Below are 230,686 nucleotides of genomic sequence, written 5' to 3' on the forward strand. Positions count from 1 at the left end.
ATCGAGCAGCTGCAAGATCTGTAGCTGCTCCTGCAAATGTAGCTGTTCATTGATCATTTCCAGAGGGAGTACACCCCAGCCCAAACCTTGCTGGATCATGTTACAGGCTGAATGATGATTGTCAGTGCGCCAGTAATTCCGGGAAAAGAGCAGTTCTGGCTTAATGCTACGATCACGACTGGCAACAACAATCTGTCGGTTTTGTAAAATCTGTTCATAGCTGACCTGGTGAAATTGACTTAATGGATGCTGTTTGGCCGCCACAGCAACCAGTACCTCACGCTTTAATTCTATAAACTGTTCACGGGTTTCTAATTGCTCCCGCTCAAACATCAGCGCTAACTGCGCTGAACCTTCAAATAGCATGTGATGAGCATCTTCCTGAGGTGCGCTAAAGACATTAACTTGCAGCGCTGGAAATTCCCGTTCCAGCAAAACGATATAATCAGTCCAGCGGGTATGGAGGAGCTCAGACACCACCACAATATTCAGTTCAGATTCAAGACCTGAACTAAGTGCTAGGGCATGTTGCTTCCATTGGTTGATTTCAACCAAAAGCTGCTCAGTTTTTTCATACAGTACTTTCGCCTGTGCAGTTGGTTTTGGCTCACGGCCAATGCGTTCAAATAGCATCAGATTAAGATCAATTTCTAGATTGGCAATGGCCATACTCACTGCAGAAGGAACTTTACCAAGTTTACGCGCAGCAGCAGAGAAGGAGCCAGTTTCCATAACCAGTTTAAACATCTGTAGCTGTTCTTGATTAATATTCATGAATTCTATCTTTCATTTTTATTGATAGATTCTAACTCGAATAATCAAATTTAAAGAAATAAAATTCTTTTATCTCCTGACTTGATGAACTGAAATGTTAATTTCGAAAAGAAGACTGATTCATGCCACCTTATATGAAGGCATTTTATTGGTGGTGATTGCCATATTACTGAGTACGCTCATGCATATGCCGCTTGAGGTCACAGGTGCTCTCGGAATTGCGATGGCTGTGACTTCAATGTTCTGGAATATGCTGTTTAATCATTATTTTGAAAAGTTTGAAGCCAAACATCGTCTGAAAAGAACCATCAAAGTACGGATTGCTCATGCGATTGGATTTGAGGGTGGTTTGATGCTGGCGACGATTCCGATGGTGGCTTATGCATTACAGATCGGTCTGGCACAGGCTTTTCTTCTGGATTTGGCGATGACATTATGTATTCTGGTATATACCTTTATCTTCCAGTGGTGCTATGACCAGCTTGAGGCCAAAATGGGTCTGGAACCAGACTACCGAAAAGCTTAACTTGAGTCTTTATTAGAGTAATCCTCAAATGCTTCGCTAATAATATTGCAATAAAAAAACCGCTCATAGAGAGCGGTTTTTTTATATGAGGCTTGGATTATTTTTCAATAATTGCTGTTACGCCTTGACCACCAGCTGCACAGATCGAAACAAGCACACGACCTGAACCTTTCTGGTTAATCAGTTTTGCCGCAGTTGCGATAATACGACCGCCAGTTGCTGCAAATGGGTGACCTGCAGCAAGAGAAGAACCTTTTACGTTCAGTTTGGCACGGTCAATTGAACCTAGTGGAGCATCCAGACCTAAACGCTCTTTACAGAATTTTGGATCTTCCCAAGCTTTCAGCGTTGAAAGTACTTGCGATGCAAATGCTTCGTGAATTTCATAGTAGTCAAAATCTTGAAGTTTCAGACCAGCACGTTCCAGCATACGAGGAACTGCATAAGCAGGTGCCATCAACAGGCCTTCTTTCTTGTCTACGAAATCAACGGCAGCAGTTTCCTGGAAAGTCAGGTAAGCCAATACTTCATGACCATTTGCTTTAGCCCATTCTTCAGAAGCCAATAGCACACAAGACGCACCATCAGTCAGTGGAGTAGAGTTACCCGCAGTCATGGTACGTGCATCGCCTTTACCAAAAGCAGGTTTTAGTTTCGCCAGTTTTTCAACTGAAGAATCAGGACGCAAGTTGTTGTCACGTTCAAGACCCAGGAATGGAGTCACCAGGTCATCAAAGAAACCTTCTTCATAGGCTGCTGCCATTTTCTGGTGTGAAGAAGCAGCTAACTCATCTTGCGCTTCACGAGAAATACCCCATTCCAGTGTAGTAATTGCTTGATGGTCACCCATAGACAGGCCAGTACGTGGCTCACCATTTTTTGGTGCATCCATCAGGTCTTTCACATTGATTTTTGTCAGTGCTTTTAAACGATCTTTCGCTGTTTTCGCAATGTTTAGCTCAAGTAATGCTTTACGTAAGCCATCACCAAAAGCGATTGGTGCATCAGAAGTCGTATCTACACCGCCTGCGATTCCCACTTCGATTTGACCTAGAGCAATCTTGTTTGCGACCAGGAATGCTGCTTGAAGGCCAGTACCACATGCTTGCTGAATGTCATAAGCAGGTGTTTCTGGTGCAAGAGCAGTATTTAATACACATTCACGAGTCATGTTGAAGTCGCGGCTGTGTTTCAGTACAGCACCTGCAACCACTTCACCTAAGCGTTGACCTTGAAGATTAAAACGTTCAACCAGACCATTCAGGGCTGCTGTGAACATATCAGTATTGGATGCCGTAAAGTAAGCACCGTTAGAACGTGCAAATGGAATGCGGTTACCACCGATAATAGCAACGCGGCGAACTGTATTTTGGCTCATGTTTGGTTCCTGTTGAACAGAAGTCTGTGTTATAGATGTTGAATCTTGTTGGCTTGAAGTCGTTTTTTTGGTACGTGCAGATGTACTGCGTGTACGTGTGGTTTTAGCCGGACTTCTTTCTGCGGCATTGGCTGTATCAGGATTTTTAGTGCTACGCTTGCTACGCGTTGATGGTTTTGACACAGTTTCTGTCGCAGAGTTCTCGACTGCTGGATTATCTTGAGTTGTTTTGCTCATAAGGCTTTACCAGGCAAATAGATCGTCTTCTTGGCGCTTACATTAGCATAGAAGAAGATAGGCTGTATTGACTACAATGACATTACAGACTGCGCTTAGGTCAAGTCATCTGCCTGTTATCTCAAGTATGATTGGGCGGAATCTGGTAGATCTATTGAAATATAAGTGTCTGGCATCATACTGAAGTTTAAGGATAACTTTAGATCAACCAAAAATTAATTTGTATGAGAGATAATAAACATGACTGATCAGTACCAAACTTTTGCAAAATCTCCTATTGGTAAATTTGTCATTAAAAATTTGGGTCTGCCATCCCCAACTTCTTTAGACCGTTTTGAGTCTGCTACACCTGTAGTTAAAGGCGCGGTATTGTTTGGAGCAGCACCAGCAAGTACATTGACCGGTGCTATTGCTCAGGTTCTGGCAAATATTCATGCCAATAGCTATGCAGGTAACAATGCTGAACTGCAACAGGCTGCTGCATCAGCTGGACTGAATCTGGGTGCGTTTAATCCGGGCGATAAAGAATCAAAATTCAAAGTTGTCATTTTTGATGCTTCAGGAATCGAAAATTCAGAACAGTTAAAATCACTTTATGATTTCTTCAACCCGATTGCGCGTCAAATCCAAAGTTCTGGCCGTGTCGTGATTGTGGGGACTACGCCTGAAACTGCTAAATCAGTCAGTCAGTCAATTGCTCAACGCGCACTGGAAGGTTTTGTAAAATCTGTGGGTAAAGAGTTTAAAAAGGGAATTGCAGCGAACCTGATCTATGTAGATGCTGGTGCTGAAGCAAATCTTGAGTCTGCTTTACGTTTTGTAGTTTCTCCACGTTCTGCCTATGTTTCTGGTCAGGTGATCCGTGTTTCACCTGCTGAAAAAGTGGATGTGGACTGGACTAAACCATTAGCAGGAAAAACCGCTGTAGTGACTGGTGCGAGCCGTGGTATTGGTGAAGCGATTGCTCATGTATTGGCACGTGATGGCGCACATGTCATCTGTCTGGATGTTCCGCAACAGCAAGCAGACCTTGACCGTGTAGCTGGTGAGATCGGTGGTTCAACTTTAGCTATTGATATTACTGCTGCAGATGCAGGCGAAAAAATCAAAGCGGCAGCAGCTGAACAGGGCGGTCTGGATATTATTGTGCACAATGCCGGTATTACCCGCGACAAGACTTTGGCCAATATGAAGCCTGAGCTATGGGATCTGGTGATTAACATCAACCTGTCTGCCATTGAACGTGTAAATGACTATTTAATCTCCAACGATGGTCTAAATGCCAATGGCCGTATTATCTGTGTATCTTCAATTTCAGGCATTGCAGGTAACCTGGGTCAAACCAACTATGCAGCGTCTAAAGCGGGTGTGATTGGTGTGGTGAAATTCACAGCACCAACCTTAAAAAATGGTGTAACGATTAATGCCGTTGCACCGGGCTTTATCGAAACACAAATGACGGCTGCGATTCCATTTGCAATCCGTGAAGCTGGCCGCCGTATGAACTCAATGAGCCAAGGTGGTCTACCTGTAGATGTTGCAGAAACAATTGCCATGTTTGCTTCTACGGCTTCAACAGGTTTAAATGGCAATGTGGTTCGTGTCTGTGGTCAAAGCCTGTTAGGGGCTTAATGGAATCTCTCCCGACCTCTCTTTATAAAAAAGAGGAGAATTCCCCCTTTAATAAAGAGGGATTCAGGGGGATTAAAATTCTAAAGAGAAAATTCCAAGAATTCTCAAAACCTCTCCAGTACTTCACTTTCATACAATGATTGAAGTATGCTCAGGAGAGGTCACCTTTATAAAGATAATATTTCCAAAGGTTCAGTATGAATACGCGCCATTTTAGTCAACTTCCAAAACCTTATTTAGCCTATCCAAAAGTGATTCAAGGCTTGATTTTTAAAAAGCCGAAAGCTGAAAAAGTTCTACCGCAAGTTGAATATGTGGTGGATTCATTCAAGGTCGATCAGAAACATTTAAAAGCCTATAATCAAGTATGTGGCTTTAAAAATAATGGTTATATTCCAGCTATTTATTTGACCGTGCTATCTCAAAGTCTGCAAATGCACATGATGACCTCGGAAGCATTTCCGTTCCCGATTTTAGGACTGGTACATATCCGTAATCAGGTCAAGCAATACCGTAAAGTCGGTGTAAATGAGACTTTAACCTTGTCATGCAAGTTTGGTGAATTACAGCCACATGACAAAGGGGTTCAGTTTGATTTTATTACCACAGTCAAAGTGGGCAATGAAGTCGTCGTTGAGGCATTAACGACTTATCTTTCACGTCAAAAGACTGATGCTAAAGCTGCTGCAAAATCAGCAGAAAGTAAAGCACCAGACTATAAGCTGAATACTGAATGGAAAATTTCAGAAAATACCGGCCGCCGTTATGCCATGACTTCAGGTGATTTTAATCTGATTCATATTCATGCTGTTACAGCGAAGGCTTTTGGTTTTAAACAGGCGATTGCACATGGTATGTGGAGCAAAGCCAAAGCGCTGGCTAATCTGTCATTGCCGGATGCCTATGAAGCCGATGTCTGGTTCAAGCTACCGATGTACTTGCCTTCTAAAGTTGAGTTTCTAACGGCTCAAGCAGCGAATGATACAGATTTCCTGATCCGGAACAGCAAAAACCAGAAGCCGCATGTGACCGGCCATGTAAAAGCGATTTAAATCTAAATCAAAAGCCTAAACTCGATTTAGGCTTTTTCATTTTAAGGGATCAAAATTCTATGGATAGAATGATGCAGCCAATCAAAGATTATCTGTTTGCTGATCAGCATAATTATCAGGGCGATGTTGATACACGTTTTCGCGACCTTGCTCGTCAGTTTAGCCGCCTACAGGATGCACGTACTGAACAGGGTGGTGCAGCACTTGTCGTATATTTTCAGGGACAAAAAGTTGTCGATATTTATACCGGAAAGAAGTCTGCCACTGAAAACTGGCAGCCCGATACCATGTCACTATGCTATTCCACTGGCAAAGGTGTACTAGCGACTCTAGCGCATATTCTGGTTAGTAAGGGTTACCTGGACTATGACAGATCAGTTGCAGAATACTGGCCTGAATTTGCCCAGAAAGGTAAACGGTCGATTACTTTGGCACATATGCTGAGCCATCAAAGTGGTTTATTTGATATCCGTAATATTATTGATGATGCCACTGAAATGGCTGACTGGCCACACATGCTGGAGCGGATCGCGGCAGCTGAACCACGTTTTCAGACCACGACAGATGCCGCTTATCAACCTTTGACTTTTGGCTGGCAGGTGGGTGGAGTACTGGAAAAGGCAACCGGTAAATCATTAGGCCAATTAATGCAGGAATATTTAGTTCAGCCTCTGCAATTAAATGGTGCCTATTTTAGTGTGCCGATAGATGAACTACCTCGGGTTGCGCGACCGATCTTTAAAGCAAAATCTGCATCTCAACACTCTAAAAGCAAAAAAGTAGCTGCACGCAAACCTGGTTTAATGGAGCGCGCCCTGGTCTGGAGTGGTCAGAGCCCCCAAGATTTTCAGGATGGCATGATTCCTAAAGGCATGAAGAATTTTAGCTTCTTTAGTGATGAGGGATTACAGGCGATTATTCCTTCAGCCAATGGGGTCTTTACTGCAGACAGTCTGGCAAAAATCTATGCGATGTTGGCCAATCACGGTGCTTGGCAAGGCCAGCAGTTGATTTCACCTCCAGTATTCCAGCGACTAAGCCAGGTGCAATATATCCGTCGTGATCGGGTGATGCCTGTGCCCATGCACTGGCGGCTGGGTTATCACCGTATTTTGACATTGGGTAAAGCCTCTACAGGTTTTGGTCATATGGGCTTTAACGGTTCTGGTGCCTGGTGCGATCCAGAACGCGGTTTAAGTTTTGCCTATACCCATAATTTCCCAACAGGTTCATTGACTGGAGATTACCGTCTTTGGGGGCTGACGCAGGAAACTTTGCGCTGTGCTGATGCGGTATTGACAGGAAGAAAAGGCTGGCGATAACTGAATATCCTTGATTTGGGAGTTTAGTCAGTCATTTAAAATATGCTATTTTGTGGCAAATTCCAGCGCTGTGAAATGAAACCATGAAAAAAGTAATACTGATTCCCTTAGTGGCAACCGGTGCTTTATTCGGTTGTCAGGATCAAACCCAGTCAGCTAAAAATACTATTGTTGAAGCCAAGGCACAGATTCCAGCATGGGCGGGAGAGTATCAGGGTACAACTCCTTGTATGGGCTGCTTGTCCCGTTGTGATGATTGTCCGGGCATGGCTGTCATGCTAACCCTGCATGAAGATCAGACTTATACTTTAGAACGTGAAAGCCTGAGTGGACATAATGAGGTGGAAACCTTTAGCGGCCCGATTCGTTTTCAGGATGATTCTCATCAGAAGATTGAACTGGTGAATGTAGCGACTCGTAATTTACTGTATGTTGATCTGGAAGAGCATGTGCTGGAAATCCGTGAAGACAAAAGCGGTAAACGCTACCAGATGCAGAGTGATTTTATTTTAGGGCGATTCGCTTAAGCAGATTCAACTCAATTCTTTACCTTCGATCAGAAATTTTTATTTTTAAGATTGTATTCATCTACTCAAATAGATGGAAGATCAATAGATATTTTATTTTCCAAATATACAAAAACTATCCTGATATTCTTGTCAGGCATAAAAATGGAGCAAACAGCTTCAAGATAGTTGATTTAAATCAGATTGATAGGTCTATCTCTCCAGATCGTAACTGATTAATTCATTCACTATTTTATAAAAAAACAGTATGCTTAGACCTGTAAAAAGGAGCATACATGTATCAAGTACTTGCGCGAAAATACCGTCCCCGCAATTTCAACGAATTGGTCGGTCAAAACCATGTTTCACGTGCTTTAACTAGTGCACTGGAGCGTGGCCGTTTGCACCATGCCTATTTGTTTACGGGAACGCGTGGTGTTGGTAAAACCACGATTGCACGTATTTTGGCGAAGTGCTTGAACTGTGAAACTGGTATTACTTCGACTCCTTGTGAGGTGTGTCCGACCTGTACCGCCGTCAATGAAGGCCGTTTTATTGACCTGATTGAGATCGATGCGGCATCACGTACCAAAGTCGAAGATACCCGTGAGCTGTTGGATAATGTCCCTTATGCGCCTACACAAGGCCGATTTAAGGTCTATCTGATCGATGAAGTACATATGCTGTCCACGCATTCTTTCAATGCTCTATTAAAGACACTGGAAGAACCACCGGAGCATGTCAAATTCCTGTTCGCCACCACAGATCCGCAAAAGCTGCCGATTACCGTCATTTCACGCTGTCTGCAATTTACTTTGCGTCCATTGGCCGTTGATGAAATTACCGAACATTTGGGCAATATTCTGACGAAAGAGAGCATTCAGGCTGATCAGGATGCGATCTGGCAGATTGCCGAATCAGCACAGGGTTCGCTTCGTGATGCCTTGTCCTTAACCGATCAGGCAATTGCCTATGGTCAGGGTGCCATTCAGCATCAGGATGTCAAAGACATGCTGGGCTTGATCGACCGAACCATCATTTACGATCTGATTCTGGCAATTCATCAGAACCAGAAAGCACGTGTTAGCGAATTATTATTGCAATTCCGTCAACAGGCGCTGGATGTATCATTGGTTTTAGATCAGCTGATTTCTACCTTGCATGAACTGGCTTTATTACAATATCTGCCGGATTTAAGCCTGAAATACAGTGCCGAGATCAATCAAAAGATCATGCAGTTATCAGCTTTGATTTCAGCACAAGATTTGCAACTGTATTATCAGATTGCCTGTAAAGGACGTGCTGACCTACAGCTCGCGGTTACGCAAGAGCAAGGCTTTGAGATGACAGTGTTGCGTTTGCTAGCCTTCCGTCCGTTACAGCCCAATGAAATTCCAGCCAATACAGCTCAGATACCACAAGCTGTACCTGCTGCATCAGTTCCACAGCAAAACCAGATAACGCAGCAGGAGCGTGTTCCGGTTATTCAAGCTGTAGAAGATTTTTCCTTAGATGAGGGCTATGAAGACGAGCAAGATAATCATCCAGTCACTGCACAGTCTGAACCATCTTCGGATGACTTTCTGGATGAAGACGAGCCAGAAACCAATTCTGAGTCTCAAGTCATACAGGCTGAATCCACTAAGGTAGAACAATCTGAGTCTGATCAAATTTTATTTGATCCAAACCTGGAAGATGGTCTGTTTGGTTTTGACGATGTTCCTGCAGAACCTGTTCCATCCAGTCCTGAAGCCAGCAGTGATGATTTTCTCTTAGAAGAATTCATTCCTGACAATGATACTGCTGCAACAGTAGAACAAAAATCCGAGTTTAGTCTGGATACTTCGATTCCTGAATCAGAACAAGTGATTCATAAAGCAGATGAAAGCCAGCCAGAAATTTCTACTCAGACAGAGGCTGCATCAGCTCAGATCGCAAATACAAATATTTCTACAGACCGTAATCTGATGCCGCAGGATATTCTGCAAATTCCGGTACAGGATATGCAGGGTGAATGGACGGTAGAAAAATGGGAATTCTGGTTCCGTAACAGCCAGTTATCTCCGGCAGTTCAGGAATTGGCTCAGTATGGCATCATGACCGGCCAGATTAATGCAGCATCGGTCTTTCATATTCCAGAGCGTTATCAACCGCTTTTGTCGCAGTTACAACATCATCTGGAAGCAGCTTTGCGGGAACAATGGCCGCAGACCATTTTCCAGGTGAAGTTTGAAGATGTAGAGCAGTTAACGCCATATACCATGCAGCAAGAACGTAAAGTACGCGCTTTTAAACGCGCAGAAGAGCTACTGCATGCTGAACCGGCTGTACGTGACTTGCTGGAACAGTTTGATGGTGAGTTGCACAATATTCAGCTGAAATAAAATATTTTAGGCTGAGACAAAACGCGCTAAAGCATCCCGCATTTCAGCTGGAATCGGGGTGCTTTTTCGTGTGTAGCGATCGACAAACACATGCACAAAACTGCCTTGAGCTGCTGCCGTATCAGAGTTCATTTTGAAGATTGCCAGATCATAGCTGAGAGAACTATTCCCCATTTTTTCTATGGCGACACCTACCTCTATAATTTCCGGATAAGACAGCTCCTGATTGAACTGGCATTGCGAGCTGACCACCAGTCCAATCATTGGAGAATATTTGGGATCGAATGCGGCTTCCTGAATCAAGAGGGCATTCGCGGCCGTATCAAAATAGCTGTAATAAGTGACATTATTGACATGGCCATACAGATCATTGTCTGCCCAACGAGTTTGTATCGGCAGAAAAAATGAATAATGTTCGCGTTGTTTAAGAGCTGCTTTCATATTTTAAAATAACTTGTAGTGGCTAGGTCTGCCGAGTTTAAAAATATCCTAAACTTAATAAATCGCCTGATAAATGTTGTAAGCATCTTCCAAAGTAAGTTCACGTGGATTGTTCTGTAACAGGCGGCTTTGTTTCATGGCATCTTCCGCCATGATCATCAGCATATGTTCAGGAATTCCTAACTGTTTAAGTTTCAGAGTTAAGCCACTTTTCACCAGATGGTTATTAAAATGATCGATAAACAGGTCAGTCAGGCCATCATGACAGCCTTTGCTTTGTGGATCTAACCAGCACATCAGTTCGGCATAGAGGGCTTTGGCATCCGGTGTATTAAATTTCATCACCTCAGTTAATACCAGCGCATTACTATGTCCATGCGAAATATGGAAGTGTCCACCTAGCGGATAAGCCAGTGCATGTACCGCACCCACTGGTGCATTGGCAAAGGCCTGACCTGCCAGCATCGAGCCGACCAGCATGTTTTGACGTGCGTCCAGATCCTGACCATCGTCCAGCACACGTTGTAGATTGGCATTTAACAGTTTCAAAGCATGCTTGGCCAGCATATCGGAATAGGGATTTTTTTTGATTTTAGAAGTATAAGCTTCAATGGCATGGACCATGGCATCAATGCCGGTCGCAGCAGTAATTAAGGGCGGCAGATTTTGGGTAAAGGTTGCATCCAGAATGGCAGTATCTGCAAACAGGATCGGTGCCACAATTCCGGTTTTTGTAGTTTCACCTGTAGTGACAATTGAAATCGGAGTAACTTCAGATCCCGTACCTGCAGTGGTAGGAACCAAAATCAAGGGCAAACGGGGGCCAGTAGCCTGATTTACGCCATACAGATCAGACAAAGATTGGTGCTGTGCCGGATGACTCAAGATTGCAATCAGCTTGGCGACATCCATAGAGCTGCCACCACCAAAGCCAATTACGATATCGACATTTTCCTGTTTGGCAAAATCTGCTGCTTCAAGCACTACATGCTCAGGTGGATCGGCCTGTACATCGGAATAAATTGCATAATCCAGTCCCGCATCTTCAATAATTTCCAGAATAGGCAGGTGTAATTGATGCTGTAGCATGCCTGGATCAGTGACCAGTAAAACACGCAGATAACAGCCCTGTTTGAGAATAGAGGATAATTCCTGAATCGTGCCGAGGCCGGCGATGATGTTGGGAACGGTTTGAAACTGAAATCGATTCATGTCTTTATCCTTTAATTTTTATCGCAAATACAAAATTATTATGGGGCGGTGATATAGGATTCATCAGGTAAATAACTTAACATAAGTATCTTGAAAATGATTAACTCTGAGGTTGTTTATGTCATCCAGAACGCCATATAAGGTGTTATGTGTTTGTTTGGGAAATATTTGTCGTTCTCCCACGGCAGAAGTGGTACTCAGACATTATTGTGATGAACAGAAACTCGATATTGTGGTCGACTCAGCAGGAACCAGTAATTACCATCCGGGGAAAGCACCTGATTTGCGTAGCCAGCAACATGCCTTAAAACGGGGTTATGATCTTTCTGGCCTGCGTGCGCGTCAACTCAAAACCCATGATTTTATTGATTATGATCTGATTCTAGCGATGGATCTGGAAAATCTGGCAGATATTCAGGCGCTTCAGCATCAGGCAGAGGCAGAATTCGGACGCCTGCGTGCCCAGGTTGCTTTAATGAGTGAACATGATCAGCACTATCCAAAACAGGCTTTACCAGACCCATATTATGGTGGGGCAGATGGTTTTGAACGTGTCCTGAACCAATGTGAGTCAAGCAGTCAGGCCTGGGTAGAAATTTTTAAACAACATCAAACAGAAAAGGTTTAAGTCATGCAGATTCAGACTCAGGTTCAACTTAAACCTTTTAACACGCTAAATCTTGAAGCGATTGCCGCTTACTACAGCCGGATCCAATCAACTGAAGACCTGATTACTGCACTGGAGTTTGCTGAGCAGCAACAACTGAATGTGCTGATTCTTTCTGGCGGTAGCAATATGTTATTGCCAGAACAGATTGACGCACTCGTCCTGCATATGAATATCCAGGGCATTGAAATGCTGGAAGGAAATGAGCAGCATCAATTTCTGCGAGTAGGTGGGGGTCAAGTTTGGCATGACTTCGTACTCTGGACGACAGAACAGAAATTCTATGGTCTGCAGAATCTGGCCCTGATTCCCGGACTAGTCGGTGCATCTCCCGTGCAGAATATTGGGGCATATGGTGTCGAAGTCGGCGAATTTATTCATGCGGTAGAGGTCTATGACCGTAAGCTGAAAAAATTTGATTCCATTCCTGCCTCAGACTGTCATTTTTCCTATCGTCATAGTATTTTTAAAGATGATCCAACACGTTATGTGATTACATATGTTACTTTTAAATTATTAAAACAGGCAAATCTGAAACTGAATTATGGTGATCTTAAAGCAGCGGTGGGTGATAATCTCACAGCAGAAAACTTGCAGCAGCAGGTGATCCGGATTCGTCAGAGCAAACTGCCTGACCCTAAAGAATTTCCAAACGTGGGAAGTTTCTTTAAAAATCCTATCGTAAATCAACAGGTTTTTGACCAAATTGCTGTGCATTTTCCTAATTTGCCCCATTATCCGCAGGCCAATGATCAGGTTAAAATGGCGGCAGGCTGGCTGATTGATCAGGCAGGCTGGAAGGGGAAACAGCTTGGGCCAGTAGGCATGTTCCATAAACAGGCACTGGTTCTGGTGAACTATGGTCATGCTTCTCTGACGGATGTCCGTCAAACCTATGGCGCAGTACAGCAGGCTGTCTGGGACAAATTCAAGATTATGCTCGAACCTGAACCGGTATTATTTGATTGTAAAGGCTTAATTCGATCTCATCAGGATAAATAACGTATATGAAAAACACCCATTGGATGGTCCGTTTAGTACAAATCGTCGCAGGACTGTTTGTATTTTTCGGCTGTTTGGTGATGTTGATCTATTCGCCATTTTATTCTCAGCTCGTGGTTAAGGGACTCAATCGATTTGTGTCCTTTGAAATTAACGAAGTTGCAGCACAAAGCCAGAAAATGGCTTCCCTGAGTGAAGATGATACGCTTGAACCAGGTTCTGATCAGTGGATTGCCCGTCAGGCTTATTTGCGTGTGATGGAGCAGGATATCCAGAAAAATCATTCGTCCAATCTGATGCTGATTCAGGCACGCTACAAGATACTGCAACAGATGATTGAAGAACATCAGCGTGAACAGCAGGAAGAAAAAGCAGAACAGAACCAACCCGCACAAGTGCCTTTATTATCCCAGCAAGAACCTGTGGAAGCCGTTGACCCGACTCAGAAGGTCCGCGAACTGCTGGAATGGGATAGTAATGAAAACAAAGAACGCATTGAGCAATATATTGAATTCTTGACGACTCATCCTCTGGAAGATGAAGAAGCGAGTGCCGTTCAGGTCACAGCGAAAGAAGAAATCAAGGAAGATCTGGCTTTACTGCAAGAACAGCAGCAACAGAAACCGGTCAATCAGTCTAAACCTTATGCCATTGTGGTCTTGGGTGGGGGTCTAACCTTGCATGAAAATGGTAAGGATATTGTGGTCAATGACTATACCCGTTTGCGTCTGGAAACCACACTCGCAGTTGAAAAACAGTATCAGTTACCGATCGTATTGAGTGGTGTGGAAGCGCCGTATATGCAGCGCTGGTTACAAAATTACAATGTCGATGCCAAATTGCTTGAAGACCGCAGCATGAATACCTGTGAAAATACCCGTTTCAGCTCGTTATTATTGCAAAAAAAAGGTGGGGCACCGACTGTGATTCTGATTACCGACCGTTATCATATGCCGCGTACCCGTCGTCTGTTTGCACTGAATGGTATTCAAACCATTCCAGTGGAAGCACCGATGCCGAAGTCCTTGACCCGTTGGCGTCCAAGCCGACAAAATTATGATCATAGTCGCCGTGCCAATTATGAAATGCTGGCCACTATCCGCGATATGTGGTTTGGCTCCAGTGACTGTCGGGAGGTGCCTTAATGTCTGATATTCCGTTTTTAAATCCGACCATCCTGAAACAGCTGGATTTACCTGTGCCAAGCAGGGAAACAACGCCACAGCTTTTGCAGCCCTTAAACCTGAATAGGGATGACCAGCCGACTATTGATCTGCTGTCTTATCGCAGACTGTATGGCTTTGATTTGCTGGATTGCAAGCATTGGCAGGGCTATGTACAGATGCCGCTGTTTAAACTGCATGTGCAAGTATTTACACCTAATCTGGAAAATACCCGTTTTGACAAGATTCAGGGAACGGCGTTTCTATTACATGGATATCTGGAACATAGCGGAATTTATCAGCCGATCGTACGTGAGTTGCTGGAACAGGGCTTTAGCGTCCTGACCTATGACCTGCCGGGGCATGGTCTCAGCGATGGTTCATCTGCCAGTATCCAGAATTTTGATCATTACCAGCAGGTTTTGCATGCGGTATATCGTTATGTGAAGCATGCCGAGCAATTACCTAAACCATGGGTCGGTATTGGACAAAGTACCGGTGGTGCGATCTGGATGCACCATTTGCTCGAATTTGCAGAACGACGCGAAAATCCGTTTGTAGATCGCGTGCTGTTATTGTCACCGTTGATTCGTCCGGCTAAAACTGCCTGGTGGCATAATCCGCTCGGACTCGGCATTATCAGCCGGATCAAGCGTGAAGTACCACGTCATTTCCGCCGTAATAACCATAATCCTGAATTTCTACGTTTTATCCGACTCAAAGATCCTTTACAACCCCGCATGATGGGTATGGACTGGATTCTGGCGATGTCACGCTGGATGCTGGAAATGGAAGCACGTCCAGCCTGTCGAATCCCTGTCTGGTTAGCTCAAGGTGCTCAGGATCAGACAGTGGACTGGCGTTACAATATTGAATTTATCCGGCGCAAGTTCCGCCTGCAAACTTTGCTAATGCTGGAAGAAGGTTCACATCAATTGATTAATGAACGCGCGGATATTCGTGCAGCATTAACGGGTTTAATTCCAGCCTTTTTACATGCGCATGGCAGTAAGACCTATTATTAAATTATCTCGCTCTCAATTAAAAAAGGCGTTTTAGTAAACGCCCTTTTCTTGTCTAATTTGACTAAGTTTTGATTCTTATAGGCTCAAAAACTTTCCAGTTTGGCCATATTCCACATACGGAAATAAAAGTTTTCCTCATCTTTATTTTCACAGTGTAATAATTCACCTTCTTTAAGCCAGAAATGAATCTGGGCAAAGTTCTTGATTTCATGATTGCTGATTCGCTGTGCCAGATGATGCGGTTTAATAGCAGAAGGATGTTTTAAACCTGCTGAAGCGATTAGCTCAGACAGGGCATGCATTGTATTTTTATGGAAATAAAATACTCGCTCGGCCTTAGTCGGGACATGCAGGGCTTTTTGACGCTCTTTATCCTGAGTAGTGACTCCCACAGGGCATTGATTGGTATGACAACTTTGAGCCTGAATACATCCGACTGCAAACATGAATCCGCGCGCTGAATTGACCCAGTCAGCTCCAAGTGCCATGGTACTAGCAATATCAAAGGCACTGATAATTTTCCCGCTTGCACCAATTTTAATCTTGTCTCTCAATCCTGCACCGACCAAGGTATTGTGCACAAACAAAAGACCTTCTCTTAAAGGAGTACCCATATAGTCAATCAATTCAATTGGTGCAGCACCGGTACCGCCCTCAGATCCATCTACCACAATAAAATCAGGATAAATTTTGGTATGTAGCATGGCTTTCACCATACTCATAAATTGCCAAGGTTGACCCAGACAAAGCTTGAATCCGACTGGCTTACCTTCAGAAAGCTCACGTAGTTGTTGAATGAAATTCATCATTTCAATCGGGGTTTTAAACGCCGGATGTCCAGAAGGTGAGACACAGTCATGTTCACGGCTAATCCCGCGAATCTGAGCAATTTCTTCTGAAATCTTGGCTTTAGGTAAAATCCCGCCATGTCCAGGCTTTGCACCTTGTGAGAGTTTGATTTCAATCATCTTCACTTGAGGAAGTTTGGCTTTTTCTGCAAATTTCACCGGATCAAACTGACCCTCTAAGGTCCGGCAACCAAAATAGCCGCTACCAATTTCCCAGACAATGTCACCGCCATGTTCCAGATGATAAGGGCTGATACTACCTTCACCGGTATCGTGAAAGAATTTGCCTTTTTGTGCACCAAGATTTAAAGCCCGAACCGCATTAGCACTTAAACTGCCAAAACTCATAGCCGAGATATTCAAAATTGAAGCAGAATAGGGCTGCGTACACTGCTCATTGCCAATCAGAATGCGGAAGGTTTCTGGATCGGCAGGTCTGCAAGGGGTGAGGGAATGGCTAATAAACTTATAGTTTTCTTCATAGACATTCATGATTGAGCCGAAGGGCTTATCTGAATTTTCATTTTTGGCCCGTTGATACACCAGACTGCGCTGCATACGTGAAAATGGCAGGGCATCCCGATCCGCTTCAATAAAATACTGACGAATTTCAGGACGGAATTCTTCAAAGATAAAGCGGAAATGACCCATAATCGGGTAATTTTTTAAGATTGAATGTCTGTTCTGCAAGACGTCATATAAGCCTAGCAGGCTCAGCAGAATACTGACGATCCATAAGGTATTCACCAAAGTTGCCGGCATAAAATAATAGATATAGCGCGGTTCATAACCGATATGAAAAATCGTAAAAATAACGGCGATGGTGATGCAGGCAAACCAGACCGAATGCCGTGAAAAGAAAGTATTAAGTAATTTGTGTCGTACTAATTGCGCAGGGTTAGCCATTATGAAATTAAATCCCTATTTCCACTACGATAGCGTTTAATAATGTGCAGAGCTGCCTGGCTTATACAAGCATAGAATTGTTTTTTAATTTTATAAGCTTGCTGAAAATGGAATGATAGTGGTTATACCTGACTTCAAGATAGATAATAAATTTTCCAAATAATCTTCTATGGAAAAATTGTGCAAAAGGCATGCATTCTTTTTATTTCAAAAACAGGCTTAAGCGCTTTATAGTAATTTTTATCCCAATAGCAGGAGTGTAAATTATGATAAAAAAATCGATTCGTTTTAATAAGGCAGAGCTGGCTTGCTCATGTTGTCAGACTCTTTAATTTTTAATGTGACACATCCGGTCTGTTTTCTGGGGCAAGAGGAAAGCAGACTGGCTCAGTAGCAGACCACCAGAGCAATAATAAAAATAAAATAATAAATTGATCAGGTCCCCAAAATGGGGACTTTTTTATTCTTTGGAAGAAGCTGAATCAGTGTCATTCGCTTGATAAACAGCATTTGCCACTATTTTTGGTTCGATATGCTTGATTTTATTGCCAAAACTGCGCAACCACCAGACCAGTTGCGAGGTAAAAGGCACAGTAGCACTAATCAGAGCCATGCCATTTTCAATTTTTTCAATTTTTTGATCTTTGCTTAGCTGACTTTCTTCAAAATAGTGTGCATCAGATTCAGGCATGCTCAGTTGAAGCAATACATTTTCTGTTGGCTGGTTAAAATCGACCCGGAATCCTAAAGCGCCAGATTCGATGTATTCATCAATATCAAAATTTACCGGATGCAGGGCACGAGAATTCAGCACCACCGCTGATTTAAAACGGTGCAGGGCAAAGGTTTGAATATCCGATTTATCATGACGGGTACAGACCAGATAGATAATTGAACCTTTTTGTACTAATGCCAGCGGATTTAAAATATAGGTTTTCTCTTCGCCATTATGACCACGACCCTGATAAACACATTCCAGCTGTTTGTCCTGTAACAGGCCTTCGTAAATCGCCTGTTGGGCCGTTTTATCGACTACAGGCGGAATAAGTGGCTGAGTGGCGGGCACGATTCTGACCCGGTTAATCCATTGCCGTACATTATTTTGTGATGACAGGCTGCGTCGAGCCAGATCAAACCAGGGATTCATTTCTTCAATCAGACTAGGCGGCAGCAGATGTTTCAGGTGTTCCTCAACCATCATAAAGGTCACCGCCTGTGAACTGGTCATGTGCGGCAAGCTTTGAATAGGCGCATCTGAGCGCCAGCGCCAGCCTTGGGGTGTAGTTTTACTGCTTTCAATCGGGAAACGCTGGGCAATCTGGTTCAGGTCACGCTGAATGGTACGCAGACTGATCTCAATCCCTTCACGATTCAGGATTTCTTGGAGTTCACGGGTTCCCATCCATTTGCCGGTAGAAAGACGCGACAAGATTTGCCATTGGCGGTAAAGGCTATTGGAGGTTTCTTTTTCTTGTGCTGACATAATGTATTTTTACTGGCAATCAGTGGAAACAAATTAAATATGAGCTTACCACAATAAGAAATCTGGATTTTTTTCGCAAGTTATTCTGCGCAACAATTGTCCTACAATCCGTAAACATCTTGGTGAAAAATGATATTGAGTGAATAGGCACTTTACTGGGTTAATACAGACTTCGAAACGGATGTAATGGCATGGATATTGCTCTGATTTTATTATAATAGATTACAATGACGAGGTTTGTATGCTAAAAGAAAGCCAGGATACAAATACTATTACAACAGTAGAAAATCATACTGCAGCAGATTTAAGCAAAAATTTTACAGATACTACAGCACTCAATATTTCAATTAAGTATAGTCCGCATTTTTTATACCAAGAGATTTCCTCGAAATTTTTCAATGAAATGCGTGATCATCAGGTAATAAACAGTCAAGCAGGTCAACGAATTGAAGAATGGCTGACACAGCATACACTGGATGAACTGAATCAGCTAAATGAAGTAGCAAAAGAACATTTTCTTTATGACGGTATTACGTTTACCGTATACGGCGATGAGCAAGGCACTGAGCGGACTATTCCTTTTGATGTAATTCCCCGGGTGATTGCCCGTAAACAGTGGAATATGGTGGCACTCGGTTCAGCACAGCGCGTTCGAGCCTTAAACCTGTTTCTACATGATATTTATCATCAGCAGGATATTCTCAAAGCCAATATTGTCCCTGAACTTCAGGTGCTGACTCATGAAGCGTATCAGCCGCATATGTACCAGCATCATTTGAAAGGCAGTATCTATAGCCAGATTAGCGGGATTGATATTATCCGGGATTCCAAAGGCGAATTTTATGTACTAGAAGATAACCTGAGAACGCCATCTGGTGTGTCCTATATGCTGGAATGCCGCAAGATCAGCCAGAAGTTAATGCCAAAAGTCTTTGAGCAATCCAATATTGCTGGTATTGAACAATATCCAAAACTCTTAAAAGAAATTCTGGCGGAAAATGCCTATACCGATAATCCTTTCATCGTAGTTTTGACTCCAGGTCGTTTCAATAGCGCTTACTATGAACACGCCTGTCTTGCAAGGGAGATGGATGTGCCTTTAGTGACATCACGTGATCTTTTTGTTGAGAACTCGAAGGTTTATGTAAAAACGATACGTGGGCGTCAACAGGTTGATGTTATTTATAGAAGGGTCGACGACGCCTATCTTGATCCACTGTGCTTTAAACCAGACAGTACTTTGGGTGTTCCAGGCTTAATGTCCGCATATTTACAGCATAATGTTGTAATCGCAAATGCACCGGGTACAGGTGTGGCAGATGATAAATCGATTTATCCTTATGTCGATAAAATGATTCATTTTTATTTAGGTGAAAAACCGATTTTAAATAATGTTCCAACCTACCAATGCCGTAATCCCGAAGATCTGGACTATGTATTGGCAAATTTGGATCAGCTGGTCGTCAAGGAAGCACAAGGTTCTGGCGGTTACGGCATGCTGATTGGGCCACAAGCCTCTCAACAGCATATTGATATTTTCAGAGATAAGATTTTAGCTGCGCCGCATTTATATATTGCGCAGCCAACTTTGGATTTGTCGGTCAGTCCGACTTTAAGCAATTTTGGTATTGCTGAACGACATATTGATTTGCGTCCTTTTGTCTTGAGCTCACCTTACCGCACTGAAATTGTGCCAGGTGGTCTGACCCGGGTAGCCATGCAGGCAGGCTCACTGGTGGTCAACTCATCGCAAGGTGGCGGGATCAAAGATACCTGGGTAGTCGACAACTTACATTCATAACATTCCAAAGAAGGATAACGTCATGGTTTTGTTAAATACCAATGCGCAACATATTTTTTGGTTAGGCCGTTATTTATCTCGTACCCAGTTTTTATGTTCGCATTTTCCATTTTTAGATGATGAAGCTGCTGTGGCTTATGCACATGCTTTCTGTTTGCCTGCGTTTGATGCCAGTTCATTAAATGAGCTGGTTCTGGATAGTACCCAGCCGACTTCATTTACCCAGCAGTTTCAGGTGGCAAAAGACAATATTCAGGAATTACGCGGTGTATTGTCTAGCAAAGCCTATTCCGAACTACTGAAACTGATTAAAACTGCCGATCAGAATGCCGGTTATATCTGCGATGTCGTGACAGATTGTGCCGAAATTCTGGAAGCAGAATCATCAGATGTATTTCTATTTTTCAGTCTGGGCCAATGTCTGGAACAGCTTGATCAGCAGTTACGTCTCGGTGAAGATACGACCCGTACCTTATGTAAAATCGATTATATCGTGGATACACTCTGTGAAATTGGCTGGGGCAGTGTAAAGCAATACTGGACACAGTTACGTGCCGCACCTGATCTGAAGCAATTTTACCAGTTTAGTGATCATATTCATCGCTTGTTCGAGGCTGATGTATGAAATTGATGGTGAATCACCAAACGCAATATACGTACACAGCCGAGGTGAGGAACAGTATTCAGTATATCAAAATGATGCCTTCCACCAATGAGCATCAGAAAGTGCATTATTGGGATGTCAGTGTACCGGGTCAGAAAGTGATTCGGCATGATGCCTTTAAAAATCTCTGGATGACAAGTACACAGCGTGAATCCTATCATAGCCTGATGATCATGGCACAAGGCATCGTTGAGCTAAATCTCAAGCATGAGCAGGGCTTAAATGATTCCTTAAATCCATATCTGTTTTTACAGCCGACTGAAGCCACAAAATGTAATGCAGAGATGAAGGATTTTGCAGGGCGGCATGTTCCAGCATTAACTCGTAAACATTTAATCGGCTTGGCCCAAGCCGTACTCGAACACGTTCCTTATATAGCAAATAGTACTACGGTACAGGGTTCTGCGATTGATGCTTTTGAAGCACGTCAGGGTGTCTGTCAGGATCACAGTCATATTTTTATCGCCATGTGTAAACATTTAGGTTTACCATCACGTTATATATCAGGTTATCTTTATGCACAGAATGCCTCACATCTGGCGAGTCATGCTTGGGCTGAGGTATTTGTTGAACAGGCATGGTACTGTTTTGATGTGAGTAATCTGTTATTTACGCCAAGTGCGCATGTCTATGTCGCGGTGGGACGCGACTATTGGGATGTTGCACCAGTACGTGGTGTAAGAGAAGAAGGCGGTGTGGAATCCATGTATTCCATCGTCCAGGTACTAGGATGTTAATTCATTAATAAGGACAAAAAATGACGTATTGTTGTGCCCTTCGTTTAGAGCAAGGTATGCTATTTATCAGTGATACACGCACCAATGCCGGTGTGGATCACATTTCGGTATTTCGAAAATTATATACCTTTGGGGTAGATGGGGAGCGCGTCATCGTACTCCAGGCCTCCGGAAACCTGGCAACAACACAGGCAGTGATCGGACATATCAGAAATCAGCTAGAACTCAGGCAAGAACCGAATATCCTGAGTTTGCCAACTATGTTTGATGTTGCGGAACTGATGGGCAATACGCTTAAAAAAGTAATTGCCAATGTCACAGATGATAGTTTGGAACAAAGTACTTACTATTGTAATTTCCTGGTCGGCGGCCAGATTAAAAATCAGGAAATGCAACTCTATCATATCTACCCGCAAGGCAATTTTATTTGCGCGACACGGGATACGCCATATTTCCAGATTGGTGAAAGTAAATATGGTAAGCCGATTCTGGATCGTGCCTTGACCTATGATATGCCACTCGATGAGGCATTACGTTGTTCGCTAATTTCTTTTGCATCTACCTTACGTTCAAATGTATCTGTCGGTATGCCGTTAGATGTACTCGTCTATAAAAAAGACAGTTTAATGATGCCAAAGGGTAAGCGTATTGCTGAAGACGATGAGTATTTTACGGATATTAGCCGGCAATGGTCTGAAACTTTAAAGAAAGGCCTGGCTGAATTACCCACCCCATCGAATGATTATTTCTTATAATATTTATAGGAATAAAAATAAGTTTTTTTTATAAGAATTAGTAAAAATTGACTGCTTAGTGTACAGTGCTAACTTCTATAAGATATTGCATAGATAAGAATAGAGGTTAGCCGCATGTACCAATTTTGTTACGCCAGTGAAAGTACCTCGTCCAAAGCCGACTTACTTCAAGATTTAACGGATATCCTTAAAGAAGCACGTGATTTTAATCATCCTAATCAAATAACAGGTGTGCTTTATTTTGCTGATGGACATTTTTTCCAGTGCCTGGAGGGTGAATGTCTGGTTTTAAAAGCTTTACTGACAGAGAGACTATCTAAAGATTCACGCCATAAAAATATTAAACTATTTGAAACTAAAGAGATTGAGCAGCGTACTTTTGGCGACTGGTCAATGAAATATATTTCTAAACGTAGTTCTATTCAACAATTCTGTCAAGAGATGGGATTTGAAGTTTTTACGCCTAATGATTTTAACCAGGAACAAGTAGATGCTTTATTACTTGAACTGTCATTAATCGAAAATGAAGAGCAAAAATCAGCTTGAATACTGACCGTATAAAAAGCCCAATTTATATTGGGCTTTTTTATTTTTGGCTAGTTTTTCTTTAAACCAGTTTGCGTACCGGGCGGGCAGACATACGGCAAAGTAATTCATAACCAATGGTGCCATTGGCTTCAGCCACATCATCGATCAGACGGGATTTGCCCCATAGTTCGACTTCAGTACCTAATTCCAGATTGAGACCCGTTGCATCAATGGCAATCATGTCCATTGCGACACGGCCAATCACACGGGTTTGCTGACCATTAATCGCTACATGGTTCTGTTTAGGGAAAGCACGTGGATAACCGTCACCATAACCGATAGAAACAATGGCTAAAGTCATATCTTGATCAGCAGTGAAAGTAGAACCATAACCGACATGTTCACCCGCTTTGATATTATTCAATGCAATCACTTCGGCAGTAAAAGTCATGACTGGTTTTAGATCCAGATCATGTACAGTCTTGTCTGCAAATGGAGTCGCGCCGTAGAGCATGATGCCCGGACGAACAAAGTCAAAATGCAATTCTGGATATTTATAGATCGCAGCTGAGTTACAGCAAGAACCCATTAAAGGTGCGCAGTCATTTTTTACTTCAAGAAACTGCTGGATTTGCTGTTCATTGAGAGGATGTTCCGCATCAGCATTGGCAAAGTGCATCGCCAGCACGCAGGTAAAACCTTCTGCTTTTAATTGATTGATCACATTTTTAATCACATCAATTTTAAAACCAAGACGGTTCATACCGCTGTTGAGTTTCACCCAAACTTTTAAGCCTTTCGCAATATAGGCTTCTTTATTTGCCAGTAACCAGTCCAGTTGTGGCTGATGATGCACAATGACTTCAATATTCTGATTGATCACAACCTGCATTTCATCTGCAGAGAAAATGCCTTCGATTAGGGTAATGGGTTGCTGGTAGCCGAGTTCACGAATTTCCAGGGCTTCTTCCAGACAGGCGACCCCAAAGGCATCACTATCTTTTAAGGCTGCTAAGCAGTCTTTAACTCCATGTCCGTAAGCATTGGCTTTGACCATGCTGACGATTTTAGCGGTTGGGGCAAGTTGTTTGACACGGTTTAAATTATATTGCAGTGCTTCACTGTCAATATAAACTGTAGCTTGGCGCACCCTAGATACTCCTGCGGGATGACAAAAATAATATCGTGTGAAACACACAAAAGAGGGAGAGAAATAACGGGATTGTAAAAACAAAAGCGGTCATTTCAGAATTGCGAATATTGTAGACCTATCTACCATAAATGGACATGCTCATTTATATAATTTCATGCACAGCAAGCATTCTAAATAAAAAAGAGACCATCTCGGCCTCTTTTTTGGAATCAGATTAATCTTGAATGCTTACTCTTCATCATCATACTGGGCATAGAACTCAGGAGAGAGGTTACTGAAACGGGTATATTGACCTTCAAATGCCAGACGAACTGTACCAATTGGACCATTACGCTGTTTACCGATAATAATCTCGGCAGTGCCGGCTTCTTTCGATTCTTTGTTATAAACCTCGTCACGGTAAATAAACATGATCAAATCGGCATCCTGCTCGATCGCACCAGACTCACGAAGGTCAGACATCACCGGGCGTTTGTTTGGACGGTTCTCTAGAGAACGGTTCAACTGTGATAAGGCAATCACAGGGCACTGCATCTCTTTGGCCAAGGCTTTTAAGCTTCGAGAAATTTCCGAGATCTCGCCTACACGGTTATCACCCATACCCGGCACTTTCATCAACTGAAGATAATCGACCATGATACAACCGAGCTTACCGCCATGCATTTTGGCAATACGACGCGCACGCGCACGTACCTCAGTTGGTGGTAGTGCTGAGGAATCATCAATATAAAGATGCTTTTCCTGTAAATGCACAATGGTACTGGTCACTTTTGACCATTCATCACTGTCCATTTTACCAGCACGTAAGTGACCCTGATGTACACGGCCAAATGACGAAATCAAACGCATCGCAATCGAATCCGCTGGCATTTCCATCGAATAGACCAGCGCAGGGAGGTTGTTGTTAAACAGCACACTTTCGACCAGGTTCATGGCAAAGGTGGTTTTACCCATAGAAGGACGGGCTGCGACAATAATTAAATCGCCAGCCTGCATACCGGAAGTTTTGTTGTCTAGTTCCACGAAACCGGTGGTCAGACCGGTAATTGAACCTTCTAATTGGGACAGTTCATTTAGCTTATCGAATACATCAGCTACAACGGTATTAATCGCTTTCGGACCTTGAGCCTTGGCATTGTTATTATGTTGTTCGGCAATCGAGAAAATATTAGTTTCGGCCAGATCCAGAATTTCACTCACCGGACGGCCTTTAGTGTCATAGGCATTCTGTAAAATTTCAGAGCTGACCTTGATCATGCTACGTAAAGTAGAGAACTCTTTAATTTTGCCGGCATAGGTTTCCAGGTTATAAAAACTCGAAGGCGAATCAGCCATCAGCTGCATTAAATATTCTTCACCACCGACCGCATCGAGTAAGTTCTGCTTGATGAGCCAGTCATGAACCAGTACTGCATCATAAGGCGAATTTTCCTTAGAAAGCTGTTCAATGGCACGGAAGATATATTTATGCCGGGTCGCATAAAAATCATTTTCGGTGAGTACATCGCCGACTTGTTCAAAAGATTCAGCCACAGTCATAAGGGCAGCAAGTACAGCCTGTTCAATCGCTAAATTGTGCGGGGGAGTACGGAACTCCTTAAGTTGGGTATCAGCAACAATTTCTGGTTTAGCGGTAGGTGCCTTTTTGCTGGCATTCGCCTGTGACATATAAATCCCTGATTTTAAATACAATGGTTAAATATTGTCGGAGATGAATAAGGTTTATTCACTACGAGATGAAATGATACGCGGTCTGATCCAAAATGCGAAGTGCAATTTTTTGTGAACACGAAGAATAAATTGAATTTTCTACTGTTGAGCAGATTATATTTTTTAGAGATAAAAAAAGAGCATGCCAAAGCATGCCCTTTTTTCGGTGAGAAATTACTCAGCTACGATAGTAACCAGAACTTCTGCAGCAACATCATGGTGCAATTGGATTGCGATGTTGAATTCACCAGTGTTGCGAAGCGCGCCATTTGGAAGACGAACTTCAGCACGGTCAACTGTAAGACCAGCATTTGTCAACGCGTCAGCGATGTCACGAGTACCGATTGAACCGAACAGTTTACCTTCATCACCAGCTTTCGCAGTGATTACGATGTTAACTTCGTTCAATTGGTCAGCACGTGCTTGAGCAGCAGCTAATACTTCAGCTTCTTGTTTCTCAAGTTCAGCACGACGAGCTTCAAAAGCAGCAGTGTTAGCTTCAGTAGCTGCAACTGCTTTACCTTGAGGGATCAAGTAGTTACGGCCGTAACCAGCTTTAACTGAAACTTTATCACCAAGTTTACCAAGGTTTTTAATGCGTTGTAATAAGATAATATCCACAGCTCAACCTCACTTATGATTGTCAGTGTAAGGGATCAAAGACAAGTAGCGAGCTTGTTTGATAGCAAGTGCTAGCTGACGTTGGTAACGAGCTTTAGTACCTGTAATACGGCTAGGAACAATCTTGCCGTTTTCAGTGATGTACTGTTTTAAAGTGTCGATATCTTTGTAGTCGATGTACGTAACGTTCTCAGCTGTAAAGCGGCAGAACTTGCGACGACGGTAAAAACGTGCCATGTTAGGTTCTCCTTATGCTTCAGCAGAGTCTTGAGCTTGTTGTGCTTCTTCACGTTGAGCTTTACGCGCACGTTTTTCTTCAGCACTCTTAGCCAATAGTGACTCTTCAGTGATAGCGTTTTCACGACGGATGATAAGGCTACGAATGATTGCATCGTTATAACGGAACAATTCTTCTAGCTCATCAAGAGTAGTTTGACCACACTCAACATTCATCAGAATGTAGTGAGCTTTGTGGATCTTGTTGATTGGATAAGCCAATTGACGACGGCCCCAGTCTTCAAGACGGTGGATTTGACCTTCAGCTTCTTTGATGTGAGTCAGGTAACGTTCTACCATACCCACAACTTGATCGCTTTGGTCTGGATGTACCAATAGTACGATTTCGTAGTGACGCATTGTCAGCTCCTTACGGTTTAAACAGCCCCAATTTAAGTGAAATTGAAGCAAGGAGTCACAACCTTGGTTGTGTCGCATAATATGCGAAGCGTGAAGTTTAGTGGTTTTGGGGCTGAAATACAAGCAAATCTTGCCAGATGATGAATGTTTAAGCAGGTATGGAAACAAATGAAAAATTTACAAGAGTTAAATTTCTAAAAGAAACACAATTACTTTAAGTAAGCTTGAAAGGAATTATGGATTTAGCAGAAGAATTAAAAAAGATAGAGTAAAACTCTATCTTCTTAAAAGAATATGATTGGATTCTGCGGGGCAGTAGAGGTAAAACTGAAAATAATACTGATCACGGTAATCAGTTTGACCGAGAACATGAAATACTGTTTTGCCCATGCCTGATCATCTTCAGCTTTAAAGCCCTGAATACTGAGATAGATCCAGTAAAGCGTCATCAGATTCAATACCACCAGATAGATCCAGTTTGCATAACCATAAACAAATAAAGCATTCATGGTAATTCCGAACAATATCACGTAGATCAAAGATTCGATCTTGGTACGTCGAATTGAACGGGCGACAGGCAGAATCGGAATGCCTGCATTTTTGTAATCTTCAAAACGGTAAACTGCAATTCCCCATGAATGAGGCATTTGCCAGAGTGCATACCCTAGAAAAATTAAAAGGGCACCTAAGTCAAACTGACCTGCAACTGCGGTATAACCGATCACAGGCGGTGCTGCGCCAGAAATACTGCCTACCAGTGTTTGGTGAATAGTTGTTCGTTTTGTCCATAAGCTGTAAAAACCAACGTATACGACAAAACCAATAACTGCGAATAGGAAAGCGTATGCATTTACCCAGAACCATAAAATGCCAAAACCGATCATACCTAGTACAAAAGCAAAGGCGAGAGCAACAGGTACAGAAATGGTTTTTTTGACAAGTGCGCGATTTTGCGTGCGCTGCATTTTTTGGTCAATGTCCTGATCAATAACGTTATTGACCACGCATCCTGATGCCACTACGAGAGTAGTACCAATAAGAGTAAGAAGCAGGAGAAGGAAATCTACAGAACCTTGAGTGGCTACGAAGTAGCCACCCAAAGTGGTAACAAAGTTACCGAAGAGAATTCCTGGCTTAGTCAGGAATAAATACTTTTTCAGCATGACAACCAGTTTAGATCATCATGTTGTAGTGTAGGTAGTTCATGATCCATACAGAACCCACTAAAAGAATAGCGATGGTTAAGATGGTATACACAAATGCAATTACGTTCCAGCGTTGCTCTGAAGAAGAGTTCATGTGCAAGAAGTAAATTAATTGCACAAGAATCTGAGCGACTGCAGTAATTGCAATAGCAGTAATCAAGATACCGCGGCTAAAACCACCTGCCATGACCATACCGAATGGAATTACAGTAAGGACAACAGACAGGATGAAGCCAACAGTATATTGCTTCATGTTACCGTGTGATTCGCCAGCAGCGTTATGATCATGACTCATTATAGAACTCCCATCAAGTAAACTACGCTGAATACACAGATCCATACGATGTCAAGGAAGTGCCAGAACAAGCTTAGGCACGCAAGACGACGAGTGTTAGGTAGAGTCAAACCATATTTCTTGATTTGAATCATTAACACGATCATCCATACCAAACCTGAAGTCACGTGGATACCGTGTGTACCTACCAGCGTAAAGAACGAAGACAGGAACGCAGAAGTGCTAGGGCCATGACCAGCATGAACTAAATGATTGAACTCATAAAGTTCCATACCGATGAAGGCAGCACCAAATAACCAAGTGATCGCTAACCAGGTAAGAACCTGACCAACGTTTTTCTTGTAGGCAGCTAGAACGGCAAAACCAAAAGTTACGGAAGAGATCAAAAGGGCAAACGTTTCAGTTAAAACGAAACCTAATGAATCACCAAACAGATCACGCGCGCTTGGAGTGCCTAATGGAACGTGGCTACTTAAAACAGCGAATGCAATGAAGAGTGTACCGAAAAGGATAAGGTCACTCATCAAGTAAGTCCAGAAACCAAAGACAGTGATGTCGGTATCATCGTGATGATGATGCTCATCGTGTCCGTGGTTATCGTGATGAAGTACTTCAGCCATGGTCTTAGTCCTTCTTCAAGTGTTTTTCAAGGATCGCATAACGTTCACCTTCAATACGCTCAACTTCAGCAGCAGGAACATAGTAATCCACTTTCTTGGTGAAAGAAGACACGATGAAGCTGATGATAGCTGCTACGAAAGTAACCGCTACTAACCACCAGATGTGCCAGATTAACGCGAAGCCCATAACAGTAATGAACATTGCGATAATGAAACCAGCAGCACGGTTAGTCGGCATATGGATATCTTCGTACTTCGTAGGTTTTGCATAAGCAACACCGTTTTCTTTCTCGATCCAGAAAGTATCAATACCATTGATCTTTGGAAGATGAGCAAAGTTATAGAACGGAGCAGGAGAAGATGTAGACCATTCAAGCGTACGACCATCCCATGGATCGCCAGTCAAATCTAGACGTTGATCGCGTTGTAGGAAACCAACAACGATTTGCATAATGAAACATACAATACCAAGTGCAACAAGAACTGCACCGAACATTGCGATGTTTACATATGGATCCCAGTCTGGGTTATCAAATGTATTCAGACGACGAGTCATACCCATGAAACCAAGGATATAAAGTGGCATGAATGCAAAGTAGAAACCGAAGAACCAGAACCAGAATGCTGCTTTACCCCAAGTCTCATTCAGTCTCCAACCGAACATTTTCGGCCAGTAGAAGATGATACCCGCGAACATCGCGAATACTACACCACCAATAATTACGTTATGGAAGTGAGCGATCAGGAATAAAGAGTTATGTACCAGGAAGTCCGCTGGTGGAACCGCCATCAATACACCTGTTAAACCACCGATACCAAAAGTCACAAGGAAGCCAAGTGTCCATAGCATTGGGGTAGTGTAAACGATACGACCCTTGTACATGGTGAACAACCAAGAGAAGATTTTTACACCAGTAGGAATCGCAATAATCATGGTCATGATACCGAAGAACGCGTTAACGTTGGCACCTGCACCCATGGTAAAGAAGTGGTGAACCCATACAACGAATGACAATACTGTAATTGCAACTGTTGCATATACCATTGATTTGTAACCGAACAACGCTTTACGAGCGAAAGTCGATACAACTTCAGAGTAAATACCAAATGCTGGCAATACCAGAATGTATACTTCTGGATGACCCCAAGTCCAAATCAAGTTCACATAAAGCATTGGGCTACCGCCTAGCTCGTTTGTGAAGAAGTGGAAGCCGAAGTAACGGTCAAGAGACAGCATTGCAATAGTAGCAGTCAATACTGGGAATGCCGCGATAATCAATACTGCTGTACATAAAGATGTCCAGGTAAAGATTGGCATTTCCATCAGTTTCATGCCAGGCGCACGCATTTTGATGATGGTAACGAAGAAGTTAACACCCGTTAATAGCGTACCCAGACCTGAAATCTGCAGTGCCCAGATGTAGTAATCCACACCGACGCCAGGAGAGTATTCAATGCCTGATAGTGGAGGATAAGCCATCCAACCAGTCGCAGCGAATTCACCTAGAGCAAGTGAAACCATCATCAAACCTGCAGCACCAGCAAACAGCCAGAAGCTTAAAGAGTTTAATAATGGGAATGCAACGTCACGTGCACCGATTTGAAGCGGTACAGAGATGTTCATTAAACCAACAACAAGACCCATTGCCACGAAGAAGATCATGATCACACCGTGTGCGGTGAAGATCTGGTCATAGTGTTCTGGGTGCAAGTAACCTTCGCCGCCACCTTTTGCAAGGAACTGCTGAAGACGCATCATGATCGCATCGGCGAAACCACGTACCAGCATGATCACTGATACAAAGATATACATGATACCAATTTTTTTATGGTCTACAGATGTGAACCATTCGTTCCACAGGTAGCCCCATTTTTTGAAGTAGGTAATACCTGCAACAACTGCGATACCACCTAAGATCATCATTGCAACAGTTACCAGTACGATTGGATCGTACGGAATTGCATCTGGACCTAACTTACCTAAGAAGCTCATGAATTATTCTCCTTGAGAAGCAGTCGCATGTTCAACATCTACATGTGCTTCAGAAGCAGCTGCTTCCTGGTGAGCAACAGAAGACGCTGAGTGATCAGCACCGTGATAGTTACTCATGTAGTTATTGATCACAGATTCAAACAAACCTTGCTCAACAGAAGAGTAGTAAGTCACTGGATGTGGCTTAGTTGGGTAAGGCTTCATTGCTTCAGCAGCAGCCTTCTCTTCAGGAGTCGTAGCTTTTGCAATAATCGCTTCGATTTGGTGTTTACCACGGTTACCGTCACGCAAGCTTGCAAATTCAGCTTGGTCTAAAACAGTTTTTTGAACTGCTTCTGGATTTACTGAAGTACCGTTACCTGCTTTAACTGCAGCTACCCATTCAGCAAACTGAGCATCAGTCACAGCATGTGCACGGAAGCGCATTTGTGAGAAGCCATAGCCTGAATAGTTAGAAGAGAAACCGCGGTAGCCTTCAGCTGGGCTAGTTTCGTCTGCCATTAAGTTCAGGTGAGTTTGCATACCCGCCATTGCATAGATCTGACCACTTAACGCAGGGATGAAGAATGAGTTCATCGTGAAGTTAGAAGTCAAACGAAGACTTACCGGAGTTTTCTCTGGGAAGCGAATTTCGTTTACAGTCGCAATGTTTTGTTCTGGGTAGATGAAGATCCATTTGAACTGTTCAGCAATAACCTGAACTGTTAATGGTGCTTTATCTGCCTCAAGTGGGCGGTATGGGTCGTACTTGTGGGAACCCCACCAAGTTAACCAAGCTAAAATACCAATAATAATGACAGGGATACCCCAAACTACAATTTCAATCGCAGTAGAGTGTGCCCATGTAGGTTTATAGTCTGCGTCTTTATTCGATGCGCGATATTTCCAACCGAACCATAATGCCATGATAATTGATGGGATTACCACCAATAGCATTAAGTAAATCGCAGTCATCATCAGGCTACTTTGGCCTTCAGCAACTGGACCCTTAGAGTTCAGAAGTACTAGATCACCACCACACCCTGTTAAAAGTGCAGCCATCGTTGATAAAGACAATACAGCTAAAATCGTTTGTCTCATTTTACAACCTCGGTGAAGAGTCCCATTCCCTAATTTAATATGGGATAGCGATTAAAGTGTCGCATGATAAAAGAGGCCGTTTTTTTACAAAACACCCTTCTAATCATAATACACCGCTACGTTGTAGGGCATTATGCCTGATATTGCCAAACTAAGCTATATATAAAGGTGCTTTAAATGACTGTAATAAAAACCGATTTTGTCGGTCGGGTTTCAAGAGTATTTATAGGAATTTTATTGTAATTTCAAAGTTATGTAGGAAAATGGGATGCCAAAACATCCCATTTTATGGCAGAACTAATTATTGTTTAACGACTTGGGTTTTTGCCAGTTTATCGTGCACGGTTTGACGTTTTTGCCCTAAACCGAACGCCCAGTCAATAATTGTGCTGAGTGGCATGAAGATAATATTCAGGAAAATAAAGAACACACTGCGAATAGTGAAGGCACGCATCAAGCTGGTTTTTTCACCAGTCTCGGCATCTACAATCTTAATTTTAGTCAGTTTTTTACCGATACTTTGACCCGATTTGGCAATCAGAAAAGCCTGGATAGCGAGCATGATCACCAGGTAAATTGCAGTCGCAATCCATGCCTGTTGTGAAAACATGTCAAACATCTGAGTTTGTAGTTGCTGTGCCAGAGCAGGGTCAGCGTCACTACTTAACATCACATTCATGAACTCCTGGTTCAGTTGTGCAAACTGGATTTCCTGTTCAGGAGTAAAAAATGCGGTCAAAATAAACGTGGCAGGCAGCCATAAAAGCAGGTCAACGATTTTGGCTAAAATACGGCTTGGAATACTCGCCAGTTCTTTTTTTGCTGCAACATTTTGAGAACTGCGGGCACGAAGATGGTCTGTACTTGACTCATTTGTGTTCTGTGGAGCCTGATAGGCTGGTGTCGCTGGCGTTTCTGGTGCTACATAGCCTTCAGGCTGATAGATCAGTTTCCCTTGGGTGAGTTCACCTAAAGCTTTCCATTCGGTCATACCTTGATGCCAAGCCAAATCAGTCAGAAGTACCTGTTGGTTGGCAAGCATCTGATTTAATTGCTCGAGCGTATATGGGCCAGCTTGTTGATTATTTCGTGCCAAGTAAATCTGCATATAGACTGAATCTCAAAAATATAAATTTAGACAAAAATTGAACTAGGAGTTTAAGTATTTTCAGGCTGAAAACAAATAAAAGAATATAAGTGTAATATATGGATAAGTTTAGGATTTTCAAGAATGTTCATCACCAAATTCCTCCATAATTGAGACAGTGTAGCAAGGATTGATGATTTTGCTATCAAGATGTGAAAATTCACTTAAATTTAATTATGCAATTTTTTCTCATGCTGTTTGTTGGTATTTGTTTGTCATTACACTAAGAAGCTTATGTTTATATAAATAATTTGATTTCAGCTAAATCAAAACATATGATTAATCATTTAACTATAAATGTGATTAAGACAATATCTAGGTAATATTGAGAACATAAAAAAAGACCCTATGATAGGGTCTTTTTTATAGAGCGAATTAAGCCTTTTGAGCTTTCTCTTCAGACAGGAAGAACCAGGTATCTAATACTGAGTCTGGGTTAAGAGATACAGATTCAATACCTTGTTCCATCAGCCATTGTGCAAGATCTGGGTGGTCAGAAGGACCTTGGCCACAGATACCTACATATTTGCCTGCTTTACGGCAAGCATGGATGGCCATAGAAAGCAGTGCTTTTACTGCTGGATCACGTTCATCAAACAGGTGAGAAACAATACCAGAGTCACGGTCCAGACCAAGCGTTAACTGAGTCAAGTCATTTGAACCGATAGAGAAACCATCGAAGTGTTCAAGGAATTGTTCAGCTAACAAAGCGTTAGTTGGCAATTCACACATCATGATCACTTTAAGACCATTTTCACCACGTTTCAGACCGTTTTGACCTAATAGCTCAATAACACGTTTAGCTTCAGCAACAGTACGTACGAACGGGATCATGATTTGAACGTTAGTCAGACCCATTTCGTCACGAACTTTTTTCAGTGCACGGCATTCAAGTTCGAAGCAGTCACGGAAGTTGTCAGATACATAACGGCTTGCACCACGGAAGCCCAACATTGGGTTTTCTTCTTCAGGTTCGTACAGTTTGCCGCCGATCAGGTTAGCGTATTCGTTTGACTTGAAGTCAGACATACGTACGATCACTGGTTTGTCAGCAAAGGCAGCAGCAAGAGTAGAGATACCTTCAACCAGTTTTTCTACATAAAACTCGATTGGAGATGCATAACCTGCAGTACGAGCAAGTACAGCAGCACGAGTTTCACGTGGTAGGCTGTCGATGTTCAATAATGCTTTAGGATGCACACCGATCATACGGTTGATGATGAACTCTAGACGAGCAAGACCAATACCTTCGTTCGGAATTTGCGCGAAGTCAAATGCACGATCCGGGTTACCTACGTTCATCATGATTTTGAACGGAAGTTTTGGCATAGATTCGATAGAGTTGGTTTGGATTTCGAAATCCAATGCACCTTCGTAGATGAAACCAGTATCACCTTCAGCACAAGATACAGTTACGTCTTGACCGTCAACAAGCACTTCAGTTGCATTGCCACAACCTACGATCGCTGGAACACCAAGCTCACGTGCAATGATCGCAGCGTGACAAGTACGACCACCACGGTTAGTTACAATCGCAGCAGCACGTTTCATCACTGGTTCCCAATCCGGGTCAGTCATGTCAGATACAAGTACGTCACCGTCTTGTACTTTGTCCATTTCTTTAATTGAAGTTACGATGCGGACTTTACCAGAACCGATACGTTGACCGATTGAACGGCCTTCACAGATCACGTTACCTTTTTGTTTTAGCAGGTAGCGTTCCATCGTGCCGACATTTTCACGGCTCTTCACAGTTTCAGGACGCGCCTGAACGATGTAGATTTTACCGTCATCACCGTCTTTAGCCCACTCGATGTCCATTGGAGAACCGTAGTGGTTTTCAATGATCAATGCTTGTTTAGCCAATTCTTGCAGTTCATGATCGTTCAATGCAAATTGTTGACGATCTGCTTTTTCTACATCAACCACAACAACTGATTTACCCGCAGCAGCTTCTTCACCATAGATCATTTTCTGGTGTTTAGAACCTAAGTTGCGGCGCAGTACAGCGTGTTTGCCTGCGTTTAGCAGCGGTTTTGAAATATAGAATTCATCTGGGTTTACTGCACCCTGAACTACCATTTCACCCAAGCCATAAGAAGCTGTAATGAATACTGCATCACGGAAGCCTGATTCAGTATCTAGAGTGAACATTACACCAGCAGCACCAGTTTCTGAGCGAACCATGCGTTGTACGCCAGCAGAAAGGGCAACTACGTCATGCGCAAAGTTTTGGTGTACACGGTAAGAGATCGCGCGGTCGTTGTACAAAGATGCAAACACTTCTTTGATCGCGATCAGAACGTTATCGATACCACGAATGTTCAGGAAGGTTTCTTGCTGACCTGCGAAAGAAGCATCAGGTAAGTCTTCTGCAGTCGCAGATGAACGAACGGCAACCGCAATATCAGGGTTGCCGTTTGAAAGTTCTGCAAAAGCTGCACGAATTTCCTTTTCCAGTTCAGCAGTAAGTGGAGTTTCCACAATCCATTGACGAATCTTTGCACCAGTTTCAGCAAGTGCATTGACGTCATCAACGTTAAGTGCAGCAAGCTCTGCATTGATTTTAGCGTTTAGGCCACTTTGCTCGAGAAATTCACGATAAGCAGCAGCTGTTGTTGCGAAGCCACCTGGTACTGATACACCAGCATTAGATAAGTGGCTGATCATTTCGCCCAGAGATGAGTTTTTCCCACCTACAAGCTCAACATCGTGCTTCCCTAATTTTTCTAGACCAATTACGCGCGCTTCCAAAGTTGTTACTCCACTTTTGCAGTATTAATCACTATCTTGGCATGAGAGTATAGCAAATCTTCTAGGTTTTTGATTTTACTAAGCGACAGTCATGTAAGATCGGTTTACTATAAAGATTATATAGTACTAAGACAAATGTTTGAGGAGAATTTTAATGTCAGAAGGTAAACAAATTCAGCGGAGTGTGTTTTTTATTTCCGATGGTACTGCCATTACTGCTGAAACCCTTGGCCACTCACTGTTAGCACAGTTTCCGCATGTGGATTTTGACATTCATATTATCCCTTATATTAGCTCTGAAGAAGCGGCCATGAATGTGGTCACAGAGATCAATGAACGTGCCCAAAAAGACGGTCAAAAACCTTTGGTTTTCGATACGTTGGTGGATCCCTATGTGCGTGACATCATTAATACTGCAAATGCAGTAAATCTTGATGTTTTTGAAGGGCTTATCAGTAAACTATCAGAAGAGCTTGGTACTGAACCTACGACTTTAGTCGGTCAGACCCATGCGGTGACCGATTCTGAGTCTTATAAGGCACGTATTGATGCCGTACATTTTGCGCTCGACAATGATGATGGTGCGCGTACGCGTCACTATGATAAGGCTGATCTGATCCTGATTGGCGTATCGCGTTCCGGTAAGACTCCAACCTCAATTTATTTGTCTCTGCAATTTGGAATTCGTGTAGCGAACTATCCGCTAACTGAAGAAGATCTGGACGATAACCGCCTGCCAGCAGTGCTAAGACCGCATAAAAACAAGCTTTTTGGCTTGATGATTGATGCAGAACGTCTGGTTGCAATCCGTACAGAACGTAAGGCCAACAGCCGTTATGCCAGCTTCAGCCAATGCCAGATGGAACTACGTGCAATTGAAGGCATCTATATTTCGGAAGGGATCAAGTATCTGAATGTCTCGGAAATGTCGATTGAAGAAATTTCAACTCGTGTCTTACAAATGACAGGACTAAAACGTCGAATTGGCTAAAAAGAATTCAGAGCCAGACTTCAGTTTGGCTCTGATTTATAGATAAAAATTAATAAAAAATACTACTTTCATAGAAATAAAATATGAATATTATAAGTTGTTGAAATATTCAATATTTTAATCAAAAATGTAGTGGTTGGTTTTTAAGCTTATTTGCTCTTCAATGAACTCAGAAATTCAATTTTACAGAGCTAAATTTTTCCCACTACACTCCGAATTTTTAATCTTATGAGCTAAAAACAGATTAACTTGATGATTAAAAAGTATGCACAATTAGCTCAACCTGATGTTCATCTCCATTAATACAATGAATACTATTTTCGGAAATTTTTGCAATAGGCCAGGTAATCAGCTGGCAATTTTCACGTTGCAGAGCAGTATAATAGTGGTCTGATTTAAGATAAACTTTGGATGCAGCTGCAAGATTTGGCATGAGCTGGCGTCTGAGCCATAAATTCTGTACCTGATTTTCCAGATAACGTAATGACAAAATACTTTTAATCCGGTTGTTAAATAGGCGTCGATTTTTAATGATCAATGGGTGATTTAATAGCCGCTGCAAACCACGTTCAGTACCTGGCAATACAAATTGCGGATTAATCTGAAAAACTTTTACTGAGCGAGCTTGCTGGCTAATCTTGTTGAGCTGGCTTACGGTAAATTGATCCGTACCAATAATCGCAATATCTTTTCCAGTACAGTCAAGTTCAGCGAGCTGGGAAGAGGGCACTTTAATGCCAGTAAAATGCTGGAAATTTTCGGGACGATTCTCAAATATACCCGCGTGTGCATCCTGCTTGGTAGACATTGTTTTTCCTTGAAATTATTTAATAATTGGTCTTATTTGCTTTGTTATAGATATTAGCAAAAGCCCTAGAGCGGTAAAGATCAAAATTTAACTTAGACAGTCATTCTTTTTTCTATTGTATTTTTAATGAGAGATAGATGGATTAAAGTGCAGGAGATCCATCTTAGACATAAACTTATCCATTTGGAAACTTGAAATATTCAAACACAGTTTAAAAAAATATACCCATTCCTGAGAATGGGTATATAGATAAGAATAAATTAGGCAAAGCAAGACAGCATTACTGCCCGTTTTTGATTTGCATCAGTAATTCAAAATTATGCAGACGTTTCTCTGTGTCATAGATGTCACAGGTGAAGATAAACTCATCTACATCATATTTTGCTATGAGTGCTTCCAGACCGGCTTTAACAGTTTCTTTAGAACCCACTTGTGCCATGGCAAAGAAATTATCGACAGACATTTTTTCAGGTGGTGACCAGAGTCCTTCCATAGAATCAATTGGCGCTTTCAATTTCAGGCTTTGACCGCGAATCAGGGCAAGGACACGCTGGTAAGCACTTGTTGCCAGATATTCAGCTTCTTCATCTGTATCTGCGACACAAGTCGGTACGCCCATAGAAACATAAGGACGATCAAGATATTCAGACGGTTCGAAATTGTCCCGATACAGCTGAATCGCTTGACCAAGCATACGCGGAGCAAAGTGAGATGCAAAAGAATAGGGTAGACCAAGTTTTGCTGCCAGCTGTGCGCTAAACAGGCTCGAACCTAATAACCACACAGGTACGTGTGTGCTTTGGCCTGGAGTTGCCACAATGCGTTGGCCTGGAATCGGCTCTTTAAAGTATTGCAGAATTTCTAAAACATCCTGCGGGAACTGATCTTCAGTTTCCTGACGGCCACGACGCAAAGCACGCATGGTCATTTGATCGGTACCAGGAGCACGACCCAGTCCCAGTTCAATACGATCTGGGTATAAAGTCGCTAATGTGCCGAACTGTTCTGCTACCACTAAGGGTGCATGGTTTGGCAGCATAATGCCACCAGAGCCAAGTTTGATGCTATTAGTATTTGCCAGTAAATAGCCTAAGAGGACGGCGGTCGCTGAGCTGGCAATACCATCCATATTATGATGCTCGGCCAGCCACATCCGGCTATAACCTAGACGTTCTGCGGTCTGAGCTAATTCCAGCGCATGTTGCAGGGAGAATTGAATGGTCTTATCGTCACGAACTGGAACCAGTTCGAGAATAGAGAACTGGGTATCGGTAAGCGTACGCATAATATTACTCTTGAATAAACATGACTAAGAGCATACGTCTTTGCATTGTATTTGTATATCGAAAAAAATCGATATATATGTAAACCAAAATAACAGACAAAAAATAAGCATCCGAAGATGCTTATTCAAGAAGGAAAAGTAAATAGAGGAAATCTTAGCGACGGTGGTTATAACGGTAGTTGCTAGTACGATAGTTTTTTGAACTATAGCGACGGTCATAACGGTCATCATAACGACGGTCTTCGCTGACTTTTTTACCAAGGGCAGAACCACCTGCAGAACCTAATGCAGCACCAATTAAGCCACCATTAGAACCCGCCATGTTTTTACCTACGGCATAACCAGCACCACCACCTAAAGCACCACCGATAATCGCACCATTACGGTCACGTTTATTTGCAGCTACTGCGGCACCAGCACCACCGCCAATCGCAGAACCGATTGTCGCGCCAGTTGTACCACCCATTTTATTGCCCACTGCGGCACCAACGACACCACCCAAAGCAGAAGCTAAAGCCGTATTCGTTGTATTTCCGGCATTGGCGGCTGTCATACCCATGGCTGAGGTTGCTACAACAGCGATCATTAGAGATTTGTAATTCATGAGTACACCTTTTATATATCTAGCTGTATTTGTTGATGAGATAAATTTAATCTAGCAACCGTCAAATAGCATGGAGGCAGTGTTGGCGAATTGTGATTTTTATCTCCTTAATTTATTCATGATCTAGTTCTGATAATTTGATGTATTACATGAATTTGGATAAGTTGAACGCACAATAAAAAAAGCACCCAAACAGGTGCTTTTAATATTAAATGTAGCGTCGAATTTAAAGAGCCTGAGGCCAGGAAATTAACGGTGACGTTTTTTCCAGTGTTTAGCACGATTCGCTTTGGCACGATCGGCTGCTTTATCTTTAGAAATTTTATTACCTAATGCTGCACCACCCGCAGCACCAAGTGCTGAACCGATGTAGCCGCCATTAGAACCGCCCATGTTTTTACCTACGGTATAACCAGCACCGCCACCTAAAGCACCACCAATTGCAGATGAGGTACGGTTTTTCTTGTTACTTGCAACAGCAGCACCACCTGCACCACCTAACGCGGCACCAATTGTTGCGCCAGTGTTGCCCCCCATGTTTTTGCCCAGTGCAGTACCAGCAACGCTACCTAAAGCACTTGCTGCTGCCACACGTGCAGTACTGTCTGCATGCGCACTCACTGTCATCATTGAGCCTGCAGCCATTGCAGCACTCAGTAAAATTGCATTGAGTTTCATGTTGTAACTCCGTGTCCCTGATAGGACTTTCATATGTTAGTGTGTTTCGACGCAGAAAATGTAACAAATCGTGCCCAAAAGAATGTGAAGATCTACCTCCATATTTAATGTGTTTATTTGCCAATTTGTAAAATGAGAAATAAATAAGGATCAAATTGAGCAGAAAAAATCCAAAACTGAAGATTTTATTTATATTTGTTAACAAATGACGATGACATCGCTGCATCTCAGCACTGACTTACTGAATAATGATGTTCATTGACCCAGAGAATCGTTAAACTAGGCGCAATTTTTTGATTTCGCTGTGCTAAATCACTGTTTGTTTAGTCACAGCCTTATGTTTGAGATTTTTTAGAAAATGAAAGAATCGTTACGTTTACGATTAGACCAACTCTCTGACCGTCATGAAGAACTGACTGCGTTATTGGCAGATGTTGAAGTGATTTCGGACAACAAGCGTTTTCGCCAGTTATCACGTGAGCATAATGATTTAACCGAGATTACCAGCGTTTGGACCAAGTACAAACAGGCTGAAGAAGATATTGAAACTGCGCAAGCCATGCTGTCTGATCCTGACTTTAAGGAAATGGCGCAGGAAGAGATTAAGGAAAATAAAGCCCTGATCGAACAGCTTGAAGCTGATTTGAATATCCTGATGATTCCAAAAGATCCGAATGATGCCAACTCTGCTTATCTGGAAATCCGTGCCGGAACCGGCGGTGATGAAGCGGCTATCTTCTCGGGTGATTTGTTCCGTATGTATAGCAAGTATGCGGAATCTCAAGGCTGGCGTATTGAAATCCTGTCTGAAAATGAAGGTGAGCACGGTGGCTATAAAGAAGTCATCTGCCTGGTGAATGGTGAAGGCGTTTATGGTCGCCTGAAATTTGAAAGTGGTGCGCATCGTGTACAACGTGTGCCTGCAACAGAATCTCAAGGTCGTGTACATACTTCAGCATGTACTGTGGCAATTCTTCCAGAAGTGGATGTGGATACATCAGTCGACATTAATCCGGCTGACCTGCGTATCGACACTTACCGCGCATCAGGTGCCGGTGGTCAGCACATTAACAAAACTGACTCTGCGGTGCGTATTACTCACATTCCAACCGGTACAGTGGTGGAATGTCAGGATGAACGTTCACAGCATAAAAACAAAGCCAAAGCGATGGCCTTACTGGTTTCACGTCTGGAAAATGCCAAACGTGCCGCAGCAGATGCAGCGACTTCTGAAATGCGCCGTGACCTGGTCGGTTCGGGTGACCGTTCGGAACGTATTCGTACTTATAACTATCCACAAGGCCGTATGACCGATCACCGTATTAACCTGACTTTATATAAGCTGGATGCTGTGATGGAGGGTGATCTGACTGAATTATTAGACAGTCTGCATCGTGAATATCAGGCCGATCAGCTGGCCATGCTTGCACAGCAGAATGGTGGCTAATGAACATTCAAGAAGCACTGGCTTTACGTGGTGAACCTGAAAGTTATGAACGGCAGGAAAATGCCTGGCTGTTGGAACACATTACCAAGATTGATTCTTTTGATCTGGTAATGAAAAAAGACCAGCAGTTAACGCCTGAACAGGAACAGGCCTATGTCGAAAGCCTGGCGAGGATTGCTGCAGGTGAGCCATTGGCCTATGTCATAGGTTCACAACCGTTCTGGACTTTGGATCTAAAAGTCACTAAAGATACGCTAGTACCACGCCCGGATACCGAAGTGCTGGTCGAAACAGTCCTGAAATTAGACCTGCCGGAAGATGCGCGAATTGTTGACTTGGGGACTGGTACCGGTGCCATTGCCTTGTCACTGGCGTCTGAGCGCCCTAACTGGTCTGTGACCGCTACTGATATTTATGAACCCACACTGGAAGTTGCCAAATACAATGCGGAACAGCATGATTTGGATCAGGTGCAATTTATTCTTGGTTCATGGCTAAAACCATTTGGCCGCCAGTTCTTTGATGCGATTGTATCTAATCCGCCGTATATTGATGCTGATGATGAGCATATGCCAGATCTGGCAACTGAGCCGGAACGTGCGCTGGTTTCAGACAAAAATGGTCTGGCTGATATTGAGATGATTATTCAGCAAGCCAAAAAACATCTGACCGTAAATGGCTGGGTTGTGCTTGAGCACGGCTATGATCAGGGCGATGCGGTTCGTCATCTATTTACTCAAGCTGGTTATAAACAGGTCCGTACAGTGAAAGATTATGGCGGCAATGACCGTGTGACTTTAGGCCAGTGGCCACATTAATTTTTAAAGCTTGATTTAATAAAAAAGCGACCTAGATAGGTCGCTTTTCTAATTCTTTTATTCAATAAATTATGACTTTTTGATCACATCTCGCCAGCGCAGTAAGCGGGTTTCAAACAGCTTCATAATACTGTCCGTGATTTTGCCTAGGACTGCCAACAGGATAATGGCAATAATCACAATATCCGGACGTGAAGTTTCACGACCATCACTGAGCAAATAGCCAATCCCTTGAGTAGCTGCAATCAATTCAGCCGCAATCATAAACATCCAGGACAAACTCAGGCTATTTCTTAAGCCAGTCAATATTCCCGGTGAGGCAGCAGGCAATACAATCTGCTGAACCTGTTGCCAGTATTTCAGGCGATAGACTTTTGCGACTTCAATCAGCTTACGATCCACACCCTGAATTGCAGCCACAGTATTGGTATAGGTCGGGAAGAAGGCACCAATTGCGATCAAGGTGATTTTAGAAGATTCGTCAATCCCTAACCAAAGCAGGAGTAGAGGAATCCAGGCTAGACTCGGAATAGATTTAATTGCAGAAAACGTTGGTTCCAGAAAATCTTCTGCATGTCTGTTTAACCCCACCAGAATTGCAAAGATCAGTCCCAATCCACTACCAATGCCAAAACCTAAGAAAACTCGCCAGCTACTGGTCCAAATATGCTGCCATAAATCACCCTCAGCCAGTTCAGTAAAGGACTGAAACAGGCTACTCGGCGCAGGCAATAGATAAGGTTCGATCACGCCATTACGGACTAATATTTCTACCAATACAATAAAAATAACAGGTAGAGTGAGGGCTTTGATCAGCGAAATGCTACGTGGTAGCACAGCGGATTTTGGCTGTTCTTCCACGCTCAACTGTTCCGAGATGCTTTTCGGTATAGTCATTACTTAGTTACAACCTTTTTTGCATAGCGGGCATCAAATAATTGAGTCACGACCTGATTGACATTGGTTCCTTTACGAACCAGTTCTTCTTCCGTCAGGATACGACCGGCTTTTTGTAATGCCCCGGTATGTTTGGTGGTTGGAATATTTTGATCTAGATTGGTACGGCTGAGTTGAAGCTTGGCGACTTCAATTGGAAGCTTAGCTTCTCGTGCCAGTAGTTCAGCCAGTTTGTCGGGATTGGCTTTCGCCCATTTACGTGCCTGTTCATAAGCTTTAATCACCGCTTCAATCGCTTCCGGACTGGATTTGGCAAATTGGTCTTTTACGCTCAGTACGCTATAAGAGTTAAAGCTGACATTGCGATACAGCAATTTGGCACCTGACTGCGCCTGTGCAGATGCCATTAAAGGATCAAGGCCTGCCCAGGCATCGACCTGTTTGCGCTCCAACGCAGTCTTACCATCCGGATGCTGTAAATGCACCAGCTCTACATCGCGTTTGCCCAAGCCAATGGTATCTAAGGCTTGTAAGGTAAATAAGAAAGGATCGGTACCTTTAGTAGCAGCAATCTTTTTACCTTTCAGATCTTTCAGTGATTTGATATTCGAATCTTTATTGACGACCAGTGCTGTCCATTCAGGCTGGCTCTGAATATAAACCGTTTTAATCGGGCTGCCATTGGCACGGCTAAGCACTGCCGCTAAACCTGCAGTTGAAGCGAAATCGGTACTGCCACTATTTAGATATTCGAGTGAGCGGTTACTGCCTTGGCTAAATACCCATTTAATCTTGGTTTTTGGCAAAGCTTTTTCTAGCAGTTTCTGTTCTTTAACCACCAGACTGGTCGGTGCATAATAGGCATAGTCCAGTTTTAATTCAGATGGAATCGCTGCGTTAGCCAAGCCGGTAAAGAAAGAAATAGAAAGACCGAGTAAAGTCAGACCTGATGTTCTTAATGTTTTTTTCATGAATATCTCAATCTTGAATTAAATTTTTGACATTCATAGCGGTAAATAGATGAGCACACAAAAAAGAAAAAAAGATAATCAAATCAAAAAATGAAATAATTAACAGTTTTAAATATAGGTATTTGTTTTTATTTAAATTTATTAAATAAAAAATAGAAAGGTTTTGCTTAGATAAAATTTTAAAAATGGTATGGCGTAAATTGATAAGCTGTTTTTCTAATTATTCGTCCTTGCAGCATGAAATTTTATAAATAACGAGTGCCATAAAAAAGCGATGCATCAGCATCGCTTTTTGAGTCACTATTTTATAAATCTGGGTAGCTTACATTGGGTAGTCTTGCAGACAGTCATAAACTTCGACTTGATCTAGACTACCAGTTTCCATTGCCAAGCAAAGGGCCACGACTTTGGCAGTATCAGCAAGATACTGTTCATCTTTCAGCGCAATACCTTGTTGTAATGCAACGATGCGCTCAGTCGGAATTTCAAGCGATTTCGCAGCTTCAGTAGCATCAATCTGATTAAAGAAGTGCACAATAGCATCTTTGAGGGCAGAATCAGACGCATTCAAGATGCCTTGATTCAATTGCTCTGCATTAAGATCGGTCGAAGAAACTAAAGCCTGGGCGAAGTTTTGAACAAGATTCTGTCCAAGAACATCAGTCATCTTTAACATGGAAATACCTTCAACAAGGAAAGAGGGAAAGGGAGTACAGCCAAAAGAGAAGCACTAAAGAATTGATTGAAAAATAAACTATATTAATAGGAAATGCAAAGCATTATGGATGACCGTTCAGTCCTCTATTTTTGGGCTGTAAGCCTTGAAAAATATAACTGTTGAGAAAATATAAATTTAAATTTATATGCTGAATTTTAATCGTTTTTAAGTCTTATTAAATATAAATTATCTAGTAGTATTTTGTCTATAGGCACCTGGACTAACCCCTGTCCATTTTTTAAAGGCGCGATGAAAAGCACTGACTTCCTGAAAGTTAAGCTGATCACTAATGTCCTGCAAACTTTGATCCGTACAGGTTAAAAGTTCAATGGCTGTATCACGACGAATTTCATTTTTGAGCTGTTGATAAGTCGCACCTTCATTTTTAAGACGCCGTTGCATGGTGGCTTCAGACATATTCATTTTCAAAGCAAGCTCATTCAGTTCAAGCCATTCAGCCGGAGGTACTTTTAAAAGCTGTTTGCGGATCTGTGTACTTAGCGCATAAGGATTTTTAAAGCGAACTAGCAGGTTATGCGGAGTCTGCTGAATAAACTGATACCAGGAGGTCTGATCCTGTTTTACCGGGAGCTGCAAATAGGCGGCATCAAACTGGATATAGTTTTCACTGGCCTGATATTCAATCTGTTCACAAAAACGGACTTTATAATCGAAATCATCTAATGGCGCGGCACATTTTAGTTGGATCTGATTGAGTAAAATCCGCTGTCCGCTTAACCAGCATAGCAGGGTATGAGTCAGCATTAGATAGGTTGCATAACTAAACATGCGCTTGGTCTGCTTCTGGTCATAGATCACGATATAGGCGAAGTTTTCCTCGACCATGAGGGTGCTGTGCAGATCATCCAGAATCAGATTAAAAAATTGCAGGATTTGCTGCAGAGCTTTTTCCAGCGTATCGGTCTGTAACAGCATTTTTGACAAGAGCTTGAAACTGCCACGGCGCATCGGATGACTGTCCATGCCAAAAAATTCATCATTCATGCTGTCTGCAAGTGCAGTCCATAGCGCGGCATATTGCGCTACTGACACCCGTGCTTTAGCAGAGTGCAGAATCTCTAAGGGAATGGCAGCCTTAGTTAGAATCGCAGCAATATCATAATGCTGTGCTTTGGCATTCAGCAGTGCTTCATGAACCAGATCAATTGAAATGGTTCCCTTACTATATTCCAAGGCTGGTAATTGCATAGCCAGTCAGATATCCCTTCTTTATTGTCCAAATCCATCAGTGAAGATGCAACATTTGGAAATTGTACAGAATAAAATCTCTGTTTACTCTGCCTATTAAGTCGTAGCTTGTCATAAAAAATAGGAACAGGACATTAACATGAAAATTCAGGGAAAAGTGATTGTGGTAACTGGTGGTGCATCAGGTCTGGGTGCAGCCACAGCGGCTCATCTGGTAGAACAGGGTGCAAAAGTGATTCTGGTCGATATGAACCAGGAACAGGGCAATGCCTTACAACAGCAACTGGGTGAGCAGGCTGAATTTGTACAATTGGATGTAACGGATGAGCAGGCGGTTGAAGCTTTCTTTAATCATGTTGAAAACAAGTATGGTCAACTCAATGGCTTGGTGAACTGTGCTGGGATCGCACCCTCTGCCAAAGTGCTAGGCCGTAATGGAATCCATGAACTGGCGATGTTCCAGAAAGTATTGAATATCAATGTAAGTGGCACATTTAACATGCTTCGTTTTGCGGCGGCTTTAATCGCCAAGTATGAACTGCAAACGGATGAAGAGGAGCGTGGCGTGATTGTGAATACGGCTTCAGTTGCAGCCTTTGACGGTCAGATTGGTCAGACAGCTTATTCTGCGTCTAAAGGTGCGGTCGTTGCAATGACGCTGCCACTAGCACGTGAGCTAGCGCGTGAAGCGATTCGTGTCATGACCATTGCACCGGGCATTATGGAAACCCCAATGCTGAAAGGCATGCCGCAAAATGTACAGGATGCTCTGGGGCAGATGGTTCCATTTCCACCACGTCTGGCTAAACCTCAGGAGTTTGCCCAGTTAGTGGGTCATATTTTTGAAAATAGCTATCTAAACGGTGAAGTGATTCGTCTGGATGGTGCCATCCGTATGGCTCCAAAATAAGTTCGAATCAACAAAGCAAAATACAAAAGTCAGAGTAGATAGGTTTATTCACTCTATATGGAAAATTAAAAGATAAGTAAGGGATATACGCAGTGCTTTTAAATGACGAACAGAAAATGATTCAGGAAATGATGCGAAACTATTCGCAGCAAAAACTGAAACCTACCGCTGGTTTAAGGGATAAAACGGCTCAATTTCCAGCACAAGAATTGAGAGAACTCGGTGAGCTTGGTGCACTCGGTATGACCGTGTCTGAACAATGGGGTGGAGCAGGCCTGGACTATGTGTCGCTGGTACTAGCCCTTGAGGAAATTGCTGCTGGAGATGGAGCCATCTCGACCATTGTCAGTGTACAAAATTCACTGCCTTGCGGGATTACCCAGCGTTATGGTACCGAGGAACAAAAGCAGAAATACCTGACTAAACTAGCGACCGGTGAATGGTTGGGGTGTTTTTGCCTGACAGAACCTCAAGCCGGTTCGGATGCCAGCGCACTGGAATGTAAGGCAGAACGTGATGGCGATGAATGGGTATTAAATGGCACCAAGCAGTTTATTACTACCGGTAAGCATGCCCAGATTGCATTGGTATTTGCAGTGACAGATAAATCTGCGGGCAAGAAAGGAATCTCATGCTTCTTAGTACCTACCGATAGTCCAGGATATATCGTCTCGAATCTGGAAGAAAAAATGGGGCAGCATTGTTCCGATACCGCAACCATCATTTTTGATCAATGCCGGATTCCGGCTGAGAACCTGTTAGGACAAGAAGGTGAAGGCTACAAGATTGCCTTGTCTAATCTGGAATCTGGCCGGATCGGGATTGCAGCACAATCTGTAGGTATGGCACGAGCTGCACTGGATGCTGCTGTTGAATATGCCAATGAACGTAAATCCTTTGGCGTCGAACTGGTACAGCATCAGGCAGTGGCGTTCCGTCTCGCAGATATGGCCACCCAGATTGAGGCAGCAAGACAACTGGTCTTACATGCAGCAACGCTTAAAGATGCAGGATTACCATGCTTAAAAGAAGCGTCCATGGCTAAACTGTTTGCTTCGACGATTGCAGAGCGAGTCTGCTCGGATGCGATTCAGATTCATGGCGGTTATGGTTATGTCTCAGATTTCCCGGTTGAACGTATTTACCGTGATGTCAGAGTGAGCCAGATTTATGAAGGTGCATCTGATATTCAGCGTCTGGTCATTGCCCGGGAAGTGAGCAAAGTTTAAAAGTCATGAAATAGCCGACTGTTCAAATCTTGCAGCTCATTTGAGGGATATGGAAATTGTGATGGTCTATAAAACATGGTCAATTATTGATTAAGCGAAAAGTGACTCAGCAGAGTGACACCTAACATGTCCTAGCAATAGGGCATGTTATATAAAACCGGCATTGCAATGGAATTCGCAGGCGGTAGACAGAACAACAAATACAACGGACACAGACATAAAGTCTGTTTATAAACGGAATAGAGGTTGTCGTGATGAAGACACTAGAACAAGCGTATCGTGAATTTAATTTTGACACTATGGTTCAACAACATCTGGCAGGAGTGCCAGATGCACTCAACGCCTATACAGAATGCTGTGGACGTTTTCTAGGACAAAACCGGATCGCGTTAATCTGGGAAGGTAAAAATGGCAAGACCCAATATTGGACTTTTGAACAATTGGCTGAGGCTTCAGGACAATTGGCTCATTATATGACCTCACTGGGTTTACAAGCAGGTGACTGTATCGCTGGTTTGCTCCCACGAACCCCCGAATTATTAATTACTATTCTTGCTACCTGGCGTATTGGTGCGATTTATCAGCCTTTATTTACCGCTTTTGAAAGCAAGGCAATCGAGCATCGTATTAATACCGCACATACCCGACTGATTATTACCAATCAGGAACAGCGAGCGAAACTGAATGATCTCGATATTCCACATCTTTTAACCGTACATCAAACGCCTGAAAGTACCAATCAGGATGCTGATTTCTGGACAGAACTCAAGAAATGCCCAACTGAATTTGAGCCGGTTCAAGGTCGTTTTAGTGACATTTTCCTGATGATGTTTACTTCAGGTACAACGGGGCTGGCAAAATCAGTGCCTGTTCCGCTTAAAGCTTTACTGGCATTTAAAGGCTATATGCTGCACGCCGTAGATTTACGTGACGAAGATACTTTCTGGAATCTGGCAGATCCAGGTTGGGCTTATGGTCTGTATTATGGAATTGCAGGTCCATTAAGTCTGGGACATAGCATCATTCTGGATGAACGTGCCTTTAGCGTAGACAATGCTGTTGAAGTCATTAAAAAATATCGGGTAAATAACCTGACCGGTTCTCCAACCGCGTTCCGGATGTTCTATGGCTTTAAGGAAAAATTTGATGCTGAGATTAGCTCATGTTTACGTGTGGTCAGTAGTGCAGGTGAGCCATTAACGCCTGAAGTCATTCAATGGTTTAATCATGAAATGGACGTCAATATCTACGACCAGTATGGACAGACGGAACTGGGAATGGTGATTGCCAATCATCATGCGCTGGAGCATCACAAGAAAATCGGTTCTGCTGGCTTTGCCATTCCGGGGCATCGTTTTGCAGTTTTAAATAAAGAGCATCAGGAAGTCGAAAAAGGTGGTATTGGTACTTTGGCCATGGACTGCTCAGCCTCACCTTTGATGTGGTTTGAAGGCTATGGCGGCAATAATCGTAAAGCCTTCGTGGGACAGTACTATTTAACGGGTGATACCGTAAAACTGAATGAATATGGTGGAATAGATTTCATTGGTCGTGCGGATGATGTTATTACGACTTCGGGTTATCGAGTTGGACCTTTTGATGTAGAGAGTACCTTGCTGGAGTGTGAAGAGGTGCTGGAGTCCGCTGTGGTTGGAAAGCCAGATCCGGAACGTACCGAAATTGTGAAAGCCTTTGTAGTGCTTAAAGCACAATATGCTGCTAGTGAAGAACTGATGCTGAAATTGCAAAACTATGTGCGTTCCCGTTTATCTAAACATGCCTATCCGAAAGAGATTGAGTTTTTAAGTGATTTGCCTAAAACCTCTAGCGGTAAAATTCAGCGTAATCTACTTAAACAGCAGGAAATTGCCAAGATTCAGGGTATCAAACAGGTCAGTTAAAATATTTATTTAAACATGTTGAAAAGGTCGCAATTGCGGCCTTTTTTATATGATTGATCTGTTTATTTTTAAATTTATCAGAGAAAATAATTGTCATTACAATGTAATACTATTCATCTTTTAAATAAAATAAATCAAAAATTTAGCCTCTTATTGCGAGGCTAAATTGAAGGTGAAATTCTTATTTACTTATAGATCAACTTTTTTGTGCTCAGCATCTGGTTCCCCAGCTTCGCCAGTCACACCACCTTTTAATGCCTTAAATAGCTGAGTTACTTTATTATCGGTGACATTCCAGTATTCTGCACTTTCAGCTTCAGCAATCAGTACACGCACGCTAGGATCGTCTTTACCCTCAAACCAGTTTTCTGCCCATGGATTCCATAATTTTTCAATCAGAATACGGTCAGTACTGATCTGTGCATTTGCACTGATCGATACATAAATACCATCAGAAGGTTTAGCGAAAGACAGGCCAATCTGAGTGCGACCAGTAGTGGCAGCTTTCACCAGATCATTGGTATCACGCATGATGAAATACAAGTTCTGATCTTCATTCATTTGCTCAGAATTGAGCATGGTCATCGGCTGAGAATGAATTTCCTGACTTTCGGTTACATGGCTGATCATGGTGTAACGCACATCTTTGATTAATTCCCATAATTTTTCACGATTATTATGCTGATTTTGTTCGTTCATCTATATGCTCCATACTATTTTTGAAAGCGAGGATAATTACTATTTATTCCTTAAGCAGCTTAATCATATTTAGGAATGGATACAGAGGGTCTCACTGAACTGATACATTTTCCTACTGAATTGCAGGCAGCAGCTACAGAAGTGCTAAACAATCGAAATTCAGTTACAGGGTGATAAAAGAATAGAAGAACGAGGTTCCAGGAAGATGTAATACGTGAATAAATTAAGTGGCATATAGATCAAGTTAAGTGCATTCATAATATGACTATTACATATTTATTAGGACACTATCAGCTTGATACGGAGCATTTAACTGATATGCTATTTAGCGCTAGTATTGCCAAGCCATTTATTGATTTGCTGTTTATGCGCAGAGAAGTTAATTTGCTCGAGATTTATCCGCATATTGAAATTTCGGTAAATGCACTTTTTGTGGCACATGCTTCTTAAAAATCTTCGAAACAAGGAACGACGTTGTCTATATCGACTATGGATGCCATATCCCCAGAGTTTGAACTCACCGATGCTGAATTGCACTTATATAGTCGCCAGATTCTTCTGGATGGCTGGGATATTGAAGCACAGGAAAAGTTGAAATTTTCTAATGTCTGTATCGTGGGGTGCGGCGGGATTGGTTGTGCCTTGGCAGAACTTTTGGCACGGGCAGGTGTTGGCAAAATTACCCTGATCGATCCTGATACGATTGAGATGAGTAATCTGCAACGACAACTGGCATTTACGCCAAATGATTTAGGCTTTTATAAGGCAGAAATACTCGCGAAAAGACTGGCTCAGATTAATCCGAATGTTCAGGTTGAATATATCAATCAAGCTTTAACGACTGAAAATGCAGAAAGTATTATTGAACATCAGGATCTAGTGCTGGATGGATGTGATCAGTTCGAGACACGTTATCTGGTCAATCAGAGCTGTGTAAAACTGAATGTGCCTTTAATCAGTGCTTCTGCGATTGGCTTGCAAGGGCAACTGTTCATGATGGAAGGGGATTCAGCCTGTTATGCCTGCCTGTTCCCATCTGAACATCAGGCTGATACCAGTTTGCGCTGTGCAGATTCAGGCGTATTGGCGACTACGCCGAATGTGATGGCGAGTTTGCAAGCTCATCATGCTTTGCTTTATTTAGGCCTGGGTAAAATGCCACTTAGGCAGAAACTTTTACTTTGGGATGGTCTGAGTTTCAAACAGCGCATTTTAAGTTTCGAAAAAGATACAGATTGCCCGGTCTGTCAGGCAAGATAGGCCTGCAAAATTTAATTTTTTTGCTACACTGCATGTAATTAATTTTTCCTAAGACATTATGAAAAAAAATATCTGGTTAGATGGAATACGTTCGGTTGCCCGTATGGGTGAAACCGCGGTAGTTGCGGCGAAGGCCGGCATTAAATATGCTACTGAAAAGCCAAGTAATGCCAAACTCATGCGTGAAACATTTGAGTCTTTAGGCTCAACCTATATCAAGCTCGGTCAGTTTATTGCCAGTACGCCGTCGCTGTTTCCGCGTGAATATGTGGAAGAGTTTCAGGGCTGTCTGGATCAAACACCGACCTTGCCATTCAGCTATATCCAAGAAGTGCTAGCATCAGAGTTTTCTGGCCGAAACTTGGATGAAATCTTTGCCTCAATTGAAGAAACACCACTGGCTTCTGCTTCCATTGCACAGGTACATGCGGCCAAGCTGGTTTCTGGTGAAGATGTAGTTATTAAAGTACAAAAGCCGGGTGTGGAAACAATTCTATATACCGATTTAAATGTATTGCATTGGGCGACCAAACTGCTGGAAAAAGCAGTACCGAAAGTAAAATTTGCGTCATTGGCAGATATTGTCGAAGAAATCAAAACCCGGATGGTGCGTGAAGTTGATTTTATTGAAGAAGCACAAAATCTGGATGATTTCGTCAATTATCTGAATATCACCAATAACAAAGCAGCAACTGCTCCTAAGGTTTATCATCAATATTCAACACGTCGTGTGCTGACTATGCAACGTTTATATGGCGTGCCACTGACTGATTTTGAAGTGGTGAAAAAGGTCGCTAAAGACCCGTCACAGGTTCTCATCACTGCAATGAACACCTGGTTTGGCAGCCTGATGATGTGTAACAGTTTCCATGCTGATTTACACGCGGGTAATCTGATGCTGCTTGAAGATGGTCGTGTGGGCTTTATTGATTTTGGTATTGTCGGCCAGCTTAAACCAGAAGTCTGGACAGCGTGTATGGCCTTTATGGATGCCTTGCAGCATACCAATTATACCCTGATGGCAGAGAATATGCTGAAAATGGGCATGACTGCAGTTGCGATTGATACCAAAGTGCTTGCGGCTGATCTCGAACGTTTGTTTAGTGGTGTGATGTTAGCTGATCCTCAGGAATTACTGACTTCAAGCCCAGCAGATCTTAACGATATTATGATGGATATGGTGGCAGTCGGTGAACGTCATGGCATTCGCTTCCCACGTGACTTTGCCTTATTGTTTAAGCAAATGCTGTATTTCGACCGTTTCATGCGAATTCTGGCACCGTATACAGACATTTATGCAGATCAGCGTTTGCAGATGGTTCAGACCATGGACCCAAATTTGCTGTTAAAGCATTAATTTAATCCCTCCCGACCTCCCTTTAATAAAGGGAGGCTTTCATTACAAAATAATTAGAAGTGATGAAAGTCCCTCTGTATTAAAGAGGGATTTAGGGAGATTATTGGTAAATATTAAATTCCGAGTTTTAAAATGGACGCAATTATTATTGAAGGCTTAAAGGTCGATACAGTAGTCGGCTGCTTTAATTGGGAGCGTCAAATCATTCAGCCTTTAATGCTGGATCTAAACATTCGTACCAACTTAGAACAAGCGGCACAGTCAGATGAACTGGAAGATACTTTGAATTATGCCGAAATTTGCGAGATTTCAGCGCGGGTGATTCAGGAAGCTCAGCCAAAATTGATCGAACATGCAGCAAAACTGGTACTAGACGCGCTTTTTGCTACCTTTGAAAGTGTAGAATCGATTATGATTACGATCCGTAAGCCTGCCATTATCGCGCAAGCCAATTCTGTAGGGATACGTCTTGAACGCCACCGCAACGATATTCGCCCTAGCACTGGCGAGTAATTGTCATCCACAGCAACATTTTCAGGCTGCCCAGCAACGGATCAGTGAGTTGGGGGAAGTCCGGTTTTCTCCAATTTACCTCATTCCATGTCGGGATAGTATCGGAGCAGATTACTGGAATGCAGCCTGTCTCCTATACAGTGAGGTTTCTGTTCAAGATATGACAGATTTATTAAAGCAAATGGAAACGGATTCAGGGCGGGTTCGACCATCGCATCAGATCAGCCTGGATGTCGACCTGATTGCATGGGGAAATGATTTAAATCAGATGGACTTTAATCCGAAAAAATTACCGCTTGCCCTAGACGTAAAAATCCCGATGCATGACATCTGGTCTCATCCTGCATTTGAATATGATCGCCGTCTTCAATATCCACAAGTCAAAATTTAATTTATATCTAAAGCGAGTAAAAGGTATCTTTTAGCTTAGTTTAATTAGCGAATTGGAATTTGCTAAGAACAGCTGTCTATTTTTTCTTGTGATAAAAAACAACTAACAACACTATGATTGCAAACAGAATGCCAAGAATAATACCTGTTTCCATACGTCACCTTTAAAGCATTATTTTTTTGATAAATAGGTCATAGCTATTTAGCAGTTATACCTATGTCAATCGTTCTAGAATTTTAATAAATACGAGATGAAACCGGTTCGATTATAACAGCTAAATAAACGAATAGAGTTTGATTAAAATGTGAATCAATATTCTGTTGGATAGGCGGTTAAATTGATTGATCTACACTCAAAAAACGATCAATGAGTTATCTTGTTTAAGAATTCATAAGAATGAAAAAAGCCCTCAAAAAAGAGGGCTTCATTTGATACTTAAATATAATAACTGGTTTTAGTCATTAACTTGGAAATACCGGTCATAGCAATCTTGACTGGAAGGGGTAAATCTACACCGCCTGCAGCCAAAGCTGTATCACGATGATGCAGTTCATCTTCATTCATTTGTTCCAGAATGCGACGTGAGCGTTCATCCTGTGCGGGCAGCTGATTAATATGATGCTGTAAATGCATACTCACTTGGCGTTCGGTTTCAGCAACAAAACCCAGACTGTATTTGTCACCCGCAATGCCGGCAATTGCACCCATCCCAAAGGAAAGGCCGTACCAGACCGGATTGAGTAAACTGGTATGGCTATCCAGTTCTTGTAAGCGGTCTTCACACCAGGCCAGATGATCCTGTTCCTCAATTGCCGCCTGTTCCATTTCCCGACGTACATTTGGTAATTTCGCTGTTAATGCCTGTCCATGATAAAGCGCCTGGGCACAAACCTCACCACTATGATTCACACGCATTAAACCAGCCACATGACGGGCATCACTCACGGTAAGCTGAGTTTCAACCGGTTTGGCTGGATTTTCCCGTTGTGAGGAAGTCGTTCCTGGAACAAGACTGCGTAATGCCTGGTCAAAAGAATGAATAAGCTTATCGACACCTGTATATTGACGCATGAATTAATCCTCCAAAGGGGCTTTTGCGATTTTGATCATCGGTTTCAATCTATAGAGCAGCCATAAGGTAAACAGGCCACTCAACACTGCAGTAATACAGAAAAGTATTTTAAGATCAAACTCTAAAATGCTTAAAATAATAATTGAGAATATAGCAGAAGATACCATGAAAACGGCATTCAGGATGTTATTTGCTGCAACCACACGTGCACGATGTGAGCGGGGAGAATGCGCTTGCATCATGGCATACAGCGGTACGATATAAAAACCGCCACTGATGCCTAGTAAAGTTACCGCCAGCATCACATGATAATAGCTCCAGCCTTGCTGGAATACATCTGCCAAGCCGAGTAACGTACCGGTACGTTCCGGAACAAAGGCAAGACTTGCGGCTAGATATAAGGCAAAGACTACAAGGCCAATGGCACCAATGGGAACCATTTTGATATTGACCTCAGTACCTCCTAATCTGCGGCATAAATAAGAACCTAAGCCGATCCCGACAGAGAAAAAGGTTAAAAGCAAACTGGCGACATTTTCAGAAGCATGCAGGTTTTGTAAGGTGAGTTGAGGAATCTGGGTAAGATAGGTTGCACCATAAAACCAGTACCAGGAGTTACCCAGCAGAATTAAAAAAACCAGCGGTAAGCTTTTGGCATATTTAATGGTCTGAAAGCTGGTCCGGAAAAAATTCCAGTCAATGTTGATTTCAGGCGCTGGAATGCTCTGCTTCAGAATATAACGACTGGAGAGATAGCCAATCACGGCGATACTTAATACCGTCAGGCTGATCCAGATCAGATTGCCTGTAGAAGCAGCAATGACTGCACCACCCAGAATCATACCGAATAAAATTGCTAAAGAAGTGCCTGACTGGAACAGCGCGTTACCTGACATCAGTTCATCTGGTTTTAATACTTCAGGCAAAATGGCATATTTAATCGGGCCGAAAAAAGTGGATTGAGTACCCATTAAAAACAGGGCAAACAATAGAATCCATAAATGACCGAGTAGGAAACCAACAGTCCCCACAATCATGATCACAATTTCAAAAATCTTTAGATAGCGAATCAGCTGGGAACGTTCATATTTGTCTGCAATCTGGCCTGCCGTCGCAGAGAAAATAAAATAAGGCAAAATGAACAATAGTGCGGCCAGGTTATTTAGTGTGCTAATACTGGCTGATTGTTGCTGAATCCAGCCATAGGTAATCACCAGTAATAATGCCTGTTTAAAAACATTATCATTCAGTGCACCAAAAAACTGGGTCAGGAACATGGGTAAAAAGCGGCGGCTCGCTAACAAATGTTCATTGTTGTTCATATAAGACGTGCTACATTAAGATTTATTAAGAAATGTGAGATATACGTAAACATTGAGAAAAATCATGTAAGATACTTTCGTCCATGTAAAGGCAAAACCCAATAATTTAAGTTCTTTAGCTTATCTTTTTCGGTCAAATAATCAATTAAAGAATGTATTCGTTTAGAGTTTGCTATGCCCGCAAAGAGAAAATTTAAACAAACGATGCTGAATCGTAGTATGGGGTCTCTCGTACCATATCATGGCCGAGCCAGGCTATGTATGAGCATATTTTTCATGATGTTATCGCATCAGGGCATGGCACAAACCGAGCAGACGGAAACTCCGGTAGCACTATCTCAGGCAGAAATGATCGAAGAGTTATCCCAGGAAGCCGTACGACAAGGGGTAGCTACGACCGAAGCTGAAGCCACAGAAAAAGTTGAAGAAGCTTTAGAACCTGAAACTTCGACTGTAGATAGTATGCAAATGCTGCAAGAACAGCAGACTATGGGAACGTCTCTGGGTGAATTTCAGCCAATTGAGTTTGATGATTTAGAAAGCCTGCCGGTGCAAACGATTGACCAGAGTATGGCCAATGAGATTTATCAGGTCGCAGAAGAAGCGAAACGCGAGGCGCAAGCCTATCGCCAATCAGCGCAAACTGAAACGGTAGTCAATGATATGAGTCAGCAGGAACTGGTTGAAATCAATCAGGCACCTGTGAATGTTGATCAGCTTATGCAGTCCATTCAGGCCGATAGCCAGATCATTGTCCAAAGAAATGAGTCCGGTGCGACCTTATCCGAGTTGCCTGCACCAACAACGCCTGAAAATGACAAACGTCCGAATATTTTCAAACGACTGTTTTATAAAATCCGTCCACCTCGCCAGATTATGACCGCCAGTTTGCCTCGGATCAGTGCAGATGTGGTCATTGTGAATGGAAATGGTACTGCACAAAGCAATGGCGGATTGAATCGTAAAGCCCGGTCAGAAGGTTATACGAATCTCAGAAATAATGTAAAAGCTAAACTTTCTAGCTTTACTCAAGAATCCTTTGACGATTTTTCATTTGCATTACCGCAACTCCGTAATTTGTCCAATCAGGCTGCCCAAGCTGTAGGTTATTACAATGCCCAGTTCAGATTTGAAAAATTATCTGACAGTCGGGTCAGAGTTTATGTAACCCCGAATGAGCCAGTCATTATCAATACCCATAATATTGAGTTTAGTGGCCCAGGTGGTGAACAGCCGCAGTTCCAGGTTATTAGTCTTCTACCTGAACAGGAAGAAGGTGATATCTTTAACCATGGGGATTATGAAAAAACCAAGGATCGGATTAATACCGCAGCCAGCAATAATGGTTATTTCGATGCTTACTGGCGCTTGCACGATGTGCGCATTGCCCAACCCGAAAATACAGCCGATGTAAATTTACGCTTTGAGACAGGTGAGCGTTATAAACTGGGTAATGTCGAGTTCAGGATGAGTGATCCTGAAAAAGAATTTCCACTGAATCGTGATGTGCTGGAAAGTCTGGTTACTTGGGAAGATGGTGCCGATTACACTTTCTGGCGTGTAAATAGCCTGGCCAACAACCTGACGAACTCACGTTATTTTAACTATACGCTGGTGGATGCGATTCGTCCTGATCCTATTGATCGGGAGCTGGAACTGGCACCGGATATTCAGAGTCTGATAGAAGAACAGAAGTTTTCAGAAGATGAAATAGGTGTGGCCAAAAAAGCTGTACCGGCATCCGATCAGGAAGTTACACAGGATGTGGTGGATGAAGATCAGTTTGCCGGTAGCCGTGATGCAGAGAATCCAAATTTAAGAACTTTGCGGGTTCAGCAGCAGACCAAAGAAGACGAAGAAGAACGTTTAAAGGCTCAAGCTCGTGAAGAGAAAAAAATTCCGGTGATCGTGACACTGAATGCAGACCGTCTTAACAGTGCCGAAGTTGGTCTGGGTTATGGTACGGATACCGGAACACGCTTACGTGGACAATATCGCCGCGCGATCGTAAACAAGCGTGGTCACTCATTTGATGCCAACCTTGAATTGTCACAAATCCGTCAGTCCATTGATGGCCGTTATAATATTCCATACAACCATCCACTTAATGACTATATCAGTATCGTGGGCGGTTATGAGCGTGAAGAACGTGATGGTGTGGCCCAAGGTGATGGCCTGTTAATTGAATCTGCGGTACTCGGTGCTGACCGGATTATTAAAAATCCGCGTGGCAGCTGGCAACAAACTTACGGTCTGCGTTACCGCCTGGATCGTCTGACGCAGGATGGTTCAGTTGATTTTAGCCAGATTCCAGAAGCATTCAGATTCAATACTGAAGATGAACAGCAGTCTTTACTGGTGGGTTATGAAGTTTCCCGTACCGATAGTGATCGCCGGGTGAACCCGACCAAGGGCTTTAAGCAAACCTATAAAATCGAATTGGGCAGTGAAGCTTTATTGTCTGATGCCGATATGGCCATCATAAATGCAGGCTGGCGTTTTATCTATTCATTAGGTGAAAATGCCGATCACCAGTTTGTTGGACGTGCGGATCTGGGTTATATCTTTACTGAAGATTTTGCCAAAGTACCTTATAACCTGCGCTATTTTAGTGGGGGTGACCAGAGCATCCGTGGTTTCGACTATAAGAGTCTTTCTCCGGAAATTGAAGGCTTTAAAGTGGGCGGACAGGCTTTGGGTGTGGCTTCACTGGAGTATAATTATCAGTTCAGGGAAGGCTGGCGCGCTGCAGTATTTGCGGATGCCGGAAATGCCTATAATGAGGATTTTAGTAATCCAACAGAATATGGTGCGGGGCTGGGGATTCGTTGGGCTTCACCGATTGGCCCAATTCGTTTAGATGTGGCGACCGGACTGTCGGATGACAATTATCCGATTCGTCTGCACTTCTTTATTGGCTCGCAGTTATAAAACATTTATTAATTAAAAAATAGTTATTTGGGTAGATCATGGTCGAGAACCAACCACAGCCAGAACAAGAGCAACAACCTGAAGTTGTGCCGAAAAAGTGCCGTATCTTTAGAAGTATTCTATTGTCGGTTCTTTTTTCTCTTATTTTTCTGCTGTCTGTACTGGCGATCCTGTTTTCTACCGATAAAGGCAGTAAATTCCTGCTCGATCAGGTGATGCAGCGCCAGGAAATCATTCATTATGAATATGAAGGTGGGAACCTGTGGCGCGGGATTATCCTGAAAAATGTTCTGGTTACCCTGAAACCGGTCGATGTCAAAATTGACCGTGCTGATGTCAAGCTGGGTTGGCGGGCGATTATCAAAAAAGAAATTCATCTGACTGAAGCAGATGTAGTGAATTTACAGATTATTAATAAAAATCCGCCAAGTGATGAGCCATTCAAGTTCAATGCTATTCGTTTACCGTTTGTATTGCGGGTTGACCACTTACTTCTCGATCACCTGGTGATTAAAACCCAGACCGATGCAGTGGATTTTTATAATATTGAACTGAATGAAGCATTATGGTCAGGTACCGAGCTGAATTTCGAAGATTCCCGCATGGACATGGGCTATCTGTCGGTACGTGAAGCTACTGGGAAAATGCAGTTTGAAGGTAAATATCCATTGGATGCACGTGGTATTTTAAATCTGCCTTCACTCAGAGAAAGCCTGAATATTCATGATATTCAAGTGCGTGCTAGAGGCACACTGGATACCATTCAGGCCGGGGTCGCGACCAACACTCCAGATTTGCTGACAGGCTGGGCGGTTCTGCACCCGATGCGTCCTAATGTACCTATGCGTGGTGAACTCCAGTTTAAGCAATATCACTGGCCAATTCTGACAGAGCAAAAACTGTTTACGAAAGATGGTGTGGCTGAGTTTAATGGGAATACCAAGCGCCTGGATTTGAATGTCCGCACCGATATTGAAGGTGAAAATATCCCGGATGGGCAATATACCGCAGTGATGTATACCGATCTGGTCAATCAGCTCAATATTACTGATCTAAATGGTCAGCTGATGAAAGGCTCGGTAAGCCTGGCGGGTACTGTGGGCTGGGCTGATCGGGTGGATTGGGATCTGACAGGTCGCATGAATGGGATTGATCCGAAACATCAGCGAATTCCACAGGTAGTGCAGGACTTTCTGCCACCAAGTCTGGATGGCAGTATTGCCTCTGCCGGCAATCTGGAAAATGGCCTACATTTAACAGGATTGGTTGATTTTGACCGCTATGAAACCTGGAATATCAAGCTGGATCAGAAGCCGGTTAATGACAATAAAGCTCAACCGATGTTGCTGGATGTGGCCTGGAAAAATATTGATCGTGCTGTGCCTTATATTGGCTGGTTAAAAAGTGAATCAGGCGATGTTGATCTGGTACTGGTAGAAGGCCAGCAAAATATCCATGTTGCTACCCAAGTTGCTCAGCATGAAGAAGGGCTGTTGCCGACAGGAATGTATCAGGCACAACTAAACTTGAAAAATAACATCCTGAATGTTCCAAGTTTTAAATATAGCGGAAATGGACAGGCCGGCAGTCTAACAGGTAATGCACGAATTGAACTGCCAGAAGAAAAACGTCAGCTCAGATGGTCCGCAGTATTAAATGCCCAGAACCTGAATACTCAGACTCTGGCTGCAGCTTCACCAATTGACCGCTTGAATGGTCGGGTAAAAGCCAGTGGTTATGCACGCCCGAATCAGCAAATTATTAATCTCAGCGGTGTAGATCTGACCGGACGACTGGCTGCGCAAAATGAAACCGTTCACCTGACAGGTAATAGTAATATTGCCTTGTTGTTCCATGATGAAAAAGCAGGTGGCGGATTCAAAAGTTATGCGGTCAATTATGATGGTGCATTAAGTGCCAGCCAGATCAAGGCCAGTCAGGGATTGCTGAAACTGCGCTTGTCAGGTACGCCTGATATGCTGAATATCAAGGAACTGCGTCATGATGGTGTCGCTGGAAAAATTAATGCCAATGGTCAGGTGAACTTAGCAAATGGTATTGGCTGGAATGTAAATGCCTCTCTGGTGCGTTTTAAACCTCAGTATTTCAATGCCAAGCTTAAAGGTGAATTGTCTGGCAATCTGCAAACTCAAGGTATCTGGTCGGATGCAGTGAAGCGTGTCCAGATTCAACGCTTAAATCTGGCCGGTATGTTGAATAATAAACCGGTACGCGGTAAGGGTAATCTGGCTGTATTGATTGACTCCAAGCAGCGTGGTTTTGTACCGCAACAGTTTGAAGCCAATAACCTGTTCCTGTCTTATGCCAGCAACCAGCTCCAGGCCACAGGTAATGCACAGAATCTGCAACTTAAAGTGAATGCACCGGCATTATATGAGCTTTATCCAGGATTAAGAGGCCGGGTACAAGGCTACATCAATATGCAGGCACAACCGCGTTTACAAGCAACTGCGAATCTGGCAGTGGATAATTTTGCCTTCAAGAACCTGTTTAGCGTAGACAAGATTCGGGTACGCGGCCAGTTGCCGACTTCACAAACCACACCGACTTTATTGACTGCAACCATGGATCAGTTGCGTAGTGGCAATAGACAGATTGTACGCGGTGAAGTTTCACTAGCTGGAACGCGCGCCGCGCATGTGCTGCAAGTTCAGGCTGAAAATAAGCTGTCTAAATTTTTTGTTCAGCTCGCAGGTGGTTTTAATGCGCAAAATAACTGGTTAGGCCAGATCCAGCGCGGTGATTTTGACTCACTGCGTACCCATCTGGTGCAGCGTCAAAATGCAGCTGTGATTTATAACACTGCTCAGTCGGATCTATTTGTGGGCGCTCATTGCTGGATGAGCCAGCAAAGCCAGCTTTGCTTTGACCAGCCAATTCGAGTCAATAAAACTCGAGGCAGTGCTTCTTTTATTACCCGTAACCTGGATCTGGCTGACTTTAGTGCCTTCCTGCCAGAAGGTATAGCATTAACCGGTAAAGTGAATGGTTATGCTAAGGCAGCTTGGGCACAAGGTGCCAAACCGAAAATTGATGCACGTCTGGTAACCCGCAATGGGGTGATCGGCTTATCTTCTGATGATCCGGAATATTTAGGCTCGACTTTAAAATATGATGAAGTGGGGCTGGTCGCAAAAAGCGTGGCTGCTGGACTACAGATTCGTCTGGATGTGAAAACGCCGGATATTGGTACAGGCTATGCCAATGTGATTATTGATCCATATCGTGACAATAAACCAATGCGTGGCGAGATTGCCTTTAACCAGGTTCAGCTGAAGGTCTTTAAGCCATTCATTCAGGATGTGCGTAATCTGGATGGTACCTTGTCGTATGCAGGTAAAATTAGCGGAACGTTAACCGATCCATTACTTGAAGGTGAAATTCGGGTTAAGGACGGGGCGATCAGCATGATTTCATTGCCAGTCAATCTGACCAATGTGCAGCTCTATTCATCAGTCCGTCAAAATACCGCGACTATTAATGGTGCATTTAATAGTGGTCGTGGTGCTGGTAAATTAACTGGTTCTGTAGACTGGAAAGGGGATCCTCGCGTACAGCTCAAACTTCAGGGCGAAAATCTGCTGATTCGTCAGGCACCGTTGATTACTGCGGTGGTTACACCTGATTTGACCTTGGATATGTATCCGTTCAATAAAAAATTGAGCTTGAGTGGCAAGGTCGATGTTCCTCGTGCACTGATTTCAATGCCTGAAGCGTCTGAACCTGTGGTGGGCTTGTCTTCTGACGTACGCGTAGTACGTGAGGGAGATGACCAGCTCGCCATTCTGAAAGCTGCACGTCCATGGGATATTCGCGCAGATGTTGCAGTGTCGTTAGGAAACCAGGTGATCTTCCAGGGCTTTGACAGCCGTATTCCACTCTTAGGTCGTGTCAATCTGACGCAACGTGGTCTGGAATCTGCGATGCGTGCCAATGGCGCGATCGGGGTATCGCAACGGGTGAAAATTGAAGCCTATGGGCAAAGTCTGGATCTGAACCGTGCGATTGCGCGTTTTAATGGCCCACTGTCGAATCCAACTTTAGATATTGATGCCAATAAATCCATTCAAGGTAGTACGGTGGGTGTACGTGTCACTGGTACAGCCTCAAGTCCTGCCATTCAGGTGTATAACGATGTTGGTCTGTCTGAACAGGAAGCGTTGAATGCCCTGATTACTGGTCGTATCAATGAAGGGGCTTCAGGTTTAAGTCAGGCGGAAGGTTTTAGATCTGATGTAAACAACACCATTGCTGCCGCAGGGATCAGTCTGGGCTTGGGTGGTACGCGTGCCTTGACCAACCAGATTGGCCGTAGCTTTGGCTTGAGCGGTCTGGCACTGGATGCACAGGGCACAGGGGATGATACTCAGGTGTCTGTAACCGGTTATATTACGCCAGACTTGTATATCCGTTATGGGGTTGGCGTATTTACCCCAGTGAACAAGCTGACTTTACGTTATCAAATGAACCAGCGTTTATATCTGGAAGCCAGTCAATCTTTAGAGCGTGCAATTGACTTGTTCTATAACTGGCGATTCTAATCTAATCAAAAGCCCTCTAAATGAGGGCTTTTTTATAGGCAAGAGATTTCAAAATAGCCTAAGCTATTTAAATCATCAGGCTATACTGATTTAAGGTATTCAATAAAATTAATCCTTAAAGGTCTCGTTCAGTGCATTCTGAACGGCTTCCACTCGGGATTTACAGGCTTTATACGCCTGCATAGACTCTTCAACGATTTTCATCAGATTATCAATATCTGGTTCCTGCTGAGATTCAAGTAATTCAGCATTCTTTTTCAAGATGTCATAGCCTTCCTGAAAGCTCAAAGTATCATGTCTCATGGGGAGTTACCTGCGTAAGTTGTGCTGAAAATAGGCCATCGTGTAATTCAACTTGAACGGGTTGTTGTGCATTGATCTGATTGATTGAACGAACTACGTGATCTTGCTGCCGCACAATGGCATAGCCTTTGGACAAAACATGTTTGGGATTTTGCAGTAGTGTTTCCCGCATCAGGGCATCTAGCTGCTGATTAATCAGTTGGGTCTGTTGCTGGGCAAGGTTAGAAGTGTTGGACTTGAGCTGCTCTAAACGTTGCAAGGCATTCATAATCTGATGATTGGCCAGATTCTGGATTAGTTTTAGATATTGCTCATTCTGGTTTTGATAAGCCTGAATTTGCTGTTGAGAAAGCCGTTGGATGCTTTGCAGATTATTTAAAACTTCTTGAGTTAGCTCGACCACATGATTACGAATTCCAGCAATCACCTTACTCGGTGTGTCAAAAGATCGATGAGCGATTTCATCCAGAATCGTCCTGTCTTTTTCATGACCAATACCAACCCAGACGGGAACTGAACGTTTGCAGAGCAGGGCAGCCAGTGCATAGTCATTCAAATAAGCCAGATCATTGACTGCGCCACCGCCACGGATGATCACGATCAGATCAGGCGCGTGATGATACGTTTGTGCCCACTGCTTTAAAGCTTGTGCCAAGCTTTGCATGATGCTTTGCGCTGCAGTATTTCCCTGAAAGGTCGCACTGTGATAGATAAATTCGCATACCTGAGCTTCTTGCAAAGCATCAGCATCTTTCTTGAAATCGCCCAGACCTGCAGCCTTTTCCGGAGCAATCACCAGAATCCGGTTGAGGTCAAAAGGTGTAGGCAGATTTTTATTGCGATCAATCAGACCTTCGGTTTTCAGTCTTTCTACAATCTGCTGATAACGTCGGGCTATATCACCCAAGGTATATCCAGAATCAATCTCTACGATATTTAGGGAAAACCCATATTGCGGATCAAAACTAGCTTTTACTTTGATTAAAACCTTAAGATCCCGGCTTAGCTCAATACCACTTTCACGTTCAAATTGCGTCACAATTTTCTGTGCAGCAAATTTCCAGATCGTGGCCCGGCAACTGGCAATGACCTGATCATTGTCAGGATCTTTTTCTGCCAGTTCTAGATAATAATGGCCAGTTTTAATATTTAAATTACGAATCTCGGCTTTGACCCACACCGGTGTATCGAAAGTGATTTTGACCACTTCCTGAACCGTAGAAAGGTATTCTTTTAAAGAAAGCTGGAGATCGTCTTGCATGCTGAGATAAAGTTTAAAATTCAATCAAATATTAAAGCAATATGGCCGCTAGTACAAACATCAAGCTTCGTGCATAAAAAAGGCAAGGACAAAGAAGCTGGGCAATAATTAATTTAATAATCTAAAAACAAAATATTAGAGTAATGCTTGGTTGATGAAGGGTAATAAACACTTTGTATAATAATGTAATGACATTGTCATCTTAAAGCCATTCCAATAGTTAACTAAAACTAAATTTTGGCTATTTGAAAAAAGAAACTACTTTTGAAGGTTGATTATTGGTTAAGGTAAATCATAGGAAATAGTGCGAATCCTAAATATAATTAAATCGAATGATAATAAGAACTGTTCCTGCCGCTTTTTACAGAATTACAAACACTCAAGCCTTTTCAGATCTGACGCTATAAGTGGAATATGCTACATTAAAGGCGAATTCCTTTAGAAGAATACCGCTCATGACAAAAATAATTTTATCTGGTTTGTCCGGATTGTTTGCATCCATCCTCCTTGCTGGCTGTAGCACAACCCAGTCGCCTGATTCAAACTCTACGTCATTAGGAACAGCGAATCCAGCAAGTGCCTATTGTATTAATCAGGGTGGAAAGCTGGAAATCCGTAATGAAACTAATGGGCAAGTGGGCTATTGTCATTTAAAAAATGGGCAAGTGGTCGAAGAATGGGAATATTTCCGAGCAAACCAGCCTAAATGTATCGCTGATCAGGCAGCTGCGTTGGTTGGCCAATCCAATTTAACTGAAGCGCAAATCAAAGAGAAAACCAAAGCTCAAATGGTACGCATGGTTGCACCTGGCCAGCCTGTCACTATGGATTATCGTGAAGAGCGCGTGACGGTCACTGTAGATCCAGCTACTAAGAAAGTAGTTCAGGCCAGCTGTGGTTAAGATATGAAATGCTACTTTCGGGCAGGCAGTATCAATAAGAATAGGTAGAAATTTCATTTTAAATGACAAATCTGCGCTGATCTCTTATAGTGCCTCTCGGAAGGAGAAATTCATGAAAAAGTTATTTGCTTTATCGCTGATGGTTGCTCTGGTCGGCTGTGCAGAGAAAAAACCTTTAACCCCTGAAGAGCAGTGGCATGGCTATTGTCGTAGTGTGGGGAATGCTGCACGAACCATTATGCTGGATCGTCAGAATGCGATCGAGAAAGAAAAGGCTGTTGAGCATGCCAACAAGATCGATGATGACATCACTCGCGGTTTTATCCTGAATATTATCGATGAAGTCTATGCACTTCCGGAACAGGAAATTAAGACCGATGTAGATGCAGCCCGTGAGAAAGTCCGCGCTGAATTTACTGAAAAATGTATCGCCACACCGCATGATAAAATGCCAGATTACAAACCGTTCTAAGGAACGGTTTTTTTATATCTAAATAAAGCAAACTAAGGAATCTTCATTCAAATTAAATAGTGGTTTATAGATATAAGAATATTCTTCTAATAATAAAAATAGCCTAAGCAACATTAAATATAATTTGTGACAATTGCTAAATCTAAAATATAGAAATGCTTATCTTTATATTGAATAATGAATTTAACTCCAAAGCCTTGAGGAGAACAATAATATGGACGTCGTGAAGTATTTATATCACTCAGATCTGCTGTTAGAAGATGAAAAAGGATTGGCGATTATCGGTAGCGGACGCTATGTTCTGAGTGTAGGAGACAAGGTCGTGATTAAGCAGATCTTGGTGCAGGACAAAAAACGCTGTCTGGTCGAGATTTCCTTTGCCAGCAATAACCATAGCCAGACCTATGAAGATCAATGTGAATTAAAATTTGAGGGTTGTCGGGACGCTTTTCAGCAATATTTGAACTCGACGACAGTCCACTAAGGTGGAGTATCTTTTTCTAAGTAAATCAGGCAACATCGATGTTGCCTTTTTTATGCGTCAAATTTGGTTAAAAGTTGTCATATCTGTATTTAAATTATGCAAGGCGATGATGATTTGTTTATTGAATGATCTTTATAAGCATCATTTAGTTATAAAATAATGAGCATCACAAAGAAACACTGTACTTGCATTAACTTTTAACTGGAATTTTAGTAAAATTTTAGAGTCCATATTATTTGTGAAGCTTTTATAAAGCAGGAATTCACAGGTAATTTTTTAAAAAAGAGGAATAACACCGTGCTAGAAGCTTACCGCCAACACGTTGAAGAACGTGCCGCACTCGGAGTCCCACCGAAGCCACTTGATGATGCTCAAACTGCTGCATTAGTTGAATTATTAAAAAATCCCCCAGCTGGTGAAGAAGCATACTTAGTTGACTTGCTTGAAAACCGTGTTCCAGCGGGTGTTGACCAAGCTGCATACGTAAAAGCTGCGTTCTTAGCTGCATTGGCAAAAGGCGAAGCGACTTCTCCACTAGTTTCTAAAGAACGTGCGGTTTACTTACTAGGCACTATGCTTGGTGGTTATAACGTTGCTCCTTTAGTTGAACTTCTAGAAGACGCAGAGCTTGGTGGTCTTGCTGCTGAAGCTTTGAAAAAAACGCTTCTTGTATTTGATGCGTTCCATGACGTAGCTGATAAAGCACGCGCAGGTAATGCAAATGCAAAAGCTGTTCTTCAATCATGGGCTGACGCTGAATGGTTCACTAACCGTGCAGACGTTCCAGAAGAAATCAAACTGACAGTTTTCAAAGTAACTGGCGAAACTAACACTGATGACTTGTCTCCAGCACAAGACGCTTGGAGCCGTCCAGACATTCCATTGCACGCAAATGCAATGCTGAAAAACGAACGTGATGGCATCAACCCAGAAGTTCCTGGTGAAGTTGGTCCATTAAACCAAATTAAAGACCTCATCGCGAAAGGCAACAAAGTTGCTTACGTAGGTGACGTTGTTGGTACAGGTTCTTCTCGTAAATCTGCAACTAACTCTGTACTTTGGTTCTTCGGTGACGAAATCGCTCACATTCCTAACAAGAAAGAAGGCGGTTACTGCTTAGGTTCTAAAATTGCTCCGATTTTCTTCAACACTATGGAAGACGCTGGTGCGTTACCAGTTGAAATTGACGTAGCAAACATGAACATGGGTGATGAAATCACTCTTAAAATCGACAAGGCTGCTGCTAAAGTAACTGCGTTCAAAGACGGCGCTCAAATCGCTGAAGCTGACCTTAAAACTCCAGTACTTCTAGACGAAGTTCGTGCGGGTGGTCGTATTAACCTGATCATTGGTCGTGGTTTGACAACTAAAGCACGTGAAGAGCTTGGTCTTGAGCCATCAACTCTGTTCCGTACTCCAGTACAACCTGCTGACACTGGCAAAGGCTTCACCCTTGCTCAGAAGATGGTTGGTCGTGCTTGTGGTCTTCCTGAAGGTCAGGGTATCCGTCCAGGTACTTACTGTGAACCACGTATGACTACAGTTGGTTCTCAAGATACAACTGGTCCTATGACTCGTGACGAATTGAAAGACTTGGCTTGCCTAGGCTTCTCTGCTGACCTGGTAATGCAATCTTTCTGTCACACAGCTGCGTATCCAAAACCAGTTGACGTTCAAATGCAACACACGCTTCCTGATTTCATCATGAACCGTGGTGGTGTTTCTCTACGTCCAGGTGACGGTATTATCCACTCTTGGTTAAACCGTATGCTTCTTCCAGATACCGTTGGTACTGGTGGTGACTCACATACTCGTTTCCCAATCGGTATTTCATTCCCAGCGGGTTCTGGTCTTGTAGCATTCGCTGCAGCAACTGGTGTTATGCCACTTGATATGCCAGAGTCTGTTCTTGTGAAGTTCAAAGGTAAAATGCAGCCTGGTATCACTCTACGTGACCTAGTACATGCAATTCCTTACGTAGCGATCCAAGAAGGTGACCTGACTGTAGAGAAGAAAGGTAAGAAAAACATCTTCTCTGGCCGTATCCTTGAGATCGACCTGACAGAAATGGAAACTGACCTGACTGTTGAGCAAGCATTCGAACTTTCTGATGCTTCTGCTGAACGTTCTGCTGCTGGTTGTGCGATCACGCTTTCTGAAGAGAAAGTTGCTGAATACCTACGTTCTAACATCACTATGCTGAAGTGGATGATTTCACAAGGCTATGGCGATGCTCGTACTATGGCGCGCCGTGTTGAGAACATGGAAAAATGGTTGGCTAATCCATCACTTCTTAAAGCTGATGCTGACGCTGAATACACTAAAGTATACGAAATCGACCTTTCTACAATTACAGAACCAGTTCTTTGCTGCCCGAACGACCCAGATGATGCGAAACTTCTTTCTGACGTTCAAGGCGTAAAAATTGATGAAGTATTCATCGGTTCTTGTATGACTAACATCGGTCACTTCCGTGCAGCTGGTAAACTTCTAGACAAAGTACCTGGTGGTTCTTTATCTACTCGTCTATGGTTGGCTCCTCCAACTCGTATGGATGAACACCAATTGATGGAAGAAGGTTTCTACAATACTTATGGTAAAGCTGGCGCTCGTACAGAAATGCCAGGCTGTTCACTGTGTATGGGTAACCAAGCACGTGTAGCTCCAAACACAACTTGTGTGTCTACATCTACTCGTAACTTCCCGAACCGTCTAGGTCAAGGTGCTAACGTTTACCTAGCATCTGCTGAGCTTGCTTCTGTTGCTGCTGTATTAGGTAAATTACCTTCTCCAGAAGAATACCAACAGTACGCTGCTCAAATCGACAGCATGTCTGCTGACATCTACCAATACTTGAACTTCGACAAGATGAGCGAGTATACAGATGCTGCGAAAGACGTAGATACTAAGAAAATTGCTGCTGCTCAATTGGCTTAATGAGCGAGGAGGAGAAAAGCCGAAAGGCTTTTCCCGAGCGCAAGAGTAAATCTATGATTTACTTTGAAAATTAGGCGATAAGTAGTTTAAGATAAGGGCTGAGGAATCAGCCCTTATTTTTTGTGTGTAGAAAAATGAAAAAATATTTAATGGTCAGAAGTCCGGAATCTTTAATCAAAGAGAATAAAATTGGGTATGGCTGGAAACAAATAAATTTCGCTAATCACGTTAATGCGGATTCTCTCATAAAAGAAATTATTCAGAAAAATGGTTCTATTGGTCGGATGACAAACCAGGTTAAAAATTACTTTAACTTAAAACAAGATGATATTGTTATTGTTCCCTTAGGGAGAAGAATTGCTATAGCAACAGTAGTAGGAGAGAAGTTTTTTGATCCACTATTCACTGGAGGTCATGGGGCTAATCAGATCAGTGTAGAGTTTTTTAAGAAAGACAATAAGGTTATTTTAATTCCAAGAGCGGCTTTAAAGCAAAATTTAGAAAGTAGATTGAAATTACGTACAACAATTGGCGACTTGTCTAGATTTTCAGATGAAATAGAGCATTTAATCCAAAATTTAAATAATTATGGTCATTTTGAAGTAAATAATAGCTTTCAGGTAAAAGCTGATTTTTATGAGCAGGAATTTAAAAAAGAATTATTAGAGGCAATTTGCAAGGGTCATACAAGACTAAAAGCTGGGGGGAGAGGTTTAGAGGAGTTGGTAAAAGAACTATTAGAAATTGAAGGATATTCAAGTGTAGATATTTTAGATAAGAAAAATGGAGAAGGAATAGCAGATGTTGATATACAAGCAACATCAGAAAATAACCCATTTTTAAAAGATATTCTTGTTCAAGTTAAGCATCATAGAGGTGAAACAAGTAAACATGCAATTGAGCAGTTAATAGCATATGAAAATGAAACTGATGCAACTACTTATAAATGGGTAATTACAACAGGCTATATTTCAGATGAGTCAAAAGAATTTGCTGAGTTAAATCAAGTCAATATTATGGAAGGTAAACAATTGGTAGATTGGATTTATGCCAATTTATCAAAATTAAAGTCATCTACAAAAGAAAATTTAGGGATCGTTGATGTACCTAAGTTAAGTTGGGTGTAAAGTAAATTGATAATCAAATCAGAAAAAAAGATTTATGTAAAAATTTTGCATAAAACTACTTATGTCAAGTATTTTAATTGTTTGCTAACTAAGCAATAAGCAGTATAAGATAAGGGATGATTTATCAGCCCTTATTTTTATCAATTTACTTATTATCTGACATAGTAGAAATAAATTAAGTATTTTAGGAGAAATTAGTTGAAAAAATTAATATCACTTTTATTGGCTGCTTGCCCAGTTTTTGCATATGCAGAATGGATAGAAATTATAGAAGATGAGGAATTTACAACATATATGGATCCAGCACGGATTACTAAAACTTATGAAACATTAGAATATGCTGATTTTTGGCTTAAGATGGTAGTTCACACGGATAAAACAAAAGATGGTTTATCTGTTGGTGATCATAGGCTTGTTAAATATAGTGTGAAATGTAAAACAAATGAGCTAGCTTTAAAAGCATATTACGCATATAAAAAAACTAAATTGATAGATCAATATGTTTTTAATGTGCCAAAATATAAGCCTGTAATACCTGATTCGAAAGGGGAAGACTTTACTAATATAGTTTGCGGTATTTTATATGGAGATTTAGCAGAAAATTAATATATTTGCAGTGCTAGTTTAAATGTTATGAGAATTTAAATATGGAAATAGGTATGTTACTCTAATATAGAGTATATAAAAGAATAAGTTTTGTGCTTGGCTGAATGAATTAAGTGTTAATAGTACTATATGATTTATTTATATTATTTTAATAACCTAATTTAGATAATAAAATACTAATTAGGCTTTTATTGAAGGTGTAAATATTTAATTTTAATTTATATTAAAAAAGTAAATCTACGAGAAATGCGAATACATTGGATTCATTTCAAATTTTATAAATCATCTCTATAAAAGAGGTGACTTTTTATGAGACTAACTTTTAGATTGCTGCTCTTAGCAATTACTCACTCCACAAGTTCAAGTGTCGAAGTTAAAAAGTATGATAAATAAAAAGAATAGTATCTTAAAACTAAAAATGTCATAACCAATATGTTAGTGTACGATCGTCAGCGTTACTACGACCGTAATGGACTCGGCTTACTTGCTTCCTATAACGAACATAGCTCACTAATTTAAGCTTGTATAAGTCCAAAAGCTTTAAAGTTGGCTCATTCTATCGTTGAATCCACGTATATATAAATAAATGAAAAGTTGAAGTAAAGACATGTCAAAACAATCCCGCTTCCTCTGTATCGGTGGCTTCCTTAACGGAACCCAAATCAAAGACCAAGGTGACAGCTTTGTCTGAGTCGAAAATGGTAAACAGGTGAATTACCATAAAAAGGAAATCTTCCATCAAGATGCTTGGGATCATGATTATTATGTTTGTGAAAGTACGACAGACCAGCAAGTACACAATTGGGTTTATGATATTCCATCGTATTAATTGAATCTATTTAGGACATAAATTAAACAATTACTAGAAACAATAACTTGCATAACATTTCTAAAATTGATTTTTTATACTGTTTTCCTAAAACTGTATGAAAATAAAGCTAATAGGGAATGTTATGAATTATGAAATCGATGCCTTTGGCACCTTGGTGATTGCAGTATTTTTTCTTTTTATTGGGCGGTATCTTGTTAGTAAAATTAGCTTCTTTAGAAACTATAACTTACCTGAGCCTGTAATCGGCGGTCTAATCGCAGCGATTACAGCTTTTATTCTCTATAAATTTTTTAATATCAGTGCCACATTTGACTCAGAAATTCAAACCATTCTGATGCTGATGTTCTTTACCTCTGTTGGTTTAAGTGCAGACTTTACCAAGCTCAAAGAAGGTGGGAAATCACTGCTGATCTTTCTGGTCTGTGTCATTCTATTTGTAGTTGTACAAAATGCGGTGGGTATGAGTTTAGCCACAGCACTTGGGCTTGATCCATTGATTGGTCTGATTGTCGGTTCTGTTACCTTAACGGGTGGACATGGTACTGCCGGTGCTTGGGGTGAAGTGCTTGAAACTCAATATGGAATACAGGGGGCAATTGTCCTCGGAATGGCAAGTGCTACTTTTGGTTTGGTTATTGGTGGGCTTGTGGGTGGTCCGGTTGCCAAATTCTTGATTAAACGAAATCAGTTGGCAGAGACAGTAGCGCAAGAGACCAATGAACAACAACTCGATACTAGCATCAACACCGCACCCTTCGAATATCCAAAGAAAACCCGGTTGATTACAGCCAGTAATGCAGTGTCGACTTTGGGGATGTTTGCACTATGTATATTTGTTGCGAATGAAATGACAGAGATCAGTCAGGGAAGATGGTTTGAACTACCGACCTTTGTCTGGGCTTTAGGGACAGGGGTGATTGTACGTAACTTCCTAGAGCATGTACTGAAAGTCGATATTTTCGACCGTGCCATTGATGTATTCGGAAATGCGTCATTATCCCTGTATTTATCTATGGCTTTACTGTCACTGCAACTCTGGTTATTGGCCGATTTGGCAGGCCCGCTCATTACCATTTTGTTTGCGCAGACAGCGGTACTGATTTTATTTACCGCAATTGTGACCTTTAGGATTATGGGAAAAAATTACGATGCAGCCGTATTGGTAGCAGGGCATTGTGGTTTTGGTATGGGAGCAACCCCGACTGCGATTGCCAATATTCAGGCAGTTACCAATAGCTATGGTCCATCGCACAAAGCCTTTTTGATCGTACCGCTGTGTGGTGCATTTTTTATTGATATTGTGAATGCTGTGGTGATTCAGAGTATCATTGCATTTTTCGGTTAAATTTTAATACGACTTCAAAATCATATAGACATTAAAAAGCCCCATGGTTAGGGGCTAGTCGTATGCACATCTGAGGTACATACTGTAAGAGGCTCATCTCATACTGAGCGTATTAAAGCACATTAACCTATCAATAGCCATTTAAATCATCTTTAGGCAGATAACTGTTGCTCAATGACTGACCATAAGTTTTGATGAGATTTCTTGAACATCAGCATGTGGCCAATCCCTTTATGACCATATTCCTGGGGTTTTAGCTCAATCATTTCTGTGGCTGCTTTTGGATATAAGCGCAGCAAGTCTTTGACATTTGCTTGAGTGGCGATTTCATCATCTGAAGCCCAGATTGAGGTAATCGGGCAGGTGATCTGAGCATGATAGTCATGTGCTGGTGCGATCTTTTTACCAATCGCATTAATTATATAACCTGGTTTACTACAAAATTCTGCCCATTCACGCGCCACATCTTTTGGCAGGTTTTCACCCATACCAATCGCTTGAGTTGGACCATAGCCTTTGGTGATACGTGCCAATGGGAAAATGATATTGAACATCACTGGCGCCAGCAATTTGGTTCTCCCTCTTAAACCTTTAACATGACCCGTCGATCCGGCAATTGCCACGACTTTTTCCACTTTGGCATAGTTTGGGACAATACCCAGAAGCTGTCCACCAGCACTATGACCGAGTAAGATGACCTTTTCTGTCTGAGTCTTAGCTAATAGCGCATCAATTGCAGCCGGAATGTCCAGTTGTCCCCATTGCACAATACTGGCTTTAGACTGCTTAACCGAACCTTTTAAAGATTCGCCGATACCTCGAAAATCAAATACCAGCACTGCATAACCCTGAGTTTGCAACCAGCAGCTAAAACTATGATAAAACTGTTTGGTAATGCCAGTCGCAGGGCAGATTAATATGGGAGATTTCTTACTTTCAGTCTCAGTGACTGGATAAAAACGTGCACTTAATTGATAGCCATCCTGGCACTTTAGAGTCAATGTTTCGAATTCAGACATGGGCTACACTATATTTTTGAATCAGAATGAATGCTTAAATTTACCTGACTTCTTCAAAGAAACTTGTTAAAACAATGACTAAAAAGTCAGTACGATGATAAAAAACGGAATGAAAATATGCAGGGAATAGAACTTGATCTGGCAGTAAAGATCGCGATTATTTTTAGTGGAATATTCTTATGGGTGGGGATGTTAACCGGGGTATGGAAATATTGGCAAATCCGTCAGTCTGTAAATTCACGGGCGCATTATTATGTGGATATTGCTCATCGCAGCAGCCTGCTTTATGCACCTGCAACATTGATTCTGGCAGTGTTGGCTTACTATTCAGCACTATCTTCGCAAGTTAATTTGGTCTGTGTATTGATCAATGTTCTCTTTTTCAGTTTCTCGATTGGTGCGTATATCTTGCATGGGTTTTTGAAAGACACGACAAATCAGTTTAAGCGACCGCATCAACTGGGGAAATTTCAGTTGCCGGGCGTACTTATGACTTTGGCAATGTTAGGTTTGATTATTGCGGAATTAGGAGGGACAAGTGTGCTTCTTTATGGGGCGGCGATCGGATTATTCTAATTTTTAATGGTTGATTTTATTTTTTGAGCCTTTTGCTCAATTCTTTTCTGCCAGATGGATGACTGGCCAGATCATCCACTGGGATATAAATTTATTAATAAATTATCGGTATTTCTGGTCGATCACAGCCCATAAGAAAAAGGCTGCTGAGACAATCAAGGCATAACCGACGTACTCAAATTTTAAATTGCCTTGAATTAAACAATGCACAATCAAGGTCAGCATAAGCGCAACCGTGGTGCTCAAGAAAGTCACCAGATTGGTATTTGCCTTAAGAGCGTCAATGAAGACTTGCTTTTTGAAATGTACTGATAACATCTCCATCCCTCCCGTTTATTTGTATTATTGAAGAGTAAATCTTATTGATTTAGTCTGAATTGAATATACAGTTGTACTTCTTAATTTCAACCTTTGCAACTATTTAAGTGAACTTTAACAGTTAAAAAAGGCCTCCTTTAGTCGTATTACTGCACTAATCAATGATTGCCTCCGAATCATCATCTTAAACATTTCAGCGAGGGCAGTCCGACTGAAGTGTCAAGCGATCATTCATTGCTACCATAGGGAAAAGCAAATTCTACGCCAAAGATTTGTAGAGATAATCTAGAAAATGTAAGTCTATGTAGAATGATGAGAGTTAGTTGGTTTAATCAGGAAACAATATGTTTAAAAAACAGTAAAATAGCGAGTTGTGTTGATCTTCTGCTAAAGAATGAAAACGGAAGTAAGAAAGAAGCTAATTAAAATAATTGATTAAAAGTTTATAAAGTATTTTAAAATTTAATTTGGCTGTGACCAAGAATAGAGGGTGTAAACAATAAATGCCGGTTTGGGTAAAACCTGACAGATATTGATCACGCTAAAACCGGATTTTGGGTAAAAATACGATTTTTATGACCTCTTAGAAAGATTAATTTCTGATGCGGTCAATCACAGCGGCAATGACAAGAACAATAAGAGATGGAATCAGCCATGCCATATTTTTTTCAGAAAGCGGTAAGTTCTGTAGCAATTCAGGTAATTCAAGGCCAGCAACTTTAAGGCCATCAAAAACACCGAAAATAAATGCAACCAGTGTAGTCGGTGCAACAACTTGAGCAGGCTTTTTAAAGAAATGACCGCAGAAGCTTAGCAGGATCACTGCAATCGCAGGCGGATAAATCGCGCTCAATACAGGCACAGAAACGGCAATTAGTTTGGTCAAACCAAGATTTGAAATCACCAGCGAGAAGCCGACCAGTACAAAGACATAGGCTTTATAAGGCAGTTTGGTAATAGAGGAGAAGTATTCAGCACATGCACAGGTTAAGCCAATCGCAGTCACCATGCAGGCAACAAAGATCATGGTGGCAAGGAAATAAGCACCCATATCACCAAAAGCATGTTGTACATAGGCATGCAGAATAATCGCACCATTCGCAGCATTAGGGGCAACATCATGACTACCTAAGCCTAGTTTAAACAGGCTGAGATACACCAGCGTCAAACCGATACCAGAAATAATCGCTGCATTGACTGCATATTTGGTAATCAGCTTGCGATCCGTTACGCCACGAGAAGTAATCGCACGCACAATCACAATACCAAAGACCAATGCACCTAAGGTATCCATGGTCAGATAACCATTAACGATGCCTTCAGTAACCGGGCTTGTAACATAGTTACCCACTGCAGCCGGTGGTTTGCCGGCAGGAATCAATACTGCAGCACCGCCTAAAATAATCAATGCGATAATTTTTACTGGAGACAGGAAGTAGCCAACCGTATCCAAAATCTTATTTGGATAAAGGGAAACCAGAGTCACTACAGCAAAATAGATCACACTATAGATCAGCAGGTTGCTAGGTGCATTGCCAAAGTATGAAGAGAAGCCGATTTCATAAGAAACGGTTGCAGTACGTGGTGTCGCAAATAAAGGCCCAACCGTCAGATAACACACGACAGTCAGTAAAAGACTGGCAGCTTTACCTAATGGAGAACTTAAGATCTGGATCGAACCTTCAACACGTGACAATGCCACGATGGTGATGACAGGTAGGCCAACTGCCGTAATCAGGAAACCTAAGGCAGCTAACCATACATGCTCACCGGCTTGTTGAGCCACAATCGGTGGAAAGATAATGTTGCCCGCACCAATGAACAGTGCAAAGGTCATAAAACCTAAGGCCACAATATCTCTTGTACGGAGACTTGTCATAGAGGGAGAATAGATAAATAAAAGAAAGCGATTTTAGTGTATATATGATGATTTTTGGAGTTTAATTTAATGCCGAAAGCCTTGATTTTACTGATCTTGACGATCGGATAATGTGAACTTTAAAAGCTTGGTAGAAATATATCTTTGATATTCAGTTGAAAAAATTATAATTTATTTTTAAATAAATAAATCATTTAGACTTTATTTCATTATATTCGGCTTATTGTTTGTATAAATAAGCAGCATTGAGATTCTCTATAGCAAGTTTTAAGAATTGTCATGCAGAGCGAACAAATGCGCATCTTGGCTGAAAAAGGACTATAATTTCCTGATTCACCTTGAGGATAGATCCATGCGAGCTCCAGCAATTACTCTGAAAACCGAACAAGATATCGAAAAATTACGTATATCTGGACGTTTGGCTGCACAGGTTTTGGAAATGATCGGGGAGCATGTCAAGCCGGGTGTTACGACTGAATATCTGGATGACATCTGTCATGATTTTATCGTCAATACGCTAAAAGTGACGCCAGCCAATATTGGTTATTATGGTTATACCAAAACCACCTGTATTTCACCGAATGAAGTGGTTTGTCATGGTATTCCATCTCCAAATACCGTATTACAAGACGGCGATATTATTAATATTGACGTTGCGATCATTAAAGACGGTTATTTTGGCGATACCAGCCGGATGTATTATGTCGGTACACCATCTCCTGAAGCCAAACGTCTGGTCGAAACTACTTATGAAGCCATGGTTGCCGGAATTCATGCCGTTAAACCGGGTGCAACCCTAGGCGATATTGGTTATGCAATTCAGTCTGTTGCACAGCGTGAAGGCTATACCATCGTGCGTGAATATTGTGGTCATGGGATTGGTAAAATTTATCACGAACAGCCAAACATTCTGCATTACGGACAACCAGGTCAGGGCATCAAACTGGTACCCGGTATGGTCTTTACCATTGAACCTATGGTCAACATGGGTAAAGCGCGTGTTAAAGAGCTGAAGGACGGCTGGACAGTGGTGACTGCAGATAAATCCTGGTCAGCTCAATGGGAACACATGGTAGTTGTAACCGACACAGGTTTTGAGCTGTTATCACCATGGCCAGAAGGTACAGGCGAGTATCCGGAAATTTAAATTATTTTTCATGTTATGCATTGAAATACAGTAGCTTACATAAATTACAGCTTGCTTGCTATTAGTGACGAAAGCTTACAAAACACTACATGAAGAAGTGGTTTAACCAGCCAAATCCTCTTAATCTATTTATAGTTAGTTGATATCTATTTATAGTTAGTTGATGTTTGCTTTGTTAGATTTCTGATTGCTGTATATTAGAGTAGATTAGATTTGGCTTGGCGGTAGTAGTTTCCTTTCGTTCACTTCATGCTGTAGTGAATCGTTTTTATTAGCTCATTTTTCCCCAAGAATGAGCTATTTTTTTTGCCTGAAATATTCCTTTTATACAAGATGCAGGTGTTCAACCAGATAATCAATAAATACCCGTACAGCTGGTAACAGACCACGACGGGAAGGATAAACCAGATGAAAAATGCCATGAGCAGTTTTCCAGTCTGAAAGTACCCGAACCAGTTCGCCACGTTCTACATATTGCTGCACGACATTATCGGGCAGTAATGTAATACCACAGCCTGAAGCTGCCAGCTGTGCCAGCATATTCAGGTCTGATCCCATTACGGTGGGGCTGATCCGGATTTTCTTCTGTTGCTGTTGCTCATTCTGCAATACCAGGAACTGTTCAGTATGTTCCTCAGCCATGCTTAAAATTTTATGTTCAGAGAGTTGTTCAGGCGTTTTCAGATCGCCAAATTCGTTTAAATAGCCCTGACTGGCAAACAGATGCTGTTCAATTTTTTCAAACTGACGAATCACTAGATTTGGATCGTCATCCAGGCTAGAGCGCACGCGTAAAGCCAGATCAAAACCTTCATTAATAATGTCCACACGTCGATTAGTGATCATCATCTGGACTTTAATTTCAGGATATTTTTTCAGGAAATCCGGCAGGATTTTTGCCATTTCATTCTGGGCAATGGAGACGGGCAGGCTCACTTTAATGGTGCCACGCGGTTCAGTACTGAGATGATCCACCAGATCATGGGCGGCCTGTGCTGCACTGAGCATCACTTGTGCATGTCGATAGATATTCATTCCAATATCGGTGACTGCAAAATGACGAGAACTACGTTGAATCAGGCGGACGCCAAGTCGTTCTTCTAGATTATAAACGCGGCGGCTGAGCTTGGATTTGGGAATATCGGTGGCACGTTCGGCTGCACTAAAGCCGCCATGTTCCACGACCTGCGCAAAACAGTAAAAATCATCCAGATCAGTCAGCATCGTTTAATTCCATTCCTGCAACAATAGGCTGATTAAAAAATGATTGTTGCATACTGTCAACTATAGAATACGAATTTTGAATGATGACTAGATCTCGGACTCAAGTAGTTTAAGTAAGGTTTTCATGCCTTCTGTGGCCGTCTGGGAAATCTTGTGAAACTGAACTGGTAAATGCTGTTGATCTGCTTTGGGATCAATATAGTAAGCTGTACAGTGAGCTGGAATTTCATGGATTAAGCCAGCAACTGGATATACTTGCAGACTGGTTCCAATGACCACAAAAATATCAGCATCCTGTACACAATCTTGGGCTTCTTCATAAGCCGGAACTGCTTCGCCAAACCAGACCACATGTGGACGTAGTGGATAGCCTTCCTTACAGAAGTGTTTAGTTAAATCTAATTCAGTCCCTTCAATCGGATAAAACTCGGTGGTGTACTGGCAATTCGGGCCTGAGGTTTTGGCTAGGCGGATATTGCCATGCAGGTGAATGACCTTGGAACTTCCGGCACGTTCATGCAGATCATCAATATTTTGAGTAATCACATGGACATCAAAATCATCTTCGCGTTCGGCAATGAGTTGATGAGCTGCATTTGGTTGTGCTTCCAGAATATTTTTACGTCGAGCATTATAAAAGCGTTGCACCAGTTCCGGATTTTTAGCCCAAGCCTCCGGTGTGGCCACTTCTTCTATACGATACTGTTCCCAAAGCCCATCACTATCACGAAAGGTGTTGATCCCACTTTCCGCACTCATACCAGCACCTGAAAACACCACCAGTTTTTTCATGATTTCTTCTCCTGAGTCTTTAGGCCGCTGAAGAGCTGGACTGTAAATTTTCTTTCAGAAAGATGCCGAGCTCCCTGGCAAATTTGAGGGGCTCGGTCAGTAAAGGGGTATGGCCAGATTTTGTGAAAAGTACCTGTTTAGCCTGAGGCAGGCTTTGGGCAATCAGGCGCTGACCTTCAACAGGATAGAGTTTAGACTGCACACCGCTAAAGAAAGTCACCGGACAAGTAAGCTTCGCCAGAGCTTCACGATAATCTTCCTGATGATATAAATAATTATTGATATACCACATCATATAGTCTACCCGGCTGGAAGGCAGGAGCAGGCTTTGCAGACGAGGTTGATTCAGGATGAACTTAAACACTTTTAAACTGGCAGGACGATCATTTTGTAGCTGGATAAAGCGCAGCCATAATGCTGCAATTTGCTGACGTACTGAATTATCCAGATCCCGAATGAATTCAATCTGCCGATGTTCTGCAAGTAATGTTGAAAGCTGCTGCAAAATTTCAATAAATTCCTGATGGCGTGGACCAAAAAGTCCAAATACCCAGGCATCATCGACCGAAATCTTCGGTGTTTGATCAATATGCAAATAAGCTGCTATATGTTTGGCAAAATCCCCATAGCACAAGCCATGCATGGTGGTGGTTGCGCCCATAGAGTAAGCAATCACAATAAATTGATCTAAATTGAGCTGCTGGATCACCGACTGAACATCAAGCCAATGACTGGAAATTGCATCCAGGTCTTGCGGGATTTTGCAGTGACTAGACGCTCCAAAACCACGCCATTCAGGAATAATAAAGCGGAAATTTTTCTGATGTGGATAGAGAAAAGCTGCCCATTGCCAGCTCAACATGCCCAGACCTGATAGGACCAGTACCGGTTGACCCTGACCGTATTCACGTACAAATAACTGTTCGCCATCTGGCATGGTATAGAAGGGCATGCATATCTCCGTATTTATAATTTTTTTACATCGAATTGTTTAAGTCTGGGAATAACCTGTTCCAGCCAGGCAATCCAGCCCAGTTCCTGATCAATACCCAGTTGCAGAATCATTTTATGAATATACAGGGTTCGGTCATTTTCGTCAGCTTGAGCAAAGTCTTTGGCGAAAATCTGCAGATAGGTTTTAAGTTTCTCTTTATGTATTTCTAGATGACGTTCCAGTTCAGGTAAGGTGCTGTTGCCGCCAAGCTGGGCTTCTGCACGCAGACGAACCATCAGTTCTTCACGAAGCTGTGCAGGTGAACTATGTTCTAACATCCAGTTAGCCAGTTCTTCACGGCCGAGCCGTTCTACTTGATAGGTTTTTTTACGGCTATGAGAATCTTCCTCTTCTATGGTCGAAATCCAGCCTTTTTGCAGCATGGCATTCAGTTCACGATAGATCTGCTGATGGGTGGCATTCCAGAAGAAGCCCATGGAGCAGTCAAAACGGCGCGCCAGTTCAATGCCGGTGCTCGGTTTCTCAATCAGGCTGGTGAGTAAAACATGTGATAAAGACATAAACGTCTCAAAAAAGTGACTCGGGATTATTATGCAACATGTTGCATAAAAATCAATTCTGCACTATAAATTAGTGCAACAAGTTGCATAAGGCTGCTGCTTGATGGAAATAAATCAGTCAGCCTGAATAAAAATAGCCAGCACATCTGCACGCTAGGGAGTTGAAATGTCTAAATATCCGAATTTACTTGCCCCACTGGATCTGGGTTTTACCACGCTTAAAAACCGTGTCTTGATGGGCTCCATGCATGTGGGCTTAGAAGAAGCACCGGGTGGTTATAATCGGATGGCTGCCTTTTATGCAGAACGTGCCAAGGGTGGTGTGGCTTTAATCGTCACGGGTGGTATCTCACCGAATGATCATGGCGTCACTTTTCAGGGTGGTTCCAAACTCGACACCATTGAAGAAGCTGAAAAGCATAAAGTGATTACCCAAGCTGTACATGAAGCTGGCGGGAAAATTGCCATGCAGATTCTGCATACCGGCCGTTATTCTTATCAGGCAGAAAATGTTGCGCCGTCTCCAATTCAGGCACCGATTAATCCAGTCAAACCGCATGCCTTAAGCTCGGCTGAAGTGCAGCAGACCATCGATGATTTTGCCAACTGTGCCAGACTGGCTCAATACGCTGGTTATGACGGTGTCGAAATCATGGGCTCAGAAGGTTACCTGATCAATGAGTTCATCGCAGCACGTACCAATCATCGTGATGATGAATGGGGTGGCAGCTATGAAAACCGTATCCGTTTCCCGATTGAAATTGTACGCCGTACCCGTGAAATGGTCGGTGAAAACTTTATTATTATTTATCGTCTTTCGATGCTGGATCTGGTTGAAGGTGGCTCAACTCTAGAAGAAGTAATCCAGCTGGCCAAGGCCATTGAGAAAGCGGGCGCGACAATTATCAATACCGGCATTGGCTGGCATGAAGCGCGTATTCCGACCATTGCCACCAAAGTACCACGTGCGGCCTTTACTTGGGTTACGCGCAAGCTAAAAGGTCAGGTGAATATTCCTCTTATTACGTCTAACCGTATTAATACCCCGGAAATGGCAGAATATGTCCTGGCTACAGGCGATGCCGATATGGTGTCAATGGCACGTCCAATGCTGGCAGACTCTGAGTTTGTCTTAAAAGCAGAACAGGGCCGTAGTGATGAAATCAATACCTGTATCGGTTGTAATCAGGCCTGTCTGGATCATATTTTCTCGATGAAAATTGCCACCTGTCTGGTGAATCCACGCGCGTGTTATGAAACTGAACTGATTTTTAAGGAAACCAGTGTTGCCAAAAATATTGCAGTGATCGGTGCAGGGCCGGCAGGTTTAAGCTTTGCTATCTATGCAGCAGGTCGTGGTCATCATGTCACTGTATTTGAAGCTTCGGCGCAGATTGGTGGGCAATTTAATATTGCGAAGACCATTCCAGGTAAGGAAGAGTTTTATGAAACTTTGCGTTATTTCAAACGTCAGATTGAATTGCAACCACGTATTCAATTGAAATTAAATTGTACCGCCACCTTTGATCAGCTGGTTTCAGCTGAATTTGATGACATCGTGGTTGCCACTGGGGTGACACCGCGTCAGCTCGATATCCCTGGAATTGATCATCCTAAAGTGTTGTCTTATTTGGAGGTACTAAGAGAGCGTAAACCAGTCGGTCAGCGTGTGGCGATTATTGGTGCAGGGGGTATTGGCTTTGATACAGCCGAACTACTCAGTCATGGAACTGAAAGTGGTAGTGTCAATCCGGAAAAATTCTATGATGAATGGGGAATCGACACTAACTATGAAAATGTCGGTGGACTCAAGACAGCCAATGTAGAACAACCTGAACGTGAAATTTATTTATTGCAGCGTAAAGCAGCTTCTGTTGGCTCAAGTCTGGGTAAAACCACAGGCTGGATTCACCGTACTGGCTTAAAACATCGTAATGTCAAAATGATTGCCGGTGCAAGCTATGAAAAAATTGATAATCAGGGCCTGCATGTGATGGTAAATGACCAACCTGCAGTGTTAGACGTAGATAATGTCATTATCTGTGCCGGTCAGGAATCTTATACTGCCATGTTTGATGAACTGAAAGCTGCCGGTAAAAACGTGCATCTCATTGGTGGTGCGAAAGAAGCAGGTGAGCTGGATGCGAAACGTGCGATCCGTCAGGGTGCTGAATTGGCTGCGGTGATTTAATTGATAAAACTTAAAAGATGACAGTTTTTGCTTTCATGCGAAATTGTCATGAAAGAAAGTTGATTAGCAACGTTCCCTCTCCTTTGTTAAAGGAGGGGGTTAGGGAGAGGATTCTATTCTGAAACACCAGAATCCCCCTAACCCTCTTTCTTGCGCTTCGACTTAAAGCAGTGCTTAAGTCTCGCTCAGGGGGAATTTCATTATTAAAACGAAGAAAGCGTATAGATAGAACTTTAAAAATAAAAGGAATCTAAAATGACAATTGAAACAACAAAACAGGCCATTACACGCTGGCATGAAATGTTAGAAACACGTGACATGTCCATATTGAATGAACTCCTCGCGGATAATGTCGTATTCCGCTCGCCCGTGGCTTTTCAGCCTTATCCCGGGAAACAGGTTGTATTTTTTATCTTGACCAATGTGATTCAGGTCTTTGAAAACTTTACTTATCACCGCGAATTTCTTAGTGAAGATGGTAACAATGTTGTACTTGAGTTCTCAGCCAATGTCGGCGATAAGAAACTTAAGGGAATCGACATGATTCAGTTCAATGATGAAGGTCAGATCATTGATTTTGAAGTAATGATACGACCGAAATCTGGACTTGAAGCCTTAGCTATAGAAATGGGCCAGCGGATTCAGGCTTATCAGGCTAATACTTAATTTCCTAAAATTGATTCAAGTCGGCATGAAGTTTGTACATCACTGATAGAAAACTAGAGGGGAATACAGATGAAAATGTGGCTTAAAAAAATGAGTCAACTTTCAAGTGAATATCTGGACCGCTTTAGCGGAGCAGATCTTCCAACACTTTATTATAATCCGAATGGTTTATTTTCTGGTGTGATTGAACGTTTACCACTTTTAAAACAGAAATATCGTCCAACACCGTGGTTATCGAATGCGCATGCGCACATTCTATATCTGGACTTGATAAAAAAACGCACGATTAAGCTGCAATATGATGTGCTTGAGCAGCTGAATATGTCCGATGGCGGCATTACTGGCATTGCCTGGTATGGTTTAGATTTACCGCCAAGTACACCTACTATTGTGCTATTACATACCATTACCGGTTCTCCAGAATCCATGCGGGAGCTGGTACGTGATCTGCATAAATATACAGGCTGGCGTGTTGCCCTGTGTTTGCGCCGTGGTCATGCTGACCTGCCAATGCCTGTACCAAAAATGAATCTGTTTGGCTCTACTCAGGACTTGCGTGAACAGCTGCTCTATATTCAGGACAAGTTTCCTCAGTCCGATCTCTATGGTGTGGGTTCCTCTGCGGGGACAGGACTGTTGGTTCGCTACTTGGGTGAAGAGGGCGAGCAAACCCCGCTCAAAGCAGCCTTTGCTTTATGCCCAGGCTATAACACTGAAACCGGTTTTGCCTATGTACATCCGTTTTATAGCAAAGTCATGGCTAAAAAACTGATCAAACGTTTTATCCATCCTTATCAGGAAACCTGGCAGATTTATCCTTCATGGAAGCAATTGCTTGAGGTGAAAGACTTGTCTGAATTTGAACAACACTACTATGAGCTGGCAGGCTTTTCAGACTATGAAAGCTATACAAAAGCCACCAATCCAATTTATGTCTTTGAAAATGTCAAAATTCCATTGATGATTTTGAACTCGGAAGATGACCCGGTCTGTCATATCCAGAATCTGGAACCGTATAAGGATACCATTCGAGCTATGCCGAATATTGTGGTCGTCACCACTAAAAAAGGCAGCCACTGTGGCTTTTATCAGGGCTTAATGCAGACAGAATCATGGGCCACTCGTCTGATGGCAGATTATTTACTGCAACTTTCCAATACTCCGACAGCAGCTTGAAAGAGATTTTTAAACCATAAAAAACCCAGCATAAGCTGGGTTTTTTTGATGAAGGATTATATTAGTTTTCAAGTGCTGGCATAGCAGCAGCAATCGCATCTGCAACTGCATCATCTTCAGACTTGTTTGCAGAAGATGAATTGTTTTTAGGAGCGGCTGGTGTTGCTGCAGGTTTTACAGGCTGCTCAGTGCTTGAATTTGTTTCAGCTGCAGGCGCAGGCTCTGATTGAGCTGGTTCTGGTTTTTTAACTTCACGGCGAATTTCAGTCGTAGTGTTCGCAGTTTGTTCGCGCTGGATTTCAACAGCCGGTGCTGCTGGTGCTTCTTCAACCGGTTCAACTGGTGTTGATTCTAATGGTTCAACAGGCTCAAGTTGTACAGGTTCCGGAGCAACCACTTCAGATGCTGGAGTAACTTCGGTTTGTTCTTCTTTTGGAGCTTCTTTTTTTACACAACCAGTCAGTGTAAGGCCAGTCAGGATCAGGGTACAGATTAAAAGTTTCTTCATCATCATTGCATCAAACAGAATAGTGTAGGGTGTGAATGTTCCTATTATAGCAGCAAAATGCAATATATAAATCATATGAACTTACTGTAATTTTTTTAAGGAATTGCTGTTAGAATAGTCAATTGTTTATTGTTCTTTGATTTGATGCGGATTGACTTTGCTTTATTGGTACAAGGTAAAGTAAAATTGCGCAACATTGCAGGCCGATTTAGGCTCGATTGTACGAGAAACCCAATGACCCATTTTATTTTCGTGACTGGTGGTGTTGTTTCATCACTAGGTAAAGGTATTTCAGCTGCTTCTGTTGCTGCACTTTTAGAAGCCCGTGGTTTAAAAGTGACCATGGTAAAAATGGATCCATACATTAATGTCGATCCAGGGACTATGAGCCCATTCCAGCACGGTGAAGTCTTTGTTACAGAAGACGGTGCTGAAACAGACTTAGACTTGGGTTACTACGAACGTTTCTTGCGTCGTGCGAAAATGACCAAACTGAATAACTTTACATCAGGCCGTGTTTACCAGGATGTTCTGAATAAAGAACGCCGTGGTGACTACCTGGGTGGTACTGTACAAGTTATTCCACACATTACTGACAACATTAAAGAACGTGTACTTCGCGCTGGCGAAGGTTATGACGTTGCGATCGTTGAGATCGGCGGTACTGTAGGTGACATTGAATCTCTCCCATTCATGGAATCTGTACGTCAGTTAATGGTTGAACTTGGTCATAAGCGTACGATGCTGATGCACTTAACGTTACTCCCATACATTAAGTCTGCAGCAGAATTAAAAACTAAACCAACTCAACACTCAGTAAAAGAACTTTTGTCTATTGGTATTCAGCCAGACATTTTGATCTGCCGTACTGAACATGATGTTGATGCAGATACGACGCGTAAAATTGCCTTGTTCACTAACGTAGAAGCGCGTGCAGTGGTCGTGTGTAAAGATGCACGTACGATCTACCAGATTCCACGTACTTTCTATGAACAAAATGTTGATGATCTTATCTGTGAACGTTTCGGCTATGACAATCTTCCAGAAGCAGACCTGTCTGACTGGGATAATGTGGTAGAAGCTTTACTGAACCCTGAATACACTGTACGTGTTGCGATGGTGGGTAAATATGTTGAACTTCCAGATGCCTACAAGTCTGTGAACGAAGCACTTTTACATGCCGGTATTCAAAACCGCGTGAAAGTTCAGATCGATTATGTCAATGCTGAAGAGCTTGAAAGTCAAGATGTCAATGAAGTATTGAAAGATGCGGATGCGATTCTGGTACCAGGCGGTTTCGGTGAACGTGGTACTGAAGGCAAAATGAAAGCGATTCGTTTTGCACGTGAAAACGGTGTGCCATTCTTAGGCATCTGTTTAGGTATGCAGCTGGCTGTGATCGAATATGCACGTAATGTGGCGGGTATTACTGACGCAACATCGACTGAATTCAACCGTTCAACTAAATCTCCATTGATTGGTCTGATCACTGAGTGGTTAGATGAGCGCGGTGAAGTTCAACAGCGTTCAGTAGATTCTGATCTTGGCGGTACAATGCGTCTTGGTGCACAGAAGTCTGAACTGGTACCGGGTACCAAGACTGCTGAAGTGTATGGTGCGGATGAAATTATCGAACGTCACCGTCACCGTTACGAGATGAACAACCGTTATATCCCAGTGCTGGAAGAAAAAGGCATGAAGATTTCTGGTTATTCTCCGGTGCAACACTTGGTAGAAACTGTTGAAATTCCTGCACATCCTTGGTTTATTGCAGTACAATTCCATCCGGAATTTACCAGCTCGCCACGTGATGGACATCCATTATTTGCCGGTTTCATTGATGCTGCGAAAAAACAGTACCAAAAAACCAAATAATGCGAGTTTAAGACACAACTAGGAAGTTTAAATGTCACAATTAAAACCACAAGAAATTGTACGTTTAGGCGATATACAAATGGCAAACCACTTGCCATTTGTACTATTCGGCGGCATGAACGTACTTGAGTCGAAAGACTTAGCTTTTGAAATTGCAGAGACTTATGTTGATATCTGCAAACGTTTAGATATTCCATATGTCTTTAAAGCAAGTTTTGACAAAGCCAACCGTTCAAGCCTGAACTCATTCCGTGGGCCTGGCCTCGAAAAAGGAATCGAGTGGTTAGCCGACATTAAAAAACATTTTAATGTGCCAATTATCACTGATGTACATGAGCCGTATCAGGCTGCTCCTGTGGCAGAAGTTGCTGACATTATCCAGCTACCTGCATTCTTAAGTCGTCAGACTGACCTGGTTGAAGCGATGGCAAAAACTGATGCCATCATCAACATCAAAAAAGCCCAGTTCCTTGCTCCGCACGAAATGCGCCACATTTTGCATAAGTGTCTGGAAGCAGGGAATGACAAGCTAATTCTTTGTGAGCGCGGTTCTGCCTTTGGTTACAACAATCTGGTTGTAGACATGCTGGGCTTCGACATCATGAAAGAAATGAACGTGCCTGTGTTCTTTGATGTAACGCATGCATTACAAACTCCGGGCGGTCGTGCTGACTCTGCCGGTGGTCGTCGTGCGCAGATTACTACACTGGCGCGTGCCGGTATGGCAACAGGTCTTGCAGGTTTGTTCCTGGAAGCTCATCCAAATCCGGATGTGGCAAAATGTGATGGTCCTTGTGCCTTGCGTTTATCTCAACTAGAACCATTCCTGGCTCAATTAAAAGAGCTGGATACTCTAGTGAAAGGATTTGAAAAATTAGATACCCATTGATGCAGTTTTAAGCATCCTGTTATTAATCAACTGAGGAATTGTTCATGAGCCAAATCGTTGACATTCGTGCACGTGAAATTTTGGACTCTCGTGGTAACCCAACCATCGAAGCAGACGTTATCCTGGCATCTGGCGTAGTTGGCCGTGCATGTGCACCATCTGGTGCTTCAACTGGTTCTCGTGAAGCTTTAGAACTTCGTGATGGCGATAAAGCACGTTACCTAGGTAAAGGTGTTAAAACTGCGGTTAACAACGTAAACACTCTGATTCGTGATGCGTTAGTGGGTAAATCAGTATTCGAACAAAAAGACATCGACAACACGATGATCGCTTTAGACGGTACTGAAAACAAAGAAAAATTAGGTGCAAACGCAACTTTGGCAGTATCTCTTGCTGCTGCGCGTGCTGCTGCTGAAGAAAAGAAAACTCCGCTTTACCAATATATCGCAGATCTTCGTGGTCAAAAGATTTTGACTATGCCTGTTCCAATGATGAACATCCTGAATGGTGGTGCTCACGCAGACAACACTGTTGATATTCAGGAATTCATGATTGAGCCTGTAGGTTTCATATCATTCTCTGAAGCGTTACGTGCTGGTGCTGAAATCTTCCATTCTTTAAAATCAGTTTTGAAGAAACAAGGTTTAAACACTGCAGTTGGTGATGAAGGTGGTTTTGCACCAAACCTTCGTTCTAACGAAGAAGCTATTACTGTGATCCTGTCTGCAATCGAGCAAACTGGTTACAAAGCTGGTTCTGACATCATGCTTGCACTTGACTGCGCATCTTCAGAATTCTACAAAGACGGTCAATACATTCTGGCTGGCGAAGGCAATAAATCGTTCACAAGCAACCAGTTTGCTGACTACCTTGCAGGTCTGGTAAACCAATACCCAATCATCTCAATTGAAGATGGTCTGGACGAATCTGACTGGGAAGGCTGGTCTTACCTGACTTCTATCCTTGGCGACAAGATCCAGTTAGTCGGTGATGACCTGTTCGTTACGAATCCTAAGATTCTTCAACGCGGTATCAACGAGAAAGTAGGTAACTCAATCCTGATCAAGTACAACCAGATCGGTACATTGACTGAAACTCTAGATGCCATCTACCTTGCGAAAGCAAATGGTTACTCTACTGTAATCTCTCACCGTTCAGGTGAAACTGAAGATTCTACTATTGCGGATCTTGCAGTGGGTACAGCAGCAGGTCAAATCAAGACTGGTTCACTTTGTCGTTCTGACCGTGTAGCGAAATATAACCAATTACTTCGTATCGAAGAATTGACTCAAGCTGCATATCGCGGTAAAGCTGAGTTCAAAGGTTTGAACTAAGCGACTTATGTCAATGTTAAATGTATTCGACTCCTTGATGAGTAAAGTACTGTTGGGCCTTGCGATCGTTTTGATCGCAGGGTTTCAATATTTATACTGGTTTGGTGAAGGTGGTTATAATGACCATCAGGCATTGACCCAGAAAATTCAGCAACAAGTAGAATTGAATGAAGAGCTGAAAGAACGTAATCGCGTTCTGGCTGCAGAAGTTTATGATTTGAAGAATGGTATTGAAGCCATCGAAGAACATGCTCGTCTCGATCTAGGTTTGATCAAGCCGCATGAAACCTTTGTGCAAATGAGCACTATTAGTACTCAATATAAACCGATTTATCTTAATCCGAATAAAGTAGACCTGAGAACCAATGAATCAGCTGATGTTCCAACAACACCATAAATTGTGGGTCATTTTACCAGCTGCAGGTTCCGGTAGCCGATTTTCCAAAACCGAACTTAAACAATACCAGATGATTCAGGAACAAACCGTTCTTGAACATACGGTTGCACGTCTGAATCAATTGCCATTAGCAGGTTATGTCCTTGCGATTGGTGTGCAGGATGATGTTGCCAAGACTCTGCCATTTTCTCATCTGGATAAAGCACATTTTTGCTTGGGCGGTGCAGAACGCGTCAACTCTGTACTGAATGCCTTGCAATATTTATCTGAGATTGCTTCAGAAGAGGATTGGGTGTTGGTGCATGATGCTGCCCGTCCTTGTGTGAGTCAGAGTTCCTTGATTGATCTGGTCAATACTGCAACTGCAACCGATCAAGCGGCGATTCTGGCCATTCCGGTACGGGATACCTTAAAACGTGTCGTAAAGAATCATGATATTGAAACGACAGTAGATCGTTCGACATTATGGCAGGCACAAACCCCGCAAATGGCAAAACTGGGAATCTTGAAACGTGCCATTCAGCAGGCACTAGCAGATGGCGCTACCATTACCGATGAAGCCAGTGCACTGGAACATATAGACGAACCAGTTCAAGTAGTACAAGGTCGCTCTGACAATATTAAAATTACCTATCCAGATGATCTGGAACTGGCCAAGCTGATTCTGGCTGCCCAGCGCTAAATATATTGCAATAAAAATGGAATAAATCAGTCAATGGCGATTTATTCCGGAGCACTTTAACTTATAATTTCGCCATCATGAATTTTCTACCCGTGGGCCAATGATCCCTTCACAGCAGTATCGTTTTTTGCGGCAGTCCGCACGCGATGGTCGTAGTATTAATCCCCAGAATGCCTCCCGATGGACCAAGTTGCACCTTGATCCATGGCTGCTTTGTTTCCTGATTTTAAATGCGATCTTGGGTCTGATGGTGGTTTACAGTGCTACCTCTGAAGATTCGGGGATGGTGATTCGCCAGGCGATCAGTTTTGGTGTGGGCTTTGTGGTGATGTTTATCTGTGCACAGGTGCCACCGAAGGTTTATCAGGCTGCCAGTCCATATTTTTATATGTTCGGTATCTTTATGCTACTGCTGGTCTTTGTGATTGGTGAAAAGCGTCTGGGGGCAACACGCTGGATTACATTGCCGGGTGTGGGGAGCATGCAGCCGAGTGAGGTAATGAAGTTTGCCATGCCACTGATGATGGCCTGGTACTTTGCCCGTAAACCTTTCCCTCCAAAGTTTCTGGACATTGTCGGTGCTTTGGTAATTTTAGGCGTACCTTTCGTACTGGTGGCATTACAGCCCGATCTAAATATCGGTCTGGTGATCCCCGGGATTTTTGTACTGTTCCTGAGTGGCATGTCATGGCGTTTAATTGCTGGAGCCTTTGTTGCTTTAGCTATTGCAGTGCCGCTGCTGTGGATGTTCTTGTTGCAGGAATATCAAAAGAAACGGATTCTAACTTTATTCGATCCAGAATCAGATGCCTTGGGCGCAGGCTGGAACATTATCCAGTCCAAAATTGCCATCGGTTCAGGCGGAATTATGGGAAAAGGTTACTCACAAGGTACGCAGTCTCATCTAGGTTATCTGCCTGAACATCATACCGACTTTATTATGTCGACTTATGCAGAAGAATTTGGCTTTATCGGGGTGTTTCTGCTATTCAGCCTGTTTACGGCCATTATTATTCGCTGTTTGATTATTGGTATGAATAGCTTTCATAACTTTGGCCGTTTGTATGCCGGTGCGATCGGACTGACTTTTTTCTTCTTTGTATTTTTAAACTCAGGCATGGTCAGTGGGATTTTACCTGTGACGGGTGACCCTTTGCCATTGATGAGTTATGGTGGTACAGCCGTAATTTCCATGTTGGCAGGGATGGGTATTGTGATGTCAATTCATACTCATCGGTAGAAAATTCAATGAAGTAAGTTTTCAAAGCCAGAGTAGTTCTGGCTTTTTTATTGCTCGTATTTATTAAAAGTAGCTTTATGTTATAAATATTCAAGAACTTAGATAAATCGTATGTAGTTTTTATTGTTGAGGGGAAAATGAATAAATTAATGATAACCATTGGAATTTTCGGGTTATCTGTTTCAGCTTGGGCCAAACCACTGAGTCAGGCTGAATTTAAGGCAAAAACCAAACAAAAATATGATGAGTTGGAGTTAAAACTTGCTGTATTGAACTCATCGGTAGACCGACGTGAGCATCCTGCACTTATGATTGCTAAAGCCTGTGAATATGCAACCGGTTTAAAGCAGTTAAAGCATCTATCAAAACAGAATCTGCATCTTGCGGCAGCGCAAGATGAATTCCAGTTTGTGAGTAAACTAGATAATCAGTTTACTCAATCTCTTCAGGATTTGGGAACTACCTATGAAACAGGCTGTGTTTCACAAAAAAAATAAAGAACAAAAAGCCCTCAAATGAGGGCTTTGTTTTTGGCTGTTTAATACCTAATTAAGAAACCAGGTGTAATAACCCCATAGCATTAACGGCCAAGCCAGAAACGGACTAAATAGCCATTTCCAGAACCAGTGCTGAGGGATAAAGCCAACCCCGTGAATAAAACCGCCTGAAATGCCGATCATGATAAACATCATGGCGCGGTGGCTATATTCCCCGTTAGCATCCAGCATTGCAGCAGGATGAACCAGCAACACCGCTGCGAGTGGAAAAGCCAATAGGCAAGAAATCACCATTGCAAAAGGGTTAGATTTTTTTTCTATCTTTACTTGTTCAACTGCAGCGTCTGTCATCTCTTATTTCTCATCCAGGTCTTGATGATTTTCAATATATAGTGCACTGAGTACACCGGCGAAACAGGCCATCAAAATGCCGAGAATCCATGCGAAATACCACATAATTTTATCTCCTAAGACACAGCCTTAGTACAGGCTGTGTGAATTCTCTTGAATATGTTTTTTGGTAATCACGCCCCACATCTTGTAGTAACACCAAGTGGTGTAGCACAGGATCAGTGGAACGAAGATGCATGCAGCCACAGTCATCACAGTTAAGGTATTTTGGCTGGATACCGCATCCCACATGGTTAAGCTTGCAACTGGATTAATGCTAGAAGGCATCAGGAATGGGAACAGGGCAAAACCGGCAGTTAAAATCGCACCGATCACCGCTAAAGATGAACCCAGGAAGCTCAAGCCAGCTTTATTTTTACCTGCTGCCAGTACAATGATCAAGCCACCCAAAATGCCGGCAATAGGCGCTGCCATCGTGATTGGATAAGTCGAGTAGTTATTCATCCAGCCTGGGTTGGCATTGGTCAATACTTCTTTTGCCAGCGGGTTGGCAACACCATTGGTATCAAAAGGTGTAACCAGGGTATAGCCCTGAATACCACCAAAGTACAGCCAAGCGCCTGCAGCCAGGAAGGTAACCAGATAAACCAGACCCATGATTTGTGTTGCTTTGGCAGAACGTTGGCGTAGGTCACCATCTGTACGCAGCATTAACCATGCACCACCATGTGCACATAGCATCGATAAACTGACCAGACCGCATACAATCGCAAACGGATTGAGCAGGGCAAAGAAGCTGCCAGTATAAGTAGAACGTACAGTTTCATCTAAAGTAAATGGTACACCGAGGAACATGTTGCCGAATGCTACACCGAAGACCAATGCAGGCACTGCACCACCAATGGCTAGCCCCCAATCCCATGAATTACGCCATTTGGTATTTTCCAGTTTTGAGCGATAGTCAAAACCGACTGGACGCAGGAACAGGGCAAACAGGACCAGCAACAGTGCCCAGTACATGCCAGAGAAGGCTGTTGCATAGACCATTGGCCAGGCAGCGAATAACGCACCGCCGGCAGTAATAAACCAGACCTGATTACCGTCCCAGTGCGGCGCAATGGTATTGATCGCTGCACGGCGCTCGCTATCATTTTTGCCCACAAATGGCATGATTGCCATAGAGCCCATATCGAAGCCATCGGTGAGGGCAAAGCCAATCAGCAATACGCCGACCAGCACCCACCAAATGATTTTTAATAATTCATATTCGATCATACGTGAGTCTCCCCATTTGCCTTTTCTGCAGCTGCAAGCTTTTCAAAATGATATTTACCGGTATGCAGTGAGCTTGGGCCAAGACGTGAGAACTTGATCATCAGATACATCTCAATAATCAGTAACACGGTATAGAACGCTGCCAATGCAAGGATTGAACCCCAGACATCACCTGTGCTTAAGCTTGATGCTGAAAGATGCGTCGGTAATACCTCACCAATGGTCCAAGGTTGACGACCTACTTCTGCTACATACCAGCCGGTTTGTGCCGCAATCCATGGAAGCGGCAGTGCAAATAATGCAAATTTTAATAACCAAGGTTTGTTTTCTGCATTGCGTTTAGCCACTGCAAAAGTCGCAAGAATAAATAGAACCAGCATCAGGAAGCCTGAAGCGACCATGGCACGGAATGCCCAGAACAGGCTTGGTACATGTGGAATAGTATCTTTAGCTGCTGCTTTAATTTGCTCATCAGAGGCATCAACAACATTTGGCGTGTATTTTTTCAGAAGCAGACCGTAGCCTAAGTCTTTTTGACTTTCTTCAAAAGCGGTTTTCAGTTCTGGAGACTGATCACCAGCACGTAATTTTTCCAGTTGTGAATAGGCCACCATACCATTACGGATACGCGCTTCATGCTGAACCAGCAGGTCCTTAATACCTGTGACTTGTTCTGTAGTAGAACGTGTGGCAATCAGACCCATCACATAAGGAATTTTCACTGCATAATCTGTAGTCATGGTTTCCTTATTCGGGATACCGAACAAAGTAAATGATGCAGGTGCAGGGTGGGTATCCCATTCGGCTTCAATTGCTGCCAGTTTGGTTTTTTGTACATCGCCCAGCTCATAACCTGATTCATCACCCAGCAGGATCACTGAAAGAGTAGATGCTAAACCGAAAATGGCAGCAATCGCAAATGAACGGCGTGCAAATGGCAGGTCACGTTTTTTCAGCATGTAGTAACTTGAAATTGCCAGTACGAAGATGGCACCAGTTACATAACCTGCAGAAACAGTATGTACGAATTTAACCTGTGCAACCGGGTTAAAGATCAGTGCTGCAAAGTCCACCATTTCCATACGCATGGTTTCATAGTTGAATGCTGAACCAACCGGGTTTTGCATCCAGCCATTGGCAACCAGAATCCACAGTGCAGACATGTTAGATCCCAGTGCAACTAACCAGGTCACGCCCAGATGCTGTACTTTGGATAAACGGTCCCAACCGAAGAAGAATAAACCAATGAAAGTAGATTCAAGGAAGAAGGCCATCAAACCTTCAATAGCCAATGGTGCACCGAAAATATCACCCACATAATGCGAATAATATGCCCAGTTGGTTCCGAACTGGAACTCCATGGTCAAGCCTGTGGTTACCCCTAAGGCAAAGTTAATCCCGAACAGTTTTCCCCAAAACTTAGTCATGTCCTTGTAAATTTCTTTGCCGGAAATTACATAGGTGGTTTCCATAATGGCAAGCAGAAATGCCAGGCCTAAGGTCAGTGGAACAAAAATAAAGTGATACATCGCGGTCATAGCGAACTGGAACCGCGAAAGATCGACCACGCTTTCAGAAATCATCAACGTGTCTCCTTGATTTGGGAAGGATTGCCGGCGATACGCTCGGCGACTTGAGTGTCAAAATCTTTTGGAATAGTAGGCGCATCAAACCAAATATTTTTAATTATCAGAAGTAGAATAATCTTGATAATTAAAATCGCAGTAATCTCTCTTACTGTTTTTTGGTTTAAATTTTTAGAAACTAAGCTCATGTGAACAAGCCTATTATGTGGTTTGTTATATATTATTAATCGATTGTAACTAAAAAATAAATAGACGATACAATTTAAATAAATATATATTTATAAGCATTTGAAAATAATAAATATATATTTATATGAGTTAAAATTTATTCTAATTAGTTTTTATTATTTTATGTAATTTTATTGGTTTTTTAATTTGATTAAAATGCTTGGTTTTAAAATAATGGGATAAATTAATCAAACTAAATTGGTTGGTTTTATAAGGGTTGAAAGGGAAGTGTTATAGGATGTTATTCAAAGATGTGCCTGATAAGTGATCTTGATCACAGGCTTTCTCATACTGTTTCTTTAAGAAAATGCATCAAAAAAAAGATCCCGTTTAGGGATCTTTTTGTATGTCATGTTTAATAAATAATAGCTACAGAGATGTTCTCTTTAAGCGAATAGGTATTCAGCTTAGAAGTCGTAACGCATACCGACTGAGAGTCCAAGTGCAGTTTCACCAGCAGCATTTACACCTTGAGCTGAACCAGCTTTGTTACTACGTGCCTGTGACCATGGGGTAAGGTTGGCATTATCATCATTTAGCATTGCTGCCAGATTGCCATAGATACGGAACTGCTTATCAAGACGATGTTCTAAACCCAGTGCCAGCAGGGTAGAGTTAGCGTGAGAAGTATCAATGTCACGATGGAAGGCATGGCCACGCAAAGTATTTTTATCAGTCAGTTTATATTCAGCACCGACTCCGTAAACATTGGCATCTGCATTGGTACCGTTGCCATCATCAAGAGTAGTAAACTGATAAAGTGCACCCACATTTAATTCTGGAGTCAGTTTATAGGCAGCCGCTAAACGTACACCATCACGTTCTCCTCGGCTGACATCTTCAGCATAATGCTCATAAGCAGCTGCTACATCCCAGTTGCCTGCTTTGTAGTTTAGGCCCAGATCATATGCTTGAGACTTTTCATTGGTCTCTTCGGTTGTATCATTGTTGATCATAGTGCCGTCATGTAAAGACAAAGCTGCTGTTGCGGTGAAACCATCACCAAATTTAGGTGATTTATATTCAATCGTATTCGGGTTACGTTCATCAAAACGATGGTTATAGGCGCGAGTGATGTTACGTAAGTCGCCAACCTGATCACCAAAGAAGTTTGCAGGGCCACGAGCTGCTTTAAATGGGCTGTCAAAACGACCGACTTTCACCTGACCGAAGTCACCTTTAAGTCCTACAAAAGTATCACGTGTTGAGAAGTTGATAGAATCTTCTGTGTCGTCAGAGCCACTTGAAAAGTTGATTTGCTGTTCGATTTGAGCAAAAGCCGTCATGCCATTTTCTAGTTCTTTTTCAGCTTTAAAGCCTAAGCGTGACGAGTTCGATGATAAAGCCACCTCATTGTAGTCTTTACCATCATCCAGATAATCTAAAGAAACGTGTGCACGACCATAAATTTTAACGTCAGCAGCAGCTGCCATGACTGGTGTTAAAATTGTTGCCCCAATTGCTAATGCAGATAACGTTTTTTTCATGTGTTGCTCCAATAAAGACTTTTTTATTCATCGTCTTAAAACAAGTTTCAGTCATGTCTTGAAACATGTACCGCTCTATTGGTGCCAAGTATTCATTACAAATAAGTCAATATGATTAAGGAAATATTGCAGATCTATGAAATCTAAAAGGGAGCAATTTTAATTTTTAAGGATCTGTGTAGGATTTCTTTTGCTTTAGTTAAAGCTGATCAGGTGAATAAGAAATACTGTTCTTAACAAAATTATTTGAGATAAATTCTGTATTTATTAATAATGATAAAAAATGAAAAATAAGGCATAAAAAATGGAGCCGAAGCTCCATTTTTGAGGACTAAGAATGTATCAAAGAGCAGCTCTAATTTTCTCTGCAAGTTGCTTGATCTTTTCCTGATCGCCCATTTGTGCCGCATGTTTGCCAAGGTTGTGCAAAGAGGTAGGTACCAGATGGAAATGAACATGCGGAACAGTCTGACCCGCCGCAGCGCCAGAGAGCTGCATGAGTACAATGCCATCTACACCTAAACCTTTTTCAATCGCTTTGGCAATTTTTTGCACCACCTGAATGGTATAGGCTGCAACTTCAGGATCCAGGTCAAGCAAGGTAATTGCTGGAGTTTTAGGAATGACCAGAGTATGACCATCGGCCTGTGGCATGATGTCCATAAATGCAAGAACTCGGTCATCTTCATACACTTTAATTGCTGGAAGTTCACCACGCAGAATTCGTGCAAAAATATTTTGGTCATCGTAAGTCATAAGTGCATTCCTTGAGCAGAATTGAATTGTATTATTTACAGTTCAATTCTTTCTGACGTTCTTTGATCGCGTCAAGACGTTGCTGCTCTTTTTCTGAAAATTTTGGCTTGGTTGTGTAGCAATTGTCATTAAACTTTGCTTTCGCTTCAGGGTCTTTAAAACAGAAACCTTTAGACGCATAAATCACATCATGATCATTTTTTAATTTTTTGCACTCTTGTTCAGATGCAAGAACCGATGTTGAAGCCCCGAACAAAGTTGCAAAGCCAATCAATGCTGCAACAGAAAATTTCTTCATGAGAGTTTCCTCTGGGTTATCCACTATATGTGCCTGCCTAATAGTCACAATATGAGGTTTCGTTATCATTATTCAATGGCGAGATATTACTCGATGGTAATATTACTCCATGATTCATACATTTTTACAGCACTGGAAAAGTCACTATTTTTATCCGACAGATTGCTAGCAGCTTGCACCAGACTTTGACCTAAAGCGAGAAGTGGCACTGCCAGTTTGGCATCACGCGCGAGATCAAGTGCAATGCCGGTATCTTTGGCTAAAAGAGGCAGGGCAAAGGTTACGGGAAAGCTGCGGTTTAAAATACGCTGTGGCAATACGGTTTCAGTCACCATGCTTTTACCACTTGAAGCATTAATACAATCCAGTGCTTCATGAAGGTTTACCCCATGCGCTTTCAAGGTAGTAAAGCCCTCAGCAACGGCACACAGGTTTACAGCCATTAACATATTATTTACCGCCTTCACAGCAAAACCTGCGCCAGATTCACCGACATGCTTGATCAGCTTACCAAAAGCCTGCATCGCAGGAAGGGCTTTTTCAAAGCCTTCCGCATTACCACCGACCATCACAGTCAATGTGCCATTTTCCGCACCAATGGTCTGGCCACTCACAGGTGCATCCAGGAAAATCACACCCTGTTCAGCCAGTGCTTCTTCTAAGCGTCGGGCAGCGTCAGGAACACCACTGGTACAGTCTACCCAGATACTGCCAGCTTTAAGGCTGAGGCCTTGGACTAATGCTTCAACATCGGCACTGGTCGGCAGGCAGGAAAAGATAATATCTGCCTGAACTGCCTGTTCTAAAGCGACAGCTTGTGTGCCATATTCAGCAGCATGTTCTTCAGCCTTGGCAAAAGTACGGTTCCAGACATAGACTGTCTCAAAATGCTTGGGTAAATGCGCTGCCATGCGATAACCCATTGCGCCTAAACCAATAAATGCCACTGACTGAATCATGTCATACCCTCTGAACAAAATAATAAATACCTGAAAATTGCCGGCTCTTCCGGAATTAAGCATCTATCCGGGTTGAGCGTTGTGCCAGCCAGGTGGTCAGTTTCGGCCAGAATGTATTGGCTGTTTTCTGATTGGACATCAGTCCAAGATGACCACCCGGGATAAGAGTAAACGTCTTATCAGTACTACTTGTCAATTCCATCAAAGGCTTAGCTGACTGTTCCGTAACAATCTGATCGGTTTTCCCAGCCCCGACCAGTAAGGAACAATTAATATTTTTCAGGTCAATCGTTCGGCCGTTTAAAGTCATCGAGCCATTTTTTAAAGGGTTTTGCAGCCATAGATGCAGCACCATGTCCTGATTGATTCCACCCGGATAATCAATCATCTTGTTCAGAAAATTACCCATGGTGGCATGTTCATAGACATCTTCAACATTTTCCAGATTCAGCAGAAACTGCTTCTGGCTTTTAAACCAGCCAATCGGATCAAGCAGCTTAAATCCTAATGCATTGATGATGCCGGGTGAATGAATATATTCCTTGGGAATCAATCCTTGGTGAATCGCCTGTTGCAGGTTTTTATTTTTGGAAATGAGCTTATTGGTGGTGCTAAATAACTTGCCGACTCGACCTGAGGCATAACTGTCAATCGGGCTGCCCAGCACAATCAGGTTTTTAACATGTTCAGGTGAATGCAATGCCATATAAAGCGTGACAAAAATTCCGGCCATACTCCAGCCATGCAGGGAAATAAACTGACTACCTGAATGCGAGCAGATCCGTTCAATCGCCTGAGGTATTGCGCCGTCGATAAAAGACAGGAAATTCAAGTGACGGTGTTTATAACGGAAACGTTTCCATTCCACTAAATAGACATCAAAACCGCTATGCTGAAAATGCTTGACCAGTGAACGGTAAGGATACAGATCATAAATATCCATATTGATCGCAAGAGGGGCAACAAAGACTAACGGCTCACGGTACTTTTTTTCAGGCGCTGCATAATAGCGAATTTTGCAGAATTCAGTCGCAGCAATATATTCAAAGGGCGTTTTTTGCGAAAGAATCAGGGACGACGAGTTAAATAACCGTGCATTCAGGTGTTTTAATTTTTTCTTCTGGCGTTGAATATTTTGTTTTAACTGAATCATGTAAATAATTTATCCGTATACAAAGGAGAATTGGTCGAAGTCTAAGCAATAATTGCTTATTATGCCTTGACCTGAAATAGCTTAGACGCTCAAAATGTTGGCAATTTTTTACAAAAGGCAGCCTTTGGGCTGAAGTAAAGTGATGAGCCAGCAAGACGATTTTAACTATCAATTAGAAACTTTAGCCATCCGTACCGGTCACACCCGTAGCTTTGAGGGTGAGCATGGTGAACCGATTTTTCTAACATCGTCATTTGTTTATGAAAATGCGGCTGAAGCTGCAGCAAAATTTTCAGGCCAGGAGCCGGGTAATATTTACTCTCGCTTTACCAATCCAACCGTTGCCATGTTTGAAAAGCGTCTGGCTGCCTTAGAAGGCGCAGAACGCGCTGTTGCAACCAGCTCTGGTATGGCTGCGATTATGGCTGTGGCGATGGCTTACCTGAAAGCAGGCGATCATGTCATTTGTTCACGCGCCGTATTTGGTTCAACAGTTTCTTTATTTGAAAAATACGTAGCTAAATTCGGTGTCGCAGTTGAGTTTGTCGATCTGACGGATCTGGATGCATGGAAAAATGCTATCAAGCCAGAAACCAAATTACTCTTTGTTGAATCTCCGTCAAACCCATTGGCTGAAGTGGCAGATATCCAGGCTTTGGCAGATATTGCACATGCCAATGATGCATTGCTCGCGATTGACAACAGCTTCTGTACACCAGTGTTACAACAACCACTCAAATTTGGTGCAGACTTAGTCGTATATTCTGCGACTAAATATCTGGATGGCCAAGGCCGTGCACTCGGTGGCGCTGTAGCAGGTAACCATAAACTGCTTGAAGAAATCTTCGGTTATGTACGTACCACTGGTCCTTCTATGAGCCCGTTCAATGCTTGGGTATTCCTGAAAGGTCTGGAAACTTTACGTTTACGTATGCGTGAACATTCTGCCAATGCACAAAAACTGGCAGAGTTCTTAAATGCACATCCGAAAGTAGAAAAAGTTTACTATGCAGGTTTGCCTGAACATGTTGGTCATGAACTGGCTGCAAAACAACAAACCGGTTTCGGTGGTATCGTATCTTTCGAAGTGAAAGGCGGCCGTGAAGGTGCCTGGAAAGTAATCGACAATACCCAGTTCATTTCAATCACTGGTAACCTGGGTGATGTGAAATCAACGATTACTCATCCAGCAACAACCACGCATGGTAAATTGTCCCCAGAAGCCAAAGCAGCAGCGGGTATTCGTGAAGGTTTAATTCGCGTTTCTGTTGGTTTGGAAGAGATTGATGATATTATTCGCGACATTACACGCGGTTTAGATCTAATCTAATTTTATAAATATATGTTCGGAGATCTTTATGAACATTAATATGTTGATGCAGCAAGCACAGCGCATGCAAAAAGAAGTCGAAAACAACATGAAAAAAGCCAAAGAAGAGCTTGCGCAAACTGAAGTGCATGCTGAGGCTGGTGGCGGTCTGGTGAAAGTCACCATGACTTGCCGCAATGTGGTGAAACGTATCGAGATCAATCCTGAACTGTTACAGGACGATCCAGATATGATCGAAGATCTGATTGCAGCAGCGATGAATGATGCAGCGCGTCAAGCAGAAGTGATCTCTGAAGAGAAAATGAAATCTGCAAACTCAGGTATGGGCTTACCACCTGGTCTGGCTGGTTTATTCTAAGGAAGTATGCGCAATGTTTAGTGATCGTTTTGATCAACTGGTTCAAGCATTACGCATTTTGCCAAGCGTTGGGCCGAAATCGGCCCAGCGTATGGCTTTGCATTTAATCATGAAAAATCGTGAAGGGGCGATCGGTCTGGCACATGCCTTAACTGAAGCAACCGATCACATTCATGAATGCTCGATCTGCCATTCATTGACGGAAGATGAAGTCTGTAATATCTGTACCTCACTTGAGCGTGATGATGAACTGCTTTGTGTCGTGGAATCACCGGCAGATGTCATGGCAATTGAGCAAAGCGGCAGTTTCCGCGGTAAATATCATGTTCTGGGTGGTCATCTGTCACCTCTAGATGGAATCGGGCCTGAAGAAATCGGTATTCCCTATTTACTGCAACGCTTAAGTCAGGGACAGATCAAGGAAGTGATTCTGGCTACCAATGCGACTGTCGAAGGACAGGCAACCGCGCATTATCTGGTTGAAGCCAGTAAACATTTACCGGTGCAAATGACGCGTATCGCTCAAGGGGTGCCTCAAGGCGGAGAACTGGAGTATGTCGATAGTCATACATTGAGTCAGGCAGTGCATAACCGGATGCGAATTAAGTGAAATATTAATTATATTCTCTTAATATATAATATAAAAAATATATTAGTAAAAATATAAAATGTTTACTAGATAAGCTATATTCGAAAAATATGGAACAAAAAGTGTGATTTGGTTGTCATATTTTTATATAAAAATTCTATATATCGGGTAATATAGCTTCATCGAGCATCTAATTTTAGACTCAGTCTTTATGTTTCAATTTATTCAACATCAGCACGACTTAAACCATGTCCTGAACCTTATGGATCAAAATCCGGTCTATGGCCTGGATACAGAATTCATTAAGGTAGACACCTTGTGGCCAAAACTTGGTGTTTTTCAAATCAATGTCAATAACAATGTCTATTTGCTGGATGGAACAACACTGGATCTGAGTGAATTTCTGAACAAGATTTTTAATGCTCAACAGAATATTTTCCATGCCTGCAGTGAAGACATTGACCTGATTTACCATTACACCCAGAAAAAAGCCCTGAGCAATGTCTTTGATACACAGGTCGGTATGTCTTTCCTCGGACATGGTTTGCAGGTCAGCTATCAGAATGCCTTGAAACAGATGCTGGATGTCGATATTGAAAAAGATCAGACCCGCTCTAACTGGCTGGCACGTCCTTTAAGCTCTGAGCAGTTACTGTATGCAGCCAATGATGTGCATTATCTGGTGCAACTGTCGGATAAGGTCAAACAGGATCTGGAAAGCAAATATCTGCTCGATTTCGCTCTTGAGGATTGCCGTTTTCTGACCCATGAAATTGGTGAAGAAACACCGACTGCCTTACTTTATCAGGATGTCGGTAATTATCGTCATTCACGCCGTCAATTAATGCAGTTGCAACAACTGGCTGTATGGCGTGAGCAGATTGCCAAGGCGTTGAATCAGCCACGCAGCTTTATTCTGAAAAACTCGACCATGATTGATCTGGTAGAGAAATTCCCGCGCAATAATTTCCAGCTCAGTCAGATAAAGGACATCCGGGCCAATATTGTCCGCGAACATGGCAAGACCATTTTGGATCTGTTGAAATTCCTGCCTGATCAAGCCGAATGGCCGCTGCGTCTGGCACGTCCAATCCGCCATTCATCCAGAGAGATTGGCGAGAAGGTCGAAACAATGATCCAGAATATATCCAATGAAATCTCTGTACCGAAAGAAGTGCTGATGCGAAAGAAATGGCTGAATGCCTTATATCAGCATGTAGTATGTCATAAGGATGAACAGGATCTGCCAAACTACTTGCTCGGCTGGCGCTATGAGTTATTAACTCTGCCACTAATTAAGGTATTGCATCAGGATGAGTCTTATCTGTCGACCCAGATGAAAGTGGTTGAGTGATTTTTACTGGATTGATTAAAGATAAAGCAATTATACAAAATCACGACTGATGCATTTGAAGCGGCTAATGTTTCTGTCGTTTTTTTGATGTATCCTTGCGATTGTTTTTTCAGAAAAGTCGTTTGAAATATGCAAGTGTCTATCTACAAATCTAGCAAAAAAGATGAAATGTATCTTTATGTGGCGCGTCCTGCAGATGAGAACGAAGCCGAAACATTTGAACCACTAGAGGTATTGGCTGAACCGGTACGTGTGGCGTTTGGTCGTGCGACTTTTGTTATGCATCTTGAATTGAGTGAATCGCGTAAACTGGCACGTGCTAATGTTTTACATGTGATGGATTCAATTTCTACCCGTGGTTTCTTCCTGCAAATGCCACCAGAAGGTTTGATTAACCCGAATGCACCAGCGCCAGAAGGTCTTCGTGGGGCTTAAGCTCAGTTCAGGAGTTGTGAAATGAATGGTTTTGTAGCTGTATTGGACTCAATTCCTGACCAGAGTATTGCGTTTGCAGTGTATCTGCTGGGCAGTCTGATTGCGTTAGCTTGCTGGTATGGCGTGACCAAGCGCATGCCAAAGGCAATGGGCGGTTTTTTATGGCTATTGGCCTTTGCCGTGCTGTTGACCCCAACCGTTTCTGAAGGCAGTAATGCTTCAGTTGCACCTGCTATTTTCGGGCTGCTGTTTGGGATTCTGACCAAGGAATATGAACTCGTTTGGATTAATGCGTCACTTATTTTATTTGTCATTGGTATCGGGTCTGTGATTGGCTATTGCTGGTCGACCTATGCATCCAGTAAAACGGGTCTTGGGTCAAACAAGAAAAGTTCACCGCTGTAAATAGAAAAATAAGGTTCAATCATGTCTGCTGATATTCAACAATTCTCAGGTACGGATCAGTACATTGCCACTGACAGTTTAAAACTGGCTGTGAAAGCTGCGCGTAGTTTGCAAAAACCCTTGCTGGTTAAAGGGGAGCCGGGTACAGGTAAAACCTTGTTGGCTGAACAGGTGGCACAAAGCCTCGGACTGAAGCTGATTACCTGGCATATCAAATCAACGACCAAGGCACAGCAGGGCCTGTATGAATATGATGCAGTATCACGCTTGCGTGATAGTCAGTTAGGTGATGATCGCGTTTATGACATCAAGAACTACATCAAGCCGGGTAAACTCTGGGAAGCGTTTACCAGTGAAGAGCGCTGTGTATTGCTGATTGATGAGATCGATAAAGCAGACATCGAGTTTCCAAATGACTTGCTGCACGAACTCGACAAGATGTCTTTCTTCGTTTATGAAACGGGTGAAACCATTACTGCGACCCAGCGTCCGATTGTCATCATCACTTCAAATAACGAGAAAGAACTTCCAGATGCCTTCTTGCGCCGTTGTTTCTTCCACTATATCGAGTTTCCGGATGAAGCGACCATGCGTGAAATTATCGATGTGCATTTTGAGAATATTTCAACAACGCTGGTGAATGAAGCTCTGCAAATCTTCTTCAAATTACGCCAGATTCCAGGCTTGAAAAAACCACCTTCAACTTCTGAACTGATCGACTGGTTAAGTCTGTTGATGGCAGATGATATGCCGGAAGACATTTTAAGAAATACTGATAAGTCCAAAGCGATCCCGCCTTTGTACGGTGCGCTGATCAAAAATGAGCAGGATGTACAACTGCTTGAACGTCTAGCCTTTATGTCGCGTCGCTAAGGGAGAAACACGCATGTTTGTGCGATTGTTTTATACCCTTAGAAAATATGGCGTACCGGTTTCCACCCGTGAGTTGATTGATCTGAATCAGGCGGTAGCGGCAGGCGTGGTTTTTGCCGATCAGGACGAGTTTTATCAGCTTGCTAAAACTGTGATGGTCAAAGACGAGCGCTACTTCGACAAGTTCGATCGCGCCATGAAAGATTACTTTGATGGTATCGCGACTTTTGATTTGGATGAACTGCTGAATCAGGTGCATAAATTGCCCAAAGACTGGTTTGATCTAGAACTTTTGGAAAAGCACTTAACTCCTGAACAGCGTGAAGAACTAAAAAAGGCCGGATCGCTGGAAGAACTGATGAAAATGCTGGAAGAGCGCTTGCGTGAACAGCATAAAAAACATCAGGGCGGGAATAAGATGATTGGTACTGGTGGCACATCGCCATTTGGTGCCTATGGTGATCATCCTGAAGGTGTGCGCATTGGTGGGCCGGGGCGTAAACGTTCCGCTGTCAAAGTCTGGGAACAACGTCAATACCGTAATCTGGATGATGATCAGATTCTTGGTAGTCGTCAGATGCAGATGGCACTGCGCCGTTTGCGTAAGTTCGCCCGTCAGGGTGCGGCTGAAGAGCTGGATATTGATAGCACTATTCGTGAAACCGCCAAACAGGGGATTCTGGATGTGCAATTGGTACCGGAGCGACGTAACCGTATTAAAGTTTTAATGCTGTTTGATATTGGCGGATCGATGGATGCGCATATTGCTCAGTGTGAAAAACTGTTTAGCGCCGCCAAAACCGAATTTAAGACTCTGGAATATTTCTATTTCCATAACTGTCTGTACGACTATGTCTGGAAAGATAATGTCCGTCGTTCCAGCTCGCGCATGAATACCTGGGACTTGTTCAATACCTATGGACGGGATTACCGGGTGATTGTAGTGGGTGATGCCAGCATGGCTCCCTATGAGTTGAACTCCGTCGGTGGTTCGGTCGAATATATGAATGATGAGGCAGGACAGGTCTGGTTACAGCGTCTGCGTCAGCATTTTGATAAAACCGCCTGGCTTAATCCTGAAGAAGAAAAATACTGGCATTACACGCATACTATTGGCCTGATTAAGCAAATCTTTGAAGATCATATGTTTCCAATGACCTTAAAAGGCATTGAGGATATGACCAAATATCTGGCGCGTTGATTCCATTTATCTATAAGTGACTTTATCTATAGTTATTAGTGCTTTAAAACGAAATATTCTAGTATAAAGTCACTTGTTATACCTTATTCCAATATTCAGGAATTATTATGGCTCATCAAATTAATGGTATTGCGTTGCCGAACGAAGAGGGTTTCTTTGGTCAATATGGCGGTCAGTTCATTCCACCAGATCTAAAACAGGCCATGGATGACATCAATGTTGCCTATCAGGAAATCCGTCAAACTGAAGAATTCCAGAATGAATTAAAAGACCTGTTTGCCAATTATGTCGGCCGTCCTAGTCCTTTGTTTCATGCTAAACGTCTTTCTGACCAGTTAGGTGGAGCACAGATCTATTTAAAACGTGAAGACCTGAATCATACCGGTGCACATAAAATCAATCACTGCCTGGGTGAAGCACTGCTAGCGAAATACATGGGTAAAACCAAAGTCATCGCTGAAACGGGTGCAGGTCAGCATGGTGTGGCATTGGCTACTGCATGTGCTTTGGTGGGTATTCCATGTGAAATTCATATGGGCCAGGTGGATATCGAAAAAGAACATCCAAACGTCGTTAAGATGAAAATCTTGGGTGCTAAGCTGATTTCTGTGACGCGTGGTACTGCGACCCTTAAAGATGCAGTTGACAGTGCTTTTGAAGAATACTTGAAAGATCCGAAAAACTATATCTATGCGATTGGTTCGGTGGTAGGACCGCATCCATTCCCAATGATGGTGCGTGATTTCCAGTCTATTATTGGCGATGAAATCAAGGTTCAAACCAATGAACGCTTCGGTGCAAACCCAGACTATGTTGTGGCATGTGTAGGTGGTGGTTCAAATGCTATGGGTGCATTCACTGCATTTCTAAATGATCAAGAAGTCAAACTGGTGGGAGTAGAACCTGCTGGTCATGGCCTAAATACTGATAAGCATTCCGCAACGCTGACTTTGGGTAAACCAAGCCAGTTGCATGGTATGGCATGCTATGTACTCGAAGATGAGCAGGGTGAACCTTTACCTGTGCATTCGATTGCTTCCGGTCTGGATTATCCAGGCGTAGGACCACAGCACAGCCTGCTTAAAGATCTAGGTCGTGTGGAATACACTACGGCGACAGATCAGGAGTGTCTGGATGCCTTTATGACCCTGTCGCGCGTTGAAGGAATTGTGCCAGCATTAGAAAGTTCACATGCAGTGGCTTGGGCAATTCGTGAAGCGGCTAAGCTGCCTAAAGAGACTAAGATTGTAGTGAATCTTTCAGGTCGTGGTGATAAAGATTCTGATTACGTGGCAGAGAAACTCGGTCTTTAATTTGATTTATAGTCATAATCAAAGAAATCCCAGCTTTAAGACTGGGATTTTTTATATCTGATCTGGTTTTGATATGGCATTGTCATTTATTTGTAATGACATTTGAGTTTAAATCTTAATTTACGTATTGAACTAAGAAAGAATTTAGCCTGAAATATATTGTTGTAATTGATCAATCAGCTTACGTTGATCTTCCATTGCAGCTTTGACCAAGTCACCAATCGAAATCAGGCCAATCAGTTTGTCATTTTCAACTACAGGTAAGTGGCGTAAATGGCGGTCAGTCATTAATGCTAAGCAGTCTTCAACAGAAGTTGCAGAAGTCACGGTTATGACTTTAGGTGTCATAATTTCATTGACCGTGGTATCAAAAGAGGTTCTTTGCATCAATGCGATTTTACGGGTGTAATCACGCTCTGACAAAATGCCGACCACACTATCTTCGTGGGTAACGACCAGCGCCCCAATTCCTTTTTCTGCCATCAGGCTAATTGCTTCTAAAACTGTAGAGTCTGGACGGATGGTATAAACTGCCTGATGTACTTTATCACTGAGCACTTGTGCTACGTTGGTCATTCTATTGAGTCCTTTTTATCTAATTATTATAAGTCCTAGAGTATGTATCCAACCGAACATCTCTAGGTGTCTATTCTATGTCTTTATAAATAACATGTTTTTAGGCAAAGTGCAGTCTTTGTTGTGAAAAAAACAGGTGACGCATCTGTGGAATTGATAATTTCAGTTTAGTGCCATTGCCGCTACATAAAGTAGGTGTCACGGCTAGTCGGGACAGTGTAGGTAATAAGTTGTTTTCGAAATCTTCCGGGTTGATTCTACGTGGTACATAACCTGGCCAATGTTCCTTGGCATAATTTTTGGCATCCAGAGAATTAAGCCAGAATGGAAAAATATAATCTTCCTGATCGCGCATCATCGCCCAACCCTGATGATAGACGCCCCACAAAACGCCGCAATACATCATAGATTTGAGGATGGTGAGCCTCAAAAGAAAGTTTTTACAAATCGGGTCGTATTGAATAATTTTTCGCATTGTCGTTAAAATAAAGTGCTATTAGAGTTCAGCTCTATTCTAGAAAGTTCCAGTGAAATTACTGTTTCAGCTTTGCAAGCAATCGTAATAAATTATGTCTTAATTGCAGTATTTCGAAAAATTGGCATAAAAAAACGTCACCTCGGTGACGTTTCTTCAGGCTTGCATGGTGGCCATGTTCTGCCAGTATTGTGCTTTGAGTGAATCTCGTTCTACACGAAAACCTTGATAATATAGTTCAGCTAAAAAGAGAGCTGCTTTACCGTGACCGGCGCGCGCTGCATCTTCTAATTGTTTTACTGCATCGACAAAGTTCATTTGCGATTGAATGGTATTCACTGCATCTGCATACAGATGTTCCAAATCATGTTGAGAGATATTCTGCATAATATAAAAACTCCTTAATTTTAATTATGATTTTGGATAGACTTTTAAGTCTAAATACAAATATAACTTACTATTATTAAACTAATATTACAGAATAATGGAAAAGTCAACTATATCAGCTTTCCCGTTTACTTAATTTATAGTTTGTACGATCAAACTATACACACATGAAAGTGCGGTTGGTATAGATTTTAACAATAGAACAAAAGAAAAGGAGAACAACATGATGCAAAGAACTCTTGAAGGGCTCAGTTTTGATATGCCCCCAACAGCCAGTCAGATTACAGAATTGGCGCATGTACACCGTAAAAAACTGGATGAGGCAATTTATGACAAATATACCCATCTAGGTGATTACAGTCTGGCTCAACGTAAAGAAGTTTATGATTTTACCCGCGCTCTGGACGAAACCCAGCGTGCAGAATTTTATAGTCACTATAATGATGAATTGGTCCGAATTGCAGATGAAGATCGACTGCATCCACCTGAAGCAGAAGCCGGCTTGAGCAAGTTTGCAATTTTACTGGTCTTAGGTCTGGTGGCTATGGTCATTGCCTGGAGTGTGTACGAATTGTTGAAATCCTAACCGATTTATAGTCATATCGAGATGTGTATTTATACTGGTCATTCAATCTTTGACTTGAACTTCATGGGGCCCAGCCATACACTAGCTGCAACTTGAGGTAGTGTATGGCTATAGATAGCAAAAAATTAAGCGATTTTCTGAATAAAATTAAGCTTGAACAGATTTATAATGCGGTTGTTATTTTTATTGTGGCATTAATTTTATGTCTGGCTACATTTGCCATTTATCGTCCACTGACGACTCCCCAATTTAATTTACTTCAGCAACTTGCAGAGCAGCAGAGCTTACCTCAAACCCAGGATATGGCTCAGACTTTGCTGCAACAGCAACGCATCCATCGCGGTCAATATCTTAAATTGATGCAGGCGTATCAACAGGAATCTCTACGGGCTCGTCAGCTTCCGCCGGTTTCTGTGGATATGCCTTAGGTATTGGAATCGTATTCGGCAGTGGTTTAGAAGGATCTGACAGGTTCTGTTCCAATCGTAATTTTAAAGTTTCTTTATTCAATTCTTGACTCACCACGACCAGTGTTAAACGTTCTGGATGCAGATGTTTGCGCACGGCATTTTGCACATCTGTTGCGGTAATTTTGGCTAGACGTTCTGGATAGCGTGACAGATAGTCGGCTTGCTCTGCATAAAAGCCCATCGTGCCTAACTGGGCATTGATCGTGGCATTGCTGCTGTAATTATTTGGAAATGCTCTTAATATCCCGGCTTTGGTTTCTTCCAGGCGCTTAGTATCAATCGGCTGATTTACAAATTTGATAAAAGCCTGATGTGCGACCTGAATGCTATCCAGTAATTGATCTTGTCTAGTGGAATAACGGAAGCTAAATATACCGGGTGCCTGACTAAAGCTGAATGTACTATAGGCACCATAGGTATAGCCGCGTTTTACCCTTAATTCCTGCATTAATACTGCATTAAAGCCGCTACCCCCAAACATGCGGTTGGCCACTTCCAGAGCAAGCCGATCTTCAGTAAATCGGTTTGGTCCTAAGTGGCCGAAGGTCACATGCGCTTGGGATGAGTTATAAGGCAAATGTACGATATCAAAACCCGATTTTTCTTCAGGTTCAGCTAATGCAACTGCTTTCTGTCCTTGAGGTAAATTGCCTGCAATTCGTTCAGAAAGTTCCAATGCCTGTTTAGGACTGAGTTTGCCGGTAATGGCAATATTCATGTTTTGTGCCACCAGAAACTGGTCGCGGAATTTTTTCAGTAAATCAGCCGTAATTTTTTTGGTACTGCCAATCGTGCCGGTAATCGGTTCGGCATAAGGATGCTGTCCATACAATGCCCGATAAAACCGGATATCCATCAGTTTACTTGGATTTTCCTGAAGCTGTTTTTGTCCTACTTGAGTATTGCTGAGTGCTAACTGAATGCTGGAAGGCTTGAATGTGGCATTTTTGAGAACTTCCATCATCATGGCCAAAGCAGGTTCCATTTTCTTGGGGTCTGATAAAGTTCGAAGGCGAACGACAAACATATCGCGATAAGCCTGTACGCTAAATTGTGCGCCTGTGGCATCAAAGACGGAAGCCACCTGTGCAGCCGTATATTTATCTGTTCCTTCACGCATCAGTTTGGCTGCCGTACTGGATAAACCAAATAGACCTTTAGCAATTTCCTGATCTCGTGCTGATCCGGCATTAAAGGTCAGTTGAATATCCACCATCGGCAGATCTCGGGTTTCAACAAATAAAGTGCGAACTTTGTAACGATTGTTCAGGTCATGAATAAAAGGTGCTTGGAATGCCTGCTTTTGATTAATATTTTTTAAACTTTGCAGGAGAGGGATCGCTTGTAGCTGACTGGGATTATCATTCAGATCAGGTTGGGTATCTAAATAATTTTCTGCCCAAAGGCTTGAACTGAGGCTTAAGCTGGTTAAAAGGATAAGAGAGCGAACTTTAGACATTGTAATAACCATTATTGAGCTTTCTGTTCAGGCAAAAGGTAGAGCGTACTTAAATTTTCACGGACAAAATAGGCATTAGCAACCCGCTGAATATCCTCTGCACGGACACTGTCATAATGCTGAGGCAGTTCATCCATCAGGCGGTAACTCAATCCGTTTACTTCAAGGTTTCCAATCATTTTGGCCTGTCCGCTCAGACTGTCCTGACTATAAATCAGATTTGAAATAAAGCGTGTGCTGATCCGTGCCAGTTCATGCTCAGAAATAGTTTCAGTTTTTAGTAAATCAATTTCTTTCTGGATGGCGGCTTGTGCTTCTGTCAGATTTACACCTGGAGCCGGAAGTGCGGAAATACCAAACAGGCTATCTCCACGGTTATAAGGATCATAAGACACACTCACAGAAGTAAGCACTTTGCGGTCGCGAACCAGACGATCCTGCAAGCGAGAAGAAATCCCGCTATCCAGCAGGCTGCGAATAATGGTTAGAGCATAGGCATCTTGAGGATTCTTGGCGGTAGCCAAAGATTTTACATTCCAGGTCATATACAGATTAGGTACCTGGACATTACTCTCAATTTCCATATGACGATAGCCTAAGCGTTCGAACTCGAGTACGTCATTACGTGATGGTGTAGGACGTGCCGGAATATCGCCAAAATATTTCTGTACCTGAACGAGAGCTTCTTGAACGTCAACATCCCCGACAATCACCAGAATGGCATTATTCGGGCTATACCAGTCTCGATACCATTTTTTAACATCACTCAGCTGAATATTATTGAGCGTTTTCATGTGACCAATCACGGGCTGACGATAGTGACTGGTGGGGTAACTGATCCATCTAAATCGTTCAAATGCCTGGGCACGCGGATTATCATCAGTACGCTGACGCCGTTCTTCCATTACCACTTTAATTTCCGGATCAAAATCTTGCTGGCGTAACAACAGGTTGTTCATACGGTCAGATTCAAGTTCTAGCGCCATCGGAAAATAGGCTTTGGGATAGAGCTGATAATAGTTCGTGTAATTGGTAAAGGTTGCGGCATTAATACTGCCCCCATAAATCCGGCTCAGGCGGGTAAATTCATCATTGGGAACCTTGCTTGTGCCTTTAAACATCATATGTTCCAAAGCATGAGAGACGCCGAGAATATTACCGGACTCATCACTACTGCCGACTTTATACCAGATCTGTGTCATCACCATCGGGGAGCGATGATCTTCCCGGATGATGACTTTTAAGCCATTACCTAAATAGGTTTCGATAGTGGTGCGGGATAATTCACTCTGTGTTGCGGCATGTACGGGGTTAAAACCGAAACTCAGGATGAGTACTGCAACTGGAGAAATCCGCTGTTTGATGATTCTGGATAAGGAGGAGATAGTAAAAAAAGATATGGACACAAAGTCTTCCAATGAATAGATATTTGTATTTAGGATTATTTTTCAGAAATCTTGTATTGAAAGCAACCAAACACTGTTATTTTTTGGTTGTTTATTCATGGATTGGATTGCCCGCTCAAAACACTGCAAGTTATGCTAGAATTCAATTTTTTAACGCAATGCTTTTCAAGGATTCGGCATGCAACAGCAATCTAATGGGCAAAACAAATTTTTGATTGATGCTGATATCGGAGATGATGATGTCACATTACCGAGTTTACCTGCGGTTAATGTGCCGATTGTAGAAACACCAAGCGCAACTGCTGAAATTTCTGCACCTGTAGCGACGGAAGCTCAGGAAGAAGAACCTGCTACAAAAGGTGGTTTCTTTAGCCGTATGAAAGAGGGTTTAACCAAAACCCGTAAAAATCTTGCCGATGGGATGGTCAATATCCTGATTGGTGGCAAAGAAATTGACGATGAATTATTAGAAGAAGTTGAAGAACAGCTTTTGGTTGCAGATATCGGTGTTGATGCAACTAAAACGATTATTGCCAATTTGACTGAACGTACTGCACGCGGTGACTTGATTTATTCTCACTCACTGTATAAAGCGCTTCAGGAAGAACTGGTGGCTCTGCTGGCTCCGCGTGTAAAACCGCTGCATATCGATCCGAATAAAAATCCATATGTAATTCTGGTGGTGGGTGTAAATGGTGTAGGTAAAACCACAACCATTGGTAAACTGGCAAAACGTCTGCAAGGCGAAGGTAAAAAAGTCATGCTGGCTGCGGGTGATACTTTCCGTGCTGCTGCAACTGAGCAGTTACAGATCTGGGGTGAACGCAACAATATCGCCGTCGTAGCCCAAGGTCATGGTGCTGACTCCGCTTCAGTCATTTTTGATGCTTTCGAAAGTGCGCGTGCCAAAGGTGTGGATGTTTTAATTGCGGATACTGCAGGCCGTCTACATAACAAAGGTCACCTGATGCAGGAATTGACCAAAGTTAAACGTGTGATGCAGAAGATTGATGCGACTGCGCCACATGAAGTGATGTTGGTGGTGGATGCCGGTACAGGACAGAATGCCATTAATCAAGTTGAAATGTTTGATGAAGCAGTGGGTTTAACGGGTTTAACCATTACCAAACTGGATGGTACTGCAAAAGGTGGTGTGCTGTTTAATATTGCCAGCCGTACCCATGTACCGATTCGCTTTATCGGTGTAGGTGAGAAAATTGATGACTTGCGTCCATTCTCGGCAAAATCATTCGTTGCGGCATTGTTTGAAACTGAAAAATAATTAATGCAACTTGCGTCACATAAACTCCGCTAAATGCGGAGTTTTTTGTTTTTAAGGAGTTTGAATGCTCTAAAAAGCAGCATGAAAAAAACAGCAAATCCTGCCTGCCTAAATAAACCCATTATATTGTATGGAATTTGCCTGGTGATTGAAGTTCAGGCTATATGTAGAGGGTAGAAAATGGCATTACTCAATAAAATTGGGCAGGTATTAACAACTGACCTGACTAAGGATTTTAAATTTCCTAAAAAGAGTAAAGTAGTTGAAAATTTAGAATTCACTTTTGTTGAGAAATTAAAAAAAGTGTCGTGGGATCTATCAGCTAGGTAAGCGTGTGCATTTCAGTCAAGCTTATCTGACCGAGCTGATTCAGGAAGCTGTGCATAGTTGTCCTTCAGCTTATAATTCACAAAGTGCACGCATTATCGTGCTATTTGCCGATTCACATCATCAATTCTGGAACATTGTGAAAGATGTTCAACGCCAGCATGTGCCGGCATTGGTCTACGAGGGGATTAGAATCAAGCTGGATCAATGTGCAAATGCCTATGGCACGATTTTATTCTATGAAGATCAGCGTACCATTCAGCAATTACAGAAGAAGGTTCCATTTAGTGCTGATGATTTTCCACTGTGGTCAGAGCAGACTTCCGGCATGGTGCAGTTTGCTGCGTGGACTGCGCTGGCAGATGCTGGTCTAGGTGCTTCGTTACAACATTATAATGTGCAGATCAATCACGCTGTAGCTGAGCATTTTAAGATTGATGAAAACTGGTTGCTACGTGCTCAGCTCTGTTTCGGTTCAATTGAAGAAGCAATAGAAGATAAAATTGAGTCTGTGAATCCAGACAGCTTCCAGGTATTTAGCTAAGACCGGCGATTTTTGAAATTAGCATGCGCTAAGGTGATTGATACAAAGGATCAACCTTAGTATCTCTGAGAATGTTCTATAAATAAAACACATTGTTATCGAAATAAGACTGTTTTGGGCAGTGAAAATGCTTAGGATGATCTTATTGGTTTTAAATAATCAGAATAGAACGAGGTGAGATCATGGCATTTCTAGATCATATTAAAAAGCGCCGTAGTATTTATGCTATTGGGAAAAATGTCAGCCTGGATCAGGCAGAAATTGAGCACATTATTAAAGAGGCGGTGAAACATAGTCCATCATCTTTTAACTCGCAATCTTCACGCGTGGTGATTTTGTTTGGTCAATCACATGATACTTTTTGGCATATTGTGCGTGAAACTTTACGCGACCTAGTGTCAGCAGATGCTTTTGAGGCTACCAATAGCAAAATAGATGGTTTTGCGGCAGGTTATGGAACTGCACTGTTTTATGAAGACCAGAATGTCATTAAAGGAATGCAAGAAAAATTTGCGCTGTATGCAGATAATTTCCCGATCTGGTCAGAGCATGCTAGCGGTATTGCGCAGTTTGCAACCTGGACAGCTTTGGCTGAACATAATATTGGCGCATCACTACAGCACTACAATCCGATCATCGATGAAGAAGTAGCGCAAACTTTTAGTATTCCATCAAACTGGAAGCTTCGTGCTCAATTGGTATTTGGTTCAATCGAAGCGCCTCCAGGTGAAAAAACCTTTATGGATGATGCAGAACGATTTAAGACCTTCGCATAATCGATTTAGAGATGAGAAAGAAGTACTGTTAAGTACTTCTTTTTTATGTGTGATATAGCAGAAATCAGAAGATAGATAGTCTGATAAATGCTGAGTAAAGTGCTGTAGAGGCAAAGCATTTGTCATAGAATTGTCATTTGTACACGGCATAGTGCAATGAAAATTTTATATATTAACCAGAATGAGTGAGAGACATGGATTTACGTATCACAGCAGCTGTAGTTGCATTATTGGGCAGCACATCAGTTTTTTCAGCCGTGACATTAACTGTACCTGAAGAAATCAAGATAATCGCAGTGAATGATCAGGAAGTACGTTCAGGTCTATTACGCTCAGATCAAACTTATAAACTGGATGCTGGTACGAATGCGATTAGTGTTCGTTATACTGAATTTTTCCAGCACAATGACAATTCTCATGACATTTTAAAATCTGGCGTAGTAACTGTAAAAACTCCAGAACTTAAAGATGGTGAAGCTTATAAATTGGCTTTAATTAACGCGCCTAAAAATTTTGATGAAGCGAAAAAATATAAAGATCAGCCAATTATTGGTTTATATGATGCAAAAAATCAGCTTTTGGTTCAGCAGGCGGGAGCAAAAGATGCAGCGAAACCATTACTAGGGCAAAGCGTTTTAGGAAAATCTGTGGATTTGACAACGAATAAAGTGGTAACTCCAACAAATCAGCCAGCAGCGGTCTACACTCAAACTGCAAGCACACCGAATGTGGCTACTGCAAACGTTCGGGAAAATGTATCAGTTGGTCAGCTTGATCAGCAATTAATTCAGTTGTGGAAACAGGCATCTAAAGCTGAACGACAAAAATTTATGAATTGGCTTGGCGAGCAGGCAAATTAAAATTTATTGTTCAATATTAAAAGGGATCGTATGCAACGATCCCTTTTAATAAAAACTAAACCAGTAGAAATTCACATTTGCTTAAACTTTCGGGCCAAAAATGACTGGAAAAAAGCATTAAAACTGCTAAAAATAGCAATTCAGATTAAAAAATAAACGTACAGTGCGCTTTTTTGAATATTTTTAAGAAAAGCTCTTGCACTGGTTCGGAAACTGTATAGAATACGCAGCACACCAACGCAATGCATGAAACGAAACGTTAAGTGGTTGGGTTGGAGCTTAAAACTGACGAGGTTTTAAGTAAGATCATTAAGAGATTATGAAGAACAACTTGTGTGGATTTTTACTGGTTGATTGATCGAAATTATTTTCATTGATTGAATGGTAGAAATTACTCGAAGTTTATTTGAGAAATATTTGTCAGAAAATTGATGAGCCAAGTTTAAGAGTTTTACTTATAAAACTCGAAATGATTTTAACTGAAGAGTTTGATCATGGCTCAGATTGAACGCTGGCGGCAGGCTTAACACATGCAAGTCGAGCGGGGATAGGGTGCTTGCACCTGATTCCTAGCGGCGGACGGGTGAGTAATGCTTAGGAATCTGCCTATTAGTGGGGGACAACGTTCCGAAAGGGACGCTAATACCGCATACGTCCTACGGGAGAAAGCAGGGGATCTTCGGACCTTGCGCTAATAGATGAGCCTAAGTCGGATTAGCTAGTTGGTGGGGTAAAGGCCTACCAAGGCGACGATCTGTAGCGGGTCTGAGAGGATGATCCGCCACACTGGGACTGAGACACGGCCCAGACTCCTACGGGAGGCAGCAGTGGGGAATATTGGACAATGGGGGCAACCCTGATCCAGCCATGCCGCGTGTGTGAAGAAGGCCTTTTGGTTGTAAAGCACTTTAAGCGAGGAGGAGGCTTACCTGGTTAATACCTGGGATAAGTGGACGTTACTCGCAGAATAAGCACCGGCTAACTCTGTGCCAGCAGCCGCGGTAATACAGAGGGTGCAAGCGTTAATCGGATTTACTGGGCGTAAAGCGCGCGTAGGTGGCTAATTAAGTCAAATGTGAAATCCCCGAGCTTAACTTGGGAATTGCATTCGATACTGGTTAGCTAGAGTATGGGAGAGGATGGTAGAATTCCAGGTGTAGCGGTGAAATGCGTAGAGATCTGGAGGAATACCGATGGCGAAGGCAGCCATCTGGCCTAATACTGACACTGAGGTGCGAAAGCATGGGGAGCAAACAGGATTAGATACCCTGGTAGTCCATGCCGTAAACGATGTCTACTAGCCGTTGGGGCCCTTGAGGCTTTAGTGGCGCAGCTAACGCGATAAGTAGACCGCCTGGGGAGTACGGTCGCAAGACTAAAACTCAAATGAATTGACGGGGGCCCGCACAAGCGGTGGAGCATGTGGTTTAATTCGATGCAACGCGAAGAACCTTACCTGGCCTTGACATACAGAGAACTTTCCAGAGATGGATTGGTGCCTTCGGGAACTCTGATACAGGTGCTGCATGGCTGTCGTCAGCTCGTGTCGTGAGATGTTGGGTTAAGTCCCGCAACGAGCGCAACCCTTTTCCTTATTTGCCAGCACTTCGGGTGGGAACTTTAAGGATACTGCCAGTGACAAACTGGAGGAAGGCGGGGACGACGTCAAGTCATCATGGCCCTTACGGCCAGGGCTACACACGTGCTACAATGGTCGGTACAAAGGGTTGCTACTGCGCGAGCAGATGCTAATCTCAAAAAGCCGATCGTAGTCCGGATCGCAGTCTGCAACTCGACTGCGTGAAGTCGGAATCGCTAGTAATCGCGGATCAGAATGCCGCGGTGAATACGTTCCCGGGCCTTGTACACACCGCCCGTCACACCATGGGAGTTTGTTGCACCAGAAGTAGGTAGTCTAACCTTAGGGAGGACGCTTACCACGGTGTGGCCGATGACTGGGGTGAAGTCGTAACAAGGTAGCCGTAGGGGAACCTGCGGCTGGATCACCTCCTTAACGAAAGATTGACGATTGGTAAGAATCCACAACAAGTTGTTCTTCATGACGATGTATCTGAGGGTCTGTAGCTCAGTTGGTTAGAGCACACGCTTGATAAGCGTGGGGTCACAAGTTCAAGTCTTGTCAGACCCACCATCTGCCAGAAAACAGAAAATCAGAACATTGACTTATTGATAAGCTGGGGACTTAGCTTAGTTGGTAGAGCGCCTGCTTTGCACGCAGGAGGTCAGGAGTTCGACTCTCCTAGTCTCCACCAGAATACTTTTTAAAGCACTGCTTTTAAAAAGTATGCAAGACAAGATCACGAAGTGATCGCGTAGTTGTCTTGGAGGTTAAGCCTTAGTCAAACGGTTTGATAGCTTATAGAGCTTAGTAAGAAAGCGGCGTATAATGCGCGGCATTGTTATTAACCTCTGTGATTTATCACAGTAATGCAGTCCGACGAGGATGCATTAAATCATTAACAGAATATATTTGAGTTGAAATAATTTGTTCATACTCATACAAGAGCGGAAACGACACGACTTCGGTTGTGAAGTTGAAGTGATTGAATGAGAACTAGCGAAATTAACTGAATCAAGCGTTTTGGTATATGAATCTAATTGAAGCTGTACAGTGATTAAGTTCACGAGACTCTAACTGTGTAATTAACTGAGTGATCGGTTGATTATGTTGTTTATCCTACTTGTAGGGATGAACGACTGTTTGGGGTTGTATAGTCAAGTAATTAAGTGCATGTGGTGGATGCCTTGGCAGTCAGAGGCGAAGAAAGACGTGATAGCCTGCGAAAAGCTCCGGGGAGGCGGCAAATATCCTGTGATCCGGAGATGTCTGAATGGGGAAACCCACCGGCTATAAGGTCGGTATCATAAACTGAATACATAGGTTTATGAGGCGAACGCGGAGAAGTGAAACATCTCAGTATCCGTAGGAAAAGAAATCAATTGAGATTCCCTCAGTAGCGGCGAGCGAAAGGGGAACAGCCCATTAAGTCATATCAGTTTTAGTGGAATGCTCTGGGAAGTGCAACCATAGTGGGTGATAGTCCTGTACACGAAAGGGCTGATATGATGATGTCGAGTAGGGCGAGGCACGTGAAACCTTGTCTGAATATAGGGGGACCATCCTCTAAGGCTAAATACTCCTGACTGACCGATAGTGAACCAGTACCGTGAGGGAAAGGCGAAAAGAACCCCTGTGAGGGGAGTGAAATAGATCCTGAAACCGCATGCATACAAGCAGTGGGAGCCACTTTGTGTGGTGACTGCGTACCTTTTGTATAATGGGTCAGCGACTTATATTCAGTAGCGAGGTTAACCGAATAGGGGAGCCGTAGAGAAATCGAGTCTTAATAGGGCGTTTAGTTGCTGGGTATAGACCCGAAACCGGGTGATCTATCCATGAGCAGGTTGAAGGTTGGGTAACACTAACTGGAGGACCGAACCCACTGTCGTTGAAAAGCCAGGGGATGACTTGTGGATAGGGGTGAAAGGCTAATCAAACTCGGTGATAGCTGGTTCTCCCCGAAAGCTATTTAGGTAGCGCCTCGGACGAATACCATTGGGGGTAGAGCACTGTTTCGGCTAGGGGGTCATCCCGACTTACCAAACCGATGCAAACTCCGAATACCAATGAGTACTATCCGGGAGACAGACTGCGGGTGCTAACGTCCGTAGTCAAGAGGAAAACAATCCAGACCGCCAGCTAAGGTCCCTAAATCATAGTTAAGTGGGAAACGATGTGGGAAGGCATAGACAGCTAGGAGGTTGGCTTAGAAGCAGCCACCCTTTAAAGAAAGCGTAATAGCTCACTAGTCGAGTCGGCCTGCGCGGAAGATGTAACGGGGCTAAAACTATGTACCGAAGCTGCGGATTTGCAATTTATTGCAAGTGGTAGGGGAGCGTTCTGTAAGCCGATGAAGGTGTGTTGAGAAGCATGCTGGAGGTATCAGAAGTGCGAATGCTGACGTGAGTAACGACAAAACGGGTGAAAAACCCGTTCGCTGAAAGACCAAGGGTTCCAGTCCAACGTTAATCGGGGCTGGGTGAGTCGACCCCTAAGGCGAGGCCGAGAGGCGTAGTCGATGGGAAATTGGTTAATATTCCAATACTTCAGTGTAATGCGATGAGAGGACGGAGAAGGTTAAGTCAGCCTGGCGTTGGTTGTCCAGGTGGAAGACAGTAGGCATGCATCTTAGGCAAATCCGGGGTGCTCTATGCTGAGAGTTGATAGCAAGCCAGTTTACTGGTGAAGTGGCTGATACCATACTTCCAGGAAAAGTCTCTAAGCTTCAGTTACACTGGAATCGTACCCGAAACCGACACAGGTGGTCAGGTCGAGTAGACCAAAGCGCTTGAGAGAACTCTGCTGAAGGAACTAGGCAAAATGGTACCGTAACTTCGGGAGAAGGTACGCTGCCGGCGGTGATAGGACTTGCTCCTTGAGCTGTTGGCAGCCTCAGAAACCAGGCCGCTGCAACTGTTTATTAAAAACATAGCACTCTGCAAACACGAAAGTGGACGTATAGGGTGTGATGCCTGCCCGGTGCTGGAAGGTTAATTGATGTGGTTAGCGCAAGCGAAGCTATTGATCGAAGCCCCAGTAAACGGCGGCCGTAACTATAACGGTCCTAAGGTAGCGAAATTCCTTGTCGGGTAAGTTCCGACCTGCACGAATGGCATAATGATGGCGGCGCTGTCTCCAGCAGAGGCTCAGTGAAATCGAATTCGCCGTGAAGATGCGGTGTACCCGCGGCTAGACGGAAAGACCCCGTGAACCTTTACTGCAGCTTGACATTGAACTTTGATCTTACTTGTGTAGGATAGGTGGGAGGCTTTGAAGTGGCGACGCTAGTTGCCATGGAGCCGTCCTTGAAATACCACCCTGGTAATATTGAGGTTCTAACTCTGCTCCCTGATCGGGAGCGAGGACCATGTCTGGTGGGTAGTTTGACTGGGGCGGTCTCCTCCTAAAGAGTAACGGAGGAGTACGAAGGTGCGCTCAGCGTGGTCGGAAATCACGCGTAGAGTATAAAGGCAAAAGCGCGCTTAACTGCGAGACCCACAAGTCGAGCAGGTACGAAAGTAGGTCTTAGTGATCCGGTGGTTCTGTATGGAAGGGCCATCGCTCAACGGATAAAAGGTACTCTGGGGATAACAGGCTGATACCGCCCAAGAGTTCATATCGACGGCGGTGTTTGGCACCTCGATGTCGGCTCATCTCATCCTGGGGCTGAAGCAGGTCCCAAGGGTATGGCTGTTCGCCATTTAAAGAGGTACGCGAGCTGGGTTTAGAACGTCGTGAGACAGTTCGGTCCCTATCTACCGTGGGCGCTGGAAATTTGAGAGGATCTGCTCCTAGTACGAGAGGACCAGAGTGGACGAACCTCTGGTGTACCGGTTGTGACGCCAGTCGCATCGCCGGGTAGCTATGTTCGGAAGGGATAACCGCTGAAAGCATCTAAGCGGGAAGCCTACCTCAAGATAAGATTTCCCCGAGACTTTATGTCTCCTAAAGAGCCGTTGAAGACTACGACGTTGATAGGTTGGATGTGGAAGTGCAGTGATGCATGAAGCTGACCAATACTAATTGCTCGTGAGGCTTGACTATACAACACCCAAGCAGTTGTATATAAAGCATCAATTGATTTCATATTGATCTAACGATCAGACGAAGCCTTGATTTGGTTAAGCTAATCGAACAAACTACTGCAACTCAGATACATCTGTTAATGAACTCTATTTGAAGAAAGCTAGGCAAACGAAGCGTAAGCAACGTAGATAAGACCATAGCGAGTAAGCATACCAGTTGTGCTGGCGACCATAGCAAGAGTGAACCACCTGATCCCTTCCCGAACTCAGAAGTGAAACCTCTTAGCGCTGATGGTAGTGTGGGGTATCCCATGTGAGAGTAAGTCATCGCCAGCTCATTTTTCCTAAAAAGCCCTCTGCAGAAGCAGGGGGCTTTTTTTATGCGTGGGATTTAATAAAATAAGATAAAAAGACTTAAATAAATTTAAGCCTTAGATACTAAAATTATAAAACTTACATGGATTTTTTAAGTTGCTTCTGGTGTGTTAAAACTTCTTTAGCATATTTTTTGCCTTGTTTACGCATTTTCCGATCTTTCTCATAGGCAGTAGGGCCTACATTATAATAACCCAGCGCTTTTTCTAGGCTGCCACTAGATTCCTGATAACGTGAAAGAATATAACTCCCACATCCAATATTGACTGCTTCATTAAATAAATCAGGTCCGCATGTAGATTGCCAATAACGCGGAACAATTTGCATAAGACCCACAGCACCTGCAGGTGAAGCGACTTGACTGCGATAGGTAGATTCCTGTCGAATCACGGCTGCAACCAGCAAAGGATCTAGACTATGTCTTTCGGCATTCTGAATAATTAAAGGTGAAACGCGAGTAGCAGTTGTCGCAGGCACAGCATATGCAGTCTGAATTCCTTGAGACAGTTTAGCAGAGCGTTTTTCTAAGGAGTTACCTCCTAGTGAGGAGCAAGCACTTATTAATATTGTACTTAAGCCAAGCATCCCAATTTTTAAAGTAGTAGGATTTAAGACCTTTAATAATGAATAGTTTTTGCTAGAAAATTTGCCCAACAACTTTCAGCTTCCCTGTATTTTTAAAATTAGATTGATCTTAGGAAGATGTATGAAAATCGTCAAGAAATTAGATGATTTGTTTACAAAGACAACTTAGATTTTGTTGAATAATGAATTTTTTATGAAGAATTGCTTAAAGAAAAGCCAGTTAGCAGCCGAATTTGTATCTCTGGCTCTTCTTTAAAGTGTATATATTTGGATGCACAAGATAGCTTAGTCTAAAGTTTTTAGCATCCAGATTTCACAAGCTGCACTATGACCCGTATTGCCTTCGGGATGATCGAGATGTTCAAAACCTAATTTTTCGTAAAGCTTCACAGCCTGCCAAAGACTTGCAGTAGTTTCAAGATAGATTCGTTTAAAGTTCTGCTCACGAGCAAAGTCAAAAGCCAGATTTAAAATCTGTTTTGCAAATCCATAACGACGAATAATAGGTAAGAAATACATTTTCTGTATTTCTAGAATACTCTGATCACCCTCTAATGGCACAATACCTCCACCGCCAAAGACTTGATCCTGTTCATCAACAATAACCCAATAAGCGGCATTTGGCTGTTGATATACTTCATACAGGTTATCCAGAATTGAATCACCGACAGCAAAGCCCGACTCTGCTGCAAGCCCGAATTCTACGGAAACTTCACGAATAATCTTGGCAATTTGAGTATTATCTTGAGGTTGTATAGGACGAATAGAATACATAGGTCATGACATGAAAAAGGATGGAAATTTTATAGTCCGAAAACTATAAAAAATCCATCCTTTTTGATGATTCGTTCTTTAATAAAGCGGTATTTCCAGTTTTTGATTATTTTAATTCACTTGAAGATTTACCTAATTCACGTCGAGCAATAATCAGTTGCTGAATCTGTTGAGTTCCTTCAAAAATATCCAGAATCTTGGAGTCCCGCGCCCATTTTTCTAAAAGTTCTGCCTCGTTATAGCCTACAGATGCTGCTAATTCGACACACTTCAAAGTGATTTCATTCGCGATACGACCTGCCTTGGCTTTAGCAATAGAAGCTTCACGAGAATTAGGCTTGCGGTTATCCGCCATCCACGCAGCTTTCAACATTAATAAACGGGCAGATTCCCATTCGGCTTCCATGCGGTAAATTTGCGCTGCAATATTCGATGTTTGTAAAAAAGGCGTATTGTACTCAGGATCTAGCTGATCCTTAAAAATCTCCTTAATTCTTTCTAAGGAAGCTTTAGAGCATCCAATTGCCATCGCTGCAACGAGTGGACGGGTATTATCAAAAGTTTCCATGACCCCAGCAAAACCTTTGGCCACATCAATTTCAGCATGTCCAAGCAAATTAGCAGCAGGTATACGACAATCAATAAAACTAATCGTAGCCGTATCCGAGGCTTTAATGCCCAGCTTATGTTCCAGACGCTCGATTTTCATGCCAGGCGTACCTTTGGGTACGACAAAGGACTTGATCGCAGCACGGCCAAGTTTTTTATCTAAAGTCGCCCAGACTACAACCGCATCTGCACGTTCGCCAGAGGTGACAAAGATTTTTTCACCATTGAGGATATAGTCATCACCCTCTTTAATGGCAGTAGTACGAATGGCAGCTGAATCGGAACCACAGCCTGGTTCAGTGATTGCCATCGCTGCCCAGATGCCATGAAAGCGTTGTAACTGTTCATCATTAGCAACAGCAGCAATGGCTGAATTTCCTAAACCTTGACGCGGCATGGATAAAAGTAGTCCGGTATCGCCATAACACATTTCGACAATACTAAGTGCAGTGGACATATTTACGCCATTTTTATTGCTTTCATCGTTATCACCGCGTTTATTGACCGCAGCTCCCGCATTCATGCCTTCGCTGCCTTGGTTCATGCCGTCGACGACAGAAGCGAGCATATTTAACTCTTTCGGATAAGCATGTTCAGCTTTGTCATATTTGCGTGAAATAGGGCGGAGTACATTTAGAGCAACTTCATGTGCCTGATCAATCAGCAATTTGAATTTTTTAGGATTTTGTAAGTTCATTTATTATTTCCTTATTCTTTGCTCAGGCATGAAGGCCAGAATGTACGATTGCTGTTGCTCTTAAGTCCCGATACCAGCGTTCTACCGGATGTTCCTTGGTGAAACCATGTCCGCCGAGGATCTGCACGCCATCTGTGCCAATTTTCATGGATTTTTCTGCACAGAGCAGACGGGCTATATAAGCTTCACGATGAAAGTCTTTCCCGGATTCTGCCAGACCGGCGGCATTCAGGATCAGCATTTGCATGGCATCAATTTCAATCGCCATATCTGCAATCATAAAAGCTACACTTTGCCGATGAGAAATCGGTTCGCCAAAGGCTGTCCGTTCATTGGCATATTGCACACAGTATTTTTTAACTGCTTCACAGGTACCGACCGCCATGGCACACCACATTAAATTGCCCAGATCAAGAAAAGCGGTGTAATCAAAATCGTCATCTCCCAAGCGTTGTGCCGGTGTGTTATTAAATTTGAGGTTCATGGTTTCAGTGGCTTTCAAGCCCATAGCCGGAGATTTTTGCGCAGTGATGGTATTATTGCGTTGCACAATAAATACTTCGGTTTTGCCATTTAGATCTGCACTGACCAGATAGATATCAGCACTTTCTCCGAGCATCACCAAGGTTTTTTCACCATTAATTAAATAGTGATCTTCATTCGACGTTGCTTGAGTTTTTAACTGATAAGGATTAAAGGCAGCTGTTGCTTCCTGTACTGCGAAGGTAGCTTTAAGATGCGGATCATCGGCAAATGCAGTCAAATACTCAGTCTGAACCTGTTCTGAACCCCAACGGGTAATCGCATTAATCACACTAAAGGTAGAAAGCAGACCAGCGGTCAAACTGAAATCACCTTGAGCCAACTGTTGAGCCATCAGGACATTGCTGACGATATTCTGTTCTGCAGCTACACCACCTAAAGCTTCAGGCAGCGCATAAAAATTAAGACCCAGATCAGTTGAATATTGCCAGAGTTCCTCTGGGAAGATTTCATGATGATCTGCATCATGTGCCAAAGGATAAAGGACTTCGCTGGCAAACTGTTGCATCGCCTCGCAGGTCATTTGCTGTTCTTCAGTCAGATTCAGATCAAACAGGGATTTGGACTGATGTGGTAAACGTTGTTTTTGAATTTTCTGACCAGATTTCAGGATTTTCTGAGTTTGGCTGAGTGTTTTAAAACCTGCTTTAGAGCTTTGATAAAGAGATTTTTCTAAAAATTTACGCAGCTTTAATTGGTCGAGTAAATCACTTCCAGCCACTTTGGTCAGGATGGACAAGCCAAATCCTTGTGCTTTGTTCACCATATTGTTCATTCTAATTATCCTACGGGGTGTTATCTTATTTGTCTGATGTTGACATGCAGTTCTAGAAAAAACCATGTCATCAATGACATGAATCATTGTCAATTTATAATTAAAATAAAGAGGGGATTTAAAAATTTAAAATATTGAAAATAAATAGAAAAATAAAATAAGAAAAATTTGGTTTTTATCAAAAATTGACCCGAATGACAAAATCATCCGGGTCTTATATAAGGCTAATAATAACTTAGTCGATTAGAGATGACGTTTAATCATTGCGCGTACATTAGTTTTCGCATCAATTACCGTCATGAAGGTATAAGCGCCGATGAACTTACGGCTGATAAACATAAATTCTTTAGGCGGTACACTGAAATAACGTGAAGCCATGGATTTAGAAGCCTGCTGCATCACACGGCTATGAAGCTGACTTTTTTTCCAGTTATAGCGGTCATGTTCATCCATCACGCCTGGCGGCAAGTCTTTATTGTTCATTGGCGAGCTGAAGGCTTCTGTGGCTAGCAGAAAGACTTTCGCCATATCCGGTTTGATGCTAGGCGGAATAGAATCAAAGAATTCATAACCGGTCATGGCTTTCACCATCATGTCTGAATCATGATGATAACCGGCCTGGATCAGATTACGTGCAACGTTTAATAGATGCTGGTCAAACTGACGGATTGCACCGAAGTCAAGAAGTACAATCTTGTCCTGAATATTTTCGCTATCACCTAAACGTACCAGATAATTGCCGAAATTTGGGTCAGTCTGCATCTCGCCCCATTCAAAAATCTCACGTACAGCGATTTCCAGGGAAGCTTCACCCAGTTTATTACGACGTTCCTGTGGTAGAGACAGCATCACTGGACTATTGATGGGTACACCACGTTCAAAGGTCATACACAGAACACGGTCAGTACAATAGTTATCGATGATGGTCGGTACGATATAACGCGGGTCATTTTGTAGACGTTTACAGAAGCGGCGAGTGGTATCTGCTTCGATTTTATAATTGACCTCACGATGCATCATCTCGCGAACTTCATCAAACCATTGATCAAATTCACGGGTTTGCGGCACCATACGGGTCAATTTGAGCATGTTCTTAAACAGGCTCATATCAGAATCAATAGCCTCAGCTACACCCGGGTACTGGATTTTAAGCACCAGCTCCATACCGTCTGACTTACGCACCGCACGATGCACCTGAGCCAAAGAGGCAGTACCTAAGGGCTCATGATCAACTGTCAGATCATCTAGCTTGGAACCTAATTGCTGCTGTAATTGGGCTTTGATCGCCGGCCAAGCCAAAGCGACTGTTTTATTATTTAATGTATTTAAGGCTTGAGTGACTTCTTCTGGCAGAAAATGCTCGCCATACAAGGCCATCATCTGACCAATTTTGACAATTGAACCCTTAAGCTTGCCAATTTCTGCAACCAGATAATCGGCCTGCTCTTTCATGGCTTTTTTGCGTCTTCTTTCTTTTTCTTCTTCGCTCGAAAACATAGAACCCGCACTGGATGCTGCCCAGCGCGTACCTGCCAGCAAAGATGCCTTTGCGATCGATAAGCGTCGATCCATTGAGGAAGTTTTCAATTGTTTAAGCTTATCGTTCTGATCTGACATGTAAACTCAATCCTTTTATCAGCATAAAGCGGAATAAATCATTGTAGTGGATATTACCGTGTCTGCACGTATTAAAAAAGTTTAAGCCGCTGAATTCACGGTGAAAATCTCGGCAAGAGCATATTGCTTGCCGTTTTGACCAGTGTAGGGTGAATATTATGACATTTGAAATTGAATTTTTAATTCAGATCGTTGTTGTAACTGTTGTTTATTTGTTTGAATATGTTGATGAATTAGGTTCTGGACTGTTTCATGCATAAAACCCAGCGCATAACCTTTCACAATAATGATGCTTGGCAAGCTAAAAAACAGGTATTTGGCATCTTCCAGAGTCGCACTACTAAATACGCCTTGTTGCATTAACGTGGTCTGTAAAAATACCTTTTCCTGCTGCACCTGACTGGATAACTGGTCATTCCAGTAGTTCTGGCGCATGGCCATAAGATTGTTGTGCTTATAGCTCATAAGATCTGGGCTCGTTTGGACATCATTGCCGAATTATATGCGGCCATAAAATCAAGTTTCAACCAAAGAACTGTGACATCTTTTTAAGCGAGAAAAATATAGGATTTTATCGAGGACTAAGTTAGTATCAGGCAATAATTTAAACAAGATTCATTATTCAATATTGATTGGAAACAAGCCAGTTTTGGTGAAGGGGATATTATGCGTTTTGCATGTTTGTTAATGGCAGGTTGTTTGGGGACGGTGGCATTACAGGTTCAGGCTGCCACAGGTTATTCTCAGGAATATACCCAGTGCATGAACTTTAGTTATGGCAATACAGCTAAACTGCAGAAATGTGTGAAAAAAGAATTAAAAGCACAGAACAAACGTCTAAAGAAAAACTATAAGACTTATCTGAAATTGAATGCTGGCTATCGTAATAATATTCGTGATCAGCATGCCGTCTGGGAACGCAAACTGTCACAGCAATGCAAGCTGACTATGAATACCCAATATGCCCAGATTAAACAGGGTCAATGTGCGCTGGAGATGGTAAAAGATCAGGCGAATTTGTATCAGTCGCGTTCTTATCGTGCCGGTACTTAAACTGGTTTTAAGTTAATAAATCCTTCCGGAAATAGTGATAAATCTTAAAAAGTAGGATTCTAATCTGTCTGAAATCTAGAAGATCTGTCATTGATAAACCATGGAGAATTCGGGTTTTTCATGGTTTTGGCATTATAAAAGACCTCAAAACAAGGTATCATAAGGCGTTTTAAAAAATGACCTTGGAGACGCCTTAAGTGGATCGACCGACTATTAGCCCTGAACATTTGCAGGAAGCCGCTGAAAATTTAACTACCATTCGTGATTTTATTCGTTTTGGGGTTACAGCATTACGTCAATACGATGCGCACTTAGGTCAAGGTACAGAAGATTATTTTGCTGAAAGTTCAGCGCTCGTTCTACAAACCTTGTCACTAGACTGGAATGCAGATCCTGAAATTCTGGACTCTAAATTATTGCCAAGCGAAGTGGCTGAGTTCTTGAGCTTGCTGGAACGCCGCATTAATGAACGTGTTCCAACCTCTTATTTATTGAATCTGGCCTATTTCTTTGGCAAGCCATTCTATGTGGATGAACGTGTATTAATTCCTCGTTCGCCAATTGTTGAGCTGATTGAAAACCGCTTTGCTCCTTATTGCCTGACTGAAAATGGTGAAATGGGCGCAGCAGTAAATAACCTGCCAGAAAACCCGAATCCAAAAACTCCACAACGCATTCTGGATATGTGTACCGGTTCTGGCTGTATCGCGATTGCATTGGCCTATGCTTTCCCGGATTCGGAAGTGGATGCAACTGATATTTCTAAAGATGCCTTGGAAGTGGCGCAGATTAACTGTGAACATCACAGTAAACAGTACCAAGTGGCTTTACTTGAATCTGATCTGTTCGCTAAAATTCCAGCTGAAAACCAATATGATCTAATCGTATCTAATCCTCCATATGTCGATGCAGAAGATATGGCTGATCTTCCTGATGAATTCCATCATGAGCCAGAGCTGGCATTGGCTGCTGGTCAAGATGGTCTGGATCTGGTTCGTAAGATGCTGGCTCAAGCAGCTGATTACCTGACTGAAGATGGTTTAATCGTGATTGAAGTAGGCAACTCTGAATGGGCGATGAAGCAAAACTTCAATACCGTTGATTTCCACTGGTTGCAGTTCCAACGTGGTGGTTCAGGTATCTTTGCACTGACTGCAGCCCAATGCCGTCAATATCGTGATTTATTCATTCAATCTGTTAATTCATAAGGAGTCGTTGACATGGCAGGTAATAGTATAGGGCAACTCTTCCGTGTAACGACTTGTGGTGAATCTCATGGTGTTGGCTTAATGGCCATTATTGATGGGGTTCCACCAGGGATTGAACTGTCTGAAGCTGATTTGCAAAAGGATCTGGACCGTCGTAAGCCGGGCACTTCAAAATTTGCAACACAGCGTAAAGAGCCAGATGAAGTTGAAATTATTTCCGGTGTGTTTGAGGGTAAAACTACAGGTACTTCAATTGGTCTTTTAATCCGTAATACGGATCAGAAATCGAAAGATTATGGCAATATTGCGCAAACTTTCCGCCCGGGTCATGCAGATTATACTTATACCCAAAAGTATGGTTTCCGTGACTACCGTGGCGGTGGCCGTTCAAGTGCGCGTGAAACTGCGATGCGTGTTGCAGCAGGTGCGATTGCCAAGAAATTCCTGTTTGAAAAATTCGGTATTGAAATCCGTGGTCATGTGACCCAAATCGGTACTGAAAAAGCAGAAAAACTAGACTGGAATGAAGTGCCAAATAACCCGTTCTTCTGTGGTGATGTTGATGCGGTGCCGCGCTTTGAAGCATTGGTAACTTCATTACGTGAGCAAGGCACAAGCTGTGGCGCACGCCTTGAAATTATCGCTTCGAAAGTTCCAGTCGGTTGGGGTGAACCAGTATTTGATCGTTTAGATGCTGATATTGCCCATGCCATGATGTCAATTAATGCCGTGAAAGGCGTGGAAATTGGTGATGGTTTTGGTGTCGCTGAGCAGTTCGGTCATGAAACCCGCGATGAACTCACAACAGATGGTTTCTTGGCGAACCATGCTGGTGGTATCTTGGGTGGTATATCTAGCGGTCAGGATATTCGTGTTTCGATTGCGTTGAAACCAACGGCTTCCATCACGACTCCGGGTAAAACCATTACCATTAATCGTGAAGATACGGATGTCCTGACCAAAGGCCGTCATGATCCTTGCGTGGGTGTACGTGCAACACCAATTGCTGAAGCGATGCTAGCAATTGTTTTGATGGATCACTTCATGCGTCATCGTGCACAAAATGCCGATGTCATTGCGCCGTTTGAGCCAATTGAACCTAAATAATTTGCTTTATAGAAGCAAATGAAATTAAAGTCAGGCTTCGGTCTGGCTTTTTTATTTATAGAATTAAAAATAACAATATTCGTTTAGCCCAAGCTACGGACATTCAAAGCATTGTTAAGTTGATCAATACAGCTTATCGATCAAATTTGGGTTGGACGCATGAACATGACATTGTTTCAGGTAATCGAATTAATGAGGCTCAGTTAAGTGAGCTTTTAGCACGGCCTGATGTTGAACTTTATGTCTTGGAAAATGATGACCAACTAGTGGGTTGTATTGGTTTGACACACCTCCCAGATTGTTTTGAAATCGGCAGTTTTGCTATTGACCCAGTCCGGCAAAATTCAGGTTATGGCCGAATATTGTTAGATTTCGCTGAACAATACTCCAGAGAAAAAATACCTTTCAAAAAACTTAGAATGTCTGTTCTTAATGTTCGCATTGAATTAATCGCGTATTATGAGCGTCGTGGTTATCACCAAACCGGCGAAACAGACAGTTATCCACTGGATGCAGATGTTGGACAACCTTTAGTAGATTTAAATCTGGTGATCTTAGAAAAGAGTCTCGAAAAGATTTATGAAGTTATGTGAATCTATTTTTGATTCTAAGTGTGTTTAATAAGAATAATGACAGGATGTATGAATGGAAGTATGGTTAAGTGCTGAATTAAGTAGGGAAGTGTTAACAGAATATCATCTTGATCTCGAAAATAAAGCACGTAACGCAGTAGAAAATGTCTTGAATGCTCAACTACAAAATAAGTCGTATGATATTCCGATAGATAAATGGAAGTGCATTGAAATTATGATGGGAAATGATAGTTTTGATGAACGTATTTTTTATTCATTTAAACGTAGAAATATGGATTTCCGTTTAAGGATTGATCCAACAACTTTTAAGGCAACAGATGATTTAGGCCGTGAGAGACTTATTTTTAGGATGCTCTTAAGAAGCCTAGATTTGTTAAAAGTTAAGTTTGAAAAAGTCTGTCCGAAGCTTGATGCAAAGGTTTATGAGGAGCTTGAAAGACTAAAAAATGATGCACTAAATGTTGCAAAAGATAAAAGTTGGATTTAAAGCGTATTTTAATTAAAGCCAGCGAGAGTGTTTTTTATTTATTATCCATTGAATTTTCCACTATTTTTATCCTGAAACGAGTCGGTTGTTGTATCCTTGCTCATTGACAGGCAATTGAATTGGATGCGATTGCCGCAAAACCCATATCATGAGTTGTTCAATGTTTCAGACTATCTTCACTGTACTGTTTCCGCTTATTGGCCTGATTACTTTGGGCTATGTATTAAAACAAAGGAAATGGCTGGAAGATAGTTTCTGGCGTGGGGCAGAAAAACTCAATTATTTTGTCCTGTTTCCAGTCATGCTGTTTTTAAATCTGGCCGTAGCCAATATTGAAATGGCAGTCATTAAAGATGTGGTTCTGGTGGTCTTTAGCCTTATGGCGGTGGTCAGTATTGCTCTTTATATGCTGCGCAAGATTTATCAGATTGGCTATGCACGCTTTGGGGTTTATGTACAGGCACTTCTGCGCTTTAACACCTATATCGGACTTGCAGCAGTGAATGCTTTATTTCATCAGCAGGGCATGACCATTTTCGCCGTAGTGATGGTGTTATGTATTCCGCTGGTCAATATCTTGTCTGTACTGGCATTTACCCGTAGTTCAGATATGCAGATCTTCAAAATCCTGATTGATTTGTTAAAGAACCCTTTAATTCTAGGTTCTCTTGTTGGAGGCCTATTTAATCTTTCAGGCTTGTCACTCTGGGCCGGGTTTGAATTATTTCTAAAACAGATTGCTTTGTGCAGTTTGCCGCTTGGCTTGATGTGTGTGGGGGCTGCCTTACAATTCCAAGGCTTTCAGCGAGATATCTTACCATTGGGCCTGGCAACTTTTGGACGTTTATTAGGAATGCCGCTTGCTGCATTCTTTGTCTGCCAATTATTTGACATTGATACTCTAACCACACAGGTACTGGTGTTGTTTTTTGCTTTACCTACCGCTTCAGCTTCTTATGTACTGACGCGTGTCTATGGAGGAGATAGCCAGTTCATGGCCAGTATTATCAGTATGCAAACGGTAGTCGCGGCAGGATCTCTCATGTTGATTCTTTCCTGCTTAATTTAATTTTAGGATCTGAAATCTGGTCATAGATTGAGAGTCTTCTCGTAAACTAATCCCGAAAATAGCCTAAGCAATTATTAACTTTATTGCTTTTCTTAAATGCCTTGCATTGGAGCATGACGTAGGAAAATGAGGCAAAAAACCAAATTAAAATCTTAAGATTCATTTGAAATAGATAGTGTTATTTCTTCTAAATTTATTGAAAGTAGCGTTACCACTTAAATCACGTGAATTAACATAAATAAAAAACTGTAGTCCCCGATAAGATGGTATATAAATTGCTCAGGATAATAAAAATATTATTGCAGGAGAGAAATGCTACTGCATTCGCCGAAGGAGCAAGGTCCCAGGAAACTCTCAGGCAAAAGGACTGCAATAATATATTAAACTCTGGAGAGAAGTGTTGAATCACTCACCGAAGGGGGAAGGTTGCTGCATACAGCTATGATGCAGTCACCGAAGCTCTCAGGTACACATGACAGATGGGAAAGACATCACATATTGAGGAGAGGTGTCTATGCGTCATGTTATTGTGGTGGGGGCAGGCATTACCGGTGTAACAACAGCTTATGAGCTCGCCTTATTCGGTTATCAGGTCACGGTGGTTGACCGTCATCTTTATCCCGCGATGGAAACATCCTTTGCCAATGGCGGGCAACTTTCTGCCTGTAATGCAGAGGTCTGGAATCAAAAAGCGACGGTGTTGAAAGGCATCAAATGGATGTCACAAAAAACCGCACCGCTATTGCTCAATCCTTCTTTTAGTCTGCATAAATATAGCTGGCTGATGGAATTTCTAGGTCATATTAAAAATTATGAGGCCAATACCCGGGAAACGGTAAGACTCGCGTTACTTGCCAGAAAACGCCTGTTTGAAATTGCCGAAATTGAGCAGATTGATTTTGATCTGGAAAAACGCGGGATTCTGCACTTTTATCATAATAAAGCTGATTATGATGTCGCGATTAAGGTCAATGATCTCCTATGTAGTGGTGGTCTGGAACGTAATGCAATTACCAATGAGGAAATCAAGCAAATTGAACCTGCATTAACTGGGGATTATTACGCCGGATTTTATTGCCAGAGTGATGCGACTGGAGATATTCATAAATTCAGTATAGGGCTGGCAAATGCCTGTATGAAGAAAGGGGTGAAATTCGAATTTGGGCAGGATGTATTTGCAGCCGATCACCAGGCACAGCAGATTACAGTTAAATGCCGCCCAAGCCCTGAAAATGTGCGTGCCAATGCTGAAGATGTGCTCGAGATTCAGGCAGATGCCATTGTGGTATGTGCCGGTGTCAGTAGTTATCAGTTGGCAGATCTGTTGGGTGAGCGGGTGAATGTATATCCGGTGAAAGGCTATTCAATTACGGTACAGCTCAATGATGAGCAAAGTCAGCAAAATGCTCCTTGGGTCAGTCTGCTAGATGAGAGCGCCAAGATTGTCTTGTCACGTTTAGGTAAAGACCGCTTACGTGTTGCAGGAACCGCGGAATTTAATGGTTATAATCGGGATATTCGTGTTGACCGGATTCAGCCTTTAATTGACTGGACACAACGCAATTTCGATCTGTGTACTGAACATGTGGTTCCATGGGCAGGTCTGCGTCCCATGATGCCGAACATGATGCCAGTGGTGCGCCGTGGTAGACAGGAACGTGTCTTTTATAACACCGGCCATGGACATTTAGGCTGGACACTATCAGCAGCAACCGCAGCGATGATCAGTCAGGAAATAGCTCAGCATTACCCGGTCTAAGTAAAAAGCCCGCTTGCAGGCTATTTTAAAAGATCAAAAATAATTGTTTATTTATTAAGCTCCTCCTACCTGAGGAAGAAGGTTAGGGGGAAGGGAATCTTTATAAAAACTTCTCCTATAAGGAGAGGGAATTCCTAGTTTAAATTTTTAAATATATATTTAGGATATTGATAGATAAAAATAAAAGTCGGCTGTTTAATCATATAAACGATAAATACCACTAAAGCGCTCGCAGCCTTTTTGCTCAGTACTGACCGTCAAGATTGCCTTACTATAGTTAAAGGTATATTTGCAGTCATGCTCATTATCCGTAATCTGGCTTTTAGTTTCCGTCGTGGTATAAGCCAGAAAAGGAATGGTCTGGGTTTCTGCACGATTATTCGGATTGCGGTAAGCGATCCCTTCAATCTTGATGCGGTCTTTTGTCAGCTGATGAATCTTGAGATGAATCGGCTGCTTGGCCATTTGTCCCTGTTCAACCTTGAGATAGTGTTGAGTCAGGCTCTGATTCAAAGAAATATAAATATTGAGGTCATCCAGACGCTGGTCAAATTGCTGTTTAAAGCAGTCCAGCGTTTTACATTGCTGTAAACGTGTGCTCCATAGCTGCTGGGTATCTTGCAACAAGCGAACAGGCGCGTCTGTAATCAGAAAGGCGGTAAAATATTGATCAGTCAGTTTTTCACGCGGTTCATCTAGAGAGGCTGAACAGATCTTTTTCATGGCTGCGTTATTGTTATGATGACTGCTACAGTCCAGCGATTCAGCATGAATGCTGCTAGCAAAAAGGCCTGTCCCGAGTAAAAGTCCCATTATTTTCATCATATTTATATCAGTTTTCAGTAGCATGATCGCTTATACTTTCACTGTGTTACGCTAGGTCTAACTATAGCGAAATAGAAACGTCGTGTACAAGATTTCAATCAGTTATTTCTAAAGGATATAAAAGTGATTGCACAAATTCGTATTGGTCAGGGACTGGATGTACATGCATTTGAAGAAGGTGATTTTGTCACTCTGGCAGGTATTCAGATTCCACATACGCATGCCTTGAAAGCACACTCTGATGGTGATGTAGTTTTACATGCACTTTGTGATGCTTTATTAGGTGCCTTAGCACTGGGCGATATTGGTCAACATTTTCCGGATACCGATCCGCAGTTTAAGGGTGCGGATAGTAAGGTCTTGTTAAAGCATGTCTATCAGCTGATACTGGATCGCGGTTATCGCCTGAATAATGCCGATATTACGGTGGCCTGTGAACGTCCAAAGCTGGCTAAATATAATCTGGAAATGCGTCAGAGCATTGCCAATGTGCTGGATGTGGATGTGACTCAAATCAGTATTAAAGCCACAACCACCGAAAAATTAGGATTTACTGGCCGTCAGGAAGGTATTCTGTCTATGGCAACTGTTTTGATCAGCCACTACAAATAACATCAACCGAAGTTATTGGGATGGATCAGAGATAATTCCAGTTCCTGTGTTGCTTTACGGCCTTGCAGCTGTAGGGCAACCGCATGAATTAAACCGGTCCAGGTTTCATTCGGTTCCCAGAGCTGATTCAGATATTCCTGTGCAGTCGGCATGTCCATATTCATATAGTATTGTCGATATAAATACATCAGGCAGCTGACATGATAATTCTGCGTACAATGTACCCAGACCATCTGTTCTTTAACCAGATGATCAATCAGATCCAATACCAGCAGGCACTGACTATCTGAGGGAGTTTCCCAAGAGATCGGTACCTGGATATAGTTCAGGCCAAGATCAAGACAAATTTTATCTTCATGTAACAGATGATGATCGCTATCTGTTAATGCCACATTGATTACGGTGGATACACCATATTCTTTAATCAACCTTAGTTGTTCAGTTGTCGGCTGACCAGAGCTGAACAGATGGTCATGGATGAACTGAAAATTTTCAATTTGACTTAATGCAGTTTCAATTTCATTCATCAGATAAAATTTTCCTTGTTCAGAAATGAAAACGCCATCTTGTCGATGGCGTTTGTCAGTTCGTTTAACGATTAGGTAAAACGTCCTTCAATGCCTCATGCATGTCAAGCAACACTTTTTCTGTGGTCTCCCAATCGATACAGCCATCAGTTACTGATTTTCCATATTCCAGATCACAAAGATTGGCAGGGATATCCTGACGGCCACCTTTCAGGTGACTTTCTACCATAATACCAACAATTGACTTGTTTCCATCAAGAATTTGTTCAGTAATATTTTTTAAGACAAGCGGTTGTAAGTACGGGTCTTTATTTGAGTTTGCGTGGCTGGCATCAATCATGATCTTGCCGCTGACTTTTGCTTTCGCAAGCGCTGCCTCAGCATCTGCAACTGAACCTGCATCGTAGTTAGGTTTGCCATTACCGCCACGTAGAACCACGTGTGCATATGGGTTACCTGAAGTACGAATTACCGCAACCTGACCTTGATCGTTAAGGCCCAGGAAGCTGTGACCATGTTTAACAGATTGCATTGCATTGGTCGCAACAGTTAGACCGCCGTCTGTACCATTTTTGAAGCCGACTGGTGAAGACAGGCCAGAAGACATTTCACGGTGAGTTTGGCTCTCGGTAGTACGTGCACCGATCGCTGACCATGAAATTAGATCCTGATAGTACTGTGGAGAGTTTGGATCCAAGGCTTCTGTCGCACATGGCAGGCCAAGTTCATTTAGCTCCAGTAACAGTTTACGACCGATACGCAGACCTTTTTCAATATTGAAAGAGTCATTCATATCCGGGTCATTGATCAGACCTTTCCAGCCTACAGTTGTACGCGGTTTTTCAAAATAAACACGCATTACGATATACAGGCTATCTTTTACTTTTTCGCTTAAAGCTTTTAAACGTTCAGCATATTCATGCGCAGCCGCTGGATCATGAATTGAACATGGACCAATCACTACAAAAATACGCTTATCCTTGCCATCCAGGATATTACGAATCGTTTCACGACCATGCAGTACGGTTTGATAAGCAGTTTCAGTCAAAGGTAACTCTGCTTTCAACTGAGCAGGTGTTACCAAAGGAATCATGCTTTGGATATTCACGTCATCAATATCTGATGCTGAAATAGGTTTTGACTGTAGTGTATTCATTGCCGTCACTGGTTTGATCATACAAAAGGTTGTTTAATAGCCTGAATATAACATGAATGATGCGTCACTTTGTTATAAAAAAGATGAATACTTCTTTGAAAAAAAAGTGATGAATCCATGATTTAGTTTAAACAGCAGCTGTTTTTTCTACTGCTGTTACCAATTCAGGTTGGGCTGGTTGCACTGGTTTTGACTTGACTGGATTCACAATGAAATTCACACCAAGACAGAACAGGGTAATCCCAAGAATTTTACGGATAATTTTCTCTGGCATACGTGAACTGATCAACGTACCAATTACAATCGCTGGAATAGAACCGCAAAGTAACCAGCCTAATAAAGTAAAGTCTACATTACCTGCGCTCATATGGCCCAGACCTGCGACTAAAGTTAGAAGTACGGCATGTACTACATCCGAACCGATAATGCGAATCATGGGCAGATTCGGGAACATCAGGATCAAGGCCATAATACCGAAAGCACCGGCACCGACAGATGATAAGGTCACAAACACGCCCAGTACAATCCCCATGATCACGATCAAGACACGTTTATTGCCAGATTTAAAGTCAACTTTGTCCAGATCCTGAGTCATGTCAGGCAGTTCTTGTTTGCGGTATTTATTAAAAAACTTTTCAATAGAATTGCGGAATACAATAGATGCACCGGTAAGGGTCAGCATAAAGCCCAATACCATAGTCAGCGTTGCTTTATAATGTGTCGATTGACTGAGGTAATTCTCAAGTACCCAGTGGGTCACAAATGAGGCAGGGATACTACCGATCGCCAGCCAGATTACAATGGGCCAGACAATATTCATTTTCTTGGCATGAACCAATGAACCACAGAATTTAGAAATTGCGGCATAAAGAAGGTCTGTACCAATCGCGATATGCGGTTCAACCCGAAGCAGTGTAATCAGGATTGGGGTCATCAACGAACCGCCACCGACACCGGTAATCCCAACACAGAAACCAACCAATACACCTGCTAAAATAAATTCAATCGGACCAAACATGCATATATGCCAAAATCAAAAAACGAGCATATCTTATGACTTTTAAATATAAGTCGTTGTCTTGATTATTGATTTGCTTATTCTAAAAAGAGATAAAGACCGTAAAATTTAAAGTAATTCATCCTGATTTATATTTTAATTTGAATCATCTAGCACACCTTTCTATTGCTAAGTACGATAATTGATAAAGATTCTGCAAAATGCTTTTTATTTATTTGTTTAAAGATCATTCGGTTTAGGTCACTTTTAATTTTTTAGACCTAGCTAAAGCGCGCATTGTACAGCTTCCAGAGTTTTATGATTTAAGATAGCCATGATTTGTCAGTTCAACACTTAGGCATGCTCAAATCACGCTTTATGATAGAATCTGAACGGAATTAATTTGTCTCATTTGAGGGAATACACTTGCAGAATCGGAAACTTAAAATCGGAATCGTGGTGGGAGAAGTATCGGGAGATACGCTTGGTGCGAAGCTCATCCGTAGTTTTCGAGAGCAGGGTATTGATGCAGAATTTGAAGGGATTGGCGGGCCGCAAATGCTGGCGGAAGGCTTTAAGAGTTACTATCCAATGGATATTCTCTCGGTCATGGGTATTGTAGAAGTTCTGAAAGATATTAAAAAACTGTTTGCGGTTCGTGATGGTCTGGTCGAGACCTGGACGAAAGATCCAGTCGATGTGTTTATCGGTATTGATGCGCCTGATTTTAATTTGCGACTTTCCAAGACTCTAAAGCAAAAACAGTTACCGATTAAGACCGTGCAATATGTCAGTCCTTCGGTCTGGGCATGGCGTCAAGGCCGGGTACATGGTATCAAGGCCAGTATTGACCTGGTACTATGTTTATTTCCATTTGAAAAAGCATTTTTCAAGAAATGGGATGTTCCGGCAGCTTTTGTCGGTCATCCATTGGCAAGCCAGTTACCCCTCAACAATGATTTGGCTGAAGCGCAGGCAGAACTGGGTTTGGATCCTACGCAAAAGTATATTGCACTGCTGCCAGGGAGCCGCCGTGGTGAAATTGAACGTTTAGGACCATTGGTACTGGATGCAGCCAAAATTCTGCATCAGAAATACCCGGATTATACGTTTATGATTCCTGCCATTAATGAGATGCGCAAACAGCAAATTGAAAACTTGCTGGCACAATATCCGGACAGTTTAAAAGCGCATATCCGCCTGATGGAAAATACTAGCAGTGAGTCAAAAATTGGCCGTCAGGTGATGAATGCGTCCAATATCATTGCGCTGGCTTCCGGCACTGCGACACTGGAAGCCATGCTATTACACCGTCCGATGGTGACCTTTTATAAATTGCACTGGCTGACTTATCAGATTGCCAAATTGCTGGTCAAAATTCCTTATTTCTCATTACCAAATATCATTGCTGGCAAAAAAGTGATTCAGGAATTGATTCAGTCTGAAGCAACGCCTGAAAATCTGGCTGCTGAAATTGAAAAGCTGATGGATATTGAAGCAGCTCAAATTCAGGTGATGCAGCATCTCACTATGCACAAGCAGCTGCTTTCCGGCAACAGTGAAGATCCTGTCAAAGCGGTACTAGACTTAGTCCAATAAAGGCGTCTTACTTTTCTGACAGGCAATACGATATTGGGTCGGGGTTTGTTCAAACTGTTTTTTAAAGCTTTGACTAAACGCCGTTTCAGAAGAATAGCCCACCAGATAGGCGATCTGCTGAATGCTAAATCCGCTATTTCTGAGATATTGTGCTGCCAGCCGAAGTCGATGCTGTTGTAAATAAGCCAATGGCGGCTCACCAACAATCTGGGTAAACAGCTGGGCAAATTTTGAACGCGACATATGACATTGCTCAGCCAGACTTTCAACGGTCCAAGCTTGTTCCGGTTTGCCATGAATCGCTGCCAAGGCATTGGACAGTTCAGGATGCGAAAGGGCATTCAGCCAGCTCGAAGCATTTTCCAGATTCAAAATATAATCTCGTACGCATTCAATCAGTAAAATACTGACCAGATGATCCAGAATCTTGTCCCGTCCCGGACGAAGTTGCTGGGTTTCCAATGCAAGAAATTGCAAACCGACTTGTAACCATTCTGGTGCTGTATCTCCAAGAATATGCTGAATGTGCAGAAATTTAGGTAAAGCACTCAATAGAGGTTTCGCCATCTGGATATCCAGATTGGAACGAATCGCCAAGATAAAACTGCGTTCTGCTGAATGGGTGATATTGAGATCCACACATTGCTGTGCATGAGTCTGAAAATAACAATTAATCGAATGATGTTCAGAAAAATCCGCATTGCCGGGACTAGAAATCCGATGGGCAGAACCAGCAGGCAATAACACAAGATCACCTTGTTGCAGCTCAAGCAGATCGCCATCTTTAAATATTAATTGAGCTTGGCCTTGTAATAACACATAAGCCAGCATGGACGGTTCATACTGATAATCAAACCCGCCTGGATGAAACACATTGAGGTAGAGATATTCGGATTTTTCCAGATGAATATCATCAAAAATTTTACTTAAAGCATCCATGCCTGACTCTATTCTTTTGTTTTAATTCATTTAATTAAATTTAAATAGCCCAGTCTTGTGATTTAAGGCCAAGATTTGGCCTAATGCGCCAAAGACGCTGACATAGTTTTTCTGGACGTTCAATACTGTTCGCTAATGCAGAAATATTCAACTATATGTGCAGAGTAACATAAAAAAGGAGGGTCGCAATGAATGCCCCTGCACAAATTAGCAAAGCTCAGTTCACGCAGGATGCGTCAGCGCTGAAAGGTGTCCAACTGGATAAAAAACGTTTTGGCTGGCTGCTCAGTCCCGGTTTGCCTATGATCGGTATGGGAATTCTGGCTGGCTATCATTTTGGTCCCAAAGCCACTAAAAAAGTCTTTGCGATGGGTGGGCCTTTATTATTGCATGTGATTATCCCAACATTAGATGCTTTAATTGGTGATGATGCCAATAACCCAAATGATGAGCAGATTCAGGCATTGGTCAAAGATCCTTATTATGACCGGATCGTGAAGATGTTTATTCCATTGCAAATGGCTGCCAATGCTTTTGCTGGTTATGTCGTATCCCGTCCTAATGTTTCTCTGGTCGATCAGGTGCTACTTGGCGTATCTATGGGGGCGATTAATGGAATCGGCGTGAATACTGCACATGAGCTGAGCCATCGCCCTCAGAAAAAAGATCACTACTGGTCACATGCCAGTCTGATGCCACTGGCTTATAACCATTTCCGGATTGAGCATCCTTATGGACATCATAAACGGGTGGCGACGCCAGAAGACCCGGCATCTTCGAAAATGGGTGAATCTTTCTACCGTTTCTGGCCACGTACCGTATTTGGTAGCTTGAAATCAGCAATTGAGATAGAAAAAAGACGTTTGGAACGTAAAGGCTTAAAATTCTTTAGTCAGGAAAATGAGCTATTTCATGGCTGGGCGATGAGTGCGGGCTATCATGCCTTGATGTTGAAAACGTATGGCAAGAAAATTATTCCTTATACGCTGACCCAAGCCTTTTATGGCATCAGCCTGTTTGAAATCGTGAATTATATCGAACACTATGGATTGAAACGCGGGCAAAAAGCGGATGGAACCTATGAGCGAACCTTGCCCGAGCATAGCTGGAACAATAACAACATCGTGACCAACCTGTTCCTGTACCAGTTACAACGCCATTCGGATCATCATGCCTATCCAAGCCGACCATTTCAGGCATTGCGACATTTTGATGAAGCACCAGAATTACCAAGTGGTTATGCCACCATGCTGATACCGGCACTGATTCCACCATTGTGGTACAAGATGATGGATCAACGTGTGTATCAACATTATCAAGGCGATCTGACTAAAGCGAATATTCTGCCTTCGAAACGTGCCAAGCTGCTTAAGAAATTTGGTCTAAAAGACACTGCGGCTTGATGATGTAAACAAATAAAAAATGCGCCATTCGAGGCGCATTTTTTATTGATTTTTATTTAGAACCAGTCACTTTGCATATTTAGACAGGTGTCATCGAAGTTCATCAGTAACTTAGCCTGATGTTCAATTTCAGGCAGTTCCCAATGAATAAAATATTGAGCTGCCTGAATTTTACCCGTCAGAAAGGCTTGATCTTCCTGTTGAGAAGATGTGCCAAATTTAAGTTGAGCCTGATTAGCCATTTCCAACCACAGCCACGCAATAATAGTTTTGCCCATCATATCCAGATATAGCCCCGAATTGGCCAAAGTTTCACTAACTTTGCCTTGATGCAGAGCCTGACCTAAAACCTGAGTGGTCTTTTGCACAGTAACAAGATGCTGTTTATAGACATCTGCCAGTTCTGTTAACTTGCCATCCTGAATCTCAGACAAGGTTTTCTGGATGCGTTGCATGAGCAGAGCCAGGCCTTTGCCATGGTGCTGCCAGAGTTTACGGCCTAATAGATCCAGAGACTGAATCCCATAAGTGCCTTCATGAATCGGATTAAGACGATTATCTCGATAGCATTGTTCCACCGGATATTCACGCGTATAGCCGGCACCGCCCAAGACCTGAATCGCCAGATCATTGGCTTTAGGACCATAGGCAGAAGGGAAGGACTTGACCACGGGTGTAATGAGATCCAGCAAAATGGCACTATCTTCATCTTGTGCAGCCTGATGTTCATCAATTAAGCGAGCTGCAAATAAGCACAGCGCCAAAGCACCTTCAACATAAGACTTTTGTGCCAGTAGCATACGCTTGACATCCGTATGCTCAATGATATTCACGGGCTTGGCATCAGGTGTCTTTTCGTGAACCAGACGACCTTGAGGACGGTTCTTGGCATAGTCCAGAGACTCCAGATAACCACGATAACCAATCATGGCTGCACCGAGGCCAACACCGACACGTGCTTCATTCATCATCTTGAACATGTATTTTAGGCCATGTCCCGCTTCACCAATTAAATAGCCTAAGCAATTGTCGTTTTCTCCAAAGCTTAGCACTGTTGAAGTGGTGCCGCGATAGCCCATTTTATGTAGGAGACCAGCTAACTGTACATCATTGGATTCACCCACAGTGCCATCTGTATTGGTTTTGAGTTTCGGCACGATAAATAGAGAAATACCTTTTACGCCTTGTGGTGCATCTTGGATACGAGCCAGAACCAGATGCACAATATTTTCAGTAATGTCCTGATCACCACCAGAAATAAACATTTTCTGGCCTTTAATTTTGTAGCTTCCATCTGCCTGTGGAACCGCTTTAGTGGTCAGATCTCCCAAAGAGGAACCCACATTCGGCTCGGTCATCGCCATAGTCCCGGCAAAGCGGCCACTAAGCATATGCGGCAAGAACATTTGTTTTTGTTCTGGAGAGGCAAAGGCCTGAATCAGATTTGCTGCAGCGGCTGTCAGAAAAGAGTAGGCAACAGTCGAAGGATTCGCCGACATGAAGTAGGCATTGCAGGCCATATTGACCAAAGTCGGCAATTGCATGCCGCCGTCTGCGTAATCATGTTGGGCGCAGAGTAGACCAGCATCAGCAAATTGTTGCCATGCTATTTTCACTTCATCAATGGTCTTCACCTGTTTGCCATCAAAGCTCGGTTCGTGATGATCAGCCTTGGCATTATGCGGTGCAAAATAATCGGTCGCGATGCCTTTTGCCGTTTCCAGAATACTATCAAAGGTATTTTTGTCATGGTCCTGATAGCGTTCCAGTTCAGTTAAAGCTTCAAGTTTGAAGACATCATAAAGCAGAAAATTGAGGTTTTTATCATTAATCAGCTGAGTCACGGTACGGTCCTGAATATGCAATCCTTGAGATAGCATCAAGACTAGCAGTTGCATTTATCAAGGAGGATTGTCAATAATGACATGAAACGGGTGAAAAACGACAAATAGAAAAATATGCAACAGGTAGTGATTTTAGGCTTTGATGGTGCTTTAGCTTCAGCAATTACGGGTGTCGTCGATTTATTTGCTATGGCGGGCGTCAGCTGGAACCGGATTCAGCAGCAGGATGTACAACGCCTGTTTAAAGTGAGGATCGCCAGTCTAGATGGACAACCAATTCGTTGTATTAACGGTCTGAAATTGCAGGCTCATTGTGCATATCAAGAGATTCAAACTGCCGATATTCTGGTAGTGCCGACCATTGCCGCGCCTATTCAAGAGGCACTGGATGAAAATCCAAGCTTGGTTCAGTTTTTAACTTCTGCTCATGCACAATCCACCTTAATCGCTGGAAACTGCACCGGGAATTTCTTTCTGGCAGAGGCCGGCATTTTAGATGATCGTGTGGCGACCACACATTGGGGTTTTCAGGACATGTTTCGTGCACGTTATCCTCAGGTCAAACTCAATGCCGATCTGATGATTAGCCGGGATCAGAATATTTACTGTGCAGGTGGAGGCTTGGCTTGGTTTGACTTAGGCTTGCATCTGATTGAACGTTTCTATGGTTTTGAAGTTGCCATGCAATCTGCTAAATCCTTTGTGATTGATTATCGACGCGATAGCCAACTCTCCTATTCATTAATGAAGATTGGACAACCGCATCATGATGAACTGGTGCAAAAAGTTCAGGACTGGTTAGAGCAGCATTTTCATGAAGAGTTTACTTTGAATGCGCTGGCAGAACGTTTTAATGTCACGACTCGTACTTTAATCCGGCATTTTAAACAGGTGCTAAATATTGCACCGAACCAGTATCTGCAAGCCATTCGCATTGAAGCAGCACGCAAACGACTTGAGGAAACTGATCAGGCTATTGATGTAATTATGCAAAATATCGGTTATCAGGATCCAAGTTCATTTCGGCGTTTATTTTATAAAAAAACAGGGTTAACACCATTAGAGTATCGCCGTCGTTTTAGTCGACGTTTCTAGATTTTGATAAACAGAGAGATTCGAAAATCTCTCTTGACATACATATTAGCTAAAGACGTCTTTACGTAAATAATGCGTATAAATAGTTGAGGCGATGCTTTGCAAGAAGCCTGTAAACATAATCCAGTAAATGAAAACTTCACGTTCTAACCATTTTAGTCCGAAGCCTTCAAATCCGATAATGATCAAAAAGGCTGAACTAATCCCCAAAAATAAAATGTTATAGGATAATGATTTCTGCTTTAATAAAATCATTGTTCCTCTTTCGTCTTTGGCTTCCTGTGAGCACTCAAAGCGTATTTTATATATTTCACAGCAAATCACAGCAACCACAATACTTAAAATACTAGCCATCAATAACCAATATAGTGTCATGTTTCTTCCTCAGTATAACTAAACAGTTCCTCAATCGTGGTTTCAAGCGCATTTGCTAACTTGAATGCCAGTATCAAGGAAGGGTTGTACCTCTCTTTTTCTAATGCAGCAATCGTTTGGCGGCTGACTGCCACTGCATCAGCAAGCTGTTGTTGTGTCCAACGTTTTTTAGCACGGAACACGATGATGTCATTCTTTAACATGTCTTTACTCCAACATCATTTAAAATGTAATATATATTTAACATTATGTAAATTATATATTTCATAATAATAAAAATAAGCGTCATTTAAAGGAGTTGAGATATAAAAAAACGGGCTTGATGCCCGTTTAAAAATTTTTGAATCAGCTGGTTTAAGCTTTGACTGAGGTCGATTTAACCTTGCGGCCATGCAGCAGGTAGTACCAGATCAGACAGCTAAAGGTGAGCAATGCAGAGAACAGATAAAGCTGACGATAACCCACCTGATCCAGCAGCATACCGAGGAAATAAGGTCCGAAACCAAGACCGGCATCTAGTGCAATAAAGAAGGTTGAAGTGGCGAGACCCATCCGTTGCAAGGTGGTACTTTTCACGGCAATAGTTTGACACACTGACTGAATATTACCGAAACCAAAACCTAATAACGCGGCACTTGCCAGTAACATCACAGAGTTTTGTGCCTGACTCAGCATCAGAATACCTACTGCCATAATCACGATTGCAGGGTAGATAATGATGTTTTCACCTTTACGATCCATTAATGGGCCAGTAAAAGGACGCGATAGCAAAATGGCGAAGGCATACATCAGGAAGAAGAAAGAGGCTGCTTCGACCAGATTGATATCCTTGGCATAGAAGTGAATAAAGGACAATACGCCTGAATAACAGGTAGCCACCAGCAGGACAATGACTGCAATCGGCAAGGCATTCGGCTCTACATATTGAGCGAGTTTACTGGCAGATTGTGGAACAGAGGAAGTCGATGTACCACTCGCTTTAAGACGCGGTGGTTGGATAAACAGACCGCAAATCAGGCAGCTGAGCGCAACGATCGTGGTGAAGATAAAAATCACCTGATAATTAAAATTCGTCATCAGCCAGATCCCGACAAAAGGACCAATCGCTGTACCAAGTGTACTGCTCATACTGAAATAACCGATACCTTCACCACGTCGTGTTGCCGGAATGGTTTGCGCAATTACTGTACCAAGTACGGTAGAGGCCATACCCATCATAAAGCCGTGTATCAGGCGAATACCTAATAACACTTCCAGCTTGGCCGGAATCATATAAAGTCCGGAAAATAGCAAAAAGCCAGTCAGGCCAATCACCAAGGTATTTTTTAGTCCTAGACGATTCAGCAATTTCCCAATAAATAAGCGTCCAATTAGCGTTCCGACAATAAACAGACCAGATACCAGACCGGCTTGTGCAGTCGATGCTCCCAGTTCAGCGACCGAGAAACCGACAATCACAATCACCAGCAGGTAAAACACCAGAACGAGCTGGAAATTAACCAGACTGACCAGGACGAAATTAGGGGTCCATAAGCGGGCTTGATCTTGGCTCATTGTGGTGTTTCCTGAGATGAAGGGTGTAGTTGCTGAATCAGCTGTACCAAAGTGTTTTTACTGCTTTGCAGATCATCTGCGTCAATTTGTTGCAGTAACTGATCTTCAAAAGCATCAATCTGTTTAGAACACAGGTTAAAGGTTTTAACCCCTTGCTCGCTGAGTTTAAATAATTTTTGACGTTTATCTTCGGTTTCGATCTGGCAGATTAAGTCGAGTTCACTTAAATGCTGGATACGTTTGGTTATGCTTGGTTTTGAAACATTTAAATAGCTTGAAATATCAACCAGCGTGCATTGCTGTTGGGATTGAATGGTATAGAGCACTTGCCATAAGGAATAATTAAGTTGGGAGGATAATAAAATAGTATTGATTTCATCACTCATGAGTCGTGCGCAACGCAGCAACAGTGAACGAAATCTGGACGAGGGTTGAAACATATAGTTAACCTGGCTAACTAAATTGTGCCTAATTTACGCCTTTTTATTCAATTAAACAAGAGGGGAATTTTGAAAATTTTTGCATGGTTAACGTCCTTTTGACTAAGTTGTTACAAGTCCTTAACCTGATTAAAAAACAATCAACAAAAGACTACATACTTTTAAGAATGAATCAGCCTAAGCTACCTAAGCACTAGAAAAATCCATCACTTAATAACTGAAGGGCAGATATGCCAAATAACACTGCATAGGTGAAGTTTATGACTCTGGGTTTAACTGCATTAGAGTTAGCACGCATACAGTTCGCCTTTACTGTATCTTTCCATATTATCTTTCCTGCAATTTCAATCGGGTTAGCAAGTTTTCTGGCTATTCTGGAATGGCGTTGGTTAAAGACTAAAAATCCGATTTTTCAGGATCTGTTCAAGTTTTGGGTCAAAATTTTTGCCGTCGCATTTGGTATGGGCGTCGTATCCGGTGTGGTGATGAGCTATCAGTTCGGAACCAACTGGAGTGAGTTTTCCCGGGTCGCGGGAAGTGTGACGGGGCCCTTGCTGGCTTATGAAGTTTTAACTGCTTTCTTTTTAGAAGCCGGATTCCTGGGCATCATGCTCTTTGGTTGGGATCGGGTTGGCCCACGAGCGCACTTTTTCTCCACTTTAATGGTCGCAATCGGCACCTGTATTTCCATGTTCTGGATTTTATCTTCCAATAGCTGGATGCAGACCCCACAAGGTTTTGCGATTGAAAATGGCCTGATCGTCCCGCAGGACTGGGTAGCGATCGTATTTAACCCGTCTTTTCCTTACCGTCTGGCCCATATGGCGATGGCTGCCTTTCTGGTTTCGGCCTTACTTGTAGCCTCAACAGCGGCATGGCATCTGATCAAGGGCCGTCGCGATCCTTTAGTCAAAACTTCATTTTCTATGGCTATGTGGCTGATTCTGGCACTTGCACCTTTACAGATTTTTGTGGGGGATATGCATGGTTTGAATACGCTTGAACATCAGCCCGCCAAACTGGCCGCAATGGAAGGCCATTGGGAAACCAATCATGATGAAGGAATGCCTTTATACCTGTTTGGAATTCCAGACATGCAAGCTGAAGAAACTAAATATGCAATTGGTATTCCTAAATTGGGTAGCCTGATTCTGACGCATTCTATGGATGGAAAAGTCACAGGGCTTAAAGATTTTGCGCCTGAAGATCGACCCAATTCACTGGTCGTGTTCTGGAGTTTCCGGATCATGGTCGGGCTGGGTATGTTGATGCTCTTGCTTGCACTATGGGGGCTATGGTCACGTACCCGAGGACGTTTTTATGAGTCACGTGGACTGCATCGTTTTGCACTCATCATGGGGCCATCCGGATTTCTTGCCATGCTGGCAGGATGGTTTACCACAGAAGTCGGCCGTCAGCCTTGGGTGGTCTACGGCATTATGCGGACCAAAGATGCATTATCACCAGTGTCTGCCGAACAGGTCGGTCTAACTCTGATTATCTTTGTAGTGGTGTACTGCGTCGTTTTTGGCGTAGGAATTTTCTATATGTTGCGACTTATGCATAGAGGTCCAGAATTTATTCATTCCAGACCACACCATGAATCGGATAGCGATGTGGTTCAAGCTTCTCGTCGACCATTGAGCAGTATTCGCGAACGTATTGAAGAAGTTCCTGAACATCCGGATCAGGAGGATAAAAAATGATTGATTTATCATTAATTTGGATTGCGATTATTGGACTGGGTGTATTGGTTTATACCATTCTGGATGGTTTCGATCTGGGCATTGGCATCCTATTTCCATTCTTCCCGCATCAGGATGAACGCGATGTCATGATGAATACGGTCGCTCCAGTCTGGGATGGTAATGAAACATGGATGGTTCTAGGGGGTGCCGGATTATTTGCTGCCTTTCCATTGGCTTATTCGACGGTACTCTCAGCGCTATATATGCCCATCATCCTGATGGTGATCGCCCTTATTTTTCGTGGTGTCGCTTTTGAGTTCCGTTTTAAGGCGAATAAAAGCAAACACTGGTGGGATAAGGCCTTTATAGGGGGATCAATCGTTACCAGTTTCTTGCAAGGAATGATTCTAGGTGCATATATTCAGGGGATCGAAACACGAAATGGTGTCTATGTAGGCGGTGGTCTGGACTGGCTTAGCCCATTCAGTATCTTTACCGGAGTCAGTGTTGTGGTGCTATATGCAGCATTAGGATGTGGCTGGCTCATTTATAAAACCGGTGATGATTTACAGGATCGCATGTTTAAACTGATGCCGAAGCTGATTATAGCTTTATTGATTATTCTAGGCGCTGTTAGCGTTTATACGCCGTTGACCCATCCGCAAATTGCGGAGCGCTGGTTCAGTCAGCCACAATTCACCTACTTTATGCCCGTACCGATCTTGGTCATATTGTTTACTTGGCTAGCCTTACGCGCTTGTAAAAGACGCAGTGAACTAGGTCCATTTTCCTATATGCTGGTACTGGTATTCCTGGCATATACCGGTTTTCTGATTAGTCTGTGGCCTTATATTATTCCACCATCAGTCACGATCTGGCAGGCAGCGGCACATGAAAATAGTCAGTTATTTGCTTTGATTGGAGCCTTAATCCTGATTCCGATTATCGTGATTTATACCTGTATGTCCTATTGGGTATTCCGACACAAGGTGCGTGTTGGTGATGATGGTTATCATTAAGGAGCAGGCATGACACGCAAACAGATAGTATGGTTTGTAGGCTTATGGCTTGCAGGTTTTTTGACCCTGGCACTTATTGCAGGAGCATTCCGCTTTCTGGTGCATTTGGCCTATTAGGTCATAATATAAACTGAACAGAAAAGGGATTTGTTAGTACAAATCCCTTTTTTATAGGCTGAATTTTAGATCTTTAAAATCAAGATGAGGCTTTGATCTGTTTACGATACACACTTGGACGGACAGGGCGGCTATTTTTCCATAACCCTTTTTTCTGCTTTTTGGCTTTATTCTGTAGTTCCATCATATAGAGTAAATGGTTTTTATCCCGGATATATTCCTCATAGACCCATGCCGCACCACGTTTCACAATCTCTTCATTGATATTCTTGCGATAACGATAGACCACACCGACACAGCGACCATAACGGTCAATATCCGTAATTTGTACCCGAATCATTTTATTTTTGACCATGCTTTGAACCAGGCGTAGCGATTCCTTACCATAGGCCTGTGAAGATTCAGGCGCATCGACATAGGCAAAACGCAGTTTGGTCTCAGAGCGACGGATATTAAAACGGTAGCAGGTGAGGGTGTCACCATCACTGACAGCACTTACCCTGCACCAGTATTTCTTACCTTTCTTAAAGGGGCGAAATAGGTCCTTTAAATACACGGTAATTTTATGCAGCAGATAATAGGAAAAACACAGAAGTACGAAGCCCAGCACAATTTGCCAGGTAGTGGAGAGATGTAACAAGGGCAAGATCCAAATCAGCAAAAACAGCCGCATAAACACAGCTAAAAGTTGAGCCATTTTAGATCAAAGCCACTCCGCATAGGGCTTAAAAAGCCATCAATCGGTGTTTTGTTTTGTACCGATAAAATAGCCTAAGCAGTATAAAACCAAGCCAACCTTAATCCTAAAACCTGATAGTGAAAATAGCCTAAGCAATTTTAAATCATCTCATAAATAGCCTAAGCAAAAATTTTATAAATTTCATTTCTCAAAAATTGATGTCTTTTATTTTCTTGCAAATCTTTATGCCAATACATCCCCATATTAATTTTCGGCAGTTGTACAGGAACGTCAAAAATATTCAGACAGTTTGCTAACTGTAGATGCATCAATACATTTTTAGGAATCGTCAGCATGGCAGTCTTTTGCTGTTCCAGAATTTGCAGGGCTGTCGAATAGTGCTGGCAACGTAAAAAAATCTGTCGGGAATAATGTTTTCGACTTAAATATATATCTTCAACTAGAACTCCTGTACGGCGTGAGGAAACCCCAATATGAGGTGAGGCTAGATAAACCTGTTCATTCATTTCTGTTTGTTGTGTACAGACCACGAATTCATCTTGTACCAGTCGTTCAAATTGGATTTTTTCACTAATACTTTGCTCCAGATCAATGACAAAATCGACCTGTTGAGAGGCAAGATCTGCAGCAATATTTTTACGGTCGAGTTTCATGCTACTCAGTTGAAGGTCCAGATTTATTTGTTGAAAATGTTGAACCAGTTTAGGAAAGATCATGGGTTCAATTTCATCATGTACAGCAATTTTTAAGCTATGAATCAATTCTGGTCTGAATTGCTGATGCTGCATCGAAATATTCTGAATCGCAAAAAGTGCATTTTTAATTTCAGGATAGATTTGATCCGCAAACGGTGTGGGCTGCATCTTGCTACCCGTTCGCACAAATAAATCATCCTGTAAATGCTGTCTTAAACGTTGTAAAGCATGACTGGCCGCTGACTGGCTTATCGATAGAATTTGCGCAGCTTTAGAAATACTGTTTTGTTCGTAAATGGCAATAAAAAGTGGATAAAGATTAATATCAATACGATGAAAATTTCGTAGATCCATCACGGTTTTTGAATGAATACTATGCATACTACTATATGGAATTAAATCATTTTATTCATAATAAGTTTTGGGTTAAGGTGTTGTAAAGCGTATGAATTACAATATTCAGAGGGATAAAGCAATGTTTGAGCTGTCAGCACGTGCACAGGATTATTTAAATAGAACAAAAAAGTTTATTACTGATGAAATTGAACCTGTCGAGGCTGATTTCTGGCATCAGGTGCATGAGCTGAATCAAGGTGGCGACTGGACCAAATGGCAATGGCCGGCAGAACTTGAAACATTGAAAGATAAAGCCAAAGCAGCAGGTCTCTGGAATATGTTTTTGCCTTGTCCAGAATTAGGACAGGGATTATCCGTTCAGGAATATGCACATATCGCTGAACTTTCTGGACGAAGCCTGATTGCACCTACGGTCTTTAACTGCAATGCGCCAGATAGTGGCAATATGGAAGTATTGTGGCGCTATGGTTCTGAAGAACAAAAACAGCAATGGTTGATGCCACTTCTGGAAGGGAAAATCCGTTCAGTGTTCTGTATGACTGAACCTGCAGTGGCTTCAAGTGATGCTACTAATATGCAGGCGACGGCGGTGGTTGAAGGTGATGAGATTGTCTTGAATGGCCGTAAATGGTGGTCTTCAGGCCTTGGTGATCCAAATGCCAAAATCATTATCTTTATGGCACATACACCGGATGAGACCAAAGACCGTCATCATCAGCATTCCATGGTTTTAGTTCCAGTCGATACTGCAGGCGTAAAAATCGAACGGATGCTTCCAGTCTTTGGTGACTATGATGCGCCACATGGCCACGGCGAAGTCAGCTTTGATAATGTTCGTGTTCCAGTTTCGAATTTTATTGGCGGTGCAGGTCAAGGCTTTGAAATTGCCCAAGGTCGTTTAGGGCCAGGCCGTATTCACCATTGTATGCGTTGCATCGGTGCTGCTGAAAAATCATTAGAACTTATGATTGACCGGGGTATGAGCCGTACCGCATTTGGTAAAGAGATTTTAAAACTGGGTGGTAACCTGGAACGTGTGGCTGAAGCTCGCGTTGCCATTGATCAGGCTCGATTATTAACCTTGTATGCTGCCTATAAAATGGATACTTTAGGGAATATGGCAGCACTGACTGAAATTTCTGCAATTAAAGTCGTTGCGCCAAGTGTACTGGAAAAAGTTGTGGATATGGCGATTCAGATCCACGGTGGTGCGGGTGTTTCTCGTGATACACCGCTGACCGGATTCTTTGCCCAAGCCCGTGCCTTACGTCTGGCTGATGGTCCGGATGAAGTGCATAAAGGTATGATTGCCAAGCTGGAACTGGCAAAACGTGGTTATAGCACACGTCGTAAAAAATAAGCTGGCTTTATATACAGAACACTGAAACGTATTAGAAGATTTTAAGGAAAAATTATGGCGGTCATTGATGTAGGTGGATCAGTTCGTGAAGGTGAGGAACTGGATGTACAGGCCATCACAGATTGGTTAAATCAACAAGGAGTAAATGTAGAAGGTCCTTTAGAGCTTACTCAATATTCCGGTGGAGCTTCAAACTGGACTTATCGTTTGCAATATGCCAATGCCGATTTAATTTTACGTCGCCCGCCTCAAGGCACCAAAGCCAAATCTGCGCATGACATGGCACGTGAATATCATGTACAAAAAGCCTTGGCTGAACATTATCCAGTCGTACCTGAAATGGTGGCGCTCTGTCAGGATGAATCAGTCATTGGCTGTGACTTCTATGTGATGAAACGCATTGAAGGTATTATTCCACGCGCCAAATTACCGCCTGAACTGCAGCTGACTAAATCAGACATCCAGACTCTATGTATTAATGTGATTGATAAGCTGATCGAACTACACCAAGTTCCTTACACCGGTACAGAACTGGAAAAACTGGGCAAGGGTGAAGGTTATTGCCGTCGTCAGGTCGAAGGTTGGGATGCGCGTTATGAAAAAGCCAAAACATTAAATGTTCCATCTTTTAAATATGTACGTAACTGGCTGAAAGATAATATTCCATTTGATTCTAAAACCTGTGTCATTCACAATGACTGGCGTTTTGATAATGTCATCCTTGATCCACAAAATCCAACTGAAGTTATTGGGGTGCTGGACTGGGAAATGGCCACCTTGGGTGATCCGCTGATGGACTTGGGTTCTGCTTTGGCTTATTGGGTAGAAGATACGGACAATGCCATTTTTAAAGCAACACGTCGCCAGCCGACCAATTTAAAAGGTATGTTTACCCGTAAAGAAGTGGTGGATTACTATCTGGATAAAACCGGTCTGCAACCGGAAAACTGGACATTTTATGAAGTGTTTGGGATTTTCCGTCTCTCGGTAATTGCCCAGCAGATCTATTACCGTTATTACCATAAACAAACCAATAATCTGGCCTTTAAGGATTTTTGGGTAGTGATTCATGCCTTGCATATTCGTGCCTTAAAATTGATTGGTCTACAAAAGCTGGAAGCCAATGACATTGCACAAAAATATATCCTGAAATTTAAAGAGTTAATGCCAAAATGACCACCATTTACTTGATCCGGCATGGGCAGGCATCTTTCGGGGCAGCCAGTTATGATCAGCTTTCGCCAAATGGAGAATTACAGGCAAAACTGCTCGGTCGTTATTTTGATGAAATTCTGAAAGAAGCACCGTATGTAGTGGCTGGTTCTATGCAACGTCATCAACAAACGGCGCAGTTATCTCTAGATGAATGTTTTCCTGAAAGCGAGATTTTGACCGATAGTGCCTGGAATGAGTTTAATCATCAGCAGGTCTTTGCCCGCTATGAACCGCGTTTTAATCAGCCAGAACTGCTTAAGCAGGATGTCTCAGAACATGCCAATCCACGGGATTATCTGAGCAAAATCTTTAGTGGAGCGATTGCTCGCTGGACCTGTGATGATTATCACCATGAATATGATGAATCCTGGCCCAATTTTAAAAGCCGTGTAGAAACCGGTTTGCAAAATTTATGCGACCAGCTTGCGCAAACTAAACCGCGCTATGCAATCGTGTATACCTCGGGCGGTGTCATTTCTGTCGCGGTAGGTAAAATTCTAGGTCTGAGTCCAGAGAAAACTTTCGCTTTAAACTGGGCAATCACCAATACCAGTATTACTACATTGCGTCTGGTCGGAAATGAACCCCAGCTACTCAGCTTGAACGAACATCATTTTATTAAAGCACAGCGTCCAGACCTGCTAACCTGGATTTAAAAATTATTGAAGATAAAACACCTTAGAAAAAATAAAGGGATAGGGTAAAAATATGGCTAAAACGATTTTAATTACTGGTGCAAGTTCAGGGATTGGTGCCGGTATGGCACGTGAATTTGCAAAAAAAGGTTATAACCTGGCGATTTGTGCACGTCGTCTGGAACGTCTGGAAACTTTGAAGCAGGAACTTGAAAGCCAACATGATATTAAAGTCATTGCCAAAACACTGGATGTGACCAATTATGATCAGGTTTTTGAAGTTTTCCGTGCCTTTAAAGAAAACTTTGGCACCATTGACCGGATTATTGTCAATGCCGGTGTAGGTGAAGGCCGCCGGATTGGTAAAGGAAACTTTGCGATCAATAAAGCTACTGTTGAAACTAACTTTATTTCTGCATTGGCACAATGTGAAGCTGCAGTAGAAATTTTCCGTGCACAAAACTCCGGTCATCTGGTGATGATTTCATCGATGAGTGCAATGCGTGGTATGCCAAAACACTTGACCGCTTACGGCGCAAGTAAGGCTGGAGTTGCACATCTGGCTGAAGGCATTCGTGCTGAACTGATTGATACACCGATCAAAGTTACGACCATTTTCCCAGGCTATATTCGTACTGAAATTAATGAAGGCGCGAAAAAATTACCATTTGAAGTGGATGAGAAAACGGGTTCACGTTTATTGGCAGAAGAAATTGAAAAAGCGCCAGTCAAAGCTTATGTGCCGAAATGGCCTTGGTTGCCACTTGGTTTAGCCATGAAAATATTGCCGCTAAAATTAGTCAATAAATTAGGTTAAAACCTCAATTTAAAAAGCTCCATTCGGGGCTTTTTTACTTTTTAGTATTCAAAATTTTGGATAAAAGTAGGTAGGATAATTCTGGTATCGGATTTAAAAACGTTATAAATTACTAAGATAATTAGTTAAATCTCTAAAAGTCATTAACACTTTGATGATGATTAAATTTTTAAGAAAAGAATTTTTAGACGATAAATTTTATAGAAAATATCTCCTTATTTTTCTGCTTTATTCTTGATCTTAAAAAAATTACTAAAACTGCCCAAAACTTGGACATACTCGCTGCGAAAGTGGAAAGATAACTTCTCTTTTTTATAAATTCCTTTAATGTACAACTGTTCAGAAATTAAAGGTTGTCCATATGTCTACATCTTCGGATATGACTGACCAACAGCGAATCTCTAAGGTCAGAAATATCGTTACACAGGCCGGGGAAGAAATACGTACCCGTTATCCTATACTCAAACATCAGAATTTCATTGGTGCGAGTATTTTAGGTTTTGCCTGGACGGGGATGATCGCATGCGCATTGGCATATGGATACGGTTATCTTTCTGCGTGGTTCACCATTCCATTGATTGCAATTTTTGCTTCACTGACACATGAATTGGAACATGACCTGATTCATTATATGTATTTCAAAAAAACGCCTTGGGCACATCATTTGATGTTGGCTTTAGTGTGGCTGGCTCGTCCAAATACGATTAGTCCATGGGCACGCCGACGCATGCATTTGCATCACCATAAATATTCAGGTACTGAATATGATCTGGAAGAACGTGGCATCAGTAATGGTATGCCATGGGGGATTCGCCGCATACTAGTGATTAGTGACCAGCTCATGTCGGTCTATTTACGCCCATTTCAGATGTTTAAGATGATTCATCTTTTTATGGAAAAACAGCCTGAAAAAGAACGTAAAGTTGCTATGATTTCTCAGCTATTAGGCTTCTTACCATTAAGTATGATTTATTATGGCTTGTGCTATTTATTTGTAGTTTTTCATGTAGGCAATGCCGTTGCACCAATCTTTGGTTATGAAATGCTTTGGTCGGAAAGTATCATCAAAGCTATGCCGCTCGTGAATTTCTTGGCAGTAATTTGGATCATTCCGAATTTTATCCGTTCTTTTAGCCTGCAATTCGTTAGCTCCAATATGCATTATTATGGTGATATTGATCCACGCGATGTCATCAAGCAAACTCAGGTATTGAATCCATGGTGGATGGTGCCATTCCAGTTATTTTGCTGTAATTTCGGTTCAACTCATGCGATCCATCATTTTGTGGTCAAAGAACCCTTTTATATACGTCAGTTGACCTCTAAAACAGCGCATAAAGTCATGAAAGAAGTGGGTGTACGCTTTAATGATATTGGGACGTTCAAGCGCATGAACCGCTGGAATGATCATAAAGTTTGATAGATCAGTTACATTAAAAAATCCCGCTAAATGGCGGGTTTTTTTAATTTTTTAATCTACTCGTTAAGTAAAAATTTTAGACATAAAGATTAAAAAGTCGCGTACGGACAAAATTCTAAGTTACGTGAATATTCATTAAAAATGACTGCTGAGGTATTACTCGTAATCCATAAATTGCAGTAAAATTAATCATATCTTTATATAAATTAGTCCATTATGTTGCTCAAAGCTGCCACTATCGCCTTAATTCCCGCGCTCATAATTCAGGGTAATCGTGTCAAAAAAAATACGATAAAACTTCCAGAACCAGAAGGTGCACGTGAAGGTCAAACAGGAATAGGTAAAAAACTTTCATTACTGATTGTAGGTGATTCAGCAGCAGCAGGCGTCGGCGTAGATCATCAGGATGATGCCTTACTCGGCGCAATTCTGCATGAGTTAAGAAATGACTTTGAAATTGAATGGAAGTTACAGGCAAAAACGGGCGATACCACCTCAACGGTCATTCGTACTTTAGACCAGATTGAAGCTAAATCCTATGATGTGGTCGTGACTTCAGTTGGCGTGAATGATGTGACCAAACTCATGCCTGCCGATGTCTGGATCAAGAAGCAGGAACAGTTTTATGGCAAAATCCAGCAAAAGTTTAATCCAAAACTGGTCATTGCAGCCGGTGTTCCTCCAATGAATATGTTCCCGGCTTTACCGAATCCTTTGGCCTGGTTATTTGGTCAATATGCCAAACACATGAACCAGCAGCTGGAAAAATTTGTGAATAAGCAGATCAACATGCAGTGGATTGAATACGATATTGAAAAATATCGTGCCATGAATTTACAAATGGCCAAAGACGGTTTTCATCCAAGTAAGGAAGTTTATACACTTTGGGGACAAGAAGTTGCTAGCAAGATCCGTCAGGCATTCTAAAATAACTGAAATACCTGAATCTGGAACAGTTTATGTCGGATATTGAAACCCATCCATTACCGCCATTTTTACCGCCCAATGCCAAATTACTGATGTTGGGCAGTTTTCCGCCACCCGCAACGCGCTGGAAAATGAACTTTTATTATCCGAATTACCAAAATGATATGTGGCGGATATTTGGATTAATTTTCTTTAAAAATAAAGATTACTTTTTGGACTTACCCAATAAAAAATTTCAGGAACATCTAATCCGAGAGTTTTTAACGGAAACGGGAATCGCGATTTTTGACAGTGCTTATCAGATCCGACGCCTGAAGGGAAATGCTTCCGATAAATTTCTGGAAATTGTAGTGCCAACCAATTTGCAGGATCTATTGGGGAAAATGCCAGACTGCAACCATATTATGACCACAGGCGACAAGGCTACAGATACCCTGATGCTATCGATGCCTGAAGGTACGTTGAAACCCAGTATAGGCGAGCCTACCCAGGCACATTTTCTTGGCCGTGACCTATATCTATACCGGATGCCGTCTTCATCCCGGGCTTATCCTTTGGCTCTGGATAAGAAAGCAGACAGTTACCGGATGATGTTCGAGCATGTCGGTCTAATTTGAGTTATGAATAAATATAAATTTTAAGTATATTTATGAAATAAACTTACTTTTAGAAATTGTTTAGATATTTTCTATCGGCATATTAGGATATTCGACCCAGCGATAATCCTTAACTTTAATATCCCGAACATGATGAAAGCTGGACCAGATCAGTTTGCTACCTTTACTCCATTTTAATGTAGAGATACGAGATTCAACTTTCTCAATCTCTTCCGCTGTTGCAGGACGTAAAGAGCCAATCTCTGCATATAAACGTACACCGGGATAATGCTTAAATTTTCCCTTGAACATGGAACTTAACCAGAACAGTTTGCTGCTATTCACAGCCTGAATGCAGGCAAGCGGTTGATGCTGTAAATTTTCAGAGAAGGTAGTGGAGTAGGTATCAAAAAAGAAACCTGTACTAGACTGCTGATCCAGAAAGACAGTTCCGATCGGAGTAATACTAGGAAAGCCTTGGGGATTGACGGTTGCGATCGAACAATGCATTGCTGCACGCTGCGCATCTGCAACAACTTGACGGATATTTTGCCATTCAGAAGGGGAAATCATGATGTTTTCTCTTTATTATTTTAATCAAGCTTAATCTGTATGTCTAAAATAGGCATTGCCATAAAAATATTCAGGCAAGGGCAATTTAACCAATTAAATATATTAGGTAAATTCTCTGTAAACAAAAAAGAGCCGATATGGCTCTTTTAAAATTTAAAAATGGCAAAATGAATTAACCATCATATTCCACATAATCCCACAGGTTTAAGCGCGCTTTAATTTCTTTGCGGATATTCGGCAACATCGGGAGTAATGTCCCGTCAATCCATAAACTTAAAGCTTGTGCAGAAATCAGTTGCTGTTGTTCATCGACCAGTTGCGCGCCTTTAACCATCACCAGTGTTTCTTCAGAAGCTTCGGTTTCAACACCTTTGAATAGCACCTGTAATTCATAACCGGTATCCTGAATCAGCCATTCCAGTTCGACTTGGATATTCTGATTAGATTTAAGTACGACCTGACCTTCGACCAAGTCCGAATCAGACAGGCAGTCATGTTCAACCCGTACTTTGGCTAGAAACCATTCTTGTTGGGACAGATCCTGCAAGGTCTTAACAGGGGTAAGAATATCACTGAGTTTAAACTGACGGCTTAAATCAAAAAATTGCATGGGAGTGGAAAGCGAAAATTCGCAAAATACTGGAAAAGTGTAATTTTAGAGCAATCAACGGAATAGGTAAAACCTTTGTCAGCATTGATCTGATTAATGTATAAGAAATAAGCTGAAAAATATAAGTAGAACAACCTGCTTTATAGATTTAGTCAATTTTATATTGTTCAGCTTATCACCAATAAAGATCTAAAATATCCAGAGCCAACTATCAATTAAGGAAAAATCACATTAAATGTAATTTGATTGCAATTTATCTGTCATTACATTAACCATTCTCCTGGGAATTTTGTCGCCAGATTCATCATATAACGCTGGAATTGTGTTGTTTCAGGATCATGATTATGCTGAATGACTGAACTATCTTTTTGGTGTTCCAGCCAAATGATCTCACCCTCTTTATTTAACTTAAGCTGATAAGCCATTCTGGGTAAATATTGGTTTAAGGATTTGGTAATTTCGTCTTGGAGCTGATCTGATTCAATCACCAGACCGACTTCAGTGTTTAAATAGGCAGAGCGTGGATCAAAGTTAAAGGAACCAATAAATACCATACCATCCAGATCAAAGAATTTGGCATGTAGACTGGAACTGTTCTTATTTTTAGCCGGAATAATATTACCGGTCATAATTTCATACCAGGTCCGTTTTGGCCGTTCAATATAAGGTTTGAATTCCCATAGTTCGATTCCATTTTTGAGGAGCTGTTTACGGTATTGCTGATAATAGGCATGTACTAAAGCTACATCATTCGCTTGGAAAGAATTGGTTAAAATTCTGATTTTGACACCCTGTTGGGCACGTTTACTTAAATAATCCGCACCTTCCTGAGTAGGAATGAAATAAGAAGAAACCAGTTCCAGATGATCTTTGGGTTCACCCATAAGTTCCAGCATATGGGTATAAATATAATCGCCATTCTGGGCGCTACGACGGACCTTGGAAGGGGCATCGGCAACAAAATAGGCATTTCCCCATTTGATCGGGCGCTTTCTCAGCTGTTCATCAATCTGCTGTTCCGCAATACCGACTCGGCGTTTCAGCTCATTCTTATCGACTTCATCTTCTTTAAATTCGGTTCTCAACCGTTTTAAAAGTTGTGGATTGCCTGAATCATTCAGAACTTGTCGGATATCATAGCTTAGATCATCGTTCCAGAATTTGATAAAGGTCTGATTCGCATCGTGGGCTGGTTTCCCGGCAAAGAAAATATCGACATCGCTAAACTGAAAATCCTCACTGGCATCAAAATATTCACTACTGATATTCCGACCACCCGTGACCGCTGCCGTACCATCCGCAATAATCAGTTTGTTATGCATGCGCGGATTAACATATTTCATACGGAATCCGTAATCTAGGGCACGCAATTGACGGAATTTATAAGGATTAAATAGTCGGACTTCGAAATTAGGATGCTGGGCTAAGGCCAGCAGCTTATCATCCAGTTTAGTTCCGTTCTGGTCATCAATTTGAACTCGAACCTTCACGCCACGGTCTGCGGCTTTTAATAATTGGGAGAGGATCATATTGCCAATATAGTCATCTTTCCAGATGTAATATTGTAGGTCGAGATGGTATTTGGCCTGATTGATCAGATATAACCGTGCCGCCATACTCATAAAACCGTCATATAAAGGCAGATAAGCCGTTTTACCTTCCTGAATCTGTGGCAGTTGTTCCTCTTTAATCCAGTGGGCCGATTGTACTTGAGTAATAGCTTCTTCTTTTGCTGTATTGGGAGCTAATTCACAGCCAGAAATAGTCAGGCTAAAAACAAAAATACTTAAACATGTAATTGACGAGGGCTTAGTCATTGATGTTCCATTAGTTATAGGGGTTTTATTCCTCAACTAGTGATGTTAATGGTTGAATCTCCGAATAGAAAGAGGTTACTGTTAACCATCTGTAAATCAGTAATAAAAGGATCGTTTTACATGAAATCACGTGCAGCGGTTGCATTTGGCCCAGGTCAGCCATTAGAAATTGTGGAAGTAGATGTTGCTCCACCAAAAGCAGGTGAAGTACTGGTAAAAATTAGCCATACTGGCGTATGTCATACCGATGCATTTACCTTGTCTGGTGATGATCCGGAAGGCGTATTTCCAGCCATTTTAGGCCATGAAGGCGCGGGTGTGGTCGTTGAGGTAGGTGAAGGTGTGACGAGTCTGAAACCGGGTGATCATGTGATCCCACTTTACACAGCAGAATGTGGTGAATGTCTGTTCTGTAAATCGGGTAAGACCAACCTGTGTGTAGCGGTTCGTGCGACTCAGGGTAAAGGTGTAATGCCAGATGGAACTACCCGTTTTTCTTATAATGGCCAGCCGATTTATCATTATATGGGCTGTTCAACGTTCTCTGAATATACAGTCGTTGCAGAAGTTTCTCTAGCGAAAATTAACCCTGAAGCTAACCATGAGCAAGTGTGTTTATTGGGCTGTGGCGTGACTACAGGTATTGGTGCAGTACATAACACTGCTAAAGTACAGGAAGGCGATAGCGTCGCTGTATTTGGCTTAGGCGGTATTGGTCTTGCAGTTGTACAAGGTGCTCGTCAGGCTAAAGCCGGCCGTATTATTGCCGTGGATACCAATCCGGATAAATTCGAACTAGCTAAACAGTTTGGTGCTACTGATTTTGTGAATCCGAAAGACTATGACAAGCCAATTCAGCAAGTGATTGTGGAAATGACCGGTTGGGGCGTAGACCACTCTTTTGAATGTATTGGTAATGTCGACGTAATGCGTTCAGCACTGGAATGTGCACACCGCGGCTGGGGTCAGTCTGTGATTATTGGCGTAGCAGGTGCAGGTAAAGAAATCTCGACTCGTCCATTCCAGCTAGTCACAGGCCGTAAATGGATGGGTACAGCATTTGGTGGTGTTAAAGGCCGTTCTCAATTACCGGGCATGGTTGAACAGGCCATGAAAGGCGAAATTCAACTAGAACCATTTGTGACACATACGATGCCATTAGAACAGATCAATGAAGCCTTTGATCTGATGCATGAAGGCAAGTCAATCCGTAGCGTGATTCATTTTGATTAAAATGATTTAGCGATTTAGACTTTAAAAAGGCCGGTGTTAACCGACCTTTTTATTTTAATAATTAAGATATATCAGATACATTTGCCTATCAAAGCACCACAGAGCTTAACCTAAAAAACACAAGGCTTCTAAGGTCATTACATGCCAGATGCTTATAGTGAATAGAAGCGTATCGATAGACGCGATTAAAACCATGTTTAAGAATCATTTTAAAGAATAAGGATAAGCTCTATGTCGAATGATAGATTTGATCGTATTAAAAATTCTCCTAAAGATGTCCGTGATGATTTAAATGCCGATCCAATTAGCGGCGAGCCAGGTGCACATCCTATTGGCACAGGCGTAGGTGCTGCCGGTGGCGCAGCTGCAGGTGCAGCGGTCGGTGCAGCAGGCGGTCCGGTCGGTGCAGCAGTAGGCGGTGTTGTTGGGGCAGTGGTCGGTGGTCTCGCAGGTAAAGGCGTAGGCGAAGCTGTGAACCCGACTGAAGAAGCAGCTTTCTGGCGAGATAATGCCGTTGAAACCCCTTATTATTCAGATGCCCGTACCACGTATAGCGATTTAGATTACGATCGTGACTATGATGCGGCCTATCGTGTCGGTTATGAAAACCGTGGAGCATATGATGCCAATACCCGTTTTGAAGATGTAGAAAGCGATCTGAAAGTAAAATGGGAACAGGCAAAAGGCCAGTCACGTCTGAACTGGGAACAGGCAAAATTTGCAGTACGTGATGCATGGAATCGCGTAACCCGTTAATTGCAAATGCCAAAACCAAGATCTAATATGCTCTTGGTTTTAAGGAAATGGGCAAAGTCTGCTGACCGTCACGACTTTGTCCATTATTAATATCTGAAAGGTTAGAATTCTAGGGCGATAAGTAAAAGTATAAATACTGATAAATATTTTTTTATATTTACTACTTGTCAAAACTGGATAGAGCGCGTATTTTAATTTCAGATTCACATTTTTATGAAAGACATAAACATGTTAAAGCAACCTATCATTTCAAACGCTTATTTTTATTTCTGGCAGTTTAGATAATTGCCTGAACGCGTTTGGGCAATGAAAAGGTTGCCCACCAGTTAATACCTGATCGGCAACCCTGATCAGGTTTTTTTATGCATGTGATTTAACAATTCTTTGGAGACAGCCATGACAAACTTTAACTATTCATACTTTAGCAACTTTTATTGGTCTTACTTTAGCCAGCTAATGACGCTTTCGACATCTTCGATTAGACCCATAACGCTCAAATAAAAGTTTGGACTGATTGCCAGTCCCAGGATTTAAAGTCATGAATATTGCACATACATCACAACAACATCAAACAGAAACCATTTTAGCTTTGCCACAGCAGCTTAAGCAGCAATTGCCACTGTCTCCGCAATTGGTTGCACAAGTCGCTGAGCAGCGTCAAATTATTCAAAATATTTTAGAGGGTAAAGATCACCGTTTAATGGTGATTACTGGACCATGTTCCATTCATGATGAAGCTTCCGCACTGGAATATGCAGAAAAATTAAAACAGCTTCAGGAACAGGTCTCAGATCAAATTTTCCTGGTTATGCGGGCTTATATTGAAAAACCACGGACTACTGTCGGCTGGAAAGGCTTCCTGTATGACCCAGAACTCAATGGCTCATCCAATATGCAATTGGGTCTGGAAAAATCTCGTACACTGTACCTAAAACTGATTGGCATGGGCCTGCCGATTGCCTCGGAGATCTTAAGTCCAATGGCAACGGCGTATTTCGATGATCTATTGGCTTGGGGTGCGATTGGCGCGCGTACCAGTGAATCACAAATTCACCGTGAAATTTCCAGTCATATGCCGTACAGCATCGGTTTCAAAAATGGGACAGATGGTTCGATTCAGATTGCTCTTGATGCCATTCAATCAGCTTCCAACCCACATCAGTTCATGGGTATGAGCCAATCGGGTTTGCCATGTATCCTGAGCTCAAAAGGGAATCCAAAAGCACATTTGATCCTGCGCGGTTCAAATAGTGGTCCGAACTACCAGTTGTCTGAAATTGAAAAAATTAAAGCAAAACACTCAACCGATTTTCCGGCACTGGTTATTGATTGCAGTCATGGCAATAGTTCAAAAAACCCAATGCTACAACCTAAAGTGCTGGAGCAGATCGTCGCTGAACGTTTGCACAGCAATGTACGTGGTGTAATGCTCGAAAGTCATCTTGTGGATGGCAATCAGAAAATCTCTGAAGATATGGTTTACGGCCAGTCAGTGACTGATGGATGTCTGGGCTGGACAAAAACCGAGCAATTATTGTTAAATATGGCTGATTCACTGCGATGCGAAAGTTTAAAGCGTAGCGCTTAAACTGACGGCCTTGTCTTTCCTCAATTCGTTGGGGAAAGAAATTATGACCGGATATGGTTGTTCAGAAGTATTTTTCTAAATGCTGAAAGCAACATATTCGATCTTTTTAAAATTAAAATAATGAGTGTTAAAAGTTTTTAAATATTGAATAAGAAAAAATTAATTTAAAAAAATAAACAATAACAATAATTTATTAGAGGTCAGCCTGATACTGTTTTTAAACAGCGGATGAGTAATGATCCCGGGAAGCTTGCTATGTATACAACTGAATTACTCGATGAAGCACGTAAATTTATGCACCATATGCTGACCAAAGTCGTGGAATATGGTGGTTCCGATCTTTTTATTACAGCTGATTTCCCGCCCAGTATCAAACAGCAAGGGTTAATGAAACCATTTGGTCAGCAGAAGCTGACCGCCGATAAGACCCGTTTGTTTGCTTATGCCTTGATGAACGAGCGACAGATTCAGGAATTTGAATCGGTGATGGAATGCAATTTTAGTATTAGCATCCCGAATGTGTCTCGTTTCCGGGTTAATGTCTTCCAGCAACAGCATAATGTGGGCATGGTGATTCGGGTCATTACGACCGATATTCCAAGCTTTGAGCAGTTAGGCTTACCGGATTCATTGCGACAGGTCATTATGCAGAAACGTGGTCTGGTATTGGTAGTCGGTGCAACGGGTGTCGGAAAATCAACTACGTTGGCAGCCATGATTGATTACCGTAATACGCATACTGAGGGGCATATTATTACGATTGAAGATCCGGTGGAATATGTCTATCAGCATAAAAAATCGATGATCACCCAGCGCGAAATTGGTGTGGATTGTGTTTCCTGGCACAATGCACTGATTAATACCATGCGGCAGGCACCTGACGTCATCGTGATTGGCGAAATCAGGGATACAGACAGTATGGAGCATGCAATTGCCTTTGCTGAATCTGGCCATTTATGTCTTGCCACACTCCATTCTAATAATGCCGATCAGGCACTGGACCGGATTATTAACTTCTTCCCAGAAGAACGCCGTAATCAGTTACTGCTAGATTTATCAGCTAATATCAAAGCCGTGATTTCTCAGCGGCTAATTCGCACTGAAGATGGTAAAGGTCGTCGGGCTGCGGTAGAAATTCTGCAAAATACCCCTTTAGTTTCTGACCTGATTCGTAAAGGTGAATTCCATGAACTTAAAACGATTATGGCTCGTTCGCGGGAACTGGGCATGCAAACCTTTGATCAGGCATTATTTGATTTATATAACCAAGACATTATTTCTTATGAAGAAGCCTTGCGTAATGCAGACTCCAGTAATGAATTACGTTTACAAATCAAATTAAAGAGTAGTCGTATCAATCCTGTTTTACAGGTAGAAAATGCCCAGATTTCACTTCTGGAACAGTCCAGATCGCGTGCACTTTCACCTGACTAATCTTTGCTTTTTAATAAACAGACTGCCATTCAGCTCAATAGAACTGAGTCATAAATCTTCTTTAATGGTGGCTTTTAAGCAAGGCAGCTTTCAGTCACCTATCTAGATATTCAATTCTATCCTTCCTTGCCTGACGAATTTAATTTAACCTTGTCTGCATTTATATCCTGAATATGATCTTTTTCATCGTAATATTCTTTTAAAATGAAGTAGTTTTTAAAATGCAAATTTTGCCTAGTTAATTGATATTTTGTTAAACTTCATCACATAATATTCCAAAAATATTTTCTTTATAAATCAAATCTATTTGAGGCTTTAAAAAAAACGCTGCACAATAAAAATCAAATGATATTGGCATGAATCAAGCATTTAAATTCATGTAATTGTGTATTTCCAGGGGAAGAGAATGTTCACGGCAGAACTGTTGGACGAAGCAAAAAAATTCATGCATCACATGCTGACCAAAGTAGTGGAATATGGGGGCTCAGACTTATTTATTACCGCAGATTTTCCACCGAGTATTAAACATCAGGGCTTAATGAAGCCCTTTGGACAACAAATTCTTACTGCTGAAAAAACCAAACTGTTTGCTTATAGCTTGATGAATGATAAACAGCGTCAAGAGTTTGAAGCTGAACTGGAATGTAACTTCGCGATTACTGTACCGGGTGTATCGCGCTTCCGGGTAAATGTTTTTGTACAACAGCTTCAGGTCGGGATGGTAATCCGGACCATTACGGCAGAAATTCCAAATTTCCAGAAACTGAAATTACCAGAATCATTGAAACACGTGATTATGGAAAAACGCGGTCTGGTACTGGTTGTGGGAGGAACAGGTTCAGGTAAATCGACCTCTTTGGCAGCGATGATCGACTACCGCAATGAAAATTCTGCAGGGCATATCATTACCGTGGAAGATCCGGTGGAATATGTGCATAAACACAAGAAATCTATGATTACTCACCGTGAAGTTGGGGTCGATTGTCATTCCTGGCACAATGCGCTGAAAAATACCTTACGTCAGGCTCCTGATGTGATTCTGATCGGTGAGATTCGCGATACCGAAACCATGGAACACGCAATTGCCTTTGCTGAAACCGGACATTTATGTCTGGGCACACTGCATTCCAATAATGCTAACCAGACTTTGGATCGGATTATTAACTTCTTCCCGGAAGAACGCCGTAATCAGTTATTAATGGATTTATCTTCTAATATGAAGGCAATTATTTCCCAGCGCCTGATTCGTACTCAGGATGGGAAAGGCCGACGTGCTGCGATTGAAATCATGTTAAATACACCTTTGATTTCTGATCTGATTTTAAAAGGTGAGTTTCATGAGCTGAAAGCCATCATGGGCAAATCTCGTGAACTGGGCATGCAGACTTTCGATCAGGCCTTATTTGACCTGTATAATGAGGGTGCGATTTCTTATGAGGAAGCATTGCGTAACGCCGATTCGACTAATGAATTACGTTTACAAATCAAGCTGAAAAGCAACCGCCAAGATAATCCTGCTGCCGGAGAAGCAACACAATTCACGATGATGCAAGAGCCGAAAGCTGAAGAGAAAGAACAGGAAAATACTTCAGCATCTGAATAAGTACATCTTCGCGTCAGAATTAAAACAGGCAGTTCATCTGCCTGTTTTTTATTATATTTAGACACTAACTTGTATTAGGCAGTCTTAACTTGAACGACCAATTTAAAGTAAACGATACTGCATAAGGTGAGTAAACCACACAGAATAAAAGCGAACTGATAACTATAAGTGGCAATAAGCGCCCCAATCAGTAACGAGCCGACTGCAATTCCTACATCATAGAAGGTATAAAAGGTCGAAGTCGCATACCCAATCCGGTGTTTCGGTGCACGTTGAATGGCTAGTGTCTGGATGCAAGGTTGTGCGCTGCCAAAACCAACACCAATTAATACCGCAGCCAGCAGGAATCCCCATAGGGTCTGAATCTGACTCAGTAAAAAGAGTCCTAAACTAAATACTAATAGCGCAGGATAAATCACATATTGTGGGCCTTTACGATCGTAAATTTTTCCGGTAATCGGACGTAAACTCATCATGGAAATGGCGAATACGACAAAGAATAAGCTGGCATAAGTCATTAGATTTTTACTGGCAGCAAAAGGCGCGATAAAAGACATGATGCTGGCATAAGAGAAGGAAATCAGAGCTGCCAGAACAGCAACAGGCAGCGCTTTCTTTTCTACAACATCAGACAACACCAGTCCTTTTTTCTCAGGAATAGTTTGAATGATGTTCTCAGGCTCCTTGACCGGAATCATTAAGCAGAAAGCAAATCCGATAAAAACTAATGCAATCAGCAATGTTGTGATCTGAAAATAAGACCAGTATTCAATCAGACTTAAGCCAATCAAAGGTCCTAGAACAATACCCAGATTGACTGACATGACGTAATAGCCCATGCCTTCGCCTTTACGCTGTTCTGGAATAAACTGATTCACCACAGGAACACAGACTGTAGTCAAAATACTAAACCAGATCCCATGCAAAAAACGGATGATAAATAAGGTCGTCAGCTGATCGGCAAGCAAGTAGGTTAAAGAAAATAAACTGAAAAAGATTCCAGAAACAATCAGGGTTTTACGGATACCCAATTTTTCAATAATCAGGCCACTAAATGGACGTACCGCAATCGCTGAAATCATGAACAAGGTCATGGCAAGACCAGCCTGAGCTAAGTTTCCGCCTAATTCTTTCAGGATATAAATCGGTAAAATCGTGGTTTGTGCAAAATAGAAAATAAATAAAAACAGGTTATTGGCCAGACACAGCACAAAAGGCTTGGTCCATAAAGGCAATAGATTGGATTTCATAATTTTCCTAAATTGATCTATAGGGAAATGCTGCGGTGAGCATGAATATTATTTTTATAAAGCAGCCTGAGCTCTCTGATGAGTGTAATAGCAGGCACAGCAAAGACTTTAAGAAAAATGTGTGAAAAATACAATAAAATTCCCATATAAATACATTGTATTTGATGGTGAGCTTTAAATACGAAGTTTTCAATGCGTAAAAAAATCAGCCCACAGGCTGATTCTTATTTTTCCATACTAAATCAAAGTAGCTTATAGGCCAGCTTCATATTCTGTATTAGACAGTAGCTTTTCTACATCTGCCATATTGTCCGGTTTGATTTTATAGATCCAGCCTTTGCCATACGGGTCATCATTAATGAAGTCAGGATCATCTTCAAGTGCAGCATTGATTTCAACGACTGTACCAGAGACAGGCGCATGAATATCAGAAGCGGTTTTCACTGATTCAACCACGCCAGCCTGTTCGCCCGCAGTAATATGTGAGTCAAGATCTGGTGCTTCTACATAAACCAGATCACCTAATGCATCCTGTGCATGGTCGGAAATACCGGTCACAACAAGATCACCCTCAATGCGTACCCATTCATGTGTACTTGCGTACTTTAATTCTGAAGGATGATTCATTGATAACTCCCTAAAAATCTTAAGATCATTTTTGATATGTTTTATACATTCTTTTTGGTCAAAACAAAAGGTTTATCCTTGCTTATAAATAAGGATCTTTACGCCAGTTGCTCGGGCTACGACCACTCCAGCGCTTAAACGCCCGACTAAAATTGGCCACATCACTATAGCCAAGTTCATCAGCGATCTGCTCCAGAGTAAAGTCTGTACGGGATAATAAGGAAGTGGCATGCCGGTAGCGCACTTCATCCACCAGCGTAGAGAAAGAAGTACCTTCAGCGGCCAACTGACGCTTTAAGGTTCGATCTGACATATGCAGGCGTTCAGCTACACTTTCAATACTCAGATAATGCTGTTCGGAATGAGTCAGGATATCTCGTACCCGCATGGCAATCCGGTGTCGTTCACCAAGTGCAGATAATTCAGCTTCACATTGGTTAATCGCAATCTGGCTGGCAATTGGATCGGCATGTACCAACTTGTTCATCAGGTAGCTTTTATCAAAGCTTAAAATTAAATGCGGCTGTTCAAAACGGAACTGGTGCGTAGGAAATTTCGCCATGAAGCGTTCAAAGCCTTCCGGCTTTTTGAAATCGAAGTCGATTTCACCAGTTGCATCGTTAACCCCGGTAATAGCCTTAGCCATACTGATCAGACCAATCATCAGGGCAATCGAAATTTCGGTACGAAGCGGTTCAAGCTGGATATCAGTTTGCAGCTGTACCGTTGCCTTAGCGCCAAAGGTCGAGAAAAATAACTGCAGGAAGGGTAAACGTAACTGAATGAATCGATTCGCCAGCACCAGAGCTTCGGTAATATTATTCGCCGTCATGATGGCATAACCGATAAAGCCATGAATTGAAATCCGCATCTGGGTACCTAAGTGATAACCCAGTGTCGGTTCACCAGTGAGTTTCAGGGCATGCTTGACCAGTTCATTGGCGACTGGTGTCGGAATACGGTAATCAGGATCTGCCAACTGTTCACTGGTCAGGCCAAAAGGCTTAAAAAGCGACTCATTATTATACCCCCAGCGGGAAATGACATCGAGAAGCAAGAGACCGTATACACCTGGAATACCTTGGTCTTGGCGAGGAGCTATTGTTTTCATGCGCGATCCGTTGCACTCATTCAAATTTTTTTATTTTCACTTCATCTTCATATTGGCATGAAAAAGCCATTTTCTTGATAAAAATTGTTGGACAAAGCTGTGGCAATTTCCACAAGCAGATTTCAATCAACTTAAAGCAGAGTAGCCTAATTTAAAGTTGGAAATCAATGTAAAACAGAGATATTTTAGGGATTTAATTTTAAGGCTACAGATTTCTTCTAATTCAAAACAGGATCACTTTTAGAAAAATCTAAACTTAAAAAATTCTTATGGAATAGACGATATTCACATAAAAGCAAACCGAAGCATTACTATTCTAATGACTCAAATAGAACGCTTCGGTTTCTGTTGTAGATGTCAGTTACTACTGGATAGAGCAATTATGCTTCGTGCAAGTTGTCAGTTTTGGGATGTTGCTGTACCAAGAACCCGCCGGTTTGACGCTGCCATAGCTGCGCATAGATTCCGTTTAAGGCAACCAGTTCATCATGCGTACCTTGCTCGGCAATTTTCCCTTGATCCATCACAATCAGACGATCCATCTGCGCAATGGTAGAAAGACGATGCGCAATGGCAATAACCGTTTTACCTTGCATCAAGTCATCCAGACTATTCTGAATAGCTGCTTCGACCTCGGAATCCAGAGCACTCGTGGCTTCATCCAGAATCAGAATCGGTGCATCTTTCAGGAATACCCGGGAAATGGCAATACGTTGACGCTGTCCACCAGAAAGCTTCACGCCACGTTCACCGACATAAGCATCATAGCCTCTACGGCCACGCAAATCAGTCAGATTTGGAATGAATTCTTCTGCTTTGGCCTTGCGTACAGCTTCAAACATCTCTTCATCAGTTGCATCCGGACGGCCGTATTTAATATTTTCAGCCACGGTACGATGCAGCAAAGACGTATCCTGAGTGACCAGCGCAATATTTTTACGCAGGCTATCCTGAGTGACATCGGCAATATCCTGACCATCAATCAGAATACGGCCCTGATTCAGATGATAGAAATGCAGTAACAATTGAATCAGAGTCGATTTACCGGCACCGGAACGACCTACGATGCCGATTTTTTCACCCGGACGAATGGTCAGATTAAACTGGTCAATCACCGGTTTTTCATTATAGGCAAAAGTGACATTATCGAATTTAATCTCACCGTGTTTCAGTTCCAGTTCTTTCGCATCTTCTTTGTCTTGAATATTGATTCGACGTCCCAGTGTTTTCATCCCGTCCTGAATAGTACCGACATTTTCAAACAGGGCAGAGGTCTGCCACATCATAAACTCGGCAATACTATTCAGCTTTAATACCATCGCTGTGGTTGCTGCAATGATCCCGAGCTGAGCTTGACCTTGCATCCACAGCCAGATTGCAGTTCCCAGCACACCTGCATATAGCACAACACTTAGCATCAGAATGCTGATTTCGTATTGAGCGCCCAGACGCATCTGTTTATATACCGTAACCATAAATTCCTGCATGGAGGATTTGGCATACTGACTTTCTCGGCCTGCATGCGCAAACAGTTTTACGGTCTGAATATTGGTATAGGCATCAGTCACACGTCCGGTCATGACTGCACGCGCATCCGCTTGTAAGGATGAAATCTTGCTTAATCTTGGAATGAAATAGCAGGCGGCACAAATAAACAAGAGTAGCCAGACCATAAGCGGCAAAATAAGTAAGGGTGAAATGGCACCCAAAACAATATTAATCGTGACGAAATAAATTAGCACATAGGCCAGCATATCGCCCAAAATGACCCAGAATTCTCGGATCGCCAGCGCCGTTTGCATGACTTTGGCCGATAAACGTCCGGCAAAATCATTATGGAAGAAGTCCAAACTCTGTTTGAGCAATAAATTATGGAAGCGCCAACGCAGACGCATCGGGAAATTACTATATAAAATCTGATGCTTGATCAGGGACTGGGCACTGGCAAACAGGATATTGGCCAGCAAGATAATACTTAATAAGGTCAGGTTGCTGGCATGTTGATCTAAAAAAGTTTCTGGTTGACTTTGGCTCAACCAGTTTACCAGATCGCCAATTTTTGAATACAGTAAGGCCTCGAAACTGGCTGCACCTGCGGTACACAGCACCAGAACCAGCAAATAACGACGTACCCCATAAGCTGCTTGCCAGACAAAGGGGAAAAACCTGGTGGGTAAGGGTTGATTCAGGTTTTTGGTGGGATAGGGATCTACCAGCCGTTCAAGCCATCGAAACATTCACGTACTCTTATCATGTATTTTCTTTGCGAGGATTATAAAGGATTCTGCTTTTTGAAGTCTGAATTTGAGTGAAATTGCCACAAATGTTTAACTAAATCAAACTTTAGGTTGCAGAGCAGAAACTCATGCCAGATTTATGCCAGCTGATATGAAAACTAAAAATAAGAGCTTGAAATCGTTTTAAATACTGAGAATAAAAAAGCCCGAAATAAGAGATTATTTCGGGCTTAAGTTAAGAGGTTAGCTTAAGTGATAATCGGAGATGAAGAACTCGCATTAAAAGATTCCTTAAAATCACTCCCAGAAGGCGCCTGATACACCTTCAATCCAAATTCCGGAATAATCGCCAGAATATGGTCCATGATATCGGACTGGATATTTTCATACTCTGCCCAAACCGTCGTATTGGTGAAAGCATAAATTTCCAGTGGTAAACCTTCGCTGGTCGGTTGTAACTGACGCACCATCAATGAGAAATCTTTGGCAATGCCAGGATGCTGTTGCAGATAAAATTCCAAATAAGCGCGGAACGTGCCTAAATTGGTCAGACGGCGCTGGTTGTATTGTGAATGGTGCTGGAGCTGCTGGTTAAATTTATCTAGCTCTTCTGATTTGGTATTCAGATATTGATCAAGCAGGATGAAACTTTTCAGTTTGTTCTGTTCTTCAGCTGTCATGAAATGCACGCTGGTTTGATCAATATGAATTGAACGCTTGATTCGACGGGCACCCGCTTCCTGCATGCCGCGCCAGTTTTTGAAGGTATCAGTCACCAGTTTATTGGTTGGAATGGTGGTCACTGTCTTGTCAAAGTTCTGCACAGTCACTGTATGTAATGACATATCAATGACATCACCATCGGCATTTAGGGTCGGCATTTCAATCCAGTCACCAATACGTACCATGTCATAAGATGAAATCTGAACCGAAGCGACCAGTGACAGAATGGTATTTTGAAAAACCAGCATCAGGACAGCGGCCATCGCACCAAAACCGGCAAGTAAGGTGAATACATCTTTTTTCAGGAAGGTGCCTAAAATCATTAAGCCACAAACAATGAAGATGATCAGCTTGACCAGCTGTAAATAACCTTTAATCGGCTTATTGCGTGACTTAGGATTGCGCTGATAGATCAGGTTAAAGATATTCAATAATTCACCGAGCGCCAGAGCAATGGTCAGGAAAATAAATGCCTGAGCACCCATTTGTACAAAAGTTTGTACCTTGTCGGATAAATGTGGAACTGTGGTAATCCCGTTCATAATCACGATTGCCGGAACAATATTGGAAATCCGGCGAATCACGCTATGTTCAGCAAAAATCTGATTATTGGCAAAGGGCATTTTGGAAATCAGTTGACGAATGCCACGTACGACAATCTGTTTGGCAAACACATTGGCAAGGATGGCCAGTAAAATCACAATACTCAGTGAAGATAACATTTCCAGCCATGGGTACTGATCGGCCCAATCTCGAATATTCTGAATAAAATTAAACTGTTCCAACTGATCTTTCTCTTTAACTCAAAAAATTTGTTAGAGTTTATAGGTTTAAACGCAATTTTTTAATCCAGGATAACCTTTTAAAACATATCTTTCTTAGAGACTGCGAACTTAATCACTATTCAGGCATTTGTTTTTATTTTATCGGAATAGTTTTTTCTTCCTTGAGATTAATTCAGATTGAATAAATAGATGAAAAATTGATCGGTTAATGGCTAGGAAACGTGAAAAATTGATATAACAGCCTAGCTTGTATTTTTTCTAACTTTAAAAAATTAAAAATGTCAAAGTGAATTAAAGAATTTAATATAGCGTTTAATTATGTTAATTCGACATAACTTAATGTTTATTTTACATTTTATATACTTACGATAGTGCTAGGATTAAAATCATATAATAGATCTCTTTCATAAATCAAAAAACGATCTTCTTTTTGGTTAATATTTGCACTCCGGATTTCTTAGCATTCGTGCATAATCTGCGGATGAAATACATCGATTCAAACAAGCTTTCTGATCCTCAGTTCAAGCGATACACAGGCATCTCATGGTCAACTTTCTATTTGATGGTTGAGCAATTGCAGAAGCATGTCTCTGCCAAAGGCAGACCGCCCAAGTTAAGCCTGGAGGATCAGGTTCTGCTCTGTCTGAGCTATTGGCGGGAATACCGAACCTTATTTCACGTTGCGACGAGTTACGGGGTTTCAGAGCCCACAGCCTCAAGAATTGTCCGTCATGTTGAAGACTGCCTGATTCGGTCCAATCTGTTTAACTTACCCAAAGATTTACCCGAGGGCGAAGGCATCGACTGGCATGTTGTGATCGTGGATGCCACGGAAATTCCAATCCAAAGGCCTAAAAAAACAGAAGAAAAGCTATAGCGGCAAGAAAAAGACCCATACCTTTAAAGTACAGGCCATGATTCACTACAAAACTCAGAAAATTCTGAGTTTATGTACCAGTCGCGGTGCAGTGCATGATTTCGAGTTGTTCAAACGCAATTTAAACCAGATTCCTTTTGGGGCTTTTATCCTTGCAGATAAAGGCTATCAGGGGATTTATGTGTTGTATCCGAATAGCCTGTTGCCATTAAAAGCCAAAAGACACTGTAAATTAGATCCTGAATTGAAAATCTATAATCAAGAAATCAATAAAAGAAGAATCGGAATTGAGCATGTATTTGGCAGCCTGAAAACCTTCAAAATCCTTGCTGAGCGTTATCGAAATAGAGGTAAAAGGCTTGGTTTGAGATTCAATTTAATCGCTGGAATCTACAACTTGGAACTGAGCAAAAAATGATTTATGAAAGAGGTCTAATCTTAATCATTAAAAATGAAAAATCTTCAAATAGTTATAGCACAAGTTCTACATTCCTATGAACTGGAACATATTGAGCAATCAATAAGCCATGAAATTAATAACACTATATTGGAGATAGTGGTTAATGATGAATCTTTTGAAAAAATTGATCGTTACTTGTATTCAAAAAAAGATCCGAAAAAAATTCTTAAAAGCTCTATACATTATGTAATAGCGCTCTTAGAAAGAGCAAAGTATAGAGTAGAAAAAGCTTAGCAAAATAACGTGAGTCCTTTGCATATCTGCTTATACGTTATTAAGAAAATTGAGGGGTTTATTGAGTATTTACAGACTAAATTTTAGTGATTAGCGCTTTCATTTAAGGCTCGTTATATGAAATCTAAAGTTATTAAATAGGATTTGAATTGAGTGAAATTTGCTATCTATTAAAACAAGAATATGCAAAAGGCAAGCTGACATAGACTTAATGAAACAGATTAAAAAAACCGGCAAATATGCCGGTTTTTTATTTATGCTTTCCTTTTTAAGGAAAATGTGCTTACCACATTAAATCATCAGGAATCACATAAGCTGCATATGGATCTTCTTCATCAGTGGTTTCTTCATTTTTCTCTGAATTATTCACAATGATAAAGCCTTCCATTTTTGAATTGATACGATCTGCCAGAGCTTTAGGCAGGAAGGCATAACTTTCATTTTCACGTGCAATCACCAGACTGCCAGCGACTAGTGCATTATAAATCTGTTGGTTGATATAAACTTTCTTGATCTTGCTGTCATCAATAAACTGATAACTGATCTCGCCATCCGTATCACGAATTTTATGCTGATTAATCATCTGCATGATCGCCGCTTTAAGTTCTTTTTCCTGCAATTGGGCTTTTTTAGCCTGTTCAATGGCTTGGTCTTTAGCCAGCTTTTCCTGTTTGTCCTGCTCAATCTTGGCTTTGATTTCGGCTTCTTTACTGTCGCCTGTGCGCTTTTCATGTACCGCCTGTTTAGACAGTTTTTTGGCTTTTTTATTATCGACCAGGCCTGCCTTTAACAATTGTGCCTGTAATGCATTTTTAACCATGAGAACTTCCAGAAATTAGTCGTGTTGATGTCGATAACGTAAATAGATCACCCAATAGGTCAGGCTAAGCAGCAGGCTTAACACTGTAGGGACCAGGAATGCATTTAATTTTAAATAAGGATAAATCCAGCTGGCAAGTATGCCACCCACCAAAAAGCCGGCCAAGATCAGCATATGCAGGATCACTTTACGGGATTCTACGACCAGACCACGCAGACGATAGCCCATAGCCAGACCTAAATCGGTCAGTACACCAGACAAATGGGTGGTCCGGATAATCGCACCTTTATAGTGGCTGACCATGGCATTTTGTACACCCATCGCGACACAGGCCCATAACAAGGCATAACGCGGGAAATAGGGCAATAACAGCCAGCAAATGAATATAAAAAAAGCCACTAGGCTTAAAGGATAACCATACAGGCGTCCCAAGCGAAAGTGACTATTTCCTAAAATCAGCCCGCTATACATCGAGCCAATCACATAACAGAGCGTAACCAGAATCAGATACAAAATCTGGCGTGGTTGCCAGTCCAGCAGCGCCATCGCCAGCATACTGACGTTACCGGTCATATGTGAAACGGACTGATGCAACACGGTCACCAGTCCTAATACATTAATCATTCCGGCATTTACCGCAAGGAAGAATGCACCCAATTGAACCCACGATGGTAAACGCTGTAATGGCATGGCAATATCATTAGAAAAACATCTTGATTCTTCAATATAAAATCAATCTGTAGCGCGGTCTACTGCTGTTGTAAATAAAACATCGGTAGATGAGTTGAGTGCAGTCTCGGTAGAGTCCTGCAATACACTGATCACCATACCAATCGCCACCACTTGCATCGCGATATCTGAAGAAATCCCGAACAGGCCACAAGCCACGGGAATCAGCAATAGTGAACCACCCGCCACACCTGAAGCACCACACGCAGACACAGTCGCTACGATAGAAAGAATTAGCATAGTAGTGAAGTCAACATTAACACCTAAAGTATTTACTGCAGCTAAAGACAACACGGTAATCGTCACTGATGCACCGGCCATGTTAATTGCTGCACCTAAAGGAATTGCTACGCTTGAAGTAGTCTCTTTCACACCTAAGCGTTTTGCCAAGTCCAGGTTTACCGGAATATTGGCAGCAGAACTGCGGGTAAAGAACGCGGTAATGCCACTTTCACGTAAGCAGGTAAAGACCAGTGGATACGGATTACGACGGGTAATGAAACCGACCATTAACGGGTTAATCACCAAGGCTACAAATACCATGGTACCCAGCAGAACAGCTAATAAATGCGCATAGCTGGTCAAGGTATCTAGGCCCGCTTCGGCAAAAGTCACGGCAACCAGACCAAAAATACCGACTGGTGCAAAGCTGATCACCAGACGAATTACATAATTGATTGCATTGGCAGCGTCATTTAAACAGGTTTTAGTTGTGTGTGATGCATGACGGAAGGCAATTCCTAACGCAATTGACCATGCCAGAATTCCAATAAAATTCGCTTCAGCAATGGCAACCACCGGGTTCGCTACAAAGCTCAGCACCAGATTTTTGAGAATTTCACCTAGGCTGCCTGGCGGCTGTAAATCACCTTGCGCTGCAATATCCAGGAACAATGTGCTTGGAAATAAAATACTGGCGATCACAGCGCTTAATGCTGCCAGGAACATGCCGACAGCATACATCAGCATAATAGGTCTTATCGTTGAATTGGTCTGGCCAACCTGGAAATTTGCAATTGATGCAAGAACCAGAATGAAAACCAGAACTGGCGCGACGGATTTTAGTGCCTTAATAAACAGATCACCCAACAGGCTTAAGGAAGGTGCAGCTTCAGGAAATAACAGAGCCACACCAACGCCTAGAATAATGGCGATGATGATTCGGGAGACTAAACTCAGACGCGATAGGGCAGAAAACATAAGGTTGCCTTGTGAAAATTACGAGGGCTAAATGCGAAAAAAATTTGCGTTATTTTATACTTAAATTAAGGATCGCTTAAAATATATTTTTAGATAATATTTAAGTGACTGAAAATTAATAAATAATTAAGATGGTTTTTTATCTTGATCGTATTATTTCCATACAAAATTCTTAGAAATAGCCAGATTTACTGATTGGTTTTTAATCTTTATTTTTTAAATGAATATAGAATTTAAATCAATCATTTCCAGTTATGTTTCAGTTCAATTCTTTGCATGACAGCATGTCTATCATGCAAGGAATTAAAAAATCTTAAATCATATAATGTTGAGGCTTCTCGAAGATTTCCGGAGCCAGATCCTGAATTGCCTGAAAATGGGTTAGATAAATCCGGCCACTCAAATGTGTCATGAGTTTGGAGGCTTGCAAGCGGTCGAATACCGGGCCTTTCACTTCTGCAAAGTGCAGGCGAATATTTAGTTTGGATAATTCAGCATTGAGCTCTTCCAGCGTTTCCAAAGCACTCAAGTCAATCGCACTAATACTAGAGCAGTTCAAAATCACATGCTCTAACTTGTCATTTAAACTTAACTGATTAATCAGATAACCTTTAAGAGTATGCGCATTTAAAAAACTTAGGTTTTCATCAATACGCAGAGATAGAACCCGATCAGAAGTCATCACCTGATGACGCTGGATATTCCGGAAATGCTGGGTGCCTTCGACCAGACCCACGACTGCAATATGAGGGCGGCTGATGCGCCATAGCATAAGAATAAAGGTCGAAATAATCCCGACGATTAGACCGGTAGTAATATCCAGTAATACCACACCAAAAAAAGTAATCCACATGGCAATGCCATCAGCTTTGGAATAACGCCAGGCATCGACGAAAGGCTGGAAATTGACCAGTTTCCAGATAGACACAATAATGGTTGCAGCCAGAATGGTCAGCGGCAGATCCTCAAAGAAGCTGGTAAAAAACAGACTAACCACGACAATCAATAAAGAAGACAATACGCCAGCCAAAGGTGTTTTGGCGCCAGCGTCAGCATTAACCACAGTACGTGACAGACTACCGGTTACAGGAAAGGTGGAACTGATTCCGGCACTGATATTGGCTACACCGAGCGCAATCAGTTCCTGATTACTGTTCAAATTGCTACGCTGCTGTAGCGCCGTTGCCTGAGCAATAGAGAGAGATTCCACAAAACTGATCATGGCAATCATGCTGGCACCCGGTAATAAGGTCATCACCAACTCCCAGTTCCAGTGTGGGAAAGACAAAGGCGGAAAGCCTGAAGGAATTTCACCGACCGTTTTAATGCCTTGAACTTTTAAGTCTAAAAACAGAACGGCTGCAATACCGAGAAAAACCAGAATCAGTGGAACTGCTCGAACCAGAAAATCAGTCGAACCGATCCGGCTTTGTACTGCTTGAGATTTTAATAGTTTCGGCAGATAAACCAGTAAACCGATAGAAAGCAGGCCAAAGATCAGACTCGGGAGATGCAAAAGTGGTAAATATTCAATCAGGCTTTTCACCAGCTCGGGAATATTATTGGCTTTTAAAGGTAAATCCACCAGAAACTTGAACTGACCAAAAGCAATCAATAGAGCCGAAGCAATAATAAAACTCTGAATGACCGGATGGCTGATCAGCTGAATTAAAAAGCCGAAACGGAATACACCTAAAAGCAGGGAAATAATGCCGACCATCAATGCCAATAAAGTTGCCGCTTCAATATAGACCGGAGAACCCACTTCAAATAATGGATTCAGTGTGGCAAAGGTCATCATGGAAATGATGGCTACTGGTCCAATCGATAAGGTCGTACTGCCGCCCAATAAGGCATAAATGATCATTGGTAGAATACTGGCATAGAGTCCCATAATCGGTGGCAAACCTGCCAGCATGGCATAGGCCATCCCTTGGGGTACCAGCATCGCGACGACAATCAGGGCAGCCAGTACATCTGATTTTAATTTCACTGGGCTGTACTGACTTAACCATGACCAGGCAGGGAGTCTATTGAGCAGTCTAGACTTAAAATTTGGCATATACAGGTCTAAATCACAAATATAGATATATTATGCACAAATTCTGCTAAGAAGTCTTAGGATATAAATAGGTGATCATTCACATTTTAAAAAATGAATGAGAGGACAAAGGATCAAGGCAAAAGACTTAAAACTCTCAGTAGAGAAAATTTAAATCAGGCAGATCGCTTTAAAATAAAACAGGACGAATGAGGTAAATTGCAGCTTTAAGCGACTGCTTGATTTACACAGTAGATTTGATAAAGCTTTTTTAACATTTCTACCAGGTTCTGGTCTTTGATCGAATAATAGATCTGTTTACCGTCTCGACGGGTATTTACCGCATCGCTTTTACGCAAAATCATGAGCTGCTGAGACAGGGTTGGCTGTCTGATGTCGGTAATCTCTTCAATTTGAGAGACATTCAGTTCATTTTGGGAGAGATGACATAAAATGAGCAGTCGGTCCGTATTGGCCATTAACTTTAAAATACCGACAACCTGTTGAGCTGAATCCCGCATCGCGGCAATTTCAAGATCGGTTTTCATTTACTATGTCCATTTATACAATTACAGCCCGCGAATTATACGACTCGAACAGCGTGAATTGATGGATAGAAAGCGTGAATTACTATGGTTTTTAATGAATTGTGTTATCAAGAATAGTTATAATTTACTAATTAAAATATAAGATAATTTTATCGTGTTCCGGTTTTTTAGGAAGAAGATGTTTCATTTCAAACTGCTATCGTGATTCCATCTTGTTTCAGGCATCTACAAAGCCGGAAAATGCTTGTATCATGTAAATACATCTTGGCGAATAACATCAAGGATATTCTAATGACTACAGATTCAGCTTTTCCAACACCTGCCAATTTAGGTATCGCGGTTTATAGCAATAATGCAGAGGCAATTGGTAATACCCCTCTGGTTCGTATCAATCGTGTCATTTCAGGCGGAGCGACTGTACTTGCGAAAATTGAAAGCCGTAACCCGGCATTTTCGGTGAAATGCCGTATTGGCGCAGCCTTGATTGCTGATGCAGAAAAGTCAGGTAAATTGAAGCCGGGCATGCACATTGTCGAGCCAACCAGTGGTAATACCGGTATTGCGCTGGCATTTGTAGCAGCGGCTAAAGGCTATGATATTACCTTAACTATGCCATCAAGCATGAGTATAGAACGCCGTAAAGTGGTTAAGGCTTTAGGTGCCAATCTGGTACTGACAGATCCAGCCAAAGGTATGAAAGGTGCCGTAGAAGAAGCACAACGTTTGGTGAATGAAAATCCTGAACTGTATTACCTGCCACAACAGTTTGAAAATCCAGCCAATCCGAAAATCCATGAAGAGACGACCGGTCCTGAAATCTGGGAAGCGACTGGAGGTAATGTCGATATTCTGGTAGCGGGTGTAGGCACAGGCGGTACGATTACCGGTATTTCACGCTTTTTTGAAAAAGTGAAAAACAAGCCGATTTATTCAGTTGCTGTAGAGCCGGCTGAATCTGCCATTATTGGTCAGGCAAAACGTGGCGAGACGCTCACTCCAGGACCACACAAAATTCAGGGTATTGGCGCAAACTTTATTCCAAAGAACCTGGATCTGGATCTGGTCGATGAAGTGATTGCCATTACCAGTAGCGATGCAGTGGAATGGGCACGTAAAACTGCGACTCAAGAAGGTATCTTGGTGGGTATTTCAAGTGGTGCTGCAATGGCTGCAGCTGCGCAACTGGCTGCACGTCCTGAAAATGCAGGCAAAAATATCGTGGTGATTCTGCCAGATGGTGGTGAGCGCTATTTATCTTCAATTCTTTTTGAAGATATTTCTGCTGAGTAAATATTTAACAAATTAGTTTCACTAAATCTCGAAAAAGCCTGAAGTCATCTTTGGGCTTTTTTATTGGACTTTATGCCTTCATATAATGAAAGATCAAGAATTTAAACCAGAAGCTTGACCTTCCCATTATGGTAATGTTTAAGCTATAGCATAGGCAGTGAATGGGTGAATGGAGAGCGCAGAATGAATACACCAGCAACCACACAGTTGTACGAACAGCAGGTACAGATTTCAGGAATGACCTGTGCCTCTTGTGTAGCTCGTGTGGAAAAAGCCTTAAAGAAAATTGACGGTGTGGTGGAAGCGAACGTTAATCTCTCCACTGAACAGGCTTTTTTTAAAAGTGAACAACCCATTCCTGCAACGCAACTTGTTAATGCTATCAATAAAACCGGTTTTGAAGCCGTGATCCAGCAGTTTGATTTAAATATTGAAGGCATGACCTGTGCCTCTTGTGTAGCTCGTGTTGAAAAAGCCTTGAAAAAAGTCGATCAGGTACTGGATGCACAGGTTAATCTGGCAACCGAAAAAGCTCATGTCACTGTAATTCATCCTCTCGCTGTTTCTCAATTGATCAAGGCTGTACAAAAAGCTGGCTTTGATATTCAAACCGACCGAATTGAACTGGCTATTGAAGGAATGACCTGCGCCTCCTGCGTGGCACGTGTAGAAAAGGCCTTATTAAAAGTCGATCAGGTAAGTGAAGCCCAAGTCAATCTCGCCACTGAAACAGCTTGGGTCAAGGCGCCACGTAGTCAGCTTCCAGCTTTAATTGCTGCCGTCGAAAAAGCTGGCTATAACGCCCATACAAAATTAGATGCACAGGCTACCGATGCCCAGACGGCATTTCAGGAAAAGAAAACCGCTGAAACTGAACAGCTAAAACGTGACTTATGGTTGGCGCTAATTTTAGCTGTTCCGGTGTTTATTCTGGAAATGGGTTCACATCTGATTCCTGCCTTTCATCACTGGATTGCACATACGCTAGGTACCCAAAACAGCTGGTATATCCAGTTTGTGCTGACCACTCTGGTCTTGCTGATTCCGGGACGGCGTTTTTATCAGCATGGGATTCCGGCATTATTGCGACTAGCGCCCGATATGAATTCTCTGGTTGCCGTGGGAACAATAGCCGCTTATGGATTTTCCTGCATTTCTACGTTTTTTCCGCAATTATTGCCGCAAAGCACTGTACATGTGTATTTCGAAGCAGCGGCTGTGATTATTGCCTTGATCTTACTGGGACGTTATCTGGAAGCCCGAGCCAAAGGTAAAACCTCTGAAGCGATTCAATATCTGGTTGGCTTGCAACCAAAAACCGCCCGAGTACAGCAAAATGGAACTTGGGTTGATCTGGCGGTTGCTGATGTACAGCAGGGTATGCTGATCGAGATTCGTCCGGGTGAGAAAGCCGCGGTTGATGGTGAAGTCATTTCTGGTCAAAGTTATATTGATGAAGCCATGATCAGCGGTGAACCTTTAGCGGTGGCTAAACAGGCTGGGGATCGGGTGATTGGCGGAACGGTAAATCAGAATGGCACCTTGCAAATCAAGGCGACTGCGGTTGGTCAAGATTCAGTCCTGGCTCAGATTATTCATATGGTGGAACAGGCACAAGGTGCAAAGCTTCCGATTCAGGCGGCAGTCGATAAAGTGACCTTATGGTTTGTGCCGGCTGTGATGCTTCTCGCGACTTTGACCTTTATTGTCTGGTTCCTGTTGGGTCCTGAACCGAATCTGACTTATGCACTGGTCAATGCTGTCGCGGTACTGATCATTGCCTGTCCTTGTGCAATGGGCCTGGCTACGCCAACATCTATTATGGTCGGCACCGGCCGGGCGGCAGAGCTGGGTGTATTGTTCCGTAAAGGAGAAGCATTGCAACTCTTACAGCAAACCAGAGTTGTGGCGGTAGATAAAACCGGAACCTTAACTGAAGGAAAACCAGCCCTGACCGATTTTGCAGTGACGTCTGGTTTTGAGCAGCAAACAGTATTGCAAATGGTCGCAGCAGTGGAAGCCAAGTCTGAACATCCCATTGCCCATGCGATTGTGGAAGCTGCGAAAGCACAACAGTTGCAACTACCTGAAGTCAGTGATTTTGATTCAATCACCGGTGCAGGCGTGAAAGCTCAAGTTTCAGGTCAGCAAATTCATATTGGCGCAGTGCGCCTGATGCAGCAATTGGGTTTAAGTGTCGATATTTTTAAAGAGAAAGCACAACAGTTAGGCGAACAGGGACGTACTCCTTTATATGTCGCTATAGATCAGCAGTTGGCTGCCATTATTGCTGTGGCTGATCCGATTAAAGTCACAACCTATAGTGCGATTCAGGCCTTACATGATCAAGGCTTAAAGATCGCCATGATTACCGGTGATAACCAGCATACTGCACAGGCCATTGCCAGACAGTTGAAGATTGACCATGTCATTGCCGAAGTTTTACCTAATGAAAAAGTCGATGCGGTACATCAACTCCAACAGCAACATGGCATCGTCACTTTTGTCGGTGACGGGATTAATGATGCACCTGCCTTGGCTCAGGCCGATGTCGGGATGGCAATAGGAACTGGTACGGATGTCGCAATTGAAGCAGCAGATGTGGTACTGATGTCAGGAAATTTACAGCATGTGGCAACCGGTATTGGCCTGAGTCAAGCAACCATGCGCAATATCAAACAGAACCTGTTCTGGGCCTTTGTTTATAATATTGCCTTGATTCCGATTGCTGCAGGTCTACTATATCCATTCTTCGGTATTTTGTTATCACCGATGTTTGCAGCAGGTGCAATGGCGTTATCCTCAGTCTTTGTGGTCAGCAATGCGCTTCGTTTAAAGACTTATCAGCCGATCCAGTTGAAGGAGGCAGTGTAATGAATATTGGACAGGCCGCGAAACGCTCCGGGATCTCGGCCAAAATGATCCGTTATTATGAAGATATCGGTTTATTACCCAATCCTAAACGTAGCGACTCGGGTTATCGCATTTATAGTGACGATGACATCAAGACTTTAAGTTTTATTCAGCATGCGCGTGAATTGGGTTTTTCTTCCGAGCAGATGAAAGAATTGCTCGGCCTGTGGCTGAACGATGCCAGACACAGCAGTGATGTCAAACAGTTGGCGCAAAAGCATATCGAGTTACTGCAACAGAAAATTGCGGATATGCAAAATATGATGAAAATTTTGCAGCAATCGGTTGCGCAGTGTGCTGGAAATGAACAGTCTGACTGCCAGATCCTGAAACAGATTGAGCAGGGTGTGTCACATGGGAAAACTGCGAAAATGCTTATCAAAGCAGATTAATAGGCTTGTATTAAAATTCGCTTAACCCAAATTTAAACTGATCAAAGGGAGATCAAGATGAAATTCCGTATTGAAAATATGACTTGTGGTGGTTGTGCGCGTAGTGTGACTGCAACCATTCAGGAGCTGGATGAAAATGCTAAAGTAGATGTTGATGTGGTCAGTAAAATGGTGGAAGTTGAATCGAGTGCAAGCGAATCTGAGATTATCGCGGCATTAACTGAAGATGGCTTCCCGCCTGAAACTATGGCTTGATATGTACTATTTAAAAGATAATTCTAAAATGCCTAATTATGATTAGGCATTTTTTATGAAACTGCCGATATTTTATCTGGCGTCATCAATGCCTGATTAATATATAGCTTAATCAGGCGTTCACGCGAACCAATCGCTTTTTGATAACTGGTCGAATTTAATAATAATGAAGCGCCATAAGTGACTGTCCAGATATAAGATAAATAATCCCGGATTGACATGGCACTGTCTAAAGACACCAGATAATCATGGGTCATATCTTTAATGCGGATAATCCGTTCTTCACGAATACGGTAGAGTTCCTGAAATAACTCTTTCAGGTTTTTTTCATTATTGGTTAAACGCTCTTCAATAACATGCAGCAAAATAGTCCGGTTTGAATTGAGCATGTGATAAAGCATATATTGCGAAACATAATTTTTAATATCGTTATTATATTTATCGGAAATTGCCAGAATTCTTTTTTCATTCAGAATGATGAGTTCTAAATATAACTGGTTCTTGCTTTTAAAATGCTTGTAGATGGTTCCTTTGGCGATGTCCAGTTCTTCAGCAAGTTCACTCAAGGTGATGTCCTGATTATTATCAAGCAGTAGACTTTCTGCCATGCTCAGGATCTTCTCTTTACGAAGAAGGAAGTTCTGCTGTCTTACAGTCGTCATCTTCTTGACTCATCATTTTAGAAAAGGAACCTACTAAGAATATGCTATTTTCACAGGTATAGCTATAAAACTAAGGTCGTGATATTTATCTAAATTCGTATATTTATTCAACATTTATTGTAGAAAAAAGTCATATACAGCTGCGCTAAAAATATTGTCAAGAAAATTGAACCCTTGAGATCAACTTTGCTAAATAAAATTCCATTTTCAATATATTTGATTTATGGTTTTAGGGCATAAAGCTGAATCATATTTTCGTTTTAAACCCAGACCAGACAAGGTTTAGCGAAGTGAAGCCAGAGTCATTTTAGCAGCTTAAATTTTTCATTCATCAATGGATTTAAGTTTTAATGATTCAGTAAATACCAGAGGTATAAGGTTTTTGATTTTAAATTTTATATCGCTAATTTATGTCAATGAATTCATCGCCAGATTAATTCGATATGATGATTTTTGAATGACATGCATGGATTCGAGCAAAAATCCTCAAAATATTTTCTCGAATCCATAATGAAAAAATACTCAGTAACAGAATTGAGTATCACCAGTGAAGGAATATGAAAATGCCTATTTATAATGCGCCGCTAAAAGACATGGAATTTATTTTAAATGATGTGTTTCAGGCCGAACAATTTTGGCAAGATAATGAAAATCTTGCACATTTAGATATGGCAACTGCAAATGCAATTCTGGAGGAGATGGCCAAGTTTTCCAAGAATGTGATTCTTGATCTAAACCGCCCTGCAGATGAAGAAGGTGGTGCTCAGTTTAGTAATGGTGAAGTCAAAACACCTGCAGGTTTTAAAGAAGCTTTCAAACAGTTTGCTGAAGGCGGCTGGGTGGGGTTGGGTGCGCCTGAAGAATGGGGCGGTCAGGGCATGCCAAAAATGCTGACCGTACTGGCTGATGAAATGATTTGGAGTACCAATCCATCTTTCATGCTTTACCCGCTGTTAACTGTCGGTGCTGGCATGGCGATTAATGACCGCGCTTCGCAGGAACAGAAAGAAACCTATTTGCCAAAATTCTATACGGGTGAATGGTCAGGTACGATGTGTCTGACTGAGCCACATTCAGGGACAGATCTGGGCATTATCAAAACCAAGGCTGAACCGAATCAAGACGGTTCATACAACATTACCGGGACCAAAATCTTCATTACCAGCGGTGAGCATGATCTGAGTGAAAATATCATTCACCTGGTACTGGCCAAAACACCGAACGCGCCAGCAGGTTCACGTGGTATTTCTCTATTTATTGTCCCGAAATTCCTGGTTAATGCAGACGGTTCACTTGGTGAGCGCAATGCAGTCGCTGCCGGTTCGATCGAACATAAGATGGGTATTAAAGGCTCGGCAACCTGTGTCATGAACTTTGATGGTGCCAAAGGCTATATGGTGGGCAATGAAAATGAAGGTCTGGCGGGCATGTTCGTGATGATGAACTATGAACGTTTGTCGATGGGAATTCAAGGCATTGGCGCGGCAGAATTTGCTTATCAGAATGCCGCACAATATGCGACCGACCGTTTACAGGGCCGTGCATCAACCGGTGCTAAATCACCAGAAAAACCAGCCGATTCGATTCTGGTACATGGTGATGTACGCCGTATGTTGCTGAATGTGCGTGCCAATAATGAAGCTTCTCGTGCTTTCGCAGTCTATGTCGGCCAGCAGCTGGATATTACCAAATACTCCACCGACCCTGAGGCGGTACGTAAAGCAACTGATCGTGTGGCTTTATTAACGCCTATTGCCAAAGCTTATCTCACCGATAAAGCACTGGATGCTGCACTTGAAGCACAAATGTGCTTCGGTGGTCATGGCTATATCCGTGAATGGGGCATGGAACAATGTATCCGTGACCTGCGCATTTCACAGATCTATGAAGGGACCAATGGGGTGCAGGCAATTGACCTGATTGGCCGTAAAACTACGAAATGTAAAGGTGCATATATTGCAGAGTATATTGCAGAAATCCGTGAATTTGCCCAAGGTCTGGATGATGCCTTAATGATTAAAAAGGCAACCTTAGATACCTGTCAGCAACTGGAAGATATTACCAATTTTATTGTTGAGCAGTCTCAGCAGAATCCTGATTTCGCCAACTCCATTGCTGTTGATTATCTACACGCTGTAGGTCTGCTGAGCTTCGTCTATATGTATGCACGTATCAGCAAAGCGGCGGCTACCAAAGAAGAGAGCTATTTCCAGAATAAACTGGTACTGGCAAATTACTATATTGCTAAAGTACTCCCGGATTTGAGTGCGAGAATTCAACGCATTCAGGCAGGTGCAGAGCTGGTGATGCAATTGCCAGAAGAATATTTCACTGCACAAGCCTAAACCCGCAAATATTGCGAAGGACAAACACTGTAGAGCTATCACTTTGCAGTGTTGATAACAATGATGTTAAAGGATGAAATTAGAATGATTGTAATTGTAGAAGCTGTACGTACCGCGATGGGTGGTTTTCAAGGCTCACTTTCAAGCTGTACGGCACCAGATTTGGGTGCTGTAGTGATCAAGGAAGCGGTAGCGCGTGCAGGTCTGGCAGCCAATGATATTGATGAAGTGATCATGGGTTGCGTACTGCCAGCTGGCTTAAAACAGGGGCCGGCACGTCAGGCTATGCGTCAGGCAGGCCTGCCAGATTCAACCGGCGCGACCACGATCAATAAAATTTGTGGTTCAGGTATGAAAGCCGTGATGCAAGCTGCGGATGCGATCAAGGCGGGTTCGGCAGAAATCGTAGTGGCGGGCGGTATGGAATCCATGTCGAACGCACCGTACTTAATGGATAAAGCTCGTGCCGGTTTCCGTATGGGCCACGGCAAAGTAACGGATCATATGTTCCAGGAAGGCCTGGAAGATGCTGAAACTGGTCTATCTATGGGCATCCTGGCACAAGAAATGGCGGACAAGAAAGGCTATACTCGTGAACAACAGGATGATTATGCGATTGGCTCTTTAAATAAAGCCGTGACTGCTGTTCAGCAGGGCTTCTTCAAAGATGAAATCGTGCCAGTTACGGTCAGCACGCGTAAAGGCGATGTGGTGGTTGAGCAGGATGAACAGCCACTGAATGCCAAAGCAGACAAAATCCCATCTTTACGTCCGGCATTCAAAAAAGATGGTACGATTACTGCGGCAAATGCCAGTTCAATTTCCGATGGTGCTTCCGCACTGGTTGTAACATCGAGCGAGATTGCAGCACAGCGTAACCTGAAACCTCTAGCGAATATTCTGGCTTATGCCAGCCATTCACAACATCCATCAGAGTTCACGATTGCACCAGTGGGCGCGATTGAAAAAGTCCTGAAAAAAACGGGTTGGGATGCTCAGGAGGTTGACCTTTGGGAAATCAATGAAGCTTTTGCCATGGTGACCATGTTAGCAATAGATGCCTTTGAACTTGATCCAGCAAAAGTGAACGTCAATGGCGGTGCCTGTGCGCTTGGTCATCCCCTAGGTTCTTCCGGTTCCCGAATTATTGTGAGCTTGATTCATGCCTTAAAGCGTACTGGTGGCAAGAAAGGCATTGCAGCACTATGTATTGGCGGTGGGGAAGCAACAGCGATTGCAGTAGAACTGATTTAAGTCTTTTCATAATTGCATGATCATATGCTCAAAGTAGCAAACTTAAATATTTTTTGAATTAGACCACAATGCTTCTGGTACGCCAGGAGCAGGCGTCTCTTTATTTTTAATTTTTGAGAATTTTTATGAACGGTTTAGAGCGTATTCGTTTGCTCGCATTACAAGATAAAGTAGTACCTGTAGAAAAAGCACTACAATTGATTCAAGACGGTGATGTAATTGGTTTGAGCGGGTTTGGCGGCGCCGGTGAAGCGAAAACTGTGCCTTTGGCATTGGCTGAATATGCCCGGCAGCATCCGATCCATATCACACTGGCGACAGGTGCAAGTTTGGGGAACCGGATTGATGGAAAACTGAATGAAGCTAACGTTATAACCCGCCGTTATCCTTATCAGGCTGATCCTTCTTTACGTCAGGCCATCAATAATGGTGAAGTGATGTATATCGATCAGCATCTTTCTGAACTGGCAGACAATATCCGTCATAAAAACCTGCCGGCGATTAATGTAGCTATAATTGCCGCAACGGCCATTACTGAAGATGGCCAGATTATTCCGACCGGTTCTTGTGGAAACTCGGCGAATTTCATCGAAATGGCAGATCGGGTCATTGTTGAAATTGATACAACAGTTAATCCGGTGCTAGAAGGCGTACATGATATTTATTTGCCTAAAACCCGTCCAAACCGTGGTCCGATTCCTTTGACGCAAGTCAGTGACAAGATAGGTACAATCGGAATCCATGTTGCACCTGAAAAAATTGCTGCGATTGTCATTAATGAGATTCCGGATACTTCTTTCGCAATGGATGAGCCGGATGAAGAAACACTGGCGATTGCCAGCCACTTAATTCAATTCTTTGAAAATGAAGTCGCCGCAGGACGATTACCTGAAAATCTGGGGCCGCTGCAGTCCGGAGTAGGTTCCGTGGCAAATGCCGTATTTGCAGGTTTTGAACATTCTAATTTCAATAATCTTGAAATGTATTCTGAAGTCCTGCAAGACTGTACTTTCCAGCTTATCGATTCAGGAAAAATGACCTTTGCTTCTGGTTGTTCCATGACCCTGAGCGATGAATGTGCGGCACGGGTGATGAAGAATTTTGATCAGTACAAAGATAAAATTGTCTTACGCCCGCAAGAACTTTCCAACAACCCTGAGCTGATTCGCCGTCTGGGTATAATTGCAATCAATACCGCACTGGAGTTTGATATTTACGGGAATGTGAATTCAACCCATGTCGCTGGCACCAAGATGATGAATGGTATTGGCGGCTCAGGTGATTTTACCCGTCATGCACATATTGCTATCTTTGTAACTAAGTCCTATGCCAAAGATGGTGCAATTTCTTCAGTAGTTCCACTGGTAAGTCATACCGACCATACCAACCACGACGTTGATGTTCTAGTGACTGAACAGGGCTTAGCTGATCTGCGTGGATTGGCACCACGTGAACGTGCCCGCAAGATTATTGATATTTGTGCCCATCAAGATTATCGCAAAAGCCTGAATGATTATTTTGAGCGTGCCTGTGCGTGTGGTGGACAGACACCACATCTATTGAACGAGGCCTTGTCTTGGCATGCACAATTTGAAGAAACCGGTTCAATGAAAATTGCTTAGTTCTCTTTCTTAAAATAAGCCCAAAATAAAGCCTGTGAATCACGGGCTTTATTTATTGTACTAGATAAATATTTTAGTTCTGAATCAGACGTGGGTTATTAAAGACTTTATCCAAGATATGCCGATGAATGAAACGCAGTTTATCTTTCACAGCTTCAGCCAGCTTAAACGGGTAAGCATCTTCCAGACCCATACTGCGATTTAAGGCATTCAAGTTAAAGGTCAGCGTGACCCAGTTTTCCAGGATATGTTCAAAATCCTGTCCACCAATCGGGCATTCTTTAAAGTCCATACTGGCCAGGTTTCGGCCATTACCTTCTACGCGTAAGCCAGCATAAAATGCTGTTTCTAGTGTTTCCATGATATGCAGATAGTGCGACCAGGTTTCAGCCCAGTCTTCCCACGGGTGGGCGGTGGCATAGGGACTAATATATTTTTCATGCCAGTTAATAGGCGCACCTTGATTATAATGCCGTTCTAGTGCTTCACTATAATTTTGCCGCTCATCCCCAAAATAATGGCGAAGTTCATCCAGTAATTCCGGGTGTAGGTGCTGGATGACATTAAAATAAAAATGCCCACTTTCATGACGAAAATGCCCTAATAATGTCCTGTAATTTTCACCCATATTGACCCGGGTGGTTTCACGATAAACCACATCGGCCTCGAAGGCATTTAAGGTAATTACCCCGTTAGCATGACCGGTAAGTACCGGCTTGTCTTTTTCAGGAAGAAGAAAATCAAATCGCAAACCCAATGGATCATCATCCGAATGTTTTGGACGAGGCATAATGTTCATACGTTGGGTCAGATATAGAAAACGGCGTTTGGCTTCCTCCAGCCGATACCAGTAAATCATGTTTTCGGCATTTTCCAGATTTGGAATTACATGCGTCAGCTGGCAGGATTCGCAAAAATCTTCCTCATCATCTGCAGGGATCATCCAGTTACATACCTGATGATGGGTATAGTTATAACAAGGTTTATAACGGGAATGTTGATACTTTTCGGCAACCGGAACCCACTCCTGAGCATTCAGCTTTTTAAATGTCGTCATTTCTTTTTCAGATGCGATATAGCCGATAGGGGAAAGGCAGTGATCACATACGAATTTGGCGAAAAAGATCTGCTGTTCGCAAACTGGACATTCAAAATACTTCATCGATACTCCCTGCAAAATTAATGAATTACAATGATTTGCTGAACCTCTGTAATTTATATTCAGATTGCATTGCGGAATTTTATCCTGTTTAAAAATTCATCTTAAAAATTTCTTAAAAAACACTATGTTGATTAATTGTAAAATGCGTGTGATCGATTATTCATTAAATTATAGTTTAGTGACTGTTTATAGAAGAAAAGCTGAAAGAAATAAAAAAACCGATGAACTAACTTATGTATTTTTTCTTAAATAAAAAAGAGAGCACTAATTTAAAAAATCTGAATAACGCAAATAATAAAAAAAATCAGAGATCAAAAATTATTAAAATAAAATTGATTGAATAGCGTTTTTCAAAAGACCTAATTGGTATATATTTTGCTCAATTTTAAAACATATATCATGCTGAAAAATAAATTATTTTTCATTTTCTAGTTCTGCTTTTTGGGTATTAAAATATGATGAAGATAAGAAAAGCCACTGTTCGGGATACACTTGCCATTGCGAACGTCATTGCCTCCTTTGTTGATGTCTTGATTTCTAGTGAAGAGGGACACAAGCGTTTTCAACCTGAAATTCTTCAGACCATTTTTGACCGAGCTGATATTCATTATTTTGTTGGAGAAATTAATCAAAAAATTGTGGGCGTGGTGGCCTATATGGAACCTGCACACTTCATGCACTTCTTTCTAGATCCAGCGTATCAGGGGCAGGGATATGGACGACAAATGTGGAATTTTTTAGAAGAAAAAATTCGTAATCAAGGGCATCAAAAGATTACAGTCAAATCCAGTTTATATGGCTTCAATATTTATAAAAAATTTGGTTTTGTAGAAACAGGTGAACTTACTCATGAACATGGCATTCGCTTTATTCCAATGGAAAAAGTTTATTCTGATGAAACATCTTCGGTCTCTTAAAATAGAAGAGCCGTTTATTATAAGTTAATCAAAGATCAGGAGTTATTTTCTTATTTATTAGCATAGTTGGAATCTGAGAAATCAATTTTATCCCTGTCAATTTGATAAATTTTAATTATTTTTAAATTAGAAAATTAAACTTTTAGCTATTAGCCATTATCTCATTTTTAATTAGTCATAGATTGTACTAAGGCATAGAATTAATTCACTTTTACGGTATTAATGATCAGGGTATGGCAATCAGCTGGATTTTCTTCACTTTAATGGCTGCATTTATGCAGGCCTGGCGAAATGCCTTTCAAAAACAGCTCAGCACCACTGTTGATATCTGGGGCGTGACACTGGCGCGTTTCCTGTTTGGATTACCTCTAGCTGGACTTTATATCGCGACTTTATACCACTTCAAACCGGTAGAAAATGTGGTGCATTTTACCCCGAAGTATTGGATCTATATCCTGATTGCCGGTATCAGCCAAATTCTGGCGACTGCTTTGATGGTGCAGCTGTTTAAACAGAAAAATTATGCGATTGGTGTTGGACTGGCAAAAAGTGAAGCGATTCTGGCTGCCATTATCGGGGTGATTTTCCTATCAGATCATCTGTCTGTACTCGCCTGGATTGGGGTGCTGATCGGTGGTTATGCGGTATTCCTACTGAGTAAGGGCAATCAGCTCACCGGCCTATCCACCAAGACTTTAGCCATCGGAATCGGCAGCGGTTTGAGCTTTGCTATTACTTCACTCTTGGTACGTGAAGCCAGTCTGGAACTACCAATGTTGCCAACCGTACATCGCGCTTCATGGGTACTAATTTCGGTGATTGGTTTCCAGTGCATCAGTATGCTGATTTACCTGAGCCTGTTTAGTCGAAAAACCTTAGTTGCCATGTGGCAACGTTTAGGTCTAACCTTTAAAGTCAGCTTCTGCAGCTTTATAGCATCCCTCGGCTGGTTTACCGCCATGAGTATGATGAGCGTGCCAATCGTGAAAACCTTGGGACAAATCGAAATCCTGTTCAGTCTGCTGATTTCAGTTTATTTCTTTAAAGAAAAACTGGCGCGTGCCGAGCATTGGGGCTTGGGGCTGGTGGTGATTGCAGCGATGCTGGTGATCTGGGCTTAACGAATACACGAATAAAAGAAAAGCCACGATATATCGTGGCTTTTTTATAAGAATAAATTTAAGCAGCAAGAAAAGTTTGTACGGCCTGATTAAAGGCTTCCGGCTGTTCAATATTGGAAATATGCGAGGCATCTATTCCATATAGCTGGCTGTTCGCAATACGTTGCTGCATAAACTGGCCATCTGCAACAGTCGTCACAGGATCCTGCTGACCCGCAATAATCAGCACAGGGATTTGAATGCTACTAAGTTGTTCGCGGACATCCGCCTTAGCCAGAGCTTCACAGCAGTTTGCATAGCCTTCTGGGCTGCCAGCTCCGAGGTCGTTTGAAAGTTCTGCAACGACTGCCGGGTTGCTCTGGATAAAGGGATCGGTAAACCAGCGTGATGCCGCAGTTGCTGCAATCGGAGCAAGACCTTGCTCACGGACAAGCACAGCACGGTCTTGCCATGCCTGTTCCTGGCCAATTTTGGCTGCGGTGTTACAGACTATCACCTGGCTAAAACGTTCTGGCTTATGAATCGCCAACCATTGACCGGTTAAGCCACCCATAGAAATACCACAGAATGCTGCTTTTGCAATATCCAAATGATCCAGTAGATTCACGACATCCTGACCCAGCTGCTCCAAGCTATACGGGCCTTGTGGTACAGATGATGCACCATGACCACGGGTGTCATAGCAGATTACGTAATGATCCTGCTGGAAATGTTCAATCTGTGGCTGCCACATGCTGTATTTGGTGCCCAGTGAATTGGAAAATACGATGGCAGGTTTTGTAGCGTCACCAAAGGTCTGGTAATTAATCTGGGCATCATTTGATGTAAATGTTGGCATTTGTTATTCCTTTTATTTCCTTCTAAAAATTCCTCCCTGAACAAGGCATAAGCACTGCTTAAGCCTTGTGCAAGAAAGGGAGGTTAGGAGGGGTTTTTTAAACACGTTCAATAATCAGCGCGATACCTTGACCTACGCCAATGCACATAGAGCAGAGAGCATATTTCCCGCCAGTCTGTTCCAGCTGGTTCAGTGCGGTTGTCACCAGACGGGCACCGGAAGCACCGAGTGGATGGCCAATGGCAATGGCACCGCCATTCGGGTTTACATGGGCAGCATCATCTGGAAGGCCAAGGTCACGGGTCACGGCTAAGGCCTGTGCAGCAAAGGCTTCATTCAGTTCAATGACATCCATCTGATCTAGTGTCAAACCGGTCTGGGCCAGTAGCTTTTTAATCGCTGGTGCCGGACCAAAGCCCATAATGCGTGGTTCAACACCGACAACCGTTGAGCCAATAATTTTGGCACGCACTTCTAGGCCATATTCAGCAACAGCTTCATCAGAGGCAATCAGGAGTGCCGCTGCACCATCGTTAATGCCAGAAGCATTGCCGGCAGTCACCGTACCATCCGCTTTTACAACTGGTTTTAGCTTAGTTAAACCTTCTAGTGTCGTAGAAGCACGTGGATGTTCATCTGTATCAACAACCACAGGTTCGCCTTTACGCTGAGGAATCACTACCGGAATGATTTCATTTTTAAAGAAACCTTTGGCCTGCGCCGCTGCAGTACGTTGCTGGCTGGTCAGGGCAAACTTGTCTTGATCTTCACGGTTGATATTGAACTGTGCTGCCACATTTTCCGCAGTTTCCGGCATGGTTTCCACGCCATACAGTTCCTTCAGTTTCGGGTTGATAAAACGCCAGCCCATGGTAGTATCTTCAAGCTTTTGAGTACGGCCATAAGCGGTTTCAGACTTACCCATCACCAGCGGTGCACGTGACATGGATTCCACACCACCAGCCATAATCAGATCGGCTTCACCGGCTTTAATGGCACGAGCCGCAATGGCTACCGCATCGAGTGATGAACCGCAAAGACGGTTAATCGTAGTTGCCGGTACCTGATAAGGCACTCCTGCGAGCAAAGCGGACATACGACCCACGTTGCGGTTATCTTCACCGGCCTGGTTGGCACAGCCATAGATGATGTCATCCACTTTTTCCCAGTTGATACTTGGGTTACGTTCCATCAGCGCTTTAATCGGGATCGCGCCAAGATCATCAGCACGGACAGGTGCCAGCCCACCCGCATAGCGACCGAATGGGGTACGGATGGCATCGATGATGTATGCGTTTTTCATTGTTTCTATTTCCAGTTCTCTAATCCCTCCCGACCTCCCTTTGATAAAGGGAGGAGAGCTTCCGTCATATATTTTCGAAAGTCCCCCTTTCTTGCACATCGACTTAAAGCAGTGCTTAAGTCTCGTTCAGGGGATTTAAGGGGATTTAATTTTCCTTTATTACTTAACCTTGTGTTGCATCAATCAGTTTGGCACCCGTCATCGACTGCAATTCTTCAAATGATAGACCTTGAACTTTTTCAATGACTTTCATGCCTTCAGCCGTGACATCAATTACACACAGGTCGGTATAAATACGGTCTACACATTTCAGGCCAGTGGCAGGATAAGTCAGTTCAGCCACGATCTTCGGTTCACCTTTTTTAGTGACGTGATCTGTTGTGATAAAGACTTTCTTGGCACCGACGGCCAGATCCATCGCACCACCGACTGCGGGAATTGCATCTGGTGCACCGGTATGCCAGTTGGCTAGATCACCATTTTCAGCGACCTGAAAAGCGCCCAGTACCGCAATGTCCAGGTGACCGCCACGCATCATGGCGAAAGAATCGCCATGGTGGAAGAAAGCACCGCCAGTCAGCATGGTCACAAATTCTTTACCGGCATTAATCAGCTCAGGGTCTTCTTCGCCTTTGGCAGGTGGCGGACCGAAAGCCAGCAAGCCATTTTCAGAATGTAGGAAAACATCCTTGTCTGCAGGAAGATGGCTGGCAATCTTGGTCGGCAGGCCGATACCAAGGTTGACATAGGCGCCATCAGGAATGTCCTGGGCAACACGTTCAGCAATCTGGTCACGGGTCAGTTTGATATAGCTCATGATTTTGCTCCTGAATTACTGTGCCGGTTGTACTTGGACAACGTGTTGGACAAAGATGCCTGGGGTAATAATATGCTCCGGATCCAGCTCACCGAGTTCAACGACTGCAGCGACCTGGGCAATAGTCACATCTGCCGCCATCGCCATGATTGGACCGAAGTTACGCGCCGATTTACGGTAAACCAGATTGCCCCAGCGATCGCCTTTATGCGCCTTGATCAGGGCAAAGTCTGCTTTAATTGGATTTTCTAAAACGTAATCTTTGCCTTCATAATTCAGGGTTGGCTTGCCTTCCGCCAGCAAGGTTCCAAAACCGGTTGGCGTGTAGATTGGCCCTAGGCCCATACCTGCAGCCTGAATACGACAAGCTAAATTACCTTGCGGTACCAGTTCTAGTTCAATTTTTCCTGCACGGTACAGTTCGTCAAAAATATAAGAGTCTGACTGGCGTGGAAAAGAACAGATGATCTTACGCACAGCACCAGCTTTAAGGAGCTTTGCCAAACCATAGTCACCGTTACCGGCATTGTTATTGACGATCACCAGATCTTTCACACCCAGCTCAATCAGGCCATCAATCAGTTCAGCAGGCTGACCTGCGGTACCGAAGCCGCCGATCATGATGGTCGAACCATCCTTGATCTGGGAAAGTGCTGCTTTCAGCGATAATGAACTTTTATCTATCATAATCTTGTCCTTGCATGTCCTAATCTGATGAAGGGCTATCACTTATTTTGAATCTGAAGCAACGGCAGTGAGGGTGGCAGGCCTCTTCTTTGTCAGGAGAAAATGAGCCAGTAAGCCAATACAGATGCCCCAGAAAACTGAGCTCAGGCCGAGTACACTCATGCCTGAGGCAGTCGCTAAAAATGTAATTAGGGCGGCTTCGCGCTGCTGTTCGGTTTGCATGGCAACTGTCAGGTTGGTCGAAATCGCACCCAATAACGCCAGTCCAGCCAGTGCTGCAATCAGTTCTTTAGGGAACAGACTGAACAGCATCACGATACTGCCTGCAAACAGACCACCTAAAATGTAAAACAGGCCATTACATACACCTGCGATATAACGTTTCTCTGGTAATTCGTGCGCATCTTTGCCTATGCAAAGCGCCGCAGTAATTGACCCCAGAACCGTGGTGATACCACCAACCCAGGCTACTGCCAGAGAAGTAATACTGGCTGTGGTAATAATGGGTTTGGCCGGTACCTGATACCCGCTGATTTTTAATAAACTCATCCCCGGTAAAAACTGACCGGACAGGCTGACCAGAATCAGGGGGAGTGCCAGGTTAAAGGTCGATGACCAGGTCCATTCCGGCTGAATCAGTTGCGGAATGGCCAGATTGAAGTCCATGCTGACTGGCTGAAACTGACCGAGAATCAGGCTTAAACAGACACCAGCCGCCAATACCCATAACATGGCATAACGGGGATTCAGCCGTTTGGCGACTAAAAACACCAGCAACATGCCAAGTACGATCACGGGCATATTGTCTGTGGCACTAAACAGGCCCAAACCGAAATTCACCAGAATGCCGGCCATCATTCCTGCGGCAACCGCTTGTGGAATCAGCGCCAGCAATTTATCGAAATAGCCACTAATGCCAATTACAAACAGCACCACAGCCGTAGTGATATAGGCTGCAATCGCTTCATTCAGTGAAATATCGGGAAATAAGGTCACTAAAAGCGCTGTACCAGGAGCTGACCAAGCCATCACAATCGGCACTTTGAACCTGATGGATAAATAAATACTGGAAACAGCAGCACCTATGGAAATCCCCCAGATCCAGGAAATTATCATGGCTGCAGACACTTGTGCCTGCTGGGCCGCCTGGAAAAAAATAATCAGGGGACCGGCATAAGAAATCAGTACTGCTAAAAATCCTGCCACCGTGGCTGAAATCGACCAGTCATTTTTTAAGGTTTGAAACAGGTGACTCATTGGCAATATGCCTCCTTGCGTCTAGCAATGATCCTGTTGATCTGTTGTGGATCTGGATTAACCCAGATCGCCACCACCGACAGGTACTACCGTACCGGTCATATAGGACGATTCATCCGAAGCCAGGAATAAAATGGCATTCACTTGTTCCTGAATCGTGCCGTAACGTCCCAGGAAAGTACGGTCAATAGTTTGATCCACCACTTGCTGCATCCATACTTTTTCAGTTTCCGTTAATGGATTGGCATTACGTGGAACCTTACGTGGCGGTGCTTCGGTACCACCCGTTGCAACGGCGTTGACACGAATCCCGTCTTTGGCATGTTCAAAGGCAAGAGCAGCAGTCAAGCCGTTAACTCCACCTTTAGAAGCCGAATAAGGCACCCGGTTAATGCCACGGGTTGCAATTGACGATACGTTTACAATGGTGCCATGCTGCTGCTTGATCATTTGCGGTAGCACTGCACGGCAGCACCACATGGTTGGGAACAATGAACGGTTCACTTCTTTGATGATTTCTTCTTCAGAAAATTCTTCAAAAGGTTTCATCCAGATCGCACCGCCAACATTGTTGATCAGCACATCAATACGCCCATAGGTCTCTAGTGCTTTGGCCATGACAGCTTCGGCACCGGCATAGGTTTCCAGATCGGCTTTTACAGTAATGGCATCGCCACCTTTCGCTTCAATTTCCGCCAGCACTTCTTCTACATAGGGAGAAAGGTCGGCCATGACGACTTGTGCGCCTTCAGCAGCAGCCTGGATGGCTACACCGCGACCGATGCCTTGCGCAGCACCAGTCACGATTACGACTTTATCTTCAAATCTTGGGTTACGGTTCATGAGATTCTCCGGCTTCTAAACTTAGTTGGCAGAGAATTTTTCAAACAAGAAGCTGGCAGGTTTGACACCTTCAGCATCCAGCCAGCCGCGAACCGCTTCAACCATTGGCACTGGACCACATAGGTAGATATCGACATCTCCAGCGTTCAGCCATTCGTTTTCGATATGACCGGTTACATAGCCTTTACGCTCATGTGCAGATTCTGGATTTGCGACCACTGTACGATATTCGAACCATGGGAATTTATCCTGTAGTTCATTCAGCTTTTCAATTGCGACCAGGTCAAAGTCATTGGTCACACCAAATACCAGACGTACTGGATATTCAGAACCTTTTTCTTCCAGTACCTGTAACATCGACATGAATGGCGCGATGCCTGTACCACCTGCCAGCATCAATACCGGACGGGTCACATTACGCAGATAGAAGCTGCCGAATGGACCGGTAAAGGTCATTTTGTCACCCGCTTTTGCATCAGCGCTGAGGAAACTCGACATTTTGCCGTTCGGCACATTGCGCACCACGAAGCCGGTTAAACGGTTGCCCGGCTTGGAACTGAATGAGTAAGAACGGGTTTCAGTGGTGCCAGGAATGCCGACATTGACATATTGTCCGGCCAGAAAATGGATATCTGGTTGACCATCATCGAGTTGAATATCAAAGGTAATGGTGGAATCAGACAGGTTTTCTACACGGGCCAACGTACCTTGAAATGCGTGAATCTCGGTTTTGCAAACATCAGACGAAGCCTGAATCTGGAACACGGCATCTGAAGTCGGTTTACATTGGCAAGCCAGAATAAAACCTTCTGCGGCTTCTTCTGGTGTCAGTGCATCTTCAATGTACATTTCTTCAGGCATGTCATACGCACCTGATTCACAAAAAGCGCGGCACGTTCCACATGCACCGTCACGGCAATCTAGAGGGATATTGATCTTTTGACGGTAAGCTGCATCGGACAGGGTTTCGCCTTGGGCAACACTAATAAAACGTGTAACGCCATCTTCAAATTGGAGTGCAACATTGTGGTTTGACATGGCTGAATATCCTATATAAATCTTTGAAACTTAGCCTTTCAGCCATATTTCCCTGGCTGAAAGGTTTGACCTTGCTGTCGAGACAGTCTTAGAGGTGATAAATGTCGATAACCTGGTTGATGTAATCGTTTTTCAGCACCACGTATTTGCTTAAAATCTGTGGTTTTTCGCCTGAAAAATTGATTACATAACGAGACATACCAAAGTAGCTGTAACTGGTTTTGTAGCGGAAACTCAGGGTATTCCAGTTAAAGCGCACAGTGACCTTGTCGCCATCACGTTCCACAATTTCAATATTGCAGATGTTGTGACTAGTACGGGTATCCGGCATGGTGGCAGATGAACGCTCCGTCTTGATGCGGAACACACGGTCCTCAAGACCCTGACGGTCAGGGTAGTAGATCAGTGAGATTTCAGACTGTGGGTCTTCAGTCAGACGGTCATCATCATCCCAAGCTGGCATCCAGAAAGAAGCAGTAGGAGCGTAGCACTGTAACCAGTCATCCCATTGCTCATCATCTAAAAAGCGGGCTTCCTGATACAGGAACTGTGCAATGTTTTCTAAAGTGATGTCGCTCATGCGGTTTCTCCTTCAGTGTTTGCAGCAATTTCTTTTTCAATCGCAATGCCTTTTTTGATCAGTTCTAACCAGTACTGGTGTTGTGCCAGATATAAGCCTTCATCTTCTGTTTTAATACCAGACAGTTTTGGTTTCAGGCCAATTTCATTGGCTGCATCATCTGGCCCTTGAATCCAGTGCTTAGAACCACGGCACATATCATTCCATTCCAGCGCGATCCCAGCATAACCGGCCTGACAGGCACGGAATTCTTCCAGATCGTCTGGGGTAGCCATACCAGAAGCATTAAAGAAGTCTTCATACTGACGGATACGGCGAGTGCGTGCTTCAGGCTCTTCACCAACAGGACCGATACAGTAAATAGTCACTTCAGTCTTATCGACAGAGATCGGACGCAGGACACGAATTTGTGAGCCGAACTGATCCATGAAGTAAACGTTTGGATAGATACACAGGTTACGTGAACGCTCGATCATCCATTTCGCCATGGCTTCGCCATAACGCTCGGTATATTCATCTTTCTTGGCAAAGTTTGGACGGTCTTCCGGGTTGGCCCATTGTGTCCAAAGCAGCATGTGACCATGTTCAAAGCCGTAAGAACCACCGCCTTGTTTGCCCCATGAACCTGCGCTCATGGCACGAATATTATCGCCAGCTTCTTTTTCCTTACGTTGCTGAGTCGTTGCAGCATAGTTCCAGTGCACGGCAGAGACGTGATAACCATCGGCACCGTTTTCTGCAGTCAGCTTCCAGTTACCTTCATAGGTATAAGTCGATGAACCGCGTAAAACTTCCAGACCTTGCTCAGACTGACCCACGATCATGTCGATGATCTTCGTGGCTTCACCCAGGTATTCTTCCAGAGAAGGAACATCCGGATTCAGGCTGCCAAACAAGAAGCCTTTGTAATTTTCAAAACGGGCTACTTTTTTCAGGTCATGAGAACCGTCCTGGTTAAAGCAATCTGAATAGCCTGCATCAGCCGGGTCTTTCACTTTTAACAGCTTGCCTGAGTTATTGAATGTCCAGCCATGGAATGGGCAGGTATAGGTTGCTTTATTGCCACGCTTATAACGGCACAGTTGTGCACCGCGGTGAGAGCAGGCATTGATCATGGCATTTAGTTCGCCATTACGATTACGTGCAATGATGATTGGCTGACGGCCAATATGGGTTGTGTAGTAATCGTTGTTGTGGGGAATCTGGCTCTCATGGGCCAGATAAACCCAGTTTCCTTCAAAGATATATTTCATTTCCAGATCAAACAGGGCTTGATCAGTAAATACGGAACGGTGCAGTTTAAATTCACCAGATTCAAAATCATCGACCAGTAATTCATCAATACGGTCTAAATGGCTGGTGTTAATTACAGGAATACGAGGCATGTCCAGTCTCCGACTTTCCAAGGAGGGGAAGTCATCGGGATGTTGCTCAGACTGACATCCCGATTCCATTTTGAATTAAGCGCTTGCGCGACGACGTTCTACTTCAGTGCTTGGCGCTGCAGCCTGGTCTTTCACCAGTTCAATATTGAACTGGATATGTTTGAATGGACCATTTAAACCACGGCGTACGATTTCAGCTTCATCGGTCACATCAACAGCAGTTGCGACCAGACCATCACGTGTGGCGAATGCAAAGTCATCCCACAGGTATTGATCGCCTTCGATATTGAACTGTGTGGTTAACTTGCGGTAACCCGGTGCAGATACAAAGTAATGCACATGAGATGGGCGGTTACCGTGACGGCCTAATTTGTCCAGTACGAACTGGGTGGTACCTTCAGGCGGGCAGCCATAACCGACCGGCATGGTGGTCAGCGCCACATATTTACCGTCTTGATCGGTAAAGATAGAACGGCGCAGGTTAAAGTCAGATTGCGACTTGTCAAAGAACGAATAGTTGCCCAGGCTGTTGGCATGCCAGACTTCAACTTTTGCACCTTCAATGATGTTGCCGTCAGTATCGGTCACTGTGCCTTCAATAATCAGGGTCGGAATTTTGCCTTCTTCAGAACCGTCATCCATACGTGCAAAACCAACTGACTCAGGTGCACCTGCAACATACAGCGGGCCTTCGATGGTACGTGGTGTACCACCAGTAATGCCGGCTTTGGCATCTGCTTCATCCGCGCGTAAGTCTAAGTAATGTTCCAGACCCAGACCTGCAGCCAGTAAGCCTAATTCATTAGCTTGACCTGCATCAGTAAAGTATTCCAGACCTTTCCAGAGTTCAGTCTGAGAAATATCAAGATCTTCGATCGCTTGGAAAAGATCACCTAATAAACGTACAACAACTTGTTGTACACGCTCATCAACTGGTCCTGTCGCTGTATCGACATTCATTTTTTTAACCAATGCATCAATTTCTTGGCGGTTCATACTATTGCTCCTAAAGTATGTTTTCATATTTTAGTGGCGCATCTTTAGCTTTATCGGCTGGCTAAATTTGGCTGGCCACAAGTCCTTTTGGTTTACCCTCAGGTGTATGGGTGAGAAGGATTTTTTTATTTCCATTCCCGAATTTATTCATTACTTGTCATCATCTCGAATCGATGATGGATGGCGGTTCAATGCCATAACTTCGATGTTCATATACGGGTAGAGCGGCAAGCCCTGTAGCAGGTTGTGCAACTCTTCATTGCTTTCAACATCAAAAATACTGATGTTTGAATACTGCCCGGTGATGCGCCAGATATGACGCCACTTACCCTGGCGTTGCAGATCCTGTGAATAGGCTTTTTCGACAGCCTTAATTTCATTGGCCTGTTCAACTGGCATATCTTTTGGAATATTGACGTCCATTCGTACTTGGAAAAGCATGGGGTTCTCCTGGAATTATTGACGACGCAAGTTGTCAATTTTGTTTTCATCCAACTCAATACCCAGACCTGGTCCTTTCGGAATCTCAAGTTCAAAGTTTTGATACTGGAGTGGGGTTTTTAAAATTTCATCAGTTAGCAGCAGAGGACCAAACAGTTCGGTGCCATAAGCGAGACTTTCAAAAGTCGAGAAGGCATGGGCAGAGGCGATGGTGCCCACCGGGCCTTCCAGCATGGTGCCGCCATACAGATCGATGCCTGCCAGCTGTGCCACTTTTGCAACTTCACAGCCTTCAATCAGGCCACCAGATTGCGCCACTTTAACTGCAAAAACTGATGAGCCATGCTGACGTGCGATCTGATAAGCAGACTGCGGGCCCATCAAGGATTCATCCGCCATGATGGCGATATCAAAACGCTGGGTTAGACGTCGCATTGCATCCAGATTGTCAATGGCGCACGGCTGTTCAATCAGGTCAATGCCGCCGTCCTGGAGTAACTGAATACCTTTAATCGCATCCAGCTCTGACCAGGCACGGTTCACATCCACACGGATCGAAATGTCTTTGCCCAATGCCTGTTTAATGGCAAGCACGTGTTCAACATCCTGTTCCACTGGACGTGAACCAATTTTCAGTTTGAAAATATTGTGGCGTTTGGCCGCAATCATTTTCTGGGCTTCAGCAATGTCTTTCTCGGTATTGCCAGATGCCAGTACCCACAGCACTGGGATGCTGTCACGTAAACGTCCACCTAGAATTTCACTCAGTGGTTGGTTCAAACGTTGTGCCTGGATATCCAGTAGCGCAGTTTGAATGGCACATTTGGCAAAACGGTTACCATTAATATTCTTTTTGATGGCTTGTAATGTCTGTGCAACATTCAAACCCGATAATGTTTTCAGAAGCGGTGCGAAGTAAGTCTCAATATTCACTTTGACACTTTCTGGGCTTTCTTCACCGTAGCCTAAACCGCCAATGGTGGTGGCTTCGCCCCAACCCACATAGCCGTCTTCGGTGGTGATTTTGACCAGGACCAGTGTCTGGGTTTGCATGGTTGCGACAGCCATCTTGTGAGGACGGATCGTCGGTATTTGAACCAGCAAGGTTTCAACTGACTTATACATAATTACGCTTCACATTCTTGCTTTAATGTTTTGACTTGATATACCTTAAAAGAATAATTTTGATTGGTCTAAGATCGATTTAGCATTTTTTTATACTTTAAAGGTATGCATAAATATGGAACTCAGGCATTTGCGTTACTTCGTCGCAGTCGTCGAAGAACAAAGTTTTACCAAGGCGGCAGAAAAACTGTTTATTGCTCAACCACCTTTAAGTAGACAGATACAAAATCTGGAACAGGAATTGGATATTCAGCTCTTTGAAAGAGGTAGCCGACCGCTTAAGACCACAGAAGCAGGTCAATTCTTCTATCAACATGCGGTTAAACTTTTGTCTAATGCGGAAGAAATCAAATCGATGACCAAGCGGATTGGCATCGCGGATCGCACTATTAGCATTGGTTTTGTCGGATCTTTATTATTCGGTTTACTGTCGCGTATTGTGTTTCTATTTAAGCAGCAACATCCCCAGCTCAAAATTGAGATGGTTGAAATGAATACTTCAGAGCAGATTCAGGCACTTAAAGAAGGGCGGATTGATGTCGGTTTTGGACGTTTAAGGATTTCAGATCCGGCAGTGAAACGGGTATTACTGCGTGAAGAACGGCTGATGGTCGCGGCACATTCTAGCCATTTTCTTTTGCAACGAGATGGCGTGAATCTGGCTGAACTGGTAGATCAGCCACTCTTTTTATACCCGAATAATGGTAAGGCTAATTTTTCTACCCAGGTGCGCGGTATATTTTCCGAGTATGGACTAGAGCCGAAAAATATCCGTGCAGTCAGTGAATTGCAACTGGCGCTGGGTTTTGTGGCTGCTGGAGAGGGTGTCTGTATTGTGCCGGAAAGTGCCCAGAATATTCGGCTGGCACATTTAAACTTTATCCCTTTATTAGATGAATTTGCGGTTAGTCCGGTCTTTATGGCTATTCGTAATATGGATGAAAGTGAATATATTCGTTATCTGTTTGATGCGGTCTATCAGGTCTATGATCTTGAAGCGATTAAATATGATCGTGCGGTGTTTTAAACAAGATTAAAACTTTTTAGATGTTATATAAAATAAGTGAAATTATTATTTAATGACTGAATTAAAGTCGTTTTATTTAGATGAATATCATTAAAGCATAGTAAATAAAGCCTTTTCTTTAAGGCAGACTTTATAGGTATAGAAGCATGCCTATTCAGTTTTGGACATTTATGCACATCTTCTGCATTGTGAATCTCATAAATTGAACTTCACAATTAGGAGGTGGAGATGTCTACAAATAAAGTGAATATAAATACGCTGATTGATGAAGCAAAGTTCACGCCTTTTCATTGGGGCGTCCTGATCTGGTGTTTGCTGATCATTATTTTTGACGGTTATGACCTGGTGATTTACGGCGTTGCTTTACCACTACTGATGCAGGAATGGTCACTCAGTGCAGTACAGGCCGGAATGTTAGCCAGTACCGCCTTGTTCGGTATGATGTTTGGTGCCATGAGCTTTGGCACTTTGTCCGATAAACTGGGACGTAAAAAAACCATCATGATCTGTGTCGCGATCTTTAGTGGTTTTACGTTTATCGGTGCCTTTGCAACATCACCTGTCGAATTCGGAATTCTACGTTTTCTTGCCGGACTAGGAATTGGTGGCGTGATGCCAAACGTCGTTGCCCTGATGACGGAATACGCACCAAAAAGGATTCGCAGTACACTGGTCGCTTTGATGTTTAGTGGCTATGCCATCGGCGGGATGACATCTGCCTTGCTTGGCGCATGGCTGGTGCCACAGTTTGGCTGGAAAATCATGTTCTTGCTTGCGGGTACTCCTTTACTGTTCCTGCCGATACTCTGGAAATATTTACCAGAATCCCTGATGTATCTGACCAATAAGCAGCAAACGGCTCAAGCGCAAAGCATTATCCAGAAAATTTCGCCAACACAGGTAATTGGATCTGACACCCAGTTTGTCCTGAATGAAGTGCAAAAAGGCGATGAAGCACCTTTAAAAGCATTATTCCAGCAAGGCCGCACATTTAGTACCTTTATGTTCTGGCTGGCATTTTTCATGTGTCTATTAATGGTCTATGCACTGGGTAGCTGGTTACCAAAACTGATGATCCAGGCTGGATATTCACTGGGTGCCAGCATGATTTTCCTGTTTGCCCTGAATATTGGCGGCATGATTGGGGCTATTGGTGGGGGGTATCTGGCAGATCGTTTCCATATTAAAAAAGTGTTGACCATCATGTTTCTTTGCGGGGCAGCTTCTTTAATCCTGCTCGGTTATAACAGTCCGCAATTCGTGCTTTATAGCTTGATTGCAGTGGCCGGTGCAGCAACTATTGGTTCACAAATTCTCCTGTATACCTTCGTGGCACAATATTATCCATCAACGGTGCGCTCTACCGGCATGGGTTGGGCTTCCGGAATTGGACGTATTGGTGCGATCGTTGGACCGGTATTGACAGGTGCTTTACTCACCATGAATTTACCGCATCAAATGAACTTCTTTGCAATTGCGATTCCCGGTTTGATTGCTGCGCTGGCAATTTTCCTGGTGAACTTAAAAATGTCTGTAGAAGGTCAAGCCCTTGCTGCACCTGAGATTCGCACTGATTCTCTCGCTGAAAAAGCAAGTTAATGGATTAAATATCAATTAATAAAGAAAACACTTCTAATGATAGAGATCGCCATCGTAAGCGGTGGTGATCTGTTGCTAGAATCGAGACGCATAATAAAAAAGTGAGTTTAGGATGAACACGAAACAATTATTTAATAATCAAACAATCACATTAAAACGCACGGTTCTGATGAGCATGATGGCAATGAGTTTAGGGGGCCTTAGCTTGTCTACCCAAGCACAAACTCCAGCTCAGTCCAATCAGCAGGAAATTGAGCAGTTGCGTCAAGAGGTTCAAGCTTTACGTGCCTTGATTGAGCAGCAGCAAACTCAGACAGCTGCTGTGACTGCCCCTGTAGCGATAACGCCAGCACCTACAAATACAGCAGTAGCGCCTGCGAGCAAACCTGTGATGAAAATTGCCAGTGGGGCCGAGTTTAATCTATACGGTAATATCCGTGCTGATGCCTCTTATCAGGCTGAGGGCGGTGCAGCGACACGTATGTATAACCAGATTAATGCGGTACCTCTTGAAGGCACAGGTGAACGCAGTGATGAGTTTAAATCCACGCTTTCAGCCACGCGTTTAGGGATGGATTTTCAAGCGCCCGTGGGTGCTGGGGATAAAGCCTTAAGTGGTAAAGTTGAGGTCGATTTCCTGGGTGGGGCTAGTTTTGATAACCTGCGTATCCGCCATGCCTATATCAGCTATGCTGACTGGTTAATTGGTCAAACCTGGTCAAACTTTGCGACCCCAGACTATATACCTGAGACGGTAGATGCACTGGTTTATGCCGGTGGTTCAATTAAACGGACGCCTCAGATTCGTCATACCAGTACTTTGAGTCCAGCGACCAATCTGGTGCTTGCAGTAGAAGATCCGAAAGATGCGACCATTACGGGAATCAAACAGCGTTTACCGGCTTTAACTGCACGCTTAAACCACAAATTTGCGGATAATCTTTCTGTCAGCGCACGTGCGATGGGGAATGAAAAACGCGTGAATGAAGATGAAAAAACAGCATGGGGTGTGGGCTTAGGTGCCAAATACGAGTTTGTTCCAGGCACCAGCCTTAAGGCAGATTATTATCATGTCAAAGGGGATAGCAGTTTTGTCTCTTACGCTAACCCAGGTGTCGTTACAGCTGCTAATGGAGATCTTCTACAGAGTGAATTTGATTCGATTACTGTAGGGCTAACGCAGCAGTTTAATGATAAATTGCGTGGCACAGTAGGCTATGGTTATATGAATTTCGACCAAGATAATGGCTATCTTGCTGCTCCTGGTCTGAATCTAACAGCAGTGAACAAAGACCTTTGGCAGGCTTGGGCCAATGTGTTCTATAACCCTACAAAACCGCTGAGTTTTGGCCTGGAATATGTTTATGGTGAACGTGAAGCACTGGGGGCTGCACCAAATGGCAGTACAAAGGGTGAAGATAACCGAGTGAATGCCGTTGCAATTTACAGTTTCTAAACTCTAGCGATTTAATATAAGAAATCTAGCGTGGATGAATTAATCCACGCTTTTTATATGATTCAGGATTACCTCTGCCAGTACATTGACAGCGTTTTCTATCTCAGAAGTCCAGTCAAATGAACAGTTCAGGCGAATATAATTCTGGCTGGTATGTTCCGGTTTAAACAGCAAAGCGGGGGCAATGGCAATATTGTGCTGAATCAGCTGTTCATATAAAACCTGACCATCCAGCTGTTCCGGCAATTTGATCCAGAGAAAATAGCCACTGGAATAATAATAAATTTCACAGACTGAATCTAAACGCGCTTTGAGTTCCTGATAAAACTTTTGTTTATACTTTTCCAGCTGCTGTCTTAGATGACGCAAATGCTTTTCATAATGATGATGGGACAGAAAATCGACCAGTGCATTTTGTAATAACGGACTAACAGTCAAAGTACTCATGAGCTGTAAATGCTGGATTGCATCGGAAAATGGGCCAGCGAAAACCCAGCCAACCCGCGCACCCATGCCCAATGTTTTGGAAAATGAAGAGCAGTGCAATACCCGTTGACGCTGATCAAAATATTTCACGGAAACCGGCTTATGAGCGCCATAATTGAGTTCCTGATAGACATCATCTTCAATCAGATATACCTGATATTCATTTAACAGTTCTGCAATTCTTTGCTTGATCTCTGAATTTACCGTAAAGCCAATCGGATTATGTGCATTCAGCATCAGCCAGCAGACTTTGATCGGGTACTGTTTAAGTGCTTGCTCAAATGATTCCAGGTCAAAACCAAACTGCGGATGTTCAGGGATTGTAATAACCTGCAAGCCTAAACGTTCAGCCGCCTGCCAGGCACCATAAAAAATGGTTTGCTGGAGCAGGATAAAATCACCCGGTTGAGTCAAAGCCTGTAAAGACAGATTGAGAGCTTCCAAGGCACCAGAAGTAATGACAATGTCATCCGAAATGCAGTTTATGCCTTGTAACTGATAGCGGTTGGCAATGAGTTGGCGTAATTCCTGATTACCCGGTGGCATATGATTTTGATGGCTATAACTGCTTTTTCTTTTGCTATGCTGCGCCAGAATCTGCATAAATCGGCTGTTATATAACAGTTCAGCATTTGGAAAAGCTGAACCAAAAGGCGCAATATTTGGAGTTTGCAGTGACTTTAAATAATTAAATACCACAGAGTTAATTTTAACTTTGGAGTTTAAGCCAATCTGTACCGCGGGTTCTTTACTGCTATAGGTTTGTGGTCGCTCTGCAATATAGTAGCCAGATTTATCTTTGGCATAAACCAATCCTTGTGATTCAAGCACCTGATAGGCATTAAGCACCGTCATCAGGCTATAGCCGGACAATTCAGTCTGTTCCCGCAATGAAGGTAATTTGTCATGCGCCTTCCATGCGCCATTTTCAATCATTTGGCGAATATTCTGGGCCAGCTTTTCAGATTTGAACATAAGAAAATAAAATCTAAACTGTACTAATATAATCAGAATTATATTATGAATAAGTTATTAAAATATAACAAATCAAAAAAATAAGTGGCTAACTGTTATATTTTTTTAAATGTATATTGTATCTATACAGCTGATTTAGGTCTGCTGATAATAAAACTCATAACGCCAGACCAACCTATGGGTGATCATATGAATTCAGAAGACAACAAAGCACCAAAATATGCGGATAGCAGTATTTCTGATGCAGCATTCAAGAAGATGATTCTCTGGTTTGCACTTTATGCCGGTTTATTCTGCCTAGGCGTTATCTTTGTCGTAAATGCAGACAAAATTATGATGAGCGGCTTTTAAAATTCTCTCCCTGAACACTATCATCGCCCCAATCTAAATTGGGGCTTTTTTTATGGCACACATTCCCAGTTTTATTTTCTAATTTTTCTGCATCCACTCTGTGACTTTGTCACAATTTGACACTCACAAAGTCAGATTTCCTTGCTAGATTCAGACTGTTTGATGATAAAAATGAATACAGGCTTTTCGCCAGCGCATCATACAGAAATAACAACGATATAGCAGATGGACAAACAACAAGGATAAAGGAGTGAAGCATGCTCGGAAATATGATGTTCCAGCCCTTACTGATCAGCAGCATGATTGAACATGCCGGTCGTTATCATGCCGATACCGAGATCATTTCTAAAAATACCGATACCAGCATTAAAAAGACCAATTGGGGAGAAATCCGGGAAAACTCGAAACGTTTTGCCAATGTTTTACAGCAATTCGGTCTGACACTCGGCGATCGGGTTGCGACCATTGCCTGGAATAATCATCGACATCTAGAATCTTGGTATGCCATTTCGGGGAGCGGGCTGGTTTGCCATACCATTAACCCGCGTTTATTTCCGGAACAGCTGGTATTTATTATCAATGATGCTGCCGATCGGGTACTGCTGTTTGATAAAACCTTTGCACCTTTAATTAAAGCCGTCAAACCGTTATTAAAAACTGTAGAACAGTATATCTGTCTGGATGCTGAAGATTGCGCGATTCGTGAAGCCATTCCGGAAGTTCAGTTTTATGATGATTTGCTTGCCCAGCAATCTGCAGAATTTGACTGGCCTGAACTGGATGAAAATACAGCGAGTTCACTGTGTTATACCTCCGGTACGACTGGAAATCCGAAAGGGGTTTTATATAGCCATCGCTCAACAGTATTGCATAGTTATGCCATTATCATGCCGGATTCCCTGAATGTAGCAGCGCGTGACATCATGCTGCCAGTGGTACCAATGTTCCATGTCAATGCCTGGGGAACCCCATATGCCGCTGCCATGGTCGGTTGTACTTTAGTGCTGCCAGGGCCGGGCCTGGATGGAGCCAGTCTGGTCAATCTGATTGATACATATAAAGTGTCTGTAGCTTTAGGCGTTCCAACGATCTGGCAAGGGCTGATTGCGGCTGCCCAGCAAAGTGGTTCAAAACTGGAAAGCCTGAAACGGAATGTGGTCGGTGGTTCTGCCTGTCCACCGGCGATGCTGAAAACCTTTAAAGAGCAGTTTAATTGCGAAACCATTCATGCTTGGGGGATGACTGAAACCAGTCCCCTCGGGAGTGCCAATCAGCTAAAAACCAAACACCTCGATCTGGCGGATGAAGAAAAAATGCAGATTCGTCTGTCTCAAGGTCGTCCACCGTTTGGCGTTGATTTACGTTTAACCGATGAAGAAAAAGGGACCCAGGAAATCGCCCGAGATGGTGAAACCATAGGTAATCTGCAAATTAAAGGACATTGGATCATTGATCATTATTTTGGCAAGGAAGAATCTGCGCTCACAGCAGATGGCTGGTTTGATACCGGAGATATTGCCACCTTAAATGAAGATGGCTTTATGAAGCTGTGTGACCGTTCCAAAGATCTGATCAAGTCAGGTGGTGAATGGATCTCTTCAGTCGATCTTGAAAATATGGCCATGGGACATCCTGAAATTGCCATGGCTGCCGTGATTGCGGCACAGCATCCTAAATGGGATGAGCGTCCCGTTCTGATTGCGATTAAAAAGCCAGAGAGTCATGTGAGTGAAGCTGAAATGCTGGATTACTATGCGGACAAAGTTGCTAAATGGCAGATCCCGGATCGCGTGATCTTTGTAGATTCAATTCCATTGAGTGGCACTGGAAAAATGTTGAAAAAAGACCTGCGTGAACTTTATGGCTCTATCTTGCTGGAACAGGCCGTAGGTTAAGCTATTTTTTTAAAAGGTAAATTTTTGCCTTTTTAACTCACCCAATATTTAAAACAGAAACTGATCTCTTATAAAGAGGTCAGTTTTTTTATATGTTTTTGCTAAAAATATACAGACCAAAAAAGCAATTTATTCAGTTCATACAGTTTTAACAGCACTTTCTGGCTAAGATTGTCTTACAAAAAGTCCAACTATGGTTTCTAAGCACATAATTTGACCTACATTGACATGGTGTGAGCTTCAGAATTCTTTATTCTGGACTACATAATAAATAGACAGTTGTACATTAATACTGTCTGCGGAATAGAGGGGATAAAAATGACAAGTATGACAACCTACAAGCCGCATTGGATTCGTGAAGATTTCATTGATTTTGTTGGTGAAAAAATCCATCCAACTTGGGCACTCAAAAAAGTCAAAGCATCGATCGTGAATATTCAGGCGGTCAGCCCGGACTTTTTCAAAATCCAGTTACGTCCAAATTATAACTTTAATCGCGGGTCATTTCAGGCCGGTCAAAATATCGCGGTGACTCTGCGTCTGGATGGAGTACGTCATCAACGTCATTATTCTATCGTGACCATTTTAAAAAATGGTGATGTGATTATTGCAGTCAAGCAGCAAGGTAAAGTGTCGCGTGCCTTAACTTTATTGCAACTGGGTGCAGTGGTCGAGCTGTCTCAGCCACAGGGCGAATTTACCTTATTAAACTCTCCTAAACCGATTCTGTTTCTGGCATCAGGCAGTGGCATTACTGCGATTTATTCCTTATTGCAAAAAGCAGTCGTGCAGTTTCAGCATCCGATTGATCTGATCTATTTCACCCGTGATGATGCATTTCATGCCGAGATCAAAACCCTGGCGTTGATGCATCCTCATCTGAAATATCATCATTTTAATACAGTCGAGCATAAGCAGCATCTGAGCCAGCAATTGCTAAACAAGCTGGTACCAGATTTTGAACAGCGTGAAATCTATGCCTGTGGTTCAGCGGGAATGATGAAAACTGCACTCAAAATTGCCGATAAACTGGCGGTGAAATCTAGCTTCCATTCTGAATATTTCCAGATTGCAATGGATGAAAAAGTGAAAGCACAGCCTGTACAGTTTTTAAGATCGCAGCAGGAATTCCAGGCAGAATCTAATCTGCTGGAAAGTGCAGAGCAGGCGGGTCTTCGTCCAGCGCATGGTTGCCGTATGGGCATTTGTAATACTTGCTCATGTACTAAAGTCAGCGGTTCGGTGAAAAACATGCTGACGGGTGAGATCGACCACGGCAGCAATACTCCAATCAAACTTTGTATTTCACAGGCCGTCAGTCCTGTGGTGATTAATTTATAAGCTATTTCAACCATTACTAAACGAATAAGAAGGTGCTCCCATGAATATGCAAATTGATTTTAAAAAACACAGTAAATCTCAATTTCTAAGCCCGGAACAGGTTGAAGAGTTCGGTGCCAAGGTTGATGCTATCCGCCGTGAAGTAATGGAAGATTTGGGCGAAAAAGATGCAGAATATATTTATAAAATCCGTAATTTTGTACGTTATAGCGAGATTGCTTCCCGCGGCATGTTGATGTTTGCAGGCTGGTTGCCACCAGTATGGTTAGCGGGCACAGGCTTATTGGGTATCTCGAAAATCGTGGAAAATATGGAACTTGGCCATAATGTGATGCACGGCCAGTTCGACTGGATGAATGATCCGAGCCTGAATGGTTCGACTTATGATTGGGATACTATTTCCACTGGGGATGACTGGAAATACACTCATAACTATATTCATCACACGTATACCAATATTGTCGGTATGGATCATGATGTCGGTTATGGTCTGATCCGTGTCAGTGAATCTCAGCCCTGGGAACTACGTTTTATCTGGAATATTCCTTTAACCATTCAGTTGATGGTGTTCTTTGAATGGTATGTGGGTGTACAGCGTTTGCATCTGGAAGATGTAATTGCCTATAAAACCAAAACCTGGAAACAGGTCTGGGAAGAAGCGGCACCTTTACGCAAAAAAATGCGTCGTCAGGTCCTGAAAGATTATGTATTTTTCCCGATTATTGCCGGTCCAAATGCGATTCCAGTATTTACGGGGAATGCGGTTGCCAATGTGATTCGTAGCCTATGGGCGTCTGCGGTGATCTTCAATGGACATTTCACTGAAGATGCTGAAACTTTTGAAATGGACAATACCGACAATGAAACCCGTGCGGAATGGTATCTGCGTCAGATCCGTGGTTCGAGCAACTTCAGTGGTGCGAACTGGTTGCATATTCTGAGTGGGAATTTAAGCCATCAGATTGAGCATCATCTGTTCCCAGATATGCCAGCAAACCGTTATGCCGAAGTTGCACCAAAAATCAAAGCCTTATGTGCTGAGTACGGGGTTCACTATAACGAAGCTAGCTTTATGAAGCAGTTCTCGACTGTATGGGTCAGACTGGCGAAATGCTCACTGCCAAATGAATGGAATCAGCAAATTGCAGAAAAAACCCACGCAGTTAAATCGGTGTTTCGTTACTTTAAATCTAAGCTTGTAAATTAATTTTTAGGGTTTCTCTATTATCCAGTTTGGTACTCCTCAATAGATTTGGATGGTCTATTGAGGATTTTTTTATCTGTTAAAAAGTGGCCAGTTCACACGAATTTATGAATGAAATATGAAGATGTTTTTCAAAAAATGACGAAGCCGGGACAGATTTACTACGGCTGAAACGCTTCGTGTACAAGGTAAGCGTATAACTCAAGGAGGTTCTTTTTATAATGGCCGCGTTCTATCATTCAAGCATTCAAGGTCTCAGTTTTGAAATATCTTAAATATTTTTCAGGCATCTCACTGTTATTGCTGTTAACCGCGTGTAATGCCCCGGAAACTCCAGCACCAGATTATCAGGGGAACTGGAAAAATACACTGGAAAATCCAAAATTGGAAAATATCTTGGTGATTTCCAAAAATGGTGAAAACTATTTCATTACCAATACCATTAAAGATAAAGAAAGCGGCAAAACCGACAAGAAAAATCCGATGCCCGCTTCAGTCGCTGATAATGGCCTGCTTCAGATTAATTCAGGTGCAGGTGTCGTTGATTTCGCAATTGACGAAAAAACTGGCAATCTGGTTGGTTCAGGCTCCGTTTATAAAAAAGCCAAATAATGCTCTAATCTAATCAATTCAGAGATAACACAAAAAATGCCATGATCAGGAAGGATTCATGGCATTTTTTTAGTTCACCAATTTTATGAGACCAGCAAAATCTTCTACAAAATAATTTGCCTTGGCTTTGATCAGATCCATTTCATGCGCAGAATACTGGTCGTAAATTGCCACTACATCAATTCCCGCATTGTTGGCAGCTTCCACCCCAATTAAAGAGTCTTCAACAATCAGGCAGTCTTTAGCCTCAATTTCAAAATGCTGGAGCGCGTTTAAATACACCTCTGGATGCGGTTTGATATTCTCGACATTTTCACGAGTCAAAATAATCGCAAAATCATCATCAAAACTGATTTTCTGATTAATCTTCTGATTATTATCCTGATAACGCTGCACATTGAATAAGCTGGTGGTAGTCGTGAGTGCCAATTGTATCCCTTGCTGTTTTAAGGCTTGAATCAGCAGCTCAGCTTGCGGTTTGAGTTCTATCACATGATCCAGAAAATGCCGTGAAATACCGTAACGGCGGTTTTTAACCTCTTCCTTGCTTGGCTTGAAACCATATAGGTCTTTTAAATAGCCACAATATTCCAGATAGGGATCGGGCATATGTCTAAAGGCTTTCAGTTGCAGGTCACGTTGTTGTTGAATCTGATCTAGACCAATTTCAATTCCAGATAATTCCTGAATCAGGGCAGCATCGACCTGGTTCCAGATTCCCACTGAATCAATCAGGGTTCCATCCAGGTCAAAACACACCAGCTTTTTATCTTTAAACATGACACCCCCCATTTCTCTTTCACCGCCATTATCCCGTTTTTAGAAAGAGATAAAAAGTCCAGTTTGGGTGCACATCCAGACTGTATTTATCAATGAATTCCTAAAATGAACTTATTTTGAGCATTTTAAGTATTACTAATAATAAAAATCGTAATACTAAATTGGCACAGCATTTGCATTTATCTACCCATCATAAAGTGATCTAGGGTTCCGGCAGTTTTTTCAAAAAAACTGCGGCTGAGACCGAGAGTTCACGGCTCGATTTGAGCTACACGGAGGGATAAAAGCCCGGGAGGTTGGAACAAAAACCTTAGAGAGGTCATGTACATGGGCGCAATAGACAATAAGTACCATAACAATCAAACACTTTGGACTGAAATCCTGCCGGGAGGGCATCACTGGTCCGGGCGCATTCAAAAAGGTGCGGTTCTGCAATTCAAGGCACTAGGTGCCAATGCCAACGTATCCCTGTTCTGTGTCAATGCTGAAGATAAACTGGAACGTTACAACATGCCAGACAGTCTGAAAGGCCAGCATACAGCTTACCTGACAGCAGGGAATGTGCTGTATTCCGATCTGGGTCGTGTGATGGCTTCCATTGTTAAAGATGAAGCTGGCTGGAACGATACCTTCTGTGGTCCATCTCGTCCTGAACAGATTGAAAAACAGTTTGGCATCCGTAGCTTCCAGGATGCCCGCAATGACATGTACCAAAGCGGTTTAGATGGTCTGTTAATTGAATTATCTAAATTCTCACTCGGTCAGACTGACCTGAGTGCAACCGTCAATCTGTTCTCTAAAGTCACTCCAAATGATGCCGGCGCATTGTCTTATGTGCCTTCAGACAATACTGATCAAATCATTGAACTGCGTTTTGAAATGGATTGTCTGGTGTTCCTGTCTGCTGCACCACATGGACTAGATAACAGTGCGGAATATCAACCGGCTGATATTCAATTATCTTTGTTTAAAGCCAATAGCTTAGGCGAAACCGATATCTGTCGCGACTCCTGTCCACAGAACCAGCGTGCATTCCAGAACAACGCACGTTACTACGCACTTTCAAACGTTTAAGGCAGGAGAATAACCATGACAGCTCTACAACAATTCGAAAAAACCGTACTTAGCGAAATCTGTCCTGCCGGTGAAGCATGGATGTGCGAAGTCAAAAAAGGCCAGTATTTCCGCATCATCGATCTGGAAGGAAATCAGGCAGTCGATACCTTATTTATCTCTGCTGAAAATCCGGAAGAGCGTTATAGCGCAACCGATACACTGGCGATTAACCAACAGATTTATTTGGAAAAAGGCACGACTTTATACAGTAACTTTGGCCGTGCCATTGCTGTGATCAATGATGATAACTGTGGTCGTCACGACACTTTAGGTGGTGCATGTTCATGTGAAAGTAATACAATTCGTTATGCATATGACAAATACCCGATGCACAGCTGCCGTAACAATTTTATGTATGCGCTGGCAAAACATCCAGTGGCAAAAAAACATGGCTTAAACGTGCGTCACATCGGTCCAAACATCAACTTCTTTATGAATGTGCCTGTGACTGCCGATGGTCACCTGAAATTTGATGATGGTATTTCTGCACCAGGCAAATATGTGGAAATCAAGGCCGAAATGGACCTGATCGTGCTGATCTCGAACTGCCCGCAGTTGAATAACCCATGTAATGCCTACAACCCGACACAAATCCAGCTAGTTGTGCGTGAAGGCGAGGAGGCTTAAGTCATGTTTAATAAAGTTCTGATTGCCAACCGTGGCGCGATTGCCTGCCGCGTGATCCGTACCCTGAAAAAACTGGGGATTCAATCTGTAGCCGTTTATTCAGAAGCAGACCGTGATTCACTCCATGTGACTTTAGCGGATGAGGCGGTGTATATCGGTGAAGCCCCAGCCAGCCAAAGTTACCTGAATATTGAGAAAATTCTGGAAGTCGCGAAACAGACCGGTGCTGAAGCGATTCACCCGGGTTATGGCTTCCTGTCTGAAAATGCTGAATTCTGCGACCTATGTGAATCACAAGGCATTGCCTTTATTGGGCCAAACTCAGCACAAATGCGTGCTTTTGGTTTAAAGCATACGGCGCGTGAGCTGGCAATTCAAGCCAATGTACCTTTACTTCCAGGTAGCCAGTTACTGGCAGATGAAGCTGAAGCCTTAACGGAAGCGAGTCGCATTGGCTATCCTGTGATGCTGAAAAGTACCGCAGGCGGTGGCGGGATCGGCATGCGTCTGGTCTGGAACGAAGCTGAGCTGAAAGATGCCTATGCAACCGTATCTTATCTTGCACAAGCCAACTTCAAAGATGCAGGTCTGTACCTGGAAAAATTTGTACAAAATGCCCGTCACATCGAAGTGCAGATTTTTGGTGATGGCCAAGGCAAAGTGATTGCTTTAGGTGAACGTGATTGTTCAGTACAACGCCGTAACCAGAAAGTGATCGAGGAAACGCCAGCACCGCACATTAACGATGAACAACGTGCTTATATCCAGAATGTCGCGATTCAGCTGATGGAGTCAGTGAATTACCGTTCTGCCGGTACGGTTGAATTCGTCATGGACACCGATACGCAAGAATTTTATTTCTTGGAAGTGAATACCCGTCTACAAGTCGAACACGGCGTGACCGAGCAAGTCTTTGGTGTGGACCTGGTGGAATGGATGGTGACATTGGCCAGCGGTGATTGGACTGCACCAACTGAACCATTAGAATCGAAAGGGCATTCGATTCAAGTACGTTTATACGCCGAAGATCCAATCAAAAACTTCCAACCAAGCGCAGGCTTACTGACACATGTTGAGTTTGATGACAATGCTCGTAATGAAACATGGGTGGAAACAGGCTCGAATGTATCATCCTTCTACGACCCGATGATTGCCAAAATCATTGTCACAGCAAACGATCGTGCTTCTGCCATTCAAGCCATGACAGACACTTTGGCGAAAACCTCTGTTGCGGGGATTGAAACCAATCTTGAATATTTACAAAACATTATCGACTGTGAGGTATTTAAAGCCGGCACACAAACCACACGCTTCTTAAATACCTTTGAGTGGAAAACTCAAAAGATTGAAGTGCTACAAGCCGGCATTCAAACCGCAGTACAAGATGTCACAGGTCGTTTGGGCTATTGGGATGTCGGTGTGCCGCCATCGGGTGCGATTGATCCATTATCACTGAATGTCGCAAACCAGTTGCTTGGCAATGCCTATAACACTGCAGGCTTAGAATGTACGCTACAAGGTCCGACTTTAAAATTCCATTGTGACAGCCAAATTGTACTGGCAGGTGGCGATATGCCATCTACACTAGATGGTGTTCAAGTTCCAATGTGGCAGACCGTCAATGTGCGTAAAGGTCAGATTCTCAAATGTGGCAAAATCGCGACAGGTTGCCGTACCTATATCGGCATCAAAGGCGGTTTGAATGTGCCTGAATATCTCGGCTCACAAGCGACCTTTACTTTAGGTCAGTTTGGCGGTCACGCAGGTCGTAACTTATTGATTGGCGATATGTTACCGATTACTGCATTTACAAGTGATGAAGTCAAAGTACTGGCACCTGAACAAGTTCCAACATTCAGTCATGAATGGGAAATTGCGGTGATGTATGGTCCACATGGTGCGCCAGACTTCTTTACCAAAAATGACATCGATACCTTCTTTGCCAATACTTTTGAGATTCACTTTAACTCTAGCCGTACCGGTATCCGCCTGATTGGTCCTAAACCGGAATGGGCACGTGAAGATGGCGGTGAAGCAGGTCTGCATCCATCCAATATTCACGACAACGCGTATGCGATTGGTGCGATTGATTTCACTGGTGATATGCCAATCATTCTCGGTCCAGATGGTCCAAGCCTCGGTGGTTTTGTCTGTCCAGCAGTGGTGATCAATTCTGAGCTGTGGAAACTCGGTCAGCTCAAAGCCGGTGACAAGGTGAAATTTATCCCCGTGAGCTATCACCAAGCCAAACTGCTCAATGAAAAATATCATGTACAACTAGAAGCATCAGATACCCAATCGGTGGCATTTGATGAATCATTCTATCCTGAACTGGCTACGCTGAAAAATGCCGTACTAGATACCTTAAAAGGTGAAAATGGTGCGCCGGATGTGGTGTATCGTCCAGCGGGTAACAACTATATGCTGGTGGAATATGGTGAGCTGGTGCTGGATCTGAATCTGCGTTTCCGTATCCATGCCTTGATGCAATGGGTTCAAAAACAGAATATTCCAGGCATTATCGACCTGACGCCAGGCATCCGTTCGCTGCAAATTCATTTTGATTCGATCAAGCTGGATCAGCTCGACTTGCTGCGTCTGTTGCAAGTGGCTGAAACTGAACTGCCTGATGTCACTGAAATGGAAGTGCCATCACGTACCGTGTATTTGCCACTGGCTTGGGAAGATTCCCAAACCCAACTGGCAACCGAACGCTATATGCAAACTGTGCGTCCAGATGCACCGTGGTGTCCGGACAATATCGAGTTTATCCGCCGTATTAATGGCCTGAAAGATAAACAGGCAGTCAAAGATGTGGTGTATAACGCTAGCTATCTGGTGATGGGGCTGGGTGATGTGTACCTGGGTGCGCCTGTAGCGACGCCACTTGATCCGCGTCAGCGTTTAGTCACAACGAAATATAATCCGGCGCGTACCTGGACACCTGAAAATGCCGTGGGGATCGGTGGTGCTTATATGTGCGTGTATGGTATGGAAGGCCCTGGTGGTTATCAGTTCGTGGGTCGTACTACGCAAATGTGGTCGCGTTACCGTAAAAATGTCGACTTCGAGCAAGGCAAACCATGGTTACTGCGCTTCTTTGACCAGATCAAGTTCTATGAAGTGTCTGAAGAAGAACTCATGCAAATGCGTGAGGACTTTAAGGCAGGCCGTCTGAAACTGCGTATTGAAGAAGGTGTGTTGAACCTGAAAGAGTACAACCAGTTCCTGACTGACAATGCCGACACCATTAGCGAGTTTAAGGCAACGCAACAAGCCAACTTTGAAGCGGAACGCCGTCGCTGGCATGAAGCTGGACTGGCAGAATACGTGTCTGAAAGTCTGGATGCCGTGGATGATGGTGAAACGGTTGCGATTCCGGAAGGTGGTTGTGCGGTGGAATCGCATATGCCGGGTTCAATCTGGAAAATCGAATGTCAGTCTGGTGATATCGTGGAAGAAGGTGCGACCTTGGCTGTAATTGAAGCGATGAAGATTGAGATTCCGATTATTGCCCCTGAACGTATGCGTGTAGATACGATTACGATTGAGAAAGGGCAAACAGTGAAAACGGGGCAGGTGTTGTTTACGTTGGCGCCAGTGGCTTAAAGAATCCTCCCTAACCCTCCTTTGAAAAAGGAGGGAATTTCCCCTCTTTATTAAAGAGGGGTTAGGGGAGATTAAAATTTATTTATTACATCTTTCAATATGCTTAAAAATTTTTTCACATAATTCTTTAGCTTTAGGTGTAAGCTTCCAATCAGGATTTTCATCAAAATCTTTGATAATTTCACGGCAAAATTTTAGTTTATCTTTAATAGTCCCGACACCAGGACCATCAGCAAAAGCAGTTTTGGTTGTATTTGATGTTGGTTTCTTAATTTTTTCATCTATTAAGCGACCAATACCGTATTGAGCATTATCAAAATAATCATCTTGATTAATATTATCAATTAAGGAAATATCATAGCTCTGTCGTACATTTTTTAGGCGTGGAAATTTTGCTTTCGCAACTCGAATAATTGCATTTTTAGGTAGAGTATTCTCTGTTTCTTTACATTCCAAAATAATTAAATTATCTCTATTCAATTCTTTTCTTAAAAATTTTATTTTTTCAGAATTTTTTTGTATGTCTCCATCAGCAATCAATAGCATGTCACTTGCGACGGAAGTTGCACTTTGACCTCGATCTTGCTGAAGGAATTCAATTCTTTCTTCTCTTGTTTTAGGGTAATCATCATCAAATGACCAGTGAGATAAATTACTTCCGGAATATTCCACGAATGTATAATGATAATTAGGCATGAAACGACGATATTTTTTATACAACTCCTCATGGGAGTTTTCTAATTCAGATAAATATTTTTCCATATACTTAGTGATATAAAGCCGATCCGTAATCCCTTCAACCCAAATTGTACAGTTAGCCAAATAAACAGAAGAAGGTCGTACACCTAAAGATGCCAATAAGTCACGATCGCGGTCACAACGGTAAATTTTAAACTCAAATTTATTTGACTCATTCTTACTAGGTTGTTTCACAAACTTTTGAATCATCACTTGATCGGATTCATCCGCCATATCAAGTAAATGATTTGAATGGGTGGTGAAAAAATAATAATGATTAGTTTCATTTAAATAGAAATTCATAAGTTGACGAACCATACCGGCATGCATATGAAGTTCTGGCTCTTCAATAAAGAAAGCATGTACGGCATCATTTTTTATGAAAGCTTCATAAGTTAAAATGATAACTTGTTGTAAACCATCACCTAATTGAGAAATAGGAAATTGTCTGTCATTACCTATTTTGATATTTACAACA

At 42.6% G+C, this 230,686-nt stretch carries 211 protein-coding genes, 2 tRNA genes, 3 rRNA genes, 3 pseudogenes and 2 riboswitches (2 of these 221 cut by a window edge); of the genes and pseudogenes, 117 read left to right on the top strand and 102 right to left on the bottom strand.

The genetic code is table 11. The features are described 5' to 3' along the window. Positions 1-774, bottom strand: the 5' portion of a protein-coding gene (gene aceR, locus AC4MCC_RS06205; RefSeq protein WP_419364884.1) for an HTH-type transcriptional regulator AceR. The gene continues 117 nt to the left of window position 1, outside the view; 774 of the gene's 891 nt are visible here — the first part of the coding sequence; its start codon is at positions 772-774; its stop codon lies beyond the left edge, outside the window. 94 nt (positions 775-868) lie between these two features. Between aceR and aceI the strand changes: the two genes are divergently transcribed. Beyond that, complete coding sequence (aceI, locus tag AC4MCC_RS06210; RefSeq protein ID WP_419364882.1) at positions 869-1,300, top strand: chlorhexidine efflux PACE transporter AceI; 432 nt, start codon at positions 869-871, stop codon at positions 1,298-1,300. A 97-nt stretch (positions 1,301-1,397) separates the two neighbouring features. On the opposite strand, the gene AC4MCC_RS06215 is transcribed toward aceI, so the two are convergent. Next, on the bottom strand, positions 1,398-2,915 hold the full coding sequence (locus tag AC4MCC_RS06215; RefSeq protein ID WP_419364880.1) for an acetyl-CoA C-acetyltransferase: 1,518 nt from the start codon (positions 2,913-2,915) through the stop codon (positions 1,398-1,400). Between the two features lie 240 nt (positions 2,916-3,155). Here AC4MCC_RS06215 and AC4MCC_RS06220 point away from each other — a divergent pair, with 240 nt between their 5' ends. From AC4MCC_RS06220 to dnaX, 5 genes are all read left to right on the top strand, one after another. Next, the gene (locus AC4MCC_RS06220; protein ID WP_419364878.1) at positions 3,156-4,547 is read left to right on the top strand and encodes a 3-oxoacyl-ACP reductase; all 1,392 of its coding nucleotides are present in this window, start codon (positions 3,156-3,158) and stop codon (positions 4,545-4,547) included. A gap of 197 nt (positions 4,548-4,744) precedes the next feature. Then, a complete protein-coding gene (locus AC4MCC_RS06225; RefSeq protein WP_419364876.1) occupies positions 4,745-5,599 on the top strand; it encodes a MaoC family dehydratase in 855 nt (284 codons plus the stop codon). A gap of 71 nt (positions 5,600-5,670) precedes the next feature. Then, positions 5,671-6,921: a serine hydrolase domain-containing protein gene (locus AC4MCC_RS06230; RefSeq protein WP_419364874.1), complete on the top strand. Its 1,251-nt coding sequence runs from the start codon at positions 5,671-5,673 to the stop codon at positions 6,919-6,921. Positions 6,922-7,004: 83 nt separating this feature from the next. Further along, a complete protein-coding gene (locus AC4MCC_RS06235) occupies positions 7,005-7,448 on the top strand; it encodes a copper resistance protein NlpE N-terminal domain-containing protein (RefSeq protein WP_004783916.1) in 444 nt (147 codons plus the stop codon). A gap of 275 nt (positions 7,449-7,723) precedes the next feature. Further along, the gene (gene dnaX, locus AC4MCC_RS06240) at positions 7,724-9,811 is read left to right on the top strand and encodes a DNA polymerase III subunit gamma/tau (protein WP_491880122.1); all 2,088 of its coding nucleotides are present in this window, start codon (positions 7,724-7,726) and stop codon (positions 9,809-9,811) included. A 6-nt stretch (positions 9,812-9,817) separates the two neighbouring features. Here the strand turns inward: dnaX and AC4MCC_RS06245 are convergent, their stop codons facing one another. Both AC4MCC_RS06245 and AC4MCC_RS06250 read right to left on the bottom strand, forming a co-directional pair. Beyond that, complete coding sequence (locus AC4MCC_RS06245; protein WP_104425981.1) at positions 9,818-10,252, bottom strand: acyl-CoA thioesterase; 435 nt, start codon at positions 10,250-10,252, stop codon at positions 9,818-9,820. A 54-nt stretch (positions 10,253-10,306) separates the two neighbouring features. After that, positions 10,307-11,464, bottom strand: a complete 1,158-nt coding sequence (locus tag AC4MCC_RS06250; protein WP_419364870.1) for an iron-containing alcohol dehydrogenase — start codon at positions 11,462-11,464, stop codon at positions 10,307-10,309. Between the two features lie 118 nt (positions 11,465-11,582). Here AC4MCC_RS06250 and AC4MCC_RS06255 point away from each other — a divergent pair, with 118 nt between their 5' ends. Genes AC4MCC_RS06255 through AC4MCC_RS06270 form a run of 4 tightly spaced genes read left to right on the top strand, consistent with a single transcriptional unit; the run spans position 11,583 to position 15,321 of the window. Continuing rightward, the gene (locus AC4MCC_RS06255) at positions 11,583-12,092 is read left to right on the top strand and encodes a low molecular weight protein-tyrosine-phosphatase (RefSeq protein WP_419374610.1); all 510 of its coding nucleotides are present in this window, start codon (positions 11,583-11,585) and stop codon (positions 12,090-12,092) included. Between the two features lie 3 nt (positions 12,093-12,095). Continuing rightward, positions 12,096-13,133: a UDP-N-acetylmuramate dehydrogenase gene (gene murB, locus AC4MCC_RS06260; RefSeq protein WP_419374611.1), complete on the top strand. Its 1,038-nt coding sequence runs from the start codon at positions 12,096-12,098 to the stop codon at positions 13,131-13,133. A gap of 5 nt (positions 13,134-13,138) precedes the next feature. Continuing rightward, complete coding sequence (locus AC4MCC_RS06265) at positions 13,139-14,278, top strand: YdcF family protein (protein WP_180002226.1); 1,140 nt, start codon at positions 13,139-13,141, stop codon at positions 14,276-14,278. Further along, complete coding sequence (locus tag AC4MCC_RS06270; RefSeq protein WP_005236036.1) at positions 14,278-15,321, top strand: alpha/beta hydrolase; 1,044 nt, start codon at positions 14,278-14,280, stop codon at positions 15,319-15,321. Before AC4MCC_RS06265 ends, AC4MCC_RS06270 begins: the two co-directional genes overlap by 1 nt. 83 nt (positions 15,322-15,404) lie before the next feature. Here AC4MCC_RS06270 and AC4MCC_RS06275 read toward each other — a convergent pair whose 3' ends face one another. Both AC4MCC_RS06275 and AC4MCC_RS06280 read right to left on the bottom strand, forming a co-directional pair. Continuing rightward, complete coding sequence (locus AC4MCC_RS06275) at positions 15,405-17,075, bottom strand: FMN-binding glutamate synthase family protein (RefSeq protein ID WP_004783900.1); 1,671 nt, start codon at positions 17,073-17,075, stop codon at positions 15,405-15,407. 460 nt (positions 17,076-17,535) lie between these two features. Beyond that, a complete protein-coding gene (locus tag AC4MCC_RS06280; RefSeq protein WP_419364865.1) occupies positions 17,536-18,558 on the bottom strand; it encodes a helix-turn-helix transcriptional regulator in 1,023 nt (340 codons plus the stop codon). Positions 18,559-18,799: 241 nt separating this feature from the next. Here AC4MCC_RS06280 and AC4MCC_RS06285 point away from each other — a divergent pair, with 241 nt between their 5' ends. The 5 genes from AC4MCC_RS06285 to AC4MCC_RS06305 all read left to right on the top strand — a co-directional run bounded on the left by AC4MCC_RS06285 (position 18,800) and on the right by AC4MCC_RS06305 (position 23,061). Beyond that, a complete protein-coding gene (locus tag AC4MCC_RS06285) occupies positions 18,800-20,359 on the top strand; it encodes a circularly permuted type 2 ATP-grasp protein (RefSeq protein WP_419364863.1) in 1,560 nt (519 codons plus the stop codon). Positions 20,360-20,381: 22 nt separating this feature from the next. Beyond that, positions 20,382-20,984 (top strand): alpha-E domain-containing protein, encoded by a 603-nt coding sequence (locus tag AC4MCC_RS06290; RefSeq protein ID WP_419364861.1) that lies wholly within the window; start codon positions 20,382-20,384, stop codon positions 20,982-20,984. Continuing rightward, the gene (locus AC4MCC_RS06295; RefSeq protein WP_419364859.1) at positions 20,981-21,760 is read left to right on the top strand and encodes a transglutaminase family protein; all 780 of its coding nucleotides are present in this window, start codon (positions 20,981-20,983) and stop codon (positions 21,758-21,760) included. The genes AC4MCC_RS06290 and AC4MCC_RS06295 overlap by 4 nt, the downstream gene beginning before the upstream one ends. Positions 21,761-21,780: 20 nt before the next feature. Beyond that, the gene (locus tag AC4MCC_RS06300; RefSeq protein WP_419364857.1) at positions 21,781-22,515 is read left to right on the top strand and encodes a proteasome-type protease; all 735 of its coding nucleotides are present in this window, start codon (positions 21,781-21,783) and stop codon (positions 22,513-22,515) included. Positions 22,516-22,629: 114 nt separating this feature from the next. Beyond that, complete coding sequence (locus tag AC4MCC_RS06305; RefSeq protein WP_419364856.1) at positions 22,630-23,061, top strand: BLUF domain-containing protein; 432 nt, start codon at positions 22,630-22,632, stop codon at positions 23,059-23,061. 61 nt (positions 23,062-23,122) lie between these two features. On the opposite strand, the gene alr is transcribed toward AC4MCC_RS06305, so the two are convergent. The 12 genes from alr to ppsA all read right to left on the bottom strand — a co-directional run bounded on the left by alr (position 23,123) and on the right by ppsA (position 36,257). Then, positions 23,123-24,193, bottom strand: coding sequence for an alanine racemase (gene alr / locus AC4MCC_RS06310; RefSeq protein WP_419364854.1), 1,071 nt, complete (start codon positions 24,191-24,193; stop codon positions 23,123-23,125). A gap of 231 nt (positions 24,194-24,424) precedes the next feature. Further along, positions 24,425-25,864 carry a replicative DNA helicase gene (gene dnaB, locus AC4MCC_RS06315; RefSeq protein WP_004783882.1) on the bottom strand — a complete coding sequence of 480 codons (1,440 nt, stop codon included), beginning with the start codon at positions 25,862-25,864 and terminating at the stop codon, positions 24,425-24,427. A 216-nt stretch (positions 25,865-26,080) separates the two neighbouring features. Continuing rightward, complete coding sequence (gene rplI / locus AC4MCC_RS06320; protein WP_004783880.1) at positions 26,081-26,527, bottom strand: 50S ribosomal protein L9; 447 nt, start codon at positions 26,525-26,527, stop codon at positions 26,081-26,083. Between the two features lie 9 nt (positions 26,528-26,536). Further along, positions 26,537-26,764: a 30S ribosomal protein S18 gene (rpsR, locus tag AC4MCC_RS06325; RefSeq protein ID WP_004278792.1), complete on the bottom strand. Its 228-nt coding sequence runs from the start codon at positions 26,762-26,764 to the stop codon at positions 26,537-26,539. Between the two features lie 12 nt (positions 26,765-26,776). After that, positions 26,777-27,163, bottom strand: coding sequence for a 30S ribosomal protein S6 (gene rpsF, locus AC4MCC_RS06330; protein ID WP_004696436.1), 387 nt, complete (start codon positions 27,161-27,163; stop codon positions 26,777-26,779). 284 nt (positions 27,164-27,447) lie between these two features. After that, entirely contained in the window at positions 27,448-28,326 is an 879-nt protein-coding gene (gene cyoE, locus AC4MCC_RS06335) for a heme o synthase (protein WP_419364851.1), read from the bottom strand. A 10-nt stretch (positions 28,327-28,336) separates the two neighbouring features. Next, positions 28,337-28,666 (bottom strand): cytochrome o ubiquinol oxidase subunit IV, encoded by a 330-nt coding sequence (locus AC4MCC_RS06340; RefSeq protein ID WP_171064814.1) that lies wholly within the window; start codon positions 28,664-28,666, stop codon positions 28,337-28,339. Beyond that, positions 28,663-29,283, bottom strand: a complete 621-nt coding sequence (cyoC, locus tag AC4MCC_RS06345; RefSeq protein WP_004783873.1) for a cytochrome o ubiquinol oxidase subunit III — start codon at positions 29,281-29,283, stop codon at positions 28,663-28,665. The genes AC4MCC_RS06340 and cyoC overlap by 4 nt, the downstream gene beginning before the upstream one ends. A gap of 4 nt (positions 29,284-29,287) precedes the next feature. Next, a complete protein-coding gene (cyoB, locus tag AC4MCC_RS06350) occupies positions 29,288-31,276 on the bottom strand; it encodes a cytochrome o ubiquinol oxidase subunit I (RefSeq protein WP_180013021.1) in 1,989 nt (662 codons plus the stop codon). Between the two features lie 3 nt (positions 31,277-31,279). Then, complete coding sequence (gene cyoA / locus AC4MCC_RS06355) at positions 31,280-32,356, bottom strand: ubiquinol oxidase subunit II (RefSeq protein WP_005236020.1); 1,077 nt, start codon at positions 32,354-32,356, stop codon at positions 31,280-31,282. Positions 32,357-32,657: 301 nt separating this feature from the next. Then, entirely contained in the window at positions 32,658-33,464 is an 807-nt protein-coding gene (locus tag AC4MCC_RS06360; RefSeq protein ID WP_419364849.1) for an RDD family protein, read from the bottom strand. A gap of 414 nt (positions 33,465-33,878) precedes the next feature. Then, positions 33,879-36,257 (bottom strand): phosphoenolpyruvate synthase, encoded by a 2,379-nt coding sequence (gene ppsA / locus AC4MCC_RS06365; protein WP_419364847.1) that lies wholly within the window; start codon positions 36,255-36,257, stop codon positions 33,879-33,881. 154 nt (positions 36,258-36,411) lie between these two features. Between ppsA and ppsR the strand changes: the two genes are divergently transcribed. Beyond that, complete coding sequence (gene ppsR / locus AC4MCC_RS06370) at positions 36,412-37,248, top strand: posphoenolpyruvate synthetase regulatory kinase/phosphorylase PpsR (protein WP_004783863.1); 837 nt, start codon at positions 36,412-36,414, stop codon at positions 37,246-37,248. 256 nt (positions 37,249-37,504) lie between these two features. Here ppsR and AC4MCC_RS06375 read toward each other — a convergent pair whose 3' ends face one another. The 4 genes from AC4MCC_RS06375 to AC4MCC_RS06390 all read right to left on the bottom strand — a co-directional run bounded on the left by AC4MCC_RS06375 (position 37,505) and on the right by AC4MCC_RS06390 (position 40,623). Further along, positions 37,505-38,056 carry an NAD(P)/FAD-dependent oxidoreductase gene (locus AC4MCC_RS06375; protein ID WP_419364845.1) on the bottom strand — a complete coding sequence of 184 codons (552 nt, stop codon included), beginning with the start codon at positions 38,054-38,056 and terminating at the stop codon, positions 37,505-37,507. Between the two features lie 280 nt (positions 38,057-38,336). Then, a complete protein-coding gene (locus AC4MCC_RS06380) occupies positions 38,337-39,341 on the bottom strand; it encodes an LLM class flavin-dependent oxidoreductase (protein ID WP_419364843.1) in 1,005 nt (334 codons plus the stop codon). A 154-nt stretch (positions 39,342-39,495) separates the two neighbouring features. After that, positions 39,496-39,945, bottom strand: a complete 450-nt coding sequence (locus tag AC4MCC_RS06385) for a hypothetical protein (RefSeq protein ID WP_004783858.1) — start codon at positions 39,943-39,945, stop codon at positions 39,496-39,498. Between the two features lie 249 nt (positions 39,946-40,194). Further along, positions 40,195-40,623 (bottom strand): glycine zipper domain-containing protein, encoded by a 429-nt coding sequence (locus AC4MCC_RS06390; protein WP_034171622.1) that lies wholly within the window; start codon positions 40,621-40,623, stop codon positions 40,195-40,197. A gap of 358 nt (positions 40,624-40,981) precedes the next feature. Here AC4MCC_RS06390 and prfA point away from each other — a divergent pair, with 358 nt between their 5' ends. Continuing rightward, entirely contained in the window at positions 40,982-42,070 is a 1,089-nt protein-coding gene (prfA, locus tag AC4MCC_RS06395) for a peptide chain release factor 1 (RefSeq protein WP_004783856.1), read from the top strand. Further along, on the top strand, positions 42,070-42,888 hold the full coding sequence (gene prmC / locus AC4MCC_RS06400) for a peptide chain release factor N(5)-glutamine methyltransferase (protein WP_491880121.1): 819 nt from the start codon (positions 42,070-42,072) through the stop codon (positions 42,886-42,888). Before prfA ends, prmC begins: the two co-directional genes overlap by 1 nt. A gap of 69 nt (positions 42,889-42,957) precedes the next feature. Here the strand turns inward: prmC and AC4MCC_RS06405 are convergent, their stop codons facing one another. From AC4MCC_RS06405 to AC4MCC_RS06420, 4 genes are all read right to left on the bottom strand, one after another. Next, entirely contained in the window at positions 42,958-43,785 is an 828-nt protein-coding gene (locus AC4MCC_RS06405; protein WP_491880120.1) for an ABC transporter permease, read from the bottom strand. Continuing rightward, positions 43,785-44,756 carry an aliphatic sulfonate ABC transporter substrate-binding protein gene (locus AC4MCC_RS06410; RefSeq protein WP_395526260.1) on the bottom strand — a complete coding sequence of 324 codons (972 nt, stop codon included), beginning with the start codon at positions 44,754-44,756 and terminating at the stop codon, positions 43,785-43,787. Before AC4MCC_RS06410 ends, AC4MCC_RS06405 begins: the two co-directional genes overlap by 1 nt. A 322-nt stretch (positions 44,757-45,078) precedes the next feature. Further along, positions 45,079-45,432, bottom strand: a complete 354-nt coding sequence (locus AC4MCC_RS06415) for a hypothetical protein (protein WP_419364834.1) — start codon at positions 45,430-45,432, stop codon at positions 45,079-45,081. A 228-nt stretch (positions 45,433-45,660) separates the two neighbouring features. Continuing rightward, a complete protein-coding gene (locus tag AC4MCC_RS06420; protein ID WP_419364832.1) occupies positions 45,661-46,683 on the bottom strand; it encodes an AraC family transcriptional regulator in 1,023 nt (340 codons plus the stop codon). A 139-nt stretch (positions 46,684-46,822) separates the two neighbouring features. Here AC4MCC_RS06420 and AC4MCC_RS06425 point away from each other — a divergent pair, with 139 nt between their 5' ends. From AC4MCC_RS06425 to AC4MCC_RS06435, 3 genes are all read left to right on the top strand, one after another. Beyond that, complete coding sequence (locus tag AC4MCC_RS06425) at positions 46,823-47,593, top strand: 3-hydroxyacyl-CoA dehydrogenase (protein ID WP_125279513.1); 771 nt, start codon at positions 46,823-46,825, stop codon at positions 47,591-47,593. Between the two features lie 92 nt (positions 47,594-47,685). Continuing rightward, complete coding sequence (locus tag AC4MCC_RS06430) at positions 47,686-48,822, top strand: acyl-CoA dehydrogenase family protein (RefSeq protein WP_491880118.1); 1,137 nt, start codon at positions 47,686-47,688, stop codon at positions 48,820-48,822. A 254-nt stretch (positions 48,823-49,076) separates the two neighbouring features. Beyond that, on the top strand, positions 49,077-50,723 hold the full coding sequence (locus AC4MCC_RS06435) for an AMP-binding protein (RefSeq protein WP_491880117.1): 1,647 nt from the start codon (positions 49,077-49,079) through the stop codon (positions 50,721-50,723). A gap of 189 nt (positions 50,724-50,912) precedes the next feature. Here the strand turns inward: AC4MCC_RS06435 and AC4MCC_RS06440 are convergent, their stop codons facing one another. Then, positions 50,913-51,422 carry a pyridoxamine 5'-phosphate oxidase family protein gene (locus tag AC4MCC_RS06440; RefSeq protein WP_034704527.1) on the bottom strand — a complete coding sequence of 170 codons (510 nt, stop codon included), beginning with the start codon at positions 51,420-51,422 and terminating at the stop codon, positions 50,913-50,915. A gap of 261 nt (positions 51,423-51,683) precedes the next feature. Here AC4MCC_RS06440 and AC4MCC_RS06445 point away from each other — a divergent pair, with 261 nt between their 5' ends. The 5 genes from AC4MCC_RS06445 (at position 51,684) to AC4MCC_RS06465 (ending at position 54,943) form a co-directional block, all read left to right on the top strand. Further along, positions 51,684-51,872, top strand: a complete 189-nt coding sequence (locus tag AC4MCC_RS06445; protein WP_180013001.1) for a hypothetical protein — start codon at positions 51,684-51,686, stop codon at positions 51,870-51,872. Positions 51,873-51,911: 39 nt separating this feature from the next. After that, a complete protein-coding gene (locus tag AC4MCC_RS06450) occupies positions 51,912-52,682 on the top strand; it encodes a HesA/MoeB/ThiF family protein (RefSeq protein WP_180002248.1) in 771 nt (256 codons plus the stop codon). A gap of 58 nt (positions 52,683-52,740) precedes the next feature. Continuing rightward, the gene (locus tag AC4MCC_RS06455) at positions 52,741-54,039 is read left to right on the top strand and encodes an ABC1 kinase family protein (RefSeq protein ID WP_491880116.1); all 1,299 of its coding nucleotides are present in this window, start codon (positions 52,741-52,743) and stop codon (positions 54,037-54,039) included. A 132-nt stretch (positions 54,040-54,171) separates the two neighbouring features. Then, complete coding sequence (gene folB, locus AC4MCC_RS06460) at positions 54,172-54,552, top strand: dihydroneopterin aldolase (protein ID WP_004783828.1); 381 nt, start codon at positions 54,172-54,174, stop codon at positions 54,550-54,552. Further along, on the top strand, positions 54,509-54,943 hold the full coding sequence (locus AC4MCC_RS06465; protein ID WP_419364824.1) for a 2-amino-4-hydroxy-6-hydroxymethyldihydropteridine diphosphokinase: 435 nt from the start codon (positions 54,509-54,511) through the stop codon (positions 54,941-54,943). The genes folB and AC4MCC_RS06465 overlap by 44 nt, the downstream gene beginning before the upstream one ends. Before the next feature lie 435 nt (positions 54,944-55,378). Here the strand turns inward: AC4MCC_RS06465 and coq7 are convergent, their stop codons facing one another. Together coq7 and AC4MCC_RS06475 are read right to left on the bottom strand one after the other, a co-directional pair. Further along, entirely contained in the window at positions 55,379-56,014 is a 636-nt protein-coding gene (gene coq7 / locus AC4MCC_RS06470; RefSeq protein WP_004783823.1) for a 2-polyprenyl-3-methyl-6-methoxy-1,4-benzoquinone monooxygenase, read from the bottom strand. 3 nt (positions 56,015-56,017) lie between these two features. Beyond that, positions 56,018-57,337 carry an MFS transporter gene (locus tag AC4MCC_RS06475; protein ID WP_419364821.1) on the bottom strand — a complete coding sequence of 440 codons (1,320 nt, stop codon included), beginning with the start codon at positions 57,335-57,337 and terminating at the stop codon, positions 56,018-56,020. A gap of 174 nt (positions 57,338-57,511) precedes the next feature. On the opposite strand from AC4MCC_RS06475, the gene AC4MCC_RS06480 reads away from it, so the two are divergent. Both AC4MCC_RS06480 and AC4MCC_RS06485 read left to right on the top strand, forming a co-directional pair. Further along, positions 57,512-60,268, top strand: coding sequence for an autotransporter assembly complex protein TamA (locus AC4MCC_RS06480; RefSeq protein WP_491885791.1), 2,757 nt, complete (start codon positions 57,512-57,514; stop codon positions 60,266-60,268). Positions 60,269-60,306: 38 nt separating this feature from the next. Then, positions 60,307-64,830: a translocation/assembly module TamB domain-containing protein gene (locus AC4MCC_RS06485; protein WP_491880115.1), complete on the top strand. Its 4,524-nt coding sequence runs from the start codon at positions 60,307-60,309 to the stop codon at positions 64,828-64,830. 108 nt (positions 64,831-64,938) lie between these two features. On the opposite strand, the gene xseB is transcribed toward AC4MCC_RS06485, so the two are convergent. After that, positions 64,939-65,133, bottom strand: a complete 195-nt coding sequence (gene xseB / locus AC4MCC_RS06490) for an exodeoxyribonuclease VII small subunit (protein ID WP_419364816.1) — start codon at positions 65,131-65,133, stop codon at positions 64,939-64,941. Continuing rightward, positions 65,123-66,394, bottom strand: coding sequence for an exodeoxyribonuclease VII large subunit (gene xseA / locus AC4MCC_RS06495; RefSeq protein WP_419364814.1), 1,272 nt, complete (start codon positions 66,392-66,394; stop codon positions 65,123-65,125). Before xseA ends, xseB begins: the two co-directional genes overlap by 11 nt. Before the next feature lie 455 nt (positions 66,395-66,849). On the opposite strand from xseA, the gene AC4MCC_RS06500 reads away from it, so the two are divergent. The 8 genes and pseudogenes from AC4MCC_RS06500 to gltS all read left to right on the top strand — a co-directional run bounded on the left by AC4MCC_RS06500 (position 66,850) and on the right by gltS (position 75,099). Then, positions 66,850-67,296, top strand: a complete 447-nt coding sequence (locus AC4MCC_RS06500) for an I78 family peptidase inhibitor (RefSeq protein WP_419364812.1) — start codon at positions 66,850-66,852, stop codon at positions 67,294-67,296. Positions 67,297-67,408: 112 nt separating this feature from the next. Then, positions 67,409-67,768, top strand: coding sequence for a hypothetical protein (locus AC4MCC_RS06505; protein ID WP_004783806.1), 360 nt, complete (start codon positions 67,409-67,411; stop codon positions 67,766-67,768). Between the two features lie 214 nt (positions 67,769-67,982). Next, positions 67,983-68,252, top strand: coding sequence for a hypothetical protein (locus tag AC4MCC_RS06510; RefSeq protein ID WP_005235947.1), 270 nt, complete (start codon positions 67,983-67,985; stop codon positions 68,250-68,252). A 297-nt stretch (positions 68,253-68,549) separates the two neighbouring features. Beyond that, complete coding sequence (locus tag AC4MCC_RS06515) at positions 68,550-71,189, top strand: bifunctional aconitate hydratase 2/2-methylisocitrate dehydratase (RefSeq protein WP_419364810.1); 2,640 nt, start codon at positions 68,550-68,552, stop codon at positions 71,187-71,189. 134 nt (positions 71,190-71,323) lie between these two features. Next, positions 71,324-72,316: a restriction endonuclease gene (locus tag AC4MCC_RS06520; RefSeq protein WP_419364808.1), complete on the top strand. Its 993-nt coding sequence runs from the start codon at positions 71,324-71,326 to the stop codon at positions 72,314-72,316. 198 nt (positions 72,317-72,514) lie between these two features. Further along, entirely contained in the window at positions 72,515-72,922 is a 408-nt protein-coding gene (locus AC4MCC_RS06525) for a surface-adhesin E family protein (protein ID WP_419364806.1), read from the top strand. A gap of 607 nt (positions 72,923-73,529) precedes the next feature. Further along, positions 73,530-73,751, top strand: a pseudogene (locus tag AC4MCC_RS06530) (hypothetical protein). 124 nt (positions 73,752-73,875) lie between these two features. After that, entirely contained in the window at positions 73,876-75,099 is a 1,224-nt protein-coding gene (gene gltS, locus AC4MCC_RS06535; RefSeq protein ID WP_016659076.1) for a sodium/glutamate symporter, read from the top strand. 152 nt (positions 75,100-75,251) lie between these two features. Here the strand turns inward: gltS and AC4MCC_RS06540 are convergent, their stop codons facing one another. Then, complete coding sequence (locus AC4MCC_RS06540; protein ID WP_491880112.1) at positions 75,252-76,118, bottom strand: alpha/beta hydrolase family protein; 867 nt, start codon at positions 76,116-76,118, stop codon at positions 75,252-75,254. A 117-nt stretch (positions 76,119-76,235) separates the two neighbouring features. Here AC4MCC_RS06540 and AC4MCC_RS06545 point away from each other — a divergent pair, with 117 nt between their 5' ends. Further along, positions 76,236-76,694 carry a hypothetical protein gene (locus AC4MCC_RS06545; protein WP_419364803.1) on the top strand — a complete coding sequence of 153 codons (459 nt, stop codon included), beginning with the start codon at positions 76,236-76,238 and terminating at the stop codon, positions 76,692-76,694. 102 nt (positions 76,695-76,796) lie between these two features. Here the strand turns inward: AC4MCC_RS06545 and AC4MCC_RS06550 are convergent, their stop codons facing one another. Further along, on the bottom strand, positions 76,797-77,012 hold the full coding sequence (locus AC4MCC_RS06550) for a hypothetical protein (protein ID WP_004783783.1): 216 nt from the start codon (positions 77,010-77,012) through the stop codon (positions 76,797-76,799). 592 nt (positions 77,013-77,604) lie between these two features. Then, entirely contained in the window at positions 77,605-78,891 is a 1,287-nt protein-coding gene (gene brnQ, locus AC4MCC_RS06555) for a branched-chain amino acid transport system II carrier protein (RefSeq protein ID WP_491880111.1), read from the bottom strand. A 352-nt stretch (positions 78,892-79,243) separates the two neighbouring features. Between brnQ and map the strand changes: the two genes are divergently transcribed. Continuing rightward, positions 79,244-80,038 carry a type I methionyl aminopeptidase gene (gene map / locus AC4MCC_RS06560; RefSeq protein WP_004783779.1) on the top strand — a complete coding sequence of 265 codons (795 nt, stop codon included), beginning with the start codon at positions 79,244-79,246 and terminating at the stop codon, positions 80,036-80,038. A 324-nt stretch (positions 80,039-80,362) separates the two neighbouring features. Here the strand turns inward: map and AC4MCC_RS06565 are convergent, their stop codons facing one another. The 4 genes from AC4MCC_RS06565 to AC4MCC_RS06580 form a co-directional block, all read right to left on the bottom strand. Next, the gene (locus AC4MCC_RS06565) at positions 80,363-81,262 is read right to left on the bottom strand and encodes a LysR substrate-binding domain-containing protein (RefSeq protein ID WP_419364800.1); all 900 of its coding nucleotides are present in this window, start codon (positions 81,260-81,262) and stop codon (positions 80,363-80,365) included. 87 nt (positions 81,263-81,349) lie between these two features. Next, positions 81,350-82,054, bottom strand: a complete 705-nt coding sequence (locus tag AC4MCC_RS06570; RefSeq protein ID WP_419364799.1) for an SIR2 family NAD-dependent protein deacylase — start codon at positions 82,052-82,054, stop codon at positions 81,350-81,352. Positions 82,055-82,073: 19 nt separating this feature from the next. Next, on the bottom strand, positions 82,074-83,006 hold the full coding sequence (locus tag AC4MCC_RS06575; RefSeq protein WP_419364797.1) for an alpha/beta fold hydrolase: 933 nt from the start codon (positions 83,004-83,006) through the stop codon (positions 82,074-82,076). Positions 83,007-83,020: 14 nt separating this feature from the next. Next, the gene (locus tag AC4MCC_RS06580; RefSeq protein ID WP_491885792.1) at positions 83,021-83,569 is read right to left on the bottom strand and encodes a PadR family transcriptional regulator; all 549 of its coding nucleotides are present in this window, start codon (positions 83,567-83,569) and stop codon (positions 83,021-83,023) included. 166 nt (positions 83,570-83,735) lie between these two features. Between AC4MCC_RS06580 and AC4MCC_RS06585 the strand changes: the two genes are divergently transcribed. The 3 genes from AC4MCC_RS06585 to AC4MCC_RS06595 all read left to right on the top strand — a co-directional run bounded on the left by AC4MCC_RS06585 (position 83,736) and on the right by AC4MCC_RS06595 (position 87,602). Next, positions 83,736-85,760, top strand: a complete 2,025-nt coding sequence (locus AC4MCC_RS06585; RefSeq protein ID WP_419364793.1) for an oxidoreductase — start codon at positions 83,736-83,738, stop codon at positions 85,758-85,760. A gap of 255 nt (positions 85,761-86,015) precedes the next feature. Further along, positions 86,016-86,426: a nuclear transport factor 2 family protein gene (locus AC4MCC_RS06590; protein WP_312308569.1), complete on the top strand. Its 411-nt coding sequence runs from the start codon at positions 86,016-86,018 to the stop codon at positions 86,424-86,426. 69 nt (positions 86,427-86,495) lie between these two features. After that, positions 86,496-87,602 carry a YheT family hydrolase gene (locus AC4MCC_RS06595; protein ID WP_491880110.1) on the top strand — a complete coding sequence of 369 codons (1,107 nt, stop codon included), beginning with the start codon at positions 86,496-86,498 and terminating at the stop codon, positions 87,600-87,602. Positions 87,603-87,663: 61 nt separating this feature from the next. Here AC4MCC_RS06595 and AC4MCC_RS06600 read toward each other — a convergent pair whose 3' ends face one another. Further along, complete coding sequence (locus tag AC4MCC_RS06600) at positions 87,664-88,116, bottom strand: hypothetical protein (RefSeq protein ID WP_491880109.1); 453 nt, start codon at positions 88,114-88,116, stop codon at positions 87,664-87,666. Between the two features lie 228 nt (positions 88,117-88,344). Here AC4MCC_RS06600 and pyrG point away from each other — a divergent pair, with 228 nt between their 5' ends. The 7 genes from pyrG to AC4MCC_RS06635 all read left to right on the top strand — a co-directional run bounded on the left by pyrG (position 88,345) and on the right by AC4MCC_RS06635 (position 95,024). After that, positions 88,345-89,985 carry a CTP synthase gene (gene pyrG / locus AC4MCC_RS06605; protein WP_180054055.1) on the top strand — a complete coding sequence of 547 codons (1,641 nt, stop codon included), beginning with the start codon at positions 88,345-88,347 and terminating at the stop codon, positions 89,983-89,985. A gap of 31 nt (positions 89,986-90,016) precedes the next feature. Continuing rightward, positions 90,017-90,874 carry a 3-deoxy-8-phosphooctulonate synthase gene (kdsA, locus tag AC4MCC_RS06610; RefSeq protein WP_004783756.1) on the top strand — a complete coding sequence of 286 codons (858 nt, stop codon included), beginning with the start codon at positions 90,017-90,019 and terminating at the stop codon, positions 90,872-90,874. A gap of 44 nt (positions 90,875-90,918) precedes the next feature. Further along, the gene (gene eno, locus AC4MCC_RS06615) at positions 90,919-92,208 is read left to right on the top strand and encodes a phosphopyruvate hydratase (protein ID WP_491885793.1); all 1,290 of its coding nucleotides are present in this window, start codon (positions 90,919-90,921) and stop codon (positions 92,206-92,208) included. A gap of 7 nt (positions 92,209-92,215) precedes the next feature. Further along, entirely contained in the window at positions 92,216-92,605 is a 390-nt protein-coding gene (locus AC4MCC_RS06620) for a septum formation initiator family protein (protein WP_004783752.1), read from the top strand. Continuing rightward, entirely contained in the window at positions 92,574-93,287 is a 714-nt protein-coding gene (ispD, locus tag AC4MCC_RS06625; protein WP_491880108.1) for a 2-C-methyl-D-erythritol 4-phosphate cytidylyltransferase, read from the top strand. Before AC4MCC_RS06620 ends, ispD begins: the two co-directional genes overlap by 32 nt. A gap of 100 nt (positions 93,288-93,387) precedes the next feature. After that, complete coding sequence (gene rodA / locus AC4MCC_RS06630; protein WP_180003734.1) at positions 93,388-94,527, top strand: rod shape-determining protein RodA; 1,140 nt, start codon at positions 93,388-93,390, stop codon at positions 94,525-94,527. 137 nt (positions 94,528-94,664) lie between these two features. Continuing rightward, positions 94,665-95,024 carry a hypothetical protein gene (locus AC4MCC_RS06635; protein WP_419364784.1) on the top strand — a complete coding sequence of 120 codons (360 nt, stop codon included), beginning with the start codon at positions 94,665-94,667 and terminating at the stop codon, positions 95,022-95,024. 48 nt (positions 95,025-95,072) lie between these two features. Here the strand turns inward: AC4MCC_RS06635 and AC4MCC_RS06640 are convergent, their stop codons facing one another. The 10 genes from AC4MCC_RS06640 to AC4MCC_RS06685 all read right to left on the bottom strand — a co-directional run bounded on the left by AC4MCC_RS06640 (position 95,073) and on the right by AC4MCC_RS06685 (position 103,117). After that, a complete protein-coding gene (locus AC4MCC_RS06640) occupies positions 95,073-95,375 on the bottom strand; it encodes a cyd operon YbgE family protein (RefSeq protein ID WP_159123153.1) in 303 nt (100 codons plus the stop codon). Between the two features lie 3 nt (positions 95,376-95,378). Further along, positions 95,379-95,480, bottom strand: a complete 102-nt coding sequence (cydX, locus tag AC4MCC_RS06645) for a cytochrome bd-I oxidase subunit CydX (protein ID WP_004783742.1) — start codon at positions 95,478-95,480, stop codon at positions 95,379-95,381. A 24-nt stretch (positions 95,481-95,504) separates the two neighbouring features. Further along, positions 95,505-96,650 (bottom strand): cytochrome d ubiquinol oxidase subunit II, encoded by a 1,146-nt coding sequence (cydB, locus tag AC4MCC_RS06650; protein ID WP_419364782.1) that lies wholly within the window; start codon positions 96,648-96,650, stop codon positions 95,505-95,507. Continuing rightward, on the bottom strand, positions 96,647-98,233 hold the full coding sequence (locus AC4MCC_RS06655) for a cytochrome ubiquinol oxidase subunit I (RefSeq protein ID WP_419364780.1): 1,587 nt from the start codon (positions 98,231-98,233) through the stop codon (positions 96,647-96,649). Before AC4MCC_RS06655 ends, cydB (AC4MCC_RS06650) begins: the two co-directional genes overlap by 4 nt. After that, the gene (gene cydP, locus AC4MCC_RS06660) at positions 98,233-98,424 is read right to left on the bottom strand and encodes a cytochrome oxidase putative small subunit CydP (protein WP_419364778.1); all 192 of its coding nucleotides are present in this window, start codon (positions 98,422-98,424) and stop codon (positions 98,233-98,235) included. Before cydP ends, AC4MCC_RS06655 begins: the two co-directional genes overlap by 1 nt. Positions 98,425-98,871: 447 nt before the next feature. Next, positions 98,872-99,951, bottom strand: coding sequence for a porin (locus AC4MCC_RS06665; protein WP_475654362.1), 1,080 nt, complete (start codon positions 99,949-99,951; stop codon positions 98,872-98,874). Positions 99,952-100,293: 342 nt separating this feature from the next. After that, positions 100,294-100,707 (bottom strand): HIT family protein, encoded by a 414-nt coding sequence (locus AC4MCC_RS06670; protein ID WP_491880106.1) that lies wholly within the window; start codon positions 100,705-100,707, stop codon positions 100,294-100,296. 31 nt (positions 100,708-100,738) lie between these two features. Beyond that, positions 100,739-101,005: a YARHG domain-containing protein gene (locus tag AC4MCC_RS06675; protein WP_419364772.1), complete on the bottom strand. Its 267-nt coding sequence runs from the start codon at positions 101,003-101,005 to the stop codon at positions 100,739-100,741. Between the two features lie 86 nt (positions 101,006-101,091). After that, entirely contained in the window at positions 101,092-101,964 is an 873-nt protein-coding gene (locus tag AC4MCC_RS06680) for an NAD(P)-dependent oxidoreductase (RefSeq protein ID WP_491880105.1), read from the bottom strand. A 55-nt stretch (positions 101,965-102,019) separates the two neighbouring features. Then, the gene (locus AC4MCC_RS06685) at positions 102,020-103,117 is read right to left on the bottom strand and encodes an alpha/beta fold hydrolase (protein WP_491880104.1); all 1,098 of its coding nucleotides are present in this window, start codon (positions 103,115-103,117) and stop codon (positions 102,020-102,022) included. Positions 103,118-103,259: 142 nt separating this feature from the next. Here AC4MCC_RS06685 and AC4MCC_RS06690 point away from each other — a divergent pair, with 142 nt between their 5' ends. From AC4MCC_RS06690 to trpB, 9 genes are all read left to right on the top strand, one after another. Continuing rightward, positions 103,260-104,447, top strand: a complete 1,188-nt coding sequence (locus AC4MCC_RS06690) for an O-succinylhomoserine sulfhydrylase (RefSeq protein WP_180012395.1) — start codon at positions 103,260-103,262, stop codon at positions 104,445-104,447. A gap of 28 nt (positions 104,448-104,475) precedes the next feature. Then, complete coding sequence (locus AC4MCC_RS06695; RefSeq protein ID WP_004783723.1) at positions 104,476-104,805, top strand: YbaB/EbfC family nucleoid-associated protein; 330 nt, start codon at positions 104,476-104,478, stop codon at positions 104,803-104,805. 13 nt (positions 104,806-104,818) lie between these two features. After that, positions 104,819-105,415 carry a recombination mediator RecR gene (recR, locus tag AC4MCC_RS06700; RefSeq protein ID WP_125279141.1) on the top strand — a complete coding sequence of 199 codons (597 nt, stop codon included), beginning with the start codon at positions 104,819-104,821 and terminating at the stop codon, positions 105,413-105,415. Between the two features lie 190 nt (positions 105,416-105,605). Next, entirely contained in the window at positions 105,606-106,748 is a 1,143-nt protein-coding gene (locus AC4MCC_RS06705) for a ribonuclease D (RefSeq protein WP_104426037.1), read from the top strand. Positions 106,749-106,877: 129 nt separating this feature from the next. Continuing rightward, positions 106,878-107,183: a YcgL domain-containing protein gene (locus AC4MCC_RS06710; RefSeq protein ID WP_004783715.1), complete on the top strand. Its 306-nt coding sequence runs from the start codon at positions 106,878-106,880 to the stop codon at positions 107,181-107,183. A 21-nt stretch (positions 107,184-107,204) separates the two neighbouring features. Continuing rightward, positions 107,205-107,588, top strand: coding sequence for a hypothetical protein (locus tag AC4MCC_RS06715; protein ID WP_180003755.1), 384 nt, complete (start codon positions 107,205-107,207; stop codon positions 107,586-107,588). A gap of 21 nt (positions 107,589-107,609) precedes the next feature. Further along, positions 107,610-108,461 carry an AAA family ATPase gene (locus AC4MCC_RS06720; RefSeq protein WP_180179955.1) on the top strand — a complete coding sequence of 284 codons (852 nt, stop codon included), beginning with the start codon at positions 107,610-107,612 and terminating at the stop codon, positions 108,459-108,461. Positions 108,462-108,474: 13 nt separating this feature from the next. After that, positions 108,475-109,662: a vWA domain-containing protein gene (locus AC4MCC_RS06725; RefSeq protein WP_180003757.1), complete on the top strand. Its 1,188-nt coding sequence runs from the start codon at positions 108,475-108,477 to the stop codon at positions 109,660-109,662. Positions 109,663-109,769: 107 nt separating this feature from the next. Then, complete coding sequence (gene trpB / locus AC4MCC_RS06730) at positions 109,770-110,975, top strand: tryptophan synthase subunit beta (protein WP_312536754.1); 1,206 nt, start codon at positions 109,770-109,772, stop codon at positions 110,973-110,975. A 144-nt stretch (positions 110,976-111,119) separates the two neighbouring features. Here trpB and AC4MCC_RS06735 read toward each other — a convergent pair whose 3' ends face one another. The 3 genes from AC4MCC_RS06735 to AC4MCC_RS06745 form a co-directional block, all read right to left on the bottom strand. Further along, on the bottom strand, positions 111,120-111,551 hold the full coding sequence (locus AC4MCC_RS06735; RefSeq protein ID WP_419364764.1) for a CBS domain-containing protein: 432 nt from the start codon (positions 111,549-111,551) through the stop codon (positions 111,120-111,122). Positions 111,552-111,651: 100 nt separating this feature from the next. Further along, positions 111,652-112,026, bottom strand: coding sequence for a DUF2750 domain-containing protein (locus AC4MCC_RS06740; protein ID WP_034171083.1), 375 nt, complete (start codon positions 112,024-112,026; stop codon positions 111,652-111,654). 156 nt (positions 112,027-112,182) lie between these two features. After that, positions 112,183-112,416, bottom strand: a complete 234-nt coding sequence (locus AC4MCC_RS06745) for an SEL1-like repeat protein (RefSeq protein WP_034171084.1) — start codon at positions 112,414-112,416, stop codon at positions 112,183-112,185. 220 nt (positions 112,417-112,636) lie between these two features. Between AC4MCC_RS06745 and AC4MCC_RS06750 the strand changes: the two genes are divergently transcribed. Then, positions 112,637-112,999, top strand: a complete 363-nt coding sequence (locus AC4MCC_RS06750; RefSeq protein WP_081402667.1) for a hypothetical protein — start codon at positions 112,637-112,639, stop codon at positions 112,997-112,999. A gap of 104 nt (positions 113,000-113,103) precedes the next feature. After that, on the top strand, positions 113,104-113,427 hold the full coding sequence (locus tag AC4MCC_RS06755) for a hypothetical protein (RefSeq protein WP_419364762.1): 324 nt from the start codon (positions 113,104-113,106) through the stop codon (positions 113,425-113,427). Here AC4MCC_RS06755 and AC4MCC_RS06760 read toward each other — a convergent pair. Continuing rightward, positions 113,351-114,928 (bottom strand): insulinase family protein, encoded by a 1,578-nt coding sequence (locus AC4MCC_RS06760; RefSeq protein WP_419364760.1) that lies wholly within the window; start codon positions 114,926-114,928, stop codon positions 113,351-113,353. The genes AC4MCC_RS06755 and AC4MCC_RS06760 overlap by 77 nt on opposite strands. A gap of 11 nt (positions 114,929-114,939) precedes the next feature. Then, positions 114,940-116,334, bottom strand: coding sequence for a M16 family metallopeptidase (locus AC4MCC_RS06765; protein ID WP_491880103.1), 1,395 nt, complete (start codon positions 116,332-116,334; stop codon positions 114,940-114,942). Between the two features lie 178 nt (positions 116,335-116,512). Between AC4MCC_RS06765 and ftsY the strand changes: the two genes are divergently transcribed. The 9 genes and pseudogenes from ftsY to rrf all read left to right on the top strand — a co-directional run bounded on the left by ftsY (position 116,513) and on the right by rrf (position 126,066). Next, the gene (gene ftsY / locus AC4MCC_RS06770) at positions 116,513-117,616 is read left to right on the top strand and encodes a signal recognition particle-docking protein FtsY (RefSeq protein ID WP_419364756.1); all 1,104 of its coding nucleotides are present in this window, start codon (positions 116,513-116,515) and stop codon (positions 117,614-117,616) included. Between the two features lie 180 nt (positions 117,617-117,796). Further along, positions 117,797-118,487 (top strand): annotated as a pseudogene (locus AC4MCC_RS06775) (nitroreductase family protein). Between the two features lie 182 nt (positions 118,488-118,669). Then, positions 118,670-119,263 carry a nitroreductase family protein gene (locus AC4MCC_RS06780; RefSeq protein WP_004783692.1) on the top strand — a complete coding sequence of 198 codons (594 nt, stop codon included), beginning with the start codon at positions 118,670-118,672 and terminating at the stop codon, positions 119,261-119,263. A gap of 194 nt (positions 119,264-119,457) precedes the next feature. Further along, on the top strand, positions 119,458-120,123 hold the full coding sequence (locus AC4MCC_RS06785; RefSeq protein ID WP_419364753.1) for a DUF2057 domain-containing protein: 666 nt from the start codon (positions 119,458-119,460) through the stop codon (positions 120,121-120,123). Between the two features lie 476 nt (positions 120,124-120,599). Next, a 16S ribosomal RNA gene (locus AC4MCC_RS06790) occupies positions 120,600-122,137 on the top strand. Positions 122,138-122,198: 61 nt separating this feature from the next. Then, positions 122,199-122,275 (top strand) — tRNA-Ile (locus AC4MCC_RS06795). Positions 122,276-122,320: 45 nt separating this feature from the next. Next, positions 122,321-122,396 (top strand) — tRNA-Ala (locus AC4MCC_RS06800). Between the two features lie 461 nt (positions 122,397-122,857). Beyond that, positions 122,858-125,749, top strand: a 23S ribosomal RNA gene (locus AC4MCC_RS06805). A 202-nt stretch (positions 125,750-125,951) separates the two neighbouring features. After that, positions 125,952-126,066, top strand: a 5S ribosomal RNA gene (rrf, locus tag AC4MCC_RS06810). The 16S, 23S and 5S rRNA genes sit together here with 2 tRNA genes alongside, the layout of an rRNA operon. Before the next feature lie 117 nt (positions 126,067-126,183). Here the strand turns inward: rrf and AC4MCC_RS06815 are convergent. The 6 genes from AC4MCC_RS06815 to AC4MCC_RS06840 form a co-directional block, all read right to left on the bottom strand. After that, positions 126,184-126,690 carry a lytic transglycosylase domain-containing protein gene (locus AC4MCC_RS06815; protein WP_257224643.1) on the bottom strand — a complete coding sequence of 169 codons (507 nt, stop codon included), beginning with the start codon at positions 126,688-126,690 and terminating at the stop codon, positions 126,184-126,186. Positions 126,691-126,975: 285 nt separating this feature from the next. Beyond that, complete coding sequence (locus tag AC4MCC_RS06820) at positions 126,976-127,464, bottom strand: GNAT family N-acetyltransferase (RefSeq protein WP_491880102.1); 489 nt, start codon at positions 127,462-127,464, stop codon at positions 126,976-126,978. A 106-nt stretch (positions 127,465-127,570) separates the two neighbouring features. After that, positions 127,571-128,770, bottom strand: coding sequence for an acyl-CoA dehydrogenase family protein (locus tag AC4MCC_RS06825; RefSeq protein ID WP_491880101.1), 1,200 nt, complete (start codon positions 128,768-128,770; stop codon positions 127,571-127,573). Positions 128,771-128,792: 22 nt separating this feature from the next. Beyond that, positions 128,793-130,079: an acyl-CoA dehydrogenase family protein gene (locus AC4MCC_RS06830; protein WP_491880952.1), complete on the bottom strand. Its 1,287-nt coding sequence runs from the start codon at positions 130,077-130,079 to the stop codon at positions 128,793-128,795. Between the two features lie 252 nt (positions 130,080-130,331). Then, positions 130,332-131,705 (bottom strand): ABC1 kinase family protein, encoded by a 1,374-nt coding sequence (locus AC4MCC_RS06835; RefSeq protein WP_491885794.1) that lies wholly within the window; start codon positions 131,703-131,705, stop codon positions 130,332-130,334. Positions 131,706-131,861: 156 nt separating this feature from the next. Further along, the gene (locus tag AC4MCC_RS06840; RefSeq protein ID WP_004785493.1) at positions 131,862-132,170 is read right to left on the bottom strand and encodes a hypothetical protein; all 309 of its coding nucleotides are present in this window, start codon (positions 132,168-132,170) and stop codon (positions 131,862-131,864) included. 201 nt (positions 132,171-132,371) lie between these two features. Here AC4MCC_RS06840 and AC4MCC_RS06845 point away from each other — a divergent pair, with 201 nt between their 5' ends. The 7 genes from AC4MCC_RS06845 (at position 132,372) to AC4MCC_RS06875 (ending at position 138,981) form a co-directional block, all read left to right on the top strand. Next, positions 132,372-132,758: a DUF1311 domain-containing protein gene (locus AC4MCC_RS06845; protein WP_491885795.1), complete on the top strand. Its 387-nt coding sequence runs from the start codon at positions 132,372-132,374 to the stop codon at positions 132,756-132,758. 197 nt (positions 132,759-132,955) lie between these two features. Beyond that, the gene (gene prmB, locus AC4MCC_RS06850; RefSeq protein ID WP_291358685.1) at positions 132,956-133,966 is read left to right on the top strand and encodes a 50S ribosomal protein L3 N(5)-glutamine methyltransferase; all 1,011 of its coding nucleotides are present in this window, start codon (positions 132,956-132,958) and stop codon (positions 133,964-133,966) included. Between the two features lie 12 nt (positions 133,967-133,978). Then, on the top strand, positions 133,979-135,073 hold the full coding sequence (gene aroC / locus AC4MCC_RS06855) for a chorismate synthase (RefSeq protein WP_419364491.1): 1,095 nt from the start codon (positions 133,979-133,981) through the stop codon (positions 135,071-135,073). A gap of 62 nt (positions 135,074-135,135) precedes the next feature. Beyond that, positions 135,136-135,666, top strand: a complete 531-nt coding sequence (locus tag AC4MCC_RS06860; protein ID WP_419364508.1) for a GNAT family N-acetyltransferase — start codon at positions 135,136-135,138, stop codon at positions 135,664-135,666. 52 nt (positions 135,667-135,718) lie between these two features. Beyond that, positions 135,719-136,153, top strand: coding sequence for an Imm44 family immunity protein (locus tag AC4MCC_RS06865; RefSeq protein WP_419364489.1), 435 nt, complete (start codon positions 135,719-135,721; stop codon positions 136,151-136,153). A gap of 160 nt (positions 136,154-136,313) precedes the next feature. Then, complete coding sequence (locus AC4MCC_RS06870) at positions 136,314-137,222, top strand: AEC family transporter (protein WP_419364488.1); 909 nt, start codon at positions 136,314-136,316, stop codon at positions 137,220-137,222. 292 nt (positions 137,223-137,514) lie between these two features. After that, positions 137,515-137,602, top strand: a riboswitch (glycine riboswitch). A 134-nt stretch (positions 137,603-137,736) separates the two neighbouring features. Continuing rightward, complete coding sequence (locus AC4MCC_RS06875; protein WP_419364486.1) at positions 137,737-138,981, top strand: D-amino acid dehydrogenase; 1,245 nt, start codon at positions 137,737-137,739, stop codon at positions 138,979-138,981. A gap of 195 nt (positions 138,982-139,176) precedes the next feature. Here AC4MCC_RS06875 and AC4MCC_RS06880 read toward each other — a convergent pair whose 3' ends face one another. After that, positions 139,177-139,830, bottom strand: a complete 654-nt coding sequence (locus AC4MCC_RS06880) for an A1S_1983 family putative colistin resistance protein (protein WP_419364484.1) — start codon at positions 139,828-139,830, stop codon at positions 139,177-139,179. 99 nt (positions 139,831-139,929) lie between these two features. Here AC4MCC_RS06880 and ispF point away from each other — a divergent pair, with 99 nt between their 5' ends. After that, entirely contained in the window at positions 139,930-140,418 is a 489-nt protein-coding gene (ispF, locus tag AC4MCC_RS06885) for a 2-C-methyl-D-erythritol 2,4-cyclodiphosphate synthase (RefSeq protein WP_419364482.1), read from the top strand. 2 nt (positions 140,419-140,420) lie between these two features. On the opposite strand, the gene AC4MCC_RS06890 is transcribed toward ispF, so the two are convergent. From AC4MCC_RS06890 to AC4MCC_RS06900, 3 genes are all read right to left on the bottom strand, one after another. Further along, positions 140,421-140,945 (bottom strand): protein tyrosine phosphatase family protein, encoded by a 525-nt coding sequence (locus tag AC4MCC_RS06890; protein ID WP_419364480.1) that lies wholly within the window; start codon positions 140,943-140,945, stop codon positions 140,421-140,423. Between the two features lie 64 nt (positions 140,946-141,009). Then, the gene (locus AC4MCC_RS06895; protein ID WP_125278643.1) at positions 141,010-142,101 is read right to left on the bottom strand and encodes a 3-deoxy-7-phosphoheptulonate synthase; all 1,092 of its coding nucleotides are present in this window, start codon (positions 142,099-142,101) and stop codon (positions 141,010-141,012) included. 127 nt (positions 142,102-142,228) lie between these two features. Then, the gene (locus tag AC4MCC_RS06900; RefSeq protein ID WP_125278642.1) at positions 142,229-143,119 is read right to left on the bottom strand and encodes a sulfite exporter TauE/SafE family protein; all 891 of its coding nucleotides are present in this window, start codon (positions 143,117-143,119) and stop codon (positions 142,229-142,231) included. 405 nt (positions 143,120-143,524) lie between these two features. On the opposite strand from AC4MCC_RS06900, the gene lpxB reads away from it, so the two are divergent. Further along, positions 143,525-144,697, top strand: a complete 1,173-nt coding sequence (lpxB, locus tag AC4MCC_RS06905) for a lipid-A-disaccharide synthase (protein ID WP_419364476.1) — start codon at positions 143,525-143,527, stop codon at positions 144,695-144,697. Here the strand turns inward: lpxB and AC4MCC_RS06910 are convergent. Continuing rightward, positions 144,686-145,636: an AraC family transcriptional regulator gene (locus tag AC4MCC_RS06910; RefSeq protein ID WP_491885796.1), complete on the bottom strand. Its 951-nt coding sequence runs from the start codon at positions 145,634-145,636 to the stop codon at positions 144,686-144,688. The genes lpxB and AC4MCC_RS06910 overlap by 12 nt on opposite strands. 188 nt (positions 145,637-145,824) lie before the next feature. On the opposite strand from AC4MCC_RS06910, the gene AC4MCC_RS06915 reads away from it, so the two are divergent. Further along, positions 145,825-147,039 carry an alkane 1-monooxygenase gene (locus AC4MCC_RS06915; protein WP_491885797.1) on the top strand — a complete coding sequence of 405 codons (1,215 nt, stop codon included), beginning with the start codon at positions 145,825-145,827 and terminating at the stop codon, positions 147,037-147,039. A 56-nt stretch (positions 147,040-147,095) separates the two neighbouring features. On the opposite strand, the gene AC4MCC_RS06920 is transcribed toward AC4MCC_RS06915, so the two are convergent. Next, positions 147,096-148,919, bottom strand: a complete 1,824-nt coding sequence (locus AC4MCC_RS06920) for an acyl-CoA dehydrogenase (protein WP_491885848.1) — start codon at positions 148,917-148,919, stop codon at positions 147,096-147,098. Between the two features lie 78 nt (positions 148,920-148,997). On the opposite strand from AC4MCC_RS06920, the gene AC4MCC_RS06925 reads away from it, so the two are divergent. Continuing rightward, on the top strand, positions 148,998-149,978 hold the full coding sequence (locus AC4MCC_RS06925; protein WP_491885798.1) for a GlxA family transcriptional regulator: 981 nt from the start codon (positions 148,998-149,000) through the stop codon (positions 149,976-149,978). 45 nt (positions 149,979-150,023) lie between these two features. Here AC4MCC_RS06925 and AC4MCC_RS06930 read toward each other — a convergent pair whose 3' ends face one another. The 4 genes from AC4MCC_RS06930 to AC4MCC_RS06945 form a co-directional block, all read right to left on the bottom strand. After that, positions 150,024-150,353: a hypothetical protein gene (locus tag AC4MCC_RS06930; protein WP_302700562.1), complete on the bottom strand. Its 330-nt coding sequence runs from the start codon at positions 150,351-150,353 to the stop codon at positions 150,024-150,026. Next, positions 150,350-150,556 carry a helix-turn-helix transcriptional regulator gene (locus AC4MCC_RS06935; protein ID WP_491885799.1) on the bottom strand — a complete coding sequence of 69 codons (207 nt, stop codon included), beginning with the start codon at positions 150,554-150,556 and terminating at the stop codon, positions 150,350-150,352. Before AC4MCC_RS06935 ends, AC4MCC_RS06930 begins: the two co-directional genes overlap by 4 nt. A 151-nt stretch (positions 150,557-150,707) precedes the next feature. Beyond that, positions 150,708-151,907 carry an MFS transporter gene (locus AC4MCC_RS06940; protein ID WP_004785529.1) on the bottom strand — a complete coding sequence of 400 codons (1,200 nt, stop codon included), beginning with the start codon at positions 151,905-151,907 and terminating at the stop codon, positions 150,708-150,710. Continuing rightward, entirely contained in the window at positions 151,904-152,347 is a 444-nt protein-coding gene (locus AC4MCC_RS06945; RefSeq protein ID WP_491880091.1) for a MarR family winged helix-turn-helix transcriptional regulator, read from the bottom strand. The genes AC4MCC_RS06940 and AC4MCC_RS06945 overlap by 4 nt, the downstream gene beginning before the upstream one ends. 260 nt (positions 152,348-152,607) lie before the next feature. On the opposite strand from AC4MCC_RS06945, the gene AC4MCC_RS06950 reads away from it, so the two are divergent. Genes AC4MCC_RS06950 through AC4MCC_RS06960 form a run of 3 tightly spaced genes read left to right on the top strand, consistent with a single transcriptional unit; the run spans position 152,608 to position 155,171 of the window. Continuing rightward, positions 152,608-154,053, top strand: a complete 1,446-nt coding sequence (locus AC4MCC_RS06950) for a cytochrome ubiquinol oxidase subunit I (protein ID WP_159122896.1) — start codon at positions 152,608-152,610, stop codon at positions 154,051-154,053. Further along, complete coding sequence (cydB, locus tag AC4MCC_RS06955) at positions 154,050-155,054, top strand: cytochrome d ubiquinol oxidase subunit II (protein WP_034702762.1); 1,005 nt, start codon at positions 154,050-154,052, stop codon at positions 155,052-155,054. The genes AC4MCC_RS06950 and cydB (AC4MCC_RS06955) overlap by 4 nt, the downstream gene beginning before the upstream one ends. A gap of 9 nt (positions 155,055-155,063) precedes the next feature. Next, entirely contained in the window at positions 155,064-155,171 is a 108-nt protein-coding gene (locus tag AC4MCC_RS06960) for a DUF2474 domain-containing protein (RefSeq protein WP_104426067.1), read from the top strand. 79 nt (positions 155,172-155,250) lie between these two features. On the opposite strand, the gene AC4MCC_RS06965 is transcribed toward AC4MCC_RS06960, so the two are convergent. Together AC4MCC_RS06965 and AC4MCC_RS06970 are read right to left on the bottom strand one after the other, a co-directional pair. Next, positions 155,251-155,868, bottom strand: coding sequence for a thermonuclease family protein (locus AC4MCC_RS06965; protein WP_419364463.1), 618 nt, complete (start codon positions 155,866-155,868; stop codon positions 155,251-155,253). A gap of 161 nt (positions 155,869-156,029) precedes the next feature. Next, positions 156,030-156,947, bottom strand: coding sequence for a LysR family transcriptional regulator (locus AC4MCC_RS06970; RefSeq protein WP_491880090.1), 918 nt, complete (start codon positions 156,945-156,947; stop codon positions 156,030-156,032). Between the two features lie 94 nt (positions 156,948-157,041). Between AC4MCC_RS06970 and AC4MCC_RS06975 the strand changes: the two genes are divergently transcribed. The 7 genes from AC4MCC_RS06975 to AC4MCC_RS07005 all read left to right on the top strand — a co-directional run bounded on the left by AC4MCC_RS06975 (position 157,042) and on the right by AC4MCC_RS07005 (position 163,914). Further along, positions 157,042-158,283, top strand: a complete 1,242-nt coding sequence (locus AC4MCC_RS06975; RefSeq protein WP_180002058.1) for an acyl-CoA dehydrogenase family protein — start codon at positions 157,042-157,044, stop codon at positions 158,281-158,283. Between the two features lie 54 nt (positions 158,284-158,337). Beyond that, complete coding sequence (locus AC4MCC_RS06980) at positions 158,338-159,459, top strand: phosphotransferase family protein (protein WP_491885800.1); 1,122 nt, start codon at positions 158,338-158,340, stop codon at positions 159,457-159,459. Next, positions 159,456-160,154 (top strand): histidine phosphatase family protein, encoded by a 699-nt coding sequence (locus AC4MCC_RS06985; protein ID WP_034702771.1) that lies wholly within the window; start codon positions 159,456-159,458, stop codon positions 160,152-160,154. Before AC4MCC_RS06980 ends, AC4MCC_RS06985 begins: the two co-directional genes overlap by 4 nt. Before the next feature lie 52 nt (positions 160,155-160,206). Continuing rightward, positions 160,207-160,950, top strand: a complete 744-nt coding sequence (locus tag AC4MCC_RS06990; RefSeq protein ID WP_491885801.1) for an SDR family oxidoreductase — start codon at positions 160,207-160,209, stop codon at positions 160,948-160,950. A 361-nt stretch (positions 160,951-161,311) separates the two neighbouring features. Further along, positions 161,312-162,370 carry a fatty acid desaturase gene (locus tag AC4MCC_RS06995; protein ID WP_491885802.1) on the top strand — a complete coding sequence of 353 codons (1,059 nt, stop codon included), beginning with the start codon at positions 161,312-161,314 and terminating at the stop codon, positions 162,368-162,370. 216 nt (positions 162,371-162,586) lie between these two features. Then, complete coding sequence (locus AC4MCC_RS07000; protein ID WP_491885803.1) at positions 162,587-163,297, top strand: SGNH/GDSL hydrolase family protein; 711 nt, start codon at positions 162,587-162,589, stop codon at positions 163,295-163,297. Positions 163,298-163,329: 32 nt separating this feature from the next. Then, positions 163,330-163,914: a uracil-DNA glycosylase family protein gene (locus AC4MCC_RS07005; RefSeq protein WP_313484042.1), complete on the top strand. Its 585-nt coding sequence runs from the start codon at positions 163,330-163,332 to the stop codon at positions 163,912-163,914. 60 nt (positions 163,915-163,974) lie between these two features. On the opposite strand, the gene AC4MCC_RS07010 is transcribed toward AC4MCC_RS07005, so the two are convergent. The 3 genes from AC4MCC_RS07010 to AC4MCC_RS07020 all read right to left on the bottom strand — a co-directional run bounded on the left by AC4MCC_RS07010 (position 163,975) and on the right by AC4MCC_RS07020 (position 166,893). Beyond that, on the bottom strand, positions 163,975-164,466 hold the full coding sequence (locus tag AC4MCC_RS07010) for a pyridoxamine 5'-phosphate oxidase family protein (protein ID WP_491885804.1): 492 nt from the start codon (positions 164,464-164,466) through the stop codon (positions 163,975-163,977). A 172-nt stretch (positions 164,467-164,638) separates the two neighbouring features. Continuing rightward, a complete protein-coding gene (locus AC4MCC_RS07015) occupies positions 164,639-165,076 on the bottom strand; it encodes a hypothetical protein (protein WP_214002254.1) in 438 nt (145 codons plus the stop codon). 263 nt (positions 165,077-165,339) lie between these two features. After that, positions 165,340-166,893 carry a phospholipase D family protein gene (locus AC4MCC_RS07020; protein WP_491885805.1) on the bottom strand — a complete coding sequence of 518 codons (1,554 nt, stop codon included), beginning with the start codon at positions 166,891-166,893 and terminating at the stop codon, positions 165,340-165,342. A 120-nt stretch (positions 166,894-167,013) separates the two neighbouring features. Between AC4MCC_RS07020 and AC4MCC_RS07025 the strand changes: the two genes are divergently transcribed. The 5 genes from AC4MCC_RS07025 (at position 167,014) to AC4MCC_RS07045 (ending at position 173,507) form a co-directional block, all read left to right on the top strand. Continuing rightward, positions 167,014-168,126 (top strand): S-(hydroxymethyl)glutathione dehydrogenase/class III alcohol dehydrogenase, encoded by a 1,113-nt coding sequence (locus AC4MCC_RS07025; RefSeq protein WP_166138145.1) that lies wholly within the window; start codon positions 167,014-167,016, stop codon positions 168,124-168,126. Positions 168,127-168,357: 231 nt separating this feature from the next. Next, positions 168,358-168,882: a hypothetical protein gene (locus AC4MCC_RS07030; RefSeq protein WP_159122907.1), complete on the top strand. Its 525-nt coding sequence runs from the start codon at positions 168,358-168,360 to the stop codon at positions 168,880-168,882. Between the two features lie 538 nt (positions 168,883-169,420). Then, positions 169,421-170,470 (top strand): 3-deoxy-7-phosphoheptulonate synthase, encoded by a 1,050-nt coding sequence (locus tag AC4MCC_RS07035; protein WP_491885806.1) that lies wholly within the window; start codon positions 169,421-169,423, stop codon positions 170,468-170,470. Between the two features lie 255 nt (positions 170,471-170,725). Continuing rightward, on the top strand, positions 170,726-171,904 hold the full coding sequence (locus AC4MCC_RS07040; protein WP_491885807.1) for a PilT/PilU family type 4a pilus ATPase: 1,179 nt from the start codon (positions 170,726-170,728) through the stop codon (positions 171,902-171,904). 406 nt (positions 171,905-172,310) lie between these two features. Continuing rightward, positions 172,311-173,507 (top strand): PilT/PilU family type 4a pilus ATPase, encoded by a 1,197-nt coding sequence (locus AC4MCC_RS07045; RefSeq protein WP_125278619.1) that lies wholly within the window; start codon positions 172,311-172,313, stop codon positions 173,505-173,507. 74 nt (positions 173,508-173,581) lie between these two features. Here AC4MCC_RS07045 and AC4MCC_RS07050 read toward each other — a convergent pair whose 3' ends face one another. The 5 genes from AC4MCC_RS07050 to AC4MCC_RS07070 all read right to left on the bottom strand — a co-directional run bounded on the left by AC4MCC_RS07050 (position 173,582) and on the right by AC4MCC_RS07070 (position 180,240). After that, positions 173,582-174,757: an MFS transporter gene (locus AC4MCC_RS07050; protein WP_491885808.1), complete on the bottom strand. Its 1,176-nt coding sequence runs from the start codon at positions 174,755-174,757 to the stop codon at positions 173,582-173,584. Positions 174,758-175,009: 252 nt separating this feature from the next. Further along, on the bottom strand, positions 175,010-175,384 hold the full coding sequence (gcvH, locus tag AC4MCC_RS07055; protein WP_104426083.1) for a glycine cleavage system protein GcvH: 375 nt from the start codon (positions 175,382-175,384) through the stop codon (positions 175,010-175,012). An 82-nt stretch (positions 175,385-175,466) separates the two neighbouring features. After that, complete coding sequence (locus tag AC4MCC_RS07060; RefSeq protein ID WP_104426084.1) at positions 175,467-176,495, bottom strand: AraC family transcriptional regulator; 1,029 nt, start codon at positions 176,493-176,495, stop codon at positions 175,467-175,469. A gap of 380 nt (positions 176,496-176,875) precedes the next feature. Then, on the bottom strand, positions 176,876-178,732 hold the full coding sequence (locus AC4MCC_RS07065) for an ABC transporter ATP-binding protein (protein ID WP_491880083.1): 1,857 nt from the start codon (positions 178,730-178,732) through the stop codon (positions 176,876-176,878). A gap of 248 nt (positions 178,733-178,980) precedes the next feature. Beyond that, complete coding sequence (locus AC4MCC_RS07070) at positions 178,981-180,240, bottom strand: mechanosensitive ion channel family protein (RefSeq protein ID WP_491880082.1); 1,260 nt, start codon at positions 180,238-180,240, stop codon at positions 178,981-178,983. A gap of 466 nt (positions 180,241-180,706) precedes the next feature. Here AC4MCC_RS07070 and AC4MCC_RS07075 point away from each other — a divergent pair, with 466 nt between their 5' ends. The 3 genes and pseudogenes from AC4MCC_RS07075 (at position 180,707) to AC4MCC_RS07085 (ending at position 181,898) form a co-directional block, all read left to right on the top strand. Further along, on the top strand, positions 180,707-181,117 hold the full coding sequence (locus tag AC4MCC_RS07075; protein ID WP_171065633.1) for a transposase family protein: 411 nt from the start codon (positions 180,707-180,709) through the stop codon (positions 181,115-181,117). Then, entirely contained in the window at positions 181,065-181,535 is a 471-nt protein-coding gene (locus AC4MCC_RS07080; protein WP_005252359.1) for an IS5/IS1182 family transposase, read from the top strand. The genes AC4MCC_RS07075 and AC4MCC_RS07080 overlap by 53 nt, the downstream gene beginning before the upstream one ends. Positions 181,536-181,568: 33 nt before the next feature. Further along, positions 181,569-181,898, top strand: a pseudogene (locus AC4MCC_RS07085) (hypothetical protein). A gap of 196 nt (positions 181,899-182,094) precedes the next feature. On the opposite strand, the gene AC4MCC_RS07090 reads toward AC4MCC_RS07085, so the two are convergent. From AC4MCC_RS07090 to AC4MCC_RS07110, 5 genes are all read right to left on the bottom strand, one after another. Beyond that, positions 182,095-182,631, bottom strand: a complete 537-nt coding sequence (locus AC4MCC_RS07090) for a DUF2058 domain-containing protein (protein WP_104426088.1) — start codon at positions 182,629-182,631, stop codon at positions 182,095-182,097. Positions 182,632-182,646: 15 nt separating this feature from the next. Beyond that, positions 182,647-183,321 (bottom strand): YoaK family protein, encoded by a 675-nt coding sequence (locus AC4MCC_RS07095; RefSeq protein WP_104426089.1) that lies wholly within the window; start codon positions 183,319-183,321, stop codon positions 182,647-182,649. Between the two features lie 42 nt (positions 183,322-183,363). Continuing rightward, the gene (gene sstT / locus AC4MCC_RS07100) at positions 183,364-184,560 is read right to left on the bottom strand and encodes a serine/threonine transporter SstT (RefSeq protein WP_004785593.1); all 1,197 of its coding nucleotides are present in this window, start codon (positions 184,558-184,560) and stop codon (positions 183,364-183,366) included. Positions 184,561-184,873: 313 nt separating this feature from the next. Then, complete coding sequence (locus tag AC4MCC_RS07105) at positions 184,874-186,622, bottom strand: SulP family inorganic anion transporter (protein ID WP_491880081.1); 1,749 nt, start codon at positions 186,620-186,622, stop codon at positions 184,874-184,876. A gap of 206 nt (positions 186,623-186,828) precedes the next feature. Then, entirely contained in the window at positions 186,829-187,149 is a 321-nt protein-coding gene (locus AC4MCC_RS07110) for an ArsR/SmtB family transcription factor (protein ID WP_104426093.1), read from the bottom strand. Positions 187,150-187,440: 291 nt separating this feature from the next. Between AC4MCC_RS07110 and cysK the strand changes: the two genes are divergently transcribed. The 4 genes from cysK (at position 187,441) to AC4MCC_RS07130 (ending at position 191,999) form a co-directional block, all read left to right on the top strand. Next, on the top strand, positions 187,441-188,439 hold the full coding sequence (gene cysK, locus AC4MCC_RS07115) for a cysteine synthase A (RefSeq protein WP_491880080.1): 999 nt from the start codon (positions 187,441-187,443) through the stop codon (positions 188,437-188,439). Between the two features lie 183 nt (positions 188,440-188,622). Next, entirely contained in the window at positions 188,623-191,313 is a 2,691-nt protein-coding gene (locus AC4MCC_RS07120; protein ID WP_491880079.1) for a heavy metal translocating P-type ATPase, read from the top strand. Beyond that, complete coding sequence (gene cueR / locus AC4MCC_RS07125; protein ID WP_491880078.1) at positions 191,313-191,744, top strand: Cu(I)-responsive transcriptional regulator; 432 nt, start codon at positions 191,313-191,315, stop codon at positions 191,742-191,744. Before AC4MCC_RS07120 ends, cueR begins: the two co-directional genes overlap by 1 nt. 57 nt (positions 191,745-191,801) lie before the next feature. Then, positions 191,802-191,999, top strand: coding sequence for a heavy-metal-associated domain-containing protein (locus AC4MCC_RS07130; RefSeq protein WP_034704558.1), 198 nt, complete (start codon positions 191,802-191,804; stop codon positions 191,997-191,999). A 53-nt stretch (positions 192,000-192,052) separates the two neighbouring features. Here AC4MCC_RS07130 and AC4MCC_RS07135 read toward each other — a convergent pair whose 3' ends face one another. Then, positions 192,053-192,661, bottom strand: a complete 609-nt coding sequence (locus AC4MCC_RS07135) for a TetR/AcrR family transcriptional regulator (protein WP_005235816.1) — start codon at positions 192,659-192,661, stop codon at positions 192,053-192,055. Between the two features lie 563 nt (positions 192,662-193,224). Between AC4MCC_RS07135 and AC4MCC_RS07140 the strand changes: the two genes are divergently transcribed. The 3 genes from AC4MCC_RS07140 to scpC all read left to right on the top strand — a co-directional run bounded on the left by AC4MCC_RS07140 (position 193,225) and on the right by scpC (position 197,882). Continuing rightward, entirely contained in the window at positions 193,225-195,006 is a 1,782-nt protein-coding gene (locus AC4MCC_RS07140) for an acyl-CoA dehydrogenase C-terminal domain-containing protein (RefSeq protein WP_491885809.1), read from the top strand. Positions 195,007-195,084: 78 nt separating this feature from the next. Beyond that, on the top strand, positions 195,085-196,260 hold the full coding sequence (locus AC4MCC_RS07145) for a thiolase family protein (RefSeq protein ID WP_491885849.1): 1,176 nt from the start codon (positions 195,085-195,087) through the stop codon (positions 196,258-196,260). A 125-nt stretch (positions 196,261-196,385) separates the two neighbouring features. Next, on the top strand, positions 196,386-197,882 hold the full coding sequence (scpC, locus tag AC4MCC_RS07150) for a succinyl-CoA:acetate CoA-transferase ScpC (RefSeq protein WP_491885810.1): 1,497 nt from the start codon (positions 196,386-196,388) through the stop codon (positions 197,880-197,882). Positions 197,883-197,955: 73 nt separating this feature from the next. On the opposite strand, the gene AC4MCC_RS07155 is transcribed toward scpC, so the two are convergent. After that, complete coding sequence (locus tag AC4MCC_RS07155) at positions 197,956-199,044, bottom strand: zinc-binding metallopeptidase family protein (RefSeq protein WP_491885811.1); 1,089 nt, start codon at positions 199,042-199,044, stop codon at positions 197,956-197,958. 458 nt (positions 199,045-199,502) lie between these two features. Between AC4MCC_RS07155 and AC4MCC_RS07160 the strand changes: the two genes are divergently transcribed. Both AC4MCC_RS07160 and AC4MCC_RS07165 read left to right on the top strand, forming a co-directional pair. Further along, entirely contained in the window at positions 199,503-199,961 is a 459-nt protein-coding gene (locus AC4MCC_RS07160) for a GNAT family N-acetyltransferase (RefSeq protein ID WP_034704577.1), read from the top strand. Between the two features lie 233 nt (positions 199,962-200,194). Continuing rightward, positions 200,195-201,082 (top strand): DMT family transporter, encoded by an 888-nt coding sequence (locus AC4MCC_RS07165; protein ID WP_419364414.1) that lies wholly within the window; start codon positions 200,195-200,197, stop codon positions 201,080-201,082. 58 nt (positions 201,083-201,140) lie between these two features. On the opposite strand, the gene pcaD is transcribed toward AC4MCC_RS07165, so the two are convergent. From pcaD to AC4MCC_RS07225, 12 genes are all read right to left on the bottom strand, one after another. Next, positions 201,141-201,920 (bottom strand): 3-oxoadipate enol-lactonase, encoded by a 780-nt coding sequence (pcaD, locus tag AC4MCC_RS07170; RefSeq protein WP_491885812.1) that lies wholly within the window; start codon positions 201,918-201,920, stop codon positions 201,141-201,143. Between the two features lie 97 nt (positions 201,921-202,017). Further along, entirely contained in the window at positions 202,018-203,223 is a 1,206-nt protein-coding gene (gene pcaF / locus AC4MCC_RS07175; protein ID WP_419364410.1) for a 3-oxoadipyl-CoA thiolase, read from the bottom strand. Between the two features lie 163 nt (positions 203,224-203,386). Next, positions 203,387-204,040 carry a 3-oxoacid CoA-transferase subunit B gene (locus AC4MCC_RS07180; protein WP_491885813.1) on the bottom strand — a complete coding sequence of 218 codons (654 nt, stop codon included), beginning with the start codon at positions 204,038-204,040 and terminating at the stop codon, positions 203,387-203,389. Positions 204,041-204,055: 15 nt separating this feature from the next. Next, positions 204,056-204,727, bottom strand: a complete 672-nt coding sequence (locus AC4MCC_RS07185; protein WP_491885814.1) for a 3-oxoacid CoA-transferase subunit A — start codon at positions 204,725-204,727, stop codon at positions 204,056-204,058. Positions 204,728-204,769: 42 nt separating this feature from the next. Beyond that, positions 204,770-205,984 (bottom strand): benzoate/H(+) symporter BenE, encoded by a 1,215-nt coding sequence (gene benE, locus AC4MCC_RS07190; RefSeq protein ID WP_491885815.1) that lies wholly within the window; start codon positions 205,982-205,984, stop codon positions 204,770-204,772. 57 nt (positions 205,985-206,041) lie between these two features. Beyond that, the gene (benD, locus tag AC4MCC_RS07195; RefSeq protein ID WP_491885816.1) at positions 206,042-206,827 is read right to left on the bottom strand and encodes a benzoate diol dehydrogenase BenD; all 786 of its coding nucleotides are present in this window, start codon (positions 206,825-206,827) and stop codon (positions 206,042-206,044) included. A 21-nt stretch (positions 206,828-206,848) separates the two neighbouring features. Beyond that, entirely contained in the window at positions 206,849-207,865 is a 1,017-nt protein-coding gene (benC, locus tag AC4MCC_RS07200) for a benzoate 1,2-dioxygenase electron transfer component BenC (protein ID WP_491880071.1), read from the bottom strand. An 88-nt stretch (positions 207,866-207,953) separates the two neighbouring features. Then, positions 207,954-208,445 (bottom strand): benzoate 1,2-dioxygenase small subunit, encoded by a 492-nt coding sequence (gene benB / locus AC4MCC_RS07205; protein ID WP_179992594.1) that lies wholly within the window; start codon positions 208,443-208,445, stop codon positions 207,954-207,956. Next, positions 208,442-209,830, bottom strand: a complete 1,389-nt coding sequence (gene benA / locus AC4MCC_RS07210) for a benzoate 1,2-dioxygenase large subunit (RefSeq protein WP_491885817.1) — start codon at positions 209,828-209,830, stop codon at positions 208,442-208,444. Before benA ends, benB begins: the two co-directional genes overlap by 4 nt. Before the next feature lie 75 nt (positions 209,831-209,905). Further along, on the bottom strand, positions 209,906-210,826 hold the full coding sequence (gene catA / locus AC4MCC_RS07215; RefSeq protein ID WP_491876774.1) for a catechol 1,2-dioxygenase: 921 nt from the start codon (positions 210,824-210,826) through the stop codon (positions 209,906-209,908). A 150-nt stretch (positions 210,827-210,976) separates the two neighbouring features. Then, positions 210,977-211,267 carry a muconolactone Delta-isomerase gene (gene catC, locus AC4MCC_RS07220; protein ID WP_104426111.1) on the bottom strand — a complete coding sequence of 97 codons (291 nt, stop codon included), beginning with the start codon at positions 211,265-211,267 and terminating at the stop codon, positions 210,977-210,979. A 15-nt stretch (positions 211,268-211,282) separates the two neighbouring features. After that, positions 211,283-212,392, bottom strand: coding sequence for a muconate/chloromuconate family cycloisomerase (locus AC4MCC_RS07225; protein WP_419364396.1), 1,110 nt, complete (start codon positions 212,390-212,392; stop codon positions 211,283-211,285). A gap of 115 nt (positions 212,393-212,507) precedes the next feature. Here AC4MCC_RS07225 and AC4MCC_RS07230 point away from each other — a divergent pair, with 115 nt between their 5' ends. From AC4MCC_RS07230 to AC4MCC_RS07240, 3 genes are all read left to right on the top strand, one after another. Next, complete coding sequence (locus AC4MCC_RS07230) at positions 212,508-213,419, top strand: LysR substrate-binding domain-containing protein (RefSeq protein ID WP_312157081.1); 912 nt, start codon at positions 212,508-212,510, stop codon at positions 213,417-213,419. Positions 213,420-213,647: 228 nt separating this feature from the next. Continuing rightward, positions 213,648-215,018, top strand: coding sequence for an MFS transporter (locus AC4MCC_RS07235; RefSeq protein ID WP_180131716.1), 1,371 nt, complete (start codon positions 213,648-213,650; stop codon positions 215,016-215,018). 112 nt (positions 215,019-215,130) lie between these two features. After that, positions 215,131-216,474 (top strand): DcaP family trimeric outer membrane transporter, encoded by a 1,344-nt coding sequence (locus AC4MCC_RS07240; protein WP_491880068.1) that lies wholly within the window; start codon positions 215,131-215,133, stop codon positions 216,472-216,474. Between the two features lie 39 nt (positions 216,475-216,513). On the opposite strand, the gene AC4MCC_RS07245 is transcribed toward AC4MCC_RS07240, so the two are convergent. Further along, positions 216,514-217,935, bottom strand: coding sequence for an aminotransferase-like domain-containing protein (locus AC4MCC_RS07245; RefSeq protein WP_491880067.1), 1,422 nt, complete (start codon positions 217,933-217,935; stop codon positions 216,514-216,516). 189 nt (positions 217,936-218,124) lie between these two features. Here AC4MCC_RS07245 and AC4MCC_RS07250 point away from each other — a divergent pair, with 189 nt between their 5' ends. The 5 genes from AC4MCC_RS07250 to AC4MCC_RS07270 all read left to right on the top strand — a co-directional run bounded on the left by AC4MCC_RS07250 (position 218,125) and on the right by AC4MCC_RS07270 (position 223,338). Next, positions 218,125-218,286 (top strand): hypothetical protein, encoded by a 162-nt coding sequence (locus AC4MCC_RS07250; protein ID WP_162835335.1) that lies wholly within the window; start codon positions 218,125-218,127, stop codon positions 218,284-218,286. A gap of 257 nt (positions 218,287-218,543) precedes the next feature. Then, on the top strand, positions 218,544-220,181 hold the full coding sequence (locus AC4MCC_RS07255) for a long-chain-fatty-acid--CoA ligase (protein WP_491876778.1): 1,638 nt from the start codon (positions 218,544-218,546) through the stop codon (positions 220,179-220,181). A 318-nt stretch (positions 220,182-220,499) separates the two neighbouring features. Continuing rightward, positions 220,500-221,522 carry a flavin reductase family protein gene (locus tag AC4MCC_RS07260; protein WP_419374728.1) on the top strand — a complete coding sequence of 341 codons (1,023 nt, stop codon included), beginning with the start codon at positions 220,500-220,502 and terminating at the stop codon, positions 221,520-221,522. A 40-nt stretch (positions 221,523-221,562) separates the two neighbouring features. Then, positions 221,563-222,729 carry a fatty acid desaturase family protein gene (locus AC4MCC_RS07265; protein WP_419374729.1) on the top strand — a complete coding sequence of 389 codons (1,167 nt, stop codon included), beginning with the start codon at positions 221,563-221,565 and terminating at the stop codon, positions 222,727-222,729. A gap of 258 nt (positions 222,730-222,987) precedes the next feature. After that, positions 222,988-223,338: a hypothetical protein gene (locus AC4MCC_RS07270; RefSeq protein WP_491885818.1), complete on the top strand. Its 351-nt coding sequence runs from the start codon at positions 222,988-222,990 to the stop codon at positions 223,336-223,338. A 69-nt stretch (positions 223,339-223,407) separates the two neighbouring features. On the opposite strand, the gene AC4MCC_RS07275 is transcribed toward AC4MCC_RS07270, so the two are convergent. Beyond that, complete coding sequence (locus AC4MCC_RS07275) at positions 223,408-224,118, bottom strand: HAD family hydrolase (RefSeq protein ID WP_491880064.1); 711 nt, start codon at positions 224,116-224,118, stop codon at positions 223,408-223,410. A gap of 191 nt (positions 224,119-224,309) precedes the next feature. Further along, a riboswitch (guanidine-I (ykkC/yxkD leader) is annotated at positions 224,310-224,415 on the top strand. Positions 224,416-224,445: 30 nt separating this feature from the next. Here AC4MCC_RS07275 and AC4MCC_RS07280 point away from each other — a divergent pair. The 3 genes from AC4MCC_RS07280 to uca are packed head-to-tail and all read left to right on the top strand — an operon-like array spanning position 224,446 to position 229,470. Further along, a complete protein-coding gene (locus tag AC4MCC_RS07280; RefSeq protein WP_491880063.1) occupies positions 224,446-225,192 on the top strand; it encodes an urea amidolyase associated protein UAAP1 in 747 nt (248 codons plus the stop codon). A 15-nt stretch (positions 225,193-225,207) separates the two neighbouring features. Further along, positions 225,208-225,861, top strand: coding sequence for an urea amidolyase associated protein UAAP2 (locus tag AC4MCC_RS07285; RefSeq protein WP_491880062.1), 654 nt, complete (start codon positions 225,208-225,210; stop codon positions 225,859-225,861). A gap of 3 nt (positions 225,862-225,864) precedes the next feature. After that, positions 225,865-229,470, top strand: a complete 3,606-nt coding sequence (gene uca / locus AC4MCC_RS07290) for an urea carboxylase (protein ID WP_491885819.1) — start codon at positions 225,865-225,867, stop codon at positions 229,468-229,470. A 78-nt stretch (positions 229,471-229,548) separates the two neighbouring features. Here uca and AC4MCC_RS07295 read toward each other — a convergent pair whose 3' ends face one another. Next, positions 229,549-230,686, bottom strand: partial view of an AAA family ATPase gene (locus AC4MCC_RS07295; protein WP_491885820.1) — the 3' portion only. Its footprint extends 737 nt past the window's final position; the window shows 1,138 of its 1,875 coding nt (coding positions 738-1,875); the start codon falls outside the window, past its right edge; the stop codon is at positions 229,549-229,551.

This window comes from Acinetobacter sp. CAU_H_56 (assembly GCF_058599425.1).

Bases quoted from the DNA above. Each gene is read 5' to 3' on its own strand.
- aceI (WP_419364882.1), top strand. From the start codon at position 869: ATGTTAATTTCGAAAAGAAGACTGATTCATGCCACCTTATATGAAGGC.
- AC4MCC_RS06215 (WP_419364880.1), bottom strand. From the start codon at position 2,915: ATGAGCAAAACAACTCAAGATAATCCAGCAGTCGAGAACTCTGCGACA.
- AC4MCC_RS06220 (WP_419364878.1), top strand. From the start codon at position 3,156: ATGACTGATCAGTACCAAACTTTTGCAAAATCTCCTATTGGTAAATTT.
- AC4MCC_RS06225 (WP_419364876.1), top strand. From the start codon at position 4,745: ATGAATACGCGCCATTTTAGTCAACTTCCAAAACCTTATTTAGCCTAT.
- AC4MCC_RS06230 (WP_419364874.1), top strand. From the start codon at position 5,671: ATGCAGCCAATCAAAGATTATCTGTTTGCTGATCAGCATAATTATCAG.
- AC4MCC_RS06235 (WP_004783916.1), top strand. From the start codon at position 7,005: ATGAAAAAAGTAATACTGATTCCCTTAGTGGCAACCGGTGCTTTATTC.
- dnaX (WP_491880122.1), top strand. From the start codon at position 7,724: ATGTATCAAGTACTTGCGCGAAAATACCGTCCCCGCAATTTCAACGAA.
- AC4MCC_RS06245 (WP_104425981.1), bottom strand. From the start codon at position 10,252: ATGAAAGCAGCTCTTAAACAACGCGAACATTATTCATTTTTTCTGCCG.
- AC4MCC_RS06250 (WP_419364870.1), bottom strand. From the start codon at position 11,464: ATGAATCGATTTCAGTTTCAAACCGTTCCCAACATCATCGCCGGCCTC.
- AC4MCC_RS06255 (WP_419374610.1), top strand. From the start codon at position 11,583: ATGTCATCCAGAACGCCATATAAGGTGTTATGTGTTTGTTTGGGAAAT.
- murB (WP_419374611.1), top strand. From the start codon at position 12,096: ATGCAGATTCAGACTCAGGTTCAACTTAAACCTTTTAACACGCTAAAT.
- AC4MCC_RS06265 (WP_180002226.1), top strand. From the start codon at position 13,139: ATGAAAAACACCCATTGGATGGTCCGTTTAGTACAAATCGTCGCAGGA.
- AC4MCC_RS06270 (WP_005236036.1), top strand. From the start codon at position 14,278: ATGTCTGATATTCCGTTTTTAAATCCGACCATCCTGAAACAGCTGGAT.
- AC4MCC_RS06275 (WP_004783900.1), bottom strand. From the start codon at position 17,075: ATGGCTAACCCTGCGCAATTAGTACGACACAAATTACTTAATACTTTC.
- AC4MCC_RS06280 (WP_419364865.1), bottom strand. From the start codon at position 18,558: ATGTCAGCACAAGAAAAAGAAACCTCCAATAGCCTTTACCGCCAATGG.
- AC4MCC_RS06285 (WP_419364863.1), top strand. From the start codon at position 18,800: ATGCTAAAAGAAAGCCAGGATACAAATACTATTACAACAGTAGAAAAT.
- AC4MCC_RS06290 (WP_419364861.1), top strand. From the start codon at position 20,382: ATGGTTTTGTTAAATACCAATGCGCAACATATTTTTTGGTTAGGCCGT.
- AC4MCC_RS06295 (WP_419364859.1), top strand. From the start codon at position 20,981: ATGAAATTGATGGTGAATCACCAAACGCAATATACGTACACAGCCGAG.
- AC4MCC_RS06300 (WP_419364857.1), top strand. From the start codon at position 21,781: ATGACGTATTGTTGTGCCCTTCGTTTAGAGCAAGGTATGCTATTTATC.
- AC4MCC_RS06305 (WP_419364856.1), top strand. From the start codon at position 22,630: ATGTACCAATTTTGTTACGCCAGTGAAAGTACCTCGTCCAAAGCCGAC.
- dnaB (WP_004783882.1), bottom strand. From the start codon at position 25,864: ATGTCACAGGCGAATGCCAGCAAAAAGGCACCTACCGCTAAACCAGAA.
- rpsR (WP_004278792.1), bottom strand. From the start codon at position 26,764: ATGGCACGTTTTTACCGTCGTCGCAAGTTCTGCCGCTTTACAGCTGAG.
- rpsF (WP_004696436.1), bottom strand. From the start codon at position 27,163: ATGCGTCACTACGAAATCGTACTATTGGTACATCCAGACCAAAGCGAT.
- cyoE (WP_419364851.1), bottom strand. From the start codon at position 28,326: ATGCTGAAAAAGTATTTATTCCTGACTAAGCCAGGAATTCTCTTCGGT.
- cyoC (WP_004783873.1), bottom strand. From the start codon at position 29,283: ATGGCTGAAGTACTTCATCACGATAACCACGGACACGATGAGCATCAT.
- cyoB (WP_180013021.1), bottom strand. From the start codon at position 31,276: ATGAGCTTCTTAGGTAAGTTAGGTCCAGATGCAATTCCGTACGATCCA.
- cyoA (WP_005236020.1), bottom strand. From the start codon at position 32,356: ATGAGACAAACGATTTTAGCTGTATTGTCTTTATCAACGATGGCTGCA.
- AC4MCC_RS06360 (WP_419364849.1), bottom strand. From the start codon at position 33,464: ATGCAGATTTACTTGGCACGAAATAATCAACAAGCTGGCCCATATACG.
- ppsR (WP_004783863.1), top strand. From the start codon at position 36,412: ATGTCAGAAGGTAAACAAATTCAGCGGAGTGTGTTTTTTATTTCCGAT.
- AC4MCC_RS06375 (WP_419364845.1), bottom strand. From the start codon at position 38,056: ATGTCTACCAAGCAGGATGCACACGCGGGTATATTTGAGAATCGTCCC.
- AC4MCC_RS06380 (WP_419364843.1), bottom strand. From the start codon at position 39,341: ATGCGTACGCTTACCGATACCCAGTTCTCTATTCTCGAACTGGTTCCA.
- AC4MCC_RS06385 (WP_004783858.1), bottom strand. From the start codon at position 39,945: ATGAATTACAAATCTCTAATGATCGCTGTTGTAGCAACCTCAGCCATG.
- AC4MCC_RS06390 (WP_034171622.1), bottom strand. From the start codon at position 40,623: ATGAAACTCAATGCAATTTTACTGAGTGCTGCAATGGCTGCAGGCTCA.
- prfA (WP_004783856.1), top strand. From the start codon at position 40,982: ATGAAAGAATCGTTACGTTTACGATTAGACCAACTCTCTGACCGTCAT.
- prmC (WP_491880121.1), top strand. From the start codon at position 42,070: ATGAACATTCAAGAAGCACTGGCTTTACGTGGTGAACCTGAAAGTTAT.
- AC4MCC_RS06405 (WP_491880120.1), bottom strand. From the start codon at position 43,785: ATGACTATACCGAAAAGCATCTCGGAACAGTTGAGCGTGGAAGAACAG.
- AC4MCC_RS06410 (WP_395526260.1), bottom strand. From the start codon at position 44,756: ATGAAAAAAACATTAAGAACATCAGGTCTGACTTTACTCGGTCTTTCT.
- AC4MCC_RS06415 (WP_419364834.1), bottom strand. From the start codon at position 45,432: ATGTTAAAGATGACTGATGTTCTTGGACAGAATCTTGTTCAAAACTTC.
- AC4MCC_RS06420 (WP_419364832.1), bottom strand. From the start codon at position 46,683: ATGCAATTACCAGCCTTGGAATATAGTAAGGGAACCATTTCAATTGAT.
- AC4MCC_RS06425 (WP_125279513.1), top strand. From the start codon at position 46,823: ATGAAAATTCAGGGAAAAGTGATTGTGGTAACTGGTGGTGCATCAGGT.
- AC4MCC_RS06435 (WP_491880117.1), top strand. From the start codon at position 49,077: ATGAAGACACTAGAACAAGCGTATCGTGAATTTAATTTTGACACTATG.
- AC4MCC_RS06440 (WP_034704527.1), bottom strand. From the start codon at position 51,422: ATGAACGAACAAAATCAGCATAATAATCGTGAAAAATTATGGGAATTA.
- AC4MCC_RS06445 (WP_180013001.1), top strand. From the start codon at position 51,684: ATGACTATTACATATTTATTAGGACACTATCAGCTTGATACGGAGCAT.
- AC4MCC_RS06450 (WP_180002248.1), top strand. From the start codon at position 51,912: ATGGATGCCATATCCCCAGAGTTTGAACTCACCGATGCTGAATTGCAC.
- AC4MCC_RS06455 (WP_491880116.1), top strand. From the start codon at position 52,741: ATGAAAAAAAATATCTGGTTAGATGGAATACGTTCGGTTGCCCGTATG.
- folB (WP_004783828.1), top strand. From the start codon at position 54,172: ATGGACGCAATTATTATTGAAGGCTTAAAGGTCGATACAGTAGTCGGC.
- coq7 (WP_004783823.1), bottom strand. From the start codon at position 56,014: ATGCGTCAATATACAGGTGTCGATAAGCTTATTCATTCTTTTGACCAG.
- AC4MCC_RS06475 (WP_419364821.1), bottom strand. From the start codon at position 57,337: ATGAACAACAATGAACATTTGTTAGCGAGCCGCCGCTTTTTACCCATG.
- AC4MCC_RS06480 (WP_491885791.1), top strand. From the start codon at position 57,512: ATGCCCGCAAAGAGAAAATTTAAACAAACGATGCTGAATCGTAGTATG.
- AC4MCC_RS06485 (WP_491880115.1), top strand. From the start codon at position 60,307: ATGGTCGAGAACCAACCACAGCCAGAACAAGAGCAACAACCTGAAGTT.
- xseB (WP_419364816.1), bottom strand. From the start codon at position 65,133: ATGAGACATGATACTTTGAGCTTTCAGGAAGGCTATGACATCTTGAAA.
- xseA (WP_419364814.1), bottom strand. From the start codon at position 66,394: ATGCAAGACGATCTCCAGCTTTCTTTAAAAGAATACCTTTCTACGGTT.
- AC4MCC_RS06500 (WP_419364812.1), top strand. From the start codon at position 66,850: ATGACAAAAATAATTTTATCTGGTTTGTCCGGATTGTTTGCATCCATC.
- AC4MCC_RS06505 (WP_004783806.1), top strand. From the start codon at position 67,409: ATGAAAAAGTTATTTGCTTTATCGCTGATGGTTGCTCTGGTCGGCTGT.
- AC4MCC_RS06510 (WP_005235947.1), top strand. From the start codon at position 67,983: ATGGACGTCGTGAAGTATTTATATCACTCAGATCTGCTGTTAGAAGAT.
- AC4MCC_RS06520 (WP_419364808.1), top strand. From the start codon at position 71,324: ATGAAAAAATATTTAATGGTCAGAAGTCCGGAATCTTTAATCAAAGAG.
- gltS (WP_016659076.1), top strand. From the start codon at position 73,876: ATGAATTATGAAATCGATGCCTTTGGCACCTTGGTGATTGCAGTATTT.
- AC4MCC_RS06540 (WP_491880112.1), bottom strand. From the start codon at position 76,118: ATGTCTGAATTCGAAACATTGACTCTAAAGTGCCAGGATGGCTATCAA.
- AC4MCC_RS06545 (WP_419364803.1), top strand. From the start codon at position 76,236: ATGCAGGGAATAGAACTTGATCTGGCAGTAAAGATCGCGATTATTTTT.
- AC4MCC_RS06550 (WP_004783783.1), bottom strand. From the start codon at position 77,012: ATGTTATCAGTACATTTCAAAAAGCAAGTCTTCATTGACGCTCTTAAG.
- brnQ (WP_491880111.1), bottom strand. From the start codon at position 78,891: ATGACAAGTCTCCGTACAAGAGATATTGTGGCCTTAGGTTTTATGACC.
- map (WP_004783779.1), top strand. From the start codon at position 79,244: ATGCGAGCTCCAGCAATTACTCTGAAAACCGAACAAGATATCGAAAAA.
- AC4MCC_RS06565 (WP_419364800.1), bottom strand. From the start codon at position 81,262: ATGCTGACTGATCTGGATGATTTTTACTGTTTTGCGCAGGTCGTGGAA.
- AC4MCC_RS06570 (WP_419364799.1), bottom strand. From the start codon at position 82,054: ATGAAAAAACTGGTGGTGTTTTCAGGTGCTGGTATGAGTGCGGAAAGT.
- AC4MCC_RS06575 (WP_419364797.1), bottom strand. From the start codon at position 83,006: ATGCCCTTCTATACCATGCCAGATGGCGAACAGTTATTTGTACGTGAA.
- AC4MCC_RS06580 (WP_491885792.1), bottom strand. From the start codon at position 83,569: ATGTCTTTATCACATGTTTTACTCACCAGCCTGATTGAGAAACCGAGC.
- AC4MCC_RS06585 (WP_419364793.1), top strand. From the start codon at position 83,736: ATGTCTAAATATCCGAATTTACTTGCCCCACTGGATCTGGGTTTTACC.
- AC4MCC_RS06590 (WP_312308569.1), top strand. From the start codon at position 86,016: ATGACAATTGAAACAACAAAACAGGCCATTACACGCTGGCATGAAATG.
- AC4MCC_RS06595 (WP_491880110.1), top strand. From the start codon at position 86,496: ATGAAAATGTGGCTTAAAAAAATGAGTCAACTTTCAAGTGAATATCTG.
- AC4MCC_RS06600 (WP_491880109.1), bottom strand. From the start codon at position 88,116: ATGATGATGAAGAAACTTTTAATCTGTACCCTGATCCTGACTGGCCTT.
- pyrG (WP_180054055.1), top strand. From the start codon at position 88,345: ATGACCCATTTTATTTTCGTGACTGGTGGTGTTGTTTCATCACTAGGT.
- kdsA (WP_004783756.1), top strand. From the start codon at position 90,017: ATGTCACAATTAAAACCACAAGAAATTGTACGTTTAGGCGATATACAA.
- eno (WP_491885793.1), top strand. From the start codon at position 90,919: ATGAGCCAAATCGTTGACATTCGTGCACGTGAAATTTTGGACTCTCGT.
- AC4MCC_RS06620 (WP_004783752.1), top strand. From the start codon at position 92,216: ATGTCAATGTTAAATGTATTCGACTCCTTGATGAGTAAAGTACTGTTG.
- ispD (WP_491880108.1), top strand. From the start codon at position 92,574: ATGAATCAGCTGATGTTCCAACAACACCATAAATTGTGGGTCATTTTA.
- rodA (WP_180003734.1), top strand. From the start codon at position 93,388: ATGATCCCTTCACAGCAGTATCGTTTTTTGCGGCAGTCCGCACGCGAT.
- AC4MCC_RS06635 (WP_419364784.1), top strand. From the start codon at position 94,665: ATGAATAAATTAATGATAACCATTGGAATTTTCGGGTTATCTGTTTCA.
- AC4MCC_RS06640 (WP_159123153.1), bottom strand. From the start codon at position 95,375: ATGACAGACGCTGCAGTTGAACAAGTAAAGATAGAAAAAAAATCTAAC.
- cydX (WP_004783742.1), bottom strand. From the start codon at position 95,480: ATGTGGTATTTCGCATGGATTCTCGGCATTTTGATGGCCTGTTTCGCC.
- cydB (WP_419364782.1), bottom strand. From the start codon at position 96,650: ATGATCGAATATGAATTATTAAAAATCATTTGGTGGGTGCTGGTCGGC.
- AC4MCC_RS06655 (WP_419364780.1), bottom strand. From the start codon at position 98,233: ATGATTTCTGAAAGCGTGGTCGATCTTTCGCGGTTCCAGTTCGCTATG.
- cydP (WP_419364778.1), bottom strand. From the start codon at position 98,424: ATGAGCTTAGTTTCTAAAAATTTAAACCAAAAAACAGTAAGAGAGATT.
- AC4MCC_RS06665 (WP_475654362.1), bottom strand. From the start codon at position 99,951: ATGAAAAAAACGTTATCTGCATTAGCAATTGGGGCAACAATTTTAACA.
- AC4MCC_RS06670 (WP_491880106.1), bottom strand. From the start codon at position 100,707: ATGACTTACGATGACCAAAATATTTTTGCACGAATTCTGCGTGGTGAA.
- AC4MCC_RS06675 (WP_419364772.1), bottom strand. From the start codon at position 101,005: ATGAAGAAATTTTCTGTTGCAGCATTGATTGGCTTTGCAACTTTGTTC.
- AC4MCC_RS06680 (WP_491880105.1), bottom strand. From the start codon at position 101,964: ATGATTCAGTCAGTGGCATTTATTGGTTTAGGCGCAATGGGTTATCGC.
- AC4MCC_RS06685 (WP_491880104.1), bottom strand. From the start codon at position 103,117: ATGATTCAGTTAAAACAAAATATTCAACGCCAGAAGAAAAAATTAAAA.
- AC4MCC_RS06690 (WP_180012395.1), top strand. From the start codon at position 103,260: ATGAGCCAGCAAGACGATTTTAACTATCAATTAGAAACTTTAGCCATC.
- AC4MCC_RS06695 (WP_004783723.1), top strand. From the start codon at position 104,476: ATGAACATTAATATGTTGATGCAGCAAGCACAGCGCATGCAAAAAGAA.
- recR (WP_125279141.1), top strand. From the start codon at position 104,819: ATGTTTAGTGATCGTTTTGATCAACTGGTTCAAGCATTACGCATTTTG.
- AC4MCC_RS06705 (WP_104426037.1), top strand. From the start codon at position 105,606: ATGTTTCAATTTATTCAACATCAGCACGACTTAAACCATGTCCTGAAC.
- AC4MCC_RS06710 (WP_004783715.1), top strand. From the start codon at position 106,878: ATGCAAGTGTCTATCTACAAATCTAGCAAAAAAGATGAAATGTATCTT.
- AC4MCC_RS06715 (WP_180003755.1), top strand. From the start codon at position 107,205: ATGAATGGTTTTGTAGCTGTATTGGACTCAATTCCTGACCAGAGTATT.
- AC4MCC_RS06720 (WP_180179955.1), top strand. From the start codon at position 107,610: ATGTCTGCTGATATTCAACAATTCTCAGGTACGGATCAGTACATTGCC.
- AC4MCC_RS06725 (WP_180003757.1), top strand. From the start codon at position 108,475: ATGTTTGTGCGATTGTTTTATACCCTTAGAAAATATGGCGTACCGGTT.
- trpB (WP_312536754.1), top strand. From the start codon at position 109,770: ATGGCTCATCAAATTAATGGTATTGCGTTGCCGAACGAAGAGGGTTTC.
- AC4MCC_RS06735 (WP_419364764.1), bottom strand. From the start codon at position 111,551: ATGACCAACGTAGCACAAGTGCTCAGTGATAAAGTACATCAGGCAGTT.
- AC4MCC_RS06740 (WP_034171083.1), bottom strand. From the start codon at position 112,026: ATGCGAAAAATTATTCAATACGACCCGATTTGTAAAAACTTTCTTTTG.
- AC4MCC_RS06750 (WP_081402667.1), top strand. From the start codon at position 112,637: ATGATGCAAAGAACTCTTGAAGGGCTCAGTTTTGATATGCCCCCAACA.
- AC4MCC_RS06755 (WP_419364762.1), top strand. From the start codon at position 113,104: ATGGCTATAGATAGCAAAAAATTAAGCGATTTTCTGAATAAAATTAAG.
- AC4MCC_RS06760 (WP_419364760.1), bottom strand. From the start codon at position 114,928: ATGTCTAAAGTTCGCTCTCTTATCCTTTTAACCAGCTTAAGCCTCAGT.
- ftsY (WP_419364756.1), top strand. From the start codon at position 116,513: ATGCAACAGCAATCTAATGGGCAAAACAAATTTTTGATTGATGCTGAT.
- AC4MCC_RS06780 (WP_004783692.1), top strand. From the start codon at position 118,670: ATGGCATTTCTAGATCATATTAAAAAGCGCCGTAGTATTTATGCTATT.
- AC4MCC_RS06785 (WP_419364753.1), top strand. From the start codon at position 119,458: ATGGATTTACGTATCACAGCAGCTGTAGTTGCATTATTGGGCAGCACA.
- AC4MCC_RS06815 (WP_257224643.1), bottom strand. From the start codon at position 126,690: ATGCTTGGCTTAAGTACAATATTAATAAGTGCTTGCTCCTCACTAGGA.
- AC4MCC_RS06820 (WP_491880102.1), bottom strand. From the start codon at position 127,464: ATGTATTCTATTCGTCCTATACAACCTCAAGATAATACTCAAATTGCC.
- AC4MCC_RS06825 (WP_491880101.1), bottom strand. From the start codon at position 128,770: ATGAACTTACAAAATCCTAAAAAATTCAAATTGCTGATTGATCAGGCA.
- AC4MCC_RS06830 (WP_491880952.1), bottom strand. From the start codon at position 130,079: ATGGTGAACAAAGCACAAGGATTTGGCTTGTCCATCCTGACCAAAGTG.
- AC4MCC_RS06835 (WP_491885794.1), bottom strand. From the start codon at position 131,705: ATGTCAGATCAGAACGATAAGCTTAAACAATTGAAAACTTCCTCAATG.
- AC4MCC_RS06840 (WP_004785493.1), bottom strand. From the start codon at position 132,170: ATGAGCTATAAGCACAACAATCTTATGGCCATGCGCCAGAACTACTGG.
- AC4MCC_RS06845 (WP_491885795.1), top strand. From the start codon at position 132,372: ATGCGTTTTGCATGTTTGTTAATGGCAGGTTGTTTGGGGACGGTGGCA.
- aroC (WP_419364491.1), top strand. From the start codon at position 133,979: ATGGCAGGTAATAGTATAGGGCAACTCTTCCGTGTAACGACTTGTGGT.
- AC4MCC_RS06865 (WP_419364489.1), top strand. From the start codon at position 135,719: ATGGAAGTATGGTTAAGTGCTGAATTAAGTAGGGAAGTGTTAACAGAA.
- AC4MCC_RS06870 (WP_419364488.1), top strand. From the start codon at position 136,314: ATGTTTCAGACTATCTTCACTGTACTGTTTCCGCTTATTGGCCTGATT.
- AC4MCC_RS06875 (WP_419364486.1), top strand. From the start codon at position 137,737: ATGCGTCATGTTATTGTGGTGGGGGCAGGCATTACCGGTGTAACAACA.
- AC4MCC_RS06880 (WP_419364484.1), bottom strand. From the start codon at position 139,830: ATGCTACTGAAAACTGATATAAATATGATGAAAATAATGGGACTTTTA.
- AC4MCC_RS06890 (WP_419364480.1), bottom strand. From the start codon at position 140,945: ATGAATGAAATTGAAACTGCATTAAGTCAAATTGAAAATTTTCAGTTC.
- AC4MCC_RS06895 (WP_125278643.1), bottom strand. From the start codon at position 142,101: ATGAATACACTACAGTCAAAACCTATTTCAGCATCAGATATTGATGAC.
- AC4MCC_RS06900 (WP_125278642.1), bottom strand. From the start codon at position 143,119: ATGTTTGGTCCGATTGAATTTATTTTAGCAGGTGTATTGGTTGGTTTC.
- AC4MCC_RS06910 (WP_491885796.1), bottom strand. From the start codon at position 145,636: ATGGATGCTTTAAGTAAAATTTTTGATGATATTCATCTGGAAAAATCC.
- AC4MCC_RS06915 (WP_491885797.1), top strand. From the start codon at position 145,825: ATGAATGCCCCTGCACAAATTAGCAAAGCTCAGTTCACGCAGGATGCG.
- AC4MCC_RS06920 (WP_491885848.1), bottom strand. From the start codon at position 148,919: ATGCTATCTCAAGGATTGCATATTCAGGACCGTACCGTGACTCAGCTG.
- AC4MCC_RS06925 (WP_491885798.1), top strand. From the start codon at position 148,998: ATGCAACAGGTAGTGATTTTAGGCTTTGATGGTGCTTTAGCTTCAGCA.
- AC4MCC_RS06930 (WP_302700562.1), bottom strand. From the start codon at position 150,353: ATGACACTATATTGGTTATTGATGGCTAGTATTTTAAGTATTGTGGTT.
- AC4MCC_RS06935 (WP_491885799.1), bottom strand. From the start codon at position 150,556: ATGTTAAAGAATGACATCATCGTGTTCCGTGCTAAAAAACGTTGGACA.
- AC4MCC_RS06940 (WP_004785529.1), bottom strand. From the start codon at position 151,907: ATGAGCCAAGATCAAGCCCGCTTATGGACCCCTAATTTCGTCCTGGTC.
- AC4MCC_RS06945 (WP_491880091.1), bottom strand. From the start codon at position 152,347: ATGTTTCAACCCTCGTCCAGATTTCGTTCACTGTTGCTGCGTTGCGCA.
- AC4MCC_RS06950 (WP_159122896.1), top strand. From the start codon at position 152,608: ATGACTCTGGGTTTAACTGCATTAGAGTTAGCACGCATACAGTTCGCC.
- cydB (WP_034702762.1), top strand. From the start codon at position 154,050: ATGATTGATTTATCATTAATTTGGATTGCGATTATTGGACTGGGTGTA.
- AC4MCC_RS06960 (WP_104426067.1), top strand. From the start codon at position 155,064: ATGACACGCAAACAGATAGTATGGTTTGTAGGCTTATGGCTTGCAGGT.
- AC4MCC_RS06965 (WP_419364463.1), bottom strand. From the start codon at position 155,868: ATGGCTCAACTTTTAGCTGTGTTTATGCGGCTGTTTTTGCTGATTTGG.
- AC4MCC_RS06970 (WP_491880090.1), bottom strand. From the start codon at position 156,947: ATGCATAGTATTCATTCAAAAACCGTGATGGATCTACGAAATTTTCAT.
- AC4MCC_RS06975 (WP_180002058.1), top strand. From the start codon at position 157,042: ATGTTTGAGCTGTCAGCACGTGCACAGGATTATTTAAATAGAACAAAA.
- AC4MCC_RS06980 (WP_491885800.1), top strand. From the start codon at position 158,338: ATGGCGGTCATTGATGTAGGTGGATCAGTTCGTGAAGGTGAGGAACTG.
- AC4MCC_RS06985 (WP_034702771.1), top strand. From the start codon at position 159,456: ATGACCACCATTTACTTGATCCGGCATGGGCAGGCATCTTTCGGGGCA.
- AC4MCC_RS06990 (WP_491885801.1), top strand. From the start codon at position 160,207: ATGGCTAAAACGATTTTAATTACTGGTGCAAGTTCAGGGATTGGTGCC.
- AC4MCC_RS06995 (WP_491885802.1), top strand. From the start codon at position 161,312: ATGTCTACATCTTCGGATATGACTGACCAACAGCGAATCTCTAAGGTC.
- AC4MCC_RS07000 (WP_491885803.1), top strand. From the start codon at position 162,587: ATGTTGCTCAAAGCTGCCACTATCGCCTTAATTCCCGCGCTCATAATT.
- AC4MCC_RS07005 (WP_313484042.1), top strand. From the start codon at position 163,330: ATGTCGGATATTGAAACCCATCCATTACCGCCATTTTTACCGCCCAAT.
- AC4MCC_RS07010 (WP_491885804.1), bottom strand. From the start codon at position 164,466: ATGATTTCCCCTTCTGAATGGCAAAATATCCGTCAAGTTGTTGCAGAT.
- AC4MCC_RS07015 (WP_214002254.1), bottom strand. From the start codon at position 165,076: ATGCAATTTTTTGATTTAAGCCGTCAGTTTAAACTCAGTGATATTCTT.
- AC4MCC_RS07020 (WP_491885805.1), bottom strand. From the start codon at position 166,893: ATGACTAAGCCCTCGTCAATTACATGTTTAAGTATTTTTGTTTTTAGC.
- AC4MCC_RS07025 (WP_166138145.1), top strand. From the start codon at position 167,014: ATGAAATCACGTGCAGCGGTTGCATTTGGCCCAGGTCAGCCATTAGAA.
- AC4MCC_RS07030 (WP_159122907.1), top strand. From the start codon at position 168,358: ATGTCGAATGATAGATTTGATCGTATTAAAAATTCTCCTAAAGATGTC.
- AC4MCC_RS07035 (WP_491885806.1), top strand. From the start codon at position 169,421: ATGAATATTGCACATACATCACAACAACATCAAACAGAAACCATTTTA.
- AC4MCC_RS07040 (WP_491885807.1), top strand. From the start codon at position 170,726: ATGTATACAACTGAATTACTCGATGAAGCACGTAAATTTATGCACCAT.
- AC4MCC_RS07045 (WP_125278619.1), top strand. From the start codon at position 172,311: ATGTTCACGGCAGAACTGTTGGACGAAGCAAAAAAATTCATGCATCAC.
- AC4MCC_RS07050 (WP_491885808.1), bottom strand. From the start codon at position 174,757: ATGAAATCCAATCTATTGCCTTTATGGACCAAGCCTTTTGTGCTGTGT.
- gcvH (WP_104426083.1), bottom strand. From the start codon at position 175,384: ATGAATCATCCTTCAGAATTAAAGTACGCAAGTACACATGAATGGGTA.
- AC4MCC_RS07060 (WP_104426084.1), bottom strand. From the start codon at position 176,495: ATGAAAACAATAGCTCCTCGCCAAGACCAAGGTATTCCAGGTGTATAC.
- AC4MCC_RS07065 (WP_491880083.1), bottom strand. From the start codon at position 178,732: ATGTTTCGATGGCTTGAACGGCTGGTAGATCCCTATCCCACCAAAAAC.
- AC4MCC_RS07080 (WP_005252359.1), top strand. From the start codon at position 181,065: ATGCCACGGAAATTCCAATCCAAAGGCCTAAAAAAACAGAAGAAAAGC.
- AC4MCC_RS07090 (WP_104426088.1), bottom strand. From the start codon at position 182,631: ATGGTTAAAAATGCATTACAGGCACAATTGTTAAAGGCAGGCCTGGTC.
- AC4MCC_RS07095 (WP_104426089.1), bottom strand. From the start codon at position 183,321: ATGCCATTACAGCGTTTACCATCGTGGGTTCAATTGGGTGCATTCTTC.
- sstT (WP_004785593.1), bottom strand. From the start codon at position 184,560: ATGTTTTCTGCCCTATCGCGTCTGAGTTTAGTCTCCCGAATCATCATC.
- AC4MCC_RS07105 (WP_491880081.1), bottom strand. From the start codon at position 186,622: ATGCCAAATTTTAAGTCTAGACTGCTCAATAGACTCCCTGCCTGGTCA.
- AC4MCC_RS07110 (WP_104426093.1), bottom strand. From the start codon at position 187,149: ATGAAAACCGATCTTGAAATTGCCGCGATGCGGGATTCAGCTCAACAG.
- cysK (WP_491880080.1), top strand. From the start codon at position 187,441: ATGACTACAGATTCAGCTTTTCCAACACCTGCCAATTTAGGTATCGCG.
- AC4MCC_RS07120 (WP_491880079.1), top strand. From the start codon at position 188,623: ATGAATACACCAGCAACCACACAGTTGTACGAACAGCAGGTACAGATT.
- cueR (WP_491880078.1), top strand. From the start codon at position 191,313: ATGAATATTGGACAGGCCGCGAAACGCTCCGGGATCTCGGCCAAAATG.
- AC4MCC_RS07130 (WP_034704558.1), top strand. From the start codon at position 191,802: ATGAAATTCCGTATTGAAAATATGACTTGTGGTGGTTGTGCGCGTAGT.
- AC4MCC_RS07135 (WP_005235816.1), bottom strand. From the start codon at position 192,661: ATGACGACTGTAAGACAGCAGAACTTCCTTCTTCGTAAAGAGAAGATC.
- AC4MCC_RS07140 (WP_491885809.1), top strand. From the start codon at position 193,225: ATGCCTATTTATAATGCGCCGCTAAAAGACATGGAATTTATTTTAAAT.
- scpC (WP_491885810.1), top strand. From the start codon at position 196,386: ATGAACGGTTTAGAGCGTATTCGTTTGCTCGCATTACAAGATAAAGTA.
- AC4MCC_RS07155 (WP_491885811.1), bottom strand. From the start codon at position 199,044: ATGAAGTATTTTGAATGTCCAGTTTGCGAACAGCAGATCTTTTTCGCC.
- AC4MCC_RS07160 (WP_034704577.1), top strand. From the start codon at position 199,503: ATGAAGATAAGAAAAGCCACTGTTCGGGATACACTTGCCATTGCGAAC.
- AC4MCC_RS07165 (WP_419364414.1), top strand. From the start codon at position 200,195: ATGGCAATCAGCTGGATTTTCTTCACTTTAATGGCTGCATTTATGCAG.
- pcaD (WP_491885812.1), bottom strand. From the start codon at position 201,920: ATGCCAACATTTACATCAAATGATGCCCAGATTAATTACCAGACCTTT.
- pcaF (WP_419364410.1), bottom strand. From the start codon at position 203,223: ATGAAAAACGCATACATCATCGATGCCATCCGTACCCCATTCGGTCGC.
- AC4MCC_RS07180 (WP_491885813.1), bottom strand. From the start codon at position 204,040: ATGAGCTATATCAAACTGACCCGTGACCAGATTGCTGAACGTGTTGCC.
- AC4MCC_RS07185 (WP_491885814.1), bottom strand. From the start codon at position 204,727: ATGATAGATAAAAGTTCATTATCGCTGAAAGCAGCACTTTCCCAGATC.
- benE (WP_491885815.1), bottom strand. From the start codon at position 205,984: ATGAGTCACCTGTTTCAAACCTTAAAAAATGACTGGTCGATTTCAGCC.
- benD (WP_491885816.1), bottom strand. From the start codon at position 206,827: ATGAACCGTAACCCAAGATTTGAAGATAAAGTCGTAATCGTGACTGGT.
- benC (WP_491880071.1), bottom strand. From the start codon at position 207,865: ATGTCAAACCACAATGTTGCACTCCAATTTGAAGATGGCGTTACACGT.
- benB (WP_179992594.1), bottom strand. From the start codon at position 208,445: ATGAGCGACATCACTTTAGAAAACATTGCACAGTTCCTGTATCAGGAA.
- benA (WP_491885817.1), bottom strand. From the start codon at position 209,830: ATGCCTCGTATTCCTGTAATTAACACCAGCCATTTAGACCGTATTGAT.
- catA (WP_491876774.1), bottom strand. From the start codon at position 210,826: ATGAACCGCCAAGAAATTGATGCATTGGTTAAAAAAATGAATGTCGAT.
- catC (WP_104426111.1), bottom strand. From the start codon at position 211,267: ATGCTTTTCCAAGTACGAATGGACGTCAATATTCCAAAAGATATGCCA.
- AC4MCC_RS07225 (WP_419364396.1), bottom strand. From the start codon at position 212,392: ATGTATAAGTCAGTTGAAACCTTGCTGGTTCAAATACCGACGATCCGT.
- AC4MCC_RS07230 (WP_312157081.1), top strand. From the start codon at position 212,508: ATGGAACTCAGGCATTTGCGTTACTTCGTCGCAGTCGTCGAAGAACAA.
- AC4MCC_RS07235 (WP_180131716.1), top strand. From the start codon at position 213,648: ATGTCTACAAATAAAGTGAATATAAATACGCTGATTGATGAAGCAAAG.
- AC4MCC_RS07240 (WP_491880068.1), top strand. From the start codon at position 215,131: ATGAACACGAAACAATTATTTAATAATCAAACAATCACATTAAAACGC.
- AC4MCC_RS07245 (WP_491880067.1), bottom strand. From the start codon at position 217,935: ATGTTCAAATCTGAAAAGCTGGCCCAGAATATTCGCCAAATGATTGAA.
- AC4MCC_RS07250 (WP_162835335.1), top strand. From the start codon at position 218,125: ATGAATTCAGAAGACAACAAAGCACCAAAATATGCGGATAGCAGTATT.
- AC4MCC_RS07255 (WP_491876778.1), top strand. From the start codon at position 218,544: ATGCTCGGAAATATGATGTTCCAGCCCTTACTGATCAGCAGCATGATT.
- AC4MCC_RS07260 (WP_419374728.1), top strand. From the start codon at position 220,500: ATGACAAGTATGACAACCTACAAGCCGCATTGGATTCGTGAAGATTTC.
- AC4MCC_RS07265 (WP_419374729.1), top strand. From the start codon at position 221,563: ATGAATATGCAAATTGATTTTAAAAAACACAGTAAATCTCAATTTCTA.
- AC4MCC_RS07275 (WP_491880064.1), bottom strand. From the start codon at position 224,118: ATGTTTAAAGATAAAAAGCTGGTGTGTTTTGACCTGGATGGAACCCTG.
- AC4MCC_RS07280 (WP_491880063.1), top strand. From the start codon at position 224,446: ATGGGCGCAATAGACAATAAGTACCATAACAATCAAACACTTTGGACT.
- AC4MCC_RS07285 (WP_491880062.1), top strand. From the start codon at position 225,208: ATGACAGCTCTACAACAATTCGAAAAAACCGTACTTAGCGAAATCTGT.
- uca (WP_491885819.1), top strand. From the start codon at position 225,865: ATGTTTAATAAAGTTCTGATTGCCAACCGTGGCGCGATTGCCTGCCGC.